This window comes from Campylobacter sp. P0109 (assembly GCF_002138755.1).
GTDB lineage: Bacteria > Campylobacterota > Campylobacteria > Campylobacterales > Campylobacteraceae > Campylobacter > Campylobacter devanensis.
The window spans coordinates 36,347-232,576 of the sequence record NZ_MJKK01000002.1; the positions used below are offsets into that span (position 1 = coordinate 36,347).

Sequence of the window (196,230 nt, forward strand, 5' to 3'; positions counted from 1 at the left end):
AATTTCAATCAACCACTTAATAACTGGAATGTAGGCAGCGTAACTGGTATGCATTGGATGTTTAGAGATTGCTATAATTTCAATCAACCACTTGATAGCTGGAAAGATAAACTATCTCAAAAGTTGATTGATCAACTACCACTAATATGTTTTGTAGAGAGAAAAATAGTAAATAATAAAACACGATATTATCCAAAAACAAAAGATGAATTAAGAAGTTTGGTAAGAGCAGAAAGTTTAAATTTAGGCGATATAGATACTAGCGCTATAACTGATATGAGTGAGTTGTTTGCTTGGTGGTGGCGTAAAGATTTTAGTGGTATAGAGAGCTGGGATGTAAGCAGCGTAACTGATATGAGTGGAATGTTTAGAAATTGCAAAAATTTCAACCAACCACTTGATAGCTGGGATGTAAGCAATGTAACTAATATGAATAGTATGTTTAACTGTTGCAAAAATTTCAATCAACCGCTTAATAGCTGGGATGTAAGCAGTGTAACTAAAATGAGTGGGATATTTGATGATTGCAAAATCAATGATGAGAATAAGCCTAAATTTACTAATATGTATGATTTGATGGAAAAAGATGATGATGAGATACCATTTTAAAGCTACTTGCTTTGGTCTAATTATTAAAGCTTAGCAAGCACTAGTAAATAATATAATAGCTGAAATTTTATTCATATTTTCTTCTTGTTATTAAAATTTAATTTAATATTTTTTTGGATATATTTCCACTATTATATGAACTAGTTCTTCGTGCTTTGATAGCTCTTTTTTGATAAGATTTATATCAATTGGATCAATGGAATTTAGAGAGATTATACAAGTATATTTGTCATTTGCTACTTTTAGAAGGTGTAGATCTTTGATTTCTATATCACTTCTAAATAGGCGTAAAATATCTACCACTTCGCTAACTATTGGCTCATTCATATTAGCATCAAGAAGTATTTTGCCCGATTGTCTTAATAGCCCTATAGCCCACACTAATACCAAAATAGCACCAATAATCCCCATAAGTGGATCTAAAAAATCAGCTCCAAAAAGCAGCCCAAATCCCAAAGCCACAATAGCCAAAATAGAAGTAAGCGCATCAGTAAGGACATGTATATAAGCAGCTTTTAAATTCAAATCATCGTGATGATGGTTATGATGATGATCGTGGCTAGACCTTAATAGCCAAGCACAGATTAAATTCACCATAAGTCCGATAATAGCTATCAAAATCGCCTCTTTATATGCTATGGATTCTGGATTTATAAACTTTAAAATAGAGTGATAAATCATCAAAAACGCAATCACTAAAAGCGACAAGGCACTAGTGTAACTAGCTAGAATTTCCATCTTATAAGTACCAAAACTAAATCTAGCATCGCTTTTATATCTATTTGACATAATATAAGCAAAATACGCTAGTCCAAGTGCTAATGCGTGAGAGCTCATATGCCAACCATCGGCTAGTAACGCCATAGAGTTAAAGTATATACCGCCTATAATTTCAGCTATCATCATAGATATTGTGATTATCATCGCATATAGCGTGTTTTTCTTGGCGGTAAGATTAGCTGAGTGAAAATTGTGATTATATGAAAAATTTAAAATATTATTACTCATATTAAACCCTTTTTAAAAATATTATGATACTATACCCCAGTATAACTTATAAAAAGATAAAGGAAAATTATGGCTCACATAGTAGCAAATAAAGATAAGCTTCTTTTGCGTATTAAAAAGATAAAAGGGCAAATTTCAGCTTTAGAAAAGGCCTTAGAAGATGAGAAAGATTGCTTTAAAGTACTTCAGCAAATTAGTGCCGCAAGAGGCGCTATCACATCTTTGATGGCAGAAGTCTTGGATGGGCATATCAAAGAGCATCTTGGAAATAGCGTTAGCCAAGAGCAAAGAGAACAAGAGATAGCAAATTTAACTTCGCTTTTAAAGAGTTTTTTTAAATAATTATTAAAGGGTAAAATAGTCTATTTCACCCTTTAAATTCTCTTATATCATTTTAGCTTGGGCTTTTAAAATCTCTTTATATAGCTCTCTAAGTTTAGTTGTATATTCTCCGATTTTGCCGCCATTTATGGTCTTGCCATCGGCTTTAATGACTGGCAATAATATTATAGTAGCAGCACTTATGAAGCACTCATCTGCGTTATAGACTTCATCCATGCTAAATTTACGCTCTTGTATTTGTAAGCCAATTTGCTTGGCTAAAGAGTATTTTTTAATCTATTGTTCTATAAGTTTTTTGTTTAATTTTTCTAAGACATCTTTTAACTTTTCCAAATCATAACGGATTTCACTAATAAATTTTTCTTCATTGCTTAAATAATCCAAAATCAAATCATCAGCATTGCTAAATTTTTCATAATAACATGCCCACCATTTGGTTTTGTTCCAACTTTTACAATAATCACTTTCTTTTACAATATCTTGAAAACAATCATTATTTAATTCATCCATTTCTTCATTACTGCGTACTAGACCAAAAAATATATTATTATATTTATTTTGTGATTCTATGCAATAATAAATATAATTGCCATCGTGGTTTTTTTCATTATATCCGTTTAATTTTGCAGAAAAAAATGTAGTATTCTTTGTTATTTCTGTTATTTCGTGAAATTTTATTTCCCATTCTTTTAGTTTTTCATCTGTCTTTTTTCTTTCTTCTAAAGTTTTACAAACTTTGCTAAACAATTCATTTAATAAATTTATTTTTGCGCTTTCAAAATTATCGTATATTGCAGAACAAAGCTCATAATTTTTTTTAATTTGCTCTTTTACTTTTTCATTTTCCATTTTCTCTCCTTTATTTATTAGATTTTTTACTGCTTTTTCGTATTGCGTGATTATTGCATTTAAATCAGTTAAATTAACAATTTCAATTTTTACTTTATTTAGCCACTCTAAAATATGATTACAATATATAGGTTTGTAGCGAATTTTATCATTATCTTTTTCTAAAAAGCCATCTTTGACTTTAAAGCCATTTAAGCTTTTTTGGCTCGGTGTTTTATCAAAATTAGGCGTAAGATATAAAACTAGAATTCCATCGTTATCTAATGATGAATTTTCTTTTTTAATAGTTTCTATATACCTATATATTTGCTTATCTTGGTCTTTGGCATCCCAAATTTTATTTTCTATTATTATGTGCTTATCTCCGTCTGTGATATAAATATCGATGTTTTCATACTCTCTATACACTTGCGAGTTTAAGGTATCAAGCCCAAAATCATCTATACCACACACTTCTATAAATTTATTTAAAAACAAATCACCTTGATAATGTAAGCCCTTAGGGTCAAGTAAAGAGGCTATAAATTTTGAGTGTTTTACTTCTTTTGTTTCAAGCACATCAAAAACATTATAATCATGAATTCCACGAGCCCTACGCTCTTTTACCTTGTTTTCATATTCTTTATAAGCCTTTTCAAACTCATCAAAAAACTCTTGATATTGTTCTTGTGTGAATTCAGCCATTTTAACTCCTAAAAAAAGATTTGTAATTTTACCATAATTTTAAAAAAATATAGCGACCAAAAGCGTTCGTATTTTTGCGTTAGAATTCCAAAAAATGATAAAAAATGAGAAATACTCACCAAAAATAAAAGATGAGCTAATAGAGCTTGTAAATAATATAAATTTGATTTTAAGCTATATAAATACTAGCAGTGTAACTGATATGAGTGGTATGTTTTATGGTTACAAAATCAATGATGAGATACCATTTTAAAGCTACTTGCTTTGGTCTATTTATTAAAGCTTAGCAAACGCTATAGTATTAGCTTTGCTAGGCTTGGTCGATTTAAATCTTTATCATATCTTTATAATGAGAAATTGGCAATTGTGCCATTTATCAACTTATATTAGCCTCTAGTTTTAAAGCCCTTTTATAAAGCTCTCTAAGTTTAATTGTATATTCTCCGATTTTGCCGCCATTTATCGCCTTACCATCGGCTTTAATGACTGGCAAAAGGATTATAGTCGCAGCACTTATGAAGCACTCATCTGCGTTATAGACTTCATCCATGCTAAATTTACGCTCTTGTATTTGTAAGCCAATTTGCTTAGCTAAGTTTAATAGTCTATTGCGTCTAATTCCAGGTAGAATCTCATTAGATAGTGGTTTGGTGATGAGAGTGCCATCTTTTATGATAAAAGCACTGCTACTACCAGCCTCAGTTACATAGCCATCTTCAACCATAAAGCACTCATCGGCTCCAGCTATCGTAGCTTGATTTTTGGCGTAGCATTGACCTAATAAGGATATGGACTTGATATCTCGTCGCTTCCACCTTATATCAGGTGTTGAGATGATGGTAATACCGCTTTTTGCTGCTGGATGCTCTAGCACACTATCACTAAAAGCAAAGGCCATAATCGTTGGTTTAACTCCCTTTACAAAGCTAAAATCTCTTGGGGCTACACCACGGGTGATTTGGATATATAAGCCACCTTCTTTAAGTGAGTTTATCTCTATTAGATTGTTTAATATACTCTCAAATTCATCATTTGTATAGGGTAAATTTAAGCTAATCTCATTTAAGCTTCTTTGAAATCTATCCCAAAATCCATCTTTTTCTACTATAATTGAGTTTATCACTGGCACAACCTCATAAATCCCATCCCCAAATATAAATCCACGATCAAATATGCTTATTTTCGCACTATCTTTATCCATAAATTCACCATTTAAAAAGACCTTTTGCATAGATATCAATGCCGCCATTTTGACTCCTTTTTTAAATTTGGGCTATTTTATCAGATTTTGACTAATTTTTAGATATAATAGCCTACCAAAAATTATTTAAAAAGTATGAAAATGATAGAGAAAATTAAACAATTTATGTTTAAAAATTTATTTGTAGTGTCTAAGCAACCGGTGCTTTTTCGTGATCTTTTAGAGGCGAATTGTCTGTATAATGAGGGCATGCTAATTGATCCTGCTAAGTTAAATTTCCGTTATAGAAATCGCAGATTTTATGCTATTTATGCTCTTCTTTGCTTTATTGTTTTGACGCTTTTTGTCTGGATACTTCATATTTTGTTTAGCAAATTTGAAGCTGATTTGCATATATCTGTTATTATTACAGTGATTTTAACTGCTTGCGTGTTTATCGGGTTTGATTATTTTAGAGTTTGGACTAGGAGACTCATTAGCCTTGAGCTGATTCGTGCGGCTTGGAGGGTTCATTTTCCATATTTTCCATATGAGAAATACTCTCAAAAAATTGAGATAATCTACAATGAGGCTATAAAGCTTGAAATTCCACGCAAAGATTTAGAAAAATATGTCTTAGATAGATTAGTTCATGGCATATCATCTGATAAGTAGATCGCTTTGAGCAATTATCCTATCTTGTCTTTTGGCAATCTCTAAGAGTAGAAATTTAATCTTTATATCTTGACTTAAAATTCTATCTTCCATATTATCATAAAAATAGTATGGGAGTTTATTTACTCTTTTTTCTATCATTTCAAATCTAGTTGAGATTATGTTTATATCTGAATTTAGCGCATCTTTGGTAGTAATTAGTTTATTTGATTGTTTGAGTGAATCGGTATAAACTTTAAGATTACTAAGTAGCGAGCTAATATCATGAAGATTTTTATAGATTTATAGATATCTTTTAAAATTGCAAAAATTCCAAGTATAATATATAATAAGAAGTAGTAAATTTTAATTTTTGTGAGTGTGTTCCAGTTACAACTGCTGAAGTAGCTTATGTTAGCGTAGATGAAAAAGGTAATAAAAAATTAATAGATAAAGATTTAAAAAGATTACATGGATTTTAAGAGTATTATGCCTCGTTTGAGGCATAATAGCTATTTTTTACAACTTTTTTTGCCTATTAGTGAGTATAATGGGCAATATCCATATACTGCAGTAAGCAAAGGAACAAGTCCGATTAACCACCACCAGCATTGGCATACAAATCCAAATACAAAAAATATTATAGCTGCTATTATTAGTCTTATAGTTTTATCTAAGTTACTCATATTATATCCTTTTTTTATTTTTAAGCTTTAGCATGTATCATGGCTTGCATAACCATAGGCTTCATTAAATATACCTTAACAGCCCAGTTTAGCCAACTTTCTCTTGTAGAACCCATACATTCTAATGTCGGTGCAGCTCCTTTATAATTAAACTCAACCATAACAGCCTTACCATATCTAGTAAGTAGCGGACAAGCTGTATAGCCATCGAATTTAGCCTCTAAAGGTTTATTTTTTAAGTGAGATAATATATTTGCACCTACAACTGGATATTGTTTGCGTATACTTGCTCCTGTTTTGCCTTTTGGTACTCCAGCGCAATCTCCTAGTGCAAATATATTTGGATATTTTTTGTGTTGTAATGTATATTGATCAACATCAACCCAATTGCCAGCTACATCGCCTTTGCTTGTGTTTAAACCAGCTTGAGTTATAAAATCAGCACTTTTCATTCTAGGCACTACAAATAGATAATCATATGGTATTTCTACTCTCTCTTTTGCTATTTTTTGTATTGAGTCTTGAGTATAAGGCATTAGTTTGTCAAATTTAGCTATTTGATTTATGGTATCAACTTCTACTAAAAGGTGGCGTGTTTTATACTCCATATCTCTTTGTATATACATTTGTTCAATCATCTTAGCGTGTAATGGGCTTGAGAGCATATTTGCACTACCTGTACATAGTATAGTTTTTAAAGATTTTTGGTTATTTTTTTGACCTAAATCATTTAATAGCATATTTACCTTTTTATTTGCTCCACCGCATTTTGATGGTGTATTTGGCTCGGCAAATAGAGCATTACCACCATTTTTAACCAATTCTTGAATAAATTTATTTGATTTTGTTGCTCCATTTGGAGTATATATACTAGTAATTTTAGAGTTAGGATCTTCTATAATATCAGCATTTAAACCTTTTACACTTTGAAAATCATAATACACCCCAGTAGAGATTATTAAATAATCATATTTATAGATATTGCCATCATTTGTTGTAAGTGAATTATTGTTTGGATCTACACTTTGTACATTTTGTTTTACCCATTTTACTTTTTCATTTATTAGATCTGCTTTATCATATTTTGTATCTTTGGTAGTATAAACACCAGCAGCAATTAATGTAAATCCAGGCTCATAATGCATTGTTTGATTTGCATCATATAAGGTAACATTTGCTTTTGGCATTATATCTATTAGATGAGCACTCATTGTGATACCGCCAAGTCCAGCTCCTATGATAGCTATATTTGGAGATAAATCACTTGCAGCTTTGGCTTGTGTAGGTATAGTAACAGAAGTAGCTGCTAAGGCAGAACCTAAGGTAAATATTTTTAGAGCGTCTCTGCGGGATTTTTGAATTTCGTTCATAATATATCCTTTATTAGGAAAATAGATATTATGATTATATATAGATTTTCTATTTTTATCAGTGATAAAGTCACAAAAGATTATAAATTTAAAATAATTATTTTCCCACGCTCTAATTTTATTAGATTCTCTTTTTCTATATCTTTTAAAATTCTTGATACCACCTCTCTTGCAGTACCTAAATGGCTAGCAAGTATTTCGTGGGTAATTTGAATTTGATTATTTGTAGCATTTTGTTTAAGAAAATCAATAATCCTTTGTGTAATTGGCGTAAATAGAGCTTGTGTCATAACTTTAATAGCGCTAGCTAATCTTATGGATAAAAGCTCTACTACAAAAGATGCTATTGATGGGTATTTATCTTTTAATACTGAAAAGTAACTAGAGTGTAATAATAGTATTTTTGTATCTTTATTGGCTTGTAAATTTAATTCAAGTTGCAAATTATCAGTCATACAATTAGCACAAAGAATGCATTCATCTCCAGAGTTAAGATTAAATACTGTTATCTCTTTTCCTGTTGTAGATATTGCATATGCTCTTAAATTCCCTTTTAATACATATATAAAACCTTGACAGCTATTTTTATCGACTATTACATCATCACCTTTTTTAAATTCCATTATTTTAACATTTGAACTAACAGTATCTAAATCTTCTTTAGACAAATTAAATTTTTTAAATTTATCTATAAATTGCTCTATATCTTTTTTCATTTGGTAACTTTATCACTGAAAATTTGCATTATTTTATCTATAATTCCTTAAAAATATATAAGGATATAAGAAGATGAATAGGCGTAATTTTTTAAAATTTACCCTTATGACTAGTGCTACACCACTTTTAGCTGATCAAGAAATATCAAGGCAGAATTCTCAGATGATGAGTATAATAGATCTTGATTTATGCGATGGGTGCGAAGGTTTTGAAGTACCAAAATGTATAAGTGCTTGCAAAACACATAATAAAGATAAATTCCCAGATCCTAAAAAGCCTATAATGAATTATTGGCCTCAAAAAAAATATGAAGATTATAGTGATAAAAAAGATATTATAGATAGATTAACCCCATATAATTGGACATATGTTCAAAAGATAGAGATAAATGGTAAAAAGATAAATATACCAAGACGCTGTATGCATTGCGATAACCCTCCATGCCAAAAATTATGCCCTTTTGGCGTTATAAGCAAAGATAAATATGGAGCTGTAGATATTGATAAGGATTTTTGTTTTGGCGGTGCTAAATGTAGAGATGCTTGTCCGTGGCAGATACCGCAGCGTCAAGCTGGTGTTGGATTATATTTAAATATAGCGCCAAAATTAGCAGGTGGCGGTGTAATGTATAAATGCGATATGTGTAAAGATCTGCTAAATAAAGGCGATAAGCCAGCATGTCAAAATCAATGTCCAAAAAAAGCTATAAAATTTGCTCCAAAAAATGAGATAATGAGTATAGTAAATAAAGAAAACAGGCATATATATGGATTAAAAGAAAATGGTGGAACATCTACAATATACTTAAGTAGTGTAGATTTTGAATCTATAAATGAAGCAATAACAAAAAAATATGAAAATTTAACAAATAAAATAGGCAGACCTCATATGGCTAGAGTAGATAGTCCATTACAAAAGAGCGAAAATTTAGCTATGGCTGCAATGATTACTCCACTAGCTGCAATAGGTGCTGCAACTATATCTGCTATAAAATGTAATAAAAAGGATAAATAATGAAAATATATAGACAGAGTTTGCAAAATCGTATCATACATTGGGGAGTTGCTATATCTACTTTTGGACTTATTTTAACTGGTATATTTCAAATGCCAGTGGCTAAAAGATATGGCGTAGCAAATATATGGGAATGGAGTGGCGAGTATTTTGAAGGTCTAGTATTGCATTATATCTTTGCTATAGGGCTTATATTTTTTGGAGTTTATCATATAGTTTATCATAGTTTAAAAAAAGAGTTTGATATCATACCTAAAAAAGGCGATATAAAAAATAGTTATTTAGTTATAAAATCTATGATAACAAAAGATCAAGAACCACCAAACCAAAAATATCTACCAGAACAACGCTTAGCATATATAGCAATTGCTTTTACGCTTTTTATACTAGTATTTACAGGATTAATAAAAACATATAAGAATTTATTAGGATTTGATATAGCAAATTGGGCATATTTTTGGGCGGCACAATTGCATAATTTGGGTATGATACTTATCATAATATTAATTATTGCCCATTTAGCAGCCTTTATACCTAAAATTAATCGCTTTTTGCTTATATCAATGTTTAGTGGCAAGGTAGATGCAAAATATACATTAAAGCGTCATCAATTGTGGAAAGAGGGTATAAAAGAGGCTAATAAAATATTAAAAAATGGCAAGGATAAAAAATGAGTAGAATAAGCAATTTTCCTATTATGTTTTTTGCCATTATAATGGGATTTGGCGGGTTTAGTATGGCTATAAAAAAAGTCAGTGTAGTGTTTGAAATTAATAGTTTATATTTTGATATATTTAAAATTATTACATCTGCTATTTTTTTATTGGTTGTATTATTATATGCTATTAAAATATTTATAAATATAGATGAGGTAAAAAGTGAATTTAATCATCAAATAAGATTAAATTTCTTTGGTGCGATACCTATATCTTTTTTAATTTTAGCCAATCTATGGCAAAAAAGTATTGTATATGAGTGGTTATTTTATAGTGGTTTAATATTGCAAACCTATATAACTTTTAGGGTTATTGCATTTTGGATTAATAAGAATTTAGAGATCAAGCACTCCAATCCAGCTTGGTTTATACCAGTAGTAGGTAATTTAATAGTTGTTATATCATCAGATAAAAACTATGAATGGTTATGGTATTATTTTAGCATAGGGGTATTTTTTTGGATTATTTTATTTTCTATAATGTTTTATAGAATATTATTTCATGAGCAGCTAGCGCAAAAATTTATGCCTACACTATTTATTATGATAGCTCCTCCAGCTGTTGGGTTTTTGGGATATTATAAGCTTGTAGGATTTGATGTTGCTGCTAATATTATGCTTAATCTTACTATATTTTTTAGTTTTATGGTGATTTATATGTATAAAAATTTTTTAAAACTTAAATTTTTCTTATCATGGTGGGCGTTTATTTTTCCTAGTGCTGCAGCTTCTATAGCGATTTTAGAGGGTTATAATATTAATAACAACATAGCTTTTCTCTATATAGGAATGACTGTTTTTATCTTGCTTTGTGTGATGGTTATATATGTATCTTATCATACTGTAAAAAATATTATAGCAAAAAATATATGCGTAATGGAATGATTAAAGAATTTTAAAGTATAATTAGCACTTTTTAATCAAAATTTCAAAAGGTATATAGTGTTTGAACTTATTGGCCAATCATTAAAATCAGCTGTAAATAAACTTAAATTTGTTGATGATGAAAAGGCTTTAAAAACGCATTAGAAACACTTAAAAAGTCGCTTTTAAAGGCTGATGTCTATCACAAGGTAACAAAAGAGCACGAAGTCTCACGCAAAGATTTAGAAAAATATGTCTTAGATAGATTGGTTCATGGTATATCATCTGATAAGTAGATCGCTTTGGGATATTATCTTATCTTGTTTTTTAGCTATCTCTAAGAGTAAAAATCTTATTTTGCTATCTTGACTTAAAATTCTATCTTCCATATTATCATAAAAATAGTATGGGAGTTTATTGACTCTTTTTTCTATCATTTCAAATCTAGTTGAGATTATGTTTATATCTGAATTTAGCGCATCTTTGGTAGTAATTAGTTTATTTGATTGTTTGAGTGAATCGGTATAAACTTTAAGATTACTAAGTAGCGAGCTAATATCATGAAGATTTTTATAAATTTCAAGATATCGCTTTAACTCTTTGTTTCTATCGCTTTGGGTAATTGTGTTGTGATAATTGGTAAGGCTATTTGATATCGCATTTTGCTCTATTGAAAATCTGCCTTGGATAACGCTATTACTAAGATTTTTAAATTTAGGTAAAAGATTGATATAGGTACTACTAAGCTTGATCTCATTAGTATGGCGAAATAGTATAAATGCTGCGACAAATGATAGGATAAATCCAATTAAAATATCGATAATTCTAATATATACTACGCTTATTGCATTACCTAAAATAAGAGAATATACCATAGTAAATGCACACATAAAAGCTGCCATAGCATAGGCTGGTGGAAAATTTTTAAAATAAAAGGCTAGAAAAATACAAACTACACAAAATAGAGCAAATAGATTCTCATTTACTACTATATGAATTAAAACAAATGCTAATGTAATGCCAATTAATGCACCTTTTATATTGGCAATTCCAGTAATTTTAGTCATATATGAGCTATCTTTGCTCATGCTTATTACACCAATTGCGATCCAAACTCCATTATGTACATCACCAAAACTAGCGATGATAATAGCAATGCTTACACCAATAGCTAGACGTAAGGAGTTTTGTACTATTGGATTATGTAAAGTTATATCTTTTATTGCCTTTTTTAGACTCTTTTTTTCTTTAAATTCAAGAGCAATTTTATCTTCACCGCCATCTTTTATTAGTTCAAATTTGGAGTATAAAACCTCTAAAGATGCCTTAAAAATCTCATAATCACTTTGCCTGGCTAATTTAAGGGCATCTATTTTTAATATGCTATTTTTATCTATAAATATATTTTTTAATTGAATTAAATTGTTTGTAATTTCGCTATTTAGAGCATTTAATAAATTTGGATTTTTTATAGATTTAAAATACCTTTGCATAGCAACAAGTAGATGATAAATATCTTCTAATTTATATAGATAAAAAATTGCCCGTGAGTGGTGAATGATTAGGCGAGCATCTTTTATAGTGGAGCTTTTATGGGTAAATACTTTTTTAATTTCGTTGATATGCTCATCGCATTGTTTAGCTAAATTTAAAAATTCCTTATCACTAATATTTTGGCTCATATTAATTAAATCATCAAGCACCATTGTGCAAGATTTTTTAGTAAATTTACCATATGTGCCAAAGCGTGTAAGCCTAAAAGCAATAGCAATTATACTCCCAGCTATAAAGCTTTCTAAAGAGTTTGCAAGATTCCAGCTAGATTGGTTTGAAGCAATGATAGTAAGAAGCCCAGTAGCATTTACAATTGTAAGTATTTTATTTAAATTTTGATTAAAAAGAGTGCTAAATCCTACAAACATCATCCAAATTAGCGTAAAAAAGCAAAATAGCCAGCTAAATTTAAAAATAGTACTTACAAATAAAATTGCAAAAATTCCAAGTATAATATATAATAAGAAGTAGTAAATTTTAATTTTTGTGCTACCATCAAGAGAAGCTAAGAAAAATATTATCATAGATGAATTTGCAGCATATACCATTCCTAAAAATCCACCAAAAAAATTCCCCGCAAAGCCGCAGATTAAGATTGATATAGTTGCCTTAATTGAGTAATTTAGCGCAAACCACGATGGGTCGTAGTGGTTTAGAAATTTAACCACTTTTTGCATTAGTCGCTCATATTATCTATAATTTGATTTTTATATCTTATAAATTCCAAATCTCTTTTTAGTAGTTTATGTTCTTCTTTTAGTACATTTAGCTTGCTTTTTAGTTCGGCAATATCTTTGCTAGTATAGTAAATTTCATTACTAAAATATACTTTTGGTAGAGTAATTATAAGAATAATAAATAAAATTATATATCCAATAATTAATCTCTTAAAGCTTAAATTCTCTTCATTTTTAACTCTACGAGTGTTGCTTTGGAGTAGGTTTTCTTTATCAGTCATCTTTGCCTCTTGATATCAAAGATTCTCATTTTTGAACATGCTGACCTTGAGTTTGCTTTTATCTCTTGAGCGCTTGGCGTGATTGGCTTTTTGGTGATAATTTTGCCAATAGAATGGTTATTGCCACACTCGCAGCGCATAGCCTCAGATGGACATATACAACTTGATTGCCAAGATTTAAATTTATCTTTTATTATTCTATCTTCAAGTGAGTGAAAGCTTATTATTGCTACTCTTGCGTGATTTATGGCTGAGTTTTGGATCGAATTTAATAACTCTTTTAGCACATCTAGTTCTTTATTTACCTCTATTCTAATTGCTTGAAATGCTAAAGTAGCTATACTTACAGATCGATTTTGTAAATTTGAATTGCCAATGATTTGGACTAGTTCTTTAGCTGAGCTTATTTCTTTATTTTGCCTAGCAATGATAATTTTATTAGCTATACTCTTAGCATTTGGTAGCTCGCCATATTCATAAAATATCTTTTCAAGTTGAGATTGACTATAATTATTTACTATAGTTTTTGCATCAAGCTGATTTGAGCTATCCATTCTCATATCAAGAATATCGCTTTTAAGGGCAAATCCACGTTCATTTAAATCTAATTGAAGTGAGCTAACGCCGATATCAGCTAGAATAGCTCTTATATTTTCTTGTGGAATTTTTTGTAAAATTTGGCTAAAGTTGCTTTTGTAGATTTGAATTCTATCTGTGTAATTTTTAAATTTATTCGTGCAATAAGAGATCGCCATATCATCTTGGTCACAGGCTATTATTTTGATATTTGGCAATGTATCAAGCAAAGCCTTTGAGTGACCACCATAGCCTAGTGTACAATCTAATATAACACCATCATTAATATCTCTAAAAGCTTCAACAACTTCGTTAAGTAAAACAGGAATATGGATAGAATTCAAAAGTTTGCCTTTAATAAATTTAGCAAAAATTTTATCATAAATTTAATGAATAGAGCCTTATAATTTGGTATAATGTTGTAATTTTTGTGCAAATTTTAGGAAGAGTTATGAATATAGAGTATTCAATCAGCGAGATTAAAAAAATCTCAGCATCGATGTTTAAAAAGAATTTTCTAGGTATTTTTCACGGCTCAATATCGGCAAGAATTGAGCATAATCAATTTGTTATTAATAAAAAAGATGCGATTTTTGATGGACTAAATGATAATGATTTGACACTTTTATATTCTAAAAAAGATTATAGATGGAATGATGCAAGCATAGATGCTGATATCCATCTAAATATCTACAAAAATATAGCTGAGGCAAAATACGTCTGCTATTCAATGCCACCATTTATTACTGCTTATAGCATAAATCATTCATTTTTGGAGCCAAAAGATTATTTTGGCTATATGAAATTTGGTAATATTTTTATTTATGATCCAAAAAGATTTGATGATTGGTATGAAAGAGCGCCATCAGAAATTTATCGCTATATGATAGAAAAGCGTACAAATATCGTAGTTATCAAAGGTTATGGAGTTTATCTTTATGAAAGAACTGCACATGATTTGGCTAAATCAATAGCGCTTTTAGAAAATAGCTGCAAACTATTAAATTTTTCAAATGGATTTGCAAGTTGATTTTTGGGTAAATTAACTTTAAGAAAAATTTGATTTTAATGTTGATTTTAAGGTAATTTAAAAGCAATTTTTGCTAAAATAAAATCTTTAGAAAAAAGGTGATTTGATGATAACTTGGATGCAAAAACACAAGAAATATTTAGTTGTTACGATTTGGGTTAGCACTATAGCTTTTGTTGGTGCTGGATTTGTAGGTTGGGGTGCCTATGATATGAATACCAATCGTGCCAAATCAGTAGCTAAAGTCGGAAATAGAAATATTTCAATTGGCGAATTTCAACAAAAATATGGTACTATGTATGAGTATTATATCAATGCTTCTAATGGCAAATTTAGCAAAGAACAAGCCGAACAAATGGGGCTTGATAAGATTGTATTGCAACGATTAATCCAAGATAATATTATGTTAAGTTATGCTGATGAGCTAGGGTTAAGCATCTCTGAGGAAGAGATAATTTTAGCTTTAATGAGTGATGCTAGTTTTTTGACTGATGGCAAATTTGATAAAACAAAATACGAAAATGCATTAAAACAGGCTAGAATTTCACCAAAAGATTATGAACAAAATTTAGCTAATAGTCTGTTACTTAAGAAGCTTTTTAGTGCTATTAGAGTTGATGTTAGCGATAAAGATTTAGATATGTTAGCAGCTAGCTACTTTATGCAAGATAAGGTATCTGCACAGATTATTGCCCTAGATAGAAATAGTATAAAAGTAGATGAAAATGAGCTAAAATCAATCTGGGAAAAAAATAAAGATAAATATCTAACCCAGACAAAATACAATCTCAAAGGCAAATTCATCCCAAAAGTTATAAGTGATGAGAATTTAACCTTATTACAAGAGTATTATGAAGAAAATAGAGCTCAGTATAGAGATGGATTTGATAAAATTTTAAGCTTTGAAGTGGCAAAAGAGCGTGTAAAAGATGATTACGATATGAGACAAACAAGAAAATTAGCCTTAAGCGAATATCTAAAAGCCAAAAAAGGTGAAGTGGAGCTTGAATTTGATCTAATTGCCTTAGATGATGATTATGAATTTGAAGCACAAGAGTTGAAAAATACTCAAATCGGCGAATATATAAAACCAGTTAAATATAGAATGAACTATCAAGACGGATATCTGATATCAAGATTGGATTCTAAAGATTTGCCAAAGCCTATGGACTATGAAGAGGCTAGATATCTTATCGTAGATGAGTATATAGATAATAAGCTAAAAGATAGCCTAGAGATTAAGGCCAAAAGAGCTTTAGATAATTTTAGCGGTAAAGATATTGGATTTGTATCTAGGGATTCTATGCCGCAGATTGATGGATTAAATGAAAATGAAGTGAGTGAGTTTATAAATTCAATCTTTGCAAGAAATGTAAAAGATGGCTATATAATTGTAGGCAATAAAGCTATAATATATAAGATCACAGATCAAAAATTAGCAAATGCTAATGATATATCGCAATATGAAAATTTATTAAGCAATAGTGCTTATAATATTAAAAATGAACAGCTAATAGATGATTTACTCTCATCACTTCAGCATAGATATAAGATAGAACAATATTACAAAGGTCAGTAGTCGTGGGAACTAAAATTTTAGGTATTGATATCGGTTCTACGCAGATTTGCGCTGTGATGGTAGAACACGAGCCAAGGTCATTAGAAAATACTATAAAAGTTATCGGTATGGGAACTATCAAATCCCAAGGACTAAAAAAGGGCTCAATCACAAATATCGAATTAGCTTCAAATTCTATAAAATCAGTCGTAAGCAGCGTAGTACGGACAGCTGGAATTAAATTTGATAAAGTTATAGTCTCAATATCTGGTAAAGATGCAAAAAATATTAATTGTAAAGATGTGGTAAATATTCCTGAAAAAGAAGTAACAATCAAGCAGATTGAGCGTGCTATTAGTTCAGCTGAATATAAGGTAAAAATTCCACACGATTATGAAATTTTACATACTTTACCATATAATTTTAAAGTAGATGAACAAGACAATATAGAAGATCCTCTTGGTATGAATGGTACTAGGCTAGAGGTGCAAGCTCATATCATTGCTGTGCAAAAATCTGCTATTATGAATTTACGAAAAGCGATAGAAAAAGCTGGATTAAAAGCTGATAATATTGTATTATCCGGATATGCTTCGGCAATTTCTACATTAAATGAAGATGAAAAAGCTTTAGGTACAGTATTAATTGATCTAGGTGGTTCTAGCTGTAATATGGTGATTCACTCAGGAAATTCAATTAGATATAATGATTTTTTATCAGTTGGAAGTTTAAACATAACCACTGATATATCTACAGTACTTCACACTCCACCAGCAGTAGCTGAAGAAGTAAAAATAAAATATGGCACATTAAAGCCTAGAAGTAACGAGCTAATAGTATTGCCTGATTTAGGAGATGAGAACTCTAGTCACGAAGTAGATATTAGTGTAATAATAAATGTTATATATATGCGTGTTGAAGAGGCTTTAATGATACTTGCTAAGATGCTTAGCGAGAGTGGATATAAAGAGTATGCTTCAGCCGGTATTGTGCTAACTGGTGGTATGGCTAAGATAGAAGGGCTTAGAGAGTTAGCTACTGCAATATTTGATAATATGCCTGTTAGAATTGCTAGACCAAGAGAGTTTAGCGGTTCTATTGATGTCTTTCAAGACCCAGCAAATTCATGCGCAATTGGACTTTGTCTATATGGTGCTGGATATTTTACTCCATATGAAATAGACTCTGAGCGAAAGCTACGCCACAAAGATGAGATAGTATTAAGACCAAATCCATTTGTGGCAACTAAAGAATTTGATGAGCATATCCCGCAGACTATTCCAAGTAATAATTCAGCTAATTTTGATGATGTTATGCCTAAAGTTCAGCCTAAGCAAAAAATGGAACTAGATCTTAAAATTGATGATAATGGCGACAAAGATGTCCTAAAAGAGAATATTGCCCTAGAAAAGGTCAATTCTGTCTCTAAATTTATGAACTATTTAAAAAATTTATTTTAAAAAGGGGCTTGTGATGAGTGGTTTTACAGTAGAAGAGAAACAAAATGTTTATGGTGCAAAGATTAAGGTTGTAGGTGTCGGCGGCGGCGGCGGTAATATGATTAATCATATCATTAGAGAAGGTATACATAACGAAGATGGTATGAAAACTGTGGATTTAATTGTAGCCAACACAGATGCGCAAGCACTTGATAGTTCAGCAGCCCCAAATAAAATTCAACTAGGTGAGAAAAAAACTAGAGGCTTAGGTGCTGGTATGCAACCAACTGTAGGCAAAGAGGCTGCAATGGAGAGTTATGAAGATATTAAAACAACATTAGAAAATTCTGATATTGTTTTTATTGCTTCAGGTTTTGGTGGCGGTACCGGTACTGGCGCAGCTCCTATTGTAGCTCAAGCTGCTAAAGAGATTGGTGCGCTAACTATTGCTGTAGTAACTACCCCATTTAAATTTGAAGGTAGCAAGAGAATGCGCTTAGCAGTTGAGGGTATAAACGAGCTTAAAAAAGAGTGCGATAGCGTAGTAGTTGTACCAAATGAGAAATTAAGTAATATAGTAGATAGAAAAGCTGGAATTAAAGATAGCTTTAAAATTGTAGATAGTATTTTAGCGCGTGCAGTAAATGGTATGAGTTCAATCGTTCTTAGTCATGGTGAGAGTGATATTAATCTTGACTTTGCTGATGTAAAAACTGCTATGAGTCATAGAGGTCTATCACTTATGGGGGTAGGAGAAGCTCAAGGTGATGGCGCAGCTCAAGAAGCCTTAAAATCAGCTATGCAATCTCCATTATTAGATGATATGGATATAAAAGGTGCGATGGGTGCTATTGTACATTTTACCATTCATCCAGATTGTCCAATGAGCGATATGACTGAGGCGATGGAGATTATTGAAGCAGCTGCTGATCCTGATGCAGATATATTCTGGGGTACAAAATGTGATATAAATATGCCAGTTGATAAAGTTTTAGTAACTTTAGTAGCTACTGGTTTTTCAGATAGCAATGTAGCTAAACTTCAACCATCTACCGCTACTGCTAATGCAACTACAGTAGCAGCTACTAAAGAGAGTACTCCAGTAAAAGCTGAAGAGCCAAAAGAGAGTATATTTAGTTATCGTAGAGTTTCAGGTTTGGATTTAAATATTAGTAGCGATGATTTAGATATTCCAACAATTAGTCGTCACCAATTAGATTAATAAATTTAGCCCCTTTATTGGTGGTCAAGCTTAAATTTGGCCACCAACTCTTAAATCTATCTTTTATTTAAGCTAAACTGAATATAATTATAAATCTAATTTAAATTTAAGGTGGTAACATGGAAATTACACTCAATTTTTACTCCACTAATTATATTTACCAAACTAGCATAGCTATAGTAACCACTCCATTTAAATTTAAAAATAGTGAACAAATTCAACTTGTTACTAAAAATATTAATGAGCTTAAAAAAATGTGCGATGGCGTTGTAGTTATCTCAAATGAGAAATTAAGTGATATCACAGATAGTAAAGCTGACCCAAAAGATAACATTGAATCATTTGATACTATTTTAGCGAGTGCAGTCAATGGTATAAGCTCTATATTTCTTAGTCATAGTGAGTACGATATCAATATTGATTTTGTTGATATTATAACCATTATGAGTAGTGTAGAATGTTTCTTGACGGGTATTGGTGAGGCTCAAGGCGAGAAGGCAGCTCAAGAAGCCTTAAAATCAGCTATGCAATCTCCGCTTTTAGGTGGTATAGATATAAAAGGCACAATGGGCGCTATAGTTAATTTTACTATACATCCTGATTGTCCGATGAGCGATATAGCCGAAGCTATGGAAATTATAGAAGCAGTTGCTGATCCTAATGCTGATATATTTTTGGGGACAAAATGCGATGCAACTATGCCGATTGATAAGGTTTTGGTAACCTTAATGGTTGCTGACTTTTTTGATAATGTATTTAAACTCCAATAAAAAGAGCTCTAGCTAAGGCATGGGAATAGATATTAGTAGTGAGAATTTGGGTATTGGCTATTATCAAAAATTCTCATAAATGCTTTATTGTTTAAATAAATTAAATATAATAGGTATTAATATTAAATTTTAAGGATTTAAATGGAAATTACACTCAATTTTTACTCCACTCTTTGTGCGATGGTTTTTGTTTTGTTATTAGGTACTTTCATCATCAAACATGTTAAATTCCTAAGAGTTTATAATATTCCTGAGCCAGTTGTGGGTGGGATTATTGTGGCTATTTTGTTATTTATAGCTAATAAATATATTGGGATTAGCTTTAATTTTGATGGTTCGCTTAAAGATCCATTAATGCTTGCCTTTTATGCTACTATCGGTCTTAGTGCGGATTTCGCCTCTTTTAAAAAGGGTGGAAAGGTAATTATCGGATTTTTATTTATTGTAACTGGGTTATTAATTTTACAAAATTTAGCCGGTATCGGTGTGGCTTTGGCAATGGGTGAAAATCCTATTATAGGGATGCTATCAGGATCTATCACAATGAGTGGTGGGCATGGTACGGGTGCAGCATGGGCGGCTGAGTTTATCAAAGAGCCTTATAACTACGCTCCAGCTATGGAAGTAGCGATGGCGGCGGCTACATTTGGTTTGATAGCAGGCGGAATCATAGGTGGGCCTGTGGCTAGATATTTGGTTGTGAAAAATAATCTAAGCGGACATCACTTAGAAGAAAAAGTCGATCCAACTCTTTTTGAAAAGCCTGAAAAACGAAGATTGATAACATCCTCTTCATTTGTGGAGTCTTTGGCGTTGATTGCTATATGTTTGCTAGTGGGGACTGAGCTTAAAAAAATTGTTACATTTGTAACTATGCCTACATTTGTTTGGTGTTTACTTACTGGTGCTGTGCTTAGAAATATCCTATCAGCAACCAAAATTCACACAGTATTTGATCGTGAAATTTCTGTGATTGGCAATGTGAGTTTATCTCTATTTTTGGCATTTGCTTTGATGACTATCAATATCGCTCAACTTATCTCACTAGCACTTCCAATGCTAACAATTCTTATAGTTCAAATTATCCTTATGATCTTATATGCCATATTTATCACTTTTAGATTTTGTGGTAAGAATTATGATGCGGCCGTGCTATCGGCTGGGCATTGCGGATTTGGTCTTGGTGCTACGCCTACGGCACTTGTAAATATGCAAACGGTAACAAAACATTATGGCCCAAGCCACATGGCTTTTATCGTTATTCCATTGGTTGGGGCGTTTTTCATAGATATTATAAATGCCTTTATAATTTCAGCAATGATGGGATTGCCTATATTTAATTAACCCCTAAGGCGGCAAATTCGGGGCGATACTCAAAATGCATTGTATCAAAATGCTCCCATCTGCCGCCCCATATAAATCCATTTTTTTCAAATACCTCTACTATTTTATATGGAATTTTGTTTTGGTAACCATCTTTATTCCATAACCAGTAGTGGCTATTTGCTACATTTATATCTATAGCGATTCCCCAGCTATGCGGTGATAGTCTGTTGGTTTGTGCTATATTTCTATATTTAAATGTTCCGCCAATATTTTGAAGATAGATAATCAAATTTGGCTCATTTTTTACCAATGTATCAAGCTCATCGCTGACTTTTTGTAGTGCTTTGGCTGCACCATTGATGGAGTTGAATTTGATCTTTTGGTTTAGGCTATTTTTTAGCCAGATTACTTCGCTTAGATTAGCCTCTACTGCTTCTTTGCTATCGCCATAAATTGCGTTAAAAAACTGCTCATTTCTTATCCGTCCAGCGTCTATTAACTTAGAGTTTAAAGGCTTTAAAAGTGGGTAGTTTAGAGCAAACATATCTTTTATACTTGGGCTATTTAAAATATCGCTACCACCTATCTCATATGGCATATATGAGTTGTTGGCAAATATTATATTATTGTTTTGAAATTTGATATTGTAACTATTTTGTAGGGCTAGTTTGGGATTTGGGGTTAAGATATTCATAGACTCTACAAGGCTTAATAAAAGCGCTTTTATATCACTTCTATCCTTGCCAATCTCGATATCAGTTATAGCTGTGCGACCTATGATTGCTCTAGAGTTGTTTTTGGTTTTTAAACCCCATGAAGCGTGAGTAACGCTGATTTTGCCATCTACTACGCCAGTATATAGCATAATATGACCACGCATATACAAAAGCGTAGCATAAGGCACGCCAAATTCAACTATTTTAGCCTTTTTGTCTTCATCTGATAACTCTTTTAAATCTATTATTTGAGCGATTTGGGATTGGGGTTTGGAGTTTCGTGGTAGCCAAATTCCAAAACTAGCAAAATAATCTTTGGTAAAAGCAGAGCAATCTCTAAGCTCATCGAGTCCGCCCCAGCCGTAATTCATCCCTATCATCTCATTTAATATTAGTTTAGCGTTTTTTGAGTTTAGTTCTAAATTTATAGTGACGATATCTTGGCTGATTTTATAGCCTTGAGGGGTGATGAAGTTGCCATTTTCAATCTTTGTATATGGGACTAGGCCGCCGATTCTTGAGTAAAATAGAAATTTATTAGATTGATCTTTTATAGCAATTCTATCTTTAATAAATATGCCAAATTTGGATTTTCTAAACTCATTAGCCTCTTTTTTGTTTAGAATCTTGATATCATTACTGGCTACAAAGCCGGTAAATGAGTCGCTTTGGATAAAGACCCACGCACCATCAAGGCTAAAATGCGATACCAAAACTGGATGAAAGGCTTCTAAATTTGAATCTTGTAAGTAATCAAATGGATATCCCTCGCCTGGCCTACTATCTAAAAATAGTCTCTCTTTGGTAGGAAAACTCCTAACGGCGGTATCTCTAAGGATTATTGCAGGTTTTAAAACTCTTTTATAAGCTGCGAAATTCGCATTTTGTCTGTGTCTATCAAACCACTCTTGATCACGCAAAATATGGCTCTCTCCATAATATTTTTGCTTATCATAAGTGTAGGTATTAAACGCCCACATAGCCTCATTTATATCCACATCAAATCCGCTATCCCAAACGCTAAAATATCTATTGATTAGTTCATTATTATTTGATTTGAGGTTTAGAGCGGTATCGGGTAAGATATTTGCACTTTGATTAAAATCCAAATCAAGCCTTAAATTTAACTCATTTAGTGTATAGCTCTGTTTAGTGCAGCCTAAAAATATAAAAATTATTAGAAATAGTAGTGAATTTTTCATCTTTATCCTTAATATTTTTTGGGTATAATTCTAACAAAAATAGGATAATGATTTGTTGAATTGTATTATAGAGCTTCTTGGGGATAATAATCTATTTTTAACTGGTGGTGGCGGAGTAGGCAAGAGCTATACCACCAAAGAAATTATGCGAATTTATAAAGATGATGGTAAGAATATTGTAGCACTTGGTAGCACTGGGATTAGTGCTGTTGGGATCGGTGGGGTGACTATACATAGCTTTTTTAAATTTGGGCTTTGTGCTAATCATATGGAGCTAAAAGCTCTTGATCTTAAGCAAAAATCAAAGCTAAAAGAGTTATTTGATATTATCAAAAATATAGATCTTTTGATAATTGATGAGATATCTATGGTAAGTGCTGAATTGATGGAGATGATATCCTTGCGTCTGATACAGGGTGAATTTAAAGGGCGGCTTATGGTTGTAGGGGATTTTTATCAGCTCCCACCTGTTAAACGCCAAAAAGATGATATGACATTAATAAAATTTAACTATGCATTTGACTCGACAGCTTGGTATAATTTTAAATTTAAAAATATTGAATTGGTAATATCTAAGCGTACATCAGATACTCAGTTTTATTCTATGCTTTCATGCATTAGACTAGGAAATATTGATGCTGAAATTTACAAAAAACTAAGCTCAAAAATTACAAATGAGATTGCCAAAGATAGCGTAATTTTATATGGTAGAAATGCTGAAGCTGATGCATTAAATGCTAAAAAATTAGCCCAGATTCCAAATCAGCTTGAAACTATAAGTGCAAGCGGTAGAGTTTATGATGATACACTGCAAAACGATGCTTATACTAAATGGATAAATAATCTAAATGTCTTAAGTGAGCTTAAGATAAAAATTGGTGCTAGAGTTATGTTTTTATGTAATAAATGGGGCGAGTATTACAATGGCGAACAAGGCATTATCAAAAATATTAATAAAGATGATAATGGCGTGGTAGTTAGCATAAGTGTACTAAAAGATAGCGGAAATATAGCCGATGTAGAGCCATTTACATATTCACTTTTTGAGTATGAAAAAGATGATGAAGGCGGTATAAAAGAGAAATTGCGGGCTGAATTTACTCAGTTTCCACTAAAATTAGCCTACGCTATTACAATCCATAAATCACAAGGTATGAGTATAAGGCGTTTGGTATGTGATTTAAATAATATTTTTGCTAATGGACAGCTTTATGTAGCACTATCACGAGCAATTAGCTGGGATGATTTAAGTATAATTTATACACGCAAAAGAGATTTTTACTCATATCTAAAAAGTGTAGTAAATATAGATAAATGCGTAGCTAGGTTTTATGAAAAAGAGAATTTTATAAAGGAAGGAATATGAAAAAAATTTTTATGTTTTGGCTAATTTTATGTGGAATTAGCTTTGGCGATGTGGTGAGTATAGAGGGATTTGAGAGTGATTTATACTCCAAATATGATGTAAATAATCTTAAAAAAATATCAATGGATTTAGAGATTATAACTAGAGATGATAATGTGGCAAGAGCGCCTATTTATGATGCTTTAAATATTGTTGTAGGTAGCTTTTATGCTGAAGATATTATGACCTCAAAGGGCAAAGAGAGCTTTAAATCTACTCTAACAAAATATATAGATAAAAAGCACTCTATAACAATCGATGATATATATATCATTAGGCTCAAATTTGTCGATGAAACTAATATTCAAAAGATTCTTGATGCTATAAGAGATATGCACAACAAGGGTGATTCAACTCAGCCTAATTTGCCAAATTTACCAAAGATTGAAAATCAACTCTTAGATGGTAGATTTTAATAAAAAATTTTAATTGCTAATAATATCGTAATTGCTTGGAATTTGTGGCGTTAAAATATCCTTGCTTATTATTTTATCTTTGCTTATTTGGGTAAATTCAATTATAGCTTTATTGCCTAGTTTATCCTCATAAGCAATGAGTTTTGGTAGTGAGTTTTGCGTTATAATATCATAGACTACATCTTCATAAACTGCTTGAAAATTATCATCGCTAAGCTTTTTGGCGTTTTTTAGTATTTTAGTGATATCTGGAGAACTTTTTAGGTTAGTAATTATGGCTTGTTCTAATTCTGGTTCTATGATAATAACTTGATTATTGCTAAAATATATTAGTTTTTGCATTGGTGTATTATATTGCCAAAATGCACCAAAATCACTATCAATAGCTAACGACCCAGTATATATTATCTTTTGGTCTTGACTGGTGATAGTTTGAGTAAATTCGCCAATTAAACTTTTAAATGTTAACTCATTAGCTCCAAAAAGATTTAAAGATAGGATAAAAACAAGTATAAATTTTCTCATATTTTGCCTTAAATTTGAGTATTTTAAATAGATGATTTTAGCTAAATTTAGCAAATAAAAGCTTAAATTTAAGGGATTTTTAGATAAAATAGCGACTTATTTTAACTACAGGATATAATATGCTTTCATTCATAGCTAGAAAAATATTTGGAACTAAAAATGATAAAGAGATTAAAAAATATTATAAAAGAGTAGCCAAAATTAATGCCTTAGAATCAAAATATGAAGCCTTAAGTGATGATGAATTAAGGGGCGAATTTATTACTTTGCAAAGCTCTTTAATAGATGGCAAGGTTACTAAAGATAGCATATTAAATGATGTTTTTGCTATTGTTAGAGAGGTGTCAAAAAGAACGCTAAATATGAGACATTTCGATGTCCAATTAATAGGCGGTATGGTTTTAAATGAAGGCAAGATTGCAGAGATGAAAACTGGTGAGGGCAAAACCTTAGTAGCGACTTTGCCAGTGGTGTTAAATGCTATGGATAAAAAAGGGGTTCATGTAGTTACAGTAAATGACTATTTAGCCAAAAGAGATGCTACTCAAATGAGTGCTATATATAATTTTTTAGGCCTTAGTGTTGGTATTATAGTAGGTGGCGAGTATGATGATACAAAGCGTAAAGCCTCATATGATGCTGATATAACTTATGGGACAAATAATGAATTTGGCTTTGATTATCTGCGTGATAATATGAAATTTGAACTATCTAGCAAGGTGCAAAGAGAGCATAATTTTGTAATTGTAGATGAGGTTGATAGTATCTTAATAGATGAGGCTAGAACTCCATTGATTATCTCAGGGCCTACTAATCGCACATTAGATGGATATATTAAGGCTGATGAGGTAGCAAGAGCTATGAAAAGAGGAGAGCCAGCAGCCACACCACAAGATAAGCCAACTGGGGATTTTATAGTAGATGAAAAGAGTAGAACTATAATAATAACTGAGGCTGGAATCGCTAAAGCTGAACAGCTATTTGGTGTAGAAAATTTATATAATTTAGAAAATGCAATCTTAAGCCACCATCTAGACCAAGCTCTTAAAGCTCATAATCTATTTGAAAAAGATGTACACTATGTAGTTCGTGATGAAGGCGTGGTAATTGTAGATGAATTTACTGGTAGACTTAGCGAAGGTAGAAGATTTAGTGAAGGCCTTCATCAAGCCTTAGAAGCTAAAGAGGGTGTAAAAATCCAAGAAGAGAGCCAGACTTTAGCTGATATTACTTTTCAAAATTACTTTAGGATGTATGGAACAATTGCTGGAATGACTGGTACAGCACAGACTGAAGCAGCTGAATTTGCTCAAATTTATAACTTAGATGTAATCTCTATCCCAACTAATCTACCAATTAAAAGAGTTGATAAAGATGATTTAATATATAAGAGTGAAAATGAGAAATTTAAAGCTGTAATAGAAGAGATAAAAATAGCAAATGCTAAAGGTCAGCCAGTGCTAGTAGGTACTGCAAGTATCGAAAAGAGTGAAGTATTTCACAAAATGCTAGTTAAAGAGCGTATAGCTCACTCAGTTTTAAATGCTAAAAATCATGAAAAAGAGGCGCAAATCATTGCCGAAGCTGGAGCCAAAGGTGCTGTAACTATTGCAACTAATATGGCTGGTCGTGGCGTGGATATCAGAATCGATGATGAGGTTAGAGCGCTTGGTGGGTTATATATCATAGGCACAGAAAGGCACGAGAGTCGCCGTATAGATAATCAATTAAGAGGTCGTGCTGGGCGTCAGGGCGATCCTGGTATTAGTAGATTCTATCTAAGCTTAGAAGATAATCTCCTTAGGATATTTGGTAGTGATAAGATAAAAGCTATTATGGAAAGACTAGGTATAGAAGAGGGTGAGAGTATAGAGAGTAGGCTAGTTACTCGTGCTGTAGAGAATGCTCAAAAGAAAGTAGAGAGCTTGCATTTTGAGAGTAGAAAGCATGTCTTAGAGTATGATGATGTAGCAAATGAACAGAGAAAAACTATATATAAATATAGAGATGAGCTACTAGATCCAAATAGCGATCTTAAAGATAAGATTGCTTCTAATCGCCAAGATTTAGTCTTGATGATGCTTGAAGATGCTAATATCATTGCTGGTGGATTGAGCGAGGATTTTGATATAGATAGATTGTGTTTGATAATTAAAGAAAATAGCTTGATTGATATAGATCCTAGTGAGTTAAAAGGGCTGGATTATCAAGAGATAAAAGATATTATAGTAGAGAAATTAGCTAAAGATTATGAAGATAAGATGTCAAATATAGATAGTGAGCAAAGAAAAGGGATTGAAAAATTGCTATATCTTCAAATTTTAGATGCTGCTTGGAGAGAGCATCTATATCAAATGGATATCTTAAAAACTGGCATTGGATTAAGAGGCTATAACCAAAAAGATCCCCTAACAGAGTATAAAAAAGAGAGCTATAATCTCTTTATGGAGCTTGTGAGTAAGCTTAAAACAGAGAGTGCAAGAGCCTTACAGGTGGTTAAATTTAAAATAGAAGAGCCATCGCAAGAGCCAAAATCTAAAGATATAGAAACGCCAAAAGAGAGCCTAAAAACCGGTAAAAAACCATCTCGCAACTCGCCTTGCCCTTGCGGTAGTGGATTAAAATATAAAGAGTGTTGTGGTAAGAGTGGGCCAAAAATCGGAGTCTTTGCCTAGTGGTTAAGTATCTGCTATTTAAATATCTACGATTTGATAAGTCTCAGCCATTTATCACACTATCGGCGATTTTAGCTTTTTTGGGGGTTAGTGTTGGGCTTATGGTGCTTATAATTGCTATGGCTATAATGAATGGTTTTGATAAAGAATTTGAGCGTAAGCTATTTACTATGAACTATCCAATCACGATTATAAGCTATATGAAAGGCTCTATCGATGATAGCGATGTAATCAGGCTTAAAGAGCAGTTTAAAGAGCTTAAATTTAGCCCATATATCTCTACACAAGCTATTGTAAAATATGGCAACAAGCTAGAGGGTGGATTGCTGTTTGGTGTGAATTTTGATGATGAAAAGCAGATAAACTCTGTAATTAATGAAGCCTTAAAAGATACCACGCCAAAGGGCTTTGAGATAGTTTTAGGCAAGGGGATTGCTGATGATTTTGCCCTTTCGCTTAATGAGAAGGTTACTATGTTATTTATGCAGCTTAGTGCTGGCGGGTTAGTATCTATGCCAACGATGAAAAGATTTAATTATGTAGCTAATTTTAGCTCCGGATTAATCGCATATGATAAGGCTTATTCTTATACAGATGTTAATGCTTTGGCTAAAATTTTAGGCTATGAAAGTGGTAGATATGATGGAATTCATATCTACTCAGATGATCCAAAGAGTGATATTGTCAAATTAAATCAAAATCTATCCCCAGGTCAAAGAGCCATCGGATGGTGGGAACAAAATGGTAATTTTTTTAGTGCTTTGGAGTTGGAAAAAAGGGCGCTTTTTATTGTTTTAATGCTTATTATTTTGGTAGCTAGTTTAAATATTATTAGCTCACTTTTGATGACTGTGATGAATCGTCGTCAAGAGATTGCTCTTTTGCTTGCACTTGGTGCTAGTAAAAGCGAGATTAAAAAAAGCTTTTTTGTTCAAGGTGTTGTAATTGGAGGAAGCGGGATAATTTTTGGTCTTATTTTGGGGCTTTTTGGAGTATGGTTGCTAGGTAGCTTTGATATAGTAAATTTACCTGCTGATGTTTATGGAAGCTCAAAATTACCAATGGAGTTAGCTTTAAGTGATTTAGCAATGATTTTGATTGGTGCGATAGTAATTGTTTTGCTATCATCATATTATCCAGCCAAAAAAGCTAGTAATGTAGATATTTTAACTACCTTAAGAAATGAATAAATTTACTTAGAGTTTAGTAGTTTTTGGCACAATATTAGGTTTATGTAGAAGGAAATTTATGGATATTACTCTATTTTTACAGCAGATGGTAAATGGTTTTAGTCTTGGATCCATGTATGCTTTGATAGCTATTGGCTATACTATGGTTTATGGTGTTTTAAGGCTTATCAACTTTGCTCATGGCGATATTATGATGGTTGGGGCATATGTGGCTTTGTTTTGTATGACTAGTATGACACTTCCTTTTGGATTTGCTTTACTTTTTGCAGTTGTTGTATCGGCACTTCTTGGTGTTTGTACTGATAAGATTGCTTATAAACCACTTCGCTCAGCTCCTAGAATTTCACTATTAATTACAGCTATTGGTATTAGTTTTTTACTTGAAAATGTGTTTCAAGTAGTGTTTGGTGGCACACCTAGATCATTTAATGTACCTGAGTTTTTTGAACAAGTAGTAAGTATTGGTGCGATTACATTGCCAGTTAGTGCTATTTTTGTACCAGTAATTACAATATTTTTATTAATAATAGTGTTGTATGTGCTTTATAAAACAAAATATGGCATAGCAATTAGAGCGCTTGCTTTTGATATTAGTACAGTTAATTTAATGGGAATTGATGCAAATTTAATCATATCTATTGTTTTTGGACTTGGTTCATCTCTTGCTGCCATTGGCGGTGTATTTTGGGCTATTAATTATCCTAGTATCGATCCATTAATGGGCGTATTAATTGGGCTTAAGGCTTTTGCCGCTGCGGTGCTTGGCGGTATTGGTAGCGTTGGCGGAGCTGTGCTTGGCGGATTTATTATTGGATTTACAGAGGTTGTTGCTGTGGCACTATTTCCAGATCTTGCAGGGTTTAAAGATGCTTTTGCATTTATCTTTTTGATTTTGGTTTTACTATTTAAACCAACTGGAATTTTGGGATATAATTTTGAAAAGAGTAGGTTTTAGATGGCAAGTAGATTTAAATTTTGGTTAGCTGTTATTTTAGCAATTGGGTTTTTATTTTTCTGTGATGCGTATCTAGGCGAGTATAGTTTAGGAATTGTAAATAATATTGCTATATTTATTACTCTTGCTATTAGCTATAATCTTATAAATGGAGTTACTGGACAATTTAGTCTTGAGCCAAATGGGTTTGTGGCTGTTGGGGCTTATGTAGCTGCTATTTTGCTTCTTAATGCTGATTCTAAGCTATATCAATTTGATGCAGCTGAGCCATCAAATATTATCTTAGCTATTTATACTAGTAATTTTATTTTAGCAATGTTTATCAGTGGTGTTTGTGCTACACTTTTAGCTTTACTGCTTGCTATGCCTGTATTTAGAGTTAGGGGTGATTATTTAGCTATTGTTACTTTGGGGTTTGGTTTTATAATTCAACTTTTAGCTGTAAATTTTCCTGCCTTTACAAATGGTTCAATTGGCTTAAATGAGGTTATGAGAGTAGATAGTAATGGAGATTTAAGCCGTTTTACAAATATTTTTTATAGTGGTGGACTGGCTATTTTTGCTACTGTTGTAATTTTAAATTTAGTATATTCTAAATTTGGCCGAGCTATGAAGGCCGTAAGAGATGATGAAGACGCAGCTATTGCGATGGGGATTAATACCTTTGCTACTAAGACTACAGCGTTTTGTGTAAGTGCATTTTTTGAAGGTATGGGTGGAGCTTTACTAGTTGGATTATTAGGTAGTGTTAGTCCTGATCAATTTACATTTATGTTTACATTCTTACTGCTTATTATCATAGTGCTTGGCGGACTTGGTAGTACTACTGGAGCTATTATTGGTACAGTGTTAGTAATTGGTGGTAGTGAGTGGCTAAGATTTTTAGATGAGCCTATGAATATCTTTGGCTATCAAACTGAGGCTTACCCAGGGCTTAGAATGGTTGTATTCTCATTAGTATTAATCTTTGTAATGCTATTTGCTAGAAAGGGTATTATGGGGCAGATGGAGCTAGGGGATCTATTTAGAGGTAGACGCAAATGATATTAGAACTAAGTAAAATTTGTAAAAATTTTGGTGGCGTAGAGGCTATCAAAGAGACTAGCTTTGGTGTAAAAATTGGAGAGATTTTTGGGCTTATTGGGCCTAATGGGGCTGGAAAAACTACTATGTTTAATATAATTACTGGAGCCTATGAGCCAAGCAGTGGTGAGATCAAATTTGATGGCAAAAGATTAAATGGAATTAAGCCAAATAAAATTGTAAATTTAGGTATTGCTAGAACATTTCAAAATATTCGTCTTTTTGGTTCTCTTACTGTCTTAGAAAATGTATTAATCGGCTTAAATAGCTCAACAAAATATAGTTTTTTAGAAGCTTGTTTGCATCTTGGTAGATTTGCTAAATCTGAAAGAATAGCCAAAGAGCGCGCTATGGCAATTTTAGAGCGTTTAGGTATTGCTAGATATGCTAATGAATTTGCGAAAAACTTAAGTTACGGAACGCAGCGCAAAGTAGAGATAGCAAGAGCGTTAGCAACTAATCCAAAACTACTTTTACTAGATGAACCAGCAGCTGGTATGAATCCTAGCGAGACTGATGAGTTGGCAAATTTGATATTTGATCTTAGGGCTACTGATGGGTTATCTATTTTATTAATTGAGCATGATATGAAATTTGTAAATCATCTTTGCGATAGGGTTTTAGTGCTTGATTATGGTAGGGTGATTTTTACTGGCTCGCCAGCTGATGCGGTAAAACACGAAGATGTTATAAGTGCTTATTTAGGGGATTTTATACAATGATAGATGTTGGAAATTTGCATGTATATTATGGAATGATTGAGGCTGTAAAGGGGATTAGCTTTTCTGTGCAAACTGGCCAAATAGTAAGCCTTATAGGCTCAAATGGTGCCGGAAAGAGTAGCACCTTAAATGCACTTATAAACTCAGTTAAAAGAAGTGGCCAGATAAATTTCTTAGGATATGATACTAGTAGGCATAAAACCCATACACTTGTAAGGCAAGGAATTGCTTTGGTGCCTGAAGGTAGAAGAGTATTTATAAACTTAACCGTAGAAGAAAACCTTAAAATGGGTGCTTTTAATAATGATGAAAACTATGAGCATTTAAAAGAGACTATGTATGATCTATTTCCAAGGCTTAAGCAAAAGCGTGATCAGCTTGCTGGAACTCTAAGCGGTGGAGAGGCTCAAATGTTAGCTATATCTAGAGCTTTAATGAGTGAGCCAAAGCTTTTAATGCTTGATGAGCCTAGCCTTGGCCTTGCTCCTAAGATTGTAGGCGAGGTTTTTGATATTATTGAGAGGCTTAAAGAAGAGGGTATTACTATATTATTGGTTGAGCAAAATGCATTTTTAGCGCTTAAAACCAGTGATTATACCTATGTATTAGAAAATGGCCATATCGTTATGGAAGGTGTATCAAAAGATATGATAGGCAACGATGAAATTCGCAAAAGATATCTTGGTGCATAATTGTAAATTTAGATAGATTTAGAGTAAATTTAAGTATAAATTAGGGCGAATTTCTTCGCCCATTTTATTAAAATTTGTAGTTATACCCTACATATACACCATAGTTGAGTATGTTATCATAATCTTCTATACCAGTTGTCTGGTAGTCACCTTTTATACCAAATTCAATCTCATTATTTTCAACAACTTCATAGATACCACCAAGTTTTACTTGACTTTGTAATAATACACTTTCAACCACTACAAATAGATCTTTAATCACTGCAACACTGCTCATTAAATCTATATCAACCAAAACTTTTTGCCAAATTTAATTATGTTTGCTATATAAAAAATTTAAATTATTAAAATTTAATAATAAAATAAAAATTATAAAATAGTAATTAAAAGTTACTTATAGTAACATTTATGGAGTAATCATCTGGCTAGGGCTGCCATTTATACTATGATAGATTGTGGTTTTGTATTTATATGCTTTTAGTTTTAGTAGTTTGCTTTGTAAATTTGGCTGAGTAGATGGGCTAAACCACGCATTATTGCTAATAGCTATCATAAATTTAGGATTATCCTTAAATAGCTCATCTTTGGTAGCTTCATAGCAGATAGCATTTCGTATCTTGACTCCATCTATCTCATAATCACTTACGCTATTAGCATGACTATAATCTACGGCTGAATCAAAGAATATCTCATTTATTAAATTTTTAATAAAATTTGGAAGTGGTATCTCTTCACCAAATGGCACTAATATTAGCTTGTCAAGTCTTTTTATTTCCCCTTTATCAAAAAGATAGGTTGAATTATATATCTTATTATTATTAGCTCCTAGAGCTCCAGCTACGATGGCGATTTGATATGATTTTTGTTTTAAAACGCTAAGTAAAATTTCACTATGATCTAAAAATAGTGGAAATGAACTCTCAGGTAAAACTACAATTCTAGAGCCATCGCTTATAGCTTGATCAATCATATCAAGATTGCTTTTTACAATTTTATCTTTTATAGAGCGTTCCCAGATTTTATCTTGACTAATATTTGTGCTAATAAGTGAGATATCAAAAGGAAGGCTTTTAGACTCAGTTTTATAGTTGTAATTAATCGCTAAAGAGCAAATAAGCAATGAGATACCAATATATATATTAAATTTAATAGCTATAATTATAGATATAAGCACCAAAGCAAGAGTATAAATAGTAGGCTTAAAAAGCGTATCGACAAATATCAATTCAAAATTCAACCAATCAAAGCCAAAAGGTGCCACATAACTAGCAAATAGCAAGAAAATAGCCTTGATATAGATACTCTCTAGCCAACTAACAGCTAAAAATATAGAGCCATATATTAAGCAAATTCCCAAAATTTCAATAGGTATAAGATAGCCAAAATTATAATAAACCAAACTAAAACTAATCCAATAAAACCAAAATAATCCGATAAAAAACCCACTCCAAAACCAAATTTTTCTATCGCTTTTTAAAAGGATATATAAGCCTATAATCGCACTTAAAAGCCCTAAATTTGCTATGTATTTTAAATTTAGTAGATCCAAAAATATAAAAAGGGATAGCAAAATAGAGATCATAAAGCCTTTTATTATAAATTTTAATGTAAAATAGGCAACTAATTTTTTCTTAAAGGATTTACATGGCAGAAAATTCAATGCTAACTTCATTATTACCTCTTGTTGTATTGTTTGCAATATTCTATTTTTTGGTTATTAGACCACAGCAAAAGCAGCAGCGTGAGCATAAAAATATGCTAGCAAATCTCCAAAAAGGTGATAAAATCATCACAAATGGAGGCTTAGTATGCGAAGTGGTAAAACCAGAAGATGATTTTATCAAAGTTAAACTTAATGATGATGTAATTGTCCGCATTGATAGAAATTTTGTCGCCAAAAAATTGGACAAAATAGAGTCAAGTGATGAGAAGTAGGGTAACTTATAGGCTTATAGTTTTTATCCTTGCTTTGGTGTTTGGTATATTTTTTTCTATACCAAGCTTTACTGATAGTCAAAATGGTAAAAAGGTAAGCCTAGGGCTTGATTTACAAGGTGGTTTATATATGCTATTAAGCGTCCAAACAGACGCAGCCTTAATATCCAAAATCAAATCAATAGCTTCAGCTATCAAATACGATACTGATAAAAATGATATCTTAGTAGATAGATTAAAAGCCGATGAGAGCGGGATTAGTATAGCTCTTTTAGATAGTGATGATATCAAGAAATTAGATGGAATTTTATCTAAAATCAGTGGTATTGAAATTCAAAAAGATGAGCTAAATTACAGAGTTTTACTCACCCCGCAAGAGAAGATCGACACAGCCAAATACGCAGTAGATCAAGCAGTAGAGACTATCAGAAATCGCTTAGATCAGTTTGGCTTGGCTGAGCCTACGGTGATTAAGCAAGGTGAAGATAAAATTTTAGTTGAACTTCCTGGTATTAAAAATGCAGCCGATGAGCAAAGAGCTATGGATTTGATAGCTAAATCAGCGCATTTACAGCTCATGGCAGTAGATGAAAAACGCCAAGATATGGCTCAAACTATGAACGAAGACGAGGCCGCAGCTTATGGAGATTTGCTATTAAGCGATGCTAGAAATCCAAGATATAAGTATTTAGTTAATGAAATTCCTGTTTTAGATGGTAGTATGCTAGTAGATGCTAAGGTGGCATTTGATAATCAAACAAATATGCCAATTATAAATTTTACTCTAAATGCTCAAGGTGCTAAGATATTTGGGGATTTTACTGGGGCAAATGTAGGTAAAAGACTTGCTATAGTATTAGATAATAGAGTATATTCAGCTCCATCTATTAATGAGAGAATCGGCGGTGGAAGCGGTCAGATAAGCGGTGGATTTAGTGTAGAAGAGGCTAGAGATGTGGCTATAGCTTTAAGAAGCGGGGCATTGATAGCTCCTGTTAATTTAGAAGAGAAAAGAAGCATAGGCCCAAGTCTAGGTCAGCAAAGTATCGATCAAAGTATGGTGGCGCTATCTGTGGGTGCTATTTTGGTTTTGATATTTATGGTTATGGTGTATGGTCTAGCTGGAGTTTTGGCTAATATCGCTTTGGTTGTTAATATAGTGCTACTTATAGCGGTTATGGCTCTATTTGGTGCGACGCTTACACTTCCTGGTATGGCTGGTATTTTGCTTACTATTGGTATGGCCGTGGATGCCAATGTGATTATAAATGAGCGTATTAGAGAGCTTTTAAAAGAGGGTCACAATATCCACACTTGTATCCAAAAGGGTTATCAAAATGCTATGAGTGCTATCGTAGATTCGAATTTAACCACGCTTATAACTTCAGCTGCTTTGTATGCTTATGGCACTGGGCCTGTAAAGGGCTTTGCTGTAACTATGAGTATAGGTATTGTAGCCTCTATGCTTACGGCGATTTTAGGTACCCATGGGATGTTTGAGTTTTTAAGTCGCAAGATAGAAAAGGGTAGTAGCGTGCTGTGGTTTGGTTATAGGATTAAAAGGGGCTAAAATGCAGATATTTGATAAGGGTAAAATATATAATTTTATGAGCATTAGATGGGTGATGTTTGCTCTTAGTGGTGTGCTGTTTTTTGGCTCTGTTGCGCTTTTATTTACCAAGGGGTTAAATTATGGGATTGACTTTGCTGGTGGGACGCTAATTCAGGTTAAATATCATGATAAGGATGCACCAATAGATTTGATTAGGCAGAAATTTGCCACTAATGAAATTTTGAAAAATGCTAGTATCACAGAGTTTGGTTCAGCTAGCGAAATTACCATTAGATATACCACAACTAGTGATAGTTTGGGCAATAATCCTGGGGATTTTGTGGCTGATATGCTTAAAGGTAGTGGGGAATTTGAGATTCGCCGAGTTGATGTAGTAGGGCCAAAAATCGGTAGTGAATTAAGGCAAAAAGGTATAATGGCTATTGCGGTTTCGCTTATTTTGATACTTATTTATATCGGTATTAGGTTTGAGTGGAGATTTGCAATAGCAGCTATATTTAGTGAAATTCACGATGTAGTTATCGTGCTTGGGGCTATTAGTTTGCTTGGTATTGATGTGAATTTAGATACCTTAGCGGCGGTTTTAACTGTTTTAGGATACTCGCTAAACGATACTATTATTATATTTGATAGGATTAGAGAGAGGATTAGAGATAGTAAATTTATAGAGTTATTTGGGGTGATTAATGAGTCTGTATCGCTTACTCTTTCTAGGACTTTGATGACTTCTGTGACTACTCTTTTAGCGGTGATTACCCTATTTTTCTATGGTGGAGATATGATACATGGATTTTCTACTATTATGATAATTGGAATTTTAATCGGCACTCTAAGCTCGGTTTTTATAGCAGCACCTATGCTAAGTTGGTTTAGATTTAGTGTTGAGGGTTATAGAGCGTTGATTGTTGCTAAGGAGCTAAGAAAAAAAGAGAAAGAGAAAATTCGCGCTATGTATGAAAAAGGTAGATTATAAGGAGTTTATATGGATTGGGGTAAGGTTATATTTACATTTTTTGCACTTATGAGCTTGACTACTACGGCTGGGTTTTTATTTGAAGATAGTGCTGTGGCTCTGTTTATCGCTGCTAGTATAAATTTGATCTCAACTCTATTGAAAGTAGGAGTAAGAAATTTGCTCGCAGCGGAGCTTTTTGCTAGTTCATTGGTGGCTGATTTACACCTAATTCCTGCTTTTGTATTGCTAATAACTGGCTATAGCCAAAGTATGGTATATACGCTAGTTATAGGTGCGATTTTGGCAAATATATTTTCTATTATTTTGATATTGATAGAAGCGTATAAAACTAGAGATGAATTTTAAGGATAGATAATGCAATATGTAGCTAAAGATATAGAGTATAAATGGCAAACTGCTTGGAGAGATAGCGGTTATAGCGAGCCAAAAGATGATTATAGCTTGCCTAAAAAATATATTTTATCTATGTTTCCATATCCTAGCGGCAGACTTCACATGGGGCATGTGCGAAACTACGCTATAGGTGATGCCTTGTCTAGGTATTATAGAAATATGGGGTTTAATGTCCTTCAACCAATGGGTTTTGATAGCTTTGGTATGCCAGCAGAAAATGCCGCTATAAAGCATAAAATTCATCCTAAAAAATGGACATATGAAAATATAGAATATATGATAAAAGAGCTTGATACCTTGGGGTTAAGCTTTTCTAAAAATCGCTTATTAGCTACTAGTGATCCACTCTATACAAGATGGGAGCAAGAGTTTTTCATAAAAATGTATGAAAAAGGCTTGGTATATCGCAAATCTGCTGTGGTAAATTGGTGTGAAAATGACCAAACAGTTTTGGCAAATGAGCAAGTAGAAGATGGCAAATGCTGGAGATGTGGCCACGATGTAATCCAAAAAGAGATGCCAGGATATTATCTTAAAATCACAGATTATGCTAATGAGCTTTTGGAGTGTTTAAAAGATTTAGATGGCAAATGGCCAAATCAAGTTATAACTATGCAAGAAAATTGGATAGGTAAAAGCAGTGGGCTTGAGTTTGAATTTAAGCTTGATGATCGTAGCAAGGAGATTACTAGTGAAGATGGATTTATGGTCTTTACTACTAGGGCTGATACTATTTATGGGGTTAGCTATTGTGCTTTAGCGCCAGAGCATAGCCTTACAAAAAAGATTTTAAATAGTGATAATACCCCAAAAGAGATAAAAGATAAGATCAAATTTATGCTAAATCAAAGTCCAAAAGAGCGCCAAATAGCCGATAAAGATGGGGTCTATCTAGGCATTAATGCTATCCATCCGATAACCAAAGAGCTAGTGCCGATATGGTGTGCGAATTTCGTCTTAGCTGAGTATGGTCATGGGGCTTTGATGGCGGTGCCTGCTCATGATGAGAGGGATTATGAGTTTGCTATTAAATTTAACCTACCTATTAAAAAGATAATAGAGTGCGATGAGTTGCCATATACTCAAAAGAGTGGCAAGCATATAAATTCAGATATGATAAATAATATGGATTATAATGAGGCTAGTAAAACTATCATAAATTACTTTGAAAATAGCAGTAGCGGTAAAGAGGTTACAAACTACAAATTAAGAGATTGGGGTATCTCTAGACAGAGATATTGGGGTGCGCCGATCCCTATAGTGCATTGTGATAAATGCGGAGTTGTGTGCGAGAGTATTGAGAATTTGCCTGTTTTATTGCCTGAAGATGTGAGTATCACAGGTGAGGGAAATCCGCTAGACAAGCATCCAAATTTCAAAAAATGTAAATGCCCTAAATGCGGTGGTGAAGCTAAAAGAGAAACCGATACTATGGATACATTTTTTGAAAGTAGCTGGTATTTTGCTAGATATGCAAGTGATGAGAAAACTTGGGAAAAAGTAGCCTTTGATAAAAAAAGTGTTGATTATTGGATGAGTGTAGATCAATATATCGGTGGGATAGAACACGCTATACTTCATCTTTTATATGCTAGATTTTTTCAAAAAGTTTTAAGAGATCTTGGCTATTTGCGTGATAGTGAGCCTTTTGCTAGTTTATTAACTCAAGGTATGGTCTTAAAAGATGGCGCTAAAATGAGTAAAAGCAAGGGAAATACGGTTGATCCAGATGAGATTATAGATAGATATGGTGCTGATACCGCAAGGCTATTTATACTTTTTGCAGCCCCACCGCAAAAGGAGCTTGAGTGGAATGATAGCGCTGTTGAGGGTGCTTTTAAGTTTATAAATAGGCTTTGTGATAGAAGTGTAAATGCCTATAAAACAGAGCAAATCCCATCTATAAATCACTCAAATTTAAACAAAGATGAGAAATACGCAAGACTAAAAGTCTATGAAGCACTTAAAAAATCAAGCGAGGTTTTTGAGAGTAGCTTTACATTTAATACCTTAATAGCTGCTTGTATGGAGGCTCTAAATGCCCTAAATGCTCAACAAAACAAAGATATATGGACGGAGGGGTATTATATAATTTTAAGTTTGCTTGAGCCTATTATCCCGCATGTATCTTGGGAGCTTAGTAGTGAGTTATTTGGGCTTAAAAATCTTAGAAAAATCGAGCTTAAAAGCGAAGTTTTTGAGAGTGATACTATAAATTTAGCTATCACTATAAATGGCAAAAGACGAGCCGAGATAGAGATAGATAAGAGTTTAAGCGACCAAGAGATTATAAATCAAGCCAAAATCGCTGCATCTAAGTGGATTGGCTCAGCTGAGATTATAAAAGAAATTTATGTGCCAAATAAGCTTGTAAATATAGTTATAAAGGGATAGAGTGAGATTAATTGCCATTTTATTGCTAGCGTTTTTTATCGCAGGTTGTGGCTACAAACCATCTAGCGTGGCAGCTAGAGATGCTATAGGCAGCAGCGTTTGGGTTGATGTGATAATTAGTAAAACTGATCCTGAGAGTACTGTGGCTATAAAAGATGGTATAAAATCAGCAATGCTTAGACGCTTAGGTGTAAATTTAGTAGATAAAAATGAGGCTGATAGCATAATAATAGCTTCTATTAAATCGCTTACATTTTCAGCTATATCATATGATCAATTTGGATATGCTACAGCATATAAAGCAAATTTAGTAATGGAATATAGATTAAAGCAAAAAGATGGCTCAATAAAGAGTATTTTAACTAGCGGAGATTATGATTTTAGAGTTACAAAGCGACTAAATGATAGAAGATTTACCGATAGTGTTATTAGCGATAATGAGAGATTTGATGCTATTACAAATGCATCTTTGCAGTGTTTTGACGAGTTTGTAAGTAAGTTAGCTATGCAAGGTCTTTTAGATGGCAAGCCTAATCTCTGAGGTTATCAAAGATGTATTTAAGGAGGCGAGTGATAAGAATATTATTCTAACTCCAGATAACTATCATGAGTTATTTTGTGCGGCTGCAGCTAGGCGAGGGCTGAGTGCAAATGAGTGCAAGAGACTTGAAGGCTATATTGCTCGCTTAGATAAGAGTTATCAAGATGAGATAAAAAAGATAAATGTAAAAAGCATTGATGAGCTTTTTGCTTTTATCTGTTTTAGATTAAATCGTGCTAATCTAAATGATATAGCTAAAATCAGTCAAGCCCAGACAATGCTTTTAAAACGAGTGTTGCATGCTATAAATTTAATGCACAATAATAAGGCTAAAGAACTAGCTAATTCAAGCTATTCTATGCTAGATGGAACAATTAATGTTGAGAATTTAAATTTAATCAGAGACCGATGGTTTGAGTTTGTTAGCCATTTTGATACTAATTACATCAAGCGACTTGAAAAATATGGAATCAAACAAAGTGATGATATAGAAACCATAATTTCTAAAATTGAGAAATTTAAATATAAAACTAAAGAGAAAAATTTAGAATATCTATCTTACTGCGAGTTATTAATTGCTGCTCTTGTACCATCTATTGCGCCTGGTGCAGATGATGATATAGCTAGAGTAAGTGAGCATTTAAGATCTAATCCTGCTTTATTAACTAGTCAAGCTATGGAAGAAGATATTAAAAAATGTATTTTAAAGCGTGTAAGATTAGACCAAAATGAGATAAAACAAAAAATTAGCGCCTTAGATGAGATTTTAAACAATTTAAATAAACAAATTCAAGATTTTGCTAATACTCTTTTAGATAATGGCAGCAGTCTTGATGGTGCGATTTTTGAGATAAATAGCATAACTAGCTATGATGAATATAATGCTATTAGACAAAAACTACAAAATACATCAAATTCACTTCGTAGTGAAATTTCGGCTATGGGGTTAAAGCTTAGCGATGATAGCAAGATAATTAATGGATTAAAAGAGCGTATAAAAGAGCTTGAAGAGATGATGGAGCAAAGTAAGACCGATGAGCTAACAGGAGTTAATAATAAAAATAGCTTTGAGATAGAACTTGCTAATATCGAAGAGGCTAGAGTAAAGTATGGTGTTGATTATAGCATTGTAGCTATTGGGATAAATTTACTAGATGAAATCAAGGCAAAATATGGAGCAAATGCCAAAGATGCAATTTTATCTACAATGGCTAAAATCGTACAAAATCGTTGTGTAAATGGAGAGTTTATAGCTAGAACAAATACGGATGAGTTTGTGATTTTGGTAGGTAATTTAGATAAAAATGCTACTAATAGCTTAGCTGAAATTATGATAAATGATATTAGTGGGTGTAAATTTAGATATAAAGATGAGCACATAATAGTAAGTGCAAGTTGTGGAATTGCTACACGCTCAGAGTGCAATAGCCAAAATGAGATGCTACAAAGGGTAAATTTAGGGTTGCAAACAGCTAAAAATGAGGGGATAAATTGTATACGAGCACTTTGATGGATTATGAAGCATTTTTAAATAAAAAACCATTATATTATGATGAGATTGATTATACTAGATTTCCTAGGATATTTAATTTAGTTAAATTACACTTAAATTTACCACCTATAATCCATATAGTAGGCACAAATGGCAAGGGAAGTACAGGTAGATTTTTAGCTCAAATTTTAGCTGGAGCTGGTAAAAAAGTTGGACATTATACTAGTCCGCATATTTTTGATTTTAGTGAGAGATTTTATAGTAGTTTTGAAGAAATTGATAAATTTAGATTAAATTTAGCTCACAATAGACTTTTAGAGATTTTTAGTTTACTTAATAATACTAGTGAAATAGTAGAGAGTTTAAGCTACTTTGAGTGGGCAACATTGATGGCTGGGGTAATTTTTGATGGGTATGATTTTTTAATTTTAGAGGCTGGAATGGGCGGTGAATATGATGCGACAAATGCCTTTGATAAGTCTCTTAGTATATTTACCCCTATTGGTCTAGATCACATTGATATGCTTGGTAGTACGATAGAAGAAATTGCTAAAACTAAACTTAATTCAATGCAAAATCAAGCATTAATTAGTAGTGAGTTTGCCTGTATGGAGTTAGCAAATCAAATTGCTAAGCAAAAAAGTGTAAGATTAATAAAGCAAAGTGAAATTTATGCTAAAGAGATTCAAAATTATGCTATTAAATTTAATTTACCAGAATTTTTAAGAGCAAATTTAAGTTTAGCAGTAAATGCAGCCAATATTTTAAATATAGAGAATTTAGCCCAAATCATATCAAATTTAGGCGCCTTAACTTTGCGTGGCAGATGTGAAAAAATAAAGCCAAATCTTATAATTGATGTTGGACATAACGCTCACGCTGCTAAGGCTATAGCTCAAAATTTGCAAAATATAGGTTGGAGAGAGATAAATTTAATATATAATGCCTTTGATGATAAGGATATCTTTGGCGTTTTATTAAGCTTAAAGCCTTTTATTGGTAAAATCCATATCTATAATTATAAAAGCTATAGTAGAAAATTAGCTACACATAAGATAACTCAAATTGCCAAAGATCTTGGTATTACATGTTGCGAGTTTACAAATTTAGATGAAAATGAGAAATATTTAGTCTTTGGTTCATTTATGTTAGTAGAAAACTTCATTAAGGAAGAGATTGAAAGATAAGATTGTTGTTACTATAACTGATGTCAATGGCTCTAGAAATTATTTATTAAGCCAGGTTTTAAAGAGAATTTTTATATATGTTGTTGCGGTTTTATTGCTTATTTTTGTTCTTGGTGGGCTATATATGGGATATTTGCAAGATGAGACAAATGTTCTAAGAGAGACTAAAGAGGAGCTAATAAGTAGTAGTAAAAATTTAAATATAGAGTATGAAAATATAAAACAAAAGCTTTCAACCAAAGAAGAGGAGTTGATGGCTATAGAAGATAAAATTTCATTTTTAGAAGAGCAAATCGGGTTAAATGATGACTCAAATATTACTACAATTGATGATAGATTAGAGCAGATTAAGCTTACTGTTGAGCAACAAAATATAATATTTTCAATGATTCCAAATGGCAAGGTAATAGAAGATGGCGGTATTACGGCAGCATTTGGTTGGCGAACTCATCCAGTGTTAGGGCATAAGCATCTTCACCAAGGAATTGACCTTAGAGCACCAATTGGAACTCCAGTGTATGCTCCAGCAGATGGAGTGGTACAAGTGGCGGGATTTAATGTAGTTGGTGGATATGGATATTTAGTAGTTTTAGAGCATAATTTTGGCTTTAAGACTAGATTTGCCCATCTATCTAGAAAAGATGTGGTAAAAGAGGGACAGTTTGTTAAAAAGGGCGATCTAATAGGCTATAGTGGAAATACTGGTATAAGTACAGGTCCGCATCTGCACTATGAGATAAGATTTGTACAGCGGCCACTTGACCCGATAAATTTTATCAATTGGAGTCGAAAAAACTATGAAGAAATATTTGAAAAGGAGAAGCGAGTAACATGGCAGTCTTTGGTAAAGGCAGTAGCAAATTTAACTCTGAAACAACCATAATATCAGAAGGCGCATATATAAAAGGCGAGTTAGCCTGCGGTTCAGTTTTATATATTGAAGGTCATGTAGATGGTATGATAAAATCAAATAACACAGTAGTAATTGGTAAAAATGGTAAGGTTACAGGAATAATATCAGCTAATAAAATTGTAGTAAATGGTATTTTTGAAGGCAATGTAGATGCAGATTCAGTGGAGATTTTAAGTGGTGGATTTGTGTTAGGTGATATTTGTTCAGGTAGCTTTAGCATAGAAAATGGTGGTAAATTTGATGGTAAAAGCTCTCTTAAAAAGTCAAATTCAATGCAATCGCTAGAGAATTTTGAGATAATTGACACAGAGGAAAGTGGTGCAAGCAAAGATATATGAGTTTTTTAAAGCTCATAGGGATAAATTTAAAATATTAATAGTAAGCGACGATAAGAGCGCTTCTAAGGCTTACGCAGCAGCGACTTATGCTGGGCGTGAGTGTTTTGTTTTGCCTGATTTTAGAGCTAAAAGAGGCGATGATTTACGGGCGTTTAATAGTGAGCTTTTAGATATTAGTAAAGCTTTAAGCAGCTTTTGGCAAAGTTCTAATTCAAATAAACTTTTAATAACTCCATTTCGAACAATCCTACATAAATTACCAAGCGCTAATCAATTAAGAGTAAAAAATATAAATTTTGCCGATACAATTGATTTAAATAGTTTTAAAAACGAAATGCTAGCTTATGGATATACTTTTGTTGATATTGTCGAAAGTAGGGGAGAGATTAGGATTAGCGGAGATATTATTGATATTTATAGCGTAGCTGATGAGTGGCCGTGTAGAATTTTGCTTGATATTAATCTAGTTGAGAGTATTCGTAGGTTTGACCCAGCTACGCAAAAAAGTATAAAAGATGAACAAAGCATCACTATTACTCCATATGTGGCTGCGCTTGATCAGACTGAATTTAAAAATGCATTAAAGAGTGCTGAGCATATAGAGTCAAATTCTCTTACGCATGATCTAAATTCATTTGGATTTTGGGTAATTGATGGATTTATAAATTATTTAGAACAGTTTGAGGCTGTGCGTGATGGAGATATAGATTTTGATGAGTGCGAGATGGATATAAGCGCTCTTGAGGCGGTAACAATCTTGCCTTTAGCAAAATCATATAGGCCATTTGAAGGCAAGATAAATAATGAACTAATTAATTTTCACAAAGATAAAAAAATAGATATTTTAAGCTCTAATGAGAGTGCTTTTAGAGCATTGGGGCTTGATATTAATTTAAATTTAAATTTTATTCAAAGTGACTTAATACTAAATCTAATAAGCAAAGATGAGTTAATAATTAGCCTAAATCAGCCTATTTCACGTCAAAAAAGACGCAAGGCTAGTATTGTTTTAGATGAGTTAAAGATTGGAGATTTTGTCGTTCATAGCGAGTATGGAATTGGTAAATTTGCTGGTCTGGAGTTAATAAGAGTGCTTGGTAGTAGCAAAGAATTTGTTGTTTTAACTTATCAAAATGATGATAGATTGCTTTTACCAACAGAGCATCTTGATATGATAGATAGATACATCGCTGGAAGTGGAGCAGTAGTTAACCTAGATAAGCTTGGCAAGGCTAGTTTTGCAAAGCTTAAGCAAAAAGTCAAAGAAAAACTCTTTATCATTGCTAGCAAAATTATTGCTTTAGCAGCAAAGCGTGAGTTAATCGAAGGTGTTAAAATAGAAGCCAATACAGCTGAATTTGCTAAATTTCAAATGGAAGCAGGCTTTTGCTACACTAGTGACCAAGATAGAGCTATAAATAGCATTTTAAGTCATTTAAAAAGCGGTAAGGTTATGGATATGCTCTTAAGCGGCGATGTCGGTTTTGGTAAAACTGAAGTGGCGATGAATGCGATATTTGCCTGTGTTAAGAGTGGATTTCAAGCGCTATTTTTTGTGCCTACTACCTTACTTTGTGCTCAGCACTACAAAAGTTTACAAGAGAGACTAAGTAAATTTGATATTGATGTAAGACGACTAGATAGATTTAGTAGCACAAAAGATAAATCACGCTTGCAAGCTGATTTGCAAGATGGCAAACCACTTGTAGCAATTGGAACGCATGCTTTGCTTAGTGTACAAAGTGCAAATTTAGGACTTATAATAATCGATGAAGAGCATAAATTTGGCGTAAAGCAAAAAGAGAAACTAAAGGAATTTAGCGAGCATTCTCATCTATTATCAATGTCAGCAACCCCAATTCCAAGAAGCTTAAATATGGCACTTAGCTCTATTAAAAGCTATGCTACTCTTACCACGCCACCGCTTGATAGATTAGATGTTCGCACCTTTGTTAAGCAGTGGGATAGAAGCTTGATTAAAGAAGCAATTATGCGTGAAATTCGCCGTGCTGGGCAAATTTTTTATCTTCATAATAAAATTGCTGATATGCCTAGTATTGAACGTGAGCTAAAGCAGATTGTGCCGACTTTAAAAATTTTAACTCTTCATAGTAAAATTGATGCTAAAACTAGCGAAGATGAGATGATTAAATTTGCTAATGGTGAGTATGACTTGCTTCTTTGTACTAGTATTGTAGAAAGTGGAATTCACTTGCCAAATGCAAATACTATAATAATAGATGAAGCTAATAAATTTGGTATTGCAGATTTGCATCAGCTACGTGGTAGAGTTGGTAGGGGTGCTAAGCAGGGATTTTGCTACTTTTTGGTGGAAGATAGACAGAGTTTAAGCGATGAAGCGATTAAACGACTTGTAGCACTAGAATCAAATTCATTCTTAGGCAGTGGCGCCTTATTAGCTTATCATGATTTAGAAATTAGAGGTGGAGGAAATCTAATTGGTGAGGCACAAAGTGGCCATATAGAAGCTATTGGTTACTCTTTATATCTTAAAATGCTTGAAGATGAGATAAATTTACTTTTAAATAAAGATAACAAAAACGATACTCAAGTCGATATAAAACTAAGCGTAAATGCATTTTTAAATAGTGAATTAATTGCTGAAGATAGGCTACGACTTGAACTTTATAGACGACTTAGTAAATGTACTGAGGTAAGCGAAGTTTATGAGATTGGTGGTGAGATTGAGGATAGATTTGGTAAGCTTGATGTTTATACTAAGCAATTTTTAGATATTATTGCTATTAAAATTATGGCCGCTAAACAAGAATTTAAACATATTAGTAACTATGAACAAAATATAACATTAACCAAAATTGCTGGAACAAAAGTTGCTTTGAAATCGCCAAGCAAAGATGATGACGATGTCTTGGCTGAAATTTTGAGCTATTTAAGGAAAAATAGATGATGATTTCAAGTGTTTCATACTACCAGCCAAATTATATGGTAGATAATCAACAAGCTGATGCAAAAACAGGTGATCAAGAGAGCCATAAGCACAACAATCAAACTCAAGCAGAGTTAAAAAAGAGATATAAACATGAGCTAAGTCAAGAGCAAAAACTTCAAGTAATAGAACTTCAAAAGCGAGATATAGAGGTTCGCAATCATGAAGCAGCTCACATGTCAGCAGGAGCTGGACTAACTACTGGGGCTAGTTATAGCTACCAAAGAGGCCCAGATAATAAGATGTATGCTATAGGTGGCGAGGTTGGCATAGATACATCACCAGGCAAAACTCCAGAAGAGACATTAAAAAAGGCCGCCCAAATCAAAAGAGCAGCCCTAGCACCAGCCCAGCCAAGCTCAGCTGATCTTCAAGTAGCAGCAACAGCTACAAATATGGAGATTGATGCTAAGATTGAAATTCAAAATGAATTACTAAAAGAGCAAAAGCAAGATAAGCAAAATGATGATAAAACTCAAAGTAATAAGAATCAATCTGAGCAAAACGAGTCAAATTTAATTCAACATATTTATCAAAATAAAAATAATCCATATGCGCAATATGATTATAGCTCTAGAGTAATAGGATTATTTTAATGAAAATAAAATGGAGAAATACCTATGCAGCACTCGTGCGAGATGGCAAGTTAAGACCGGTTAGAGATATTGCTAAAATTGAACTTGATAGTTTTGTAAATTTGCAAAGTCAAATAGAACAGCTTGAGCTTAATACAATTAAATTTATTGAGCACGGAGTGATAAATCATGCGCTTTTGTGGGGCGAGAGAGGCTGTGGAAAGTCTAGTTTAGTGCGTGGAATATTTTGTAAATTTATGAATAAAAACCTGCGTTTAATCGAGATAAGTGCTAGAGAGTTAAAAAGTTTGCATAAAATTCTTGATAAAATAAGAGATAAGAAAAAGTATAAATTTATAATTTTTTGTGATGATTTTGGATTTGAAAATGGGGATAAGGCTCTAATTGAGCTTAAAAGCCTCTTAGAAGGCTCGATTGAATCTCCGCCAAGTAATGCAATATTTTATGCTACAAGCAATTTAAAGCACTTAGTAAGAAGCCGCCCAAATAGCGACAATTATATCGTCGAAAAAGAAAATAGTAGAGAAAATTTAAGCCTAGCTGATAGATTTGGATTGCACATTAGCTTTTATGAGCTTAGCGTAGATGAGTATATGGATATTGTTTATAATCTTTTTAAAGGGTGTGATATAGATAAAAATCGCCTAAAAACTCAAGCGCTTGCTTTTGCAGCTAGTAAGGGTGTAAGAAGCGCAAGAAATGCTAAGCAATTTTGGCAAAGTATAAAGGATGATATTGAGAAGTGTTGAGCTATTTTTGGCACTTGATGGGGTTTGCGAGTTTGACTTTGAGTTAAATAGACATTGGTGGCCAGATTATGGGAGCTTTTGGGTTATAGTGGGTGCGATTTTGACTCAAAATGCTAAGTGGTCAAGTGTGGAAAAATCTTTAGCCAATTTAAGAGATTATGGGGTTAAAGAGCTATCAGATATCGCAAATTTAGATATCGAAGTTTTAAGCGAACTTATCAAGCCAAGTGGATTTTATAATACCAAAGCCAAAAGGCTTAGTATGCTTTGTAATAAAATTATAGATAAATTTGGTAATTTTGATGAGTTTGCTAGTAGCGTTAGCTTTGAGTGGCTTATAGCACAAAAGGGCTTGGGACTTGAGAGCGTTTATTCTATTTTGTGCTTTGGTTGTGGGCGTGATGTGATGGTCGTAGATAGCTATACTAATAGAATTTTAAGCGCTTTAGGATATGAATTTGAAAGCTATGAAGAGGCTAGGGAGTGGCTAGAGAGTATCGATAGAGATGAGATTTATAAAGCAATTGGTGATATAGGCGACAATGAGCTTTTTTGTCGTTATCATGGGGTTATTGTGGAATTTTGTAAAAGCCATTTAAAAGGGGCTAAATTTGATGATTTTGCTTTGAGTTTATTTAGTGAGATTGCTATTTAGATAGCGTTTAAATCAATTTCTATCTTTATAATTAAAATTCACAATAGCTTAACAAATATCATATATAATTACGCTGTATTAATTATTAAAAGGAATTAAGATGAAAAAACTCAGTTTAATAGCTATTTTAGCTTTAACAATTAGCGCAAACGCAGCAGGTTTTACAGGCGGTGCTAGCCAATCAAATACTTCAGGCTTTACAGGTGGTCAAGCACCGATGAATCAAGGCGGATTTTTAGGTCCTAGATATGGGGTAAATAGCGTCAAAGCGGCCCTTAGTGCGTGGGATGATACCTGGGTTGAGATAAAAGGCAAAATCATCTCTCAAGTAGGCCACGAAAAATATAAATTTAGCGATGGTAAAGATACTATTATTATAGAGATTGATGATGATGATTGGGGTGGAGTTAGTGTTGGGCCTGATGAGCTTATCACGATATATGGCGAAGTTGATGGCAACGCTCTTAAAGCAAATGAGATTGATGTAAAAAGAATTACTAAATAAGACTTTAAGTTAGTCTAAATTTAATAAAAAAACTTCAAAAACCGCCAAAGTTTGAGTATAAATCACTCACTTTTGGGCGGTTTAAATTTAAACTTAGTAAAATTTAGTTAAAATTCACCCCTAAATTATTAAAAAAGAAAAAGTAATGCAAGATATCTTAAATTCTATGAAAAATATAGCCGTTGTAGGCTTTAGCCCTAATGATACTAAAGCTAGTAATCAAGTAGGTTGCTATCTTATAGATATGGGTTTTAATGTCTTTCCTATTTATCCAAAAAGTGGTGAGATAAAAGGTCGAAAAATATATCAAAGTATAGATGAAATTTCAGAAAAAATAGATACTATTGTGATGTTTAGAAAGGCCGAATTTGCCACTGAATTGGCTAAAAAAGCTATAAATTTAGGTGTAAAAAATCTATGGCTTCAGCTAGGAATTGTAAATGATGAGGCTAAGCAAATAGCACAAGATGTAGGATTAAATTTCATACAAGATGCCTGTATAATGATAGAGCATAAAAGGTTTAAAAATGATAAGTCTAAATAAAATTATTCAAGCTAAACGAAATATTGATGGATTTGTGGCTAAAACTCCATTTGGCTTTGCTCCAAAACTAAGCAAGATAGCTGGTGCTGATATATACCTAAAAAAAGAGAATCTTCAAATCACAGGAGCATATAAAGTAAGGGGTGCTTTTAACAAGATTGCAAATTTAGATGAAAATGCTAAAAAGTGCGGTGTAGTTGCTGCAAGTGCTGGTAATCACGCTCAAGGCGTAGCAATTAGCGCTAAGCATTTTGGAGTAAAAGCTATAATTATTATGCCAGAGGCTGCTCCGCTTTCAAAAGTATCAGGAACTAAAGCTTTGGGTGCTGAGGTGATATTAAAGGGTAATAATTTTGATGAAGCTTATGCATATGCCTTAGAATATGCTAAAGAGAATAATATGAGTTTTATCCACCCTTTTGATGATGAGTTAGTCCAAGCAGGTCAAGGGACAATAGCTTTAGAGATGCTTGATGAGGTTAGCGATCTTGATTATATTGTCGTGCCTGTTGGTGGCGGTGGGTTAATTAGCGGTGTGGCGAGTTGCGCTAAGCAGATTAATCCTGATATTAAGATTATTGGTGTTAGTGCAAAAGGGGCGCCGGCTATGTTTGAGAGTTTTAAAGATAGGTGTCAACACAACTCCAAAAGTGTGCGCACTATAGCTGATGGAATTGCTGTAAGGGACGCTAGCCAGATTACTCTATCTCATATTTTAGAGTGCGTTGATGATATGGTACAAGTAGATGATGAAGAGATAGCAAATGCGATTTTGTATCTTTTAGAGCAGCAAAAGATTATGGTTGAAGGCGCTGGAGCGGTATCTGTAGCGGCGATTTTGGAGAGTAAATTTGAGTTTAAAAAGGGCTCTAAAATCGGCGCTATATTAAGTGGTGGCAATATAGATGTCCAAACTCTAAGTGTAATTATCGAAAAAGGGCTTTTAAAAAGCTATAGAAAGATGATAATCAATGTCACATTGATAGATAAACCAGGTGCTTTAATGGCGCTTGGAGATGTTTTAAGAATCGCTGGGGCAAATATAGTTAAGATTGATTATGATAGATTTTCAACCAAGCTAAGTTATGGCGATGCCAAAATCACCATCACGCTAGAAACCAAAGGCAAAGAGCATCAAGATACTATAGAAAAAGCATTAAAAGATGCTGGATATGAGTTTACTCAGGAGTTTTAATTAATTTTTTGAGCTAAATTTAGATTTTAAATTTAGCTCTCATTAGTTATTTTTTGAGCTACGCTTTTGTTTGTTACTTTTTTAATCTCATCAAAACTTGCATTTTTAATATTTTCAAAGCTTCCAAAATAGTTAATTAATTTAATTATAGAACCTTTTGAAATGCCTAAATTGGCTAATTGACTACTTTGTATATCGTTTTTTTGCCTAATTTTTTGATGAAAGCTAATGGCAAATCTATGCGCCTCATCACGCAAACGCTGAATAAATTGAAGTTTAATATCGTTTGAGTTTAGACTAAATTTGCCTATATTTGTGCAAATTTTATCATTTGCCTTGCCTTTAGCACGATGGGCTTTAGCATCAATTTTTTCTTTAGAAATTGCGATTATATCTACATTTGCACCGCTACTTTTAATAATATCATTAGCTAAATTTAGTAGCGCATCGCCTCCATCTATTACCCATAAATCTGGAGCTGATGATTTATCAAAGCTTTTGGCTCTATGAGTTAGCATCTGTTGCATCTGGTCATAATCATTTATATTTTGTAGATGCATATGGCGGTATTTTGTCTTATTAAACTCTCCATTTTCCCACACAACCATCGCACCCACAGGGGCTGCGCCAAATAGATGAGAGTTATCAAAAATCTCAATTTTTAATGGTAGATTATTTAGCTCAAATGTCTCTTGAATATCCCTTGCTAGGGTGTAGTCATTTGTTTTTATATGTTTTTTGATTAATTCAATAGCATTTTGATAAGCTATATTTACTAGCTCTTTTTTTTCACCTATTTTTGGCTGGATGATTTGAAATTTCTTATTGTGGCGAGAGTTTAAGATATTTTCTAAAATCTTAGCATCTTCAAGCTTCATATATGTATAAATTTTAGTTGCACCAACTGGTTGGTCTATACTAAAAGTATCTAAAATCATTGTAGAATATAGAGCCTCTAGATCTGATTCTACCATATCTTTAGCCGGTTTTATAGTATGAGTAGATGCGCACACTCTACCATCTCGTACGCTAAACCTGACCCCGCAAACAAAGCTACTACTAATATTTACACTAATTACTTCAAAATCTTCTAATTTAGCTAAATCGATTTGAATTTTAATAGCTGTATCGTTGATTGCTTTTATCTGATCTCTAATCTTAGCAGCCTCTTCAAAATTTTCATTTTGAGCTAAGTTTAGCATTGTTTTTTCTAAATTTGGTATTAAAAGCTCTGGATTTTTAATCTTTTTTATAGCTTCATCTATGATTTTAGCATACTCTTCTTTATTTATTAATCCAAGGCAAGGTGCATGGCAGCGTCCAATTTGATAAAATAAACAGCCCTTTTTTTCTCTTAAACAAGATCTTTTTTGTACTAGTTTAAACTCCAAATACAAAGCTTCTAAAATTTCATTAGCACCCCTAAAAAATGGGCCAAAATATTTGATATTAGAGCCTTTTAAAACCTTTCTAGTAATTTCAAATCTAGGAAAATCTACACTTAAATCTACACAAATATATGGATATGTTTTATCATCTCTTAGTAAAATATTATATTTTGGATGAAGTTGCTTGATAAATGAATTTTCTAATATTAACGCATCTTGTTCGCTTGAAGTTGTAATCCACTCTATATGTATAGCTTCACTTATCATTTTGGCTATTCTAGGGCTTAGTCTTGGGCTAGGTGAGGCATCGGCGTTAAAGTAGCTCTTTACTCGATTTTTTAAATTTTTAGCTTTGCCAACATATAAAAGTTTTGAATTTTTATCAAAATATTGATAAACTCCAGGGCTATTAGGCAGAGATTTTAGTTCATCGATTAGCATTTATAGACTCTCTAAGCTTTTCAAAAAGCATATAAATTTGCTCATCTTTTGCACTGTTTTTAAATAATCCATCACTTTTTTCTATAAATATAGGCTTTTGTTGCGGTGATACTTCTTGAAAATTTTTTAGTTTTGTAATAAAGATTACTACACTATTTATTGGTTGTAATGCACTATTTGGATTGTTGCTAATATAGGTGTTTAATAGGTTTTTTATTTGAAATTTGATACTATCATGATTTAGCTCAAATTTGGCGAGTGGATGTGTAACGGCTATGAATAAAATTCCATCTTTTTGATAGCTAAATTTAATAAGCTTACTCTTAGCTACACCTAATAAATTTAGCAAATTTCTTGCCTCTTTAGCAGCTTTTAAATTTTTATATTTAGGATCGTTGATAATATGATTAATAATCTCAAAACTTCGCATTTGGCTATTATAGCTGCTTTTTGCTTAATTTTTTTAGTAGGGTGTGGATATAAGTCTGATCCATTTTATACATATTCGCAGCAAGTAAATGTGGCTAATTGATTTATCAGCCAAATTTAGATAGACTTGCACAAATTTAATTTTAGGATGAGTTATGAAAAATGCAGATATTTTGGTACTAGATTTTGGCTCGCAATATACTCAGCTAATTGCTAGAAGACTTAGAGAACAAGGAGTTTATACTGAGCTTGTACCTTTTAATGCTAGCATAGATACTATAAAAGCAAAAAACCCAAAAGGTATAATTCTAAGTGGTGGCCCAGCTAGTGTTTATGATGAAAATGCCTATTTTTGTGATGATGGGATTTTTGCTCTTGGACTGCCTATTCTTGGGATATGCTATGGTATGCAATTAATCGCTTATAAAAATGGCGCAAATGTCGCACCAGCTAGTCACAAAGAGTATGGCAAGGCTAATATCGAGATTATAAAAGAGTGTGAATTTATGAGTGGCGTGGTAGATAATAGCATTGTTTGGATGAGCCACTCTGATAAGGTAAATGAGCTACCAAAAGGCTTTGAAGTGATAGCTAAGAGCCAAAATAGCGAATTTTGTGTTTTTGGTGATTTTGAGCGCAAAATTTATGCTATGCAGTTTCATCCAGAGGTCGCTCATAGCGAGTTTGGGAGTGTGATGCTTAAGAATTTTGCCAAGATTTGTGGGTGCGATAGCACTTGGAATATGGGAAGTTTTGCTAAGACTCAAATTCAAGCTATTAGAGAAAAAGTAGGTAATGATAAGGTGCTTTGTGCTGTAAGTGGTGGTGTGGATAGCTCTGTTGTAGCAGCGCTTTTGGCTACTGCGGTGCCAGAAAATTTGATAGTTGTATTTGTAGATAATGGACTTCTTCGCACTGATGAAGCTAAGCAAGTTGAGGAGATGTTTAAGCTAAAACTTGGGGTGAATTTGATTAGCATTGATGCGAGTGAGCTATTTTTAAGTCGTTTAAAAGGTGTAAGAGACCCAGAGAAAAAACGCAAAATTATCGGCGAGACATTTATAGAAGTTTTTGATAGCGAGGCTAAAAAGCACGCTAATGTAAAGTATCTAGCTCAAGGAACTCTATATACTGATATAATTGAGAGTAGCGTAGCTGGTGCTTCTAAAACCATTAAGAGCCATCACAATGTAGGCGGACTTCCTGATTGGATGAAATTTGAGCTTATTGAGCCTTTAAGAGAGATTTTCAAAGATGAGGTTAGGGCGCTTGGCTTGGAGCTTGGGCTTAGTCGTGATGTGGTTTTCCGCCATCCATTTCCTGGGCCAGGTCTAGCGATACGCATAATGGGCGAGGTGGATGAGCCTAGTCTTGAGCTACTTAGAAAAGCTGATGTGATACTTCAGCAAGAGCTTAAAAGTAGTGGTTGGTATGATAAGACTTGGCAAGCATTTTGTGTGCTTTTAAATGTAAGCTCAGTTGGTGTAATGGGTGATAATAGAACTTATGAAAATGCTGTTTGTATCAGAGTAGTGGATGCTAGCGATGGTATGACGGCGAGTTTTTCTAGATTGCCTTATGATCTATTAGAAAATTGTAGCCGTAGGATCATAAATGAAGTTAGCGGGATCAATCGTGTAGTTTATGATATCAGCTCTAAGCCACCAGCGACAATCGAGTGGGAGTAAATGAAATTGAGAGAAAATATATGAAGCTTAATTTAGAAAAAGAATGTATAAGTGTTGATGGTGTTAATATCAACATAAGGGAACTTAGCAAAGTAGGATTAATAGACATTGATTTTATAAATGTAGAAATTACATTTGCATATTTGTATGATGGAGATTATGTTTTTATGTATAGTGACACTGCATCGTACGAAGAGTTGATTAAAGAAATAGCTGGACATCAATACGATATGAGCCAAAAATTGCGTCAATATAAGAATGATTTTGGTGTTGAGCATTTTTTATGGAAGCAATTATTACAATATACGTGCAAAAAATTTAGAGTAAATAAATATACATATGTGAATTATGGATTGCAGAGTACCAGTGACTATTTTTCAATGGATTATGATGAAAGATGGCGGTATCCAAGAAAGGTAAATTGTATAAAAGAGGCGTATGATTTATTGAGTAGTGTGTTGCCAAAGAATTTTTCTAAAACAAGAGAAAATTATCTAAGACAAGAGATTAAAGATAAATTAAAAGAGTTTACAGATGTATGTGGTAATAATCTTGAGAATAAAGGCAATTATTTGGAAAAACTTGAAATGCTTAATGGAAGTAGTCTAGATAAATGGAATACTTCAAAGGATAAATTACAATCATTAAGAGCAAAGTTACAAGGACTTACTCAAGAAGAAATTTTTGATGCTAAAGAGAGTAGCAACATTCAATTGTTTTTGGATTATTGTTTTCATTATGTGTGCGGAAGAGTTGATAAACTTAATGAGAAATCATTACTTCAACAATATGGCCCTATAAGTGGTTTAAAAATAAAACTTCGAGAGAGCATAGATAGATTAGGATTTAAGGAATTGCTAGATTTGTATAAGGAATATAAGGAAAAAGAGAATCTATTATCTTCAAAAGCACGTCATGCTGGAATGAAGTTAAATGAGTTTCCTTATGGAGAGTATATAGATATTTATAGGTTGGGGAGCATCCTTATTAGCGATAAAATGAATCGGATTAATAAAAATAAGGCAAAAAATAAATATATTTCACAAGATTTGTTAGATGAAGCATTGATTTTTTATTATGACACAGAGTCTGCTAAGGAGGCAGATTTCATACGAACAAATGAAAAGTATGCCCAAGATAAACTAAGTGGAAATGAAGGGGAACAAAAAGTAGACTATGCTTTAAAATGGTTAGATAAATCTTACATTCAAATCGAAAAAAAATCGAATGATAAGGTTGGAAATAGATGTATTTTTATTAAAAATGCCGAGTTTATTGATGAACAACAGGAATATGATCATTTAATTGTTTCAAATAAGGGGATTTTCAATATTGAAACAAAAAATTATACTGGAAAGTTAGTTATTGATCAGTATGGTAATTGGATAAGAAAAAAGGATAATGAAGAAGAAGGACTAAAAAATCCACTTCAGCAAATAAGGCAGCATGAAAAAATTCTGATGTCATTCCTTCCAAAAAATTGCAAGGTTATAAGTATTATTTGTATTGCAAATGATAAGGCTATAATAGAAGGAAGTGAAAATTGTCCCATACCAATTATAAAGAGTGATATGTTAGTTGAATATATTGAGAATTATAATGAAGTTGAGGCGAAGATTTCAGATTTGCAGGTAAAGCAGTGTGTGAATGCGATATATAGTCATATGGTGCAATAAAAAAGAGTAGGTTAAAAAGCTACTAATTGATAACTTATGATATATTTAATCTCTAATACGCCTTTTGATGATGAGAGTGTGGAGCAAATTTCGCTTTGCGATATTAAATTTAATAAATTTAATATCGATTTGAGTGAATTTGACGCTCTTATAGTTACTAGTAAAAATGGTATTAATTCGCTTAAATTTAACTCTATAATCTTAGCTGATATTTTGGTTTTTGCTATTGGCAAGGCTACGGCGCTATCTTGCAAGGAATTTGGCTTTACTCAAATTTACGAAGCGCAAAATTCGCACGGAAGTGAGTTTGGGGCTGAAATTTTAGAGAAATTATATGGTAAAAGGGTTTTATTTATCAAAGCCAAAGAGACAATTTCAAATTTAGATATATATTTTACTCAAAATGGTATTGATATAAGCGTGATTGATGGTTATGAGAATTTAGTCTTAAAAAAAGATATATCTAGCAAGCCAAAACCTAACTCAATTTTGATATTTACAAGCCCGATTAATGTGAGGGCCTTTATCCAAAATTTGGGTTGGGATGATAGCTACAAAGCAGTTGCTATCGGCAAAGCCACAGCCCAAGCATTAAAGCCATATACAGATCCCATAATCTCTAAATCTCAAACTATTAAAGATTGCGTAGAGTTAGCCAAATCTTTAAATTGATAGCGACAAAAAGGCTAATCCTAAAATTATACGATAAATCCCAAAACTAATGTAGCTAAAATGCGCCACAAAACGCAAAAATAGCTTAATCACTATTAAAGCTACGATAAACGCCACAGCAGCGCCAGTTAAAAATATCCAAATTTGATCTAAATTTGTAGCGAAAATCTCTCTATTTTTATAGCTATCATATATTGTAGCTGCTAACATAGTAGGGATAGCGAGCAAAAAGCTAAATCTAGCAGCCACTTCACGACTAAGCCCACAAAGCAAACCGGTGATAATAGTAGAGCCACTTCTAGAAGTCCCTGGTATCATAGCTAGGCATTGGCTAAGACCAATTATAAAGGCTTGATTATAGCTGACATTGTGTAGGTGAATTGTGCTAGGAGTGTAGCTAGGGCGTTTATGAAATAGCTCAACAATGATGAAAATAATACCGCCGATTATCAGCATATAGGCTACTGTATTTGGATTAAATAGCTCTTTAATATATTTGTAAGCCAAAAATCCAATAATCGCAGTCGGTATAAATCCGATAATTAGCTTAATCCATAGTGAAATATCACTTGTCAAACGCTCTCTAAACGCCCAAACTACAGCCAAAATGCTACCTAATTGAATAACTACTTCAAAACATTTTAAAATTTGAGTCTGCTCAAGACCCAAAAAGTGTGAAGTAAGAATCATATGGCCAGTTGAGCTAATTGGCAAAAACTCAGTAAGCCCCTCTACAATGCCTAAGATTATAGCTGAGATTATATCCATTTTACCCCTTTAATATCGTGTTTAATTTGGCTAGATTTTGCGTGATTGACCCAGATGTATATAGTGCTGAAACAATGGCTATATAATCAATTTCAAGATCTTTAACGATATTTAAATTTGAGCTATTTATCCCGCCTATTACTGCGATTTTACTAGTTAGGTTATTTTTTGCTTCTTTTATTATATCAAGTGAGCAAATAGACGCATTTGGCTTAGTAGGACTAGCAAACAAAGCTCCAAAAGCTACATAATCAGCCCCATTTTTTACTGCATCTTTAGCACGCTCTAAGTCATTATAACAACTTACTCCTATATATGCATTATAGCCTAAAATATCTCTAGCTTTTTGTAGGCTATCATCATCTTTGCCTATATGTACTCCACTAGCTCCTACTATTTTAGCCAAATTTATATCATCGTTAATAATAAAATGAGCACCGCTATTTTTGCAAATTTGGCTTATATCTTTTAGTAAAGCGATATCGTGATTTTGGCTTTTGTTTCTATATTGGATTATTTTGACTCCACCGGCTAAAAGCTCATTAATTTGAGCTTTTAGAGTGTTTAGTGGGGTGAAGTGTTGATCGGTTAGTGCGTAAATTTGATTCATTTTAAATCATATTTGATTAAGAGTTTATCATAAGTGCCGTTTTCTTTAATCTCTTTTAATGCTGCATTAAATTTAGCTAAGAATTCGCTATCTTTGCCTTTATCAAATGCAAATGCAAACCCATCGCTACCATCTGATTCTTCTAAAAAGCTTATGATATCGCTATTTTTCTTAAGATATCCAAATCCTACTGAACTATCAACGATAACTACATCTACCTTGCCAGCTTTTAAATTCATAATTGAACCAGCAATACCTTCAGTTGGTATAACTTTAGCTCCTTTTATAGCATGAGCTACACCTTCTTGAACCGTACCTAGCATTACACCAATTTTTAATTTACTTAATTGTTCTTTATTAGTTATATCTTTATTTGTAGCTAGTTTTAGATATAAATTTTTAGTAAAAAAGTATGGATCGCTAAAATCTACTGATTTTTTTCGTTCTGGTGTAGCACTCATACTAGCTGCGATAGCGTCTATTTTACCAGCTTTTAAAGCAGGGATTAGAGCATCAAAGCCAATCTTTGTAAATTTATACTCAAATCCAGCAATTTTTGAAATTTCATTTATTAAATCGATATCAAATCCAGCAATTTTACCATTTTCGTCTATATAATCAAACGGAGGATATTCAGCATCAGAGCCTACTATAATTGTTTTAGCATTTAAGCTAACTGCAGTCAGTGCAATTACAAGAATAAATTTGAATATATTTTTCATTATTTAACCTTATTTTAGATTATATTTAACTAAAAGCTTATCATATATGCCATCGTTTTTTAATTCATCAATAGCTGAGTTGATTTTTGCTTGAAGTTCTTTGTGTTTGCCTTTATCAAATGCAAAGCTAAAGCCTTCGCTACCATCTGGAAGATGTAAAAATTCAACTAAATCTGGATTTTGTTTTAAATATCCATAGCCTATTGAGCTATCTACGATAAGAGCATCGGCTTTTGCGTTTTTGACTGCCATAACCGCACCAAATATCTCATCAATAGCCATAACCTTAGCTGATTTAATATCTTTAGCGGCTAGCTCTTGGACTGTGCCTAATTGGACGGATATTTTTTTGCCTTCAAGTTGCTCAAATTTAGTTAGCTCTTTATTATCAGCTCTTTTGATAAATAAATTCATAGTATGATAATATGGTTTGCTAAAATCAACGGCTTTTAATCTTTCAGGTGTAGCACTCATTGCAGCTGCTATAATATCTATTTTACCAGCTTTTAGTGCAGGGATTAAAGAGTCAAATGAGATATTTACAATCTCAATTTTAAAGCCAACTTTTTTTGCAATTTCAGCGATTAAATCCATATCAAATCCAGTAATTTGATTTTGTTCATTGACAAATTCAAATGGCGGATAAGCGGCATTTGTGCCTACTTTGATTGTTTGAGCATTTGCTGCGACTATTAGCATAGCGATGCTAATTAAAAGTTTAAATAGTAGCTTCATTTTGTTCCTTTATTAGTGATTTAGTACTTTGTTTAAAAACTCATTTAATCTTGGGTGGGTAGTATCTTCAAATATTGCTTTAGGGCAGCCATCTACGGCAATTATGCCTTTATCCATAAAAAATATTCTACTAGCTACATTTCTAGCAAATCCCATCTCATGAGTTACTACAACCATAGTTAGCCCTTCATTTGCAACCTCTTTCATAATAGATAAAACCTCGCCAATCATCTCAGGGTCTAAGGCGCTTGTAGGCTCATCAAATAGTATAACTTCAGGTTTTAAAGCTAAACTTCTAGCGATTGCAATTCTTTGTTTTTGGCCACCACTTAGCTTGTGTGGATATACATCGGCTTTGGATTCTAAGCCAACTTTTTTTAAAAGTTCAATAGCTCTATCTTTTGCTTCAGATTCACTACATAATTTGGCTTGAATTGGAGCTAATGTTAAATTTTGCATTACAGTTTTATTGGCAAATAGATTAAAATGCTGAAATACCATACTTACTTTTTGTCTAATTTTATTAATATTAACTTTTTTATCTAAGATATTTTGGCCATCTATTATTATCTCTCCATCTGTAGGCTCTTCTAATCTATTTAAACAGCGTAAAAATGTACTTTTACCGCCGCCACTTGGGCCAATTACAGCTACTACCTCGCCTCTATTTATCTGCGTATTTATACCATTTAAAACGCATAAATCACCATAGTTTTTTGTTAAATTTATTGTCTTAATCATGTCTATTTAGCCTATTTTCTAATAATTTTGCTATAACGGAGAATAGTTTAACATTAGCATAATACACCACACCAGCAAATAAAATTGGCTCAGGAGTAAATAGTGTAGATTGCAAGCTTTTGCTCTGCATTGTTAAATCAAATATTCCTATTAATCCTACTACAGATGTCTCTTTAAATAAGCTTATAAATTCATTAGAAAGAGCTGGTAGAATATTTTTAATTGCTTGTGGGAATATTATTAGACGCATTGAAACACTGTAGCTTAATCCCATAGCACGAGCTGCTTCCATCTGACCACGATCGACACTATTGATACCACTGCGAACTATCTCAGCGACATACGCAGAACTATTAAGTCCTAGGGCAATCACAGCTGCATAGAAATTATCGCTAAGTGTAGCAAGAATAACAAAAGCAAATATCATTAATTGTAAAAGTACAGGCGTCCCACGAATAATATCTATATATTCATCTATAAAAAATGATAAAATTTTAATATTTAAGAATTTTAAAAAAGCTAATATAAAGCCCAAAACAATACCGATGCTAATCCCGCCAAAAGTAAGCATAATGGTAGTAAAATATGCATTTGTGTAGGCTGATTTTTGTGCTGATGTAAGCTCACTAGGAAATGTAAGCCACACGCCAATAATAATTATACTAACAGAAAAGATGAATTTAAAAAATTTTTCATTGAGTAATTTAGTCAAATTTATAAACCTTATTTTGATTTTCAAAGTAACTTGCAATTATACATTAAAATTAATTTTTTATAGCTTAAGATTTTTATATGATTATCTTTTTTATTGTTGATTTATGATATTTTTAATATTATAAAACATTAAGATATAATTTAATATATATTATCAATAAGAGCAAATAATGAGTATAGAGTATTGCCAAATAGTGGCGAAGTAATAAAGCAGAGCAAAAACTCATCTATAATAGAGTTAGCTCAGCTTAGTAAAGATACAAATGATAGAATAAATAGAGCATTGCATAGCAGTATGCCTAAGGCTAAAATAAGTATTCTAAGTAAATATGATAATAGAATGCGATATGTGCGTGGAGGAGTAGCAATCTATGATTATAACATATAGAAACTAAGGGAGTTCTTATAGTTTAAATTCAAAATTGGAACACAACTTGCTTAAGGATTAGCAAATTAACGCAGGAGCGATTATGCAAAATGGATATTATCAAGCAACTGGCGCAATGGTGACTCAGTTTAACCGCTTAGATATCATTACTAATAACTTAGCTAATGTAAATACTAGCGGATATAAAAAAGATGATGTGGTGATAGCTGATTTTGAAAGAATATTTAAAGAGACAAAGGATGCTTTGCCGTTAGAAAATCACACTAAAGATTCAGCTAAATTTCTAAACCGCACATTAAATAGAGTGCCACATATCAATGAGGTTTATACTGATTTTGGCACTGGTGGGCTAAAGCATACTAATAATCCGCTAGATATATCACTTGGCAAAAATGATCTATTTTTACTAGTAGATAGTCCATCAGGTATAAGGCTGACTAAAAATGGCTCGCTAAATTTAGATAGCGAAGGGTATTTAGTTACAAAAGAGGGTTATAGAGTACTGCCTAGCAACTATGCTGCTCAACAAGGACCAAATAGAGGTATTCAAATCCCGCAAGATACTCAAATGACAGTCGACAAAGATGGTAATATTTACGCAGGAGATGAGCCTGTGGGGAGATTTTATATCGCTCAGCCTAGAGAGCTTAGAGATTTACAAAAAGAGGGCGATAATCTCTATAAACTAGATAATATCGATGGTCTAACTGACAATATTGAAAGTGGATCAATCGCTCAAGGCTATGCACAAATCTCAAATGTAAATCCAGTTAAAGAGATGGTAAGTCTAATTGAAACACAAAGAATGGTAGATATGTACCAAAAAGTTATGACAACGCATATGAGCGACCTTAACCAAGATGCAATAAATAAACTAGCTTCTATGAGAGCTAATTAAAGGATAAGATAATGATAAGATCACTATATACAGCAGCTACAGGTATGATAGCACAACAAACACAAATAGATACAACTTCGCACAATATCTCAAATGTCAATACTATAGGCTTTAAGAAAAATAGAGCCGAATTTGCTGATTTAATGTATCAAACTATGCAATACGCAGGCACACCGACAAGCGCTACTACAATGAGTCCTACAGGTATGGAAGTAGGTCTTGGCGTGCGTCCGACTGCTATTACAAAGATGTTTGGGCAAGGATATTTCAAAGAGACAGGAAACGCACTTGATATGACAATTGCCGGTAATGGATTTTTCCAAGTCCAACTCCCAGATGGTACTACAGCATATACAAGAAATGGCTCATTTAAGCTTGATGGCGATGGAAATATAGTAAATAGCGATGGTTATAGACTACTTCCTGAGATGACTATTCCAGCTGATGCTACTGAAATTTCAATAGGAACTGATGGAACTATATCAGTACTTCAACCAGGCAATGAAGAGATGACACAGATCGGTCAAATAGAGTTAGCTAACTTTATAAACCCAGCTGGACTTCACGCTATGGGGGATAATCTATTTTTAGAAACTGCAGCGAGCGGAGCACCAAATATCGGTAATGGCGGTACTGATGGCTTCGGTCAGATCAAGCAACACTTTGTAGAGATGAGTAATGTCCAATTAGTAGAAGAGATGACTGATCTTATCACAGGCCAAAGAGCTTATGAAGCCAACTCAAAAGCTATCACAACAAGTGATGAAATGCTCCAAACCGTAAATCAGCTAAAACGATAATTTAAATAATTAAATTTGATATAGCCCTATTTATGGGCTATATTTACTGCTTTATCTGCTCTATCTCTATATTTTCTAAAGCTTTGATAAATGGCTTTATATCATAGGATTTGATCTTTTGCTCCAGTGTTGCTAGATATTTATCTATATTTTGTGGAGTTAGGATATTTGTTTGATTTTTTATAGCGTCGAGCTGGATTGAATTCAAATCTTTGTTATAATGTGGCAAGTCTCTATAATTAGCAATATCATCAGCATAATCTAATTCATCAAATCCATATACTTTGACATTTTTATAACTACTACTTTGAGTGATAAAATATCTTAAAGATTTCTCCCAAGTATAAAAAAACTTGGAATTATCATTATATATTGTTTCTATATTTTGCATACGATAAAATAATCTTGAATATGTTGGGATGATGATCGAAAATTTAGTATCTGGATAATCTCTAAAAAATCTAATTAGATATTTGTGTAGGTAATCTTGTTGGGGTGAGATATCCCTTATATCTTCTTTTTCAATATTTTTTATATTGCCATTTTTGATATCTATTAGTGTTTGCTTGATCGTACCATTATCTTTATTTTTTATCCAGTTATCAAATCCACCAAATAGTTCTTTATATTCTTTATACCAGTTAGTGATTTGATAGATATCATCTATTGTGCCTACACATCCTTTATCATCTGAAAATTTAAGAGCACAAATCATAAATTTAGAATTTCTATATAATTTTATATCATTATATGGGTTATTATCGTATAGAAAATCCCAATCCAAAGTGCTATTGCTTAGTCTATTTACCATATTTACCATATAATATCCATCAAGAGAGTATATAATATGTTTTGGATTTTGATTTTGAAAGATATAATCTAAAACCATAGCTCTTTGGTTAAAAGTGCTACCGCTAAGCGATATATTTATCCATCTGCCATCGCTGTTAAGCTTGTTTGTAGCCTCTTTGGAGTCTGTGTTTTCTAGCATTGAGGTGCCTATTATATATGAGTCAAATTTATAATGTTTTATAATCCCTAAAGCTTGTTTTCTCATATCTTTAAAGAATGTAACTTCTCTAAAGTATGGCTTATGAAATATCTGAAATGGGTCATAAATATATATTAACCCAAAAACTATAACTACAAAAGGCAGTGGATATAATAAAGAAATAAATATAAATCTTTTTGCATTCTTATCTGACATGTTAAAACCTTGTTTATTATAAATTTTTTATCATATCAACAAATGGCTTTATATCATATGATTTGATCTTTTGCTCTACTTTATCAAAATATAATTGTGCGTTATCAAGGGTTAAAATATGAGTTTTATCTTTAATAGCGTTAAGCTCTATGCTATTCATATCTCGGGCGTAATGAACCGTATCTCCGGCGTAATTAGCGATCTCATCAGGATAATCCAAATCATCAAAAGCATAAATTGTAGCATTATCTAAATCCTTAATCTGTTCAAGTAGATATAATATCACCTTTTTACGCTCCATAAAAGCTTCTGGAAAAACTTTAAAATGAAATCTAGAGTATGGTGGGAGTATTAGGTAAAATTTGGTTTGCGGATTATCTTTAATAAAAGGTATTGTGTATTTGGCGATAAACTGCTCTTGCTTTGTTGTATCAAATAATTTTTCATCAAATATTATTGGCTTTAGATTGAAAAGATCAAATTTTTTTAGCTCATCTGGATTGTATTTTATCCAATTAGCAAATCCGCCCAATCTTTGTTGTTGTTTTTCTTCTCTATACCATTGTAAAAGAGTTTCAATATCAGGCTTACCAATGCATTTCTCATTTTTACTAAGTGTTAAAATACAGATTAGAAATCTATCATTTAAGTATGCTTCTAAATCATTTAATTTTGAGTCATCATAAAGGAGTTTAAAATCTATCTTCCCTCGCATCTCATCGCTAAATGCGTCTAAAGAGTAGATTATATTTTTAGGTTTTTTATGCTTAAATAAAAAATTTAATATAATCGCTCTTTCTGCTATGCTGCTTGCTGCTGGAGATATATTGACAAAATTTCCGCCAATTTTTTGATTTGCTTCTTTTGCGGAGGTATTTTGTAGCATAGAGGTACCAAGAATATATGAATCATAATCATAATGCTCTATAATCCCCTTAGCTCCGATACGCATCTCTCCAAAAAATCGTGGCTTATCAAAAAAGCTCTTATGAAATATTTGAAGTGGATCATAGATATATATTAAGCTCAATAAAATAGTACCAAGAGCTATAGGGGTAATGATAGTGGCTATTATAAATTTTTTCGCATTTTTATCTGACATGTTAAAACCTTAAAAATTAAAATATATAAACTCTACATATGGAGTTATGCTAAGTGTGATGAGTGCTATATATAGCAACAATCCAGCGAAAATTGCGTTTTTCAAATTTGGCTTAAATGAATTTAGCATCTCAATGCTATTTTTGCACATTAGAGTTATGATTAGTGCGATGATAAGATATATTATAGTATCATTTCTACCGCCAATTTGCTCTAAAATAAAAGGAAATCTAAGCCTTTGTGGTAGTTCTATCCAGACAACCCCAAACATTCCTTTAAGTAAATTTAAAGCCCCATCTAAGTTTTGACTTCTGAAAAATATCCAAGTGATATTTAAAAAATTAAATGTTATAAACCAGCAAAAAATTTTATAGATTTTTGAATTTGCGTATCTTAATGAGATATCAAAATATAGATAAATTCTATGAATCATCATAGCAACGCCATGAAGCGCACCCCAAATCACAAATCCCCATCCAGCACCATGCCAAATTCCGCTTAAAAACGCCACAATAAAGAGATTTCTAAGGGTTAAAATCTTGCCAAATCTATTGCCACCAAGTGGAATATATAGATAATCTTTTAAGAATCTACCTAAGGTTATGTGCCATCTACGCCAAAATTCGGTTATGCTTAATGATTTATATGGTGAGTTGAAATTTATAGGCAAGATGATACCAAACATCAGCCCAAGTCCAATAGCCATATCACAATACCCACTAAAATCAAAATAGAGTTGAAAAGTATATGAAAGCGATGTTACCCATGACTCTATGATATTTAAAATTCCGCCATTTTCTACATAGCTAAATCCAGCATTAGCCCACTTCGCAAAGCTATCTGCGATAAATACCTTTTTAAATAGTCCAATACTAAAGATAAATAGCCCTTTGGCTATGGATTGATATTGAGTAGGGATAGTCTCATTAGCTTTAAATTGTGGCATCATCTCTTTGTGATGGACTATTGGTCCGGCGATTAATTGCGGAAAGAAGCTGATAAATAGGCAATAATCTATAAAATCTATCTTTTTACCATGCTCCCTTAGGTCATTGATATCTACATTTTTATAGCAATCAGTTAAAAATGCGATCTGCTGAAAAGTGAAAAATGATATAGCCAAAGGCAAAACTATATGTGGCAAGGGGATATTGAAATTTAAATTTAAAATTTGGTTAAAGAGATTGAAATTTTCTAAGAAAAAATCTGTATATTTAAAAAACCCAAGTAAGCTAAGATTAAGGATAATTCCAATGATTAAAAGGCTCTTACCCCCCCCCCAATTTGGCTAATTTAATAGATAAAATTCTACTAGCGATAAGGTAATTTATCAAAATCGACCCAACCAAAATAGGCAGATACAAAACATTCCAAAAAGCATAGAAAAATAGACTTCCAAGGACTAAAAATATATTAGAAGCCCTATGATAATTAAGGTATTTTAATAGATAAAATCCAACTATCATAACAGGCAAAAAGCCAAATATAAAAGCATAAGAGCTAAAAACCATAAATCTCCTTTTGTAAAAATAGCCCAAAATAATAGCAAAAAATTGCTAAATTTAATCTATAGTTTATTGGATTTTAAAATTTTTTTTGTTATTCTTTTGGGATTTAATTAAAGGTATTTTGATGGCAAATTTAGGTAAGATTAGAGCCTTTGGAGAGTGGGAAGACCAAGAGCTTTTGATGCTTAGCATTCCACATATTAATAGCGATTGGGCTGAGTATTTAGATGAAATTTTAGATAGCTATGAAGAGTTAGTAAGGGTGGTTAGTAATTACCAAAAAGTGCTATTGATCGCCCCAAATTCAGGTGATTTTGATAGGTTTAAGAAGTATAAAAATTGCGAATTTTTACAAATCGATACCGATGATACTTGGATTAGAGATTATGGTGCGATAGATGTGAATTTAGGTGATGAGATTATCAGCTATGATTTTAAATTCAACGCTTGGGGCGGTAAGTTTAAAAGTAGCAAAGATGATGCAGTAAATAAGAAATTATTTGAGCATTTTGGAACTAAATTAAAAGAGATTAATTTGATTTTAGAAGGTGGAAGTATAGATTTTAATGGTGATGGAGTAATGCTTACAACCACTGAGTGCTTATTAAATAATAATAGAAATAGACTTAGTAAAGATGAGCTTGAGATAAAGCTAAAAGATCTGTTTGGTTTAAATAAGATAGTTTGGTTAAATCATGGATTTATAAAAGGCGATGATACCGATAGTCATATAGATACTCTAGCTAGATTTATATCCCCAAATACCATAGCTTACGCAGCTTGTGATGATGAGAGTGATGAGCATTATGAAGAATTAAATTTAATGAAGCAAGAGCTTGAAGCAGCTGGGTTTAATCTTGTAGCTCTACCATTGCCAAAACCTGTAATTTATGAAGGCAAAAGACTTGGCGCTACATATTGCAATTTTATATTTATAAATAATGCTGTAATTGTACCAACTTATGCAGATAAGGTGGCTGATGAATATGCTATAAATGCTCTTAAAAGTGCTTTGCCAAATAGAGATATAATAGGTGTAGATAGTAGAGTCTTTATCAGACAAAATGGTAGCCTACACTGCTCAAGCCAAAATAGATTTAAAAGGATAAAATAGTGAAAGTAGCATTAATCGCACATAGATATTACGGGGACAAAGATAGCACAATTAAGCATACTACACAGATGATTCAAAAAGCCGCCAAAGATGGAGCGCAGCTAGTCGTGCTTCAAGAGCTTCATCAAGGGGCGTATTTTTGTCAAGATGAGAGCGTGGGTAAATTTGATCTAGCAAATGATTATGAAAAAGATAAAATTTATTGGTCTAATGTAGCTAAGGATAATAAGGTAGTGCTGGTAACTTCGCTATTTGAGAAGAGAGCTGAGGGCTTATATCACAATACTTCAGTTGTCTTTGATAGCGATGGAAAAGAGGCTGGCAAATATAGAAAGATGCATATCCCTGATGATCCAAATTTTTATGAGAAATTCTATTTTACCCCAGGTGATTTGGGTTTTAGGCCTATTGATACGAGTTTAGGTAGGCTTGGGGTTTTAGTTTGTTGGGATCAGTGGTATCCAGAAGCGGCTAGATTGATGGCTTTAAGCGGGGCTAAAATTTTGATATATCCAACGGCAATTGGATGGTTTGATGGAGACGATGAAGTGACTAAATCAGCTCAATTAGAAGCTTGGGTAGCAGTCCAAAGGGGGCATGCTGTAGCCAATAATCTACCTGTTATCGCTGTTAATCGTGTAGGATTTGAGAGCGATGAGTGCGGTGGTGGGATTAGATTTTGGGGGAATAGCTTTGTTTTTGATGCTCAAGGCGTGGAGCTATTTAGAGCCAATTCCACAGATGAAATCGTCCAAATAGTAGATATAGATATGAAAAAATGCGAAGAAGTTAGGCGATGGTGGCCGTTTCTAAGAGATAGAAGAGTCGAGTCTTACGGCGATATAACAAAAAGATTTATAGATTGAGCCTATCTTTGAAATCAGGCATTAAAGAGTAGATAAAATCATAAAACTCCTTTTGGTGGTGCGCATAGATGAGGTGAGCTAATTCATGAAGCACCACATATTCTATAAATCTCTTATCTTTTTGGATTAGCTGGGTGCTGAAATTTAAATACCCTTTTTTACTATTACAACTCCCCCACCTTGTGTTCATCTTTTTGATTCTTATGGCATTTATAGGTCTATTTATTTTAGGATTATATATATTTATATACTGGTTTATTAGATCTTTTAATATGCTATTTGCGTAGTTTATAAAAGTTTGAATATCTGGTGTAATTATTTGATTATCAATAATTTTAAAATCTGGTGAAATTTGAATTTGATAGCTTTTACCTAGAAATTTTATGGAGTTTGGGTCTGTTTTTGGGATTTTTGATAGGGTTTTTTCTATCCATTTAGTATGAGATGAGATAAAGCTTTCTATCTGAAATTTGCTTGCACTGAGTGGAGCTACTAGCTTAATATCGCCAGTTTTAGTAATCTTTAAGCGTAGATATTTTACCCGTTTTTTGCTATATTCTATTTTAAAACCCTCATACTCTATCAAGCTAATTCCTTAAGATTAAATTTCAAGATTTTATCTGAATTATTGCTATATTTATTAAAAAATATTCAAAATTTAAGTTTTAAATTTAAATATTTTTTAAATAAATAGTATTTGATTTAGTATTTGATTTTATTATTAAACTCTATTTTAGTAATGCTTTTGTATAATACTAGATTTAATTTTTAAATAAGGAATAAGATGGCTAGATCATTTAGTAGATCAGACATTAGAATTTTGGGGCTTTCATCTCTTGGTGGAATGCTTGAGTTTTATGATTTTATTATCTTTGTATTTTTTGCTTCTTATATATCATTGCTATTTTTTCCGGCTGATTTAGATCCATTTTGGGCTATTTTTAATACATATGGCACCTTTGCTGCTGGATATTTAGCTAGGCCGATTGGTGGGGTGATTATGGCACATTTTGGGGATAAAAATGGCCGTAAAAATATGTTTATGCTTTCTATTTTGCTTATGGTTATTCCTACATTTTTATTAGGTATTATGCCAACATTTGAAAGTATTGGATATTTAGCACCAATTATTTTAGTTATTATTAGAATTTTACAAGGTATTGCAATTGGCGGAGAGCTTCCTGGAGCGTGGGTATTTGTTAGTGAGCATGCACCTCGTGGAAAGCTATATACTAGCATAAGCATTCTAACAGCAGCAGTTGTAGCTGGTATATTGCTTGGTAGTTTTGTTACTATGATTGTTAAAGATATTTGGAATGATAATGAGATTAGAGATGGGATGTGGAGATTACCATTTATTTTAGGTGGATTTTTCGGGCTTATATCTATATATCTTAGGCGATATTTGAGCGAAACGCCAGTATTTAAAGAGATGCAAGAGAGAAATGAGCTTGATAAAATTCCTTTAAAATCTATATTTAAATTTCATAAAATTGATAGTATAACATCTATGCTTATCACTTGGGTTTTAACTGGATGTATTGTTGTTCTTATACTTTTAATGCCAAATTTTATGCCTAAGGCATTTAACGCTGATGGAGTTGAGTTAGGGCGTCTTACAACTATATATATGCAGATGGGTGCTATAGTTCTTTTATGTTTTGGTTGTTTTATTTATGGTAGATTAAGTGATAAATATGGTATTGCTAAAACTACTTTAGTATTGGCTTTATTATTTTCAATTAGTGTTTATGCCTATTTTGATGCGCTTTATAGTGGGGCGAGTTTTGAGATGGTTCTAGGGCTTTATTTGCTTAGTGGCTTACTGGCTTGTGTTGGTCCATGTGGAGCGCCATTTTTAATGATTGCAATATTTCCTAATAAACTTAGATTTAGTGGGATTTCATTTGCTTACAATATTGCTTATGCTATAGCTGGTGGTGTTACTACTCCATTTGCTACTGCTATGGTATTTAAATTTGACCCTATGTATTTGGCGTATTATATGGTAGTTCTTGGCTTTATAGCTGCTGGTTGTAGTATATGGTTTATGCTTAGACGCAAAGATCTTAACATATAGGAATTGATATGGCTCTTATTGATCTTATAGAAGTTAGTAAAAAATTTGGCGATAAAATTATTTTAAATGAGACGAATTTCAGTGTAAATGAAAAAGAAAGAATCGCCATAATAGGTAAAAATGGTGGCGGTAAGAGTACATTAATGAAGATCTTGCGTGGAGAGTGCGAGATTGATAGCGGTAGAGTGATAAGGCAAAACTCAATAAGTATTGAGATGTTAGCTCAATCACCTAAATTTAATGATAATTTAAGCGTAAAAGATGCATTAAATTATGAATTAAAAGAGATATTTGATGCTAGAGATGAGTATGAGAAAGTTTTAGCTAAAATAAGCAATGAGCATGATAATCATGAATTACTCCACCTCCAAGATGAGCTTGTTAAATTTATTGAGTCTAAAGATGGTTGGAATATAGAAAATAAAATTGAGAGAATTTTAGATAGTTTTGGCCTTAGAGAGTATGAAAATAGGCTTGTAAATAGCTTAAGTGGTGGGGAAATTCGCAGGGTTGCCTTGGGTGCTTTGATTCTTAAAAAGCCAGATGTGCTTTTACTTGATGAGCCGACCAATCACCTTGATGTATATATGGTAAGATTCCTTGAAGAGTTGCTTTTAACTTCTAATCAAACAATTGTATTTATTAGTCACGATAGATATTTTATCGATAGACTTGCTACTCGTTCAGTTGAGATTGAAGATGGAGCATTAAGAAGTTTTGATGGAGGATATGCTAATTATCTAACCAAAAAAGAGGAAATTCTAAGAAGCTTAGCTAAATCTCACGAGACACTAATAAAAAATTTAAAAAGCGAAGAAGAGTGGTTAAGACGCGGTGTAAAAGCAAGGCTAAAACGCAATGAAGGTAGAAAACAAAGAATCTTAGCTATGCGTGAAGAGGCTAAGAAAAATCCAGGATTAATTAGAAGAGTTAAACTAGAGCTAGAAAGAGCTAGTAAGAGTTTTAATGGTGGTGGATTAAATCAAAATCGCAAAAAGATGCTATTTGAGTGTAAAAATTTATCTAAAACTATAGATAATAAGGTACTTTTTAGCGATTTTAACGCTAGGGTTTTACAAGGTGAGCGCATAGGAATAGTAGGTAGAAATGGTAGCGGTAAATCTACTATGCTAAAGATATTGCTAGGAGAGCTAAGCCCAGATAGTGGTGTAATCAATCGTGGCGATATCAAAATTGGCTATTTTGATCAAAGCAGAAAGAGTATTAGCGATGATAAGTCCTTAATTGAGCTATTTTGCCCTAATGGTGGCGATCATATAATGGTTCGCGGAAGAAATTATCATGTGTATGGATATCTTAAAAATTTCTTATTTCCAAAGGAGTTTTTAGACAAACCTGTGGGCGTACTAAGTGGTGGAGAAAAAAATCGCCTAGCTCTAGCTCTTCTTTTTACTAAAGAATATGATTGTTTAATTTTAGATGAGCCAACAAATGATCTTGATATCGCTACTATTAATATATTAGAGGAGTATCTGCTTAGCTTTGAAGGAGCGATATTAATAGTAAGCCATGATAGGTATTTTATAGATAAGATTACTAATAAGCTTTGGGCGTATGAAAATGGCAAAATCGAGCAAATTTATATGGAGTATAGTGAATACTTAGATATAGAAGAGGAGCTAAATCAGCTAAGTGATATAGAATCAGAGCTAGGTCAAAACATAGAAACTAAAGAGAAACAAAAAACATCTAAGGTTAAACTAACCTATAAGCAAAATCAAATTCTACAAAATCACCCAGCACTAATAGAAGCTTTAGAGAGTAGAATAAGTGAATTGAATCACGCTCTTTCAACCCCAGAAATTTACCAAAAAATAGGCTTACAAACTTTATTTGAAGAGCTTGAAGAGAAAAAGGGTGAATTGAATTTGCTAGAAAATGAGTATTTTGAGGTGCTTGAGCTTTCTCAAAATTAAGGGATATCAATGGTAGAAAATAGACAAACTTGGAGTTCTAGACTTACATATATTTTAGCTGTTGCGGGTGCTACTATCGGCTTTGGCGCTACTTGGCGTTTTCCATATTTAGTAGGCCAAAATGGCGGTGGTGCTTATGTTCTTATATTTTGTATAGCGATGATTGTTATTGGTATTCCAATGATTTTAGCTGAAAATGCTATAGGTAGAAGACTACATATCAACTCAGTAGATGCATTTGGTGGTTATGCAAATGGTAAAAAAGTAAATCCATTGTGGAAAATTGTCGGATGGATGGGGATTTGTGGTGCCTTTGGTATTATGGCGTATTATATGGTAATTGGCGGTTGGGTGTTAGATTATATATATAATATTATTGTTGGTGGATTTGATATTTCACAGCCAATTAGTGCTGCTGTAACAGCTGAGTTTTATGAGACAAATATTATTAATTCGCCACTTGCTATTGGTATTATGACGGCTATTTTTGTGCTTATTAATTATATTATATTAGTAAAAGGCGCAGTAGATGGAATAGAAAAGGCCGCTAAATATCTAATGCCATTACTATTTATATTGATGCTAGCTATGGTTACTAGGAATGTCACACTTGATGGAGCTATTGAAGGTATTAAATTCTATCTTACGCCTGATTTTAGTAAAATAACTATGAAGCTATTTATCGATGTTTTAGGTCAAGTTTTCTTTGCATTATCGCTTGGATTTGGGGTTATGATTACACTTTCTAGTTTTTTAAGAAAAGATGAAGATCTTATAAAAACCTCAGTAATTACCGGGGTTGTAAATACCGTAATTGCTGTAGTAGCTGGATTTATGATATTTCCATCTTTATTTACTTTTGGAATTTCTCCTGATAGTGGACCAAGTTTGGTATTTAAGAGCTTACCAATAGTATTTTCTAATATGTTTGCTGGTCAGATTATGGCTATTGCGTTTTTTGGGCTACTTATGATTGCGGCACTTACTACTTCGTTGCCAATTTATGAGGTTATTATTACTGTTTTAGAAGAAAAATTTAAAATTAAACGCCATAATGCTATTGTGTTAGTACTTAGTGTAATTTTTGTAGTTGGCAATATCCCTTCTTTGATGGCGACAAATATCCTATCAGATATTACAATTTTTGGTAAAAATATATTTGATGCTTATGATGCTATTAGTGCTACTATATTTTTTGTGCTAACTTCTTTGTTTTGTGCGATTTTTGTTGGTTGGGTGCTAAAAGATGAGGCTAAAGCTGAGATAATGTATGGAACGAAAAGCTCAAAAACTATTGTAAATATGTGGTTTTATTATGTTAAATTTGTAATTCCATTTATAATCTTAGTTGTATTTATTAGTAGTTTTTATAATAATTTTTTAAAGTGAGTTTTTATGCTTGAAATTTTAATTACTTTGTATGCTTTATTTACAATTTATAGAGTGGTTTTAAGTATCTTACAGATAAATTACATTAAAAGATGTAAAGAACCAGTAGTATTGCCTGAGACAGAATTTCATAATGCCGCAATCGTAGCAATACAAAAGCAAAAATTTGAGATAATTCATAATATTTTTCTATTTATTACTGTAGCTATATGGAGCGTATGGGGCGCTAGTGCTTTGGCTTCTAGCCTTAGTGGTATAGAGATGGTTATAGTAAGAGATGCTTTGCTTGTTGCTTTATTTTTAGTCATTGGGGCAGTAATTAACCTACCTTTTGAGATATATAGTAAATTTGTAATGGATAAGAAATTTGGCTTTTGCAATAGCACAGTTGGGCTTTTTGCTATGGATTTTATTAAAACTATAATAATGATTTTTGTATTTGGGTTTGGAGTTTCATGGATTTTATTAAATTGCTATGAGTTTTTAGGGCAGAGCTGGTGGATATGGGCTTTTGCGATTAGTTTTGGATTAATTTTGTTAGTAAATTTGATATATCCGACAATTATTGCTCCAATATTTAATAAGATTACTCCATTGCAAAATGATGAGTTAAATTTAGCTATAAATAATCTATTAAACTCATGTGGATTTAAAAGTAGTGGTATATATAGTATGGATGCTAGTAAAAGAGATAATAGATTAAATGCTTATTTTGGTGGGCTTGGAGCGACTAAGAGAGTAGTATTATTTGATACATTAATAAACAAACTTGATAAAAATGAGATTATAGCAGTTCTTGGCCATGAGCTTGGTCACTTCAAACATAAAGATATAGTTAAGAATATAGTTTTAATGAGTGTAGTTTTATTTGGTTTTTTTGCAATTTTTGGAAATATTCCAGTTAATATTTATACCGCACTTGGATTAGAACAAAGTGGTGGCGGATTGTTTATCTTTTTCTTGCTATACTCTTCACTTTTTATGGTGGTTGTAGAGCCTTTAATATCGACATTTTCTAGGTCGCATGAATTTGGCGCTGATGAATTTGGCGCTAATAAAACTAATAAAGAGTATATGATATCAGCTCTTAAAAAACTTGGTAAAGAAAATAAATCTTTTCCACTTTCTCATCCATTTTATAGTTTTGTATATCATTCACATCCAACCCTATTTGAGAGGCTAAAGCGTCTTGAGAATTTGTGATGGTTTGAACTTAGCCAAGGAATTTGGTAATCGTTTTGCGTACTTATTAATGGAGTTTCATTTAAAAAAAAGTAGAGAGTGGATATTTTTACATTTAAATGATGAGTTGGCTAAAAAAGATAAATTTATAGAATTATTAGATAGATATAAACATGGAGAGCCATTAGAGTATATTTTTGGTTATTGTGAGTTTATGGGAAGAGATTTTGAGGTAGGGCAGGGGGTTTTAATCCCAAGATTTGAGACTGAGATTTTGATAGAAAAAGCCCTAGAGATAGCTAGTAAATTTAATACACCAAGGATTGCTGAGATTGGTGTTGGGAGTGGAATTATTAGTATATCTTTAGCCTTAGAGCTTAAAAATGCTAAAATAATTGCTACTGATATTAGTCTAGATGCACTCAAGTATGCTAAGATAAATAAAGAGAAATTTCAAGTCGATATAGAGCTAATAGAGTCAAATTATCTTGATAAAGTTAATGGTGATTTTGATATTATTATCTCTAATCCGCCATATATTGCAGCCAATTATCCGCTGGATAAATGGGTTTTAAGTGAGCCAAAAACAGCATTAATAGGTGGTCAAATTGGTGATGAGATATTAAAAGATATTATTAATCTAGCAAAATCTAGAGCTAAATATTTAATTTGCGAAATGGGCTATGATCAAAGAGAATCTATGAAAAATTATCTTGATAAGCTTGATTTTCAAAGTGAGTTTTATACCGATTTAGCTGGATTAGATCGTGGGTTTGTAGCTTATAATAAAGGAAAATAATGGTTAAATTTAGAAGTTTTTATCTACTTTTGCTTGGTATTTGTATTGGTGCTGAGCTTGCTATTGGGATATTTATGGCGCCTGTGATATTTTATCCATCACAATATATTGGCGAAGGAGTTTTGAGCCACTATCAAAGCGGTCAATTAATGACACAGGTATTTTTAAAATATAATGTGATGTTGATATTTATCTCATCGCTAATTTTTCTTTTTGAGATTATTAATTTGAAAAATAGCGAGAGTTTTAATTATAAAATTAGTGCATTTTTCTTAGCACTTATTATAACTCTTTTGGCTATGGCATTTGTGTTTTACTTTACTCCATATATTCTTGATGCGCAAAAAATAGGAGCTGAAGCGACTGCTACGGCTGAATTTGCTAGTATGCATAAAGCTAGTGAATTTGTGATGAAAGCAATGATCTTGGCTCAAGTGGCGCTATTTTTCATTAGGGTGCGTAAGGAGAGTTAATGGGATTAAAGGTTAGAATTTATTACGAAGATACAGATAGTGGTGGGATAGTATATCATAGCAATTATATTAAATTTTGTGAGCGTGCTAGAAGTGAGATAGTATTTGCTTCTGGAATTGAATTTAATGATAGTCGCCACTTTGTAGTTACAAAGCTTGAAGCACACTATTTAAAACCTGCTGTTTTAGGAGATATATTAGATGTTCAAACCAAGCTTGTCAAGGTTGGCAGTGTAAGTTTAACCATAGCTCAAGATATATATAAAGTAGCAAACATTAAAGGAGAGTGTGAGCGTGAATTGATATTTCGTGCAAAGGTTATAGTAGGGTTTATTAGCGATGGAAAGCTCTCTAGACTTGAGCCAGAATTTGCTAGAGTTTTTGGCCAGTTAAATGAACATTAAAGCTAAGTAATAGGATTTACCTATTACTATTACTCATCAAAATAAAATCCATAATTTCCAGCACGCATAATATCTATTTTGTATTGGACTTGATTGTTTTGAATGCTCTCTTTGAAGATGGCTTTTTGGCTCTTGTCGATGTAGTTTAAATATATAAAATCCATCCCAATCATTGTAGAGTAAGCCACCCAATCATAATCAAGCTTTTCTCCTAAAATAGCACTAAGTGTCTCTAGTTGGCTATCAGGAGTCATTATGGAGTTAGCAATATACATATTTTTACGATCACCACTTTGAGTAAGGCTGATTAAAGCGCTATTATAGTTAAGCTGAGTTGAGAGCAGTATGTGAGGTGTAAGCTCAAATACTCTAAATTGCGAACTAAGTAGTGCACTTTTAATTAATGGAGTATTTAAAAATATAGAGCTATTTTTAACTTTATAATTATTTTTTAAGAAATTTAGCTTTATATCACTACCTTCTATATTCTTAATATATGGTTCATTTGTGTTATTAGCAACTAGATTATTTAGCATATCTGAGACTCTACTACCATCGCCAAATGCGGTTATTTTATGATTGGCTTTTGTTAATAGCTTTTGAATTTGTGCTTCATAATCAATGCCACCAAAGAATAAATTTGATCTTGGGTTTGAAATATTTTTGATATTGATTGTTGGAATGTAAAATATTAAATCATCATAATCATCGCTATTTACAATCTCTAAGCCGTTTGTTGTTAGTGGAGCAATAAGATATTTAAATCCAGCATTTTTTGCTCTGTTTATAGCTAAATTTAGATTTTCTGCACTCTCATCACCGCTATAAAATATCTCAATATGCGAACCAACATCACGTTTGAAAATATATGCAAAAACTGAATCACTTACTACTACAGAGTAGCTTTTTATTACATCTTGAGGAATTATTAGGGCAACTTTTATATCTTTGCGGCCAATCTCAATCTCTGGAATGGTTGCAAGCTTTTTAATACTAGCATAGTAGCTCTTAAAAGGTTCGCTCATAGTTAGCGGAGTGTAGATAAATTGGATAAAATCAACCCCACGAGATAACTCTTTTAAGCACTCTTTATCACATCTAGATTGCGAATTTGCCTGTATGACTGCTATAAAAATCATAAAAAATGAAATAATTAAATTTTTCATAAATATCCTTTTATTTTTTTTAAATCTGCTATAAACTCATTAGCTTTACTAGGATTTTTGTCTATCCAAGCGTTATCAAAAGTCGGCATATAAAGTGAATTTTTAAGTCTATAAATGCCACCTCTATGGCTCTCAAATGAGCTATTTTTAGCTAGTTCTTTAAAACAATTTAATCCAAAGCTTACAATAAATTTAGGTTTAATGATTGCAAGTTCTTGGTTAAAAAACTTTGTACAAATATCATTATAATACCAATTATTCTGCTTATTAATACATTTTAAAATATATGTAAAATATATCTCATTTGCGTTAAGTCCAGCTAAATTTAAATATCGCAAAAGCGAATCATCAGGAGTACAAAGACCATTTTTATCGCTTCTAACATTTGGACTATCAAGCACAAAAACTACACCACTACTAATATTTCCACTACCAATGACTGCGTTAGTTCGGCTTTTGCATAGCTGGCAAAGATTACAGCTTTTTATTTGTCTATTTAATAGCTTTAAAGAGTTAAACTCAGATATTTTATGTGGTAAAATCTCATCAAAGCTAACAAATTTAAAACCCATTGCACGCAATATCTCAAGCTTGTAAATGGTATAATTTTTATCCATTATACTACCAAAAAGCTATTTAATCTTTAATAAAATTTGCTAAATTTTCTAACTCTTTACCATCGAGTCTAAGATGAAAAAACTCATCTCTATTTTTAGCGCCAAGTTTATAATAAAACTCTAAACTTGGTTCATTCCAAGTCAAACATTCCCACTCTAGTCGCCCCAATCCTTCATCAATGCATTTTTTAGCAAGAATAGCTAAAAATTGTTTACCAATACCATTGCCACGGAATTTAGGCTGAACATATAAATCCTCTAAATATATCCCCGCACGCCCAAGAAAGCTAGAGAAGGTATAAAAATATATAGCATATCCTATGATTTTTTCGCTATGTTGGCAAACTAAAATGTGAGCGTATTTTTTTTCAAAAATAGAATTTTGAAATAATTCATCACTAAATTTTATCCTATCGCTCATCTTTTCATATTCAGCTAGTTCTTTAACAAGATTAATTATATCTTTGATATCATCTTTTTTGGCGGGTCTAATTTTATACATTTTCTACCTTAAATTTTAAAATTTATGCTAGATTATAGCAATTTGGAGCTGAATTTGAAAAAAATTTGATTTAAAATCCAATAAACTATCTAAAATTTAAGTCAAATTTGATATAATTTCCCTGCCTGGATGACTCGATAGCATTTTTATGAAGGTCCAACAAATTAGTATTAGCGAAGATGTGCAGAGTGGTGTGATGTGACTTTGCTTGATGCCTAACGGTTTAGAAGCTGCGACCTAAAGCTGCTGCCTATTTGCAAGATTGGCTTTATATTAGGGCCGATTCTACTATGCACCGACCATCTGGGTATTTTAAATTTATAGGAATTATATGAATATTCTCATTATTGGAAGTGGCGGTAGAGAGTACGCCATTGGACTTAGATTAACTCAAGATAGCCAAACACATAATCTTTTTTTCTCGCCAGGTAATGGAGCAACTGCAAATTTGGGTCAAAATGTAGATATTAAAGATTTTAATGATCTTGCTAAATTCGCACTTGAAAATAAAATAGAACTTACTATAGTTGGTCCTGAAAATGCTTTAAGCGATGGTGTGGTTGATATTTTTAAAGCTAATAATTTAACTATTTTTGGTCCATCGCGTGCTGCTGCAAGATTAGAGAGTTCAAAAGCATATATGAAGGAATTTTTAGCCAAAAATAGCATAAGAACAGCAAGGTTTATAAATACTAATAATTATGATGAAGCAGCTGAATTTATTGATACCTTAGGCGATATAGTTGTAGTAAAAGCAGATGGGTTATGCGCTGGAAAGGGTGTAATAATTGCTAAGAGCAAAGATGAGGCTAAGACTGCTGTAAAAGATATGTTAAGCGGGGAAAGCTTTGGTGCAGCTGGTAAGAGAGTTGTAGTAGAAGAGTTTTTAGATGGATTTGAGCTTAGTTTTTTTGCTATTTGCGATGGAAATAACTTCGTCTCACTTCCAGTAGCACAAGATCATAAAAGATTGCTAAGCGGCGATGAAGGGCCAAATACTGGTGGAATGGGTGCTTATGCACCAAGCCCATTAGCCAATGAAGAGCTAATAAAAAGAGTAGAAAAAGAGGTAGTAGAACCGACACTTAAAGGAATGCAAGCTGAGAATGCGCCATTTTGCGGGGTATTATTTGTAGGATTAATGGTGGTAAATGATGTGCCATATGTGCTTGAATTTAATGTTAGATTTGGCGATCCGGAGTGTGAGGTTTTAATGCCATTAATTCGTGGTGAACTAGGTGAGATTTTGCACGGTGCAGCACTTGGAAAATTAAGTAAATTTGAACTAGAAAATGAGATTGCTGTAGGCGTGGTGCTAGCTAGTAAAGATTATCCATATAAAAGCAGTCCAGCAGCTAAAATAAGCGTAGAAAATATTCCACAAAACTCGCATATAGCATATGCTGGAGTGTCGTTAGAAGGCGGTAAATTATATGCGACAGGTGGTAGAGTACTAGTAGCTGTAGGTAAAGGAACGAGTGTAAAAGAGGCTAGAGATAGAGCTTATGAACTAGCTAAAAATATTCAATTTGATGGTATGCAATACCGTGATGATATCGGATATCAGGCGCTTTAATGAGAGAGAGCTTAGAAGAGAAATTATATAGAGAAAATATTACTATTGCAAGCATAAATAAGAGAGCTCTAGCTTATGCTATCGATGATGTTATCATATCTGTGCTATTTATGTTAATTTATTGGGATTATATCGCTAGAGCCAGTGATATTGGCGTTGAGGCTACATTAGCTGCGATATCAAATTTATTTTGGCAAATTGCGCTTATGAAAGTGGCGTATCATACATTTTTTATCTGGTACTATGCTGCAACCCCTGGTAAAATGTTATGCAAGCTTGTTTGTATAGATACTGTAATGCTATCTAGACCTAGCCTTAGTAGTAGCTTTTTAAGAGCTTGTATGAGGCTTTTGAGCGAGACGCTATTTTATATTGGATTTTTGTGGGCGCTTGGTAATTCTCAGCGGCAAACATGGCAAGATAAATTAGCCAAGACTGTAGTTTGTAATGCGTATTAGATTACTAGCATTTGCTGGGCTTTTATGTGGCGAGCTTTTGGCCAATATAGAAAATGTCGAATTTTTAGCTAGTGATGTGCAAAAAGATGGCGATATAATCAGTGCTAGTGGTAATGTTTTGTTATATTCACAAAACTACTTAGCTAGTGCTGATAGTGCAAAGTATGACCAAAAAAGTAATATTATAGAGCTATTTGGTAACGTAAATTTAATGCGTGGTGAGTATGAAGCCAGTCGCTCAGAATATGCTAGAATTAATCTTGCAACTAATGAAATGAGCTTTGATAGAAGCTTTGCAATTGACAAGAAAAAAGAGATTTGGCTTCAAAGTAATGAGAGTTGTAGTTCTGATGAGATGCTAAGTGTTAAAAATGCTATTGTATCTAGTTGTAATGTTAGCGATCCAGATTGGCATATAGGATTTAGTAGCGGTGAATTAAATAAACAAAGCAAATTTTTACATCTTTACAATCCTGTATTTTATGTTAAAAACACCCCTGTGATGTATCTACCATATTTTGGTTTTAGCACTGATAAGACTAGAAGAACTGGACTTTTAACTCCACAGTTGTCATATAGTGGAGATGAAGGACTGGTGTATTTACAGCCAATTTATGTGGCTGAGTATAATGAATGGGATTTAGAATTTGACCCGCAAATCCGTACAAATAGAGGGGTTGGGCTATATTCAACTTTTAGATTTGCTGATTCACCGTACTCTAATGGATATATTCGTTCTGGAATATTTAATGAGAGAAGTGAGTATAAAAATCGTGAGAATTTAAAAAATAAACAGCATCGTGGAATTGAGTTAGGCTATGATAGAGATAGATTAATTAGTTATTTAATTGATGGTGATTTTAAAGAGGGCTTGTGGCTTGAATTTGTAAATCTAAATGATATTGATTATTTAAATTTACGTGGTAGAGATGGATCTAGTCATGCCTCACTAGTAGAATCTAGATTAAATTATTTTATTGCTACAGATAATCACTATCTAGGTACATATACTAAATACTATATTGATACGGCAAAAATCGGTACAAAATATGGTAATGATGATACGCTTCAAGAGCTACCAAAGGTGCAATATCATAGCTTTTTTAATACCTTTATAGTGCCAAATTTGACTTATTCATTTGATGTTAAATATCATAATTACACTAGAGAAATTGGCGTAAGTGCTAATCAATATGAGATTGATATTCCTTTGGGATTACAGTTTGGATTATTTGATGATTATGTAAATTTATATATTAGTGAGAATTTATATGCTTCACATGTTGATTATAACAGAGCAAAGTACTATGATGGCAATGATTTTTACAATAATCATTATGATGATATAATTAACCATTATCATAGAATCTTGTTAGAAAATGATATGTCAAGGGCATTTAGCAGCTTTTATCATACTATAAATTTTAAATTTGATTATATTAAACCAGGGTATAATAATGGTGATATCAACGAAAAGCTATTAAAGTATTATATGATAAAAGATGGCGCAACCTATGATCCAAATAATCTAGCACTATTTGAAGATAACTTTATCGATAGAGTTTCAAATAGCTTTACAACTGAGCGAATAACATTTGATGGAACTCAATTTTTTTACGATGTTAATGGCCAAAAAGCGCTAAGACACAGCGTAAAAGAGAGCTATGATTTTGATAGAGATGAGTTTGAGAGCTTTGAGAATCGAATAAATCTATATTATGGTAATTTTGATTTTGGTAATAAAATAGAATATTCGCACTTAGACCATGATATCGCAAAGATTCAAACCGGTATATCATATAGCGGAACTAAAATTGCTACTAGAATCTGGCATACATATGATAAAAACTTTTATGATGGCGACGCATATGATAAGGAGAGCTATCTAAGTGGCAATGCAAGTTTAAAACTTCCATATAATTATGAGATATTTGCAGGTGTGGATTATGATCTGCAAAGGGATTATACTAAAATGTGGCAAGGCGGTATCCACTATAAAAGAAAATGCTGGGATTATAGCTTAATTTATAAAGAAGATATCGAACCTAAAAATACTAGCGCTGGATTAGAGTCTAAAAAAAGCCAGGGCGTGTATCTATATTTTAGCTTCTATCCATTAGGGGATGTGGGATATGATTTTTCCATTGAACAAGATAATAAGGCCACAAATTGATAAGCCCAAATGATCTTAAATTTCAAGATGAACTAGATGCAGCAAGTAAATTGTTAGATGTATTGCCACATAATGAGCTAATATCTGGCGATTTTGTCGTAGTTTGTTCATCTTTAGATAGTGTTGTTTTGGCTAATGCTATTGCTAATGAGCTAGATCTTAGTTATGAGCTGTTTTTTAGTGAGCGACTTTATGCACCAAATAATCCTGAGTGTGAAATTGCTATAGTTAGCGAGACTGAGGAGATTGTTTATAACAGTGAATTGGTTAATGCTTTTGATATAAGCTTAGATTTTATTTATGGTGAAGCACACCGTAAATATGAGGAAAAAATTTTAAAAAATGTTTATAAATATCGTAAAGGTAAGCTTTTAGAAAATCTTCAAGGTAGAAATATTTTATTAGTTGATTTAGGATGTCAAACGGGTATTACAGCACTTGTATGCATTAAATCGTTAATAAATTTAAATGTAAAATCTATAACATATGGCACTCCACTTATAGCAGCTGATATATTATCATACTTTAATACCTTGGTTGATAGTTTATATTATGCTAAAAAGATAAGCAATTTTGTGGATGTAGATTTTTATTACAATTCTAGAGTTGCAGTAGAGTCGGCTATGTCTATTTTAGAAGATAGTCCGCACTATTTACCACTACAAAAAATACAAAAATCAAAGGAGATATAAATGCAGTGCAGTATAGAAGTAAATAATCAAATTCAAATTTTTGATCTAAATAAGGTTGCTAAACAAGCTAGCGGAGCAGTGCTTTTAAGGGTAAAAAATACCGTAGTACTAGCTACAATAGCAAGAGAAGATACTCAAGTTGAAGAGGATTTTTTGCCTTTGACTGTTCAGTATTTAGAAAAACAATATGCAGCTGGTAGAATCCCAGGCGGGTATGTAAAGCGTGAGACAAAGCCAGGGGATTTTGAAACTCTTACTAGTCGTATAATAGATAGAAGTCTTCGTCCGTTATTTCCAAAAGGCTATGCCTATCCTACTCAAATAGTAGTTATGGTATTAAGTGCTGATCCTGAGGTGGATTTACAAGTTGTAGGATTAAATGCTGCAAGTGTGGCTTTGTATTTAAGTGATATTCCAGTTGAGCGTCCAGTGTGTGGGGTGAGAGTTGGACATATTGATGGTGAGTTTGTATTAAATCCTAGTAATTCAGAGCTTAAAAAATCCACACTTGATCTATATGTAGCTGGGGTTAAAGATGAGCTTTTGATGATTGAGATGAGAAGTTTGCCGACACTAACTAATGATATAACCTCTATGATAGCGATGGATCCAGTAGTGGATATGGGTCTATGTAGTGAGTTTATTCAAAAGCAATCAATGAATGAATTTGATGAATCTAAGATGCTTGAAGCGATTAAATTTGCTAATGAAGCTATCATAAATGGCTCTAATGCCTATGAAGAGGCCTTTAAAGATTATAAAAAACCAGCAGCAAATTTAGAGTATAAAAGCGAGATAGAAAATAACGATATCGCAATTTATATAGATGAGTTTTATAAAACTGAAGTTAAAAACGCTATAAATCAGATGGCAAAAAGTGAAAGAGCAAGTGAATTAGTTAAAATAGCTAATCAAATTGCCCTTAGCGATACAGCTATAAGCGAAGGCTGGGATAAGAATTTAATACTAAATATATTAGGTAAATATAAGAAGAAAATCGTAAGAGAACAGATAATAAATGAATCAAAAAGAGCTGATGGTAGAGGGCTTAAAGATGTTCGTCCAATTAGTATCGAGACAAATATATTACCAAATGCACATGGTAGTTGTCTATTTACAAGAGGGCAAACACAAGCTTTAGTAGTAGCAACTTTAGGGACTGATAGTGACGCACAAATGAGCGAGATATTAACAGAAAAGGGCGTTGTAGCAGAGAAATTTATGTTTAATTATAATTTTCCAGGCTTTAGCGTAGGTGAGGCTAGTTCTATTAAGGCTCCAGGTCGTAGAGAACTAGGTCATGGTAATTTAGCCAAAAGAGCCTTGTATCCAAGCGTAGATTTAGATAGTCCATATTCTATTAGATTAGTAAGCGAAATTTTAGAGAGCAACGGATCGAGTTCTATGGCTAGTGTATGCGGTGGTTCTTTAGCGCTTAGAGCCGCTGGAGTACAAAGTTGCAAGCTAGTAGCAGGTGTGGCTATGGGGCTTGTATTTGAAGGTGATAAGCATGCTGTATTAACTGATATTATGGGGTTAGAAGATCATGATGGCGATATGGACTTTAAGGTAGCAGGTAGCAAAGATGGTATAACTGCACTTCAAATGGATATAAAACTTGGCGGCATTAGTCATGAAGTTTTAAAAGAGGCTTTATTGCAAGCCAAAGAGGCTAGAGAGCATATCTTAGCCATTATGGAAAAAGCCAGTGACGATATAGTTATAAATGAAGAGATATTGCCAAAATTAGAGCTATTTAGCGTAGATCCATCAAAGATTGTTGATATCATCGGTCAAGCTGGAAAAACTATCAAAGAGATAATTGAGAAATTTGATGTAAGCATCGATTTAGATAGAGAAAAGGGCGAGGTTAAAGTAGCTGGTTCGCAAAAAGGCAAGGTTGAAGCAGCCAAAGAGTATATAATCCAAATCACACAAAAAGATCTAAAAATAAGAGGTGGTAAAAAAGAGGTTAAAAATATAGATAATTTTAAAATTGGAGAGGAATTTGATGGAGAGATTAAAAAGATAGCTACTTTTGGTGCTTTTGTCTCATTAAGAGATGGGGTAGATGGTCTTCTTCATATCTCAAAAATTAAATCACCTATTAAAGAAGGTGATCGCATTAAAGTAAAAGTAAGCGAGATAAAAGCTGGTAAAATCTCGCTAGATTTAATTTAAAAGGGGTGCTTATGAATATCAAAAAAATATTTTGTCCATTAGTTAATAATGATGAAATACAAAATCATATTTATGGTGGCTTGCTTATTGCTAAGGAATTTGGTGCTCATATAGATTTTTTATCTTCTCAGATAGATCTTGAGTTAATATCAAATTTAGATATGACAATTAGTAGAAGCAATATGTTTGAGTCTTTAAAAGGTGCTTTTGCTACTGAATTAAATGATCAAAAAAACAAAAATTACCAAATTTTTGAAAAAATTTGCGGTGAATTAGGCATCAGCATCGGCGATATCACAGGCACAGCAAGTGCGAAATTTGAGACACAAAATGGAATTCGAAGTCGCCTTTATGAGTATGAGGCGAAATTTTGTGATTTAGTTGTGGCAGCGACTCCATTAAAGGGCGAGGCGACATCTACATTTGATGCAACGGTAATAAATAGCGGCAAAAATGCTATTATTATCCCAAATGAGATGAAAAAATTTAGTATGGATAATATATTAATTGGCTGGAATGGTACTACAAGTATCTCAAGAAGTTTAACAAATTCTATAAATATTTTAAAAAGAGCAAAAAATATTCATATTATCGTAACTAAAAAATATGATGATACAGCTTTAAACGCTAAATCAAAATTACTTGAATATCTAAAGTATCATAATATCAATGCTACATTTGAGGTGGTTACTACCACAAATATACCAGGAGAGGCTTTATTAGAAAATACACTAAAAGGCGAATTTGATATGGTTATAGCTAGTAGCTATGGAGAAAATGGGGTAAAAGAGATATTCTTAGGTGGTAGCACGAAGTATTTCTTAGAAAATACTCCAGTGCCGGTATTTATGTAGTTTAGAAGCTACTTTTTGGGTCGTGTTGGTGATTGTCAGTCCATTTAAGCATAGTGCCGCCTAACATATGGAAGTGTAGATGCATCACCTCTTGACCGCTATTTTCACCACAATTAGTCACTAAGCGATATCCGGTTTTATCCACACCAATTACTATTGCAACCTCTTGGATAAATTTAGTCATCTCACCCATTAAAGCTGGATCCATTTCTTGAAAATTTTCATAGTGCTTTTTAGGGATTATTAAGATATGAACAGGCGCTTTAGGATTTATATCGTGAAATGCTAAAAATTTATCATTTTCTAAAACCTTATTTGAAGGGATTTCTCCAGCTACAATCTTATCAAAAATGCAAGACATCTAAACTCCTATATATAAATTTGGCTATATTATATCAGATAATTTTATATAATTTTCTATAATGTTGAATATTTTTTGATTTTCACTAAAGTTGTTTAAATATTTTTTAATAGGCTTAAATTTGGCATCGTTGTGATTATGAATTTAAGTAATTAGTATCAATTTATTTTAATTAAATTTTAGATACAATAAAAATAAATTTAGTTAAGGAATATGGTTTGCAAGATATTATTAACAAGATCGACTCTGCTCTAAATTTAGATGAATTGGAGCAAATTCGGCTTGAGCTATTTGGTAAAAAGGGTAGCATTACGGCTGAATTTAATAGATTAAAAGATGTTGAGCCTGAAAATAAAAAGGCTTATGCCCAAAGTTTAAATATCAAAAGAGACACTCTAACATCTAAGCTAAATGAGAAAAAACTTAGCCTAGAAAGTGAATATATTAAATCTAAGATGAAGAGTGAAGCTATCGATATATCACTATTTAATGAGCCTTTATCTACTGGTGCTTTACACCCTGTTATGGAGACTATGGATAGGATCATTGAGTATTTTGTAGCACAAAATTTTAGTATCGAGACTGGTCCATTAATAGAAGATGATTTTCATAATTTTGAGGCTTTAAATTTGCCTAAATATCACCCAGCAAGAGATATGCAAGATACATTTTATCTAAAAGATTTTAGACTTCTTAGAACTCACACTAGCCCAGTTCAAGTTCGTACTATGCTAAATCAAAAACCACCAATTCGTATGATAGCTCCTGGTTCTGTTTTTCGTAGAGATTTAGATCTTACTCATACTCCGATGTTTCATCAAGTAGAAGGTCTAGTGGTAGAAGAAGAATCAAAAGTTAGCTTTGCAAATTTAAAATATATCTTAGAGGATTTTTTAAGATATATGTTTGGTGATGTTAAGGTTAGATTTCGCCCTAGCTTCTTCCCATTTACTGAGCCTAGTACAGAAGTTGATATTAGCTGTATATTTTGTAGTGGATGCGGATGTAGAGTATGCAAGCAAACAGGCTGGTTAGAAGTGCTTGGTAGTGGAGTAGTAGATCCAAATGTATTTAAAGCAGTAGGATATAAAAATGTAAGCGGATATGCTTTTGGACTTGGAGTGGAGCGTTTTGCAATGTTGCTTCATAGAATTCCTGATCTTAGAAGCTTATTTGAAGGGGATATTAGACTATTGGAGCAGTTTAAATGATAATAAGCAAAAATTGGTTAAATGAGATTATAGATCTTTCAAATTTTAGTACTGAGCAGATCTGTGCAAAGCTAAATTCAATTGGATTAGAAGTAGATAGTGTTACTAATATAACAATACCTGATAATATCGTAGTTGGCTATATTAAGAGTTGTGTAAAACATGAAAATAGCGACCATCTGCATGTCTGTGAAGTTGATGTAGGAGATAGAGTTTTACAGATAGTTTGTGGTGCGAAAAATGCAAGAGCTGATATATATGTTGCTGTGGCTTTAGTAGGCGCTGTGATGCCAAATGGATTAGAGATAAAAGAGGCGAAATTACGAGGCGTCCAAAGTAGCGGAATGCTATGCTCATCAACTGAATTAGGCCTACCTAAGATCAATGATGGGATTATGATCTTAGATGATAGCATTGGAGAGTTAGTCTTAGGCAAGGCTTTAAATGAATTTGATATCTTTGATGATGATATTATAGAGATTGAACTAACGCCAAATCGTGGAGATTGCTTAAGTATTTATGGTATAGCCAGAGATCTTTCATGCGCTCTTGATCTTATTTTACGAGATGAAAAAGCAATAAATGAAGATGATAGACAGCTTGGAATTGGGCGTTTAGTTAGCGTACATTGTGAAGCTTTGATTAATGGTGCTTTTGCTTATAGGGCTATTGAGATAGGTGAAGGCTTTAAAGAAAGCTTAAAATTAGCATTAAGAGCCGCATTAATAGGATCGCAAAAGACTACGAATTTAGAGCGACTTTTAGAGTGCCTAACTCATTATACAGGAGTTATATTTAGGGCTTATGACCATGGTAAGTTAGCTAGTAGTAGTGATGAAAAGATAGCTTTAACTATAAAAAAGCTTGAAAATGGCGCATACGGAATTCACTGCGGAGATAGACTTTTAAGCATTGCAGGCATTAGTCAAAATGACGATGCAAGAGTGGATGAAAATAGTAAAATAGCTATTATAGAGGCTAGTTATATAGAGCCAAATTTAATCTCAGAGATTTTAGGCAACGATAAAGATATTAAAAAAGATGAGTTTGCTTATCGTTCAACTCGTGGTTCTGAACCAAATTTAAATTATGCGATGAATATTTTATTTAATATTTTTACAAAAAATCATAATATCACACCATATTCTGGTACTCAGCAAGTCCAGCTTAGTAGAGAGCCAATTGCTATTGGTTTTGGCTCATCTGAGATTAGCGCAATGATTGGAATGACAATTAGTAGCACAGATATTGCTAGAATTCTTAAAAAGCTTGGCTTTGAGATTAGCGCAACATCTGATAATGAACAAATTTATGCTAAAGTTCCGCTATGGCGTCATGATATTGTAAATTCGCATGATATTTGCGAAGAGATTGTAAGAATAATTGGGATTGATAATATTCCAGCTCGTGCCTTAGAATATAGTGAGAAAAATCGCACAAATGAGTCTTATGAGCGATATAAGCTTTCACGTAATATTAGACAAAAAGCTGCGAATTTAGGATTTTTTGAAAGTGTGCATTATCTATTTGATAATCCAATTGAGCTTAAAGAGTTGGGTGTGGCGTGTTCGTCTGAAGTGCTATTAAATCCTATAAATAGCGAGTTAAGTGCGTTAAAGCCTACATTAATAAATCACTTGCTAAATGCAGCTAGCTTTAATATCAAGAACTCAAAAAGATCGGTTAAATTGTTTGAATTTGGTGATGTAATTAACAAAGATGGGATTCAAAGAGCTAAATTTGGTTTTGTTTTTAGCGGACTTATAGGTGAGCCAACACTTCTAAATGGGGCTAAACCAGCGACGATTGATTTTATACATTTTGCCAATTTAATCCAAAATATTTTAGGTAAAATTGAGCTAAGAAAATCAAATGATATTGAATTCCTAAGCGAATTTGAACAAGCAAAAGTCTATCAAAATGGTGATTATATCGGCTATATTGGTAGAGTAAATGCTACAATAGAACAAAGCAGAGACCTATTTAAAACCTATGTTTGTGAGATAGATTTTGATAATTTAAAACCTATAAAAAAACTAGCAAATCCATACTCTAAATTCCAAAGCTTAAGTAGAGATTTAAGCATCATAATGCCAAAAGATATGCCTTATATCCGCATTAAAGAGACAATTGAGAAGTTAGAAATTAAGAGCTTAAAAGAGTTTTTACCAGTTGATATCTATAGTGATGAGAGCTTAGGCAATAGCGTGAGTTTGAGTATTAAATTTACATTTCAAGATGATAGCAAAACCCTTGAAGATGAAGAGATTGTAGCTATTATGGATAGTATTTTAAGAGCATTAAAAGAGAATTTGGGTATTGGATTAAGATGAGAGTAGAGCCTTTAAAATCAAAATTTGATGTAGAGTTTGACCTAGTATCAACAGATAAATCCATTAGCCATAGGTGTGCGATATTTTCGCTTTTGAGTGATGGGGTGAGTGTAATTAGCGATTATCTTGAGGCTGAAGATACTTTAAATTCATTAGAAATTGCTAAAAAACTTGGCGCCAAAATCGAAAAAATTGATAATAAATACTATATCACTCCACCAACCAAAATTAGCTCGGCTAAATCAGTTTTAGAGTGCGGCAACTCTGGAACTGCGATGAGAATATATATGGGGCTTTTAGCAGGTTGCGATGGATTTTATGTATTAAGTGGTGATGAGTATCTAAATGAACGCCCAATGAGGCGAATCGCTGAACCGCTTATGAAAGTTGGTGCTACTATCGATGGTAGAGATAGTGCTAATAAAGCACCGATCGCTATTAGAGGCAGAAACTTAGACTATTTTAGCTACGATTCTAAGATATCTTCGGCACAGGTCAAAAGCGCCTTAATATTAGCTGGACTTTGTGCGAAGGGTTGTGAATTTAGCGAACCAGAATTGAGCCGAGATCATAGTGAAAGAATGCTAAAAGGAATGGGCGCTGATATCAGCTATAAAAATGGTAAAATCATAGTCCAACCGCTAAATTCAAAAAAGCTAAAACCACTTATAATGAGTGTGCCAAATGACCCTAGCTCGTGCTTTTTTTATGCTGTAGCGGCGGCTATAACGCCTGGTGCTAGGGTGAAATTTAAAAATATCTTACTTAATAAAACTAGAATTGAAGCTTATAAAGTGTTAGAAAAAATGGGAGCGAAAATCAATTATACTCTTACTAGTTCTCAGTATGAAGATATCGGTGATATCGAGATTATCGGTGATGAATTAAATGCTATTATCGTGGATAAAAATATCTCATGGCTCATTGATGAAGCCCCAGCTCTTGCTATCGCTTTTGCTTGTGCTAAGGGCAAAAGTGAGCTTAGAAATGCAGCTGAGCTTAGAGTAAAAGAGTGCGATAGAATTAGCGTAACTATCAACGCCCTAAAAGCTTGTGGGATAGAGGCTGGAGAGTATGAAGATGGATTTTGGATTGTCGGTACTAAGCCAAATAGGGCATTAGTTGATAGCCATGGAGATCATAGGATCGCTATGAGTTTTGCGGTGCTTGGGCTAAAATGCGGTATGGATATATCAAAAAGCGAATTTATCGCTACATCTTTTCCTAAATTTAGCTATTTTTTACGAATGCTGGGGGCTAGAGTTGAAGATTGAACTTGCTAAAAATTATGGATTTTGCTTTGGTGTTAAAAGGGCGATTAAGATTGCTGAAAATTCAGCTGGATCACAAGAATCCACATCTGCTACAATCGGTGAGCTTATCCATAATAGCTTAGAGATTAATAGATTAAAAGATAATTTCAGGGTTAAAACCTTAAAAAATATAAGCGAATTAACCGATGAAAAAAGAGCAATTATCCGCACTCACGGCATCACAAAAGGGGATTTAGAAAAGCTCAAAACTACAGGAATTGAAATAGTAGATGCGACCTGTCCTTTTGTCACTAAACCTCAAAATATCGTTGAAAAGATGAGCAATGAAGGCTATGAAATAGTGATTTTTGGGGATATTAACCATCCTGAGGTTAGAGGCGTTATGAGCTACTCAAGCAAACCTGTCCATGTAGTCTTATCAATCGATGAGCTAAAAAGTACAAAACTACCACAAAAAGTAGCCGTCATCTCTCAAACAACCAAAAAAATTGAAGAATTTATCTCAATTGTCACCTATCTAATGCAAAGGGTAAAAGAGGTTAGAGTATTTAACACTATATGTAACGCAACATTAGAAAATCAAGAAGCTGTAAGAGAGTTAGCTTTAAAGGCAGATGTAATGGTGATTGTGGGTGGTAAAAATTCATCCAATACCAAGCAGTTATATTTAATAGCTAAAAATTTATGTAAAGATAGCTATCTAATAGAGAGCCAAAATGAGCTAAATTCAGAATGGTTTAAAAATAAAAAGATATGCGGAGTAAGCGCTGGAGCTAGTACGCCTGAGTGGGTTATTCAAAATGTTATAAAAGAGCTTGAAAATATCGATAAAATTTGCAATAGTTAATATAATATAAAGCTAAAAAAAGGTAAAATTGAGTACTTAAATGCTTTAAAGCAGAAAGAAAATCTATAGATAAAAAGGAACAAGATGGCTGAGGCGAATAAATTCGTTCATAATGAAATTGACAAAATCGACCTAGATGAAGATTTTGCTACTATGTTTGAAGAGTCTTTAAAGAGTGAAGAAGCTACTGTGTGTGATGGTGTCATCGTAAATATAAAAGATGACGAAGTGTATGTAGATGTACACAAAAAATCTGAAGGCGTAATGCATATATCTGAGATTACCGATGAAAACGGAAATCTAGTACATAAAATCGGTGATGTTATCAAGGTAGCAGTAACAGGCTCTAGAAATGGCAGACCTAGCGTATCTCATAAAAAAGCTCTTAGAAAAGAGAAGGTAAAAGCTTTCATAGATAATTTTAATGAAGAGGCTGAAAATATATTTGATGTAAAAATCATCTCAAAAAATAAGGGTGGATTTGTCGCTGTTAATGATGATGGTATCGAGTTCTTCATGCCTAGATCACAAAGTGGATTTAAAGATCCAAATCAAGCTATGAACAAAAGCTTTAAAGTTAAAGTTATTAAAATCGATAAAGATGATCAAAGTATCATTGTATCACGTAAAAAACTAGTTGACGAAGATAGAAAAAAACGTAAAGAGATAGTGTCTGCAATTTTAGAAAATACTGATGTAATCGAAGGAACTATCAAAAAAATCACTACATATGGTATGTTTGTTGATGTAGGCGGTATAGATGGACTAGTTCATTATAGTGAAATTAGCTATAAAGGACCAGTAAATCCAAATACTATATATAAAGAGGGCGATAAAGTAGATGTGAAAATCATTAAATATGATAATGAGAAAAAACATCTATCGCTATCAATTAAAGCCGCTACTCCAGATCCGTGGGATGAAATTAAAGATGGCCTAGAAGTTGGCGATACTATTAAAGTAACTGTAAGCAATATTGAACCATATGGTGCCTTTGTTGATTTGGGTAATGATATTGAGGGATTTTTACATATTAGCGAAATTTCTTGGGATAAAAATATCAAAAATCCAAAAGAATTTATAAAAGAAAATGAAGAATTAGATGTAGAAGTTATTGAGATCAATCCAACTAGTCGCCGTTTAAGAGTGAGCTTGAAAAACCTACTTCCAAAACCATTTGATGAATTTAGTGCTAAATTTAAAGAGGGCGATATTGTAAAAGGCGTGATAACTACACTTACAAACTTTGGTGCATTTGTAAGAGTTGGTGGATTGGAAGGTTTATTACACAATGAAGACTCATCTTGGGATAGAAATGATAAATGTAAAGATATCTTTAAAGCCGGTGACGAGGTAGAGGTAAAAATCATTAAAATCGATCCAAAAGAGCAAAAAATTTCTCTAAGCCAAAAAGATTTAAAGGCTAGCCCAGCTATGGAATATGCTAAATCTCACTCTATAGGAGATATTGTAAATGGCACTATAAGAGATATTAAAGATTTTGGTGTATTTGTAAGCTTAGATGATAATGTAGATGCTTTAATTCGTAAAGAAGATATTGGCTCACTTAATATTGATTCTTTAAAAATTGGGGATAAAATCGAGGCTGCTATTGCTTTTATCGATGAGAAAAAAAATAGAATTCGCCTAAGCGTGAAAAGATTAGCTAAACAAAAAGAGCGTGAAGTTTTAAATGAAATCAATAATGATGATAAAATGACGCTTGGCGATATTATTAAAGAGCAACTAGCATAATTAAGCTATGAAAAAAAACAGCCTTTATCTAATTTTAGCTGTTATATTTGTAGTAGTTTTTGGTGGGTTTATATCTTTGTTTGCTTATTTAAATTCAGGGTTATCCTCACCATCTATTCATACTAGTAATAGTGGTGTAGATTTAGAATACAACTATCAAAAATCAGATAATTGGCTTGAGAAGATTGCGGAGTTTGAAAAAAAAGACTCCGTACTACCTACAAATTTGATGATAATCGAGATAGGCGAGAAGAGTAAATTTGAAAAATATATTTCAAGATACTATATGTTAATTATCGATAGATGTGATTTTTATTCTATGTTTTGTATAAATAGAGTTATTAAAGATTTTAATGTAAATTTTACAATTGTAAAAGATGGCGATCAAGCTACCATTTATATAGATACAGATAATAAAGATATAGCCTTAAGTGTAGCTAATGAACTCAAAAAATATAATATTCATACAACTTTAAAGGAAATTAACCTATGAAAACAGTTATAGTATGCGATGCTATTCATCCAGTTGGATTTGAGATCTTAAATGCTCAAAAAGATATCAAAGTTATAGATGCTGTAGATATGCCAAAAGATAAGCTTTTAGATATTTTAGGCGAGGCTGATGTGGCAATTACTCGTAGTTCAACTGATTGTGGCGAGAAATTTATAAATGCAGCTACTAAGCTAAAAGCCCTAGTTCGTGCTGGTGTTGGTGTTGATAATGTTGATATAGATGGCTTTTCAAAAAAGGGCATTATAGTTATGAATGTGCCAACTGCAAATACAATTGCAGCTGTTGAAATGACTATGTGTCACCTATTAAATAGTGCTAGAAATTATATCAATTCTGTAAATGATTTACAACAAGATCGTGTTTGGAAACGTGAAAAATGGTACGGAAATGAGCTTTATGGCAAAACCTTAGGAGTTATCGGTTTTGGAAATATCGGCTCTAGAGTAGCATATAGAAGTCTTGCTTTTGGTATGAAAGTTATAGCATATGATCCATATATTGATCCTAGCAAAGCTACTGATATGGGAGCTACATATACTACTAATTTTGATGATATTTTAGGTTGTGATTTTATTACAATTCATACACCAAAAAATAAAGAGACTACAAATATGGTAGATGAAGAGCAAATTGCCAAAATGAAAGATGGCGTTAGACTTATTAACTGCGCTCGTGGTGGCTTATATAATGAAGATGCGCTTTATAAGAATTTAAAAAGCGGTAAGATCGCTTATGCTGGTATAGATGTATTTGTCAAAGAGCCAGGAAATGATCATCCATTGCTAGATTTAAATAATGTAAGCGCTACTCCACACCTAGGTGCCAATACTTATGAATCACAAAAAAATATTGCTATAGATGCTGCTGAACAAGCTATTAGTGCTGCAAGGGGAATTTGCTATCCAAATGCTCTGAATTTACCTGTGAAAGTAGAGGATTTACCGCCATTTGTAGCGCCTTATACAGAGCTTTTACCTAAGATGGCGTATTTTGCTTCTCAACTTAGCGGTAAAAAACAGATTAAAGCTATTAGGTTAGAGCTTGAAGGTGAAGTATCTAACTATGCTGAACCGATGTTATCATTTGCTATAGCGGGTGCTTTAAAAGATGTTTTAGGTGATACTATAAATTATGAAAATGCCACATTAAAAGCAGCTGAAAAAGGGATTGAAGTATCTACAACTATAGTCCCAGCAAGCGGATATAAAAGCAAATTAACAATCAAGCTAATCACAGATGAAGACTCTGTAAGCGTTGGCGGAACGGTCTTTAGTGAGACAGAGCAGAGAATTGTAAGCGTAAATGGATTTAAAACAGATTTTAAACCAAAAGGCAGAATGATAGTATTTAAAAATCGTGATATACCAGGTGTTATAAGTGATATTAGCGGGATTTTAGCTAAATCTAAGATTAATATTGCTGATTTTAGATTAGGCAGGGATAATGATGGTTTTGCTTTGGCTGTTATATTAGTTGATGAAGATATTAAAAAAGATATTTTAGACCAGTTAAATGCACTTGATGCGTGTGTTTGGGCTAGATACGCAGTATTAATTTAAAAGGAGAAAATATGGCTACATACTCTATGGGCGATTTAAAAAAGGGCTTAAAAATTGAAATTGATGGTAAGCCTTATAAGATTGTTGAGTATCAACATGTCAAACCAGGTAAAGGTGCGGCATTTGTTCGTGTAAAGATTAAATCATTTCTTGATGGTAAAGTATTAGAAAAGACTTTCCACGCTGGTGATAAATGCGAAGCTCCAAATCTAGTAGAAAAAGAGATGCAATATCTCTATGATGATGGTGAATATTCTCAATTTATGGATGTTGAATCATATGAGCAAGTGGCTATCGCTGATGATGATGTTGGTGAAGCTAAAAAGTGGATGATAGATGGTATGATGGTTCAAATTCTATTCCATAATGGCAAAGCAATTGGCGTAGAAGTACCGCAAGTAGTGGAGTTAAAAATAGTTGAAACTCAACCAAATTTCAAAGGTGATACTCAAGGTAGCAATAAAAAACCAGCAACCCTAGAGAGTGGCGCTGTAGTACAGATACCATTTCATGTGCTTGAGGGCGAAGTTATCCGTGTCGATACTGTCCGTGGCGAGTATATCGAAAGAGCAAATAAATAGCTACTCTTCTCCTTGTAAATTTATCTTACAAGGAGTTTATTCTAATTATTACATAATCTTTGCTTGATTTTGGGGTGATTTATGAAAAGATTAATTTATGCTATTTTATTGATTATTTTAGCTTTTGGTGTTTATAATTTGGTTGATAATAGGCTTAAGATAGCCAAATATGATTTTGACGCTAATAGCACACTTGGAAATGTCAATATAACAAGCTTTAAAGATGAGTATAAAATATTATATTTTGGATATACATTTTGTCCTGATATCTGCCCATCGACTCTTACTATTTTGTCATCTGTGATCGATGAAATGAAGCTTAATAATGATATTAAAATACTATTTGTTACGCTTGATTTACAAAGAGATAGCGAAAAAGAGTGTGATGAATTTGCTAAGTATTTTTACTCAAATTCAGTATGCTTAAAGATGAAAGAAGATGAGTTAAAAAAAGTTGTAAAAAACTACAACGCCAAATACGCAATTGTAAATTTACAAAATTCAGCGATGGATTATAGTGTAGCTCATAGTTCTTCAGTTTATCTATTTAAAAGAAATGGAAAATTTTATAAAGAGATCTCAAATTTAACAAAAGATGAGATTAAAAAAGAGATTTTAGAGCTAACTAAAGATTAAAAATTAATCTTAACAAATCTATTGGTCTTGTCAAATCTAAAGGTCAATAGATTTTGTAAAATCCCAAATAGACACATAAAAGTAATAAAACTACTTCCACCATAACTATAAAAAGGCAGAGGGATTCCAACTACTGGCGCAAAACCTATTGTCATAAAGATATTTACACTAACATAAATAAAGATTAAAAGCGCTACAGCACTTACTGCAGCTTTGATAAAATACTCATCTTTAAGTTTGTAATTTAAGCTTAAAAGATGCATAATTAAAAATCCATATAGCATAATTAGTCCTGCACCACCAATAAATCCATATCTCTCAACCGTATAAGCAAAGATAAAATCGCTAGTGGCGATTGGTAGGAATTTAAATTTAGTTTGTGTAGCTTCATCAATACTTTTACCAGTTATACCGCCATTACCGATTGCTATAATACTTTGCCTTACTTGATAACTTGGCTTTTCGCTTATAAAGTCAGCTATTCTTTGCTTTTGATAATCGTGTAAATTTTCGTACAAAATAGGTGAGCAAATTCCAATTAACAAAGCAATACTAATCCAAATTTTGCGATTTACTCCGATTATAAATAGTACCCCATAGCCAGTAATTAATAGCATAAGAGCCGTGCCTAGATCTGGCTCTTTTAAGATTAAAAAAAATGGTAGAAGGATATAAAAGCTAATTTTTAAAAATTGTTTAAAGTTATATCCATTTTCATCGGGGGGAGTTTTTTTGATGATATAAGCTAACATCAAGACAAAAGCAGGCTTCATAATCTCGCTAGGTTGGATAGTGAAATTTATAAATGGTATCTCGATCCACCTTTGCGCTCCAAGCTTGCTAACACCGACAAATTCTACACTCAAAAGCAAAATTATATTAATCCAATATACACTAGGAATGAGCCATTCAAGCTTACGAATCGGTAACAAAAAAAATAGCATAAACGCCCCAAAGCCAATTATAAAATAGGCTATCATCTTAGCTGAGAGCATATCGCTAGCTTCGTTTATTAGGCTATATGAGAGAAATATAATCGGAAGTATAAGTGCTGGCTGAACATAATCAAAATGTGTTAAAATTCTCTTATCTAGTAGTATCAAAATTCAAACCTAAGCAAAAATTAGCTAGAATTCTAGCTAAAAAAGGGTTAATATTGACTGAATTTATATCATCGCAGACTTTAAGGCTTGACCAAGAATTAGCTGCCAAGCTTCAAGTCTCACGAAATCAAGTAGTTAATCTCATTAAAAACGGTAGCGTAAGTGTAAATGGTAAAATAGTTACAAAAGCTGGTTTTGCTCTAAATTTAGGCGATAAAATATCTCTTATAAAACCGCAAATTACTCCAATTCAAAGCGAATTTAAAGCTGAGTTTGATGTAGAAATTTTATATGAAGATAGCGATATTTTAGTTATCAATAAACCAATTGGTGTTACTGTTCATCCAGCACCAAGCGTAAAAGAGGCCACTCTTGTTGAGTGGTTAAAGCAAAAGGGTTATACGCTTTCAAGTTTAGGTGGAACAGAGAGAGCTGGAATAGTACATAGGCTAGATAAAGGTACTAGCGGGGTAATGGTTGTAGCAAAAAATAATCAAGCACATACAGCACTAAGTCAACAGCTAAGTAGTAAAGATATGGGAAGAATTTATTTAGCACTTTGTGATTTACCACTTAAGGAAAATTGCGTTATAGACAGACCAATTAGTAGACATCCTCAAAATCGCCTAAAAAACGCAGTAGTAAGCAGTGGAAAGCCGGCAAAATCAGCCTTTGCTAATATCATTTCAAGTCAAAATCGTAGAGTAAATTTAATTTCAGCAAAACTTTTTACTGGACGTACACATCAGATTCGTGTTCATCTAGCTAGCATTAATAGGCACATTTTAGGTGATGATTTATATGGTTTTAAGAGCAATAGTGATAAAATAAGCAGAATTTTTTTACACGCTTATATTTTGAGATTGATTCACCCTAAAAGTAATCAAATTATGGAATTTAAAGCCCCTTTGCCTAGTGAGTTTTATGAACTAATTAGTAAGGAATTTAATAAGGAGATAGTAGATGAGAATATTAGCGTCTTGTGTGATATCTTTGGGGGTATTGCTCAGTGGATGCGTTATGACTAAGACAACGCAGATAAATCCAGATTTGCCTACAATGAGTGGATTAAAGACTATTAGCGATATGACTGAAATTGCATTTGAGTGGCCACTTATGGCTCAAAGCAATATTAGTGGATTTTACCTATATCGCTCAAATCCAAATGCAAATAATCAGCTAAATGCAATTGCCAAGCTTGAAGATAAATTTATTACTCACTATGTAGATAGTAATCTAGCTCCATCAACTGAGTATATTTACGAGCTTAGAACATATGATAATCAAGGTAATATATCAGCTGAAGGAGAAAGGATTAGCGTTACTACTATGCCGTTAATCGAGTCTGTATCATTTATCCAAGCACTTTATGGTTTGCCAAATAAGATAAAAGTTTTATGGCGTCCTCATCCAGATTTGCGAGTGGTTTCATATATATTAGAAAAAAGTGCTTTATCAAGCAACAACTGGCACGAAGTTGCTCGTATAAATGGTAGATTAAATGTCGAATATATAGATAATGATGTTGAGCCGGGACAGAATTATAGATATCGAATTTCAGTTAAAACTTATAACGGCATAATATCAGCACCAAGCAAGGTAGTAGATGCACAGACAAAAGCATTGCCAAATATGGTTATAAATTTAAGCGCTAGTGTGAATTTGCCTAAAAAAATTATCCTAACTTGGGAGCCAAATTCAAATGATGATTTTGACCATTATGCTATTTATAGAGCAACAAATGATATCTTTCCAATGACTAAGGTTGCAACAACGACAGCAACAGAATATGAGGACTTAATCAATGATAATGGGGTAAATTATCATTATAAAGTTACAGTAGTAGATAGAGATGGTTTAGAAAGCCCTCGTCAAAATGCTTCAGTAGTAGGCTCAACCTTGTCAGCACCTAAAGAACCGGTATTTAGTTATGCTAGATTTAATGGTTCATTAGTAGAGCTTAGTTGGAATCAAAGTAGTGACTCAAGGGCGCTTAAATATAAAATCACAAAAACAAGTAGCAATGGTGAGGATATCATTTATGATATCGATGGGTTAAGTTATAGCGATACTCAGGTTCAAAAAGGTGTAGAATATACATATAAGATTCAAGCCGTTGATGAATATGGCTTAGAGTCTAAATATAGTCAAAAAGCAGTGGTGATAACTAAATAATGCCAAATATTGTAGCAAAAAATTTAAAAAATGTAGAACTTCCGGTTAAATTTAATGAAGTTGAATTTATCTGGGAAGCTAAAAGTAATGATGAGAAATTAATATATACTAAAGCACTTGGATGCGAGTTTTGCCTAGTAGTAAAAGATAGAGGCAATAGCTATGTAATAAAGTGCGATAAGCTTACTAGACCAGCTAAGCTTGAAGCTGTGCAAATGGCGCTGGAGGCTTATAAGCAGCTATTTGCTAGCGATGTAATAAGCCAAGCTACAGCAGTTAAGAAGCCTAAAAATTTAGAGAGCAAATATATAATAAATAGCGATGAATTGCTAAATAGACTTGAAGACTGTGAGTATAAGAGGATTTTTGTAGAGATTGGCTTTGGTAGTGGTAGGCACTTGCTTTATCAAGCAAAAGAAAATCCAGAAGCGCTTATAATCGGTATAGAAGTCTATAAGCCAGCATGTTTGCAAGTAGAAAATTTAGCTGGAATAAATGGGCTAAAAAATATCGTTTTATTAAATTTAGATGCTAGATTGGTGATGAGCTTGCTTAAATCAAATAGTATAGATAGGCTATTTTTGCACTTTCCAGTACCGTGGGGTAAGAGCAAAATGCGTCGAGTAGTTAGTCCGCAATTTGCCTTGGAGTGTCAGCGTACTTTAAAAGATGGTGGAACATTTGAGCTAAGAAGCGATGATAGGGATTATACAGATTTTACAATTGGTTGCTTTATGGATCTTAAAAATGCCAATATACAGATATTTAAAAACAGATTTTTAGAGATTTCAAGCAAGTATGAAGATAGGTGGATTAGACAAAATAAGGATATTTATGATGTAATTTGCGCTTTTTATGGTAGTAGTGATGAGTTAGATTTGGATTTTAAATTTGAGTTTAGTGGATTAGAATTAGAATATATAAAATCAAATTTTGCTAATAAAACTATAAAATATAGCGATCATTTTATCCATTTAGAGCGAATTTATATTTTAGACAATGGTGATGCATTAGTTAGAGTAGCGTTTGGGTCTTTTTATAGACCAGAGCATAGATATTTATTAATTTCTAGACAAAATACTATCTATTTGTTTAAAAAACCGTTACTAACACCAGAAAATATTAAGGCTCATAATAATTTAGAGGATATGCTAAAATGCGCCACATTGTAGAAGCTAGAGATCTGATTTTAGAGTATGATAAGAGTTTTAGAGTTATAAATAAGGCAAATTTTAGCATCAATGTCAACGATTTTGTCTTTATTACTGGCAAAAGCGGCAGTGGTAAATCTACTTTAATTCGCTCTATGTATGGCGATATGGCTATTAGTGATGGAAGTTTAAATGTCTGCTTAAATGAACTTAAAGGTATTAATCATTCTAGTTTAGCACTTCTTCGTCAAAGAGTTGGAATAATTTTCCAAGATTTTCGCCTAATAAATGAATGGAATGTAGAAAAAAATGTAATGCTTCCACTAATTATTAAAGGTTATAATCAAAGTGTGTGCAAAAAGCAAGCCGCAAAGCTTTTAAATCATGTAAATTTACTGCATAAATCTGATAGATTTCCGCTTGAATTAAGTGGTGGAGAGCAGCAAAGGGTTGCTATGGCTAGAGCTTTGGCTCATAATCCTCAGTTGCTATTATGTGATGAGCCAACTGGAAGTTTAGATGATTACTCAAGCGAAGTAATATGGATGTTGCTTCGTTCAGCAAGAGAAGCGCTTGGTACTTGCGTAGTGGTCGTAACGCATAAGATTCCAGCAGGTTTAAGAATGCATTATCGCCACTTTGAGTTATCAAATGGAGAGATAAATGAGATCATTTAAGAGCCATATTAGTGTTATTTTTCCACTTTTAATTTTGCTTTTTGCGATTGAATTTAGTCTGATGCTGGGCAAATTTGTGAGTGATTATGAAATAAAAATGGCAAATGATTATAATATTATAATTGTCTCAGAAAACAATCTAAACCAAGAGTCATTAATTTCGCTTATTCCTACTTTTGCTTCTCTTACTAGTCTTGATCCAAAAAGTGTTTTAAACCGCCTTAAAAATGATATATCATCTAAGAATATATCTGTACTAATTAGTATTTTACCAAAATTCTACTCACTCAAACTGACTAAATTTCCATCAAAAGAGACAATGGAAGATATTAAAGAAAATTTGAGCAAAATTCAAGGTATAAAGCGAGTCGAGACATTTTCTAAAACGCACGACCAAGTCTATAATATGCTAGTTTTATCTAAAAATGTAGCTGAGTGTTTTGCGTTTATGGTTGGACTTTTAGGACTTGTTTTGGTGTTTAAACAGATGAGAATTTGGCTTTATGAGCACCGTAGGCGTGTTGAGATTATGACTCTTTTTGGGGCGCCGTATTGGCTAAAATCTGCTATGCTTTATAAGCTTGCTGTGGTTGATAGTATTATTGCTACTACGCTTGTTGTGGTATTTTATGCGATTTTTCCAGCACTTCCTAGTTTTCAAAGCGCAATTTTTTCTATTGGATTTGAACAGCCAAATTTAAATCTTTTTAGTGATGCTTTGATTTTATTTAGTGCTTCTATTAGTATATCTATTATCGCAGTTAGTCTTGTTATGCTATTTTCAAGGCGTTCGTAAATGATTAGATTTTTGTTTATTGGCTTGATTTTTTCTTCACTTTTCAGCGCAAACATATCTGATAAAATTAAAGATCAAAAAAATAGTATTGATTCAGCCAAAAAGCTTGAAAGCCAGATAAATAAAAAACTTGAAGAGTTAGCTAATGATATAATTGCTGGCAATAAAGCTGTGCAAAATACTGCTAAGCAGATTGAAGAGCTAGCTAAGCAAGTTGAGGAATTAGAAGATAGTGCTCATAGTGCTAATCTTGAACTAGATAAGCTTACTAGCCAAAATGGTGAGCTAATTCGTAGTCAAAAAGATATGGAGCTTAGGCTAGTCAAAATTATAAGTGAAGATTTTGCCTACGATTTAGTAGCGCCAAATGATTATAGTGAGAGTCAAGATAGCATAATAGCAACTGAGATTTTAAAAAATTTAAATAGTGTAATGAATAGTGAATTTAAAAAATTAGCTCAAGATTATGAAGAGACTACAAATTTGATAAAATCACAATCAAAAAAGATTGAATCGATTAAATTTGATTTAAAAGAATTTCGCCAAAAGCAAAAAGCTTTAAAATCGCTCCAAACTAAGCAAAAGAAAAATTTAGAGATTTTAAACCAAGATAAGAATATATATTCTAAAAAGTTAGCCGATATCAAAAAACAGCAAGATGAGATGAGAAAAACGCTTGAGAGCTTACAAATTTTAGCTATAAAACCAAAAAAACAACCAAAGCAGCAAACCCAAACTACAGCTAAAAACGATGATGTAAGAGTGATAGGTACAAGCTATCAAGCAGGTAATGTAAAGCGATATAGTGGCTCTAAAACCATTGCGCCTTTGGATAAATTTAGTGTAAAGCAAAAATTTGGCGATTATGTTGATCCTGTTTATAATATCAAAATTTTTAATGAATCTGTCGTACTTCGCTCAGCTACTACAGATGCTAGGGTGAAAAATGTTTTAGCTGGGACAATTGTATTTGCCAAAGAAACACCGGTATTAGATAAGGTGGTAATAGTAGAAAATGGCAATGGAATTCACACAATTTATGCTCATTTAGATAAGATTGCTCCTACTATCAAAGTAGGTCAAAAGGTGAAAAAAGGCTATGTTATAGGGCGAGTGAAACAAGATTTGACCTTTGAAGTTACGCAAAAAAACTATCATATAAATCCGCTTGAATTGATCGCTATGAATTGATTGGTTTGAATTTAATATTGATTAATGCGTTTTTTAATTTGTTTTAGATATAATTGCCAAATTTTATGGAGATGGTAATGAGTAAAAATAAGCGAATTTTAGTTAAATTTTCTGGTGAAGCACTTGCTGGTGGTAATGGGTTTGGGATTGATTCTCATATTTTAAAGTATATTGCTGGTGAGATTAAGTCTTTGGTAAATAGCGATATTGAAGTAGGCATTGTAATTGGTGGTGGCAATATAATCCGTGGTGTAAGCGCAGCCCAAGGTGGCATCATCAAAAGGACAAGTGGCGATCATATGGGGATGCTAGCTACTGTTATCAATGCTATTGCTATGCGTGAGGCGTTGGAGCATTCAGGACTTGATGTAAGAGTTCAAAGTGCTATTAAGATGGAGGCTATATGTGAGACATTTATCACAGGTAGAGCCCAAAGACATTTAGAGAAAAAAAGAGTTGTGATATTTGCTGCTGGGACTGGAAATCCATTTTTTACTACCGATACGGCTGCTACTTTAAGGGCTATTGAGATAAATGCTGATATGATTATCAAAGCTACAAAGGTAAATGGCGTCTATGATAAAGATCCTATGAAATTTAACGACGCAAAGCTGTTAAATGAGCTAAGCTATGAAAGAGCTATGGAAGATAATATAAAAGTTATGGATGATACTGCTATAGCTTTGGCTAAGGATAATGCTCTTCCGATTGTAGTTTGTAATATGTTTGAAGATGGGAATTTATTAAAAATTGCAAATGGTGATTATACTAACTGCTCAATAGTTAAAAATTTATAAGAAGGGAAGATAATGAGAATAGAAGAGATAGCTGCTAAGGCTTTAGAAGCTGTGGGTGATGATAGATATAAATTAGCGCTTTTTGTGGCTAAAAGGGCTGAAGCTATAGCAAATGGCGCACAAATTTTAGTAGATGCAAATGCTCAAAAGATGAAATATACAGATATAGCACTTTTAGAGATAGCTCAAGGTAAAGTATCTTTAGAGGGAATAATTGAATCAAATAGATAGCGAGCAGCTCTTAGAGCAGCTTATAGATGAAGTTGTCTGTGCTAAAAGCATAGAGTCGGCAAAGGATGTTTTATACTCTGTGGCTAAGCCAACGGGGATGCTTTTAAAGGCTGTTGATTATTGTATTAGATTACATGATGGGCAGTTTAGAAAGAGTGGTGAGCCATACTCTATTCATCCGATTTTGGTTTGTTCATTTGTAGCGCACATGGGTGGCGATGAGAGTATGCTCATTGCTGCTTTGCTCCATGATGTAGTAGAAGATACAGAATGCACTGAAGAGGAGCTACAATTTGAATTTGGTGAAGAGGTAGCGCTATTAGTGCGTGGACTTACAAAGATTGTAGCTATTAGAGAAAATGAGCTTATAAGCTCTAGTTCTAATGAGAAGTTGGCAGCTTCGGCCTTGACATTTAGAAAGATGCTTTTGGTATCTATAGAAGATGTTAGGGTTTTGATTATCAAGCTTTGTGATAGATTACACAATATGCTAACTTTGGATGTATTAAGACCAGAGAAGCAAAAGCGAATTTCAGAAGAGACCTTGGTGGTGTATGCGCCAATCGCTCATAGACTCGGTATATCATCTATTAAGAATATATTAGAGGATTTGAGTTTTAAATATGTTATGCCTAAAGAGTATGCTGGGATAGAGTCATATATAAATGAGCATAAGCAACAACTTCAATTAAAGATAAATTCATTTAGCCAAAAGGTTAGCGAAAAGCTTTTGGCAAATGGCTTTTCTGAAGATAGCTTTGTTATGCAAAAGAGAATCAAACACTACTACTCAATATATTTAAAAATGCAAAGAAAAGGCATTAGCCTAGAAGAGGTTTTAGACCTTTTAGCAATTCGAATTTTAGTACATAATCCAAAAGATTGCTATTTGGCACTTGGTATTATACATATGAATTTTAACCCATTAATATCAAGATTTAAAGATTATATCGCCTTGCCAAAGCAAAATGGATATCAAACGATCCATACGACAATTTTTGATAATAAAACTATTATCGAGGCTCAAATTCGCTCATTTGATATGCATAAAACCGCAGAGTATGGGGTGGCGGCTCATTGGAAGTATAAAAGCGGTGGCTTGGTATCGCCTAAGCTTGATTGGTTAAGTGATATTAAAGCTCAAGAGAGCGATGATAAGAGCATTGAGGATCTATATGAGTATGCTAAGGATAGCTTATATGTAGAAGATATAGCAGTATATTCGCCAAAAGGTGGAATATTTACACTTCCTAGGGGTGCTACGGCTTTGGATTATGCGTATGAAATTCACTCCGAAGTTGGCCTACATGCTAAAGAAGCTTATATAAATAGGATAAAGGTTCCTTTATTAACTGAGTTAAAAAATGGAGATATAGTCCGCATTATCACAGGAGATGAGGCCAAATATCGTTGTAGTTGGCTTGATAGTGTTAAGACTGGGAAGGCTAGGGCGACTATTAGAAGTTTTTGTCGCCAAAAGTTGCGTGATATAAACTATCAAGTATCGATTGATATTTTATCTGCTATATTTAATGTTAATGAAGCTAAAATTTTGGAGTGGTTAGAAGAAGAGGGATTAAGCAAAAAGATTTCAAAAATAGCCACAGACTCTGTCTATCTACAAGAGGTAGTCCAAATTTTAGATACTCACTCTAAAAAAGATAAGCTATTTTCGCTTAAATTTAGCGACAAACACGAGGTTAAAAAGCAGAAATTTGACAATATAGTTGTATATTCAAATTTCACTATTAAGAGTGTGGATTTTGACTATTGTTGTAACCCAAAACGGGGCGATGATATAATAGGATTTAGAAATAATAGCAATGTTACAGTCCATCACAAACTATGTGAGAGAGCCGCAAAATTAATGAGTGATAAAGAGGAGATGATCTTTGTCAAATGGACTAGAAATGCTCCGCATAGATATAAGGTTATTTTAAGTATCGAAAACAAAAGAGGAAGTTTGGCTGAATTTTTAACATATTTAGCTAAACTCAATGTTGATTTAGTTACTATCACGCTTAGTGAGAGTGATGATTTGATAGCGGCTGATTATTTCGATGTTGTGATAGAACTTAGCGATAATCTAGATAGCTCTGTGATTAGAGATAGATTAAAGGATCGCTATAAGATAGCTGAATTTAGCTCTCTAAGTGACGCATATAAAAATTAAGGAAGATTATGATAGCTAAAATTATGAGTGAGATCAAGCGTGGAACCGCTGAGATAATTGATTATGAGAGAATTGAAAAATTGATTAAAGATTACTATGAAAATGGTAAAAATTTCTATATCAAGGCGGGATTTGATCCGACTGCCCCTGATCTTCATCTAGGTCATACAGTGGTGTTAAATAAGATGAGATTACTTCAAGATCATGGCGGTATCGTGCAGTTTTTGATAGGTGATTTCACTGCTAAGATAGGCGATCCAACTGGCAAAAGCGTTACTAGAAAAATTTTAAGCGATGATGTTATAGCACAAAATGCCAAAACCTATAAAGAGCAGGTTTTTAAAATTTTAGACGAAAGTAAAACTGAAGTAATGTTTAATTCTACTTGGCTAAATAGCCTTGGTGCTGATGGATTAATAGCCCTTGCAAGTACATTTAATGTAGCTAGAATGCTTGAGCGTGATGACTTTACTAAGCGATATAAGGCTGAAACTCCTATAGCTATAAGTGAGTTTTTGTATCCGCTTTTACAAGGTTATGATAGCGTGGCGATGAAGTGTGATATAGAGATGGGTGGAACGGATCAGAAATTTAATCTTTTGATGGGTAGGACTCTTGGTCGCACATATAATATCGGTAAAGAACAAGCAATTATAATGATGCCACTTCTAGTTGGTCTTGATGGTGTCAATAAAATGAGTAAAAGCCTTGGTAACTATATCGGTGTTACTGAATCTGCTAAGGATATCTTCGCTAAAACTTTGAGTATTAGTGATGAGCTTATGTGGGTTTGGTATGAGCTATTAAGTAGTTTAAGTGGTGATGAGATTGAGAAGCTTAAAAATGATGTTAAAAGTGGAGCTTTACATCCTAAGGCTGCTAAGGAGAATTTGGCTTTAGAGTTGGCTGCTAGATTTAATAGCATTGAAGAAGCTCAAGCTGCTAGGGATGAGTTTAATAGAGTTCATGCTAAGGGTGAATTGCCAAGTGATATGGCTAAATTTGAGATTAATGCTGATGATATTTGGATAGTTGAAGCGCTTAGTTTGTGTAAGTTAGTTGGGTCAAATTCAGATGCTCGTCGCCACATTAAGGCAAATGCTGTTAGTGTAAATCAGGCCAAAATTAGCGATGAGCAGCTTAGACTTTCTAAGGGCGAGTATGTATTGCAAGTTGGTAAAAAAGCTTATGCTAGATTAGAGGTAAAATAATGGAATTAAAAAGTTTAAAAATCGGAAAATATGTGATCAAATACCCTATTATCCAAGGTGGTATGGGGCTTGGTATAAGCTGGAATAAATTAGCTGGTAGTGTCAGTTTAAATGACGGTTTAGGTGTTATCAGCTCTGTTGGTACTGGATATTATGAGCATAGAGCCCACATCACTAAAGAGCTAAACTCAAAACCATATGATAGTGTGAATTTCTACTCTAGAGAGGGATTTAAAGCTATCATCGATAATGCGCGTAAAATTTGTGGAGATAAACCGCTAGCTGCTAATATAATGTGTGCTAGTAATGACTATGCTAGAATAGTCAAAGATGCTTGCGAACACGGCATTAATATCATAATTTCAGGTGCTGGACTTCCTACGAATTTACCTGAGCTTACTAAGGGATTTGCCGATGTGGCTTTGGTGCCGATCATTAGCTCGGCTAAGGCTTTAAAGATAATTTGTAAAAGATGGTATGATAGATATAATAGACTACCAGATGCTGTGGTGCTAGAAGGGCCACTTAGTGGCGGACATCAGGGATTTACATATGAGCAGTGCTTGGATCCAAACTATCAGCTTGAGAAATTGATTCAGCCTGTTGTAGATGAGGCATCTAAATGGGCTGATATAGGCGGAAATCCTATCCCTGTGGTGGCAGCTGGTGGGATATGGGATCATGATGATATAGCTAAAGTTATTGGTCTTGGAGCAAGTGGCGTACAGATGGGAACTAGATTTATAGGAACTCATGAGTGTGATGCTTCTGATGGGTTTAAAGAGGTCTTACTAGCGGCTAAAAAAGAGGATATTAGACTTATCAAAAGCCCTGTTGGATATCCGGCTCGTGGGATTCAGACAAATTTGCTTGATCTAGTAGATAAAAAGGCTGGGCCTAAAATTCAGTGTATTAGTAACTGTGTCGCTCCATGCCAAAGGGGCAAAGAGGCTAAGCAAGTTGGGTATTGTATCGCTGATAGGCTCTATGATGCTGTAAGTGGCAATAAAGAAACGGGGCTATTTTTCAGTGGCGCTAATGGATATAGGCTAAATGAGATAATTAGCGTTAAAGAGCTTATTAAAAAGTTGGTTTATGGGGAAAATAGTTAAGCTTTTATTGCCGTTTTTTCTTGCTATTTTTGCTTTTGGTGGTGGTGTTTTTGATGATTTTGATAATAATTTTGCCAAGGCAAATAAGCAAGATAGAATCCAAATTTACCACGAATTAAAGGGTGTCTATCTTAGTTCTATTTTAAATAATAATGATAAATTAAAGCTAGAATGCCTTGAGAGATTAGTAAGTGGTGGCAAGAGCCTTGGGATTGATTATAGTGTTTATGCTAATGAGTTAGATTTACTTAGTTCAAAATTTAGCAAATTAAAGCCAAAAATAGTAGAAACTAAAGAGCCAGCTCAGTTAGCTAAAAATACAACCAGTAAGATAGTTCAAAAAATAGAGTATAAAATCCTATCTACTAGTAGTTCTAAAGATGAATTCATTATTAGACTAAATGAAAATAGCAGTAATATAAAGATCAAAAAATCTCAGCTCAACACAAATAAAAGCTATCGTCAAATTTTTGATTTTGATGGGGTTTTGACTACATCATATAAGAATAAAAAAAGCCAAATTTCAGATCAAATAAGGGTAGCACAATTTGATAAAAATAGCGTTAGAATTGTATTTACAAATGATACAAAGCAAGAGATTAATTACACTATTGATGGTGAAAATATAATTTTTAGTATAAAAAATAGTACTCAAAAAACAACTACTAAAACTAAGAGCGCTAAAACAAACCAACAAGCAACTCAAAAAACAAAGACTAATGAACAAAAGCAAAGTCTAAAAACAACTTCAGCTAAGTCTGGTATCAAAAATGATACACAACAAAATATTAGTAAAGCTACAGCACAAAAGGCACAAGCAAGAGGTGCAAATAAAAATAGGATAATCGTATTAGATGCAGGGCATGGTGGCAAAGACGCAGGTGCTGTTGGAAAAAATAAATTATATGAGAAAAATATCGTTCTTAGCATTGCTTTAGAGACTGGCAAAATTCTAAAAAGTCGAGGATACAGGGTGTATTTTACCAGAAGTAATGATAAATTTATAAATTTAAGGGATCGAACAAGCATAGCAAATGAGAAAAAAGCTGATATTTTTATTTCAATTCATGCAAATGCTGCCCCAAATGCTAAAAAAGCCAAAGAGATGCAAGGAATAGAGACATATTTTTTAAGCCCTACTAGAAGTGAGCGAAGTATGCAAGCTGCGAATTTAGAGAATAAAGCTGATACTGATGAGATGAATTATTTTACTAAAATTAGTTATCTAAATTTCTTAAATCGTGAAAAGATTATTGCTTCAAATAAGCTTGCAATAGATGTGCAAGCTAATTTATTAGGAGCGGTAAAATCTAAATTTAAAGTAATAGATGGTGGAGTAAGGGAAGCGCCATTTTGGGTTTTAGTAGGTGCGCAGATGCCTGCTGTATTAATAGAGACTGGATATATATCCAATGATAAAGACCATAAGCTACTATCTAATAAGGTATATAGAGATAAGATCGCCCTTGGTATAGCAAATGGAATTGATGATTATTTTGTTAAAAATAGATGATAAAATACCATAATAACGCACTTTATAACTCTGAATTTGATGATATATATTTTAATACTTATGAACCTTTGGCTGAGTGTGAGTATGCTTATAGTAGTGCTTTAGATGGAGTTAATAAAAGTACAATTGTAGTAGCTGAGGCTGGATTTGGTGTTGGATTGAATTTCTTTTGCACTATTGCAAAGTTTAAAAGCTTAAATAAAAAGAGCCTTCACTATATCGCAGTTGAAAAGTATCCATTTAGCAAAGATGAATTAGCTAGTATTTATGAGCAATTTGGGCTTGATAGTGCTATTTATAAAGAGTTTTTAGATAATTATCATATTATACCAAATTCGCTTTTGCGTATATATTTACTAAATCGTACAATTATTCTTGATCTATATTTTGGTGATATTTTAGAGTTTTTAGAAGAGTGCGAGTTTAGAGTTGATATTTGGTATTTAGATGGTTTTGCCCCAAGTAAAAATCCGCAAATGTGGAGTGAGAAGTTTTTATCAAATTTAGCTTGTTACTCTTATAAAGATACAATTATTAGAAGTTTTAGTTGTGCTAGAGTCGTTCGTGATAGACTTAGTCAAAATGGATTTGATGTTAGTAAACTAAAAGGTTATCATAAAAAGCGAGAGATGTTACAAGCTATTTGCATAGAGCCAAAATCTAGGATAAAAAAGCAAATTTGGTTTGATTCTCCAGTAATTACAAAACCAAAAACTATCTTAGTAGTTGGTGCCGGAATTTCTGGATTAGCTATTGCTACGCTATTTAAAGAGGCGGGATTTGATGTTGTTGTAGCTGAAGCTAATGATAAAGCTGCACAAGGTGCAAGTTCAAATTTAGCTGGAATTTGCGCTCCGCTTATTACTCAACCTGGAGTAGCTTTGGGTGATATGCATATGAGTAGTTTTTTGCTCTCTAGGCAATTTTATAGGCAATTTGGTGGTGATTTTGTAGATTTTTGTGGGTGTGATGAGTATTTAGTAAATGATAAAATGCTGAGTAAATTTAATCACGATAGCAAGTTTTTTAGTATCAGTAATGATATTTATCCTAAAGCAAATATTGATTTAGCTATGCAAATTCAGCCTCAAAATCTCTGCCTTGCATTGGCAAAAAATCTTGAGATTTATTATGGATATGAGTATAAATCGCTCAAACAGCTAGAAAGTTGTTATGAAGTAAATTTTAGCAATTTAAAGACAATTAAAGCCGATGTGGTAATATTTGCTAATGGAAATAGGGCTAGGGAGCTTTTTATAAGTGAGTTTAATGATCCATATATGCAACTTAGCAGCGTTCGTGGGCAGACTACACTAGTAAGTGAGTTTGTAAATCTCAATAGACCACTTAGCGCTAGGGGATATATCACAAAGGCGATTGATAAAATTCAGCTAATAGGTGCTAGTTACGCTAGGGGTGATGAGTATGCCTTGCCTAGAAGTATGGATGATGAAGAAAATTTGGCTTTGGTAAGTGAGTTTATAGATGGTAAAAATATAGATATAATTGGCTCAAATGTTGGATTTAGAGGTTATAGCGGGGATAGATTTCCTATAATTGGCGGTATTCATAATGCTAGTGAGTATATGCGAATTTACAGCTCGCTCTTATGGACAAAGGCTAAATCAACTCACCAAAATCCGATATACCATCCAAATATTTTGATATCAGCAGCTCACGGATCAAGGGGGCTTAGCACTGGAATTTTAGGGGCTAATATGCTATTAGATATGGTTTTGGGGCGTCAAATTTGCGTTAAAAAGAGCATAATCAATGCTCTAAATCCATCAAGATTTCTAATTAGAAAACTAAAAAAAGGCTTAGTAAAATCAAGTAGCTAAAATAATAAGCTAAGTCAATTATAAATTTAGTTAAAATTACCAAAAGCTTATAAAAGGATTAAAATGTATTGGCAAGATACGCAAATAGCAGTTGTGGAGTGCGATGGTAGGTTTTTTGCTTTAAATGGCTGGAATGATGAGTGCTTTGATAGATGCTGGGAGTGTTCTAGCAAGGATGGCAAGAGATTTGATAACATTGTAGGCGATGAGACATATAGAATTTGGTGTGATGAAAATGGCGTTAGGTTGGAGTTAAACTGCTTTGGCGCTAAGGATAGTATAGAGTATATGTATAAGGTTTTGGTGCCGTATTCTGGGGCGGCAAATAGTGTAAATGGCGAGATTTTACGAGCTGTTTTAGCTATAGAAAATGGCGAGTCATATAGAAGTGGAGCTATAAAATTTATAAATTCACATATAGATAATAGTGAGATTTTAACTCTTTTAGGCTCTTTAAAAGATGGCGATATGAGTAAATTTAGCGAGTTTAAAAGTATGGTCGAGAGCCATATCTATGCTAAGTTTTTGGCAAATGAATTTATAGATAATTTTGTTGATTTTGAAGATTTGGCAGATTGACTCTGCCATCAAGACCAGCTAAAACTGCTAAGCTCATCAAGATCGCCTTTATATTTGGCTTTTAATGAGTTTATGTAGGTTTGGTTTTTATCCATTAATTGCTCTGTTTGGGCTTGGAGTGAGTTTATGAATTTGGTGATAAATGTGGAGTTACCAGTAAATTCACTCTCAAATTCATAGTAACTTAACTCATTTAAGATTCTCTCATTTATCTCACTAAGTCTAGGATAATAGAGGCTAAAAGCAAGTGGGTCAGACTCATAATCTTTGCTACTTTTTTCACATTTTTGGGCGATGAAATTTACACTTAATCTAATTGCGTTTTGATAGTTAGCACTAACTTTGATGAATACCCTTTCAAAAAATAGCTCTAAATTTGAAAATTTAGCCAAAAATAGAGTTTCAATATCGCTTAAAAATAGAGAATAAACCTCACTTGAAAATTTACGAATATCAGCAAATAGTAGATCTGAGTGGAGTGGGTCAGATTTTCTAAGGCTTTCATATTTGGCTTTATAGCGAAGCGTTAGCTCTTTTAACTCATCAAAAATAGCTTGTAAATCAGCTAGGATTTCGCTTTGAAATTCGCTTAAATCTCGCTTAAATTTATTAAATATCTTGGTAAATTTCTCATCATTATAGATTAGTTTAGCCAAAATTTCATCTATATCTAAACTAACTCTTTCATACTCTATTTTCTCAAAGCTATTTTTATTTAAAAAGCCGGTTTTTTCTTTATAATAGGCGGATTTTTGATTTTTTAAAGCGGAGTTAATCTCATTTGCGATTAGGGCGGCATTTTGTTTGATAGCTTCGAAAAATATCTCAAATTTAGAGTTATAGCTCTCTTTTAACTCGCTAAATTTAAGATTGGTTTTGTTTTGAAATTTAGTGAAAATATCTGAAATTTCATCTAAGATATTGATGAAATTTAAATTTTGATTTTGTGATGAGAGGAGTATCTCTTGCGAAGTTGCTTTGATAAAATCCTCTTTTGTGTTTGCTATTTTATCTAGGAATTTAAAGACCGCTTCAAATCCGCTATCGCTGCTATTTTCTCTTTGGAGTTTGGCTGAGATAGCCTCAACAGAGCTAAAATAATTACTATATGTGAGATTGGCGTGGGCTAAAACTCTAGTTATCTCATCGCTACTTAATTTATCTTTTTGGTTTAATAGGGCAATTGCGTTTTGTTTTAGGCCATTTGGGATGAGAGTTAGCTCATCTAGCTCGCTTTTTCTAGCGGCATTATCGATTAAGCTAATCCAAATTAAAGCTACGGCTTCTTTTAATACCGTTTTAGTCTCATTGGTATCGGCGTCGCTTCTTGAATTTAGCCCAGGGGTATCGATGAAGCTTATCTTTTTAAGTAGTTCATTTGGGGCGTAGATTGTGAGATTTTTGACATCTTTTAGGGCGTGGCGTTGATCTACAAAGGCACTTAGCTCATCTATATTCTTATACTCATCTCTGCCATCATTGTGTAGAATTTTAAGCATATAATTTGGTGCGTATTTGATAAATGTAGGCTTAGCAGTTACTGGCACAACCCCAGTTGGTAATATATCAGCACCTAAAAGTGCGTTTAAAAAGCTTGATTTCCCGCTACTAAACTGCCCGACAATCGCTACAAGCGGCGGTTCGTGGCTTAGTAGGCTAAGGAAGTTTAATCTCTCGATTAGCTCCTTACTAGGGTGAAATTTCGGCTCACAAATAAAGGCACAAAATCTCTCAAATTCACCTAAAAATCCATCATCAAAGCTGATTTGATATACTCTTTTATACTCTTTTATAAACTCTTTTAGCATAGCTCTATCCTATTTTTGATCTCTTGGCATTGCGATATTTTGGTATCTATATCGGTTATTAATTGCTCTTTGTCTTTGATATTTTCAAAGGCTGATTTGGCTAGTTTGTTTATCTGTTCTTCTTTGGTTTGTAGATGTTCTCTCATAGCGTTTAATTCAAATTTAATACCATTTATATACTCGTTTGTACAAGCACTAGCTAGTTTGCTAAGTTGGTTTGGTAGATTTAAACTCACTATAAAATCATCAAAAATTTTGGTTAAATTAGCTCCTATAATCTCAATATTTTTATCACTTTTTATAGCTTTATTTACATCGCTATTTAAAATTTCGTAGTTGATTTTAGGTAGATTTTGGTCTATATAGCCCCTAATATCTGGCAGATTCAAATTCGCATTTTTCGCCCCAAGTTTTAGCTCTAAAATTTTATTAGCAGAGTCAATATCTTTGCTGATTTGTTGCTTAAAATCTCTGAAAAAATCTATAAAAGAGTCATTAAAACCACTCTCTATAATCACCCCAAGCCTAGCGGTATCTAGCTTGATTTTTTTATTTGTGGCGTATTTGACATCGCTGATTACTCTATCTTTGATTTTAGCGCTTATGGCTTTTAGCGTTGCGTTGCTATTTTCGTTATCATAATTTAATCTTTTAAGTAGATTTTCAAGTTCGCTATTTATGCTATTTGTGGCACTGCTTATCTCATCTATCTCATTTTGGAGTGATTTGACAAGCTCTTTGGCTGTGGAGGTATCTGAAGTTAGGGCTGTTTTTTGTGCTTTTAGATCATCTTCTATTAAATTGGCGATATTTAAAAGCTCTTTTTTGTAGTTATCGATAATTAGAGTTGCCTTTTTGGAATTTGAGCCAAAAAAGCTCTCATAAAGATAGCTTTTTAGCTCATCTATTCCGATATTTTTAATCGCTGAAATGGTAAAAAACTTCGTCTCATCAGCCAAGCTCTCATCAAACCCACACTCACTAAGCTCGGTTTTTATACTATTTTTGGTGTAGTTTAAAACCTCTTTTATATCATTTGGGCTAAGCTTATCAATGTGCGTAAGAGCGATGATTAGGCCTGCGCTTTTACCATTTTTTAGAGTATTTACTATAAATGCCATATCTTTTTTTGTTGCGCTTTGACTAGCGTTCATTAGATGAAGTGTAAAATCGCTTTGACTCATATAATTAGCTGTTAAAATCTCACGCAATACCACCGCATCATCAAGGCCAGGGGTATCAACTATATCAATTCCATCTTTTAAAATATCTAATTTAATCCCCAAAATCACCTCTTTAACCATCTTGCTAATCTCATTAGAAGCTGTTGTGTAGGACTTTAACTCATCTATTGGGATGATTTTGTCTTGTATCTCTTGTGGTTCTAAATCCATCGATTTTAGCTCTTCGGGCGACCAGAAGCAGACTTTGGCAAATTCATCTTCGCTATATGTTAAGACACTTAAATTCGCCGTTTCAGGGATATTGGATGCGCCTAGAATTTTTTTATTCATCAAAGCGTTTAAAGTGCTACTTTTACCAGCGTTGATAACTCCAGTAACTGCTATTTTAAATTTAGAGTTATTAGCACTTTCATATGCATTGCTTAATCTTTTACTAACTTCACTAAGTTTAAATTCGCTTAAGATTTGATGAATTTCATTTAATGTATGTAAATTTTTATGAAATGGCTGAGTTTCAGCACTATTTTGAATAGTAGGGTTTAATTCAAGATTATTTATAAAATCACTTATAAGATTATATCCATTAAAATCTATAATCTCATTTTTGGCTAGTTCATTTAATCCATTTAATACTTTTTGATTATCTATTTTTATAGATTTTATAGCATTGATTATACCGATTTGACTTAATTGGACGCTATATTCGTTTAGATTTAAATTTGCTCTATCAAAGATGGATTTTAAGCTATCTAATTTAATCAATCTATCATAATTTCGTGGATTTATACAAAGTATTATCGCCGCTTCATCGCTGTTAAATTCACTTATGTGATTCTCATCTACATATAGGGTTTTAACTCCCCAAATTTGCTCTAATATCTTAATCATTTTTTACCTTTTAATCTTAATATTAATAAAATCAAGCCCAAAATCAAAGCTACACTAAAAATAATAATTGAAATTTGCGCCATATTTATTAGTTTTAAACTTGGGATTAGATACCAACCATCTTGGTATAGGCTCACAAAATAGTCTTGAATGGCATCAAGCCTAATATCAGTTGGCACCATTGGCATATCTAATCCACATTGCCCAGTTGCTTTAAATAGCGATGGCATAATCTCATCCCATGCAATTTTTAGCTCAAAAATAGGCCTATCAAGACAGCCTTTTACTCCAAATGGATTTGCATTGGCAATTGCTTGATGGATTGTATTTAGTTTCAAACTCTCTAAAAGACCACAAATCGCCCCATAACTAAAAACTAAAATCCCAAATATATAAAGTAAAATTTGCTTATAAAATATCGCTATAAAAATAGCTCCAAATCCTGCTATAATCATATAATATCGTATATAGATACACTGCACACATGGACGCATATATAGATAATTTTGAAATATAAAATGTGCCACGCCGACGCAAAAAAGCATAAAAACACCTATATAAATCCATAATCTTTTACTACTCATTTAATACCATTGTGTTGAATTTGGGCTTTATTATAACCAAAACTTGCTATAATTTTGTAAATTTAAAAGGTTAGAGTGATTTGGATACCTTAAAATATCTGCAATTTTATTTTGTTTTTGACCGGATTTTAGATGGTTATGATGATATTTTTGAGGCGATTGATGGCGAAATTTTGGCTAAATTTGATAGTTTTTGTAGCGAATTTAGTTTCTATCATGATGAGGCGAAAATATTTCTAATGCGCCTTGCTAAGGGTGATAGAAAGAGATTTGTAGCAAGTAAATATCTACCTAGAGCGCTTAGCTTGGCTATAATTAGTGAGTTAAATACTAAGGGATTTATCAAATTTGAGTACTCAAAAGAGGTAAAACCGGTTAAAAATCGTCACCAAAAGCTCAAAAAAGAGCTTAGAAGATATCAAATTCAAGATAAAATTCACTTTACTAAGCGGTTTTATAGATTTTGGTTTAGATTTATTGAGCCAAATTTAGAGCTTTTAAAAGCTGGTGATAAAGAGTCTGTAATGGATAAGATAAAAGTAGAATTTGACCACTACTGCTCGCTTGAGTTTGAACTAGCAAGCATTGAGCTACTCTCAAAAAATTTAAATATTCCAAAAGAGCAAATCTCAAGCTATTGGGATAAGGAAAATGAGATTGATATCTATACTAGTTATGATGGTTTTACTCTAGTGGCCGAAGCTAAATATAAGGAGCGAAAAATCTGCAAAAATATACTAAATTTATTAATGCAAAAGTGTGAAAAATCTAAAATAAATTGGGATAAGATGGCGTTATTTTCAAAATCTGGCTTTAGCAATGAGCTTTTAGGGCTTAGAGATAATAGAGTGATTTTGTTTGGACTTGATGATTTTAAGGATTTATATGAATGAGAATATAAAAAGTATAGAAGAAGGGCTAAAAAGCCTAATAGAACAGACATATTTAATAGAAAAAGAGTATAAAGTATTAGGCGAGTCCTATGCAAATTTGCAAAAGTTTACCCAAGGGATTGTCGAGAGTTTAGGTGCATCACTATGGGCGATTAGTAATAGTGGCGAAGTAATGCTAAGTAATGATAAAGCCAAGCAAATTATGGATATCTTGCCTAGTATTAATATGCAAAAAAGTACTCAAGAGGTTGAATTTGATGGTAGGGTTTATGCTATTAAAATTACTCACAATATGCAAAATAAAATAATTTTAGCTACTGATATAACTGATGAAAAACGAAGCGCTAGACTAGTATCAATGGGTGCAGTAGCAGCACATCTTTCTCATGAAATTCGCAATCCAATAGGTTCAATTTCATTATTAACTAGTACGCTTTTAAAACGAATAGATGATAGAAATCGACCATTAATAGAAGAGATAAAAAAGGCTATTTATAGAGTTGAGGGGATTATAAAGGCAACATTGCTTTTTACCAAAGGTGTTCAAATAAGTGCAAATGAATTTAAGTTAAAAGATTTAGAGATTATGTGTGGCGAGGCGGTTGCACAATATGCATTTACTAAAGATATCGAGTTTAAATTTAGCGGTTTTGATGGGGTGATTTGTGGTGATATAAATTTGCTTGATTTGGTGTTTAGTAACTTTATATTTAATGCAATTGATGCGATTGAAGAGAGTGATGATGATGGCGGTGTAGTAAGCATAGAACATAAATTTAAAGATGGTATGCATAATTTTTATATCAGTGATAGTGGTGTGCAGCTACCTAGTGGAACAATATTTGAGCCGTTTAAGACTACAAAGCTTAAAGGTAATGGTTTGGGTCTTGCGCTTAGCTTAGAGATTATAAACGCTCATAAAGGCTCAGTTGCAGTTCAAAATGAACCAAAACTATTTACAATAAGCCTGCCTTAAAAGTGCTTTTTAAGTAAATTTGGGGTAAATTTAGCAAATTTTTATACATTAAGGAGTTATAATGATACAAACTTGTCTTTTTCCTGCTGCTGGATATGGGACTAGATTTTTACCAGCGACAAAAAGCTTGCCAAAGGAGATGTTGCCAATCTTGACAAAACCGCTTATCCACTATGGTGTAGATGAGGCTAGAGAGGCTGGTATGAATAATATGGCTTTTGTTACTGGGCGTGGTAAAAGAGCGCTAGAAGATTACTTTGATATTAGCTATGAGCTAGAACATCAAATTGCTGGAACTAGCAAAGAGTATCTATTAACTGATATTAGAGAGTTGATGGAGCATTGTTCATTTAGTTTTACTCGTCAAACTCATATGAGAGGTTTAGGTGATGCAATTTATAGTGGCAAGGGTCTTGTAGGAGATGAGGCATTTGGTGTAATTTTAGCTGATGATTTGTGCGTTAATGAAGATGGTGAAAATGTCCTAGCTCAAATGGTAAAAATTTATGAGAAATATCGCTGTAGTATAGTTGCTGTAATGGAGGTACCTAAAGAAACTATAAGTAGTTATGGCGTCATAGATGGCAAATTTATCGAAGATGATCTAATAATGGTAAATGATATGATAGAAAAGCCAGACCCAAAAGATGCACCAACAAATTTAGCAATAATTGGTAGATATATTTTAACTCCAGATATATTTGAGATCATAGAACATACCAATCCAGGTAAAAATGGTGAGGTGCAAATCACCGATGCGTTACTTAAACAGGCTAAAAATGGTATGGTCTTAGCTTATAAATTTAAAGGCAGAAGGTTTGATTGTGGAAGTGTAGCTGGATATGTTGAAGCTACGAATTTTTTCTATGAGCATGAATATGGTAAAAAATAATCTCAAATTTAGCCCAAAAAATATCACAACAATCAATAGCTATGCTAGGCGTATGAATGATGAGATTAAAAGTGATGATATAGGGTATTATCACCTTCCTAGTTTAGGAATGGATATAGTTAGCAAGATAGAAGAGATAGCTAAATGCGATTTTGATAGCGTAGTGCTTGTAGGAGTAGGTGGAAGCTCTCTTGGAGTTAAAGCGCTATATGATATGTTAAATTTACAAAAAGAGCTTATATTTTTAGATAATCTTGATCCATACAGCATAGAAAAAAAGTGTGCTAAAATCGATCCTAACAAAACGCTATTTATAATTTCAAGTAAGTCAGGTACTACAATTGAAACTATATCTATATATAAGTATATTTTAGCAAAATTTGTTATAAAAAGTTATGAGAATTTTATCTTTATTACTGATCCAGATAGTCCGCTTGAATCATATGCTAAAGAGATAGGTGCTATTATATTTAATATTCCAAAAAATGTAGGTGGCAGATTTAGCGTTCTTTCAGCTATCGGGCTTGTACCACTTGGTTTGTGTGGAGCTGATATAAGCGAGCTTTTAGCTGGAGCTAATAGTGCAAAAGAACAATATTTAAGTAGAAATGATGATGGGGTATTGCAAAAGGCCTATCACTACGCCACACATAGTAGTGCTAAGATAAATGTATTATTTAGTTATAGCGATAGATTAACAAGCTTTAATGAGTGGTATGTACAGTTATGGGCTGAGAGTTTAGGAAAAAAGCGTGGGTATAAAAGAGTTGGTTTGACTCCTGTTGGTCTAGTAGGCAGCAAAGATCAACACTCATTTTTACAACTTATAATGGAGGGCGTAAAAGACAAGACAGTAACATTTATAACTATAAAAGATCACAACAGCACTATATCGGTGCCAAATTTAAAATTAAATTTTTTAGATGGATCTAATTTTGTAAATAGCAAAAGTATAGCTGAGGTTTTTAATGCTCAAGCGCATTCTACTATGCAGGCTTTGGCTAGCGAGATGATTAGTATTGATGAGTTAGTTATTGATAGGCTTGATGAGTGGCATTGTGGTTGGTTAATATACTATTACGAGCTACTTACTAGTGCAACTGGATTAATGCTAGGTATCAATACTTACGACCAGCCAGGCGTAGAAGCTGGTAAGAGAATACTTAAAAAGCTATTAGAGAGTAAAGAGAGTTGAATTTAACTTAAATAGTAAAATATTCTAAATAATAAAAATTATTATTTGCTTTATACTTTTTTAAGTTAATTTTGTGTATAATTACACAACTTAAATATAAAGGATAAAAAATGAAAAATGTAGTAACACAACTTAACCAACTTCAAGCTGATGCACATAGCTTGTTTGTAGCTTTCCATGATTATCACTGGAATGTAAAAGGTTTGCAATTCTTCTCAATTCATGAATATACTGAAAAAGAGTATAATGAACTTGCTGAGCTTTTTGATGAGATGGCTGAGCGTGCTATTCAACTAGGTGGCAAAGCAATTACAAAAACTGATGAGCTTTTAAAAGTTGCTAAAGTCCCAGTAGTTAGCAAAGATAACTATACTCCAGTAGAAGTAATTGAAGCTTTAAAAGATGCTTTTGTTTATCTATTGGCTGAGTTTAAAAAACTTGAAGAGATTGCTGAGAGCGCAGGTGATAATACAACTGTAGCTATAGCGCAAGAAAATTATGCAAGTCTAGAGAAAAAAATCTGGATGCTTAAGGCTACTTTGGCATAATTTAATAAGAGTGGCTCATAAGCCACTCAAATTATTATTTTTTAACTGCTTCGATATCAATATTTATCTTAATTTTATCGCCAAGTGCAACTGTGCTAGACTCTGGAGCAAAGTTAAAATCACTTCTTTTAATTTCGCCTTCTAGGCTAAATCCTACGATTTCAACACCTTTTCTATTTTTACCTGTACCGCTAAATTCATAATTAAGCTCAACTGGTCTTGTTACATCTTTGATTGTTAGATCGCCTTTGATTTTACCTTCTCCATCGCCTTCATTTTCAAAGCTTTTCATTGTGAATTTGATTTGCGGGAATTTTGCACTATCAAAGAAATCTGCCTTTTGAAGGTGAGCATCACGACCATCGTTGTTTGTATTGATTGAATTAACATCAATTGTAGCTGTAAGACTAGATGGAATTTTGTTTGTGATATCTACTTCACCAGCAAATTTGCCAAATGAACCAGTTACATTGCTAACTTGTAGGTGTTTGATTTTAAAAGTTGTACTAGAATGTGCTGTATCAACGCTATAAACTGTGGCGTTTGCCGCACCAAAAAGCAGACCTAAAGCTGCAACTGAAGTTAATATTTGTTTTTTCATATTTTCTCCTTTTGAGTTTATAAATTTGATTATATTTAGCTAAAAATAATATATCTTAAATAATCTAAAATTTAGCCAAAAAACACCTTTAAACGATGGGCTAAAAAGCTAGAAAATTCATCTATTTTTATATCTCTTGGTCTTGCTTCTCGCTGTTTTTTACCCCATAAAGACTCTGGAAAATACTCATCATCTTTAAATCTAGCTTGAATATGCATATGTACTCGTGGCATATAATTTGCAAAGCTTGCCCAATTAATCTTATCAGGGCTATAAAACTCAATCATAGCTTTTTCGCACTCAAGTGCTGCTTGAAATAGTCTATTTCTCGTATCAGTATCGCAATCGCTAAGTTCTTTAAATTCGCTTTGAGTAAATATTTTTACCCATGGAGAGGCGTTTGGTTCTATCTCGATATATATAAATTTATCGCTATAAATCATATTAATCCTTTCTAAAATTTATATAAATTATATCAAATTTATCGCTATTTTATAGGAGTTTTGATACTATTTCGCTATTAAAAAATAATAAGGTTAAAAGTGAAAAGTGCAATTATTGTCTATGATGGGGTAAATTTTCTTAGTTTTGCTAGAATTTATGATGTTTTTATGCGATGTGGAATTGATTTTGTTGTGATTGGATTTCGTGGAGATGCCCGAGATGAGATGGGATTAGCCCTACCTATGCATCTGAGTTCTGAGTCACTTTATGGTTATGATATTGTAGCAATTCCTGGTGGTTCAGGTGCTGATGTCTGGGCTGATGATGGGATATTTTTAAGCTGGATGAATAGCAGCAGCCAATCAAGAGATATAATCTCACTAGATAATGGAGATTTAATACTTGATGGTGCAGGGCTAAATGGGCGTAAATTTGGCTATGAAGAGGCGCTTGTAGAGTGGATAAAGAACAGAGCATAATATCGAATTTTAAGCATAACTTAAATGGTGATGATGGTGCTATCATCGGTGATATAGTATATAGCAAGGATATGTTTGTAGAAGATATTCATTTTAAATCGCATTGGTTAAGTCCAAAACAGATTGGTAAAAAGGCTATGATAGTAAATTTAAGTGATGCAATTGCTATGAACGCTACGCCAAAATATGCACTTTTAGGTCTTGGACTACCTAAGAATTTAAGCAATAAATATATTAAAGAGTTAAGCATTGGACTAAAAGAGTGTGCAGCACAATATGGCACGCAAATTATCGGAGGAGATACCATCTTAAGCAATAAGCTTATAATTAGCTTAACTATAATCTCATATTTAAACTCAAAAAAACCATTAATAAGAAATGGAGCCAAAATAGGTGATATAGTATGTTATACTGGGGTTTTAGGCGGTTCTATTAAGGGGCTTAGAACGCTTTTAAACGGTGGTAAAATTAGCTCAAATTCACGCTTTGTAACTCCAAATTTAAGGCAAGAGTTTATAAAACAAAGTGCTAAATGGATAAGATCAGGAATGGATATTAGCGATGGTTTAGCTAGTGATTTGCCAAAGATTACACAAAATAGAGCAGTTAAATTTAAGAAAAAATTATCCAAATTTGAGTTTATTAGCGGGGAAGAGTATGAGATGTTAATTGTCGTACCGCCTAAAAATATAAAAAGAGTATTAAACCAAGCTAAAAAATGTAGAGTAAAATTAAATTTACTAGGTAAAATTATAAACGAAAGGGCAAAATTTCATGGAAAGTTCACCCATTTTTAAGCCATTATTAACAACAACACATACGCCAATCAATGCGCATTTTAGCAAAAATGCAAGTGATTTTGTGGTGCGTGAGATTCCACTATATGAGTTTAGTGGAAATGGCGAGCATTTAGTTATGCAAATTCAAAAAAAAGGCCTAAGCACATCTGAGGCATTGAGTATTTTAGCATCAGCTACTGGTGCTAAGGTTAGAGATTTTGGCTATGCTGGATTAAAGGATAAAGAGGGTATGACTACGCAATATATCTCAATTCCAGCTAAATTTCAGAGTGCTATAAGTAGTTTTTCTAATGAAAATATTAAAATTTTAAATGCTACACTCCATAATAATAAGCTAAGAATCGGGCATTTAAAAGCAAATCACTTCTTTATTCGTCTTAAAAAGGTATTGCCAAGTGAGGCTAAAAAGCTTCAAAATGTTATAGAATTGATCAAAAATCGAGGTTTTGCCAACTATTTTGGCTATCAAAGGTTTGGTAGATTTGGTGATAATTATCAAAACGCTAAAGAGTTATTAATAGCTATGGCAAATAATGATAAAAAGAGTCTTAAAAAATATAATCCAAAGCTTAGAGATTTTTTGATTTCTGCATATCAAAGTGAGTTATTTAATCGCTATCTTAGCAAAAGAGTAGAGATTAGTCGATTTTGCGAGAGTTTTAGCGCTAAGGAGTTAGCTGAAATTTATAAATTTGATAACGATACTATCAAAGATTTAAAAAGTCAAAAGCAGTTTTTTAGATTAATTCGTGGTGAAGTGATGGGACATTATCCATTTGGCAAGTTATTTTTATGCGAGGATTTAGAATCTGAGGTTGATAAATTTAATCAGCGTGATCGCACCAGCTGTGGTTTATTAGTTGGAGCTAAAGCTTATGAAGCTACTGGTGTGGCGTTTAGTCTTGAGCAAGAGATTATGGCTGAGGGATTTGGATTTGCTAAATTTGCTAATGGAGCAAGAAGATTTAACTGGGTATGGGCCGATGAGATGAAATATAACTATAATGAAGAGGAGGCACAATTTAGCCTAAGCTTTACATTACAAAAGGGATCTTATGCTACTGTGGTTTTGCGTGAGATTTTAGGTAGGGAAATTTTTGATATTTAAAGATTATTAAATTTGCCAAATGCTATGATTATTAGCAGCTTGTCAGCAATGTAGTTTGTGCTGACAAGTCTTATTATAAATATCTATTTAAAGCTAGTTAGCTTATCGTTTAGTTTTTTTGCGCTATTTAAAATTTCATTTGATATTATATCAATTTGAGTAGCTAATTGAGTCAGATTAGTAGCTGCTCTACTTACCTTATCTATATTACTATTTAGCAGCGTTACACGCTCTTTGGCTGTGATGGATTTTTCTTCTACGGTTTGAGTAGATTGAATTCCAGCGTTTAATTTATTTATTGAATTTGCTATATTATTTTTTAGATCAGCAGCTTTATTTGAGGTATTATTCATAGAGATATGGATATCATCCATTAGGGTTTTATTATAATTAACTTGTTGAACAATAGTTTGAACAGTTATATTTATCTCGCCTAACGATCTGCTAGTTTTATCAGCTAGCGCACGAACTTCATCAGCTACTACTGCAAAACCTCTACCATGTTCTCCTGCACGAGCAGCTTCTATAGCAGCATTTAACGCTAGTAGGTTTGTTTGGTCTGCGATATCTTTAATAGCACTTGTAACGCTATAGATAGTATCAGCGCTTTTTACTAGTTGATCCATATTAGCTACGATCTCATTTTCTTGTTGGCTACTAACTTCAATTAATTCAATCAACTCTAAAAGCGTATTTTCTACAGTATTCATTAATGTTTTTAAATCTTGCATATTTAGCGTTGCGTCATTAGCAAGTAGCTTATTTAGGTTAATTGTTTCATTTAATAAGATTGTAATCTTTTGAACACTAGCTACTTGTTCGTGCTGGTGAAGTGAGTTTTGTTTTAGTTTTTTAGCATTTTCTTGCAAGCTAATTGAGTTTTTATGACTTGTATTTGAACTATCAATAGCCTCTAAAACTGAATTTTGAACAATCTGAATAAATTTATTTATATATCCAGCACTAGTGGCTAGTTCACTTTTTGGGTCTATTTTTAATCGAGAGTTAAGATTTGCTTTGTTACTTGCTAAATTCGAGCTAAGTAATTCTAGATTTTTAGTTGGGATAACTACTTTAACAAGTGTCAAATATATAAATACCGCAAATATAAGCAAGGTTACACCAAATACTATAATTGAGATATATAGTTGGTTTTTGTTGTTTTCTTCTATTTGGTTTGCGATTATAGTTTCAAATTTGTTTAATTTTTTGTTTAGCTCTTGATTTAGGTATAGGGTAGAGTTATCTTGCATTACGCTGATTTGGCTTAACATCATAGAGTAGTGCTTTTTAAATAAATTTAATAGCTCACTATTATCTAATCTAGCTTGATCTACATTTTTAACAAGCTCATTAAGCGTATCTAAAACATCTCTAGCCAATATATTTTGAGTTGATACAATGGCTAAGATTTGATCCATCGCCTCTAATAGAGCTAGGTTTTCTGGAGTTGGGTTTGCTACTACTAATTTATCTATATCGTGGCTTAGAGTAAATAGATATGCTTTTGAGTTTATAGCGATTGAATTTGCTGATTTAAATCTCTCTAATTGTATCTGCTTATCCTCAAATGATTTAGATATTGAGCTTAACATATTAGCATCTACATCTAAACTAGCTAAATATTGCAAGGTTTCTTTAAATTTATTGCTATAAACTACGCTTGAGTCGTAGTTTATGAAATTAAATTTAGTTCTAAAAACTTGATCGATTTGTAGATCATAAATTTGTAGATGTTGCGTAGCCATCGTTATCTCTTCATTTTTTAGAGCAGATCTATAATTATTAAAGATAAATACCAAAAGAATAAAAATAAATACCAAAACAAGCACAGTAAGTGCGATAAACTGCTTTAAAAAACTGATTTTTCTAGAATTGTTCATTATATTCCCCTGTTAAGCTCTCTAAAAATGCGACTATATCTTCTACTGTTTGCTGATCTAGGAATTTGCCTAATTGATAATAAGCCATAAATTGCACGCACGCATCAAGAGTTGGAATACTTCCATCGTGATAATATGGGGCTGTTTTGGCTACATTTCTTAGGCTTGGGACTTTAAAGACCATTTTATCAGATTCTACCTTTGTAATTTCATAGCGACCCAAATTCTCTTGATTTGGATATGGCTCGAAAATTCCGATCTTTTGATACATTGTCCCACCGATATTTTGCCCTTGATGACAAGCTACACAACCATTAGTTTTAAAGGCATTCCAGCCTCTTTTTGCTGCTTCACTAATGGCATTTTCATCACCTTTTTGGTATCTATCAAATGGAGCATTTGGGGTGATTAATGTCTTTTCAAACTCAGCTATGGCATCGGTGATATTATCCATATTTATTTCACCATAAATTTTATTAAATTTAGCTTTATAATCAGGATTTTGCTCTATTATCTTTATAACTTCAGCTTCATCATTTAGTCCCATCTCTTGCGGATTAGTAAAAGGCGATCTAGCTTGATCAGCTAAATCTTTAGCTCGACCATTCCAAAATTGAACGAAATTAAATGCCGCATTAAATGTGGTTGGCGAGTTAAAAGGGGTATCCATAACTCCATTTATACCAGTTGAAAATACTTGATTATCCATACCAAAGGTCTTTGTATCGTGGCAGGTATTACATGAAACCTTCCCATCTGCTGATAGTGTAGTATCCATATATAGCTGCTTTCCTAGCATTGCTTTTTCTTTGTTATATGGGATACTATCAGGAATAGGCGTAATCATCTGATTTTCATTTATCTCAGTTTGAGCATTACAAATATTAAAGACAACTAAAGTCATAAATAAAGCTCTTTTTATCATCTATTATCCTTAAAAATTGTAAATTTAAAAAAATATAAAAAATTAAATTTAGTTAAATTTTACTAAAAAAGAGTTAATCAATTCTACATTAATTATAAATTTTAAGTTCGATTTTGATAAAATTACATTGGTGCGATGGATGGTCGCAAGGTTAAAGCCTTGAGGAAAGTCCGAGCTGCAATAAGACAGAGTTCCACCTAACGGGTGGCTGAGGTAACTCAAGGGATAGTGCAACAGAAAGTAAACTGCCGCTTTAGCGGTGATGGTGAAACGGTGGAGTAAGAGCCCACCAGTGCTAGCAGAGATGCAAGCAGCTATGTAAACCCAACTCGCAGCAAGAAGGGATGGTTTGGAGTCTTATATTCAACCCTTCGCTTGAATTTGATCTAAAATCAAATCTAGATAAATGGCCATCATAACAGAACTCGGCTTATAGTCGCACCTGTTTTTTTATTTAAAAATTTACCTAAATTAATACTTATATAATTTATAAACTAGCTAAATCTTAAATTTAATAATCTAGCTAGTTTAGCAAGTCAAAAGCTATTAAAAGTCATATTTTTTGGCTTTTTTAACCTTATTTAGCTCGGCTTCTAGCTCCTTTTGCTTAGTACGAAAAAGCTCAGCCGCACTCTTTAAAAGTGCAGCCGTACACTCTAGCTCATCTGGGGCTAGCTTTGGTGGATAGTTGTTTATAAGGTATTCTATCCTATCTAAATTCTCACTTACCAAAGCGGATTTAAAATCATTGAGCCAACTCATTTATCATCCTTTGTTACATCTCTCCACGCTTCTAAAAGCTCTCTTGTTACATGAACTACTTCATCTAATTTACTTTGGTCGTTTGTGATATTAGCCTCTGAGATTAGCTGAATTTGTCTACTATATAGCCCTTGAAGATATTCACTAATTTGGCCTTGGCTCATATCAAGAGAGTTGATTAGTTCAAAAAATATAGCATTAGTTTTGTTTAAAAATAGCACCTTATTTTCTATATCACCCTCATCCATAGCTTTTTTAGCACGGTAGATAAAACGCAAAACCCCCTCATATAGCATAGAGATGAGTTTTTGTGGAGAGTCAATCCCCATATTATTTTGATTATAGGCTGCATATGCAGCATTTGATGATGCCATCACTGTTCCTTTACTTGTTAGCATTTCTTGCAGCCTCGATCATACCATTTACAGTATTCATTTGAGATTCTAGCTTAGCAATGATAGTATCATATTGTGACCACTTTTCTGCCATTGTGGTGTATTTAGTATCTAGCTCTTTTTGTCTTTTCTCTTTGCTTTCGGTTAGAGATTTGTGCGAGTTTGTTAGGTTTTCTTCATAAGTTGTTAGAGTACCATTAGTGCCAATTAGGCCATTTATAGTATCATTTAATCCTTTAAAGAATCCGCCTATAATCTCAGTTTTACCATCTAGCTTTTGCTCTTTTAGGCCTAGTTTAGTTAAGAAATCACTATTACCTTTAATCTCAATATCAATGCCACCTGAGCCTTTTAGTACTAGTTTGCCATCTTTGTCAAATGAAGCTGAGATATCGCTTAGGCCGCTAGCGTTTGCTATAGCTTTTAGTAGGGCGTTTTTCTTGGCTTTTTCATCCCAAGGGGTTGTACCTGTATTGGTTTTTGGAATATCAATTGTAATATCTACCCCATTAATTGTTAATGTGCCTTTTATATCTTCATTCCAATCTATTTTTTTATCCCCAAATGCTGTAACATTTGTAAATTTAGTCTCAGAGCTAAAGAAGCTTTTAAACTCATCAAATTTAGTATTTATCATATCGTTTAGCACTGATGAATCTAGAGTTAGTATTCCATCTTTAGTAAGCGTGATACCAAAATCAGCCAAAGATTTACCATCTTTGCTTACGCCATTTATTATTTTATTTAGTTCTGTGGTGATAGATGTGATCTCTCTTACCCCTTGGAATGTACCAGCTAGGCCAGTTTCGCTATCGTATTTGGTAGCTTCGTTTATATTATTTATTAGTGAGTTATATGACTTTACCATCGCTTGGATATCTTCTAGGATACCATCAGTGTTTTGGGTGATATTTACATTAGTACTCTCACCAGCTTTATCTACTTTATTTAGAGTTAAGCTCACACCTAAGATTAGATCTTCAACTTTATTTGAACTTCTAGTGATATCTATACCATTGTATTTAAATTTAGCATCTTTGGCAACATCTAATTGAGAGCCTACATTATCGCCTTTATCTTTTATATCATCAGGTTTTTTTAATGTTAATCTTTGAATTGTATTGCCATGGCTATCTGTATTTGTCCCAGTAGTATTAGCCTTATCAAAGTAAAATCCTAAAGCTTCTAGAGTACTATCTGTACTAGTGTGTGATGCACCACCGCTAGTTCCACTTGTTATAGCATAAAAGCTCATCGCATTATCTGAGCCAGTCTCAGCTGATTGGATTACTAGTCTATATGACTCAGCCCCAGCTGCGCCACCTACATTTAGGATTTTAGCTTGGACTTTACCTTCAGTAGCTTCATTTATCTTTTCAGCTAGTCCTTCTAGCGTGGTGCTAGAGTCTGCATTTATCACATAATCCTTGCCACCAATGCTGATGCCAAAGCTAACATCTTTATCAAATACTGTACCATTTCTTAAGTCAAATGTCTTAGATTGATAAGAGTCGTGAGTAGCTAATTGTTGCACACTTAGGCTCATATTTTGTTCAGCTACACCTGCATTTGCCGTTACGCTTACACTACCGCTACCTGTGGCGTTAGCATCACGCCTTAGATATGTGTTATCGCTTGTCAAATTTGATACATTAGCCTTAAATGTGCTAAGTAATGTAGTGATTGCTGTTAGGTCTTTTTGTTTAGTTAGATTGTCTTGAATTTTAGTCTCTAGTGGCTTTACAAGTGCTTTTGTATCAGCCTCTTTTAGCTTATCTATTGTATCCCAGCTTAGGATATTTCCGCTACCTACGCCTAGTTGTGATTTTTCAGTATTTATTGCCATTTTTATTCCTTTTTATCAAATATCATACCCACGATGTCTCTAAAATGCTCAGTAAGCTTCATAACCTGATCAGTTGGGATTTTGCGGATTACTGTGCCAGTATCAGCTTCTAAAACATTGACAAACATACTATCGATCTTATCATTATAGCCAAATCTAATATTTGTATTTAGTAGGCTTAGATTATCGTTAGTTTGGGCTAAAATCTCTTGAATTTGCTCATTTGTTAGGTGCTCATTGGCTCCATTTTGCGCTGCAGAGTCTTGGCGGAGATTTGGATTTTCTATTTCTCTAGTTTGTGGATTAAACTGCTGCTTCAAACTGACAGTATCTGCCATATCTAGTTGCTGCTGGGCTGCTGCTTTGAAAATTTCCATTTTGCATCCTTTTAGTAAATTGGTTATATGCTAAATCGGTCAAATTTTACCAAATTTTATAGCAAATTCATAGATTTATCTAGATTTTAAGCAAATTTTATACCAAATTTATAGATATTTTGATACTATTTAGGCTTTAAAGGAGTAGGGTAATGAGAGTTTGTATAGATTGTGAGTGTCTGCTTTTAGCTGAGACTTTAAGGCTATTTTTAGGTTCAAATGCAACCACAAAAAAAGATTGCGATTTTATAGTGAGTGATAGAGCATTGCAAAGTAGCAAGCCAGTCTTTATCATAAGTGATGATTCGCCATATCTTAGCGAGCCTTTTAGTAAAGATGTGCTATTAAATACGCTAGGTGAGTTCTATTCAGCGATGCAAATAAGCGGCAAAATACAATCAAGCGAGCTAAGCAGCCTAGAGCGTAGAGTGGGTGATTTAGTCGATGCGTTCAAGGCTGAGCTAATTAAAATAATAAAAGATGAATATGAAAAATAATCTAACCACCACTATTACTAGTGGTAAATTTAAAGGCAAAAAGCTATCTTTGCCAAGCCTAATCACAACTAGAAGTACTAAATCTATAGTAAAAGAGTCTGTATTTAATAGCCTGCAGGGTGAGATTTATGGTTCGGTATTTATAGAATTATTTGGTGGAAGTGGATTAATGGCTGCGACTGCGGTTAGTAATTACGCTAAAAAAGGCTATGCTATAGAGCTTGATAGAGCAGCATTTAATAGCTTAAGGGAAAATTTTAGTAGATTAAATGATGATGTAAATGAGACCTTAGTAGCATTGCATGGTGATACATTTGAGCTAACACCAAAGATTCTTGCTCAAAATATAGAGCAAAAAACTATTCTTTATGCTGATCCACCATTTGATATTAGAGATGGATTTAGTGGAATTTATGAAAAACTTTATAAAATGCTAGAAAAACTAGAGGCCAATATAGTGGTAATAGAGCATATCTCAAGCTATGAACCTTCACAAAACATAGGCAAATTTGCACTTTATAAAAGTCGTAAATTTGGCAATACAACTTTGAGTTATTATACAAAATGTATCTAGTAAAAAAGTGCTACAGCTACGAGCAAGATATCAAAAAATCAAGCTTTGCTAGTTATATATGTCCATTTAGTGAGTTTGAAGAGTTGCGTGCTAGACTTAAAGCGGATAATCCAAAGGCTGCTCATATAGTCTGGGCGTATAGGTATTATAATAAGTATTTTCAGATTGTAGAAAACTGTAGCGATGATGGCGAACCAAAAGGAAGCTCAGGACCACCGTGCCTAGATGCTTTGCGCGGAGCTGATTTAATAGACACTGCGCTGTTAGTGGTGCGGTATTTTGGCGGTGTAAAGCTTGGTGTTGGCGGGTTAGTTAGAGCGTATGGAAGTAGTGCAAATTTAGCCATAAATGCCGCAGAGCTAGAACGCTATGAGATAAGAGATATTGTGAGCATATTTGTACCATTTGCATTGCTTTCTAGGTTTGATCATTATAGCCAGAGACAAGGACTAGAGACTAGCAAGCGATATGGCGAGACTGGATGTATGTATGAATTTTATTTAACTGCTAAGGAGTTTAGAGAGTTTAGAGAGTTTGTGCGTGAATTTGAGATAGCTGGAGTGCAATACTATGCTTTGCCTCTTAGCGCACAAGAGTAGGGAATATTATAAACTTCTACCAAAACTTTGGAACACCATTTGCTTAGGGCTTTTATAACTTAATAATATTTCTATAAAAGGACTTATAATGGGTTTTAGAATAAATACAAACGTAGCAGCCTTAAATGCGCATGCTAACTCTGTAGTAAATGATAGAGCACNNNNTCAGGCCTTAGAATTCAAACAGCAGCTGATGATGCTTCTGGTATGGCGATAGCTGATAGTCTTCGCTCTCAAGCTAACTCCCTAGGTCAAGCCATATCTAATGGTAATGATGCTGTAGGTATCATCCAAACTGCTGATAAAGCTATGGATGAACAGATTAAAATACTTGATACTATTAAAACCAAAGCTATCCAAGCAGCTCAAGATGGTCAAAATGCTGATTCTAGAAGAACTAGATATGATAGCTACTACTACAAGCTTTAATGGCCAACAACTACTAAATGGAAATTTTTCAAACAAAAACTTCCAAATAGGTGCTTATAGTAATGAAACTGCAAAAGTAAGCATAGGTGCTACAAACTCAAACACAATTGGGCATACTAGGTTTGAGACCATGAATAATACGATAATTTCTAATTATTCAGCAGTATCCGCTACTGAATTTACAGTAAAGCTAAGTGGAGTAGACGGCTATCCTAATGGTTTTACATTTCAAACATTATCTGGAACAGTATTGCAAACAGATGGCTACAAAGCAATAGCTGAAATGATGAATGGTGCAGCGGATAAAACCGGTGTAAGGGCAGAGGCAAATAATACTCAAATTTTTAGCGTTGCAGTTAAGGCTGGTACAGTTCAAAATTTAACTATTAATGGTGTAACAATAGGAAATATTAAAACTCAAGTTAATGATGCCGACAACGCTCTAATCGGTGCAATCAACGCTAAAAAAGATGAAACCGGAGTAGAAGCAAGTCTAGATAACGGTAGATTAGTTTTAGCAACTAAAGATGGTAGAGCCATCAAGATAGGAACATTCTCAGATAGTTATACGGTTATGGGTGGAGATTTAATTGGTGCCTCAAATGGTAGCGCAAATGGTGGAGCTCTGTTATTAGGTCAGCTTACATTTATCCGCCAAGATGCTAGAGATATTAAAGTTGGTATAGCTAATCTATCTACATTTTCAGGATTTACAACTGGCGGTAATGCAATTAGCTTAGCAAGTGTAGCTTCAACTGTATTTAATCAAGCTAGTGTAAATTTAAAATATATGAATGGTGGAACAATTAGCTTTGAAACTGCTAAGGCTATGGGCTTCTTTAATGGTGGATTTTCAAATGTATATGGTACAGCTGCTCAAGCTGGTGGCGTAAATACTTATGGTGGTGCTCAAGCTATGGTTGATGTAGCTGAATCAGCTAGAAAAAGTCTAGACAAACTAAGAGCTGACCTAGGTTCAGTACAAAACCAATTAATAGCTACGCTAAATAACATCACAGTTACTCAAGTAAATGTAAAATCAGCCGAAAGCCAAATTCGTGATGTAGACTTTGCTAGTGAGAGTGCAAACTTCTCTAAATATAACATTCTAGCCCAAAGCGGAAGCTACGCTATGAGTCAGGCAAATGCTGTACAGCAAAATGTCTTAAAGCTGCTACAATAAGTTAGTTTTAGTACTACGCCTAAACACAAGGCGTAGTAATCTTTTATAAATAGCTTCATTGCCATAAATAGATTGGCAAAACCTCATTAAACCAAACATTTGTAACACATTATTTAAAATTTAAATTTATTTTTCTATTTTTAGCTAAAAAATATCCAAATTTAGCTACAATGAATGGAAAATTTTTTAAAGGTAATTCTATGATATATAAAATTTTGATTGCCAACCGTGGCGAAATAGCTGTTAGAATCGTTAGAGCGTGTAAAGATTTACATATCAAAAATGTAGCCATATACACTGAACCTGATAAAGAATCACTTCATGTAAAAGTTGCTGATGGGGCATATGAGATAGGCAAAGACCCGATTAAAGGCTACCTAGATGCTGCTAGAATAGTAGAAGTAGCTAAGGCGTGTGGTGCTGATGCTATACATCCTGGATATGGATTTTTAAGTGAAAATTATGAATTTGCTAAGATGGTTGAAGATGCTGGTCTTACATTTATTGGGCCAAAATCTGAAGTAATTTTAAAAATGGGAAATAAAAATATTGCTAGAAATTTAATGCATAAAAATGGTATTCCAGTTGTGCCAGGTACTGAAGCGTTAAATAAGGAAAGTATTGAAACTATAAAATTAGAAGCTGAGAAAATAGGCTATCCAGTAATCTTAAAAGCAAGCGGCGGCGGCGGCGGTCGTGGTATTAGAGAGGTATGGGATCCTAAAGATTTAGAAAGTAGCTATGAGAGTTGCAAAAGAGAGGCTAAGGCATTTTTTAATAACGATGAAGTCTTTATGGAGAAGTTGATTGTTAAACCTAGACATATTGAATTTCAAATTTTAGGTGATAATTATGGTAATTTAATTCACCTTTGTGAGCGTGATTGCTCTATTCAAAGACGCCATCAAAAGGTGATTGAGATTGCGCCATGTCCTACTATTAGCGAAGATTTGCGTAAGAGAATGGGTGTGGCCGCAGTTGCAGCAGCTAAGGCTGTAGGTTATACTAATGCTGGTACAATAGAGTTTTTGCTAGATGATTATAATAACTTTTATTTTATGGAGATGAATACTAGAATTCAAGTAGAACATGGTGTAACTGAGGAGATTGTGGGAGTCGATCTAATCTCTAGACAAATTCGCATTGCTTCAGGGGAAATTCTAGATATAGATCAAACAGAAGTTAAACCTCAAGGTGTTGCTATAGAGGCTAGAATTACAGCTGAGAATGTATGGAAAAATTTTGCTCCAAGTCCTGGTAAAATCACAGGTTATTTCCCTGCTCTTGGTCCTGGTGTAAGGGTAGATAGTCATATGTATCAAGGATACTCTATACCGCCATTTTATGATTCACTTGTAGCTAAACTAATAGTAAAAGCTAGAAGTTATGATTTGGCTGTAAGTAAGCTTGAGCGTGCTTTAGATGAGTTTACAATCGAGGGTGTTAGAACCACACTGCCATTTCTTTTAGCTATATCTAAAAGAAGACACTTTAGAAGAGGATTTTTTGATACTAGCTATATTGAAGAGAGACTTCAAGACATCTTAGAAAATACTCACGATCATAATCAAGAGAACAAAGAAGAGGTCATTGCGGCTATTACAGCAGCGATTCAAAAAGTAAAATCTAGTAGAGAAAATGGGTAATTTATGGATTTTTTAGATAGTTTAAAAGAGATAAAAGGGCAGATGGTTAAAGAGCAAAAGGCTCAAACCCCAGTTTCAAAACCAAAACCAAATCCAAACCGTGATGAGTTTAAAGATATATTTTCTGAGCCAGAGGTAGTAGCTGATAAAGAGGCTAGACTAAGAGATGAATTTATGGAATTCATCAAATATTCGGATATTAAAAAGCTTGACTGAGATTGAATTTAGTACTTTAGATACGCCTTGTGCGTATCTAAAGGGTCGTTCTTCTAGAAGTAGCTATAAATATATTTATGAAGCGTCATATGCTTATAATTCTGCTTTAGTAGAGCATGGTTATAGAAGATTTGGCAAGTATTTTTCCAAGCCAATTTGTAAAGATTGCAATGAGTGTAAAAGCTTAAGAATAGACGCTCAAAAATTTAAATTAACTAAAAGTTTAAGGCGAGTAATCCGTAAAAATAAAGATGCTGGTATAGAGGTTGTAGTAACTCGCCCACATCTAAGCCAAGAACATATAAATCTATATGAAAAATATCATAAATTTATGCAAAATAAGCGAGGCTGGGAGTATCATCAAATGAGTTATGAACGCTATTTTAGTGTTTATGTAGATGGTGCTGGAGAGTTTGGCTTTGAGGTAGATTATTATGATAAAGATAGTCTAATCTGTGTAGATTTAATTGATATTACTAGTGATGGAATTAGCTCGATTTATTGCTTTTGGGATACAGATTATGCGTATTTAAGCCTTGGTAAATATTCGCTTTTAAACCAAATTTTATTAGCTAAAGCGCATAAACTTCCGTGGATTTATCTAGGATTTTATGTCAAAAATTGTGAAAGCTTAGAGTATAAAAGCGACTACAAACCATATCAAATTCTAAAAGAGTATTGTGAGTTAGATGAACCTACTATTTGGGTAGATTCATAGTTTTAATGGAACGCAATTTGCTTTAAAAGCCTAAAATTAAAAAATAGGGCTTGAAATGGAGATTACACAGACATTAGAGTCAATTACTATAGTAACTGATGATTGCGATCTGTATCTAAATCTTATTTATAAAATTCGCCAAAGTTTTGCTAATGTGATTGGTACTCGTGATAGAATTATTATATTTTATAGCGAAAATGAGCTGATCCAGCGTAAATATTTGCTAAAATTTATAGCAAATTTATATAAAAAAACTGTCGGTAGCGGAGTAGAGTTTTGGCTAACTCATCATAAAAATATCAAGCTAGTCTATAAAAATCCGACCTCGCTTCAGGTGTTAATAGATATAGATATCAGATTTGAAGAGTTAAAAGTGCTATTTGATTTAAAAAATAGCGAGGAGTTATTTGCTAAATACCTAATGCGTGGTTTTAATGATGCAAATTGTGAATATTACCCACGACAAAATTGGCTGCTTTTTACTCCGCAAAGTCTAAGAGATATAGAGAGTCTCTCAAATATTATAAATAGCAGAGAGCATCTTAAATATGTAGTAAATTTCAACTACGATAAAGAGGAATTTGAGCGATTTAAACGCCGTTTTAATGTGCTAAATTCTAAAGAGTATAAACGAAGATTTGGTATGCTAGCTAGTCTTTTAGAAGAGCATTTTCATACGCTTGGGTGTGAAGTTGGTGATGATTATGAGACGGTTCGAGCAAGTTATTTAAATTTAACTAAAGTTTATCATCCAGATCGTCATGCTACTAAATCAGATAAAATTCAAAAAGACTATACAGATAAGTTTCAAAAAATTGGTCTAGCGTATGAAGCGTTAAAACCATATTTTAAAGAACAAAAAAACTATATAAACTCATAAGGATAAATATGAAACTAGGTGTAAATATCGATCATGTCGCTGTATTAAGAGAGGCTAGAAGGGTAAATGATCCAAATATTTTAAATGCAATGTTTACTGCTATTAATGCTGGCGCAGATCAGATCACAATACATTTGCGTGAAGACCGCAGACATATAGATGATACAGATACTATAAATATTATAAATCTTTGTACTATTCCAGTAAATTTAGAGTGCGCTACTGCTATTACTGATATTGTACTAGAGCTCTCTCCTCATCGTGCTACGATAGTTCCTGAGAGGCGTGAAGAGTTAACTACTGAGGGTGGATTAAATTTAGCTAGTCCAGAACTACCTAGTACCATAGCAGCTATGAATGAGACTGGAATTGATGTTTCACTTTTTATCGATCCAAACTCAGATGATATAATAGCAGCTAAAGAGTTAGGAGCTAATACTATTGAATTGCATACCGGAAGCTTTGCTAATGCCTATTTAATGGCGTATTCAAATATTCCAAAGACTAAATTTAGTATAAAATCATTAGAACATACAAATGCTAAAGAGGCGCTTGAATTTGAGCTAGATAGATTAAAAAAGGCTGCTAAATTTGCTAAAAATATAGGACTAAATGTCGCTGCAGGCCATGGACTAAACTACCAAAATGTAGGTTTAATAGCAAATATCCCAGAGATTTTTGAGCTAAATATCGGTCAAAGCATTATAGCTCGCTCAATCTTTACTGGATTAAGCCAAGCTATAAAAGATATGAAAGAGTTAATCAAATGAAACCCAAAATTGCAATTAGTGTAGGCGATATAAATGGCATTGGAATTGAGATTGCGTTAAAAGCTCATAAAGAGATTAGTAAAATTTGCCAACCAATATATTTTATAAACTCTAAGCTTTTAAACCAAGCAGCTAAAATCTTAAATATCAATATTCCAAAGAATTTTGAGATTTATGAGTGTGGTGATGATTTTGAGATAAAGCCAGGTAAAGTAAGCAAAAAAAGTGGCAAATTCTCATTTATTAGCTTTGAAAATGCACTAAATTTCACTACTAAAGGAAAGGCCAGCGCTCTTGTAACCTTGCCAATTAATAAAGAGAGCTGGAAAAAAGCTAAGATTCCATACAAAGGCCATACTGATGCCTTAAGTGATTATTTTAAAATTAGTGCTATTATGATGCTAGGCTGCGAGAAGCTTTATGTTGCACTATTTAGTGATCATACGCCACTTAAAAATGTTAGTAAAAAGATTAAATTTAATAAAGTTAAAAATTTCTTATTAGACTTTTATGCTTCAACTAAATTTAGCAAAGTAGGCGTTTTAGGCTTTAATCCTCATGCTAGTGATAATGGAACTATTGGAGGCAAAGAAGAATTAGAGATAAAAATGGCTATAAAAGCAGCCAATGCTACAATCGGTAAAGAAATTTTTATCGGTCCGCTTGTACCTGATGCTGCATTTACCCCAAATTCGCTAAAATCTACTAATCGTCTAATAGCTATGTATCACGATGTAGGCTTAGCACCGCTTAAGGCGTTATATTTTGATCGCTCAATTAATATTAGTTTAAATTTGCCAATCATCCGTGCTAGTGTAGATCATGGAACTGCTTTTGATATTGCGTATCAATCTAAAGCAAGGGTTGAAAGTTATATAGAATCAGTAAAATATTGCATAAATTCAGTCAAAATTCAAGCCTAAAAAGCTAAAATAGAAGAAATTTTTTGGAGGTATTGCTTGGGTAGGGACAATTTATTTTTTACTTCAGTTTTTATCATTTCTTTAGTTGTCTTTTTTATATGGGGATATGGATATATATCGAGTCATCATTTAATCTTTTTTATTTTAGCTAGTGTTTTTGGCATATTTATGGCCTTTAATATTGGCGGTAATGATGTTGCTAATGCATTTGGTACAAGCGTGGGAGCTAAGACTCTTACTATTAAACAAGCGCTAATAATCGCAGCTGTATTTGAGCTAAGTGGCGCTGTATTTGCTGGAGCTGAAGTTACAAATACTATTAGAAGTGGTATTGTCATACTACCAAATAACGGTGATATCAATCCTATGATTTTTGCTGCTGTTATGCTCTCAGCTCTTATGAGTTCTGGAATTTGGCTATTTGTAGCGACTAAAAAGGGCTTGCCAGTATCTACTACTCACTCTATCGTTGGTGGTATCGTAGGGTCTGGCCTTATGATGGGGTATTTATACTATGATAATGGCAATACCTTAGATATGGTTAAATGGAGTTCTATTGGTAGTATTGCTCTTAGCTGGGTTTTATCTCCGCTAATGGGTGGAGTTATTGCTTATATCGTTTATGGTTATATCAAAACTAAAATTATAACTCCAAGTATGGATCTACATACTCAGATTAAAGCGATAAAAGCACAAAAAAGAGCATTTAAAGAAAATTATATAAACGAGCTTTCTAGCAAGAGCCAGTCGCAACAAATTCAAGAGCTTAAAGCTATTGCCATGAGTTATGATGAAAAAATCATAGGCAGTGGTCCTTTTAGAGATAAGATTAGAGAGTTTAAAGGACAAGAAAAACTAATTGATACAATGAAATATATGAGACTTCATATCCCGATTTTAGCAGCAGTTGCAGCGATGATTATCTCATCTACATTGCTATTTAAAGGGTTAAAGCATATGAACTTAAACTTTAGCACAATTGAGACTATATGGATTTTATGTGTTATTGGTACAGTTGCATATTTGCTTAGTTTCTCGATTATTAATATGATGAAAAGAGATAATCCGCAAAAAGGGATTAATAGAATCTTTGGTTGGTTTCAGATATTTACTGCTTCGTCTTTTGCGTTTTCTCACGGTGCAAATGATATCGCTAATGCCGTTGGGCCATTTGCTGCGATTTTAGATGTGTTAAAAAGTGGCGCTATTAATAGCACCACAGTGATTCCTACAGTAGCTATGGTTACATTTGGCGTAGCACTTGTTGTTGGGTTATGGTTTTTAGGTAAAGAGGTGATAACTACTGTTGGGAGTAAGCTTACAGAGATTTTGCCTACAACTGGATTTAGTGCGGAGTTATCAGCAAGTATAGTTATATTAATCGCTACAAAAATGGGATTACCTATTAGCTCTACTCATGTTTTGATAGGAGCGGTACTTGGTATTGGATTATATAATCGCAATGCCAACTGGGGAATGTTAAAGCCAATTGGTCTAGCATGGGTAATTACTTTACCAATAGCAATGATAGGCTCTGCTATTGGATTTGTAATAGTAGTAAATGTACTAGGATTATGATAATTTAGCAGGGATTTTCTACTAAATTTGCTGGTTTGGGAATGATATTTGCTTGTAAAATTCCTAAATTTTTAGGAGAGTGCAAATGCGTATAACCAACCAGCTTATGAATTTCAATAATGTCTATAACTACCAAAAGAACTCCAACTCACTATATAAGTCTCATCAGGCTTTTAGTACAGGGTTAAAAATCAATTACGCTTATGAAGGTAGCGGTATCTATGTCGATGCTGCTAGGCTGGAGTATGAGAGTAATCTACTCAAACAAGTAGAATCTACAACACTAAAGGCTACTGAATTTTCAAAAAATAGCGATAAGGCGTTAAATGATTTTGTGCTAAAGCTAACTGAATTTAAAACCAAACTAATCCAAGCAGCTAATGATATTCACGATGTAACTTCTCGTAATGCTATTGCTAATGACCTAGAAGGTATCAAGCAAAATCTAATCGATATAGCTAATACTACCATAAATGGCCAGTATCTATTCTCAGGAACTGCGCTAGATACTATGCCAATTGATGATTTAGGCAACTATAATGGTAATGCTGAGAGTATAAAAGCAGTAATTGGCACTAATCAAACTTCTAACTACAATATCAACGGTCAATCTCTATTTCTAGGCTCGGATAATGATTATAAAAAGGTTATAACGACAAATGTGAATTTGGTTAATAATTATAATAAATTTGCTAATCCTGATGAGCCAATCAAATATGTTGGGCTTGGAGATGATTTAAGAGATTTAATAGGTACTAATTATCGTAGCGAAGAATTTAATAAAGCTAATCCGCCAAAAGAGGATGATTTTACAAAAGATGCAGTAAAAGATCAACCAACTACATTTTTCCTACAAGGTAGAAAACCAGATGGCTCTACATTTTCTACTAAGGTAACTATGACCCCAGACTCATCTATCCAAAGCCTACTAGATAATATCGGCTACGCTCTAGGCAATGATAAAGAAGGCAAAAATCCACTAGTTCAAGTAACTCTAAATAATAGCGGCCAAATCGAGATAACTGATATTAGAAATGGTAATCAGATGATGGAGCTTCATCTATTTGGCCTTACTCCGCAACAATCAACTGAGAAGTATAAGATTGGTGAATATGAGATTAATATTGACCCTCAAACATCTGGTAATTATAAAATAACAACTACAAAAGACGCTAATGGCAATATAACTGAAATTACAGCAGTAAGCAATAATAACAATCAAACATATACAATTAATTTAAGTAATACTAACCAACTTCAAGTTAATAATCAAGTTGTACAAAATATCGGTAATCCACCATTTACACTAGATTTAAACGATCTTGGCAATAATGGTATAGATGCAACTGATTTTACTGCATTTAATCCAAATAATGCTGATCAAGTTCGTGAAATGTCTAGCACCAAAGTTCGTGATAAAGATGGTTCATGGGTTGATGTAAGCGACTTAACCGATTTAGAAACTATCGAAGAAAATATCAAAAATGGCAAAGTATATTTAACTGAATTTATCAAAAGCGACTTTAAAGACACTCTAGGGGTTAAAAACGATGCTACTGACTATAACAAGCTACAGTTTGCCCAAAAAGATAATATCCTAACTGGTTCAGTCTCTCAAGTAGTCAAGGGTAAAAATACATTTGCTACTGATGCTACTAAGCTAAAAGATGTAGCTGGTGCTGGACTGCAAGATAACCCTGATAGCAATATGACTATGCATATCAAATCTAAAAATGGTAAATATTATCAAGTTAAGATAGATTTTAGCGATCCGCTCTCAGCTAGTGTTCCTAAAGCCACGCAACTCACCATCACTGAAACCAACGCAGATGGAACGCCGATAATTCCGCCAGGTGGATTCACACCAGTCCCAGTCTATCAAGGCAATATAATGCTAGGCAAGTATAATGAAGCTACTAAAACCACAGATGGGGTTGTAACTCAAGCTGATGATATAAGTTACAAACAATTAAATGATATAGTAGCTATGGTAGCAGCAGGTAACTTACCAGATGATAGAGTTGGTAACACGGTAGCAAAAAATTTAAGTGATCAAAATTTATTTCCAAATGTGGCAATTAATACTGCTAATGATCTTAAAACGAGATTAAAAACCAATGTTAATGACCCTGCTACAGAAGCTATAATAGATCAAGCAGTAGATGCGGCTGGGCTTACTTTTCCAGTAACTAACAAACAAGAAGCCCTAGGCAAGATAAAAGATCTTATAATCAATAACACAGATTATGCTACAGCTAGATTTGAAGCTTATAATAAAGCTGTAGATGCAGCCACTGCTAGTGTCAATGTAGAGCTAAATTATAAAGGTCAAATGCAAATCACAGACAAAAGCGCAACCGTATCAAATATAGAAATATCTATTTTTGAGACTTTTAGTGCTGATAAACCTGAATTTGGTAAAGAGGCTAACTCTACAGTCGCAGGGTCGCTATTTAATTTTAATGCTAATAATATGATTAGCATAGATGAGCCAAGTGTGGATATTTTTAAAGATTTAGATGCTATGATAGCAGCTGTAAGAGATGGTAGCTATAGAGGCAATCCAGATGGTACTAACGCTCGTACTACTGGAATCCAAGGCGCTCTAAAGAGAATTGACCATATCCAAGACCATGTAAATAAACTCCACACGCAGATTGGTTCATATACTAATGTATTAGAGAGTTCTAGCTCACGAGCTAGTATGTTATATGTTAATGTGGAGAGTATTAAAAATGATGTTATTGGTGCTGATTTGGGTGAGAGTATGCTAATTTATAAACAGTATCTAACACAGTTTGAAGCAATGCTACAAACTTCATCAATGATTAGTAAAATTAGCCTACTTAATTATATGTAAGATTGCTTATTGTATGGACTTCATTTTAATTAAACTTTTCTAAAGTTTATCACAAAGCTGGACTTAGCTCCGTCTTGCGAAGTTAAAATTTATTTTTAAGTGGGAAGGGGGACGCTTTTTGGCAGATGAGTAGTGCAATAGTCAAACGATACTAACTATCGTTCGACGGTGCTACGAAACATAAGAGCGAAGCTACCTTGCCCTTCCAACTTAACTTACACTCTAAATTTTCGCCGTAAAACAACCATTTAGGTTATTTTACTTTTGCGAAAATTTTGTAAAAGCCTTTCTAGGTGCTGAGCTTTCGCTCAGATTTAATAAAACAAATTTAAATCAATCCAAGCTTGTAAATTATACTATCTAGCATTTGATAGTAATTGTTTGTTTATATTCTTTTTAAATTTAATAGCTTTAAATTTGCTATTTTTTTAAAAATTTATTAGATATTTAGGTGGGGGGGGGGTAAAATGTATAAAACGAATGGAGGTGTTATTTTTTAAAATATGAATTTTCCTTGTAGCGTTTGTGGGGCTTGTTGTAGGCATATTTCAAATATTCCAGAGCTTAGGAGCTTTGATCTTGGCAATGGGGTATGTAAAGAGCTAGATCCTAAGAGCAATAAGTGTAAAATCTATGATAATAGACCACTAGTTTGTCGTATTGATGAAATGTATAGTTTTTTTAGTGCCATTTGGAGTAAAGAGAAGTTTTATTCCATTAATGCTAAGGCTTGTAATGAATTACAAATACTTGAAAACATTGATGAGAATTGCAGAATAAAAGAAGAATTTTAAATTTTAAGGAGATAAAATGCCATTACCATTAATACCGCTAGTAGCTGGCGGGCTAGTAGCTTCAGCTTTAGGATATGGAGCAAAAAAAGGTTATGATGCCTATAAAGATAGCAATGAAGCAAGCGAAAAAAGAGATGAAGGAGAACAAATATATTCTGATGCTGTTGATGCCTTTAAACCTATTCAAGATAAAACAGATAAAGCATTTGAGCAACTCGGAAAAGAGAAGCAAAGAGTCCTTAATGGGTCTTTAGAGCGCTTTGCAAAACTAATTGCTAGACTGGAAGTTGCCAACGATGATTATACTTTAGAAATCAATGGCAAAGATATTGAGCTTGCTAAAATCGGCGATAGTGTGTTTGAACTAACTTCTATGTTGGGTGGTGCGATTGCTGCTGGTGGTGCTGGTGCTTTGGCTGGACTTGGTGCTTTTGGTAGTGTGGGATTATTAGGTGCTGCTAGTACTGGAACTGCTATTAGCTCACTTACTGGAGTAGCGGCTACAAATGCTACTCTTGCGTGGTTTGGTGGCGGTGCTTTAAGTGCTGGTGGTCTTGGAATGGCTGGTGGAACTCTTGTGATTAGTGGAATTGTTGCTGCTCCTGTTATTGCTGTTGCCGCTGCAATTTTTGCCTATAAAGCAGAAACAGCAAAAGAAAATGCAAGAGCATTTAAAATGTACTGCAAACAAGCAGCTGAGGCTTTAAACGCGCAACAGCCACTACTAAAAAAGCTGTGTTATAAAGGTGAAGAGAAACGCAGAAGTCTTATTAAAATGGACTTAGAGTTTAGCGAACTGCTTGATCAAGTTGAAAAAATAGCTGATAATAAAGGCAATAATCTAGCAAACTGGAGTAGTGATGAGCAAGACAAACTTCATGTAATGGTAAATACAGCTGAGAGTGTAATAGCTATCATCAATGAGCCTATACTAAACGATAATGACGAACTAACCAAAAATCTCATAGCTTTACAAGAAAAACATGCTGAAATTCTAAGAAAAATAGAAGCTAAGTATGAAAAATAAGTAATTAAAATTTAGATCTCCATCTTTATTATATAGGATGGAGGTCTATTTAAAAAAGGAAAATTATGATACAAAGAGCAAGAGCAAAAACTATTAGCGATGAAATAATAGAAGAAATTGGTAATCAAACTCTAGCTAGATTTGGAATTAATATTTTTAGCCTAAATACTTATGCTGGATATGGAGCTGCTGTAGATGCACAAAGAAGCATTGAAGCTACTGCTAAAATTCATGCCAATAATGATAAAAGTTATGGGCATAATTTTGAAGAATTAGTAGTTAGTGAAATAAATATAAACAATGCTCTACATACTGATGGTGGCGCATATGGCGTTTATCTTGATGAAAATATCAAAAAAGGCGATAGAGCAGTTCGCACAGATATGCTAGCATATATTACACAAGCGCAAAATGGAGAGCTGCAAAAAGCTATTGATGATTTATTAGCAAGACAAAAAAATCTTGATGCGTTGTTGGCTCAGGGCTACACTACTGATAGCAAAGAAGTAAAAGACGCAACTAGCAAACTAAAAGTATCTCAAAACGCAAAGATAAAACTTGATTTAGTTAATAAAACATATACAAAAGATGAGCAAAAGGCTATTCTAAAAGAGCTTGGCATACAAAATAGCGCTAATGATGAGCTAACTGATATAAAAGTATTTGAAAATGGCGAGTTAAAGGTGAATGGACAATTAAAGGCAGTTCAAATAAGAGATAATAGTGATTTAAAAAAGCTTTACGGTGAGAATAATAAATACTTAAATGAAGATGTAAAAATAATAATTACAAAAGATCAATATCAAAAAGCAGAAGAGCTTTTAGACAACATAATAAAAAATGAAAAAGATCCAGTAAAAAGAGAAAATGCTAAAAAATTACTAGCAAAATTAGAGTCTAGTAAATATACGATAGATGATAGTAAAAATGGCGTTAAAATCTCTAATTGGAATACCGTAAAAATGGGGGCGAAGCATGTAGCCTTAACCGGACTTAGTGAGGCTGCCGTGATGGCTCTTAGCATTATAGCTAGTGGAGTTGTGTGGGAGATAAAAGATATGTGTTTTGGAGATACATCTACACCTCTTAAAGTAAGAGTAAAAAGGCTTTGGGATGAAATAGTAAAAAATTTTAAAAACCTAGCTCATGCTTTTAGTAAGGGTGGCACTTTTGCTATTGTAGATATGATAGTAAAACATATTAGCGCTGAATTGCGTGCTATTTGGACTAAGCTAAGAAGCTTTGTTAAGCAAATATTTAACTCTATTCATGATTATATCACAGGCAAAATAAAAAGTTTTAGAGAGATGTTATCTATGATTTTAAAAGGGCTTATGTCTGCTTTATGGGTTACTGCATCTGTTTTTATCTCAAAGCAACTAGAAATCTACCTAGAGCCTATAATGCCTGGTTTTGCCAACATTGTAGCTGGAGCATTAACTATAGTAATATCTGCTTTTGCGATAGTGCTTAGTAGCAAGGCTATTGATATGGCACTTGATACTATATTTGCAGTGATTGCTGAAAGGGATATGGCAAAGCAAAGAGCAGATGAGATAGCAGAGCTTGTAGCTTCTAATTTACCAGCTTTGATTGCTGAAAGAGAAAGCTTAGAACTAGCAGTAGAACAAGCTCATATTAAGCGAATGATGTCGCTAGACTCAGCATTTAGCGATTATGCCAATGCTAAGTTTGGTGGGGAATTTTCTGCTATTTTTACATCGCTTGATAATATTTGCAAGCTACACGGCACAGAGCTAAAAATAAGAACAAAAGAAGATTTAAAAACTTTTGTAAATAGTGGAGATGGAAAGCTTTATTATAGATAATACTTTTTATTAGATTATTTAAGTGGGTTGTTAAGGGGAAGTGTAAGGTAGCTTCGCTCTTATTTTTCGTAGTGCCGTTAAATGATGGCTATCCATCATTTAACTATCACGCTACTCATCTGCCAAAAAGTGTCCCACTTCCCACTTAAAAAGAAAATTAATATAGATTGTTTTTATTTTTTAAGACTAGATTAGGCTTAGAATAAAATCAAAAAAAGGTTTAATACTTCAAATTTTCGCCGTAAAATAACCATTAGCGAAGCTACTTTTCCATTCTTTACTTTTTTACATTCTAAATTTATAATAAAAATTTTTAGAAAATTTAAATTTTTCTTTTTTAAGGGGGAAGGGGAACGCTTTTTTGACAGTCGCTACCCCTTCTCCCCCCCCCCTTTTTTTTAACAACCCCCAACCCCTTAAAAAAGCCTTCTAATGGGTGGCTTACGCCACGGATTTTAATAAGGGTCACCCTACAAAGTAGGGACTTCAGGTGGGTCAAGGGAGCGTAGCTCCCTGTCGCAAAGACTAGCTTGGCTAGTCTGCGAAGTAAAAAATTATATATAATACTACTTAAACTACATATAACCATAATTTTGCTATAATCTGCAGATTTTTATTAAGGAATTTGCGATTTTACGAGAGATTTTGCTGGTTGTAGCTATCTGTGTGCTTGTATATCTTGGTGTGGCAACTATCGTTCCGCATGCTTCATTTGTGGGGAGTTATGGTGGCGCTTTAGGCTGGTATAATGCAAGACTATTTGGCTATGCGTCATATTTTTACCCATTTATTTTGTTATATCCTGTTTATAATTTATATAAATCTTATACGAAATTTAGCCTAAAAATAGCTGGAAATATCATTGGATCGCTGATGTTATTTTATGCTTTTTTATTGCTTTGTGCGATGTTTAATCCTATAGCTGGCGGCATAGTTGGTGGATTTAGCTATGAGGCGCTTGGGAGTGTGATTGGTAGTATTGGGACATTTATTTTTATTTTAATGATATTTTTTATTGGATTTGGGCTTAGCTTTGATGATAGGCTCGATGTAATGATAAAAAAGGCATTTGTAGTTAAATCTATATCTAAATTTAGCCCAAATTCAGCCTTAGAATCTAATATTAAAGATGACGAGATATCTCAGTTTCAAGAGGTAAAATTTAACAATAATAATCTAGAAGTAGCTAAATCACAAAGCGCTACACCTGAGCCTAAAGTATCAAAATCTAGAAAAAAATCCCAACAAAAAGAGCTTGATGAAGTAGAGATAGATAATGTAGATGAAGTTGATAGATTTAGCGAATTTAATATAGATGATGAGCAAAACCAAATTCCAAGCGAGATTGCTCAAGATACTGATATATCTTTGTTAAAAGAGCCAAAATCAACATCAAGTGGCGCTATAATCCTTAATGAAGTAGCTGAAAATAAACAGCTTTTAAGCCAAATTGAGACAGGCAAAATAGAAAAGCCAAAGGATTTTATGTTGCCAAGTTTGGATTTTTTAAAGGATCCACCAAAACGTAGTAAGGCTATAAATGAGGTTGAAATAGATCAAAAAATTGCTGATTTGCTAGATAAATTAAGGCGTTTTAAAATCGATGGCGATGTAGTAAGAACCTATTCTGGTCCAGTGGTTACGACATTTGAGTTTAAACCAGCAGCCCATGTAAAAGTAAGCAAAATCCTAACTCTTCAAGATGATTTAGCTATGGCGTTAAAGGCTCAAACTATTAGAATTCAAGCCCCAATCCCTGGTAAAGATGTAGTTGGGATAGAGATTCCAAATAAAAATATAGAGACTATATATCTAAAAGAGATATTACAAAGCGATATCTATAAAAATGCCAAAAGCGAGCTTACCTTAGCACTTGGTAAAGATATCGTAGGCGATCCATTTATAACTGACCTTAAAAAATTACCACACCTTTTAATCGCTGGAACCACAGGAAGTGGTAAAAGCGTCGGGATAAATGCGATGGTTTTGAGCCTTTTGTATCGTAATTCACCTAAAACTCTGCGCCTTATAATGATAGATCCTAAGATGCTTGAGTTTAGTATGTATAATGATATTCCCCATCTACTAACTCCAGTTATAACTGAACCTAAAAAGGCGATTGCTGTACTAGCAAATTTAGTTGCTGAAATGGAGCGTAGATATAGGATAATGAGCCAAACTCGCACAAAAAATATAGAGAGCTACAATGAAAAGATGAAAAAAGAAGGCGGTGAAACCTTGCCTTTTATAGTAGTTATCATAGATGAGTTAGCTGATCTTATGATGACAAGTGGCAAGGATGTGGAGTTTCATATCGGTCGCTTAGCTCAAATGGCTAGAGCTAGCGGAATTCATCTAATAGTAGCAACACAACGCCCAAGTGTAGATGTAGTAACTGGGCTTATAAAGGCGAATTTACCAAGTCGCATAAGCTATAGAGTAGGGCAAAAAATCGATAGCAAGGTTATCTTAGATCAGATGGGAGCAGAGAGTTTGCTAGGGCGTGGAGATATGCTCTTTACACCACCTGGAAGTCCTGGAGTAGTCAGGCTACATGCGCCATTTGCTAGTGAAGAGGAGATTGATCATATAGCTGAGTTTTTAAAAGCTCAAGAGAGTGTTGTGTATCAAGAGAGCTTTTTAAAAGATGATAATGCTAGTAATAGCAGTATCGGAGAATTTAGCGGTGAAATAGATGAGCTTTATGATGAGGCTAAGGAGATAGTCTTAAGCGAAGAAAAAACATCTATAAGCTATTTACAAAGACGATTAAAAGTAGGCTATAATAGAGCTGCAAGCATAATAGAACAGCTTGAACAAAATGGCGTATTAACTCCGCCAAATTCAAAAGGTCAACGAGATATAATAAGATAGGAGAGTATAATGATATTTGATGATATTTTTGGTGGTCAGCCTAAGGATAAATTTTTTGATATTGTCTATAATGCTAATCGAAATATAGTAGAAAATGAGCTTGAAATTTTATTTAGTGAGCTTGTAGCATTAAGGGAGCTGGCTGAGAGTAGTGGTATTACACAAGTTCAAATAGATAGCTTTAAGGCGTTAAATCCAGATGCTATGGAGAGCGGACTAAATGATATATATATAGATATTACAGGGAAAATATTAACACAAAATGAGTAGATTAACTCTTTGGCTTTTGCCATTTTTTTGTTTTGGGTTGCTATATGGTGTAGCTCCAAAATGGACACACCAGAAGGAATTTATCCTTAAAAAAGATGAGAAAGCTAAGATTATATTTTTTGAAAGGCGCCATCAGATAAAAGACGAATTTGAGTTTTCATGGACGCTTTATGATAATACAAATTTAGTAGTTCATACTAAATTTAGAAAATATCCACGCCAGATTGTCTTAAGTCTTAGGCGAGGATTAGAGATGTATCGTCAGCCGATTTTGGCATTTATCAAAAACCCACTTGTAGATAATGTGGATTTATATCTAGTCTTTAAAGAGTATAGACATTATGATGGCAGTGTAGTATTTGACGCATTGATAATGGATCAAAGTGCTAGAGTTGAGATAGAGTATATACCAGATAGATAGGAAGTTTTATGGTTGATAAGATTTTATATGAGTTTGTCAAGGAGTGTGGTTATAACAGAGCTCTTGAGATGTTTAATAATATTAGTAGCGGCAAAAAGCTACGAAGCAAGCTAATTTTAAAGATAGCTGGTCAAAATGAGACTTCGCTTAGGCTATGTGCGGTAATAGAGCTTATACATTTAGCAAGCTTACTACATGATGATGTCATAGATGATTCTACTATTAGGCGTGGTAAGCCTAGTATAAATGCACTTTTTGGTTCTAAGAACGCAATAATGCTAGGTGATATCTTATACTCTAAGGGCTTTTATGAGATTGTAAGCTTAAATTCGCAAATTGCTAAAATTATATCTAAAGCAGTTCTTGATCTAAGCATTGGTGAGATGATGGATGTAGATATGGGTAGTAAATTTAGTCCAAATTTAGATGAATATCTAAAAATGATAGAGCTTAAAACGGCAGTTTTGATAGAAGCAGCAGCAAGGAGTGCGGCTATAATCGCCAAATTAGATGAGAGTGCGTATTCTATATATGGTAAAAATTTAGGCTTAGCGTTTCAGATAGTTGATGATATTTTAGATATTGTATCAGATGAGAATAAACTTGGCAAACCAGCCTTTAACGACTATAAAGAGGGTAAAACTACTCTTCCATATATTCTTTTATATAATGCTTTAAGCACAGATGACAAAGAGATATTAAAAGGCCTTTGGGGTAAAGATCTAGATGATAAAGAGATTAGATGGATTAAGGATAAATTTAGCGAATTTAACATAGTTGAAAAATCCAAAGAATTTGCCAAAGAGCTTGGCTATAAAGCCATATCATCAGTGAGCGATGAGAGTCTAAGAGAGATAGTATCAAGTATGATAGATAGGGAGTTTTAATGCACTATATAAGTATTAGCTTTACGCATAAAAATACAGATATCAGTATTAGAGAGAAGCTATCTTTAAGTGATGAGAGTCGTAAAAAGGAGATTTTGCGCCTATTGAGTGCTAATGAAAATATAATTGAATCTATGATTCTTAGCACTTGTAATAGAGTTGAGGTTTTTGCTTATGTATCTAAAATAAATGAGTGTGTTAGGCATATTTTAAACTCAATATCTATTTTAACCCTTGTGCCATATGAGGCTTTGGAGCTTAGGGCTGATATATATGAAGATGATGGTGCTATCCACCATCTATTTGCCGTGGCTAGCTCACTTGATAGCCTTGTAATTGGCGAGACGCAGATAGCAGGTCAGTTAAAAGAGGCTTTTAAATTTGCTTATGATAATGGAAATTGCGGTGATAATATCAGCTATGCTATACATTTTGCTTTTAAATGCGCTTCTAAAATTAGAGCCGCAACTACAATTAGTAAAAATCCCGTATCAGTCTCAAGTGTAGCAGTAGCAAAAGCCAAAGAGATATATGGCAATCTAGGTGGAATGAGCGCTGTGGTAGTAGGTGCTGGTCAGATGAGTGCCTTAGCATGTAAGCATCTTATTAACTCTAAGGTTAATGTAATTATAGTAAATAGAGATCAAAATAGAGCTGCTCAGCTACAAAATGAGTTAGGCGAGCTAGCTAGTATTGCACCGTGGGAGCGTCTTGGTGAGTTGATAAATAGATATCAGTTAATCTTTAGTGCTACTGGTGCTAATGTGCCTGTTATCACTGATGAGATTATAGAGATGGTGGAGTTTAATCGATATTTTTTTGATATTGCTGTGCCTAGAGATATTGATATTAGCTACTATGATAATATAAGCGTTTATGCAGTTGATGATTTAGAAAGTATAGTAAAAAGTAATTTAAATTTGCGTGAGGAACAAGCTGGCGTAGCATATGCAATAGTAGGAGAGATGACAGCTGAGTTTTTCAAGTGGCGTTCATCACAAAATAGCACGCCAGCTATAAAAGCCCTTAGATTTAAAGCTAAGAATATAGCTGAATTAGAGATAGAAAAAGCGATTAAAAAAGGCTATATCAAACGCTGTGATGAAAATGAGGCTAGAAAGCTAGTTCATCAAGTTTTCAAGGCATTTTTACACACGCCAACTATGCGTTTAAAAGATAAAAATAGCGATGAGGTACTTGGTGTGCTTGAGTATCTATTTGATATTAAAATTGATAAAATAGAATTAAAAGAGGAAGAGTAGATGAAATTTACCAAATTATATATCCCAACACTAAAAGAGGCGCCAAAAGACGCAACCTTGCCTAGCCATCAGTTTTTGCTTAGGGCAGGATTTATCCAACAAACTGGTAGTGGGCTTTATAACTTCTTACCACTTGGCAAAAGGGTTTTAAGAAAGATAGAAAATATCATTAGAGATGAGATGGATAGAGCCGGAGCAAATGAAGTATCTATGAGCTTTGTCGTGCCTAGTGAATTATGGAAGCAAAGTGGGAGATTTTTTAAATTTGGAAGTGAGCTTTTAAGATTAAATGATAGAAAAGGCAATGACTTTATCCTAGGGCCAACGCATGAAGAGAGCGTGGTGGATATGGTGCGTGGAAGGGTAAATAGCTATAAGCAACTACCTTTGAATTTATATCAAATTGGATTAAAATTTAGAGATGAGGCTAGGCCTAGATTTGGGCTTTTGAGATGTCGTGAGTTTATAATGAAAGATAGCTATAGTTTTCATTCTAGCTATGAAGATTTAAAGCGTGAGTTTGACTTGATGCAAGAGACTTATAGCAAGATTTTTACTAGACTTGGACTAAATTTTAGATGCGTTGAAGCTGATAGTGGTGCTATAGGTGGAAGTGGAAGTAAAGAATTTATGGTACTAGCTGATAATGGCGAAGATGATATTTTAATCAGTGATAGTTCAGATTACGCTGCAAATATTGAAGCTGCTAAAAGGGCTAAACGCACTTGTAGTGCAGAACGCCCACAAAGCAATGGAATGCTTAAATTTCATACGCCTAATTGTAGCACTATCGCAAGTGTGAGTGAGTTTTTTAAAGTTGATCCATTTTATACTATTAAGGCTGTTATTAAAAAGGCTATATATGAAGATAGAAGCGAAGTTGTGATATTTTTCTTAAGGGGAGATGATGAACTTCAAGAGACAAAAGCACTAAATGCTTGTGGTGCATTAGAGCTATGTGATGCTAATATAGATGAGATTGAAAATGCTGGATTAGTAGCTGGATATTGTGGGCCAATCGGGCTACCTGAGGGGGTGAATTTCTATATTGATAGTGAGCTTGATGGCGAATATGAGATGATTTGTGGAGCAAATCAAAAAGATTATCACGCTATTGGCGTAAGCATTATAAATTTCAATAAAGATAGATTTAAAGATTTAGTAGCCATCAAAGATGGGGATAAAGCCCTTGATGGTGGGAGATTGAGCCTTACAAAAGGGATTGAAGTCGGCCATATATTTCAATTAGGCGATAGGTATTCAGCGGCGATGAATGCTACATTTTTAGATGAAAATGGCAAGGCAAAGCCGTTTATAATGGGATGTTATGGTATCGGTGTGAGTAGATTAGAAGCTGTGATTATAGAGTCTAGCCACGATGATAAGGGATGTGTATGGAAAAAAGAGTGCGCTCCATTTAGCGTCCATATCATAGTATCAAATTTCAAAGATGAAGCTCAGGCTAAATTTGCTTTAGAATTAGAAAGCAGACTTGAGAGCTTTGGAATTGAGGTGTTATTAGATGATAGAGATGAGAGGTTTGGTGTAAAGATGGCCGATTTTGAGCTGATTGGAAATCCATTTGGTGTAGTAGTAGGCAAAGGACTAGCTAATGCAGAAGTAGAATTGATAATCAGAGATGGTTTAATAAAAGAAAAAGTTGCTTCTAGCGAAATTTTAGGCAAATTAAAAGAGCTTGTATGATTAGAATTTCATTGCTACCATATATCTTTTTAGAGATAGTATTGGTTGTTTTATATGTATTAGAATTTGGATTTTTTAGTCTATTTAGTGAGATTTTTCTTAGTGCATTACTTGGCGTAATTTTAATACTAAATTATGGATTTGCTAATTTATTTCAAAATATAAACTACTTTAATATCAAAGATATTTTTGGTAGTTTAGGGCTTGCTATTGGCGGATTGGCCCTTATAATTCCTGGGATGTTAAGCGATATTTTTGGGATAATTGTGATCGGAGTTACTTTAGCTTTAAAAATTTATTCTAAATTTAGTACTCCTAGGTATCAAAATAATCAAAATAAATGTCGTCAAACCAATCATAATGATGATATAATAGATGTAGAGATTATAGAGGAGAGGGATTATGAATATAAGAATCGCAAGTAGAAATAGCGCCTTAGCACTTTGGCAGACATATCATATTAGAGATCTTTTAGAGGCTCGTGGTCATAATATAGAGATTATTACTATGAAGACTAAAGGCGATGTTATTTTAGATACTCCATTAGCTAAGATTGGCGGTAAGGGTTTATTTACCAAAGAGCTTGAGAATGCGATGCTTGATGGAAGGGCTGATATTGCTGTGCATAGTTTAAAAGATGTACCAACTACATTTCCAGATGGGTTAAAATTAGCCTGTGTTTGTAGTAGAGAAGATATAAATGATGCTATGCTAAGTATGAATTTTAAAAGCTTTGATGAGCTTCCAAATGGTGCAAGAGTTGGAACAACATCTTTGCGTAGAAGAATGCAACTTCTAGCTCTTAGACCTGATTTAGAGATTATCTCGCTTCGTGGAAATGTAAACTCAAGAATTGCTAAGCTTAAAGATGGTGAATTTGATGCTATTATACTTGCTATGGCTGGAATTAATCGTCTTGAACTCCATAAAGAGGTAAATTATGTATCTTTGCTTAATACTATTGCAGCAATGGGGCAAGGAGCTTTGGGTATTGAAGCAGTAGATAGGGCTGATATTTTAGAGGTGATTGAGTTTTTAAATGATGAAAAGAGCGTTATAGAAACTACTATTGAGAGAGCATTTGTCCATAAATTAAATGGTGGATGTCAAGCCCCAATTGGAGTAAGTGCAAGATTAGATGGTGATAAAATTTTCGTTAGAGCAATTTTAGGTACTCCAGATGGTAAAGAAATATTAAAAGATGAAAGAGTCTTTAATAAGGCTGAATATAAAGAAGCTGGAGAAATTTTAGCTGATGAGTTTATAAATAAAGGAGCTAAGGAGATTTTGGCTAGGGCTGAAGAGATAGCAAGTCAAATTTGAGTAATAAAATAATTTTATTTTAAGGAAAAATTATTTTAAAAATGTTTATTTATATTCAATATAATCGCAAATTATTTTTTTTTACTGAGGGCATTTATGGGTATTATTCATAAATTATTTTTTAGTATGGGCTCAGCCGTTGTATTTTTCTTGATTTTTGCGTTTGCTAGTGGTGCTGCGACAATTATTGAGAGTGTTTATAATACACAAACTGCGTGGGCTTTAGTATATGGTGCTGGATGGTTTGCATTAATTCAGCTGATTTTGGGTGTAAATTTGGTCTATAATATATATGAATATAGATTATTTAAGCTCAAAAAACTTCCTGTTTTAATATTTCACTTAAGCTTTTTATTTATCTTAGTTGGTGCGGGTATCACGAGATATTTTGGTTTTGAAGGGCATATGAGTATCCGTGAAAACGATAGTAGCAACGAGATAAGAACAATGCAAAGCTATATCCAAATGATCTCAAGCGATGGTAATAACACCTACACAGTCTCTGAGCCAAAATATATATCTAGTACTATTGGAAATGATTTTAATTTAAGACTCAATATCCATGATAAATTGGCCACTTTGAAATATAAAGATTTTACTCCAAATGCTACACCAGCTTGGATCGATAACCCTAATGGTGAGGCGGTTTTGGAGCTTATGTTTTCTGATGAGAGCAATAGCGAGTCAGTCACTATGAAACTTGGGGATAAATTCGAAGTTGGCGATATGAGCTTTAGCTTTGGTGCCAAACCTACAAAATCCAAATATATTCAAATTTATATTAAAGATAGTAAATTTTATATCAAAACCAATCAAGATATAAGCTATATGGTAATGAGTGATATGAGTAAAGGCGAACTACCAAAAGATAAAGAAGTTGAATTTGCCGGACTTAGACTATATAGCATTGGTGGTGTGAATTTCGCACCTAGAACGATGAAGGTAAGTGCTATAAAAGGTGTGAAAAAAGCCGGCGAAAATGTAGCAGGCGCAGATGCTATCATAGCAACCCTAAGCTATAATAACGATAGCAAAGATGTTGCGATAATGAGCAATTACCCGCCTGAAGCAGTAGAGGTTGGCGGACAGAAATTCTATGTAGCGTGGTCTCCAATGGCTATTACATTGCCATTTAGCATATATCTAAAAGATTTTGAGCTAGCTAGATATCCAGGATCAAACTCCCCAATGAGTTATAGCAGTGATGTAGTCGTAGAAGATGGAGATTTTAAGATGGATTATAGAATTTATATGAATAATGTTCTTGATTATAAAGGTTATAGATTCTTCCAAAGTAGTTATGATTCTGATGAAGGTGGTACTATCTTATCAGTCAATAGCGATCCGGGCAAATGGCCTACATATATTGGATATTTCTTATTAACTTTAGGGCTTTTATTAAATGTTATGAATCCTCATTCAAGATTTAGAAAACTGGCTAAAGCTGTAAATGAGGCAAATACCAAGGCGCTTGGGCTGATTTTAATAGCTGGACTGGCAATATTTGGTGCTAAAAATAGCTATGCTCTAACAATGCCACAAATTCCACAAAGCCATATAGATAAGGTATCAACTCTAATTATACAAGGTTCAGATGGTAGAATGAAACCATTTGATACTATGGCACACGAGATTTTAAATAAAATTTACCGCAGTGATAAGTTTCAATCAATGGGTGCTAATGCTGTATTTTTATCAATGATGGCAAATTCAGAAAATTGGCGTTCCGTACCAATTATTAAAATTAGCGATGATGAGTTAAAAAAGGTATTAGGAATTCCAAAAAGTCAAAAATATGCTAGTTTTGATGATTTCTTTGGCCCTAATAAAGATGGTCAAATCGAGTATAAATTGATTAAATTCACAGAACTTGCTAATCGCAAAGCACCGGCTACAAGGGGGCTTTTTGATAAAGATGTGTTAAAAGCTGATGAGAAATTAAATATTCTTTATATGGTATTTATAGGCGAGATGTTTAGAGTAATACCTAAAAAAGATGATTATAATAATACTTGGCTTAGTCCTGGTGGAGCACTTATGGAGCTTAGCGGTGAAGAGGCATCAAATGTAGCTATAATGCTACAAAGATATTTTACTGCAGTACTTGAAGCACAAGATAGTGGCGAGTGGAGTAAAGCCGATGAAGCTATAGAAGCGATTAAAAAATATCAGGTTGAATTTGGTGCAACCGTAATGCCAGCTAGTAATAGGGTAGATTTAGAATTAGCATTTAATAAATATAAGATATTTCAAAATTTAACTCCAGTATATCTTTTGGCCGGTTTTGCACTTTTAATAGTAGTGTTTGTTAAGATGTTACGCCCTAAAATTAAAATAAATTTAATTTTTAAAATTGCCTATTGGGTCAATATCTTAGCATTTATCGCTCACACTATTGGTATGGGGCTTAGATGGTATATCGCAGAGCATGCACCTTGGAGTGATGGATATGAGAGCTTGGTATTTATAGCTTGGTGTTTGGCATTTAGTGGGACAATGTTTGCTAGAAGTTCGGCTATATCACTAGCTTTGACATCTATTTTAGCTGGGGTTACTCTATTTGTAGCCCATCTTAGTTGGCTCGATCCGCAAATTACAAATTTAGTGCCGGTTTTAAAAAGTTATTGGCTTACAATCCATGTAAGTGTAATCACAGCTAGTTATGGATTTTTAGGGCTTTGTGCTCTTCTTGGGCTATTTACTTTGGTTTTATTTTCACTTCAAGGCAAAAATGAGAATAAAGAGCTTACTAGAAATATAATTGAAGCCACTAGAATCAATGAAATGGCGATGATTTTGGGTCTTAGCTTGCTTGTTGTAGGTAACTTCTTAGGCGGTGTCTGGGCTAATGAGAGTTGGGGAAGATACTGGGGCTGGGATAGCAAGGAGACTTGGGCTTTGGTTAGCATTTTAGTCTATGCGGCTGTAGTTCATATGAGATTTATACCAAAAGTAAATTCGCAATACGCCTTTGCTGTGGCGTCTATGTTTGCTTATAGTGCGATTATAATGACCTATTTTGGGGTGAATTTCTATTTAGTTGGTATGCATAGTTATGCAGCTGGTGATGCTGTACCAGTACCAAATTTTGTCTGGATAGCACTTGTGGTAATGGTAGTTATTAGCCTATTTGCTTATCGCAAAAGGTCATATAGCGCTAGACTGTAACTAAATTTAGGAGGTTTAAGTTGAACGAAAGTATTATATTTATTGCGATGGCTACAGTAGCTGTCGTTTTGGGTGTGATTGTCGTGGTTGTGATAAAATCGCTCAGCCGCGGCTCAAGCGCACCAAAACAGACAACTCAGCAAAAAGAGGATGAACCAAAGATCACTTTAGAAGATCTACTAATTATCGTATCTAATAAGGATTCAACCAAAGAAGAGATAGAAAGAGCATCGTTGTATTTCATTCAAAAATTCCCAATTCCAGCAAAAAATCGTGGGCATGTACCTTCTAATGCAATTCCTTATCTTAAATTTATTTCATTAGTTTCAGGTCATAAAAAATCAGATGCTAAGCTAATCTCATATCTAACAAATGAGCTTGATAAACAGCATGCTGAGTATATTGCTGAGATCGAGCAGTATAAAAATATGGGACTTCGTGCTAGATTTTAACCATAGTAGGTAAATTTAGCTTTTTAAAGCAATCAAATAGCTATTAAATTTTTGTCATAATTTGATAGCTATTTTTGCATTTTCTCTAAATTTGGATTATAGAAAATTTAAAATATACTAAAATATAAAATCTAAGTTATTTTTTTACTACTAAATTTTTATTTTTTTTGGTAGAATAATCAAAAATTTTTTTTAAAGGATGAAAATGGGCTTTTTTGAACAATACAATAGCGCTAAAGATGAACGCGCAAAACTTGGTATTCCACCACTTCCACTTACTAAAGAGCAGACAAAAGAGGTATGTGAATTACTTAAATCATCTGCTAGTGCTGAACTTGTTGATTTGTTAGCAAATCGTGTTAATCCAGGCGTTGATGACGCAGCTAAGGTTAAAGCTGAGTTTTTAAATGAGATTATAAATCACGGCTTAAATTGTAGTTTAATTAGCAAAATTGATGCTGTAAAAATGCTTGAGCCAATGCTTGGCGGATATAGCGTTATAGTGCTTGTGGCTACTCTTAGAAGTAGTGATGAGAGCGTAGCAAAAGCTGCAGCTGATGTATTAAAAAATACAATTTTTGTTCATGATTACTTCAATGATGTAGCACACCTTGCTAAAGAGGGAAATAAATTTGCTGCTGAAGTTATCAAAAGTTGGGCAAATGCTGAGTGGTTTAAATCTAGAGATGATATCCCTGAGAAAATCGAGGCTATAGTATTTAAAGTCCCAGGCGAGACTAATACTGATGATCTAAGTCCAGCTAGTGAGGCATTTAGCCGCTCAGACATACCACTTCACGCAAATGCTATGTTAATGAAACGCCAACCAGGTAGTTTAGAAAAAATTGCCGAGCTTAAAAAAAGCGGTCGTGAAGTTGTCTATGTAGGTGATGTAGTTGGAACAGGTAGCTCAAGAAAGAGCGGTATCAACTCAATTCAATGGCATATAGGTCGTGAAATTCCAGGAATCCCAAACAAAAAAACAGGTGGTGTAATCCTAGGTAGCATTATCGCTCCAATATTCTTCAACACTGCTGAAGATAGCGGTGCTTTACCAATTATCGTAAATGTAGATGGCTTAGAAACCGGTGATGAGATTGAAATTTACCCACACAAAGGCGAGATAGTAAAAGATGGTAAAGTGATAAAAACTTTCAAACTTGAGCCAAATACTCTAAAAGATGAAGTAAAAGCCGGTGGTAGAATTCCGCTAATCATAGCTAGAAGCCTATGCGCTAAGGCTAGGGCAGAGCTAAATTTAGGTAGTGAAGATATCTTTACTAAACCAGCCCAACCAGCAAGTGATGATAGCGCAGGTTACACTCTAGCACAAAAAATGGTCGGTCGTGCTTGTGGCTTAGATGGTGTTCGCCCAGGTATGTATGTAGAGCCTATCACTCTAACAGTAGGTAGCCAAGATACAACAGGCCCAATGACAAGAGATGAGATAAAAGAGCTTGCAAGTCTTGGATTTTCAGCTGATTTTGTATTACAAAGCTTTTGCCACACAGCAGCTTATCCGAAACCAACAGACGCTTTGATGCATAAAACTTTACCAGATTTTATGATTAGTCGTGGTGGTGTGAGCTTAAAACCAGGTGATGGCGTTATCCACTCATGGTTAAATAGAATGGTTTTACCTGATTCAGTAGGAACAGGTGGGGACTCTCATACTCGTTTCCCTATTGGTATAAGCTTCCCAGCAGGTAGTGGTCTAGTGGCTTTTGCGGCGGTTTTAGGCTCAATGCCATTAAATATGCCAGAGTCAGTTTTGGTAAGATTTAGTGGTAAGATGCAACCGGGCATAACTCTAAGAGATCTAGTAAATGCTATCCCATATTACGCTATCAAAAAAGGTCTTTTAACAGTAGAGAAAAAAGGTAAAGTAAATGTATTTGCCGGTAAGGTACTTGAGATTGAAGGCTTGCCAGATCTTAAAGTAGAACAAGCATTTGAATTAAGCGACGCAAGTGCTGAAAGAAGTGCCGCAGCATGTGCTATCGCTCTAAATAAAGAGCCTGTAATAGAGTATCTAAAATCAAATATAACTCTAATTGACGCTATGATAGAAGCGGGATATGGCAGTGATAAGACTCTAGCTCGTCGCCGTGATAAGATGAAAAAATGGCTAGAAAATCCAGAGTTATTACAAGCTGATAAAAATGCGAAATATCACACTATAATTGAGATCAATATGGATGAGATAACTGAGCCGATTTTGGCGTGTCCAAATGACCCAGATGATGTGGCTACTCTAAGTGAAATTCTAAATGATCCAAAACGCCCTAAAAATATAGATGAAGTTTTCGTAGGTAGCTGTATGACAAATATCGGCCATTATAGAGCTTTAAGCGAAGTCTTAAAAGGCGAAGGTCAAGTGCCTACTAGATTATGGGTTGTCCCACCTACAAAAATGGATGAAGCCCAATTAAGAGCCGAGGGTAGATACTCACTATTTGGTGCAGCCGGTGCTAGGACAGAGGTGCCAGGATGCTCACTATGTATGGGTAACCAAGCTAGAGTCGCTGATAATGCTATAGTATTCTCAACCTCTACAAGAAACTTTGATAATCGTATGGGTATGGGTGCTCAAGTTTATCTAGGTTCTGCTGAGCTTGCAGCGGTGTGTGCTATGCTAGGAAGACTTCCAAGTGTAGAAGAGTATATGAAGATTGTTCCAGCTAAACTTGCTGGTAAAGAAGCTGAAATTTATAAATATCTAAATTTCAACTTAATTGAAAACTACAAATTAGAAAACTAATTTATAAAACCCGCTTTGTATAGCGGGTTTGTTTATTTTATCAAATTTGCTTATTTAATAAATCAAATTTAACTACTTTATCAAACCTAATCTCCAAGCTAACTGATAGTAACTAAACTCTTCATATAGCTTATGAAACTGAGCTTTTGATTCATCAAGCTCAAAGCTATCATTACTATTTTTTAATGTATTTGAGTTTTGATATCTATATCCTTTAGTGCTTGATATTGGATATATGCCATCATTATCAGCCCAAACATTTATATGCATAGCAAACTCAAATCTCTCATCACTAGGCTTAGAGAGCATATTTTTACCACCTATATTTAGGTATTTTGTCTCATTTAAACTAAGATTGTATAGAGTTGGAAATATATCTTTATGCGAGCCGATTCTATCTTTGTCATAATAGATATTGTTTTGTAAATTTTGTGGTATATATAGATAAAATGGCACACTAATCCCAAATGCGCTCTCATTTTTGTGATCAAATTTATACTCTCTATTTGCATGATCGCCAGATGCAGCTACTATTATATTATTTTTGAATTTGCTATTTTTGATCTTATTTAAGTAATCTCCAAAGCTGTTATTTGCATAGCTATATGCGTTTAATAGTGCTTTATAGTCAGTAGAATAACGACTAATCTCAGAGCTATTTAGATCTAAATTTAATTGGCTTTTGTCATTGTGTAGATATGGTGGGTGATTAGATATGGTAAGCGATATTATGAGTGTTGGGGTTGTGGCGTTATCTAAGATCTCAAATATCTTATTATACATATACTCATCTTTGATTCCGTAAGGGTGTTTAGAGGTCTTTGCGGTTGGATATTGGTTTATAAGTATTGTTTCATCTACTATATCATCTACGCCTTGAGCTTTTAAAAAGTAATTTATATTATACCAAGCAGAATTCCCTGCATAAGCAAAAACCACTCTATAACCAGCTTTTTTATAGATATCAATGACTGTGTAAGGTAGCTTTGTCTTTTGAAATTTGCTACTTGTGAGATTGATTATAGGGCTTTGAAATAGTATTCTATTTAAGCTATCTATTGTCCCGTTAGTTGATGGCAAAAATCTTTTGAATACAAAATCGCTTTGAAAATGGCTATATAATGAGCCTAAAAGAAGCTTTTCTAATCTCTCATCCTCTTGTAATAACCCAAGCCCAAAACTCTCCATAAGGTTAAAATGTATATGCATTTTAGCGTGATTTGGATTTTGAGAAGTTGTGTTAAATAGTGGAAATAAGCTCTTTTCAAACTCTTTGATTCTACTCATCTTTACAAATGGGAAATTGGCTTGATTTTTATACTCTTTTATCGCCCAAGATAGTGCCATAATAGGATTAGTAGAGATTTCATTAAATGGCTTAAATGTGCTAAATTGATATGTAGAGGCTCTAAGTGCGTTATAGCTTACATGTCCTCTTAAAGCAACGATATATCCATAAATCAAGATGATATTACAAATTATCAATACCCAAAGCGGTTTGGTGTTTTTAGCAAATTTGAGATTTAAGATTTTTTTATTTAAATATATAGAAAAAATAGCAAAAATCACCGCAGATATAACTATCAAAACCACCGGATAATCTCTATAAATAATGGATAATAAAGCCAAGGTATCATCATCTTTAAGCCCAAATATAAACATATCAATCTTATTTTGATAAATTTGATAATAGTAGTAGTTGATAAATGCAAAAATAGCCACGATAAATGATACAATGGCTATATAAATGCTAGAGAAAATTTGATAAAATTTGGCTAAATTTAATTTGATAAATCCGCCCAAATAGCTAAGAAACCCAGATAAAAATATAGGCAAAAATATAGCACTAAAAGTCCGCATATCATGCCCAAGCCCATACAAAAATACCCCACCCCAATCATCAATATCATGCTCAATTAGCTTATATATCATCACCGCTCTCATAAGAGCAAAGATCGCCATATATATGGCTGTAAAGATGAGAATTTGGGTTATGATTTTTCGCATTAATTTCCTTAAATGTGCTATTTTAATTCGGTATTTTACAATATTTTTATTAAATTTTAGATAGACTTATGGCTTTAAAATTTATTTGAGTGATGATAATGCAAAGATACAAAACAAGACAAATTCAAGTAGGCAGTGTAAAGATAGGCGGTGACGCTCCTATCAGTGTTCAGTCAATGACATTTTCTAAAACAAGAGATGTAGCTGGTACTTTAGAGCAGATTAACCGCTTATATTTTGCGGGGTGCGATATAGTGCGGTGTGCTGTGTTTAATAAAGATGATATAGAAGGGCTTAGGCAGGTTAAAAAAGATAGCCCACTGCCGATCGTGGCTGATATACACTTTAACCATCTTTATGCCTTGGCTGTGGCTGAATTTGTAGATGCTATTAGGATAAATCCGGGTAATATCGGTGGTAAAGAGAAGATTAAAAAGGTGGTAAATGCGTGTAAAGAGCGAAATTTGCCTATAAGAATTGGTGTAAATAGCGGTAGCTTAGAAGAGCAGTTTGAGCAAAAATATGGCAGAAGCGTCAAAGCTATGGTGGAGAGTGCTTTGTATAATATTAAGCTTTTAGAAGATTTTGATTTTAGAAATATTGCTGTGAGTTTAAAAAGTAGCGATACGGCAAACACAATGGCAGCATATAGAGCGTTGCGTCCAATGGTGGATTATCCATTTCATTTAGGAGTTACAGAGGCTGGAACTGTATTTCACGCTACTATTAAATCAGCTATAGCGCTTGGTGGGCTTTTGATGGAGGGGATCGGCGATACTATGAGAGTTAGTATCACAGGAGAGCTTGAAGAGGAGATTAGGGTAGCTAAGGCAATTTTACAAGATAGTGGAGTGCAAAGAAGCGGATTAAATATCATCTCATGTCCTACATGTGGTAGGCTTCAAAGTGATTTAGTAAGCGCTATAAAGATAGTAGAAGAAAAAACAGCCCACATAACCGCACCATTAAATATAAGCGTAATGGGCTGCATAGTAAATGCTATTGGAGAGGCCAAAGGAGCCGATGTGGCTATCGCTTTTGGCAAGGGAAATGGGCTTATAATGCGTCATGGAGAGGTGGTAGCTAGATTGCCTGAATCGCAATTGGTAGATAGATTTTTACAAGAGATTGATGATGAATTGAAGGCTAGAAATGGATAATATAAGCTCGAATTTATATGATTTGGATATGGAGCGCTCGATATTGAGTGCGATACTATTTGAGCAAGATAATTTGGGTGAAATTTATGATATTATCAGCCCAAAAGATTTTTATTTAAAAGCTCATGAAGATATATTTGCAGCTATGCAAAGTTGCTTAAATAGTGATGATCCAGTGGATATAGCCTTTGTTAAAAAGCATTTGGGGACTAAATTTAATGAAGAGGTTTTTAATAGCGTTTTAACTACAAATTCAATCCTAGATATTAAAAAATACGCTACAGAACTTAAAGAATTTTCAATCAAAAGATCGCTAGTCAAAGTAGCAAATCAAATTCCATCTAAGGTAAATGAAAATAAGCTTGGCCGTGATATGGTAGATGAGATTAGTAGCGAAATTTACTCTTTAGTAGATGGCGTAGGTAGTGGCGTGATAAAAAATGCTAAAGAGATTGTAACTGATTTAATTGAAGAGTTAAATAAGCAAAAGCTTGCCAAAGATCATGATGTAGTAGGGCTTGATACTGGTTTTCGTGAGTTAAATGAGCGGACAAAGGGATTTAAAGATGGTGATTTAGTCATTATCGCAGCTCGCCCTGGTATGGGAAAAACTACATTTGTGCTAAATTTGGTACAAAGGGTACTAGATCAAAACTTAGGTGTAGTATTTTTCTCTCTTGAAATGCCTGCAACTCAGCTTATGTTAAGATTATTAAGCGCTAAAACATCGATAAATTTACAAAATCTTATGACATCAGATATGGATAATGATGAAATTGAACGCTTAAGTAATGCGTGTGATATGATGAGTCAAAAAAAGCTTTTTGTCTATGATAGCGGTAATGCTACTATTCATCAGGTTCGTACTCAAATGAGAAAATTAAAAAGCGCTCATCCAGAGATAAAACTATGTGTGATTGATTATATCGGCCTTATGACAAACTCATCAGCATATAGTGATCGCCATTTGCAAATTGCAGAGATTTCACGCGGATTAAAGCTTTTAGCTAGAGAGTTAAATTTGCCAGTTGTAGCTCTTTCGCAGTTAAATAGAAGTCTAGAATCAAGAGCCAATAAACGACCAATGCTAAGCGATTTGCGTGAGTCTGGAGCAATCGAACAAGATGCTGATACGATTTTATTTGTTTATAGAAATGAGGTTTATTTAGAACAAGAAGAGAATGAGAAAATTCAAAAAGCAAAGCTCGAAGGTAAAGAATATACCCCTAAGTTTAGTAGAAATAAAGTAGAAGAAAGTGCTGAGATAATTATTGGTAAAAATAGAAATGGCCCAACTGGAACTATTGAGTTGGTATTTCAATCTATTTATACTCGTTTTGTGGAAAAAACACACAATCATCCTGCTGAGATGGTAACTTTTGAGGGGTGATGTGAATTTATGTGATTAAATTTGAGATTTATTCACATATTGATTTAAATTCACATTAATAGTTAAATTTATATAATTTAATCTGTGATTAAATAAGGTTTAAAGCTCGAATTAATAGGTATTTGACTAGATTTTCACATAGTGAAAAAACAGTGAATAACTTTTTTAAATTTGACTTTTTAAAGCAGTAATCTTATGATACTTAAGATAAAATTTAGTATAATGCTAAAAAGCACGAAGGAGATATATGCAAAATTATGACAAAGAGGCTGAAACACAGGCATTTGAAGAGTTTCAGCGTGAATTAGAGGCTAGATTTAAAGCCGAGGGTACTCCATCAAATTTTATAAAAAATATTGTAGCACTTAGTGCTATAAATTTTAGATTAGCAAAGGCTGTGTATGATTTAAAAAGCAATACTAAATTTGATGTATTTGCTGGTAAGACAAATTTGGATATAAATATAATAAATACCGAGCTTAAAGAGCCAATTTATACTGAGTCTCCAGCAGCTCATACAAATGCGATGTTGGAAAAATTTAAAGATGAATATGCACTATATCCATCGCTATTTTTCTTTGGACTTGGAAATGGAAATTTTTATACCAAATTACTACAAAACCAAACCCATGAAAAGATTATAGTATTTGAACCAGAGATTGAGATTATATTTATAGCATTTAATCTTTGTGATTTTGGTGCTGATATATTTAATGAGAGATTTATCGTGGTTCACCCAGATTATTTTAGAAGTGGTCAAATGGAAGTTTTATGCCATTACCCAGTAGTTGTAGCAAATATTAGAAATTATGATTTTCATGTTTATAGTGATTATTATGCTAAAAATTATGGCCAAATAGCACAAAAAATCAATAAAAAACTTATAGAATTATCATCTAAAATGATTCTAAATATGGGTAATGATGCTTACGATAATTTACTTGGTATCAAACATGTTGTGGCAAATATGCCTCATATTTATAGCGGAATTCAGTTAAAAGATATAATTGAATTAAATCAAGGCAAAAATAAGACAGCTATCATAGCCTCTACTGGCCCAAGTCTAAATAAACAGATTGAGCTTTTAAGAAAGGTTGCCCCACACGCATTAATTTTAATTCCAGATGCTTCATATCATGTGCTTAAGATAAATGGTATTAAGCCTGATTTTGTAACTACAATGGAGAGAGTAGAGAAGACTAGCGAGTTTTTCCAAAGCCAGCCAAGCCAGTTTGATGATAATATAATATTTATAGCAGCATCTCTTACGCATCCCCAAACTAGCAAAAATTTAGAAGGGCGAAATCGCACTTATGCTCATAGGCCAATTAGATTTGAGTTTATCTTAAAAGATGAGATTCCATTTATGTGTAAAGGGCCTAGCTCGGCACACTTTGCTTTTGATATGGCTCTTAGACTTAAATGCGAAAGAATTATATTTATCGGTCAAGACCTTGCCTTTGGTAAAGATGGAGCTAGCCATGCTAAGGGGAATATGTTTGAAAACTACATAAAAGAAGATGGCACCATAACCATAAACCCAAATGCTAGACAAAGACCGCAAACTGCCATAGCTTACGGTGGAAATGGTGAAGTAAAAACTACTGATGTTTGGAATTTCTTCCGTGGGTATTTTGAATCTATGATGGAGCCAACTCATTATGATTATGCATTTAAAGTCTATAACGCTACTGAAGGTGGGGCTAGAATTCATGGAATGATAGAAAAGCCATTTAGTGAATTAGTAGATGAAATATTGGCCGAAAATAGTATTAAAACAGTAATCAAGCCCGAGTCAATTAGTCTTGAAGAATCAAAAGCAGTAATAAAACATCAAAAGGCATTAGTAGAAAATCTGATCAAATATGGTCTAGAAAAGCAAAAGCTTTGTGAAGAGTTATTTAAAAAGATTAGCAAAGCTGTAGAAAATGCTAATCGTGATATCTCTCGTGGCAAAGAGCCTCATTATCCTAAATTTTATGAATTAAAAGAGAGAATTGATAGATTTAAAAATAACTTTAAGAACGATGAGGTTTTTGATACTGTTTATTACCATGTAGCAAGTAACTTTTGTATTCATCAAGAGATGGAATTTGGTGAATTAATGGTAAAACCTGAACGCACCAAAAATGATAAAGATAAAAAGATATTTGAGTATGTAAGGCAGCATGGATACTATTTCTTTAGTCTTGCTGGAATGATTGAAGCTGCTAGAGATACAATGAAAGAGTCACTGCAAAGCTGGGATGAAGAGAACAAATCCTAGCTTAGTAAAGCTAGTCTAGTAGCTAAATTTTAGCCTTGCAAATGTGATTTAAAAAGCACTCATTACACTTTGGTTTGAGTGCTTTGCATGTGTAGCGTCCATGTAGTACCATTGCTTGATGTAAAGTATTAAGCTCAGTTTTAAAAGCTTTAACCAAATCTATCTCAGTAGCTTCTGGCGTTTTAGCTTTGCTAAGCCCAAGTCTATGCGAGACACGAAAAACATGGGTATCAACTGCCATTAAATTTGCATTTTGATACTCAATAAGTACTACATGAGCTGTCTTTTGTCCTACGCCAGCAAGTTTTACTAAGCTTTTTTCATCTAATGGAATCTCTCCGCCAAATTCGCTAATAACCGAATTTGCCATTTTGATTAAATTTATAGCTTTATTGTTAAAAAAGCTACAACTATTTATTAGCAGCTTTAGACTTGATAAATTTGCTTTAGCAAGTGAATGTGCGTCTGGATAAGCCTCAAATAGTGCTGGTGTGATTAAATTTACTCTTTTATCAGTGCATTGGGCTGAGAGCATTACAGCTACTAAAAGCTCATATAGATTTTTAAAATTTAACTCAGTCTTTGCTCCGCTAAAATGCTCTAAAAATAGTGCTTTTATCTCATTTATATCTTTTTTACTTCTCATGTTTTAATTATAACAAAATATAAAAAACATAATCTAAATTCAATAAGATATAATCAAATTTATAGTATAATACTGGACTTATTTTAAAAATTTAATACTGAAGGAAAAACAGATGAAAAAAGGTCTATTTCTAGCTCTTAGCTTAGCTGCTACTATGAGTTTAAATGCAGCGGTTTTAGCAACTGTAAATGGTGAGGAGATTACTGATAAAGATTTGGCTCCACTACTTGGTGCGCATGGTGCAGATTTTGATAAAATTCCAGATCAAATGAAAAAACAATTAATAGATATGGCTATTAATGGTCAATTGATTTTAGAACAAGCTAAAAAAGATGGAGTTGAAAAAACAAAAGAGTATAAAGAAGCTCTTGAATTTAGCCAAGACAATGTTTTAAGAAATGTTTGGACACAAAATGAATATAAAAAAGTAAAAATCTCTGAAGCTGATGTAAAAGCATTTTATGATAAAAATAAAGATACAATTTTTGTCAGTCCAGCTCAAGCAAAAGCAAAACATATCTTAGTGGGTACTCAAAAAGAAGCTGAAGATATAATCGCACAGCTAAAAGGTTTAAAAGGTGATGCATTAACAGCTAAATTTAGCGAACTAGCTAAAACTAAATCAATAGACAAAGGTAGTGCTATGAATGGTGGCGAGCTAGGTTGGTTTGATGAGTCTAGAATGGTTCCTGCATTTAGCAAGGCTGCATTTGCTCTAAAAAATGGAACAATCACTATAAAACCAGTTAAGAGTGAATTTGGATATCATGTAATCTTAAAAGAGGATTCAAAAGCTAAAACAACAGTATCATATGATAAAGTTAAAAATAGCATAGAAGAGCAATTAAGAAGTGAAAAATTTAGAACTGTAATGCAAGACAAAATGAACGAGCTAAGACAAGGTGCAAAAATAGAATACAAATAATAGGGGTATGATATGGGAGTAACAAATATCGTTAAACCTGGCGTAGTCTGGGGTGAGGATCTTAGCAAGTTATATGAGTATGCTAAAAGTGAAGGCTTTGCAATTCCAGCAGTTAATGTCGTAGGAAGTCACTCTATAAATGCAGTAATGGAAGCAGCCAAAAAAGCAAATTCGCCTGTTATAGTACAATTTAGTAATGGCGGCGCAAGCTATTACGCTGGTAAGGCTTGCCCAAATGGTGATGTACTTGGCGCTATAGCTGGAGCTAAACAGGTTCATCTACTAGCTCAAGCATATGGAATTCCTGTGGTTTTACATACTGATCATGCTGCTAGAAAGCTTTTACCGTGGATTGATTCTCTTATAGAGGCTAGTCGCGAAAATATTAAAAGTTGCAAAGTTCCTCTATTTAGCTCACATATGCTAGATCTAAGCGAAGAGCCATTAGAAGAGAATTTGGCTACTTGTCAAGAGTATTTAAAAACTCTAAGCGACCTTGGCATAGCACTTGAGATTGAACTTGGTGTAACCGGTGGAGAAGAAGATGGCGTAGATAATACAAATGTAGATAATGCGCTTTTATACACTCAGCCTGAAGATGTAGCCATAGCATACGAAAGACTTGGCAAGATTAGTGATAAATTTAGCATAGCTGCAAGTTTTGGTAATGTGCATGGTGTATATAAACCAGGTAATGTTGTGCTTCGTCCAGAGATTCTTAAAAATTCTCAAGAATATATCAAAGCCAAATTTAACACAACTAGCAATAAACCAGTAAATTTTGTATTTCACGGTGGAAGCGGTAGCGAGTTAGCTGATATTAAAGCAGCAGTAAGCTATGGTGTGATTAAGATGAATATCGATACTGATACTCAGTGGGCATTTTGGGATGGTGTGCGTGGATATGAGGCTAAAAACCATGACTATTTACAAGGTCAAATAGGAAACCCAGAAGGTAGCGATAAGCCAAATAAAAAATACTATGATCCTAGAAAATGGCTAAGAGAAGGCGAAGAAAGTATGGTAAAAAGACTTTTAGAAGCTTTTGAGGATTTAAACTGTATTAATAAAAATTAAATTATTTAGCCAAAGATATCTTTGGCTAAATTACTTTAAGCTTAGCTATCTTTGATGGTTAATCTTAGTGTAATTAAAAGGAAATTTAAATGGAAAAAGAGAGCGAACTTGGCGAGATATATCTGCCTGAAAGCGGAAATAGACAGAGTAAATTTGTATATTTTAAAATTGTATTAGTACCGATTTTGGTATATATAATGTGTATACTGTGCTATTTTGATATTATAAAATTTAAAGTTGAACTTGATATTGTTATTATTATGGGACTTATGCTTGTTGTAGCATTAGCTTTTGCTAGACATAGTGCTGAGCTTGGGTGTTGCCTATTTGAACAAAAAAAAGATATATTTAAAAAAGAGCTAAAAAATTATATCATCAAAACTCTACTTACAATTGGTAAGGAGAGAAAATCAAATGGCAGCTTTGATGAATTTGCTTCTAGATACTCTAAAGATGTGCGAAATGACAACTTTGCAACTGTGGCGACTGGAGTTTTTCCTATGCTTGGAGTTTTTGGGACATTTGTGAGTATTGGGATATCTATGCCGGTTTTAAGCTCGGCTGATATGCTTAGTTTAGAGAGCGAGATTACTCAATTATTTGCAGGTATTGGGGCATCTTTTTATCTGTGTGCTTATGGGATATTTTTAGCACTTTGGTGGATATTTTTTGAGCGATATGGCATTAGTAGATTTGAGAGACTAATTGCTAGACAAAAGAATGCTACGATGTCGTTTTTTTGGACTTCTGATGAGATTCAAAAAAGATATATGCAAGAGACATTAGGTAGCTTTGAGAAAATTGGAGTGATATTTGATTATGTTAGTAAACAAGAATTTTTCAAAGAGCTTGATAATGTTGTGCAGAAAAAATTTGATAATTTTACTAAGCTTTTACAGACTGAAGAGGAAGCTGTAAAAGTAAGTGGTGAGCATATTAAACAGACAATGGATATGTTAATAAGATCACAAAGAGATCAAAAAGATATGATTAAGATTCATGCTGAGATTATTAATGTTTTAAATTTATTCAATAGCAATATAAAAGAGTTACAAATTAGATGGAGCGAGAGTTATGCAAGGCTGCAAAGCATTAGCGATGAGAAAGTTGCAAAGCTTGATAAAACTGTTTATAATCTAGGTATGAATATTATCAAATTTGAAAGATCGCTAGAGGAGTTTAGTGTAAATATTCTTGAGAAGCAGCAGCTTGCTTTAGATGGGTTTAAGATTGCTATTGTCGATGGTATGCAAGCATTTAAAGATGCATTTGATGAGGAGAGCGTAGGTAAAGATAGTAGTACTGTTATTGTTGAAGAGCTTAAAAAAAGTATCCAAGAGATAGATAATGAGGCAAATATCGCCCTAGAGATGCTAGAAAAAACTGACTTTGAAACTATATCAAAATCAGATGAAGAAGAATCAAAATCAAGTGATGAGAAGAAAGATTGATGAGAATTAATATATCAAATGATGAGAGATCAAGCTTTTGGCTTAGCTATATTGGACTTATAACAGGGTTATTTTTTATCTTTGTTTTAGTAGTTGGGGTAGTAGTTGTACGATACTCCATCTCTGCTTCAAATTTAGCATACCTCCAAAAGGATTTAAATGATAATATCGCTTCTTTAAATGCTGCAAATAAGGAGTTAAATAAAAAGCACGAGAGCATTAAAAGCTTTATTGAGAAACTAAAATCAAATCCTGATAGTAATAATATTGAGCAGCTTTATTTAAATTTAAATAAAGAACTAAGTAAAGCAACATCAACTATAAATAATAGCTTGGATGTGATTAGTTTAAAAAATGATGAACTAACAGCACATATTAATAAGCAAGAGGAGTTAATAAGCGATCTAAATAATCAAATCAATCAGCGAGATATTCAAATAGATGCTATTGAAAACGACTTACAAAATTATAAAAGCAGCTTAGAAAACTATACAAAAATTAGAGAAAATATCGCTTTATCTCTTAAGTCTAAGCTAGTAAATATGGCGCAGATAGATCCTAAAACTGCTGAGATTACTATGGATGCAGCAAAGATTTTTAACATTAACTCATCAGTTATTAGGGATGATGCCAAATTTGATCTACGCCGAATTTTTAAGGTATATTTAGATCATATGCTAAGTTCTGAAGTAGTGCAAAATATCAATAAAATTATCATTGAATGTCATACAGATAGCGATGGTGGATATATGCATAATCTAGATTTATCCCAAAAACGAGCGTTAGAGATTATGAAATTTGCCTACGCAATTTATAAAAATGAAAGTTTAAGTAGATATTTGGTTGCTATTGGAAAAAGTAATAGTGAGCCAATATTAAAAGATGGTCTAGAAGACCCAGTAGCAAGCTTTAGGATAAAAATTAAATTTGATTTACAAGATCCTAAATATTTCATTGATAAGGTTTTAAATCAGCGTGTCAATTGAACCAATCTACTTTAGAGGGCGTAGATTTTGGGTTTTGCGAGATGATTTAATAGGTGGCGAGTTTAATGGTAATAAAGCTAGAAAGCTTGCCTTTTTGCTAAACTCAAATTTAAACCACATAAATCGCATAATTTCATATGGCTCAAGCCAGTCAAATGCTATGTATTCTATTAGTCTTTTGGCTAAAATGCGTGGAGTTAAATTTATATATTTTACCAATCATATTTGTGATTTTTTATTAAATAATCCATGTGGAAATTATGCTTACGCATTAAAAAATGGTATGGATATTAAAATAAGTGCTAACCCATCAAAATCAGCTCAAGATGAATGTAAATCAAGTACAGATCTTTTCATTCCTGAGGGTGTAGCAATGAGCGAAGCCGAATTTGGATTTAAAGAACAAGCTAAGATAATTATGGATTTTGCCAAAAAAAATGGCATAAAATTTGATATATTTTTGCCTAGTGGGACAGGGTGTAGTGCGGCATTTTTGGCAAAAAATTTAGATGATATGGCAGTTTGGAGCGTGCCTTGTGTAGGTGATGCGAAGTATTTAAAAGAGCAAATTTCAACCCTTGATCCATTTAATAAGGTTAAGATATTAAATCCACCTAAAAAATATCATTTTGGTAAGTTGTATCTTGAAATTTATGAGATATATAAAGAGCTTTTAGATAGCAATATAGAGTTTGAATTACTGTATGATGGAGTAGGGTGGCTTACTTTGATGGCGAATTTAGATATATTTAAAGGCGAAATTCTCTATATCCATCAAGGCGGAATGCTAGGCAATATCACGCTTTTGGATAGATATAGGCGTAAATTTGATATGTGAGTTTATATTTAGTTATTTTATTTTTGATATAATCTCTTAATTAAATAAGCTAAAATAAGGAGGAATAATCTAATATAATTGATAATTTTTATCAATTATAATTGTAAAAAAATTGAAATTTAAAGATTTAAAAGGTGTAAAATCAAGCCTTTACTAAAATCTTTTTGATAATTAAAATCAAAATAAGCTTAAATTTATGATAGTTCTTTTATAATAACAATTATCAAAATATTATAAAGGCAAAAAATGTCAGTATTAGTAATAGGCGCAGATGAGATAGCACCGATTAGGGCAGTTTTACAAGGTTTAGGCGTTAGCAAGATAGAGCATTGGGATGCAAGAAACGAAAATAGAGTAAATCGCAAACCCATACCTCAAGAGGTAGAATGCGTTGTAATGCTAACTAGTTTTTTAAATCATAACACGATGAAAAAGATAAAAACTCAAGCCAAAAAACGCAATATCAAGCTAGTTTGCGCTAAAAGAAGCGTGAGTTGTGTGTATTGCGAATATTGTAAAGTTTTTGGCTTAGATCGTGAATTTAAATGTGAAAGGTAAAAATGACAGCAGTAATTTTTGGTAGTTCAATGGGAAACGCAGAAGAAGCAGCGAATAAAATCGCAGCAAATTTAGGTATCGATACAGTTTTAAATATATCTGAGACTTCAGCAGATGAGATTAATGGATTTGATAAATTAATAATCGGCTCATCAACTTGGGGTAGCGGTGATTTACAAGATGATATGGATGCTTTTGACTTTTCTGAGCTAAGCTTAAGCGGCAAAACAGTTGCTTTATTTGGCGTTGGTGATAGCTCTAGCTATGATGATACATATTGCGATGCTTTGGGTATTTTGTTTGAAAAATGCACAGAATTAGGCGCAAATATCGTAGGTGCTACAGAGGCTCCAAAATATGATTTTAAAGAGTCAAGAGCAGCTAGAGATGGTGGATTTGTTGGCTTGGCGCTTGATTTTGACAACCATGGCGATGAAGTAGATTCTAGAATTTCAAATTGGTGCGACCAAATCAGAGCAAATTTCAGCTAATTTTTGATACAATTACGCAAAAATTATAAAGGATTAAATATGCCATTACTTGATAGTTTTTGCGTAGATCATACTATTATGAACGCCCCAGGCGTTAGACTTGCTAAGGTGATGAAAACCCCAAAAGGCGATGATATTAGTGTTTTTGATTTAAGATTTTGTAAGCCAAATGTAGATATCTTGCCAGAGCGTGGGATTCACACTCTAGAGCATCTTTTTGCGGGTTTTATGAGAGATCATCTAAATTCAAATAGTGTTGAAATCATAGATATATCGCCGATGGGTTGTAGGACGGGATTTTATATGAGTCTCATCGGAACGCCTAAGATAGATGATGTTATAGAGGCTTGGCGACTATCTATGAATGATATCTTGTCTGTAAAAAGCCAAAGCGATATCCCAGAATTAAACAAATTTCAATGTGGAACATACAAAATGCACTCACTAGATGAAGCCAAAGAGATAGCGCAAAATATCTTAAATTCAGGCATTAGCCGCATCGATAATGAAGCTATAAAATTAGATCTTAATAAAATTAAGTAATCTCTAATTTCACATTCATCTGTGTTTAGATAGGGCATCTAAACACAGATGAAGCTTAAATACAAAATCAAACTTAAAAGGAGTAAAAATAAAATTATCAAATTTGTTGCCTTTTTTAGCTGAAAATCAAAACGAGTTTAAAGTCCATTGTGCTATTGGCGGGCAAGGTAGAGATGCGCAATTGCCATTAAATGAATTTTTTAGTGGGAAATTTAGTGATTACCAAAACCACCAAACTCAAAAGAACTTTGGTCGCAAATATATACTTTCATTATGCTATTTGAATAAAGATGAGTGGCTGTTTGTAGGTATATATGAAAGTTTGGGTGTAGCTGGCATAGTAAAAGAAACAGATAGAGAGCTTTATAAATATAACACAAAGCTAACCGATATCGGCGCTGAATTTATAGGTAAGCTCGTAGTTGGCTTTAAAAAAGATTTCCGCCAAAGCTATCCAAATCTCGAAACTTGCCTAAATAATTTAGAGGTTTTAGAGCTCAAAAGAGAGGTGATAAAAGCAGAATTCCCAGGCTATGATAATGTAAATGTAACTTGGAGAGAGCTTGAAAGCCTTATAGAAACACCTGCATGGAAAACGGCCTTGGAAAATCAAAAAGCTGTGTACCTAATAGTAGATACAAAAACTGGAAAAAAATATGTTGGCTCAGCGTATGGCAATGATATGCTACTTGGGCGTTGGCGTAACTATATAGCAAATGGGCATGGCGGAAATAAGCTTTTAAAGCCATTAGATTTTGCGTATATAAAAGAGAATTTCAAATATTCTATTTTAGAGATTTTCAAATCCAGCGTCGACGATGAGACCATAATCAATAGAGAGAGCTTTTGGAAAGAAGTTTTATTGACTCGCACAGAGTTTGGATATAACGACAATTAATTACTCTGAGGCTAGAATTTAAAATTATTTTAATTCTAGCCCCCCCCATACCACCTCACAGTAAAAATATAAAATATTAGAATAAAAACTCTCAAAGATTTTAAACTCCAAATAATATAAATAAGATCTCTAAAATTCAAATAATATTTTAGAATTCAAATTTGAGATTTGCTATACCATTGATGCCTTGTCTTTTGCCTAAGTGGCCAAATGCTCCTATATCTATAGTAAAGCCTCTGTTGCCATCTATGCTTAGACCAGCTTCTAGCATAGCAGAAGCACCACTTAAAGTAGGTGAATCCACAGCAAATCCAGATGCATATACATCTCCACTACCTTTAAACTCATAATCCAAAGCCGCACCAGCATAAGGTGAGAGTTTGAAGTTGTTTATAGGAGCTAGATCCACTTTATATCTAGCACCAGTTAGTAGTTTGTGAGATTCGACAGCTTTAAAATCATGTGGTAGATCCAAGATATCTATTTTATCACCAGCTAGGTTATTATATAGATATTTAGCATATAGATCAACAGTGTGATTATATCTTTTAAACTCATATCCAGCACTCATATGGACACCAAAGTAGTTTGTATTCATATCATATTTAGCGTGATTTCCAGTGCTTAGATCAACCATATGGATATTCTCATATCTATTGTAGTTTCTACCAAGTCTAGCAGAAACCTCTATATATGGTCTAGATGCTGTAGTGCTACCAAAGTCATATCTAGCTAGCAGACCAGCACCGATATATTTGCTATCACCATCACCTACATTGCTTGCTGCTATGCTGATGGTTTTAGCACCACTAGTATTACCTTCTAGGGTTACTGGGTTCTTGGTATTTATGTTTAGGGTATTCCACTATTACTAGTTTTATCACCTACTTGGATATTACCAGTTACTTTAGTCAGGTTACCTGATAGGGTTATTGTATTGTTGCTACCTTAGATCTTTTGTGTTGATTCATTATAACCACCATAGATATTACCATCTACATTGCCATTAGCAGTGATTTGGTTGTTAGTTGTATTACCATCAGATGTTTGACCACCTATAATATCACCTTGAGCGTCACCAGCTACGCTTATTATGTTATTGCTAGCTGAACCACTATCTGTTTTACCACCGATTACTGTGCTACCTACATTACCAGCTACTTTTATGTTGTTGTTTTCAGAGCCGATTTTACCTTCACCACCAGTTACATTGCCAGTTACACTTCCGCCGATGATAATATCGTTTTTATTTGCGGTGCCTTGGGCACTTGTACCGCCAATAATTTCTGAAACCTGTGGCTCCATCTTTAATTGTTATATTATTATCATTTACAGAACCATTGTCATCATAAACCCAGCCACCCATGACATATGTAGATTTTATATTTGTGCTTTCTCCAGAGATGATTATAGTATTTCTATTTTCACTTGAATTGACATCTCCATGTGCGCCAGTATATCCTATATTGGTGGTGCTTGGTCTTTTGTCTGGTCTAGGTCCTCCTACTGATGATCCACCAGATATTTCTATTTTATTTTCATCAGCTTTTCCAGAGCCTATAAAAGCGGCATAGAGACTGTATCTGGTAACATTAGTTTCACCTCTTATAATTATATTTTGTCCAGTTACCTCGGTAGTTTGATCTGTTTTAGGGAAAAGAATAATAGTATTTGTTGTGTTTTTGTCGCTTATAATACATGTTTTGTTGTTGTCAGCTATTTGGCAATAAGACTTGCCATCAGCGAAACTAGCAGAGTATAAGACAGTAATTGCAATTGATGATAGTAGGATTTTGAGATTGTTTAGTTTTTTAGAATGTGTGGGTAGTAGCGGAATTTGCTACTTATAGTAGTCTTTAGTCCTTTCATTTTTTTCTCCTTATTAGTAAAATTTAGGTGGGATTATAGCAAAAAATGAAAAAATTTACTTATTTTTATAATTAAATATAAAAATTTATTTTTTTGATAAGGATTAAAAATAATTTTTTATATTTAAATTTAAAATCTTTTATTTGATTTTATGGGTGAAAGTAAATAAAATGAGATATGGAAATTTAAATTTAAAATATAGATTTGAATTTTTGTGATTGGAATTTTGTTTTTAATATTTTTTGTGAATATTTTAGCAATTTGTGAAAGTTTAAGAAAAGTATTAAAATGGGGTGATGGTGCCTGAGATCGGAGCCGTATAAATATTATTAAATAGCGGTTATATCGTTATTTGGTGGGTTTGTTAAGGTTTGCTTGGGTATCCTTTTTATCCTTTTGGGTATCCTTTTGTAAAATCACCCCCTAAAAAATCTTGGATTTTTGGCTTGGCTTTTTAGATTTTAGATTTGCTTTTAGGCTGGTATTATATCTAAAATTTTAGATTTTGGCTATTTAGGATAATCTTAGCTTTTATGTAAATCCCAAAATAATCTTTAATAGCTCTATAAATCGTTTTATCCTTTGATTAGTATAGGGTGGATTTTAGCGCCCTTTTTATGCTTTTAAAGGCTATATTCTAAAAAAGGTTAATAGCTTTATAGGATTGGTGCTTTTGTGCGTTCATTTTTTAGCTTTTGAATTTCAAAAAACTTTTTTATTTGGTCTATTAAATAAATTTATCTCTTTTTACTCTATTATGTATTTATAATTTTAACTTAGTCTATTAATAAATTTGGGTAGGATAGTGGAGTGAATTTAGGTGTGATTTGGTTATAAAAATATGTAAATTTTTATCTATCATTAGATAGCCAAAAAGTCAAATGGCGTTGCGGTTCGTGCGTGTGGGGCTTTTGTGGCGTTTTTTTAAGTCGCAAAAAAGCCGAAATAAGGCGGAGAAGTATTCCAACTCATTTCAATTATCACACAATAAAAAATAAGATTTTAAGTAAAAATTAATATTTAGAATTTAGCTATTTTTTGGCTTGGGATTTTAGGATTTTTGGCTTGGCTCTTTAGATTATTTGGTTGGGATTTTGGGTTTTGGATTTTAGAATTTTGGATTTTTAAATTTGGTTTTAGTCACTTAATTTTAGTCACTTATTAAAAATCTTAGTTCAAAAATTATCTACTTAAATTGGTGTTTAAAGTAAATCTACACCCCTACGGGCTATTAAAGCTGGGTAAATTAGATTTACATAGCTTTACGGGCTACTATTGGTTTTAGTCACTTAATTTTAGTCATTTATTAAAAAAATAAGTTCAAAGCGGTTAAGGGTGTATGATAGTGAATTTTTGATTTGCTTATCATAAATTTTGATTTTTTGTAAGTTGCTATTGATATTTATAGCGGTTGGGGCTTTGCTCTCTTGTATATATAGGGTGCCTTGGTAATTAAAGAATTTAGCGTGGATTTGGTCTAAATATGGGGCTTTTTTAGTGCGTATTCTTGGTTTATTTGGGCTTGGTCTAAATAGTCCAAAGCTATATCAAAGCTCTTTAGGGTTAAGGCTTGGCGCTCTTTTGAGTTATTACAATAGCTAAATATAAATTTAAGTATTTTTAGCGTTTTTTCGTTGTGTGGTATTGGGTTTGGCGTGTGTTGGTCGTATTGTGCTAAGCCGTGAATTTCTAAAATTATATAATTATTTAAGGCGTGGTGAATTCTCCTAGATTTTTCAAAAGAAATGCTAGAATAATAAGCATATATTCTGATTTTATCGGTGATTTTGAGTAAATAGCGCTCTTTTGGGGCTTGTATGGTGTAAAGGTCGTTTAAAGTGAAGTGATTTGGGCTTATATTTGTTTGGCTCATTTGTAGGTCTTGGCGCTGTAAAAAGGCGGTAAATTTGCTATAAAATGCCTTGGTTGCTATAAATCTTAGGCTATCACAATTTAAAAAGTTTGGTTGGTTAAATGCGTTTATATTGCTTAGGGCGCTGGTGGTTTGGATATCGCCGATGGTGTTATAAATGCTGTTTAAAAGATTAAATTTAGCCATTAAGCGCCTATAAGATTAATTTTATAGGCTCACCCCTAAGCTAATAGCAAAATATTAGCTTATGGCTATTCCTTAGGGGATTGCTAAAGCTTGTTTAGTATCCTGTATCAAAGCTACCTAATTCTAATTTAGGTAGCTCATATGACCTAACTAATAGTTACCCCATACAAGATAAGTATCAAAGCTAAAGGGTGCGGATTTAACTTACACCCTTTTTTTACCCATCTTTTTTGATTTAATATAAATCTCCAAAAGCGTTTTAGCCTTTGTTATATTTGCTTCGCTAAATTCCAAATAATACTTATCATATCGCTTATTATTTGGTGTTTTGATAGTTTTATTTGTTATTCTAATACCACACTTTCTAAGCTCTACTATTGTGTTACTTAGTCTTGTGGTGTGATAATTAAGTCCATTATTGGCAGTGATATCATCACGCTTATTTAATAAGCCGTCCAAAACGGCTATTAAACTATCTTTAGAAGCTAGGGTGGCGCTCATAGCTCACCACCTTGGGTATTTTCTTGGCTCTTAGCTGTTAAATAGGCTAAAAGCTCGTTTTTATCCCATAATCTCATACTCCTACTAATTAGTTAGAGTAGGTTGTGGGATTTTGCCCTCTTTCAAATATCTCCAAAGAGTGGCGTTGCCTTTAATAGTTAAAAGCTCCATAACGGCTTTTGAATTTAAAAATTCTTTATTAGAATTAATCATTTTGATTATTCCTTTTTTATTAAATTTTAAAAGGCTTTATAACCTTTTAATTATTTCAGAATTATGCTTTATAGGTTTTGTAAAAATTTAGCGGTATATTTGTTGTATATATGGTAAAATCGATATTTTAAGCGGTTTTAATCATTTGTAAAAATGCTAATTATCTGATATAAAATTTGCTTTTTTAGCTAGTTTTACAAACTCATCAGCGCTTAATTTTGTGATAAATTCTAAATTTATGGGCTTTAATTTTTCGCCTTGTTCTAGCCTAGATAGCAAAAAATCCCTTTGAAAATTATATTTAATAGTAGATAGTAAATATTGCTTAGAATTATTGTGCGCCTTTTTAAGAGTAGCTTTTATTTTGATTTTGCCTTTATTTTTACCCTTAAAACGCTTATTATAAAATATAGCATTTGTGAGAGATAACATAACTATAAGAAAAGATTTTACAAAGCGTAAAAAATGCTCTTTATAATCTTTATTAAAAAATAAATCTTTTAATAGTTGTGTATTGCCTTCATAATCGTATAATTTTAGGATTTCATATCTTATAATATTTTTAAAACTTCTTTGGGCTTTTAGCTTGGATTTGTGAGATTTTTTATTTAATAAACGGATAAAATCTCTTTTTTGTTCATAACCTGCTATCAAAAAGTCAATTCCCAAAAGAGCATAAACAATATTTTCTCTTATATCGTTAAATTGTAATTCTAGGCTATCATTTGAATATTTTGCTTCTTTAAAATGTTCTAAATAGATAAAATTAGTCGTTAAAAAGCTATCAAATTTAGATATTAACTCATCATTATATCTATTTTTTGAAATGCTTGTTAAATTATCATCTAAGCGCTTAATAATATCGCCTATTATTTCTTTAATGCGCTTATCAGCGTTTGGGCTTGTTTGCTTAATTAATTCTAAATTTGTGAAAAAATATCCTTTATCTTTTTTAATCATCTCATACCCCTTATTTTATCTATATAATCATTATACCACTTCATTAATTTTGCTTTTTCGTTTAATCTCTCAGAGTGATTATAGGCGTTTCTTATTTGATTGGTATTTGCGTGGGCTAGGCATAATTCTATAATTTCAGCGCTTAATCCGTGCTCTTGTGTGTTCGTTACATATTGTAGAAAATAGCCCTCTTAGTCCGTGAAAATCCGTATCATCTCTAAAGCCCATTAGCTTTATAGCCTTGTTTAGCGTCCCATCGCTCATTATTTTTGAATTAATGCTAAATAGATATTGACCTAGCTTATAAGGCTCTAATTCTTTTAATATCGCTTTTATTTGATTGGTTAGTGGTAGTATAAATGGTTTTTTGGTTTTCATCTGCTCTTTTGGTATATTGATAATTTCTTTTGTGTAGTCTATATATTCCCATTTTAGTGTCCTTAATGTTTGGCTTCTTAGGGCTGTATAAACTCCCATTTTTAGGGCGTATTTTGTTAGGATATTGCCTTTATAATTCTCAATAGCGTCTAAAAACTCTTTAAGCCTTTTTGGCTCTTGTATGTAGCGGTGGTGGGTAGTGGTGTGTTTATCCTTACAAATATCACCAAAATTTAAATCGGCTAATGGGCTTATGTAGTCTTGTATTAATCCGTGGATTGCTATAAATTTCAAAATTTCTTTTAAAATCCCAAAAATCTTGGTTTTAGTTTCAAATCCATCGCCCCTATTATCTTTTAATTCTAATTCTAAAACGCATTTAATCAGCTTATCTCGCTTTAAATCTTGGATTTTGATATTGCCTAGCTTTGGGATAATATGGTTATTTAATCTGCCTTGTATCTTTTTAAAAGTTGCTAAATTTTGTTTGGATTTGTGTTTTAGCCATATTTGTGCTACTTCATTAAAAGTTAACTCTTTTAGCGTTGGGTCAATACCTTGGGTTATTTGGGCTTTTAATCTTATGGCTTCTTGCCTTGCGGTGGCTAGTGATATTAGCGGATATTGCCCTATTGTGTATTTTTTAATCTTACCATTGATTTTAATTCTACAAAGAAAAGTCTTGCTATTTGGGCGAATTCTTACTATTAGGTTGGGTGTGCTCTCATCTTTTATTATTAGCTCTTTTGTATCTTGTGGTAGGGTGATAGCTTTTAGTTGGCTGTCTGTTGTAAAGCTTTTAAATTTCATTTGGGTATCCTTTTGGGTATCCCTTTGGGGTGAAAATAACTGAAATGAAATGATATCAAATGAAAGCTTAAAGTAGTTCTAAAATCCGATTTTTAGGGCTTTTTTGGTGATTTGTGAAAGTTTAAGAAAAGTATTAAAATGGGGTAATGGTGCCTGAGGTCGGACTCGAACCGACACAGGGTTGCCCCTACTAGATTTTGAGTCTAGCGCGTCTACCAGTTTCACCACTCAGGCTTAAAAAGAATAAGATTATAGCTAAATTTAGATTAAAATATTATAAATTTAGCTACATCCATTCTAAAACTTGGGTTATTTCTTTGGCTACGAATGTCTTTATAGGGTAGGTTTCTAGTGGTTTGTTTGGGGTGATGGCGTTTTTGAATTTTTGAAATACGGCTTCTTTTAGTCTTGCATCAAGGTTAAAAATTTCTCTAATCTCTCCATTTAAACTAAGCTCACCGATAAATACGCTCTCTTTAGATATTGGGCGGTTGCGAAAGCTAGATATTATCGCAGCAACTACGGCTAAATCACATGCTGGTTCGTTGATTTTTACTCCGCCTGTAACATTGATAAAAACATCATAATGACCAAGTGGAATCTCAAGCTTACGTTCTAAAAGTGCTAAAATCATATCTAAGCGATTTTTATCAAATCCAGTTGAGCTTCTTTTTGGGTAGCTGCTTTCACATACTAAGGCTTGAATTTCTACTACTAACGCACGACTTCCCTCCATTGTTACAGTAATAGCTGAGCCACTAACGGCATTGCCACGAGTAAAAAATTTGCTACTGATATCTTTAGCACTTACTAGCCCATTACTTCTCATCTCAAAGATACCAACCTCGCTAGTTGTTCCAAAGCGGTTTTTAATCCCTCTTAAAATTCTAAGCTCTTTGCTGCTATCGCCTTCAAAATATAATACTACATCTACCATATGCTCCAAAATTCTAGGTCCAGCTATAGAGCCTTCTTTGGTTATATGGCCGATGATAAATATAGCTATATCCTCTTTTTTGGCTAGTCGCATAAGCTCAAATGTAATCTCTCTAACTTGCGATATAGAGCCTGGCGCGGAGCTAATCTTATCACTATATAAAGTCTGGATAGAGTCTATAACTATAGCTTTATACTCATTTTTAGCCACTTCAGCTAGTATAGATGAAAGATCAATCTCAGTAAGCAAAAATAGATTATCGCTATTAGCATTTAGGCGATCAGCTCTTAATTTGATCTGACTAGCACTCTCTTCGCCGCTGACATATAAGACTTTTTGATTATCATTAGCTAAATTTGAAGCAATTTTAAGCAGTAGAGTAGATTTGCCAATACCAGGACTTCCACCGATTAAAACTAGCGAACCACTTACCACTCCACCACCTAATACAAGGTCAAGCTCATTATCGCCGGTGGATTTGCGTTTTATCTGCTCTATTTGAATTTGAGATATTGGAGTTGCGTTATTTATAGTTTTAGTTAGTTTTGCTAATTCTTGGCTTGCTTTTATTTGCTCATTACTAAGCTCTATAAAACTCTCCCAAGCACCACATTGCGGACATTTTCCCATCCATTTGCTCTGCTGATTTCCACACGCTTCACATTCAAATAGAGTTTTTAACTTTGCCATTTTTATTTTTAAAATATAGCATCGCAGATAGTATCTACGAACTCTTTTGGATTAAATTTAATTAAATCGTCTTTGCTCTCGCCAACACCAATGTATAAAATAGGCAATTCAAGCTCTCTAGCAATTCCAAATAATGCACCGCCTTTAGCAGTACCATCAAGCTTAGTGATTATTACTCCATCGACCTTTATAATCTCATTGAATGCCTTAGCCTGAGCAACTCCAGCACTTCCTTGTGTACCATCTAATATTAGAATTTTTTGATGTGGAGCGCCACTTAGGGCTTTATCGCTGATTCTTGAGATCTTTTCTAGCTCACTTGCTAGGTTTTTTTGATTTTGTAATCTTCCAGCTGTATCGATAATCGCATAATCCATCCCTTTAGCCACAGCAGAGCTAATGGTATCATAAGCCACAGCGGCCGGGTCGTGGCCTTGATTTGAAGCAATTATTGGCACTTCTAATCTGGTTGCCCATTGGCGTAGTTGTTCTATTGCACCAGCTCTAAATGTATCACTAGCACCCAAAATAACACTTTTTGAATTTGATTTAAATAAATTTGCTAATTTGGCTATTGTAGTTGTTTTGCCAGCACCATTTACGCCCAATATCATCATAACAAATGGCTTAGCTTCTATGCTTTTGCTATCATACATAAAGTATGTTTGCATAACTCTAGATAGATCAGCTTTATCAACTATTTCACGTGGTGGAAGGTAATATATAATCTCTTGTACTATTTCATATGGCACATCTGCTTCTAATAAAAGCTCTTCAAGAATATCTTTAGTAATTTTTTTATCTGCTGGTTTAGAACCAGTAAAGACACTTATGGTCTTTTCAAGACCTTTTTTAAGGAAGCTAAACATTATTTAATCACCTTTTTAATATCATTTTCAAGCATTTCAATAGGCACCAATCCGCTATAAGATGTAGCAAATTTGCCATTTGGATAGTATAAAATGCTAAAGGGGATTCCAACTACACCGCCAAGCGATGAGATTAGATACTCATTTGCCTTGGTATAGGCAATTGGATAGTTGATATTTAACAACTCTTTAAATTCATTTGCTTGTTCTAGGCTTATCTCATCAACTGATACTCCAATGACTTGAAGCTTATCTTTAAATTTATCTTGAAGCGATACAAGATATGGAATTTCTATTTTGCATGGAGGGCACCAAGTAGCAAAGAAATTTAAAAATACTGCCTTATCTTTAATATCAATATCATATCCATCATTACGCTTTTGTATATTAAGTTCTGTGCCATCGTTTAATGGGAGTTTAAATGGTTTTGAGTAGTCAGCTTGCATAACTGATGGCGTAGATGGTTCTTTGTCATTTTTATCATCGCAGCCAGTAAAAAATACCAGCAATGTCGCTACTAAAAAGATTTTAAATTTCATCATATTTTCCTAATTTTTTGGTAAAATGTTGCAATTATACTAAATAAAGATTAATATTATGGTTAAATATGATAAACAAACTTATAGAAAAATGGCTAAAACCGCTCTAAAAAAAGAGTCCAAAAGAGTAGCTAATAGTTATAAAAATAGACTAAATTTTGATATTTTAAGGCTAATTAAGTTTTATAAAGTAAGAAATTTATTGATTTTTACTCCGATGCAAACAGAGCCAAATTTGATAATGCTTAGACGCAAGTTAGCAAAAAATTGTACAATATTTGTCCCATTTATGGTAGATAAAAGCTTAAAAATGGTAAAATTGCGTCTGCCTTTTTTTGTATCTAAATTTGGAATTAAAGAAGCAAGAGATTCAAATGCTTATAAAAAAAAGATAGATATGGCAATAGTGCCAGTAATTGCAGTAGATACAAATATGGCTAGAGTAGGGCATGGTGCTGGATTTTATGATAGATTTTTTGATAGTCTAGGATATAGACCAGTTATTGTGTTTGTGAGCATAAAAGATATGTATATTAATGATAAAATTTGTGATGCACATGATATTTGTGCGGACTTTTATATCACACCTACTACAAAATATATTAAAAAGGTATGTTATGATAGAGATGTCATTAGTGGGGTTAGGAGGCTTAATTTTCGGAGCCGGTGGTGGTTGGCTAATATCTAAAAAGATAAATGATGCTAATTATAGTATATTTTTAGAACAGGCTAAGGCTAAGGCTAAGGCTATTGAATTTGAAGCCGAAAGCGTACTTAAAGATGCCAAAGTCAAGGTAAGCGAGGCTGAATTTGAAGCTAAAAAAAGATATGAGGAAAAAGGCAGCAAGCTTCAAAAAGAGTATAACCAAAAATTTGATGAAATAAATAAAAAAGAGCAAAATTTATTATCTCAAAAAGAGAGCTTAAACAATCTAAAAAATGATCTAGAACAGAGTCAAAATAGAGCTAATGCTTTATATGAAGAGGGTTTGAATTTAAAAAATTCATATCAAGAAAAGATTGATGAAGTGTTAAAAACTATGGAGCGCATAGCCGGTTTAACTCAAGAAGAGGCTAGGGATTTGGTTTTAAAAAAAGTTGAAGAAAAAAGCCGTGCCGATATCGCTCATATCGTTAGAAAATACGAAGAAGAGGCAAAAAGAGAGGCTAAGAAAAAGGCAAATTATATCTTAGCTCAAGCCACTAGTAGATTTGCTGGGGAGTTTGCTGCTGAGAGATTGATTAATGTAGTTGATATCAAAAATGATGAGTTAAAAGGTCGCATTATCGGCAAAGAAGGGCGAAATATCAAAACTCTTGAAATGGTGCTTGGCGTGGATATCATAATCGATGATACACCCCATGCTATCGTGCTTTCTAGCTTTAATCTATATCGCCGAGCTATCGCTACAAGGGTTATTGAGCTTTTGGTTGAAGATGGGAGAATTCAACCTGCTAGAATAGAAGAAATCCATCAAAAAGTTTGCGAAGAATTTGAAGCTAGTATCTTAGAAGAAGGCGAAAATATCTTGATTGATTTAGGAATTACAAAGGTTCATCCTGAAATTGTCAAATTAATAGGCAAGATGAAATTTAGAGCTAGTTATGGTCAAAATGCCTTAGCTCATAGCCTAGAAGTCGCTCACTTAGCAGGTATTATCGCAGCTGAAACTGGCGGAGATGAGAAGCTAGCTATTAGAGCTGGTATTTTACACGATATTGGCAAAGCCTTAACACACGAATACCAAGGTAGCCATGTGGATTTAGGGGCTGAAATTTGTAAGCGGTATAAGGAGCATCCGGTTGTAATCAATGCTATTTATGCTCATCACGGACACGAAGAGGCGCTAAGTGTAGAGTGCGCAGCAGTTTGTGCTGCTGATGCCTTATCTGCGGCACGCCCTGGAGCTAGAAGAGAGGTGCTTGAGAGTTTCTTAAAAAGAGTTGAAGAGATAGAAAATATCGCAAATTCAAAAGAAGGAATCAAAAATGCCTACGCTATAAATGCTGGTCGTGAGATTAGGGTTATTGCTAATGCGGAGTTGGTCAATGATGATGAAGCGGTGCTTTTGGCTAAAGAGATTGCCGAAGAGATAGAGAGCAAAATGCAATATCCAGGCGAGATTAAAGTAAATGTAATCCGGGAATTACGAGCCGTAGAGTATGCAAAATAGGGGCGCAAATGATAAGGGTTATCTGGTTGGTTTTATTTAGTTTAAGCTTATTATATGGTGGAAATGAGAGATTATTAGATAGTGCAAATGCCTATAATATCGTAAATAGAACAAACAAAATTTCACCATCAATTATCACAAACGCATCTGCCATTATAGTATTTCCTACATTTGTCAAGGCTGGATTTATCCTTGGAGCGACTATAGGGCGTGGAGTTATGCTTGTGCGTGATGATGTAGATGAATTTTATAGCGATGATAACCTTACTCGCCATCTAAACAGCAACTGGAGCGCAGTTCCTGTGCGACTTGGTGGGGCAACTATTGGGTTGCAAGCTGGATATGAAAATAATTTTTTAGTAATGTATGTAATGAATCCGGCAGTAATTAAAGATATTTATGATAATAAGCTTACTCTTAGTGCTAGTGCATCAGTGAGTTTTATGGATTATGGTACTAAAAATGAAATAGTTAGTGATATTGGCTTTAGTGATATTTATATTTATACAAATAATAGCGGCTTTTTTGCTGGGGCAAATCTTGGTGGATCGGTAATAACTGTTGATGATAAAATACGTTTTAATACAAATTCATACGGTTACAAACAATTAATGCATGCTATAACGGTGGTAAGATAATGCAAGATATACTTACAAATCTCTCAACTTATGGCTATTTAATTTTATTTTTATATAGTCTTGGCGGCGGTATGGTGGCTATTATTGGAGCAGGGCTTTTGAGTTTTGAAGGTAATATGAATTTGACATTATCTATTATTATTGCAGCAGTGGCAAATTTTATTGGCGATATGATTTTGGTATATATGGGTAGGTACAATAAAAGCTCAGTAATGCCATATTTTAAATCGCATAAAAGAAAATTAGCCTTAGCTCAAATTTTATTTAAAAAATATGGAGATAAGATTATTTTTATCAAAAAATATATCTATGGATTAAAAACTTTAGTTCCTTTAGCAATAGGGCTTACTAAGTATAGTTTAATTAAATTTACTATTATTAATGCTATTTGCTCAGTTATATGGGCTATTAGTCTTGGACTAGCTAGCTATTATGCTGGCGGATTTATTTCTAAATTTGCTAGCTATTTTGGTGAACGTAGCTATTTAGTCCCGATATTTTTATTTATTTTATTGGGGTTGATTTGGCTATATTTTAGCTGGGCAACTAAAAAGAGATAACTATGAAAAAGTTTGCATATCTTATTGCAAGTCTACTTATTTTGATGGTTGGCTTGCATGGATATGCATATCTTTTTTCTAATTTTGTTTTAAGCTCAGCCATAAATAAACTTAAAAGTAGTAGCGAATTTGCTTTATCAAGTATAAACCAAAATAACTCAATTTTTTCTACTAATCTAAATTTTACTCTAAAATATAAAGATTTCAATCTTAAATTTGATATTTTTAGTCATCATAGTGTTATTTCAATTTTTAATGGGCTAGATATTGTAGGCGATATTTGCGATTTAGATCATCGATTAAAGATGGATTTGACACAAAATGAAAACTCAGTATTGGCTAAATTTAATCTAAATATTCCTATAAATGGAGGTATTAGTCAGCTAAAAGCACAGGTTTCCCCACTAAAAATAATCGAAAATCACAATCTTTTTACAATTTCTAGTATAGATATTAGCACAACATTTGATACAGAGCGCTTATATTTTCTAGGTGTACGTTTCGATAAAGCTGATTTTGAATTTGATGGCATTAGTAGTGTTTTTAATGGAGTCGATATCGAAATTGATTATTTAGATGGACTTGAGTTTACTAGCTTTGACCTATTTAAATTTAATCCAAATGAGTTAAATATTAGCATTAAAAATTTAAGAGCAAATGTTCCACTTATTAATATAGTAAGCGATGAAATAAAATTTGACTCCAAAACCATTACTAATAATCTAGTAAATATTATAAGTAATATACATGCCAAAAATGTGGCAATAAATAATATTATGATTGATAATATAAATTCTAAAGTTCGTTTAGAAAATCTTATTATTGATAGTTATAAGATGATTTTTAACATTATGCTTGGATCTAAAAGTATTGGATTAATAGATACATTTATTAGTTGCAATCCAGTTTTATATGTTGATAAAATTAGTATTAATGATCTTTTTGAGTTAAAATTTAACCTTAGAGGAGATAGTTTTGATATAACAGATATAAATTTAGATGGAGAATTTATAGCTTTACGCCCAATCTCTACAATAAAAGGGCTAGAATTTATATCTTTTTATGAAAATTTTTTAATAAGTAGTGGAATTTTAATAAAAAATGGTGAGGGTTATATATCTAAATTTAAATCTCAAAAAGAAAATGGCGAGTTAATTTTTAATAATTCTGTCAAATTTAGCGATATTTTAGTTGATTTTTAACCAAATTTGCAAATTTTTTTAAATTTTTTAGAATTTTCCCTAATATTTAATCTTATTTTAAGCATATCTCTTATATAATTCCAGCTCACGAATTGAGAAACACCTTAACCTTCTGAAAAGCTTGGTTAAATC

General features: G+C 33.2%; 186 protein-coding genes, 1 tRNA gene, 1 other RNA gene and 4 pseudogenes. 136 read left to right on the forward strand and 56 right to left on the reverse strand.

What is annotated here, in order from left to right; all coding sequences use genetic code 11:
- Positions 1–609, forward strand: a 609-nt coding sequence (locus tag CIGNP109_RS02845) for a BspA family leucine-rich repeat surface protein (protein ID WP_141081043.1), incomplete at its 5' end; no start/stop codon positions are given.
- 102 nt (positions 610–711) lie between these two features.
- On the opposite strand, the gene dmeF is transcribed toward CIGNP109_RS02845, so the two are convergent.
- Positions 712–1,617 carry a CDF family Co(II)/Ni(II) efflux transporter DmeF gene (gene dmeF / locus CIGNP109_RS02850; RefSeq protein WP_086228135.1) on the reverse strand — a complete coding sequence of 302 codons (906 nt, stop codon included), beginning with the start codon at positions 1,615–1,617 and terminating at the stop codon, positions 712–714.
- 69 nt (positions 1,618–1,686) lie between these two features.
- Between dmeF and CIGNP109_RS02855 the strand changes: the two genes are divergently transcribed.
- Positions 1,687–1,959, forward strand: a complete 273-nt coding sequence (locus tag CIGNP109_RS02855; RefSeq protein WP_086224842.1) for a metal/formaldehyde-sensitive transcriptional repressor — start codon at positions 1,687–1,689, stop codon at positions 1,957–1,959.
- A 42-nt stretch (positions 1,960–2,001) separates the two neighbouring features.
- On the opposite strand, the pseudogene CIGNP109_RS08400 reads toward CIGNP109_RS02855, so the two are convergent.
- A pseudogene (locus CIGNP109_RS08400) lies at positions 2,002–2,220 on the reverse strand (D-amino acid aminotransferase); the annotation flags it as partial.
- Between the two features lie 15 nt (positions 2,221–2,235).
- The gene (locus CIGNP109_RS02860) at positions 2,236–3,492 is read right to left on the reverse strand and encodes a PDDEXK-like family protein (protein WP_086228136.1); all 1,257 of its coding nucleotides are present in this window, start codon (positions 3,490–3,492) and stop codon (positions 2,236–2,238) included.
- A gap of 94 nt (positions 3,493–3,586) precedes the next feature.
- On the opposite strand from CIGNP109_RS02860, the gene CIGNP109_RS08405 reads away from it, so the two are divergent.
- On the forward strand, positions 3,587–3,745 hold the full coding sequence (locus CIGNP109_RS08405; RefSeq protein WP_180380006.1) for a hypothetical protein: 159 nt from the start codon (positions 3,587–3,589) through the stop codon (positions 3,743–3,745).
- Between the two features lie 123 nt (positions 3,746–3,868).
- On the opposite strand, the gene CIGNP109_RS02865 is transcribed toward CIGNP109_RS08405, so the two are convergent.
- Complete coding sequence (locus CIGNP109_RS02865) at positions 3,869–4,741, reverse strand: D-amino acid aminotransferase (RefSeq protein WP_086228137.1); 873 nt, start codon at positions 4,739–4,741, stop codon at positions 3,869–3,871.
- Positions 4,742–4,834: 93 nt separating this feature from the next.
- Between CIGNP109_RS02865 and CIGNP109_RS02870 the strand changes: the two genes are divergently transcribed.
- On the forward strand, positions 4,835–5,347 hold the full coding sequence (locus tag CIGNP109_RS02870; RefSeq protein WP_086224839.1) for a hypothetical protein: 513 nt from the start codon (positions 4,835–4,837) through the stop codon (positions 5,345–5,347).
- On the opposite strand, the gene CIGNP109_RS08410 is transcribed toward CIGNP109_RS02870, so the two are convergent.
- From CIGNP109_RS08410 to CIGNP109_RS02885, 4 genes are all read right to left on the reverse strand, one after another.
- Positions 5,333–5,488: a hypothetical protein gene (locus tag CIGNP109_RS08410; RefSeq protein WP_179186981.1), complete on the reverse strand. Its 156-nt coding sequence runs from the start codon at positions 5,486–5,488 to the stop codon at positions 5,333–5,335. The genes CIGNP109_RS02870 and CIGNP109_RS08410 overlap by 15 nt on opposite strands.
- A gap of 350 nt (positions 5,489–5,838) precedes the next feature.
- Entirely contained in the window at positions 5,839–6,012 is a 174-nt protein-coding gene (locus CIGNP109_RS02875; protein ID WP_086224838.1) for a YgaP family membrane protein, read from the reverse strand.
- A gap of 20 nt (positions 6,013–6,032) precedes the next feature.
- Complete coding sequence (locus CIGNP109_RS02880; RefSeq protein ID WP_086228138.1) at positions 6,033–7,382, reverse strand: NAD(P)/FAD-dependent oxidoreductase; 1,350 nt, start codon at positions 7,380–7,382, stop codon at positions 6,033–6,035.
- Positions 7,383–7,462: 80 nt separating this feature from the next.
- Positions 7,463–8,098 carry a Crp/Fnr family transcriptional regulator gene (locus CIGNP109_RS02885; RefSeq protein WP_086224836.1) on the reverse strand — a complete coding sequence of 212 codons (636 nt, stop codon included), beginning with the start codon at positions 8,096–8,098 and terminating at the stop codon, positions 7,463–7,465.
- Between the two features lie 73 nt (positions 8,099–8,171).
- Here CIGNP109_RS02885 and CIGNP109_RS02890 point away from each other — a divergent pair, with 73 nt between their 5' ends.
- The 4 genes and pseudogenes from CIGNP109_RS02890 to CIGNP109_RS08305 all read left to right on the forward strand — a co-directional run.
- Positions 8,172–9,113, forward strand: a complete 942-nt coding sequence (locus CIGNP109_RS02890; protein WP_086228139.1) for a 4Fe-4S dicluster domain-containing protein — start codon at positions 8,172–8,174, stop codon at positions 9,111–9,113.
- Positions 9,113–9,787 (forward strand): cytochrome b/b6 domain-containing protein, encoded by a 675-nt coding sequence (locus CIGNP109_RS02895; protein WP_086226302.1) that lies wholly within the window; start codon positions 9,113–9,115, stop codon positions 9,785–9,787. Before CIGNP109_RS02890 ends, CIGNP109_RS02895 begins: the two co-directional genes overlap by 1 nt.
- A complete protein-coding gene (locus CIGNP109_RS02900) occupies positions 9,784–10,713 on the forward strand; it encodes an SLAC1 anion channel family protein (RefSeq protein ID WP_086228140.1) in 930 nt (309 codons plus the stop codon). Before CIGNP109_RS02895 ends, CIGNP109_RS02900 begins: the two co-directional genes overlap by 4 nt.
- Positions 10,714–10,770: 57 nt before the next feature.
- Positions 10,771–10,913: pseudogene (locus CIGNP109_RS08305) on the forward strand (signal recognition particle receptor subunit alpha); the annotation flags it as partial.
- A gap of 60 nt (positions 10,914–10,973) precedes the next feature.
- On the opposite strand, the gene CIGNP109_RS02905 reads toward CIGNP109_RS08305, so the two are convergent.
- Genes CIGNP109_RS02905 through rsmH form a run of 3 tightly spaced genes read right to left on the reverse strand, consistent with a single transcriptional unit; the run spans position 10,974 to position 14,124 of the window.
- Entirely contained in the window at positions 10,974–12,923 is a 1,950-nt protein-coding gene (locus tag CIGNP109_RS02905) for an FUSC family protein (protein WP_086228141.1), read from the reverse strand.
- A complete protein-coding gene (locus tag CIGNP109_RS02910; RefSeq protein WP_086224831.1) occupies positions 12,923–13,204 on the reverse strand; it encodes a hypothetical protein in 282 nt (93 codons plus the stop codon). The genes CIGNP109_RS02905 and CIGNP109_RS02910 overlap by 1 nt, the downstream gene beginning before the upstream one ends.
- Positions 13,201–14,124: a 16S rRNA (cytosine(1402)-N(4))-methyltransferase RsmH gene (gene rsmH, locus CIGNP109_RS02915; RefSeq protein WP_086226299.1), complete on the reverse strand. Its 924-nt coding sequence runs from the start codon at positions 14,122–14,124 to the stop codon at positions 13,201–13,203. The genes CIGNP109_RS02910 and rsmH overlap by 4 nt, the downstream gene beginning before the upstream one ends.
- A gap of 107 nt (positions 14,125–14,231) precedes the next feature.
- On the opposite strand from rsmH, the gene CIGNP109_RS02920 reads away from it, so the two are divergent.
- The 6 genes from CIGNP109_RS02920 (at position 14,232) to gltS (ending at position 21,143) form a co-directional block, all read left to right on the forward strand.
- On the forward strand, positions 14,232–14,810 hold the full coding sequence (locus CIGNP109_RS02920) for a class II aldolase and adducin N-terminal domain-containing protein (RefSeq protein ID WP_086226298.1): 579 nt from the start codon (positions 14,232–14,234) through the stop codon (positions 14,808–14,810).
- Positions 14,811–14,916: 106 nt separating this feature from the next.
- Positions 14,917–16,389 carry a peptidylprolyl isomerase gene (locus CIGNP109_RS02925; RefSeq protein ID WP_086228142.1) on the forward strand — a complete coding sequence of 491 codons (1,473 nt, stop codon included), beginning with the start codon at positions 14,917–14,919 and terminating at the stop codon, positions 16,387–16,389.
- 2 nt (positions 16,390–16,391) lie between these two features.
- Positions 16,392–17,828, forward strand: coding sequence for a cell division protein FtsA (ftsA, locus tag CIGNP109_RS02930; RefSeq protein ID WP_086224827.1), 1,437 nt, complete (start codon positions 16,392–16,394; stop codon positions 17,826–17,828).
- 13 nt (positions 17,829–17,841) lie between these two features.
- Complete coding sequence (gene ftsZ, locus CIGNP109_RS02935; RefSeq protein ID WP_086224826.1) at positions 17,842–19,029, forward strand: cell division protein FtsZ; 1,188 nt, start codon at positions 17,842–17,844, stop codon at positions 19,027–19,029.
- 119 nt (positions 19,030–19,148) lie between these two features.
- Positions 19,149–19,799: a hypothetical protein gene (locus CIGNP109_RS02940; protein WP_086228143.1), complete on the forward strand. Its 651-nt coding sequence runs from the start codon at positions 19,149–19,151 to the stop codon at positions 19,797–19,799.
- Positions 19,800–19,940: 141 nt separating this feature from the next.
- Entirely contained in the window at positions 19,941–21,143 is a 1,203-nt protein-coding gene (gene gltS, locus CIGNP109_RS02945; RefSeq protein WP_086226293.1) for a sodium/glutamate symporter, read from the forward strand.
- On the opposite strand, the gene CIGNP109_RS02950 is transcribed toward gltS, so the two are convergent.
- Positions 21,136–23,043, reverse strand: a complete 1,908-nt coding sequence (locus CIGNP109_RS02950; protein ID WP_086228144.1) for a bifunctional C40 family peptidase/M15 family metallopeptidase — start codon at positions 23,041–23,043, stop codon at positions 21,136–21,138. The two genes, gltS and CIGNP109_RS02950, sit on opposite strands and share 8 nt — an antisense overlap.
- 52 nt (positions 23,044–23,095) lie before the next feature.
- Here CIGNP109_RS02950 and CIGNP109_RS02955 point away from each other — a divergent pair, with 52 nt between their 5' ends.
- Together CIGNP109_RS02955 and CIGNP109_RS02960 are read left to right on the forward strand one after the other, a co-directional pair.
- Positions 23,096–24,409: an ATP-dependent DNA helicase gene (locus tag CIGNP109_RS02955; RefSeq protein WP_086228145.1), complete on the forward strand. Its 1,314-nt coding sequence runs from the start codon at positions 23,096–23,098 to the stop codon at positions 24,407–24,409.
- On the forward strand, positions 24,406–24,864 hold the full coding sequence (locus CIGNP109_RS02960) for a hypothetical protein (protein WP_086228146.1): 459 nt from the start codon (positions 24,406–24,408) through the stop codon (positions 24,862–24,864). Before CIGNP109_RS02955 ends, CIGNP109_RS02960 begins: the two co-directional genes overlap by 4 nt.
- Before the next feature lie 9 nt (positions 24,865–24,873).
- Here CIGNP109_RS02960 and lolA read toward each other — a convergent pair whose 3' ends face one another.
- On the reverse strand, positions 24,874–25,389 hold the full coding sequence (lolA, locus tag CIGNP109_RS02965; RefSeq protein ID WP_086228147.1) for a LolA-like outer membrane lipoprotein chaperone: 516 nt from the start codon (positions 25,387–25,389) through the stop codon (positions 24,874–24,876).
- 119 nt (positions 25,390–25,508) lie between these two features.
- Between lolA and secA the strand changes: the two genes are divergently transcribed.
- Genes secA through CIGNP109_RS02995 form a run of 6 tightly spaced genes read left to right on the forward strand, consistent with a single transcriptional unit; the run spans position 25,509 to position 32,706 of the window.
- Complete coding sequence (gene secA / locus CIGNP109_RS02970; RefSeq protein ID WP_086228148.1) at positions 25,509–28,064, forward strand: preprotein translocase subunit SecA; 2,556 nt, start codon at positions 25,509–25,511, stop codon at positions 28,062–28,064.
- On the forward strand, positions 28,064–29,254 hold the full coding sequence (locus CIGNP109_RS02975) for an ABC transporter permease (RefSeq protein WP_086228149.1): 1,191 nt from the start codon (positions 28,064–28,066) through the stop codon (positions 29,252–29,254). Before secA ends, CIGNP109_RS02975 begins: the two co-directional genes overlap by 1 nt.
- A gap of 58 nt (positions 29,255–29,312) precedes the next feature.
- On the forward strand, positions 29,313–30,209 hold the full coding sequence (locus CIGNP109_RS02980; RefSeq protein ID WP_086228150.1) for a branched-chain amino acid ABC transporter permease: 897 nt from the start codon (positions 29,313–29,315) through the stop codon (positions 30,207–30,209).
- Positions 30,210–31,253 carry a branched-chain amino acid ABC transporter permease gene (locus CIGNP109_RS02985; RefSeq protein WP_086226284.1) on the forward strand — a complete coding sequence of 348 codons (1,044 nt, stop codon included), beginning with the start codon at positions 30,210–30,212 and terminating at the stop codon, positions 31,251–31,253. It abuts the gene before it with no gap.
- A complete protein-coding gene (locus CIGNP109_RS02990) occupies positions 31,250–32,014 on the forward strand; it encodes an ABC transporter ATP-binding protein (protein ID WP_086228151.1) in 765 nt (254 codons plus the stop codon). The genes CIGNP109_RS02985 and CIGNP109_RS02990 overlap by 4 nt, the downstream gene beginning before the upstream one ends.
- Positions 32,011–32,706: an ABC transporter ATP-binding protein gene (locus tag CIGNP109_RS02995; RefSeq protein ID WP_086226282.1), complete on the forward strand. Its 696-nt coding sequence runs from the start codon at positions 32,011–32,013 to the stop codon at positions 32,704–32,706. The genes CIGNP109_RS02990 and CIGNP109_RS02995 overlap by 4 nt, the downstream gene beginning before the upstream one ends.
- A gap of 67 nt (positions 32,707–32,773) precedes the next feature.
- Here the strand turns inward: CIGNP109_RS02995 and CIGNP109_RS03000 are convergent, their stop codons facing one another.
- Together CIGNP109_RS03000 and CIGNP109_RS03005 are read right to left on the reverse strand one after the other, a co-directional pair.
- On the reverse strand, positions 32,774–33,001 hold the full coding sequence (locus tag CIGNP109_RS03000; protein WP_086226281.1) for a hypothetical protein: 228 nt from the start codon (positions 32,999–33,001) through the stop codon (positions 32,774–32,776).
- Between the two features lie 111 nt (positions 33,002–33,112).
- Positions 33,113–34,378 carry an apolipoprotein N-acyltransferase gene (locus CIGNP109_RS03005; RefSeq protein WP_086228152.1) on the reverse strand — a complete coding sequence of 422 codons (1,266 nt, stop codon included), beginning with the start codon at positions 34,376–34,378 and terminating at the stop codon, positions 33,113–33,115.
- Between CIGNP109_RS03005 and yajC the strand changes: the two genes are divergently transcribed.
- The 17 genes from yajC (at position 34,351) to ilvA (ending at position 51,660) form a co-directional block, all read left to right on the forward strand.
- Entirely contained in the window at positions 34,351–34,641 is a 291-nt protein-coding gene (gene yajC, locus CIGNP109_RS03010; RefSeq protein WP_086224811.1) for a preprotein translocase subunit YajC, read from the forward strand. The genes CIGNP109_RS03005 and yajC overlap by 28 nt on opposite strands.
- The gene (gene secD / locus CIGNP109_RS03015; protein ID WP_086226276.1) at positions 34,628–36,211 is read left to right on the forward strand and encodes a protein translocase subunit SecD; all 1,584 of its coding nucleotides are present in this window, start codon (positions 34,628–34,630) and stop codon (positions 36,209–36,211) included. Before yajC ends, secD begins: the two co-directional genes overlap by 14 nt.
- 1 nt (position 36,212) lies before the next feature.
- Positions 36,213–37,187 carry a protein translocase subunit SecF gene (secF, locus tag CIGNP109_RS03020; RefSeq protein ID WP_086228153.1) on the forward strand — a complete coding sequence of 325 codons (975 nt, stop codon included), beginning with the start codon at positions 36,213–36,215 and terminating at the stop codon, positions 37,185–37,187.
- A gap of 9 nt (positions 37,188–37,196) precedes the next feature.
- Complete coding sequence (locus CIGNP109_RS03025) at positions 37,197–37,535, forward strand: DUF6394 family protein (protein WP_086226273.1); 339 nt, start codon at positions 37,197–37,199, stop codon at positions 37,533–37,535.
- A gap of 9 nt (positions 37,536–37,544) precedes the next feature.
- Positions 37,545–39,977: a leucine--tRNA ligase gene (leuS, locus tag CIGNP109_RS03030; RefSeq protein WP_086228154.1), complete on the forward strand. Its 2,433-nt coding sequence runs from the start codon at positions 37,545–37,547 to the stop codon at positions 39,975–39,977.
- A gap of 1 nt (position 39,978) precedes the next feature.
- The gene (gene lptE, locus CIGNP109_RS03035; protein WP_086228155.1) at positions 39,979–40,518 is read left to right on the forward strand and encodes an LPS assembly lipoprotein LptE; all 540 of its coding nucleotides are present in this window, start codon (positions 39,979–39,981) and stop codon (positions 40,516–40,518) included.
- Positions 40,499–42,028, forward strand: coding sequence for a diguanylate cyclase domain-containing protein (locus CIGNP109_RS03040; RefSeq protein ID WP_086228156.1), 1,530 nt, complete (start codon positions 40,499–40,501; stop codon positions 42,026–42,028). Before lptE ends, CIGNP109_RS03040 begins: the two co-directional genes overlap by 20 nt.
- Complete coding sequence (locus CIGNP109_RS03045; RefSeq protein ID WP_086228157.1) at positions 42,028–43,197, forward strand: Mur ligase family protein; 1,170 nt, start codon at positions 42,028–42,030, stop codon at positions 43,195–43,197. Before CIGNP109_RS03040 ends, CIGNP109_RS03045 begins: the two co-directional genes overlap by 1 nt.
- Positions 43,187–44,080: a M23 family metallopeptidase gene (locus tag CIGNP109_RS03050; protein WP_086228158.1), complete on the forward strand. Its 894-nt coding sequence runs from the start codon at positions 43,187–43,189 to the stop codon at positions 44,078–44,080. The genes CIGNP109_RS03045 and CIGNP109_RS03050 overlap by 11 nt, the downstream gene beginning before the upstream one ends.
- The gene (locus CIGNP109_RS03055) at positions 44,029–44,448 is read left to right on the forward strand and encodes a bactofilin family protein (RefSeq protein WP_086224802.1); all 420 of its coding nucleotides are present in this window, start codon (positions 44,029–44,031) and stop codon (positions 44,446–44,448) included. The genes CIGNP109_RS03050 and CIGNP109_RS03055 overlap by 52 nt, the downstream gene beginning before the upstream one ends.
- Positions 44,429–47,377 (forward strand): DEAD/DEAH box helicase, encoded by a 2,949-nt coding sequence (locus CIGNP109_RS03060; protein ID WP_086228159.1) that lies wholly within the window; start codon positions 44,429–44,431, stop codon positions 47,375–47,377. Before CIGNP109_RS03055 ends, CIGNP109_RS03060 begins: the two co-directional genes overlap by 20 nt.
- A complete protein-coding gene (locus CIGNP109_RS03065; RefSeq protein WP_086228160.1) occupies positions 47,374–48,012 on the forward strand; it encodes a putative metalloprotease CJM1_0395 family protein in 639 nt (212 codons plus the stop codon). Before CIGNP109_RS03060 ends, CIGNP109_RS03065 begins: the two co-directional genes overlap by 4 nt.
- Positions 48,012–48,761, forward strand: coding sequence for a DUF815 domain-containing protein (locus tag CIGNP109_RS03070; protein WP_086228161.1), 750 nt, complete (start codon positions 48,012–48,014; stop codon positions 48,759–48,761). The genes CIGNP109_RS03065 and CIGNP109_RS03070 overlap by 1 nt, the downstream gene beginning before the upstream one ends.
- Positions 48,748–49,416: a 3-methyladenine DNA glycosylase gene (locus tag CIGNP109_RS03075; RefSeq protein WP_236847544.1), complete on the forward strand. Its 669-nt coding sequence runs from the start codon at positions 48,748–48,750 to the stop codon at positions 49,414–49,416. Before CIGNP109_RS03070 ends, CIGNP109_RS03075 begins: the two co-directional genes overlap by 14 nt.
- A gap of 100 nt (positions 49,417–49,516) precedes the next feature.
- Positions 49,517–49,921: a YgiW/YdeI family stress tolerance OB fold protein gene (locus CIGNP109_RS03080; protein WP_086224797.1), complete on the forward strand. Its 405-nt coding sequence runs from the start codon at positions 49,517–49,519 to the stop codon at positions 49,919–49,921.
- A gap of 145 nt (positions 49,922–50,066) precedes the next feature.
- Positions 50,067–50,465 carry a CoA-binding protein gene (locus CIGNP109_RS03085; protein WP_086228163.1) on the forward strand — a complete coding sequence of 133 codons (399 nt, stop codon included), beginning with the start codon at positions 50,067–50,069 and terminating at the stop codon, positions 50,463–50,465.
- Entirely contained in the window at positions 50,449–51,660 is a 1,212-nt protein-coding gene (gene ilvA / locus CIGNP109_RS03090) for a threonine ammonia-lyase (protein ID WP_086228164.1), read from the forward strand. Before CIGNP109_RS03085 ends, ilvA begins: the two co-directional genes overlap by 17 nt.
- A gap of 32 nt (positions 51,661–51,692) precedes the next feature.
- On the opposite strand, the gene uvrC is transcribed toward ilvA, so the two are convergent.
- Both uvrC and CIGNP109_RS03100 read right to left on the reverse strand, forming a co-directional pair.
- Positions 51,693–53,489 (reverse strand): excinuclease ABC subunit UvrC, encoded by a 1,797-nt coding sequence (gene uvrC / locus CIGNP109_RS03095; protein ID WP_086228165.1) that lies wholly within the window; start codon positions 53,487–53,489, stop codon positions 51,693–51,695.
- Positions 53,476–53,919 (reverse strand): hypothetical protein, encoded by a 444-nt coding sequence (locus CIGNP109_RS03100; protein ID WP_086228166.1) that lies wholly within the window; start codon positions 53,917–53,919, stop codon positions 53,476–53,478. The genes uvrC and CIGNP109_RS03100 overlap by 14 nt, the downstream gene beginning before the upstream one ends.
- Before the next feature lie 154 nt (positions 53,920–54,073).
- Here CIGNP109_RS03100 and guaA point away from each other — a divergent pair, with 154 nt between their 5' ends.
- Genes guaA through CIGNP109_RS03115 form a run of 3 tightly spaced genes read left to right on the forward strand, consistent with a single transcriptional unit; the run spans position 54,074 to position 57,954 of the window.
- On the forward strand, positions 54,074–55,606 hold the full coding sequence (gene guaA / locus CIGNP109_RS03105) for a glutamine-hydrolyzing GMP synthase (RefSeq protein ID WP_086228167.1): 1,533 nt from the start codon (positions 54,074–54,076) through the stop codon (positions 55,604–55,606).
- Positions 55,597–57,282, forward strand: coding sequence for a nuclease-related domain-containing protein (locus tag CIGNP109_RS03110; protein WP_141081044.1), 1,686 nt, complete (start codon positions 55,597–55,599; stop codon positions 57,280–57,282). The genes guaA and CIGNP109_RS03110 overlap by 10 nt, the downstream gene beginning before the upstream one ends.
- Before the next feature lie 36 nt (positions 57,283–57,318).
- Positions 57,319–57,954, forward strand: coding sequence for a uroporphyrinogen-III synthase (locus CIGNP109_RS03115; protein WP_086228169.1), 636 nt, complete (start codon positions 57,319–57,321; stop codon positions 57,952–57,954).
- On the opposite strand, the gene CIGNP109_RS03120 is transcribed toward CIGNP109_RS03115, so the two are convergent.
- From CIGNP109_RS03120 to CIGNP109_RS03145, 6 genes are read right to left on the reverse strand one after another with little or no spacing between them, the layout of a single operon-like run.
- Complete coding sequence (locus CIGNP109_RS03120) at positions 57,946–58,722, reverse strand: undecaprenyl-diphosphate phosphatase (protein ID WP_086228170.1); 777 nt, start codon at positions 58,720–58,722, stop codon at positions 57,946–57,948. The two genes, CIGNP109_RS03115 and CIGNP109_RS03120, sit on opposite strands and share 9 nt — an antisense overlap.
- Position 58,723: 1 nt before the next feature.
- Positions 58,724–59,332, reverse strand: a complete 609-nt coding sequence (gene thiE, locus CIGNP109_RS03125) for a thiamine phosphate synthase (RefSeq protein WP_086224788.1) — start codon at positions 59,330–59,332, stop codon at positions 58,724–58,726.
- On the reverse strand, positions 59,329–60,054 hold the full coding sequence (locus CIGNP109_RS03130; protein ID WP_086228171.1) for a transporter substrate-binding domain-containing protein: 726 nt from the start codon (positions 60,052–60,054) through the stop codon (positions 59,329–59,331). Before CIGNP109_RS03130 ends, thiE begins: the two co-directional genes overlap by 4 nt.
- 9 nt (positions 60,055–60,063) lie before the next feature.
- On the reverse strand, positions 60,064–60,789 hold the full coding sequence (locus CIGNP109_RS03135) for a basic amino acid ABC transporter substrate-binding protein (protein ID WP_086228172.1): 726 nt from the start codon (positions 60,787–60,789) through the stop codon (positions 60,064–60,066).
- Between the two features lie 12 nt (positions 60,790–60,801).
- Positions 60,802–61,530, reverse strand: a complete 729-nt coding sequence (locus CIGNP109_RS03140; RefSeq protein WP_086228173.1) for an amino acid ABC transporter ATP-binding protein — start codon at positions 61,528–61,530, stop codon at positions 60,802–60,804.
- Positions 61,523–62,242 carry an amino acid ABC transporter permease gene (locus tag CIGNP109_RS03145; RefSeq protein ID WP_086228174.1) on the reverse strand — a complete coding sequence of 240 codons (720 nt, stop codon included), beginning with the start codon at positions 62,240–62,242 and terminating at the stop codon, positions 61,523–61,525. Before CIGNP109_RS03145 ends, CIGNP109_RS03140 begins: the two co-directional genes overlap by 8 nt.
- Positions 62,243–62,428: 186 nt before the next feature.
- Between CIGNP109_RS03145 and CIGNP109_RS03150 the strand changes: the two genes are divergently transcribed.
- From CIGNP109_RS03150 to flgG, 3 genes are all read left to right on the forward strand, one after another.
- Positions 62,429–62,632: a hypothetical protein gene (locus CIGNP109_RS03150; protein ID WP_086224783.1), complete on the forward strand. Its 204-nt coding sequence runs from the start codon at positions 62,429–62,431 to the stop codon at positions 62,630–62,632.
- An 82-nt stretch (positions 62,633–62,714) separates the two neighbouring features.
- On the forward strand, positions 62,715–63,530 hold the full coding sequence (locus CIGNP109_RS03155) for a flagellar hook-basal body protein (protein ID WP_086224782.1): 816 nt from the start codon (positions 62,715–62,717) through the stop codon (positions 63,528–63,530).
- An 11-nt stretch (positions 63,531–63,541) separates the two neighbouring features.
- On the forward strand, positions 63,542–64,330 hold the full coding sequence (gene flgG / locus CIGNP109_RS03160; protein ID WP_086228175.1) for a flagellar basal-body rod protein FlgG: 789 nt from the start codon (positions 63,542–63,544) through the stop codon (positions 64,328–64,330).
- A 43-nt stretch (positions 64,331–64,373) separates the two neighbouring features.
- Here the strand turns inward: flgG and CIGNP109_RS03165 are convergent, their stop codons facing one another.
- The 3 genes and pseudogenes from CIGNP109_RS03165 to CIGNP109_RS03175 form a co-directional block, all read right to left on the reverse strand.
- Entirely contained in the window at positions 64,374–65,537 is a 1,164-nt protein-coding gene (locus CIGNP109_RS03165; RefSeq protein WP_086228176.1) for a hypothetical protein, read from the reverse strand.
- A gap of 16 nt (positions 65,538–65,553) precedes the next feature.
- Positions 65,554–66,639, reverse strand: a complete 1,086-nt coding sequence (locus CIGNP109_RS03170) for a hypothetical protein (RefSeq protein ID WP_086228177.1) — start codon at positions 66,637–66,639, stop codon at positions 65,554–65,556.
- A 9-nt stretch (positions 66,640–66,648) separates the two neighbouring features.
- Positions 66,649–68,149, reverse strand: a pseudogene (locus tag CIGNP109_RS03175) (MBOAT family O-acyltransferase).
- Positions 68,150–68,288: 139 nt separating this feature from the next.
- Here CIGNP109_RS03175 and CIGNP109_RS03180 point away from each other — a divergent pair.
- Positions 68,289–69,260 carry an agmatine deiminase family protein gene (locus CIGNP109_RS03180; protein WP_086228264.1) on the forward strand — a complete coding sequence of 324 codons (972 nt, stop codon included), beginning with the start codon at positions 68,289–68,291 and terminating at the stop codon, positions 69,258–69,260.
- Positions 69,260–70,126: a carbon-nitrogen hydrolase gene (locus CIGNP109_RS03185; RefSeq protein ID WP_086228178.1), complete on the forward strand. Its 867-nt coding sequence runs from the start codon at positions 69,260–69,262 to the stop codon at positions 70,124–70,126. Before CIGNP109_RS03180 ends, CIGNP109_RS03185 begins: the two co-directional genes overlap by 1 nt.
- Here the strand turns inward: CIGNP109_RS03185 and CIGNP109_RS03190 are convergent.
- Complete coding sequence (locus CIGNP109_RS03190) at positions 70,116–70,712, reverse strand: M48 family metallopeptidase (protein ID WP_180380007.1); 597 nt, start codon at positions 70,710–70,712, stop codon at positions 70,116–70,118. The two genes, CIGNP109_RS03185 and CIGNP109_RS03190, sit on opposite strands and share 11 nt — an antisense overlap.
- A gap of 198 nt (positions 70,713–70,910) precedes the next feature.
- On the opposite strand from CIGNP109_RS03190, the gene CIGNP109_RS03195 reads away from it, so the two are divergent.
- The 7 genes from CIGNP109_RS03195 to CIGNP109_RS03225 are packed head-to-tail and all read left to right on the forward strand — an operon-like array spanning position 70,911 to position 78,390.
- Positions 70,911–72,206 carry an MFS transporter gene (locus CIGNP109_RS03195; RefSeq protein ID WP_086228180.1) on the forward strand — a complete coding sequence of 432 codons (1,296 nt, stop codon included), beginning with the start codon at positions 70,911–70,913 and terminating at the stop codon, positions 72,204–72,206.
- Positions 72,207–72,214: 8 nt separating this feature from the next.
- On the forward strand, positions 72,215–74,143 hold the full coding sequence (gene abc-f, locus CIGNP109_RS03200; RefSeq protein WP_086228181.1) for a ribosomal protection-like ABC-F family protein: 1,929 nt from the start codon (positions 72,215–72,217) through the stop codon (positions 74,141–74,143).
- Positions 74,144–74,152: 9 nt separating this feature from the next.
- Positions 74,153–75,532 carry a sodium-dependent transporter gene (locus tag CIGNP109_RS03205; protein WP_086228182.1) on the forward strand — a complete coding sequence of 460 codons (1,380 nt, stop codon included), beginning with the start codon at positions 74,153–74,155 and terminating at the stop codon, positions 75,530–75,532.
- 6 nt (positions 75,533–75,538) lie between these two features.
- Positions 75,539–76,735 (forward strand): M48 family metallopeptidase, encoded by a 1,197-nt coding sequence (locus CIGNP109_RS03210; protein ID WP_086228183.1) that lies wholly within the window; start codon positions 75,539–75,541, stop codon positions 76,733–76,735.
- Positions 76,722–77,513 carry a peptide chain release factor N(5)-glutamine methyltransferase gene (prmC, locus tag CIGNP109_RS03215; protein ID WP_086228184.1) on the forward strand — a complete coding sequence of 264 codons (792 nt, stop codon included), beginning with the start codon at positions 76,722–76,724 and terminating at the stop codon, positions 77,511–77,513. Before CIGNP109_RS03210 ends, prmC begins: the two co-directional genes overlap by 14 nt.
- On the forward strand, positions 77,513–77,986 hold the full coding sequence (locus CIGNP109_RS03220; protein ID WP_086228185.1) for a DUF4149 domain-containing protein: 474 nt from the start codon (positions 77,513–77,515) through the stop codon (positions 77,984–77,986). The genes prmC and CIGNP109_RS03220 overlap by 1 nt, the downstream gene beginning before the upstream one ends.
- Positions 77,986–78,390: a YbgC/FadM family acyl-CoA thioesterase gene (locus CIGNP109_RS03225; protein WP_086228186.1), complete on the forward strand. Its 405-nt coding sequence runs from the start codon at positions 77,986–77,988 to the stop codon at positions 78,388–78,390. The genes CIGNP109_RS03220 and CIGNP109_RS03225 overlap by 1 nt, the downstream gene beginning before the upstream one ends.
- Positions 78,391–78,419: 29 nt before the next feature.
- Here CIGNP109_RS03225 and CIGNP109_RS03230 read toward each other — a convergent pair whose 3' ends face one another.
- The 3 genes from CIGNP109_RS03230 to CIGNP109_RS03240 are packed head-to-tail and all read right to left on the reverse strand — an operon-like array spanning position 78,420 to position 80,675.
- Positions 78,420–79,556, reverse strand: a complete 1,137-nt coding sequence (locus CIGNP109_RS03230) for a hypothetical protein (RefSeq protein ID WP_086228187.1) — start codon at positions 79,554–79,556, stop codon at positions 78,420–78,422.
- Complete coding sequence (locus tag CIGNP109_RS03235) at positions 79,553–80,173, reverse strand: uracil-DNA glycosylase family protein (protein WP_086228188.1); 621 nt, start codon at positions 80,171–80,173, stop codon at positions 79,553–79,555. Before CIGNP109_RS03235 ends, CIGNP109_RS03230 begins: the two co-directional genes overlap by 4 nt.
- Before the next feature lie 19 nt (positions 80,174–80,192).
- Complete coding sequence (locus CIGNP109_RS03240) at positions 80,193–80,675, reverse strand: GNAT family N-acetyltransferase (protein WP_086228189.1); 483 nt, start codon at positions 80,673–80,675, stop codon at positions 80,193–80,195.
- A 331-nt stretch (positions 80,676–81,006) separates the two neighbouring features.
- Between CIGNP109_RS03240 and purD the strand changes: the two genes are divergently transcribed.
- From purD to CIGNP109_RS03270, 6 genes are read left to right on the forward strand one after another with little or no spacing between them, the layout of a single operon-like run.
- The gene (gene purD / locus CIGNP109_RS03245) at positions 81,007–82,251 is read left to right on the forward strand and encodes a phosphoribosylamine--glycine ligase (protein ID WP_086228190.1); all 1,245 of its coding nucleotides are present in this window, start codon (positions 81,007–81,009) and stop codon (positions 82,249–82,251) included.
- Positions 82,251–82,709 carry an RDD family protein gene (locus tag CIGNP109_RS03250; RefSeq protein ID WP_086224764.1) on the forward strand — a complete coding sequence of 153 codons (459 nt, stop codon included), beginning with the start codon at positions 82,251–82,253 and terminating at the stop codon, positions 82,707–82,709. Before purD ends, CIGNP109_RS03250 begins: the two co-directional genes overlap by 1 nt.
- A complete protein-coding gene (locus CIGNP109_RS03255; RefSeq protein ID WP_086228191.1) occupies positions 82,699–84,882 on the forward strand; it encodes an LPS-assembly protein LptD in 2,184 nt (727 codons plus the stop codon). The genes CIGNP109_RS03250 and CIGNP109_RS03255 overlap by 11 nt, the downstream gene beginning before the upstream one ends.
- A complete protein-coding gene (locus tag CIGNP109_RS03260; RefSeq protein WP_086224762.1) occupies positions 84,879–85,574 on the forward strand; it encodes a phosphoribosyltransferase family protein in 696 nt (231 codons plus the stop codon). Before CIGNP109_RS03255 ends, CIGNP109_RS03260 begins: the two co-directional genes overlap by 4 nt.
- On the forward strand, positions 85,575–87,755 hold the full coding sequence (locus CIGNP109_RS03265) for a polyribonucleotide nucleotidyltransferase (RefSeq protein WP_086228192.1): 2,181 nt from the start codon (positions 85,575–85,577) through the stop codon (positions 87,753–87,755).
- An 11-nt stretch (positions 87,756–87,766) separates the two neighbouring features.
- A complete protein-coding gene (locus CIGNP109_RS03270; protein ID WP_086226228.1) occupies positions 87,767–88,609 on the forward strand; it encodes a universal stress protein in 843 nt (280 codons plus the stop codon).
- 1 nt (position 88,610) lies between these two features.
- Here the strand turns inward: CIGNP109_RS03270 and CIGNP109_RS03275 are convergent, their stop codons facing one another.
- Positions 88,611–88,970 (reverse strand): histidine triad nucleotide-binding protein, encoded by a 360-nt coding sequence (locus CIGNP109_RS03275; protein ID WP_086224759.1) that lies wholly within the window; start codon positions 88,968–88,970, stop codon positions 88,611–88,613.
- Positions 88,971–89,188: 218 nt separating this feature from the next.
- Here CIGNP109_RS03275 and pheS point away from each other — a divergent pair, with 218 nt between their 5' ends.
- From pheS to CIGNP109_RS03320, 9 genes are all read left to right on the forward strand, one after another.
- Entirely contained in the window at positions 89,189–90,181 is a 993-nt protein-coding gene (gene pheS, locus CIGNP109_RS03280) for a phenylalanine--tRNA ligase subunit alpha (RefSeq protein WP_086228193.1), read from the forward strand.
- Positions 90,178–92,514, forward strand: coding sequence for a phenylalanine--tRNA ligase subunit beta (pheT, locus tag CIGNP109_RS03285; protein ID WP_086228194.1), 2,337 nt, complete (start codon positions 90,178–90,180; stop codon positions 92,512–92,514). The genes pheS and pheT overlap by 4 nt, the downstream gene beginning before the upstream one ends.
- Positions 92,511–93,788, forward strand: coding sequence for a 3-phosphoshikimate 1-carboxyvinyltransferase (gene aroA / locus CIGNP109_RS03290; protein WP_086228195.1), 1,278 nt, complete (start codon positions 92,511–92,513; stop codon positions 93,786–93,788). Before pheT ends, aroA begins: the two co-directional genes overlap by 4 nt.
- Positions 93,778–94,635: a 4-hydroxy-3-methylbut-2-enyl diphosphate reductase gene (locus CIGNP109_RS03295; RefSeq protein ID WP_086228196.1), complete on the forward strand. Its 858-nt coding sequence runs from the start codon at positions 93,778–93,780 to the stop codon at positions 94,633–94,635. The genes aroA and CIGNP109_RS03295 overlap by 11 nt, the downstream gene beginning before the upstream one ends.
- 84 nt (positions 94,636–94,719) lie before the next feature.
- On the forward strand, positions 94,720–96,390 hold the full coding sequence (locus CIGNP109_RS03300) for a 30S ribosomal protein S1 (RefSeq protein WP_086224754.1): 1,671 nt from the start codon (positions 94,720–94,722) through the stop codon (positions 96,388–96,390).
- A gap of 7 nt (positions 96,391–96,397) precedes the next feature.
- Positions 96,398–96,883: a hypothetical protein gene (locus tag CIGNP109_RS03305; RefSeq protein ID WP_086228197.1), complete on the forward strand. Its 486-nt coding sequence runs from the start codon at positions 96,398–96,400 to the stop codon at positions 96,881–96,883.
- A complete protein-coding gene (gene serA / locus CIGNP109_RS03310) occupies positions 96,880–98,463 on the forward strand; it encodes a phosphoglycerate dehydrogenase (protein ID WP_086228198.1) in 1,584 nt (527 codons plus the stop codon). Before CIGNP109_RS03305 ends, serA begins: the two co-directional genes overlap by 4 nt.
- An 11-nt stretch (positions 98,464–98,474) precedes the next feature.
- Positions 98,475–99,044: an elongation factor P gene (gene efp / locus CIGNP109_RS03315; RefSeq protein WP_086224751.1), complete on the forward strand. Its 570-nt coding sequence runs from the start codon at positions 98,475–98,477 to the stop codon at positions 99,042–99,044.
- An 81-nt stretch (positions 99,045–99,125) separates the two neighbouring features.
- Positions 99,126–99,680, forward strand: a complete 555-nt coding sequence (locus CIGNP109_RS03320) for an SCO family protein (RefSeq protein WP_086224750.1) — start codon at positions 99,126–99,128, stop codon at positions 99,678–99,680.
- On the opposite strand, the gene CIGNP109_RS03325 is transcribed toward CIGNP109_RS03320, so the two are convergent.
- Positions 99,677–100,783, reverse strand: a complete 1,107-nt coding sequence (locus CIGNP109_RS03325; protein WP_086224749.1) for an FtsW/RodA/SpoVE family cell cycle protein — start codon at positions 100,781–100,783, stop codon at positions 99,677–99,679. The two genes, CIGNP109_RS03320 and CIGNP109_RS03325, sit on opposite strands and share 4 nt — an antisense overlap.
- A gap of 53 nt (positions 100,784–100,836) precedes the next feature.
- Between CIGNP109_RS03325 and CIGNP109_RS03330 the strand changes: the two genes are divergently transcribed.
- The 14 genes from CIGNP109_RS03330 to CIGNP109_RS03395 all read left to right on the forward strand — a co-directional run bounded on the left by CIGNP109_RS03330 (position 100,837) and on the right by CIGNP109_RS03395 (position 116,230).
- Positions 100,837–101,811: an RluA family pseudouridine synthase gene (locus tag CIGNP109_RS03330; protein WP_086228265.1), complete on the forward strand. Its 975-nt coding sequence runs from the start codon at positions 100,837–100,839 to the stop codon at positions 101,809–101,811.
- Complete coding sequence (locus CIGNP109_RS03335) at positions 101,747–102,958, forward strand: fibronectin type III domain-containing protein (protein ID WP_086228199.1); 1,212 nt, start codon at positions 101,747–101,749, stop codon at positions 102,956–102,958. The genes CIGNP109_RS03330 and CIGNP109_RS03335 overlap by 65 nt, the downstream gene beginning before the upstream one ends.
- A complete protein-coding gene (gene trmB, locus CIGNP109_RS03340) occupies positions 102,958–104,130 on the forward strand; it encodes a tRNA (guanosine(46)-N7)-methyltransferase TrmB (protein ID WP_086228200.1) in 1,173 nt (390 codons plus the stop codon). The genes CIGNP109_RS03335 and trmB overlap by 1 nt, the downstream gene beginning before the upstream one ends.
- Positions 104,115–104,786, forward strand: a complete 672-nt coding sequence (locus CIGNP109_RS03345; protein WP_086228201.1) for a cell division ATP-binding protein FtsE — start codon at positions 104,115–104,117, stop codon at positions 104,784–104,786. The genes trmB and CIGNP109_RS03345 overlap by 16 nt, the downstream gene beginning before the upstream one ends.
- Positions 104,773–105,582, forward strand: coding sequence for an FtsX-like permease family protein (locus CIGNP109_RS03350; RefSeq protein ID WP_179186983.1), 810 nt, complete (start codon positions 104,773–104,775; stop codon positions 105,580–105,582). Before CIGNP109_RS03345 ends, CIGNP109_RS03350 begins: the two co-directional genes overlap by 14 nt.
- Positions 105,583–106,773, forward strand: a complete 1,191-nt coding sequence (locus tag CIGNP109_RS03355) for a murein hydrolase activator EnvC family protein (protein ID WP_086228202.1) — start codon at positions 105,583–105,585, stop codon at positions 106,771–106,773.
- A 77-nt stretch (positions 106,774–106,850) separates the two neighbouring features.
- On the forward strand, positions 106,851–107,570 hold the full coding sequence (gene pyrH, locus CIGNP109_RS03360; RefSeq protein ID WP_086226215.1) for a UMP kinase: 720 nt from the start codon (positions 106,851–106,853) through the stop codon (positions 107,568–107,570).
- 12 nt (positions 107,571–107,582) lie between these two features.
- Positions 107,583–107,801 carry a DNA-directed RNA polymerase subunit omega gene (locus CIGNP109_RS03365; protein ID WP_086228203.1) on the forward strand — a complete coding sequence of 73 codons (219 nt, stop codon included), beginning with the start codon at positions 107,583–107,585 and terminating at the stop codon, positions 107,799–107,801.
- Positions 107,802–107,898: 97 nt separating this feature from the next.
- Positions 107,899–109,974 carry a RelA/SpoT family protein gene (locus CIGNP109_RS03370; RefSeq protein WP_439097828.1) on the forward strand — a complete coding sequence of 692 codons (2,076 nt, stop codon included), beginning with the start codon at positions 107,899–107,901 and terminating at the stop codon, positions 109,972–109,974.
- 5 nt (positions 109,975–109,979) lie between these two features.
- A complete protein-coding gene (gene tyrS, locus CIGNP109_RS03375; protein ID WP_236847549.1) occupies positions 109,980–111,185 on the forward strand; it encodes a tyrosine--tRNA ligase in 1,206 nt (401 codons plus the stop codon).
- Positions 111,185–112,297, forward strand: coding sequence for a nitronate monooxygenase (locus CIGNP109_RS03380; RefSeq protein WP_086228205.1), 1,113 nt, complete (start codon positions 111,185–111,187; stop codon positions 112,295–112,297). Before tyrS ends, CIGNP109_RS03380 begins: the two co-directional genes overlap by 1 nt.
- Positions 112,281–113,810, forward strand: coding sequence for an N-acetylmuramoyl-L-alanine amidase family protein (locus CIGNP109_RS03385; protein WP_086228206.1), 1,530 nt, complete (start codon positions 112,281–112,283; stop codon positions 113,808–113,810). The genes CIGNP109_RS03380 and CIGNP109_RS03385 overlap by 17 nt, the downstream gene beginning before the upstream one ends.
- Positions 113,807–115,651 carry a bifunctional tRNA (5-methylaminomethyl-2-thiouridine)(34)-methyltransferase MnmD/FAD-dependent 5-carboxymethylaminomethyl-2-thiouridine(34) oxidoreductase MnmC gene (gene mnmC / locus CIGNP109_RS03390; protein WP_086228207.1) on the forward strand — a complete coding sequence of 615 codons (1,845 nt, stop codon included), beginning with the start codon at positions 113,807–113,809 and terminating at the stop codon, positions 115,649–115,651. Before CIGNP109_RS03385 ends, mnmC begins: the two co-directional genes overlap by 4 nt.
- 63 nt (positions 115,652–115,714) lie before the next feature.
- Positions 115,715–116,230 carry a hypothetical protein gene (locus tag CIGNP109_RS03395; RefSeq protein WP_086228208.1) on the forward strand — a complete coding sequence of 172 codons (516 nt, stop codon included), beginning with the start codon at positions 115,715–115,717 and terminating at the stop codon, positions 116,228–116,230.
- 8 nt (positions 116,231–116,238) lie between these two features.
- Here CIGNP109_RS03395 and CIGNP109_RS03400 read toward each other — a convergent pair whose 3' ends face one another.
- From CIGNP109_RS03400 to CIGNP109_RS03410, 3 genes are read right to left on the reverse strand one after another with little or no spacing between them, the layout of a single operon-like run.
- Positions 116,239–118,038: a dynamin family protein gene (locus CIGNP109_RS03400; RefSeq protein WP_086228209.1), complete on the reverse strand. Its 1,800-nt coding sequence runs from the start codon at positions 118,036–118,038 to the stop codon at positions 116,239–116,241.
- On the reverse strand, positions 118,032–120,110 hold the full coding sequence (locus CIGNP109_RS03405; protein ID WP_086228210.1) for a dynamin family protein: 2,079 nt from the start codon (positions 120,108–120,110) through the stop codon (positions 118,032–118,034). Before CIGNP109_RS03405 ends, CIGNP109_RS03400 begins: the two co-directional genes overlap by 7 nt.
- Complete coding sequence (locus CIGNP109_RS03410; RefSeq protein ID WP_086228211.1) at positions 120,107–120,694, reverse strand: disulfide bond formation protein B; 588 nt, start codon at positions 120,692–120,694, stop codon at positions 120,107–120,109. Before CIGNP109_RS03410 ends, CIGNP109_RS03405 begins: the two co-directional genes overlap by 4 nt.
- An 80-nt stretch (positions 120,695–120,774) precedes the next feature.
- Between CIGNP109_RS03410 and CIGNP109_RS03415 the strand changes: the two genes are divergently transcribed.
- From CIGNP109_RS03415 to CIGNP109_RS03435, 5 genes are all read left to right on the forward strand, one after another.
- Positions 120,775–121,587 carry a DUF234 domain-containing protein gene (locus CIGNP109_RS03415; RefSeq protein ID WP_236845607.1) on the forward strand — a complete coding sequence of 271 codons (813 nt, stop codon included), beginning with the start codon at positions 120,775–120,777 and terminating at the stop codon, positions 121,585–121,587.
- Positions 121,580–122,563, forward strand: a complete 984-nt coding sequence (locus CIGNP109_RS03420) for a sensor histidine kinase (protein ID WP_086228212.1) — start codon at positions 121,580–121,582, stop codon at positions 122,561–122,563. Before CIGNP109_RS03415 ends, CIGNP109_RS03420 begins: the two co-directional genes overlap by 8 nt.
- Before the next feature lie 61 nt (positions 122,564–122,624).
- The gene (galU, locus tag CIGNP109_RS03425; RefSeq protein WP_086224731.1) at positions 122,625–123,455 is read left to right on the forward strand and encodes a UTP--glucose-1-phosphate uridylyltransferase GalU; all 831 of its coding nucleotides are present in this window, start codon (positions 122,625–122,627) and stop codon (positions 123,453–123,455) included.
- On the forward strand, positions 123,442–124,650 hold the full coding sequence (locus CIGNP109_RS03430; protein WP_086228268.1) for a glucose-6-phosphate isomerase: 1,209 nt from the start codon (positions 123,442–123,444) through the stop codon (positions 124,648–124,650). Before galU ends, CIGNP109_RS03430 begins: the two co-directional genes overlap by 14 nt.
- Before the next feature lie 110 nt (positions 124,651–124,760).
- The gene (locus CIGNP109_RS03435) at positions 124,761–125,198 is read left to right on the forward strand and encodes a Dps family protein (RefSeq protein ID WP_086228213.1); all 438 of its coding nucleotides are present in this window, start codon (positions 124,761–124,763) and stop codon (positions 125,196–125,198) included.
- A 34-nt stretch (positions 125,199–125,232) separates the two neighbouring features.
- Here the strand turns inward: CIGNP109_RS03435 and CIGNP109_RS03440 are convergent, their stop codons facing one another.
- Together CIGNP109_RS03440 and CIGNP109_RS03445 are read right to left on the reverse strand one after the other, a co-directional pair.
- Positions 125,233–125,799 carry a YceI family protein gene (locus tag CIGNP109_RS03440; protein WP_086226200.1) on the reverse strand — a complete coding sequence of 189 codons (567 nt, stop codon included), beginning with the start codon at positions 125,797–125,799 and terminating at the stop codon, positions 125,233–125,235.
- A gap of 71 nt (positions 125,800–125,870) precedes the next feature.
- Positions 125,871–126,242, reverse strand: a complete 372-nt coding sequence (locus CIGNP109_RS03445; protein WP_086228214.1) for an HIT family protein — start codon at positions 126,240–126,242, stop codon at positions 125,871–125,873.
- A gap of 99 nt (positions 126,243–126,341) precedes the next feature.
- On the opposite strand from CIGNP109_RS03445, the gene CIGNP109_RS03450 reads away from it, so the two are divergent.
- The 3 genes from CIGNP109_RS03450 to truD are packed head-to-tail and all read left to right on the forward strand — an operon-like array spanning position 126,342 to position 128,630.
- The gene (locus CIGNP109_RS03450; RefSeq protein WP_086224726.1) at positions 126,342–126,722 is read left to right on the forward strand and encodes a hypothetical protein; all 381 of its coding nucleotides are present in this window, start codon (positions 126,342–126,344) and stop codon (positions 126,720–126,722) included.
- Complete coding sequence (locus CIGNP109_RS03455) at positions 126,701–127,519, forward strand: thiamine-phosphate kinase (protein ID WP_086228215.1); 819 nt, start codon at positions 126,701–126,703, stop codon at positions 127,517–127,519. Before CIGNP109_RS03450 ends, CIGNP109_RS03455 begins: the two co-directional genes overlap by 22 nt.
- A complete protein-coding gene (truD, locus tag CIGNP109_RS03460) occupies positions 127,497–128,630 on the forward strand; it encodes a tRNA pseudouridine(13) synthase TruD (protein ID WP_086228216.1) in 1,134 nt (377 codons plus the stop codon). The genes CIGNP109_RS03455 and truD overlap by 23 nt, the downstream gene beginning before the upstream one ends.
- Positions 128,631–128,713: 83 nt before the next feature.
- Here truD and CIGNP109_RS03465 read toward each other — a convergent pair whose 3' ends face one another.
- Both CIGNP109_RS03465 and CIGNP109_RS03470 read right to left on the reverse strand, forming a co-directional pair.
- Positions 128,714–130,513, reverse strand: a complete 1,800-nt coding sequence (locus CIGNP109_RS03465; protein ID WP_086228217.1) for a methyl-accepting chemotaxis protein — start codon at positions 130,511–130,513, stop codon at positions 128,714–128,716.
- Positions 130,500–131,417: a cytochrome-c peroxidase gene (locus tag CIGNP109_RS03470; protein WP_086228269.1), complete on the reverse strand. Its 918-nt coding sequence runs from the start codon at positions 131,415–131,417 to the stop codon at positions 130,500–130,502. The genes CIGNP109_RS03465 and CIGNP109_RS03470 overlap by 14 nt, the downstream gene beginning before the upstream one ends.
- A gap of 148 nt (positions 131,418–131,565) precedes the next feature.
- Here CIGNP109_RS03470 and rnpB point away from each other — a divergent pair.
- Positions 131,566–131,887: RNase P RNA component class A (rnpB, locus tag CIGNP109_RS03475), an RNA gene on the forward strand.
- 97 nt (positions 131,888–131,984) lie between these two features.
- Here rnpB and CIGNP109_RS03480 read toward each other — a convergent pair.
- From CIGNP109_RS03480 to CIGNP109_RS03495, 4 genes are read right to left on the reverse strand one after another with little or no spacing between them, the layout of a single operon-like run.
- Entirely contained in the window at positions 131,985–132,200 is a 216-nt protein-coding gene (locus CIGNP109_RS03480; RefSeq protein ID WP_086224722.1) for a hypothetical protein, read from the reverse strand.
- The gene (fliS, locus tag CIGNP109_RS03485; RefSeq protein WP_236847546.1) at positions 132,197–132,598 is read right to left on the reverse strand and encodes a flagellar export chaperone FliS; all 402 of its coding nucleotides are present in this window, start codon (positions 132,596–132,598) and stop codon (positions 132,197–132,199) included. The genes CIGNP109_RS03480 and fliS overlap by 4 nt, the downstream gene beginning before the upstream one ends.
- Positions 132,585–134,441 (reverse strand): flagellar filament capping protein FliD, encoded by a 1,857-nt coding sequence (gene fliD, locus CIGNP109_RS03490; protein ID WP_086228219.1) that lies wholly within the window; start codon positions 134,439–134,441, stop codon positions 132,585–132,587. The genes fliS and fliD overlap by 14 nt, the downstream gene beginning before the upstream one ends.
- A 2-nt stretch (positions 134,442–134,443) precedes the next feature.
- Positions 134,444–134,818, reverse strand: coding sequence for a flagellar protein FlaG (locus CIGNP109_RS03495; protein WP_086226194.1), 375 nt, complete (start codon positions 134,816–134,818; stop codon positions 134,444–134,446).
- 152 nt (positions 134,819–134,970) lie between these two features.
- Here CIGNP109_RS03495 and CIGNP109_RS03500 point away from each other — a divergent pair, with 152 nt between their 5' ends.
- The 26 genes and pseudogenes from CIGNP109_RS03500 (at position 134,971) to CIGNP109_RS03625 (ending at position 166,463) form a co-directional block, all read left to right on the forward strand.
- A complete protein-coding gene (locus CIGNP109_RS03500; protein WP_086224718.1) occupies positions 134,971–135,315 on the forward strand; it encodes an ornithine carbamoyltransferase in 345 nt (114 codons plus the stop codon).
- Positions 135,305–135,889, forward strand: a complete 585-nt coding sequence (rsmD, locus tag CIGNP109_RS03505; protein WP_236847547.1) for a 16S rRNA (guanine(966)-N(2))-methyltransferase RsmD — start codon at positions 135,305–135,307, stop codon at positions 135,887–135,889. The genes CIGNP109_RS03500 and rsmD overlap by 11 nt, the downstream gene beginning before the upstream one ends.
- Positions 135,880–136,488 carry a YigZ family protein gene (locus tag CIGNP109_RS03510; RefSeq protein WP_086224716.1) on the forward strand — a complete coding sequence of 203 codons (609 nt, stop codon included), beginning with the start codon at positions 135,880–135,882 and terminating at the stop codon, positions 136,486–136,488. Before rsmD ends, CIGNP109_RS03510 begins: the two co-directional genes overlap by 10 nt.
- An 88-nt stretch (positions 136,489–136,576) precedes the next feature.
- Positions 136,577–138,100: pseudogene (locus CIGNP109_RS03515) on the forward strand (flagellin B).
- Between the two features lie 170 nt (positions 138,101–138,270).
- Complete coding sequence (locus tag CIGNP109_RS03520) at positions 138,271–139,746, forward strand: acetyl-CoA carboxylase subunit A (RefSeq protein WP_442861888.1); 1,476 nt, start codon at positions 138,271–138,273, stop codon at positions 139,744–139,746.
- Between the two features lie 3 nt (positions 139,747–139,749).
- Complete coding sequence (locus CIGNP109_RS03525) at positions 139,750–139,962, forward strand: hypothetical protein (RefSeq protein WP_086228222.1); 213 nt, start codon at positions 139,750–139,752, stop codon at positions 139,960–139,962.
- Positions 139,955–140,680 (forward strand): arginyltransferase, encoded by a 726-nt coding sequence (locus CIGNP109_RS03530; protein WP_086226188.1) that lies wholly within the window; start codon positions 139,955–139,957, stop codon positions 140,678–140,680. The genes CIGNP109_RS03525 and CIGNP109_RS03530 overlap by 8 nt, the downstream gene beginning before the upstream one ends.
- A 55-nt stretch (positions 140,681–140,735) precedes the next feature.
- Positions 140,736–141,560 (forward strand): adenylosuccinate lyase, encoded by an 825-nt coding sequence (locus tag CIGNP109_RS03535; protein ID WP_086226187.1) that lies wholly within the window; start codon positions 140,736–140,738, stop codon positions 141,558–141,560.
- 8 nt (positions 141,561–141,568) lie between these two features.
- Positions 141,569–142,330, forward strand: a complete 762-nt coding sequence (locus CIGNP109_RS03540) for a pyridoxine 5'-phosphate synthase (protein WP_086224710.1) — start codon at positions 141,569–141,571, stop codon at positions 142,328–142,330.
- Entirely contained in the window at positions 142,327–143,253 is a 927-nt protein-coding gene (pdxA, locus tag CIGNP109_RS03545) for a 4-hydroxythreonine-4-phosphate dehydrogenase (RefSeq protein ID WP_086228223.1), read from the forward strand. The genes CIGNP109_RS03540 and pdxA overlap by 4 nt, the downstream gene beginning before the upstream one ends.
- Before the next feature lie 36 nt (positions 143,254–143,289).
- Entirely contained in the window at positions 143,290–144,831 is a 1,542-nt protein-coding gene (locus tag CIGNP109_RS03550) for an inorganic phosphate transporter (protein WP_086228224.1), read from the forward strand.
- Between the two features lie 85 nt (positions 144,832–144,916).
- Positions 144,917–147,691, forward strand: a complete 2,775-nt coding sequence (locus tag CIGNP109_RS03555) for a flagellin N-terminal helical domain-containing protein (protein ID WP_086228225.1) — start codon at positions 144,917–144,919, stop codon at positions 147,689–147,691.
- Between the two features lie 503 nt (positions 147,692–148,194).
- A complete protein-coding gene (locus CIGNP109_RS03560) occupies positions 148,195–148,485 on the forward strand; it encodes a YkgJ family cysteine cluster protein (protein ID WP_086228226.1) in 291 nt (96 codons plus the stop codon).
- A 16-nt stretch (positions 148,486–148,501) separates the two neighbouring features.
- Complete coding sequence (locus tag CIGNP109_RS03565) at positions 148,502–149,512, forward strand: hypothetical protein (RefSeq protein WP_086228227.1); 1,011 nt, start codon at positions 148,502–148,504, stop codon at positions 149,510–149,512.
- A 65-nt stretch (positions 149,513–149,577) separates the two neighbouring features.
- On the forward strand, positions 149,578–151,341 hold the full coding sequence (locus CIGNP109_RS03570; RefSeq protein WP_086228228.1) for a hypothetical protein: 1,764 nt from the start codon (positions 149,578–149,580) through the stop codon (positions 151,339–151,341).
- Positions 151,342–151,986: 645 nt separating this feature from the next.
- Entirely contained in the window at positions 151,987–154,215 is a 2,229-nt protein-coding gene (locus CIGNP109_RS03575) for a DNA translocase FtsK (protein ID WP_086228229.1), read from the forward strand.
- 9 nt (positions 154,216–154,224) lie between these two features.
- Entirely contained in the window at positions 154,225–154,485 is a 261-nt protein-coding gene (locus CIGNP109_RS03580) for a DUF2018 family protein (protein ID WP_086226182.1), read from the forward strand.
- Positions 154,478–154,906 (forward strand): hypothetical protein, encoded by a 429-nt coding sequence (locus CIGNP109_RS03585; RefSeq protein WP_086228230.1) that lies wholly within the window; start codon positions 154,478–154,480, stop codon positions 154,904–154,906. Before CIGNP109_RS03580 ends, CIGNP109_RS03585 begins: the two co-directional genes overlap by 8 nt.
- 8 nt (positions 154,907–154,914) lie before the next feature.
- Positions 154,915–155,793: a polyprenyl synthetase family protein gene (locus tag CIGNP109_RS03590; protein ID WP_086228231.1), complete on the forward strand. Its 879-nt coding sequence runs from the start codon at positions 154,915–154,917 to the stop codon at positions 155,791–155,793.
- A complete protein-coding gene (hemA, locus tag CIGNP109_RS03595) occupies positions 155,793–157,055 on the forward strand; it encodes a glutamyl-tRNA reductase (protein WP_086228232.1) in 1,263 nt (420 codons plus the stop codon). The genes CIGNP109_RS03590 and hemA overlap by 1 nt, the downstream gene beginning before the upstream one ends.
- Positions 157,056–158,759, forward strand: a complete 1,704-nt coding sequence (locus CIGNP109_RS03600; RefSeq protein ID WP_086228233.1) for a proline--tRNA ligase — start codon at positions 157,056–157,058, stop codon at positions 158,757–158,759.
- Complete coding sequence (locus CIGNP109_RS03605) at positions 158,756–159,184, forward strand: FxsA family protein (RefSeq protein WP_086228234.1); 429 nt, start codon at positions 158,756–158,758, stop codon at positions 159,182–159,184. The genes CIGNP109_RS03600 and CIGNP109_RS03605 overlap by 4 nt, the downstream gene beginning before the upstream one ends.
- Positions 159,159–160,082: a hydroxymethylbilane synthase gene (gene hemC, locus CIGNP109_RS03610; protein WP_180380009.1), complete on the forward strand. Its 924-nt coding sequence runs from the start codon at positions 159,159–159,161 to the stop codon at positions 160,080–160,082. Before CIGNP109_RS03605 ends, hemC begins: the two co-directional genes overlap by 26 nt.
- A gap of 96 nt (positions 160,083–160,178) precedes the next feature.
- Positions 160,179–163,250 (forward strand): cytochrome c biogenesis protein, encoded by a 3,072-nt coding sequence (gene ccsA / locus CIGNP109_RS03615; RefSeq protein ID WP_086228236.1) that lies wholly within the window; start codon positions 160,179–160,181, stop codon positions 163,248–163,250.
- A 20-nt stretch (positions 163,251–163,270) separates the two neighbouring features.
- Positions 163,271–163,702 carry a hypothetical protein gene (locus CIGNP109_RS03620; protein WP_086228237.1) on the forward strand — a complete coding sequence of 144 codons (432 nt, stop codon included), beginning with the start codon at positions 163,271–163,273 and terminating at the stop codon, positions 163,700–163,702.
- A gap of 205 nt (positions 163,703–163,907) precedes the next feature.
- A complete protein-coding gene (locus tag CIGNP109_RS03625; RefSeq protein WP_086228238.1) occupies positions 163,908–166,463 on the forward strand; it encodes a bifunctional aconitate hydratase 2/2-methylisocitrate dehydratase in 2,556 nt (851 codons plus the stop codon).
- Between the two features lie 72 nt (positions 166,464–166,535).
- Here CIGNP109_RS03625 and CIGNP109_RS03630 read toward each other — a convergent pair whose 3' ends face one another.
- Complete coding sequence (locus tag CIGNP109_RS03630; RefSeq protein WP_086228239.1) at positions 166,536–168,470, reverse strand: LTA synthase family protein; 1,935 nt, start codon at positions 168,468–168,470, stop codon at positions 166,536–166,538.
- A 98-nt stretch (positions 168,471–168,568) separates the two neighbouring features.
- Here CIGNP109_RS03630 and ispG point away from each other — a divergent pair, with 98 nt between their 5' ends.
- The 3 genes from ispG to CIGNP109_RS03645 all read left to right on the forward strand — a co-directional run bounded on the left by ispG (position 168,569) and on the right by CIGNP109_RS03645 (position 173,286).
- Positions 168,569–169,630 carry a flavodoxin-dependent (E)-4-hydroxy-3-methylbut-2-enyl-diphosphate synthase gene (gene ispG, locus CIGNP109_RS03635; protein WP_086228240.1) on the forward strand — a complete coding sequence of 354 codons (1,062 nt, stop codon included), beginning with the start codon at positions 168,569–168,571 and terminating at the stop codon, positions 169,628–169,630.
- On the forward strand, positions 169,623–171,020 hold the full coding sequence (locus CIGNP109_RS03640) for a replicative DNA helicase (protein WP_086228241.1): 1,398 nt from the start codon (positions 169,623–169,625) through the stop codon (positions 171,018–171,020). Before ispG ends, CIGNP109_RS03640 begins: the two co-directional genes overlap by 8 nt.
- A gap of 247 nt (positions 171,021–171,267) precedes the next feature.
- Positions 171,268–173,286, forward strand: coding sequence for a motility associated factor glycosyltransferase family protein (locus CIGNP109_RS03645; protein ID WP_086228242.1), 2,019 nt, complete (start codon positions 171,268–171,270; stop codon positions 173,284–173,286).
- 22 nt (positions 173,287–173,308) lie between these two features.
- Here CIGNP109_RS03645 and nth read toward each other — a convergent pair whose 3' ends face one another.
- Positions 173,309–173,932 (reverse strand): endonuclease III, encoded by a 624-nt coding sequence (gene nth / locus CIGNP109_RS03650; RefSeq protein WP_086228243.1) that lies wholly within the window; start codon positions 173,930–173,932, stop codon positions 173,309–173,311.
- 112 nt (positions 173,933–174,044) lie between these two features.
- Here nth and CIGNP109_RS03655 point away from each other — a divergent pair, with 112 nt between their 5' ends.
- The 9 genes from CIGNP109_RS03655 to CIGNP109_RS03695 all read left to right on the forward strand — a co-directional run bounded on the left by CIGNP109_RS03655 (position 174,045) and on the right by CIGNP109_RS03695 (position 181,699).
- Entirely contained in the window at positions 174,045–174,857 is an 813-nt protein-coding gene (locus tag CIGNP109_RS03655) for a peptidylprolyl isomerase (protein ID WP_086228244.1), read from the forward strand.
- 12 nt (positions 174,858–174,869) lie between these two features.
- Complete coding sequence (gene fbaA, locus CIGNP109_RS03660) at positions 174,870–175,934, forward strand: class II fructose-bisphosphate aldolase (protein WP_086228245.1); 1,065 nt, start codon at positions 174,870–174,872, stop codon at positions 175,932–175,934.
- An 89-nt stretch (positions 175,935–176,023) separates the two neighbouring features.
- Positions 176,024–177,385, forward strand: coding sequence for a MotA/TolQ/ExbB proton channel family protein (locus CIGNP109_RS03665; protein ID WP_086228246.1), 1,362 nt, complete (start codon positions 176,024–176,026; stop codon positions 177,383–177,385).
- Entirely contained in the window at positions 177,385–178,371 is a 987-nt protein-coding gene (locus CIGNP109_RS03670) for an OmpA family protein (RefSeq protein WP_086228247.1), read from the forward strand. The genes CIGNP109_RS03665 and CIGNP109_RS03670 overlap by 1 nt, the downstream gene beginning before the upstream one ends.
- Entirely contained in the window at positions 178,361–179,209 is an 849-nt protein-coding gene (locus tag CIGNP109_RS03675; RefSeq protein WP_086228248.1) for a 1-aminocyclopropane-1-carboxylate deaminase, read from the forward strand. Before CIGNP109_RS03670 ends, CIGNP109_RS03675 begins: the two co-directional genes overlap by 11 nt.
- Before the next feature lie 246 nt (positions 179,210–179,455).
- Positions 179,456–179,767 (forward strand): DUF2325 domain-containing protein, encoded by a 312-nt coding sequence (locus CIGNP109_RS03680; protein ID WP_086226164.1) that lies wholly within the window; start codon positions 179,456–179,458, stop codon positions 179,765–179,767.
- Between the two features lie 2 nt (positions 179,768–179,769).
- Positions 179,770–180,258, forward strand: a complete 489-nt coding sequence (fldA, locus tag CIGNP109_RS03685) for a flavodoxin FldA (protein ID WP_086226163.1) — start codon at positions 179,770–179,772, stop codon at positions 180,256–180,258.
- Positions 180,259–180,297: 39 nt separating this feature from the next.
- The gene (gene luxS, locus CIGNP109_RS03690) at positions 180,298–180,801 is read left to right on the forward strand and encodes an S-ribosylhomocysteine lyase (protein ID WP_086228249.1); all 504 of its coding nucleotides are present in this window, start codon (positions 180,298–180,300) and stop codon (positions 180,799–180,801) included.
- A 106-nt stretch (positions 180,802–180,907) separates the two neighbouring features.
- Positions 180,908–181,699, forward strand: a complete 792-nt coding sequence (locus tag CIGNP109_RS03695) for a GIY-YIG nuclease family protein (RefSeq protein WP_236847548.1) — start codon at positions 180,908–180,910, stop codon at positions 181,697–181,699.
- Between the two features lie 148 nt (positions 181,700–181,847).
- Here the strand turns inward: CIGNP109_RS03695 and CIGNP109_RS03700 are convergent, their stop codons facing one another.
- Entirely contained in the window at positions 181,848–182,549 is a 702-nt protein-coding gene (locus tag CIGNP109_RS03700) for an autotransporter domain-containing protein (protein ID WP_086228251.1), read from the reverse strand.
- Between the two features lie 98 nt (positions 182,550–182,647).
- A complete protein-coding gene (locus CIGNP109_RS03705; protein WP_086228252.1) occupies positions 182,648–183,004 on the reverse strand; it encodes a hypothetical protein in 357 nt (118 codons plus the stop codon).
- Between the two features lie 59 nt (positions 183,005–183,063).
- Here CIGNP109_RS03705 and CIGNP109_RS03710 point away from each other — a divergent pair, with 59 nt between their 5' ends.
- Positions 183,064–183,273: a hypothetical protein gene (locus CIGNP109_RS03710; protein WP_086228253.1), complete on the forward strand. Its 210-nt coding sequence runs from the start codon at positions 183,064–183,066 to the stop codon at positions 183,271–183,273.
- Positions 183,274–185,045: 1,772 nt separating this feature from the next.
- Here the strand turns inward: CIGNP109_RS03710 and CIGNP109_RS03715 are convergent.
- The 9 genes from CIGNP109_RS03715 to CIGNP109_RS03750 all read right to left on the reverse strand — a co-directional run bounded on the left by CIGNP109_RS03715 (position 185,046) and on the right by CIGNP109_RS03750 (position 191,524).
- On the reverse strand, positions 185,046–185,627 hold the full coding sequence (locus tag CIGNP109_RS03715) for a hypothetical protein (protein WP_086228254.1): 582 nt from the start codon (positions 185,625–185,627) through the stop codon (positions 185,046–185,048).
- 204 nt (positions 185,628–185,831) lie between these two features.
- Positions 185,832–186,128, reverse strand: coding sequence for a helix-turn-helix domain-containing protein (locus CIGNP109_RS03720; RefSeq protein ID WP_086225709.1), 297 nt, complete (start codon positions 186,126–186,128; stop codon positions 185,832–185,834).
- Positions 186,129–186,212: 84 nt separating this feature from the next.
- The gene (locus tag CIGNP109_RS08750; protein WP_272887903.1) at positions 186,213–186,341 is read right to left on the reverse strand and encodes a helix-turn-helix transcriptional regulator; all 129 of its coding nucleotides are present in this window, start codon (positions 186,339–186,341) and stop codon (positions 186,213–186,215) included.
- A gap of 156 nt (positions 186,342–186,497) precedes the next feature.
- Complete coding sequence (locus tag CIGNP109_RS03725; RefSeq protein ID WP_086228255.1) at positions 186,498–187,301, reverse strand: hypothetical protein; 804 nt, start codon at positions 187,299–187,301, stop codon at positions 186,498–186,500.
- 135 nt (positions 187,302–187,436) lie between these two features.
- Entirely contained in the window at positions 187,437–188,489 is a 1,053-nt protein-coding gene (locus tag CIGNP109_RS03730; RefSeq protein ID WP_086228256.1) for a tyrosine-type recombinase/integrase, read from the reverse strand.
- A gap of 147 nt (positions 188,490–188,636) precedes the next feature.
- A tRNA-Leu gene (locus tag CIGNP109_RS03735) sits at positions 188,637–188,723 on the reverse strand.
- Between the two features lie 52 nt (positions 188,724–188,775).
- Positions 188,776–190,116: a DNA repair protein RadA gene (radA, locus tag CIGNP109_RS03740; RefSeq protein ID WP_086226157.1), complete on the reverse strand. Its 1,341-nt coding sequence runs from the start codon at positions 190,114–190,116 to the stop codon at positions 188,776–188,778.
- An 8-nt stretch (positions 190,117–190,124) separates the two neighbouring features.
- Entirely contained in the window at positions 190,125–190,985 is an 861-nt protein-coding gene (ftsY, locus tag CIGNP109_RS03745; RefSeq protein WP_086225699.1) for a signal recognition particle-docking protein FtsY, read from the reverse strand.
- The gene (locus CIGNP109_RS03750) at positions 190,985–191,524 is read right to left on the reverse strand and encodes a TlpA family protein disulfide reductase (protein WP_086228257.1); all 540 of its coding nucleotides are present in this window, start codon (positions 191,522–191,524) and stop codon (positions 190,985–190,987) included. Before CIGNP109_RS03750 ends, ftsY begins: the two co-directional genes overlap by 1 nt.
- 58 nt (positions 191,525–191,582) lie before the next feature.
- Here CIGNP109_RS03750 and CIGNP109_RS03755 point away from each other — a divergent pair, with 58 nt between their 5' ends.
- Genes CIGNP109_RS03755 through CIGNP109_RS03775 form a run of 5 tightly spaced genes read left to right on the forward strand, consistent with a single transcriptional unit; the run spans position 191,583 to position 196,098 of the window.
- Positions 191,583–192,212, forward strand: a complete 630-nt coding sequence (locus CIGNP109_RS03755) for a 5-formyltetrahydrofolate cyclo-ligase (protein ID WP_086240907.1) — start codon at positions 191,583–191,585, stop codon at positions 192,210–192,212.
- Entirely contained in the window at positions 192,142–193,698 is a 1,557-nt protein-coding gene (rny, locus tag CIGNP109_RS03760; protein ID WP_086225696.1) for a ribonuclease Y, read from the forward strand. Before CIGNP109_RS03755 ends, rny begins: the two co-directional genes overlap by 71 nt.
- A gap of 8 nt (positions 193,699–193,706) precedes the next feature.
- A complete protein-coding gene (locus tag CIGNP109_RS03765) occupies positions 193,707–194,336 on the forward strand; it encodes a lipid-binding SYLF domain-containing protein (protein ID WP_086228258.1) in 630 nt (209 codons plus the stop codon).
- Positions 194,336–194,896, forward strand: a complete 561-nt coding sequence (locus tag CIGNP109_RS03770) for a DedA family protein (protein WP_086228259.1) — start codon at positions 194,336–194,338, stop codon at positions 194,894–194,896. Before CIGNP109_RS03765 ends, CIGNP109_RS03770 begins: the two co-directional genes overlap by 1 nt.
- Before the next feature lie 2 nt (positions 194,897–194,898).
- Positions 194,899–196,098 (forward strand): hypothetical protein, encoded by a 1,200-nt coding sequence (locus CIGNP109_RS03775; protein ID WP_086228260.1) that lies wholly within the window; start codon positions 194,899–194,901, stop codon positions 196,096–196,098.
- Positions 196,099–196,230 lie beyond the last annotated feature (132 nt).

Coding starts and splice junctions, on each gene's coding strand:
- CIGNP109_RS03195 (WP_086228180.1), top strand. CDS start 70,911: ATGGCTAGATCATTTAGTAGATCAGACATTAGAATTTTGGGGCTTTCA.
- thiE (WP_086224788.1), bottom strand. CDS start 59,332: ATGAATCAAATTTACGCACTAACCGATCAACACTTCACCCCACTAAAC.
- CIGNP109_RS02990 (WP_086228151.1), top strand. CDS start 31,250: ATGATATTAGAACTAAGTAAAATTTGTAAAAATTTTGGTGGCGTAGAG.
- ispG (WP_086228240.1), top strand. CDS start 168,569: ATGCAAAGATACAAAACAAGACAAATTCAAGTAGGCAGTGTAAAGATA.
- fbaA (WP_086228245.1), top strand. CDS start 174,870: ATGGGAGTAACAAATATCGTTAAACCTGGCGTAGTCTGGGGTGAGGAT.
- CIGNP109_RS03730 (WP_086228256.1), bottom strand. CDS start 188,489: ATGAAATTTAAAAGCTTTACAACAGACAGCCAACTAAAAGCTATCACC.
- CIGNP109_RS03405 (WP_086228210.1), bottom strand. CDS start 120,110: ATGATTAAGATATTAGAGCAAATTTGGGGAGTTAAAACCCTATATGTA.
- yajC (WP_086224811.1), top strand. CDS start 34,351: ATGGCAGAAAATTCAATGCTAACTTCATTATTACCTCTTGTTGTATTG.
- CIGNP109_RS03065 (WP_086228160.1), top strand. CDS start 47,374: ATGATGATTTCAAGTGTTTCATACTACCAGCCAAATTATATGGTAGAT.
- CIGNP109_RS02860 (WP_086228136.1), bottom strand. CDS start 3,492: ATGGCTGAATTCACACAAGAACAATATCAAGAGTTTTTTGATGAGTTT.
- CIGNP109_RS03220 (WP_086228185.1), top strand. CDS start 77,513: ATGGTTAAATTTAGAAGTTTTTATCTACTTTTGCTTGGTATTTGTATT.
- CIGNP109_RS03640 (WP_086228241.1), top strand. CDS start 169,623: ATGGATAATATAAGCTCGAATTTATATGATTTGGATATGGAGCGCTCG.
- CIGNP109_RS03630 (WP_086228239.1), bottom strand. CDS start 168,470: ATGCGAAAAATCATAACCCAAATTCTCATCTTTACAGCCATATATATG.
- pdxA (WP_086228223.1), top strand. CDS start 142,327: ATGAAACCCAAAATTGCAATTAGTGTAGGCGATATAAATGGCATTGGA.
- rny (WP_086225696.1), top strand. CDS start 192,142: ATGATAGAGATGTCATTAGTGGGGTTAGGAGGCTTAATTTTCGGAGCC.
- CIGNP109_RS03625 (WP_086228238.1), top strand. CDS start 163,908: ATGGGCTTTTTTGAACAATACAATAGCGCTAAAGATGAACGCGCAAAA.
- CIGNP109_RS08750 (WP_272887903.1), bottom strand. CDS start 186,341: ATGATTAATTCTAATAAAGAATTTTTAAATTCAAAAGCCGTTATGGAG.
- CIGNP109_RS03335 (WP_086228199.1), top strand. CDS start 101,747: ATGAGAATATTAGCGTCTTGTGTGATATCTTTGGGGGTATTGCTCAGT.
- CIGNP109_RS02880 (WP_086228138.1), bottom strand. CDS start 7,382: ATGAACGAAATTCAAAAATCCCGCAGAGACGCTCTAAAAATATTTACC.
- CIGNP109_RS03170 (WP_086228177.1), bottom strand. CDS start 66,639: ATGTCAGATAAAAATGCGAAAAAATTTATAATAGCCACTATCATTACC.
- CIGNP109_RS03465 (WP_086228217.1), bottom strand. CDS start 130,513: ATGAACAATTCTAGAAAAATCAGTTTTTTAAAGCAGTTTATCGCACTT.
- CIGNP109_RS03005 (WP_086228152.1), bottom strand. CDS start 34,378: ATGAAGTTAGCATTGAATTTTCTGCCATGTAAATCCTTTAAGAAAAAA.
- CIGNP109_RS02910 (WP_086224831.1), bottom strand. CDS start 13,204: ATGACTGATAAAGAAAACCTACTCCAAAGCAACACTCGTAGAGTTAAA.
- CIGNP109_RS03385 (WP_086228206.1), top strand. CDS start 112,281: ATGGGGAAAATAGTTAAGCTTTTATTGCCGTTTTTTCTTGCTATTTTT.
- CIGNP109_RS03725 (WP_086228255.1), bottom strand. CDS start 187,301: ATGATTAAAAAAGATAAAGGATATTTTTTCACAAATTTAGAATTAATT.
- CIGNP109_RS03420 (WP_086228212.1), top strand. CDS start 121,580: ATGAATGAGAATATAAAAAGTATAGAAGAAGGGCTAAAAAGCCTAATA.
- CIGNP109_RS03070 (WP_086228161.1), top strand. CDS start 48,012: ATGAAAATAAAATGGAGAAATACCTATGCAGCACTCGTGCGAGATGGC.
- CIGNP109_RS03120 (WP_086228170.1), bottom strand. CDS start 58,722: ATGGATATAATCTCAGCTATAATCTTAGGCATTGTAGAGGGGCTTACT.
- CIGNP109_RS03395 (WP_086228208.1), top strand. CDS start 115,715: ATGTATTGGCAAGATACGCAAATAGCAGTTGTGGAGTGCGATGGTAGG.
- CIGNP109_RS03715 (WP_086228254.1), bottom strand. CDS start 185,627: ATGGCTAAATTTAATCTTTTAAACAGCATTTATAACACCATCGGCGAT.
- mnmC (WP_086228207.1), top strand. CDS start 113,807: ATGATAAAATACCATAATAACGCACTTTATAACTCTGAATTTGATGAT.
- CIGNP109_RS03230 (WP_086228187.1), bottom strand. CDS start 79,556: ATGAAAAATTTAATTATTTCATTTTTTATGATTTTTATAGCAGTCATA.
- CIGNP109_RS02980 (WP_086228150.1), top strand. CDS start 29,313: ATGGATATTACTCTATTTTTACAGCAGATGGTAAATGGTTTTAGTCTT.
- CIGNP109_RS03705 (WP_086228252.1), bottom strand. CDS start 183,004: ATGGAGCCACAGGTTTCAGAAATTATTGGCGGTACAAGTGCCCAAGGC.
- CIGNP109_RS03370 (WP_439097828.1), top strand. CDS start 107,899: ATGCTTTTAAAGGCTGTTGATTATTGTATTAGATTACATGATGGGCAG.
- CIGNP109_RS03275 (WP_086224759.1), bottom strand. CDS start 88,970: ATGTCTTGCATTTTTGATAAGATTGTAGCTGGAGAAATCCCTTCAAAT.
- CIGNP109_RS03320 (WP_086224750.1), top strand. CDS start 99,126: ATGAAAAGATTAATTTATGCTATTTTATTGATTATTTTAGCTTTTGGT.
- CIGNP109_RS03165 (WP_086228176.1), bottom strand. CDS start 65,537: ATGTCAGATAAGAATGCAAAAAGATTTATATTTATTTCTTTATTATAT.
- CIGNP109_RS03480 (WP_086224722.1), bottom strand. CDS start 132,200: ATGAGTTGGCTCAATGATTTTAAATCCGCTTTGGTAAGTGAGAATTTA.
- CIGNP109_RS08410 (WP_179186981.1), bottom strand. CDS start 5,488: ATGATAGAAAAAAGAGTAAATAAACTCCCATACTATTTTTATGATAAT.
- radA (WP_086226157.1), bottom strand. CDS start 190,116: ATGGCAAAGTTAAAAACTCTATTTGAATGTGAAGCGTGTGGAAATCAG.
- luxS (WP_086228249.1), top strand. CDS start 180,298: ATGCCATTACTTGATAGTTTTTGCGTAGATCATACTATTATGAACGCC.
- truD (WP_086228216.1), top strand. CDS start 127,497: ATGGAAAGTTCACCCATTTTTAAGCCATTATTAACAACAACACATACG.
- CIGNP109_RS02950 (WP_086228144.1), bottom strand. CDS start 23,043: ATGAAAAATTCACTACTATTTCTAATAATTTTTATATTTTTAGGCTGC.
- CIGNP109_RS03755 (WP_086240907.1), top strand. CDS start 191,583: ATGGTTAAATATGATAAACAAACTTATAGAAAAATGGCTAAAACCGCT.
- CIGNP109_RS03670 (WP_086228247.1), top strand. CDS start 177,385: ATGAGAATTAATATATCAAATGATGAGAGATCAAGCTTTTGGCTTAGC.
- CIGNP109_RS02995 (WP_086226282.1), top strand. CDS start 32,011: ATGATAGATGTTGGAAATTTGCATGTATATTATGGAATGATTGAGGCT.
- CIGNP109_RS03380 (WP_086228205.1), top strand. CDS start 111,185: ATGGAATTAAAAAGTTTAAAAATCGGAAAATATGTGATCAAATACCCT.
- CIGNP109_RS03495 (WP_086226194.1), bottom strand. CDS start 134,818: ATGGAAATTTTCAAAGCAGCAGCCCAGCAGCAACTAGATATGGCAGAT.
- CIGNP109_RS03080 (WP_086224797.1), top strand. CDS start 49,517: ATGAAAAAACTCAGTTTAATAGCTATTTTAGCTTTAACAATTAGCGCA.
- CIGNP109_RS03585 (WP_086228230.1), top strand. CDS start 154,478: ATGAGTAGATTAACTCTTTGGCTTTTGCCATTTTTTTGTTTTGGGTTG.
- ftsZ (WP_086224826.1), top strand. CDS start 17,842: ATGAGTGGTTTTACAGTAGAAGAGAAACAAAATGTTTATGGTGCAAAG.
- uvrC (WP_086228165.1), bottom strand. CDS start 53,489: ATGCTAATCGATGAACTAAAATCTCTGCCTAATAGCCCTGGAGTTTAT.
- nth (WP_086228243.1), bottom strand. CDS start 173,932: ATGAGAAGTAAAAAAGATATAAATGAGATAAAAGCACTATTTTTAGAG.
- serA (WP_086228198.1), top strand. CDS start 96,880: ATGAAAACAGTTATAGTATGCGATGCTATTCATCCAGTTGGATTTGAG.
- gltS (WP_086226293.1), top strand. CDS start 19,941: ATGGAAATTACACTCAATTTTTACTCCACTCTTTGTGCGATGGTTTTT.
- CIGNP109_RS03140 (WP_086228173.1), bottom strand. CDS start 61,530: ATGATTAAGACAATAAATTTAACAAAAAACTATGGTGATTTATGCGTT.
- CIGNP109_RS03435 (WP_086228213.1), top strand. CDS start 124,761: ATGAAAAATGTAGTAACACAACTTAACCAACTTCAAGCTGATGCACAT.
- CIGNP109_RS08405 (WP_180380006.1), top strand. CDS start 3,587: ATGATAAAAAATGAGAAATACTCACCAAAAATAAAAGATGAGCTAATA.
- CIGNP109_RS03600 (WP_086228233.1), top strand. CDS start 157,056: ATGAAATTTACCAAATTATATATCCCAACACTAAAAGAGGCGCCAAAA.
- CIGNP109_RS02900 (WP_086228140.1), top strand. CDS start 9,784: ATGAGTAGAATAAGCAATTTTCCTATTATGTTTTTTGCCATTATAATG.
- CIGNP109_RS02940 (WP_086228143.1), top strand. CDS start 19,149: ATGGAAATTACACTCAATTTTTACTCCACTAATTATATTTACCAAACT.
- aroA (WP_086228195.1), top strand. CDS start 92,511: ATGAGAGTAGAGCCTTTAAAATCAAAATTTGATGTAGAGTTTGACCTA.
- CIGNP109_RS03355 (WP_086228202.1), top strand. CDS start 105,583: ATGATTAGATTTTTGTTTATTGGCTTGATTTTTTCTTCACTTTTCAGC.
- CIGNP109_RS02875 (WP_086224838.1), bottom strand. CDS start 6,012: ATGAGTAACTTAGATAAAACTATAAGACTAATAATAGCAGCTATAATA.
- CIGNP109_RS02960 (WP_086228146.1), top strand. CDS start 24,406: ATGAAAAAAATTTTTATGTTTTGGCTAATTTTATGTGGAATTAGCTTT.
- CIGNP109_RS02870 (WP_086224839.1), top strand. CDS start 4,835: ATGATAGAGAAAATTAAACAATTTATGTTTAAAAATTTATTTGTAGTG.
- CIGNP109_RS03100 (WP_086228166.1), bottom strand. CDS start 53,919: ATGCGAAGTTTTGAGATTATTAATCATATTATCAACGATCCTAAATAT.
- CIGNP109_RS03560 (WP_086228226.1), top strand. CDS start 148,195: ATGAATTTTCCTTGTAGCGTTTGTGGGGCTTGTTGTAGGCATATTTCA.
- CIGNP109_RS03605 (WP_086228234.1), top strand. CDS start 158,756: ATGATTAGAATTTCATTGCTACCATATATCTTTTTAGAGATAGTATTG.
- leuS (WP_086228154.1), top strand. CDS start 37,545: ATGCAATATGTAGCTAAAGATATAGAGTATAAATGGCAAACTGCTTGG.
- fliS (WP_236847546.1), bottom strand. CDS start 132,598: ATGCTAACAAGTAAAGGAACAGTGATGGCATCATCAAATGCTGCATAT.
- CIGNP109_RS03115 (WP_086228169.1), top strand. CDS start 57,319: ATGATATATTTAATCTCTAATACGCCTTTTGATGATGAGAGTGTGGAG.
- CIGNP109_RS03510 (WP_086224716.1), top strand. CDS start 135,880: ATGTATCTAGTAAAAAAGTGCTACAGCTACGAGCAAGATATCAAAAAA.
- CIGNP109_RS03445 (WP_086228214.1), bottom strand. CDS start 126,242: ATGATTTATAGCGATAAATTTATATATATCGAGATAGAACCAAACGCC.
- secF (WP_086228153.1), top strand. CDS start 36,213: ATGCAGATATTTGATAAGGGTAAAATATATAATTTTATGAGCATTAGA.
- dmeF (WP_086228135.1), bottom strand. CDS start 1,617: ATGAGTAATAATATTTTAAATTTTTCATATAATCACAATTTTCACTCA.
- CIGNP109_RS03720 (WP_086225709.1), bottom strand. CDS start 186,128: ATGAGCGCCACCCTAGCTTCTAAAGATAGTTTAATAGCCGTTTTGGAC.
- guaA (WP_086228167.1), top strand. CDS start 54,074: ATGAAAAATGCAGATATTTTGGTACTAGATTTTGGCTCGCAATATACT.
- CIGNP109_RS03210 (WP_086228183.1), top strand. CDS start 75,539: ATGCTTGAAATTTTAATTACTTTGTATGCTTTATTTACAATTTATAGA.
- CIGNP109_RS03520 (WP_442861888.1), top strand. CDS start 138,271: ATGAATGGAAAATTTTTTAAAGGTAATTCTATGATATATAAAATTTTG.
- trmB (WP_086228200.1), top strand. CDS start 102,958: ATGCCAAATATTGTAGCAAAAAATTTAAAAAATGTAGAACTTCCGGTT.
- CIGNP109_RS03565 (WP_086228227.1), top strand. CDS start 148,502: ATGCCATTACCATTAATACCGCTAGTAGCTGGCGGGCTAGTAGCTTCA.
- fldA (WP_086226163.1), top strand. CDS start 179,770: ATGACAGCAGTAATTTTTGGTAGTTCAATGGGAAACGCAGAAGAAGCA.
- CIGNP109_RS03265 (WP_086228192.1), top strand. CDS start 85,575: ATGCAGTGCAGTATAGAAGTAAATAATCAAATTCAAATTTTTGATCTA.
- CIGNP109_RS03025 (WP_086226273.1), top strand. CDS start 37,197: ATGGATTGGGGTAAGGTTATATTTACATTTTTTGCACTTATGAGCTTG.
- CIGNP109_RS02855 (WP_086224842.1), top strand. CDS start 1,687: ATGGCTCACATAGTAGCAAATAAAGATAAGCTTCTTTTGCGTATTAAA.
- CIGNP109_RS03765 (WP_086228258.1), top strand. CDS start 193,707: ATGATAAGGGTTATCTGGTTGGTTTTATTTAGTTTAAGCTTATTATAT.
- CIGNP109_RS03680 (WP_086226164.1), top strand. CDS start 179,456: ATGTCAGTATTAGTAATAGGCGCAGATGAGATAGCACCGATTAGGGCA.
- CIGNP109_RS03535 (WP_086226187.1), top strand. CDS start 140,736: ATGGAGATTACACAGACATTAGAGTCAATTACTATAGTAACTGATGAT.
- hemA (WP_086228232.1), top strand. CDS start 155,793: ATGCACTATATAAGTATTAGCTTTACGCATAAAAATACAGATATCAGT.
- CIGNP109_RS03655 (WP_086228244.1), top strand. CDS start 174,045: ATGAAAAAAGGTCTATTTCTAGCTCTTAGCTTAGCTGCTACTATGAGT.
- CIGNP109_RS03250 (WP_086224764.1), top strand. CDS start 82,251: ATGAGAGAGAGCTTAGAAGAGAAATTATATAGAGAAAATATTACTATT.
- CIGNP109_RS03305 (WP_086228197.1), top strand. CDS start 96,398: ATGAAAAAAAACAGCCTTTATCTAATTTTAGCTGTTATATTTGTAGTA.
- galU (WP_086224731.1), top strand. CDS start 122,625: ATGATACAAACTTGTCTTTTTCCTGCTGCTGGATATGGGACTAGATTT.
- abc-f (WP_086228181.1), top strand. CDS start 72,215: ATGGCTCTTATTGATCTTATAGAAGTTAGTAAAAAATTTGGCGATAAA.
- CIGNP109_RS03645 (WP_086228242.1), top strand. CDS start 171,268: ATGCAAAATTATGACAAAGAGGCTGAAACACAGGCATTTGAAGAGTTT.
- ftsY (WP_086225699.1), bottom strand. CDS start 190,985: ATGTTTAGCTTCCTTAAAAAAGGTCTTGAAAAGACCATAAGTGTCTTT.
- CIGNP109_RS02985 (WP_086226284.1), top strand. CDS start 30,210: ATGGCAAGTAGATTTAAATTTTGGTTAGCTGTTATTTTAGCAATTGGG.
- CIGNP109_RS03225 (WP_086228186.1), top strand. CDS start 77,986: ATGGGATTAAAGGTTAGAATTTATTACGAAGATACAGATAGTGGTGGG.
- CIGNP109_RS03045 (WP_086228157.1), top strand. CDS start 42,028: ATGGATTATGAAGCATTTTTAAATAAAAAACCATTATATTATGATGAG.
- CIGNP109_RS02890 (WP_086228139.1), top strand. CDS start 8,172: ATGAATAGGCGTAATTTTTTAAAATTTACCCTTATGACTAGTGCTACA.
- CIGNP109_RS03085 (WP_086228163.1), top strand. CDS start 50,067: ATGCAAGATATCTTAAATTCTATGAAAAATATAGCCGTTGTAGGCTTT.
- CIGNP109_RS02905 (WP_086228141.1), bottom strand. CDS start 12,923: ATGCAAAAAGTGGTTAAATTTCTAAACCACTACGACCCATCGTGGTTT.
- CIGNP109_RS02885 (WP_086224836.1), bottom strand. CDS start 8,098: ATGAAAAAAGATATAGAGCAATTTATAGATAAATTTAAAAAATTTAAT.
- CIGNP109_RS03040 (WP_086228156.1), top strand. CDS start 40,499: ATGGCAAGCCTAATCTCTGAGGTTATCAAAGATGTATTTAAGGAGGCG.
- CIGNP109_RS03130 (WP_086228171.1), bottom strand. CDS start 60,054: ATGAAAAATATATTCAAATTTATTCTTGTAATTGCACTGACTGCAGTT.
- CIGNP109_RS03235 (WP_086228188.1), bottom strand. CDS start 80,173: ATGGATAAAAATTATACCATTTACAAGCTTGAGATATTGCGTGCAATG.
- CIGNP109_RS03205 (WP_086228182.1), top strand. CDS start 74,153: ATGGTAGAAAATAGACAAACTTGGAGTTCTAGACTTACATATATTTTA.
- CIGNP109_RS03400 (WP_086228209.1), bottom strand. CDS start 118,038: ATGCTAAAAGAGTTTATAAAAGAGTATAAAAGAGTATATCAAATCAGC.
- CIGNP109_RS03345 (WP_086228201.1), top strand. CDS start 104,115: ATGCGCCACATTGTAGAAGCTAGAGATCTGATTTTAGAGTATGATAAG.
- CIGNP109_RS03710 (WP_086228253.1), top strand. CDS start 183,064: ATGACATATGTAGATTTTATATTTGTGCTTTCTCCAGAGATGATTATA.
- flgG (WP_086228175.1), top strand. CDS start 63,542: ATGATAAGATCACTATATACAGCAGCTACAGGTATGATAGCACAACAA.
- CIGNP109_RS03665 (WP_086228246.1), top strand. CDS start 176,024: ATGGAAAAAGAGAGCGAACTTGGCGAGATATATCTGCCTGAAAGCGGA.
- ccsA (WP_086228236.1), top strand. CDS start 160,179: ATGGGTATTATTCATAAATTATTTTTTAGTATGGGCTCAGCCGTTGTA.
- CIGNP109_RS03590 (WP_086228231.1), top strand. CDS start 154,915: ATGGTTGATAAGATTTTATATGAGTTTGTCAAGGAGTGTGGTTATAAC.
- efp (WP_086224751.1), top strand. CDS start 98,475: ATGGCTACATACTCTATGGGCGATTTAAAAAAGGGCTTAAAAATTGAA.
- CIGNP109_RS03410 (WP_086228211.1), bottom strand. CDS start 120,694: ATGAGTAGTAAAAGATTATGGATTTATATAGGTGTTTTTATGCTTTTT.
- CIGNP109_RS03270 (WP_086226228.1), top strand. CDS start 87,767: ATGAATATCAAAAAAATATTTTGTCCATTAGTTAATAATGATGAAATA.
- purD (WP_086228190.1), top strand. CDS start 81,007: ATGAATATTCTCATTATTGGAAGTGGCGGTAGAGAGTACGCCATTGGA.
- CIGNP109_RS02920 (WP_086226298.1), top strand. CDS start 14,232: ATGAATATAGAGTATTCAATCAGCGAGATTAAAAAAATCTCAGCATCG.
- CIGNP109_RS03770 (WP_086228259.1), top strand. CDS start 194,336: ATGCAAGATATACTTACAAATCTCTCAACTTATGGCTATTTAATTTTA.
- pheT (WP_086228194.1), top strand. CDS start 90,178: ATGATAATAAGCAAAAATTGGTTAAATGAGATTATAGATCTTTCAAAT.
- CIGNP109_RS03365 (WP_086228203.1), top strand. CDS start 107,583: ATGAGAATAGAAGAGATAGCTGCTAAGGCTTTAGAAGCTGTGGGTGAT.
- CIGNP109_RS03555 (WP_086228225.1), top strand. CDS start 144,917: ATGCGTATAACCAACCAGCTTATGAATTTCAATAATGTCTATAACTAC.
- CIGNP109_RS02865 (WP_086228137.1), bottom strand. CDS start 4,741: ATGGCGGCATTGATATCTATGCAAAAGGTCTTTTTAAATGGTGAATTT.
- CIGNP109_RS03135 (WP_086228172.1), bottom strand. CDS start 60,789: ATGAAGCTACTATTTAAACTTTTAATTAGCATCGCTATGCTAATAGTC.
- rsmD (WP_236847547.1), top strand. CDS start 135,305: ATGAAAAATAATCTAACCACCACTATTACTAGTGGTAAATTTAAAGGC.
- CIGNP109_RS02925 (WP_086228142.1), top strand. CDS start 14,917: ATGATAACTTGGATGCAAAAACACAAGAAATATTTAGTTGTTACGATT.
- CIGNP109_RS03350 (WP_179186983.1), top strand. CDS start 104,773: ATGAGATCATTTAAGAGCCATATTAGTGTTATTTTTCCACTTTTAATT.
- CIGNP109_RS03500 (WP_086224718.1), top strand. CDS start 134,971: ATGAGAGTTTGTATAGATTGTGAGTGTCTGCTTTTAGCTGAGACTTTA.
- CIGNP109_RS03055 (WP_086224802.1), top strand. CDS start 44,029: ATGGCAGTCTTTGGTAAAGGCAGTAGCAAATTTAACTCTGAAACAACC.
- CIGNP109_RS03155 (WP_086224782.1), top strand. CDS start 62,715: ATGCAAAATGGATATTATCAAGCAACTGGCGCAATGGTGACTCAGTTT.
- CIGNP109_RS03570 (WP_086228228.1), top strand. CDS start 149,578: ATGATACAAAGAGCAAGAGCAAAAACTATTAGCGATGAAATAATAGAA.
- CIGNP109_RS02895 (WP_086226302.1), top strand. CDS start 9,113: ATGAAAATATATAGACAGAGTTTGCAAAATCGTATCATACATTGGGGA.
- CIGNP109_RS03300 (WP_086224754.1), top strand. CDS start 94,720: ATGGCTGAGGCGAATAAATTCGTTCATAATGAAATTGACAAAATCGAC.
- CIGNP109_RS03525 (WP_086228222.1), top strand. CDS start 139,750: ATGGATTTTTTAGATAGTTTAAAAGAGATAAAAGGGCAGATGGTTAAA.
- CIGNP109_RS03440 (WP_086226200.1), bottom strand. CDS start 125,799: ATGAAAAAACAAATATTAACTTCAGTTGCAGCTTTAGGTCTGCTTTTT.
- CIGNP109_RS03750 (WP_086228257.1), bottom strand. CDS start 191,524: ATGAAATTTAAAATCTTTTTAGTAGCGACATTGCTGGTATTTTTTACT.
- CIGNP109_RS03470 (WP_086228269.1), bottom strand. CDS start 131,417: ATGACTTTAGTTGTCTTTAATATTTGTAATGCTCAAACTGAGATAAAT.
- CIGNP109_RS03240 (WP_086228189.1), bottom strand. CDS start 80,675: ATGTATAAAATTAGACCCGCCAAAAAAGATGATATCAAAGATATAATT.
- CIGNP109_RS03540 (WP_086224710.1), top strand. CDS start 141,569: ATGAAACTAGGTGTAAATATCGATCATGTCGCTGTATTAAGAGAGGCT.
- pyrH (WP_086226215.1), top strand. CDS start 106,851: ATGAGTAAAAATAAGCGAATTTTAGTTAAATTTTCTGGTGAAGCACTT.
- CIGNP109_RS03430 (WP_086228268.1), top strand. CDS start 123,442: ATGGTAAAAAATAATCTCAAATTTAGCCCAAAAAATATCACAACAATC.
- CIGNP109_RS03255 (WP_086228191.1), top strand. CDS start 82,699: ATGCGTATTAGATTACTAGCATTTGCTGGGCTTTTATGTGGCGAGCTT.
- lolA (WP_086228147.1), bottom strand. CDS start 25,389: ATGAGAAAATTTATACTTGTTTTTATCCTATCTTTAAATCTTTTTGGA.
- CIGNP109_RS03775 (WP_086228260.1), top strand. CDS start 194,899: ATGAAAAAGTTTGCATATCTTATTGCAAGTCTACTTATTTTGATGGTT.
- ilvA (WP_086228164.1), top strand. CDS start 50,449: ATGATAAGTCTAAATAAAATTATTCAAGCTAAACGAAATATTGATGGA.
- secA (WP_086228148.1), top strand. CDS start 25,509: ATGCTTTCATTCATAGCTAGAAAAATATTTGGAACTAAAAATGATAAA.
- CIGNP109_RS03580 (WP_086226182.1), top strand. CDS start 154,225: ATGATATTTGATGATATTTTTGGTGGTCAGCCTAAGGATAAATTTTTT.
- fliD (WP_086228219.1), bottom strand. CDS start 134,441: ATGGCAATAAATACTGAAAAATCACAACTAGGCGTAGGTAGCGGAAAT.